The sequence below is a fragment of the Erwinia sp. LJJL01 genome (genome assembly GCF_047300805.2).
Classification (GTDB): Bacteria; Pseudomonadota; Gammaproteobacteria; order Enterobacterales; family Enterobacteriaceae; genus Erwinia; species Erwinia aphidicola.
In genome coordinates, this window is record NZ_CP178576.1 from 575,298 (window position 1) to 805,983 (window position 230,686).

Consider the following 230,686-nt stretch of genomic DNA (forward strand, 5'->3'; position numbering starts at 1 on the left):
TGCTGTTAGTCTGGACGAAAAATTCCCCGTGCGCGAGGCTACTCGTTACCCCACTGATTGAGGAAGTTGGCGATATCGTCAATGCGCTGCGGGTCGATGTTGGCTTCAACCGCCATCTCTTTCTGCCCTTCCTCGCTGATCTCTTCATTATTCATCAGGCGGGTCAGCAGCAGCTGGAAGTAAAGCGCCAGCGAATCACGCTCTGCTTCACTCACCGGCTTAGCGCATTCGGTCGCATACTCATCGGCGATATCATAATATTTCAGCGGGACATCATTATGCATAACAGACTCCTGGGGTAAATTTACGCCCGACAATGGCCGGGTCGTCTGGCCGCGATTTTACCTTAACCAGCCAGGCTTGTCCTGCTGACGCGTTGGGATTCGCAACCCGGCTGAAAATTCTTTATCATCCGCTGCCACTTCTTCTGCAGGCAATTTAATGTCTACGATTATCGATACTTTTGTTGCCCCGCCCTGTCATGAAGAGATCGCCATCCTCTGGCAGGACGATCATCTGCTGCTGATCAATAAGCCCGGCGGGCTGCTCAGCCTGTCGGGGAAGAATCCGCAGAATCTCGATTCGGTCCATTACCGGCTGGTGCAGACCTTTCCGGGCTGTACTCTGATCCACCGCCTGGATTTCGGCACTTCCGGGCTGATGGTGATTGCGCGCAATAAAGCGATCAATGCCGCACTCTGCCAGCAGTTCAGCCAGCGCAGCGTGACCAAGGTATACAGCGCGCTGCTGTGCGGACATCTGGAAAACGATGAAGGGATCATTGACGCGCCGATCGCCAAAGATCCGGCGCTGTTTCCGCTGATGTCGATTTGCGCCACCAGCGGCAAGCCTGCCCGCTCGCGCTATCGGGTGGTTGAGCGCACGGTGCACTTACTGGCAGAGGGGGCAAGAGTGCCGGTAACGCGGGTGCAGCTGATGCCGGAAACCGGGCGCACCCACCAGCTGCGTATTCACTGCCAGCAGCTGGGGCACCCTATTCTGGGCTGCGACCTGTATGGCGGCCTGTCACAGCCCGGCATTCAAAGCACGCCACGGCTGATGCTGCACGCCAGCGAGCTGCACTTTGTTCATCCCGTGAGTGGAGAACGGATCGCAGCGCGCAGTGACAGTCCGTTTTAGCCACGCTGCGTCATTACCACATCAGATCGTCGGGCACTTTGAAGTCCGCATACGGATCTTCTTCGTCCTGCTCTTCCTGGCTCAGCGCACTGTTCAATACGATACTGTTGGCATCGCGCTGGGCGATTTTATCGGCCACGCTGGCGGGGATGATGGCATACTGGCTCTCACCGCTGGTGTCGTTGACCAGACGAGCAATCGCCAGACGGCCGTTAATCAGCTGCGCCTGAGTGGCCTTGTCTACCGCGATTTTTTTAATCAGATTGTTATCGGTGAAGTTAAAATCAATATCGCCTCTTGAGACGGTGACTTTATTCATTTCAATCAGCTGCTTCACCTGCGCTTTGTACTCTTTCGATAGCGCCGCCTGCTTTTGCTGTTCGCTGAGCTGCTTGTCGCGCTCAATCTGCGCTTTTTTATTCTCTTCTACTGCCTCTCTGGCTTCACGCGCCTGAACGCGGGACTTTTTCGCCGTTCTCTCTACCTTGGCCAGTTTCTTACTGGATACCAAACCCGCTTTCAGCATCTGCTCTTGTAGCGTGAGTTTTGTCATTTCCGCTCTCGAATCCATTAAATAATAGCGGAGGATTATACCCGCAATTGCCCAGGCTGTACCAGGCAGTCGCCGATCATCCCCGGCTTTCTGACAGATTACGTGGCAAACCCGGCAGCCACGTTATCCCTGGCGCAAGGTTTTTAGCCTCTCAAGCGGTATGAACCCTGTCACAAAACGCGCATCAGGTTTTTTGCCCGAAACCGACACGCTAACCCAGAGGCGCTTTGTTAATGGCCCGTTAACGCTTAATGCAGCCAGTTGTTAACAGACATTGATGCGTCAAACGCATCAGTCTATGAGTTTATTGCGCTTATTTACTTTATTTCGCTGATTCAGTCTGCAGAAACAGGCGCGCTACAAGCGTCAATGACAAACTGGAGATAAAGATGCTTTCCTCTACCGCACCCATGACCCATCGGGCGAGATTTAGCGCGATCCTGCGCGTTACCTCTGGCAACTTTCTTGAGCAATTTGATTTCTTCCTGTTCGGATTTTATGCCACCTACATCGCCCATACTTTTTTCCCCGCCAGCAGTGAATTTGCCTCGCTGATGATGACCTTCGCGGTGTTTGGCGCTGGCTTCCTGATGCGCCCCATCGGGGCAGTGGTGCTGGGCGCCTATATTGATAAAGTCGGCAGACGTAAAGGGCTGATCGTCACCCTGTCGATCATGGCGGCCGGCACCTTCCTGATCGTGCTTATTCCGTCTTATCAGACCATCGGAATTTGGGCGCCGTTGCTGGTGCTGTGCGGTCGTTTATTGCAGGGGTTCTCGGCCGGCGCCGAGCTAGGTGGCGTCTCCGTGTACCTCGCCGAGATTGCCTCACCGGGGCGTAAAGGCTTTTACACCAGCTGGCAATCCGGCAGCCAGCAGGTCGCCATTATGGTGGCAGCCGCGATGGGCTTCGCGCTGAATGCCCTGATGGAGGAGAGCGCTATTCGCGACTGGGGCTGGCGCCTGCCCTTCCTGTTCGGCTGCCTGATTGTGCCGTTCATCTTTTTCCTGCGTCGCAAACTGGAAGAGACCGAAGAGTTTAGCGCCCGTCGTCGTCACCTGGCGATGCGCGAGGTGTTTACAACCCTGCTGACAAACTGGCAGGTGGTGATAGCCGGCATGCTGATGGTCGCCATGACCACCACGACGTTTTATTTGATCACCGTATATGCCCCGACCTTCGGCAAAAAAGTGCTGATGCTCAGCGCCTCTGACAGCCTGCTGGTTACCCTGCTGGTCGCGGTATCTAACTTTCTCTGGCTGCCGATCGGTGGCGCCCTCTCCGACCGCTTTGGCCGTAAGCCGGTGCTGATCGCCATGGCGCTGCTGGCGCTGGTAACAGCCTACCCTGCACTCAGCCTGCTGGCTGAAGAGCCCAGTTTCTCCATGATGCTGACGGTGCTGCTGTGGCTCTCATTTATTTATGGCCTTTACAACGGCGCGATGATCCCGGCATTAACGGAGATTATGCCAGCGGAGGTTCGGGTCGCCGGTTTCTCGCTGGCCTACAGCCTGGCGACGGCCATATTTGGTGGATTTACCCCGGTTATCTCTACCGCACTGATTGAGTACACCGGCGACAAGGCATCACCAGGCTACTGGATGGGCTTTGCTGCACTGTGCGCCTTGTTAGCGACGCTGTATCTGTATCGTCGCAGCACCTTATCACTGCAACCCACCGCCTGAATCAGGGAGTTCGTTATGCACAAAATAGTTCGTTCACTGTTCGCCATACTGCTGCTTTGCTGCGCCAGCTCCGCCGCGCTGGCCAAAGAAGTGACCGTGATGATTTCCGGCGGCTTCAAGGCCGCTCTGGAAAAACTCGCCCCGCAATTTGAAGCCAGCAGCGGTGATAAAATCACGCTGGTATCCGGCCCCTCAATGGGTAAGACGCCGCAGGCGATCCCCTCGCGGCTGGCACGCGGAGAGAAGGCCGATGCGGTGATCATGGTCGGCGACGCGCTGGAAAATCTGGATAAAGAGCGCAGGATCCGCCCGCATTCACGCGTGGAGCTGGCCGACTCGCCGATTGGTATGGTGGTGAAACAGGGCGATGCGCAACCCGAGATTAAAACTGATGCGCAACTGCGTCACACCCTGCTAACCGCCCGTTCTGTTGCTTACTCTGACAGTGCCAGCGGACGCTATGTCAGCAGCCAGCTGTTTAAAAAGCTGGGCATTGAGAAGGAGATGAAGGAGAAAGCCCATCAGGTTGAACGCATTCCGGTGGCCTCAGAGGTGGCAAAAGGCCACTATGCGCTCGGTTTCCAGCAGGTGAGTGAACTCCTCCCGGTCGCGGGTATCACCTTTGTTGGCGAACTGCCTGACAATGTCCAGTACATCACGCGCTTTGCCGGGGCGGTCACCGCCAATGCGCAACATCCTCAGGAAGGTCAGGCGCTGCTGGAATTTCTCTCCTCCGCCGCGGCGCAAAAGGTCATTCACGCCAGCGGGATGCGATCCGTCAAGAGTGAGCAACGCTTGAGGGCGAGTGATACTGTTCAGTAATCAGGTTTTCCAGCTCGGTGGCTAACCAGGACTGCATGCGCCCGTTTCGCCTGATCAGGCCAACGGTGCGCTTCACCACCGGATCGGTGAGCGCCAGATGAGTCAGCACTGAATGCCCGGAGCGCGGCATCGACATGGCGGGAACGGCGGCAATGCCGATCCCCGCCTCCACCATGCCCAGCATGGTGGTGACATGGCGGGTTTCACAGATGCTGGGGCGCTCAGGCGTGATGTGCTCCAGCTTCTGATCCAGCAGATTGCGGTTGCCGGAGGTCTTATCCAGACCGACATAATCCTGCTGATAAAACTCGCGCCAGGTCAGACTTTTGCTGCCTGCAAGCGGGTGATCGCGCCGGCAGGCAGCCACGTAAACATCTGCAACCAGCGGCAAAAATTCGAGGTCGGGTTGCAGGCTGGTGGCAAAGCAGATACCAAAATCAGCCTGACCGCGGGTCACGGCTTCGATGACATTCCCTGCACTGCTATCGATAAGCTTGACGCGCACGCGGGGAAAGCGGGCCTGGAAACGGCGGATCACGTCCGGCATAAAGTAATAGGCCGCGGAAGGCACCGTGGCCACGGTCACGACCCCCCTGCGTTCCTCACTGACTTTATTGATATCCGCTAATACTGACTCCACGTTGATCAGCAGCTGCTCTGAACGCTCCGCAAAGGTCTGTCCGTAAAGGGTCAGGGTGACGCGGCGGGTGGTTCTGTCGAACAGTTTAATGCCCAAAGCGGATTCAAGCTTCTCTATCCGGCGGCTCAATGCAGATTGGGAGAGGCAGATGGACTCCGCGGCAAGGCGAAAATTTCCATATTCAATCAGCGCGCGGAAGGCATAGAGATCGTTAAGATCAAAATTAACGGGCATAGCGGCAGGCAATCCTTTCAGAGTCAGCAAGGCGTAGAGCAGAAATCATAGCCAGTTATGGCGCAACGGCAACCTTTATCCTTGCTCGGTGCCGGGTGATACAGGGATAGCTGAAAGGCGATAAATATAGGGCATAAAAAAGCCCGCAGGTACGCGGGCTTAGCGGTGATTCATGGCTTAATCATGCCGGGAGGTTAAATCATCCCACTTCATTCTCAATAGGCACATATAAACCCTTGGAAGCGCAGTTTTTAAACCAACTGCTATTCCGTGACCATAAGAAATGCCATACGAGAAACTCTCTTGAGGGTGATATCGCTAGGAAACACCTACCCAGGGCAACACCGGTATAAAGCTGCCGCATCAACATCAGAATCCGGAGAACATCAGCCCATAATCGAATCGGGCGACCGATTAGGATATCGTCCCATCCAAGCTGTGGGAGGCCAGATAGCGGATGGGTTGAGCGGATACGGCTTGAACCTTAACGGCGCAGCGCAAATGCTGCAGCGTCATCTGCGCCATCAACCTCGGCGTCAAGCAGGCGCTCGTAGACCGTCATCGCACGAGTTTTGATCTCTGTTGGTGAGCGCTGAAGTGCAATCACAAGCCCTATAAATTCGCCGTCGTATAACCCTCCAACGGTTCTATCTGGCGATGCACGTGCAAGCTCAGTTACAGCCTCAGCGATTTCAAGCACCAGCATTTCAAAGCCAGGATAAAGCAACAGGTGCTGAAGCGAGCGTACAAACAGCAGCCCCATCGATTCTCTGAGCATATCAATATTTACTGCAATAGAAGCTAGTAGGGCTCGCGTCATCTCATCAGGAGGTAATCGCTCGCCACGATCTACAGCTGTAGATAGAGCATGAGCCTCGAACCCACTGACAATGCTTGAGACAGAAATTAGGTAGGCATGCGAACGTCTTCGAATATCGAGATCAAGTTCGCCCCACCCCGCTGCAGCTGCAAATAACACTCCAGACCTTGCAGAAATATCATTCCCGACCATCACCGCTTCGACTATCTCGCCCATCCCACAAGAAGTGGCGCTATCGACAATCACGCATGCAGCAGAGAACTCACCACCAATCTGCCTAAGCTTACGATCGCTGTGACTGAGCCAGAAGTTGACAATCTCCTGCTTTAGGCTCGTATGCATGCGATCGCGTAGGCGCCACAACGGCTGAACTACAGCTGCATCTTCAAACGCCTCAGGAAATCTCCGCCAGATCGCCTCAATCAGTTCTCCCACTCTTGCCGCGTCCGCCCACCAAAGTTCATGCGACCTGAACATGAGGATCGCCCCCCAAACCTCGGGATCTTCAGGATGAGTAACGTGTAGTTCCAACTCCGCGAGCCAACCATCACAATCCACGCCGTCACGATGGAGATATCCCGCTGCGATCGCTGACAGCAGCGTGAAATTGCGCTGAGGGATAAAATGCATCCCCCCACCCCGGCCGAATAGTATGGCCTCAGGGCGTTGATCTGGTTTCTCATTCCGCTCACGATTAGATTTGTTTAACTCGGCATGACTTACTGTTTCTGCGGCCAGCACCTTGGGGTCGCGCTGCAGCCAGCCTTTGAGCAACTCGATGTCACGATCCTCAAGACCTTTCAGGTGTTGAGCGAGTACCTCCATGGCGCTGGCAACATCGTGGCGAAAGCTGGTCGACGAAAAGCCACGGGATTGGGCATCCCAAATTAAAGTTTTTTGTGTATGAGCGTCAACTACCTCAACCGCCGACAACTCCCTGATAGCAGCGCCAGCTACCTGCTCGTGCAGACCCGGTTGTAAACGCGGAATGATACGAAGAACACGATCTGGAAACGACTTCGCAAATGCAGCAAAAGCCCGAGACAACTCATTAACACCACCCTTCAGCCAGTGTTTCGGGTGCTCATGGCGGCCAGTATGGTCGTTTACTGCATCTAACATTTTGATAATCGCATCGTCACTGGCTTTCGCCATCTGATCGTGGCTCATGGGTGATCCAACGTACTGCGCCATCCTCCGACCGCCACGCTTTGCTTGTAGCGTGGGCTGTTCGACCTGCCACTCCTCAACTTGCCTACGACGACGGGGCGTCAGCACTTGCACAGGTAGTTCGGCAAGTAAACGCAACCTACGCTCATCAGACCAACGGAGCAATCGCCTTCTCTGGGCAGGATCTCGCTCTTCCAGTAATTCTTGCCCCCAAGGCTCCCAAGCTTCGATGTAATCGCGCACCCGCTCAATATCAGCTAGAGAGATGTTGGAAGTGATCTGGGCAATCAGTGTGCTTGACGACCAACCGCAGATCACGTAGCCGACATTATTTTCATCGTCGAACGAGTCGTTACCTAGATGAAGACGCCGTTGATCGGCCAGGAGAAACGCGAGCGCATCCTCAGCAAATACAGCCGAGTTCGCCGCCAGGGTATCGGCCACTAGCGACTGGACCTCGTCAATTTCTACAGCAACAACAGTAGCAAGCAATTTGCGCACACCTTTCGGGTCAGAAACTGCTGACTCTTCGAGCACACTCCGCAGCAGCTGCGTCAAATGCCCCTCGCCAGTGTCATATTTCCAATCGTATGGAACTGATATTGATTGCGGATACCCATGCCCGGGCCGTCCACCACCAACCTCTCGCGATGCCACCCCGACAAACCAAGGCAGAAGCCTTTCGGCACAATAGAGCGGTGCGGCTGCCGCAATCTTTTCAACACCATAAACCCTGATGCCATTGTGCCGATCCGCAGGCTGCAATTCAGCCCAAGATGAGATTAGATCCAAAGCAACCTGGGTATTACCGTTCTCATGCAAAGTCTTGGCATAATGGGATATCGCCCAATATGCCAACCTCGTTCGATTAAATATTGTACGGACATGGGCGATTGCACGATCAATCGCAATACCAGAACGCTCAAAGAGACTAAACACGTCTACGTCATGTGAAGCATCCGACCAATAGCGGTCAACCAGATCCATAACTTGGCTCGAATCCTCAGCAACTTCTCGAACGAGCAGCATGGTCGCATTCCAGCGATGCTTTTCGTCCTGTAGAAGAAAAGGAAGAAGCGGCAGCATCCCTGACCTCCAGCACGGCCATCTTATCGCTACCTGTCTGAATGCCCGATTCGATAGTGCATGATCGTTACGCGCCATCCAATCGACCCAAGCAATATCACTTGCGCTCGGATCATCAGTACTCGCCAAGTAATCGACCACAAGATGTCGCAAATGTCTGCGTGTCTTGGGGTTTGGTAGCAACAAGCGAATTGACATCTCATAGGAAGCCATATCAACCCTTCGCATGTGCTCAAGGCCGCGCAAGACAGTTCCTCGCGCAAATAAGCCTTCCTGGCGACTCCATGCGTAATCAGCTAACTCTTGTGCGGTTCGGAGTGTTTTAGCCTGGAAATCATCAAGCCATGACTGATGACTGAATCCAATGCTGACGTCCTCACGGATGACGATGCCAATCGACTCGGCCCAACGCAGCATCTCGCTGTAGTCAGGATCATAGTAAGCGGCCGGCCGCCAAAGGCTCTCATACTGCGTCATGTCGGCTGCCAGCTGCCGCAAGAACGCAAGACACGAAGCACGCGCGGCCCCTACAGGTAGTTTTTTGTCCAGCCATCGTTCAAGTAAATTTGCAGCTGTTAAATCCGTAGGATTTAAGCCAGATTTGACAAGATCGACGTATATACCGAGAGCAAAAGGTGTACGCAGCGCCTCTTTAAGACTGTCCGGCACGACCGCAGAGTCTATACCGAGCTCACCAAGCAGTGTGGATATCCGCTCGAACGAGGGCAAGGTAAGTAGTAACTCATCCGCATCAAGCAACCTAAATCGAGCGTCGAACTTCGCCTCAAATGGTCGCGAAGAAACGATGACATGAATGGGAAGTTTATTGCCATCTTGATTCTCTGCATCCTGCAGCCGAGACGCAAGGCGAAGTAGGACCTGCATGCGCTGTGAACTCTGGTCCATCACTTCACTGACAGCGTCAAGCTGATCAATGATCAGCACAACCGGGGCTTCAACCGCCAGCGAGAGAAGCTCATGTTCGATATCACCTGACATACCCAGATCGCGAGCGAGGTCGGCGAAATTCACAATATTAGGGCTGAGCATGTCGGCCTTTATAGCTAGCACAGTCTTATGGCGGGCTTTGAGGGCACAATACAGCCCAGCTAGAAGTGCTGACTTCCCAGTCCCTGCTCCTCCGACGACCAGCGTGGAGCCTGCAGGATGCCGATTGATCCGCTGGATCAGATCGTCGAACTCCGGTCGCTCTATATGCTGTCCCCAAATCAGTTGAGGCCAGTCGGCCAAACCGCGCGACCCGCGCGTGATGTCTTCCTCAACATCAGCTCTGGTGAATGTTTGTGTGCTCTTTGAGACCAAGCCAACTGCAGCGAACTGAGCCTCAATCATGGCCTCTGCATCCTTCACAGCCAAGACAAGTTCAACCTTGAAAAACCGCTGACGGACAGCAGGGTTACAATCCAGTAACGCGTCGAGATCGACTGGTCTAAGAAGCTCATATTTCAGGTTCTTCAGGGCCGCCTTGATGCCTGGCATGACAGCCTCGATCTTCAGCATCGAGAATGCTTCATACTTTTTAATGACTTCAGTAGCCAGACCTAAAAGCTCTGTTTCATTGGCAGTTAACCAAGTCTGTGGCGCATCGAAAAAATCAGTTGTAGTACTGGCAGGATCCGAAGCAAGGGCAAGAATAAATCGAAAACCAACCGGGTCCGGCATAAGCGCCGGCTCAAGCACGACATGTAGAAGGAACTTGATTACCTCACGGAGCGTGTCCGGCCGGGTGAAACCAGCTTTAACCTTTTTGCACTGAATAAGCCCAACTGGCCGCTCATCCTTCGTGAGCCAAACATCCCGCCCTTGATCAGCTCCTGTGACCATCAAGCGAGTATTGCTGTACCACGGCGAATCAGATGTAAGCCCTTGATAGATGCTGTACAGGAGAAGTTCAAAATCAGCGTCCGTCAACGCAAGATAATTTGCTCTATCTGGTCCCACACGCCCTTCGTCTAATGCCTTGACGTGAGCGTACTCAACGTTAATCTCATCATCTGTGAGGACTTTCATACTGGTCTTCCGTATTTGACGATTTCCAGCAACCGACAAAGAGCTGCTGCCAACCCAATGCGACACTTTCTATAGCGAGGCTGAGCGCCACTGATGCAGGCATAAAAAACCGGCCGAAGCCGGTTCTTTCATTCAGTCATGTAGCACTGTAGGGTCATTCCCACTCGATCGTCGCCGGTGGCTTACCGGAGATATCGTAAACCACGCGCGAAATACCATCGACTTCATTGATGATGCGGTTGGAAACGCGGCCGAGGAAATCGTACGGCAGGTGTGCCCAGTGCGCGGTCATAAAGTCGATAGTCTCGACCGCACGCAGGGAAACCACCCAGTCGTACTTACGGCCATCGCCCATCACGCCGACGGAACGCACCGGCAGGAACACGGTGAACGCCTGGCTCACCTTGTTATACAGGTCAGCTTTATGCAGCTCTTCGATGAAGATAGCATCGGCGCGACGCAGCAGGTCGCAGTACTCTTTCTTCACTTCGCCCAGTACACGCACGCCGAGGCCCGGACCCGGGAACGGGTGACGGAACAGCATCGCGTGCGGCAGGCCGAGTTCCAGACCGATTTTACGCACTTCGTCTTTGAACAGCTCACGCAGCGGCTCAACCAGGCCCATCTTCATCTCTTTCGGCAGGCCACCCACGTTGTGGTGTGATTTGATCACGTGCGCTTTGCCGGTGGCAGACGCGGCGGATTCAATCACGTCCGGGTAGATGGTGCCCTGCGCCAGCCACTTCACGTCTTCCAGCTGCAGCGCCTGCTCGTCGAACACTTCAACGAACACGCGACCGATGATCTTACGTTTGGCTTCCGGCTCGGCTTCGCCCGCCAGCGCGTCGAGGAAGCGTTTTTCACCTTCCACATGGATAATGTTCAGACCGAAGTGGTCGCCAAACATCTCCATCACCTGCTCGGCTTCGTTCAGGCGCAGCAGGCCGTTATCGACAAATACGCAGGTCAGACGGTCGCCAATCGCGCGGTGCAGCAGCATCGCGGTCACGGAGGAGTCAACGCCGCCGGACAGGCCGAGGATCACTTTGTCGTTACCCACCTGCTCGCGCAGGCGTTCAACGGCATCTTCGATGATTTTAGCTGGGGTCCACAGCGCTTCACACTGGCAGATATCGCGCACGAAGCGCTCCAGCAGGCGCAGGCCCTGACGGGTGTGGGTCACTTCCGGGTGGAACTGCACGCCGTAGAAACGCTTCTCTTCGTTGGCCATAATGGCAAACGGGCAGCTATCGGTGCTGGCAACGGTGACGAAGTCAGACGGGATCGCCGTCACTTTGTCGCCGTGGCTCATCCACACGTCCAGCAGCGGCTTACCGCCAGCGCTGATGGCGTCTTCAATGTCGCGTGTCAGCGCGCTCTGGGTTCTTACTTCCACCTGCGCGTAACCAAATTCGCGCTCGCTGGAACCTTCCACTTTACCGCCCAGCTGCTGCGCCATGGTCTGCATGCCGTAGCACACCCCCAGCACCGGCACACCGGCGTTAAACACGTAGTCTGGCGCACGCGGGCTGCCATGCTCGGTGGTACTTTCCGGGCCGCCGGAGAGGATGATGCCGTTCGGGTTGAACCCGCGGATCTGCTCTTCGGTGACGTCCCACGCCCACAGTTCACAGTACACGCCCAGTTCACGCACGCGGCGCGCAACCAGCTGAGTATACTGTGAACCGAAATCGAGGATCAGTATGCGATGCTTATGAATATTTTCCGTCGTCATTGGGCTATTCCAGGGCGATGTAGTACAAATTCGGGATTAGGTTTATAACGCCCGGCTCTGAGCCGGGCGGGCAATACGGGGTTGTTATGAACCCATACGGTAGTTCGGGGACTCTTTGGTGATGGTCACGTCGTGAACGTGGCTCTCCTGAATCCCGGCACCGCTGATGCGAACGAATTCCGCTTTGGTGCGCAGGTCGTCGATAGTAGCACAGCCGGTCAGGCCCATACAGGAACGCAGGCCGCCCATTTGCTGATGCACGATAGCCTTCAGGAAGCCTTTGTAAGCCACGCGGCCTTCGATCCCTTCCGGCACCAGCTTGTCAGCGGCGTTATCGGTCTGGAAGTAGCGGTCTGAAGAGCCTTTAGACATGGCGCCCAGTGACCCCATGCCGCGATAGGACTTGAATGAACGGCCCTGGTACAGCTCGATTTCGCCCGGAGATTCGTCAGTACCGGCCAGCATTGAGCCCACCATCACCGCAGAAGCGCCGGCGGCGATAGCTTTGGCAATGTCGCCCGAGAAGCGGATACCGCCATCGGCGATTACCGGAATACCGGTGCCTTCCAGCGCAGCGACCGCGTCAGATACGGCGGTGATCTGCGGCACACCCACGCCGGTCACGATGCGGGTGGTACAGATTGAGCCAGGGCCGATACCGACTTTCACCGCGCTCACGCCCGCTTCCACCAGCGCCAGTGCGCCAGCGCCGGTTGCCACGTTACCGCCGACGATCTGCAGGTCAGGATATTTTTCACGGGTAGCACGAATACGCTGCAGCACGCCTTCGGAGTGGCCGTGAGAGGAGTCGATCAGCAGCACGTCAACACCGGCTGCGACCAGCGCATCCACGCGCTCTTCGTTACCGGCACCGGCACCGACGGCGGCACCGACGCGCAGGCGTCCGTGTTCGTCTTTACAGGCGTTCGGTTTACGTTCGGCTTTCTGGAAGTCTTTAACGGTGATCATGCCCAGCAGATGGAAGCTGTCATCCACCACCAGCGCTTTCTCGACGCGTTTTTCGTGCATTTTGTGCAGTACCACTTCGCGCGCTTCGCCCTCTTTCACCGTGACCAGGCGCTCTTTCGGCGTCATCACGGCAGAAACGGGCAGGCTCAGGTCGGTCACAAAGCGCACGTCACGGCCGGTGATAATCCCCACCAGTTCGTTATTGCCGTTCACTACCGGGTAGCCGGCAAAGCCGTTACGTTCGGTCAGCGCTTTCACTTCGCTCAGGGCAGTGGTAGGCAACACGGTCTGCGGGTCGGTGACCACGCCGCTTTCGTGTTTCTTCACCTTGCGCACTTCTTCAGCCTGGCGCTCGATAGACATGTTTTTGTGGATAAAGCCCAGACCACCTTCCTGCGCCAGTGCAATAGCCAGACCCGCTTCGGTCACGGTATCCATTGCAGCGGACAACATAGGAATGTTTAAACGGATAGTTTTGGTGAGCTGGGTGCTGAGGTCGGCCGTGTTTGGCAGTACAGTCGAGTGGGCAGGAACGAGCAGAACGTCGTCAAATGTCAGGGCTTCTTTAGCGATTCTTAGCATGGCAATATCTCAACCTCAGGGTGAATGAGAACTTGTAAAATATTGCCGCGGCATTATACAGGCCGTAATCGATTGCCTCCAGCATTATTTACCAAAAACTCTTGATCCCCTCAGTGAGCCATGTAGTATCGGTTAATTAACCCTCTGATTTAAAGTTTGATCTTCATCACATGTCGCTACCGCCAACCGCCAATATTTTTACCGTCAGCCGTCTGAACAGCACAGTGCGCAAGCTGCTGGAGATGGAAATGGGCCAGGTCTGGCTGAGCGCGGAGATCTCGAATTTCTCCCAGCCCTCTTCCGGTCACTGGTACTTCACTCTGAAGGATGATGGTGCCCAGGTGCGCTGCGCGATGTTTCGCAACAGCAACCGCCGCGTCACCTTCCGCCCACAAAACGGCCAGCAGATTCTGGTGCGTGCCACTATCACGCTGTATGAACCGCGCGGCGATTACCAGCTGATTGCCGAGAGCATGCAGCCGGCCGGCGATGGTCTGTTACAGCAGCAGTTCGAGCAGCTGAAGCAGCGCCTGATGGCCGAAGGTCTGTTTGAGCAGGGCCATAAGCAGCCACTGCCGGACCCGGCGCGTCAGGTTGGGGTCATCACCTCCGCCAGCGGTGCCGCGCTACACGACGTCCTGCGCGTGCTGCAGCGACGCGACCCGTCACTGCCGGTGGTCATCTACCCAACTCAGGTACAGGGCAGCGATGCCCCCTCAGGCATCGTCAGGGCGATTGAGCTGGCGAACGCGCGCAATGAGTGTGATGTATTAATTGTCGGGCGCGGCGGCGGCTCGCTGGAAGATCTGTGGAGCTTTAACGACGAACGCGTGGCGCGGGCGATTTTTGCCAGCCGCATTCCAGTCGTTAGCGCCGTCGGCCATGAAACCGACGTTACCATTGCCGATTTCGTCGCCGACCTGCGCGCGCCGACCCCTTCCGCCGCGGCGGAGCTGGTCAGCCGCAATCAGATTGAGCTGCTGCGCCAGCTGCAATCCCAGCAGCAGCGCATGGAAATGGCGATGGATTACTACCTTGCGCAGCAGCAGCGCACCTTCACGCGCCTGCAGCACCGCCTGCAGCAGCAGCACCCGCAGCTGCGCCTGGCACGCCAGCAGACGGCGCTGATGAAGCTGCAGCGCCGTCTGGACGACGCCGTGCAGCAGCGGCTGCGCCAGGCAACGCGCCAGCAGGAGCGGATCGGCCAGCGCCTGAACGCCATCCGCCCGGAGATGCGCATTGAGCGCGCCAGCCAGCAATTGCAGCAGTGGCACTACCGCCTGCAGCAGGCGATGCAGCAGCAGCTTAACGGCAACAAACAGCGCTTCGGCAACCTTGCCGCCCAGCTGGAGGGCGTCAGCCCGTTAGCGACGCTGGCACGCGGTTTCAGCGTCACCACCGCCGCCGACGGCCAGGTGATCAAAAAAACCAAACAGCTGCACCCCGGCGACACGCTGAAAACCCGTCTTGACGACGGCTGGGTGGAGAGTGAAGTGACCGCGATTACCCCGGTGAAAAAAACGCGCAGGCGCAGCGCCTGAAGCCAGGAGGGTTCTGCCCTCCTCTTCCCCCCATTTCCCCCATTCGGCCCACGCGAAACTATACTTGTCTGACATTCCTCGTTAAGCAAGGAGCCTGTTATGCCTTATGGTGTGATCCCCCCGTATATCCTGCGCAAGATTATTGACCACGGTTCTTCCCGCCAGCAGAGCTGCGCGCGTCAGACGTTGACCCACGTACAGACCCTGATGAATGAGAGCTGGCAGACGCCGCACTCAGCCACCACCGCCACGCCGGGCAGCGTACAGCGTGAAATCTACGATGCCGGGCAGACGCAGAGCCTGCCGGGCACGCTGGTGCGCAGTGCCAGCCAGCCCGCCGCTGGCGATGTGGCGGTGAACGAAGCCTGGGAATACCTCGGTATTACCTATGATTTTTTCTGGCACGCCTACCAGCGCAACTCCCTGGATAACAAGGGCCTGACGCTGCTTGGCACGGTCCATTACGGTAAGGATTACCAGAATGCCTTCTGGAACGGGCAGCAGATGGTGTTTGGTGACGGCGATGGCGAAATCTTTAACCGCTTTACCATCGCACTCGATGTGGTGGGCCACGAGCTGGCGCACGGCGTGACGGAAAACGAGGCCGGGCTGATCTATTTCGAACAGGCCGGGGCGCTCAACGAGTCGCTGTCCGATGTGTTCGGCGTGCTGGTCAAGCAGTATCACCTGCAACAGAGTGCCGACCAGGCCAACTGGCTGATTGGCGAGGGGCTGCTGGCGGAGGGGATTAAGGGGCGCGGCCTGCGCTCGATGTCCGAGCCGGGCACCGCCTACGACGATCCGCTGCTGGGTAAAGATCCCCAGCCCGGCCATATGCGCGATTACATTCAGACGCGCGACGATAACGGCGGCGTGCACCTTAATTCCGGCATCCCCAACCGCGCCTTCTACCTGGCCGCCGTGGCGTTGGGCGGCTTCGCGTGGGAGCTGGCGGGCTATGCCTGGTACGATACGGTCTGCGATAAAACGCTGCCGCAGAATGCCGATTTCAAAACCTTCGCGCAGTTCACTATTCGCCACGGCGAGAAACGCTTTAACCAGGCCACGGCGGCGGCGATTGAGGAGGCCTGGAAACAGGTGGGTGTGCTGACATGAAACAGCCAGAATTAAGCGATGACGCGATTATCGATGTGGCGCGTGAAGGGGGCTTTGCCATGATACCTAAGCTGGCTGAGCCACGCCGTTTTGCGCTGTCGCAGCTGGCGGCAGCGCAGAAAGAGCGGGTGTGCGAGGTGATGCGCCAGGCGCTTCCGCTGGGCGAACCGGAAGACCACCAGGCCGCGCTGGGGCGCGGCGACCAGCGCTATTTTCGTATTCAGATAAGCTACAGCACGCAGCAGTCCGCAGGCGCTATCGTGATACTGATCCCCGAACAGCTGGCGCCGCCGGAGCTGGAATCGCTGTGGCGCGATGGCTAACAGGCAAAAAAATACCCCTTCATCGCTGAAGGGGTATGCGTGACATCAGGTTAGCGGCCAGGCCGCTGCCATTAGTTGTCCAGTGCGTAAGCGATCACGTAATCACCACGGTCCGGCGACTGACGAGCGCCGCCTGCGGAGATCAGGATGTACTGCTTACCGGTTTTCGGTGATTTGTAGCTGATTGGGCCACCCTGGCTGCCCACTGGCAGACGGGCTTTCCACACTTCTTTACCGGTAGAGGTATCGAAGGCGCGCAGGTAGTAATCCTGAGTGCCTGCGATGAACACCAGGCCACCCTGGGTTGCCAGCGTGCCGCCCAGAGTCGGCATACCCACCGGCATTGGCGCACGCATTTTGATACCAAATGGACCGGTATCCTGCACGGTACCGACTGGCACCTGCCAGACGATTTTCTGCGTCTTCATGTCAATCGCCGACAGCGTACCGAACGGCGGCTTCTGGCAAGGGATGCCCAGCGGCGACATAAAGCGGTTTTTATTCACCGCGTACGGCGTGCCTTTCATCGGCACCAGGCCCATGCCGGTATTCACGGCTTCACCACCGTTACTGACCGCACCATCTTTCGCTGGCGCTGCTGGCACCATCTGCTGCCAGAGGCCCAGGCGCATATCGTTGACGAAGATCAGGTTATTGTTCGGGTCGGTCGACAGGCTGCCCCAGTTCATCCCGCCCAGAGAGCCAGGGAAGCTGAGTGACTTATCGGTACCCGGCGGCGTGTAGAGTCCGGAATAACGCATGGATTTGAAGCTGATACGGCAGGCCAGCTGATCAAACGGCGTGGCGCCCCACATATCCGACTCGGTCAGCGTTTCGTTGCCGATTTGCGGCATGCCTACTGAGCGCGGCTGGGTTTTAGCATACTGCTCGTTCGGGATGTTAGCCTGCGGAACCGGCTGTTCAACCACGTCAGTCAGCGGCTTGCCGGTTTGACGATCCAGCACGTAGATCTGACCAGACTTGGTGCCAATGACCACCGCTGGCGTGGTGCTGCCATCTTTATGCGGGAAGTTAATCAGGCTTGGCTGCATCGGCAGGTCGAAGTCCCACAGATCGTTATGCACGGTCTGATAAACCCACTTCTCTTTACCGGTGGTGGCGTCCACGGCCAGTACGGAGGCACCGTATTTGTGGTCCAGCTTGGTGCGATTGACGCCCCACAGGTCAACAGACGAGCTGCCCATCGGAATGAACACGGTGTTCATATCGGGATCGTAAGACATGGGTGCCCAGGAGTTAGGCGTGCTGCGGGTGAAGTGCTCGCCCGGCATCAGGATCGCATTCGGGTCGTCTTTGCCTGGGTCGAACGCCCAGCGCATTTTACCGGTGATGACGTCAAAGCCACGCATCACGCCGCCAGGCATATCGGTGCTAACGTTGTCCGCCACGCGGCCACCGACCACAACGGTGGTGCCGGCCAGCGTCGGTGCCGACGTCAGTACATAGCTCGGATCTTTGGCTTCGCCCATACCTTCCAGCAGGTTAACGCTGCCGTTGTTACCGAAGTCTGCACAGAACTTACCGGTATCAGCGTCTAAGGCAATCAAACGGCTGTCGATGGTGTTCATCAGAATACGGCGCTGACAGGCCGCACCGGCAGGCAGGTCGATTGCCGCCGGAGGAACAGATCCCGGTACTTTAGGCTGCGTCAGTGGCTGGGTAGCATCAAAGTAAGCCAGGCCACGGCAGCGCATCCAGACCGAGGATTTCGCATTGATGTCCGCTTTCCAGATCTGCTTGCCGCTGTCGGCTTCCACTGCAATCACATTGTTATGCGGAGTACAGAGGAACACGGTGTTGCCGACCTGCAGAGGTGTCTGCTGGTCTTCTGCGCCGTTACCGTCCGGGCTGAGTGGCGTATCGCCAGTGTGGAAAGTCCAGGCCACTTTCAGATCTTTCACGTTATCGCGGGTGATCTGGTCCAGCGCCACAAAGCGGCTGCCGCCCGGGGTGTTGCCGTAGTTATCCCAGTTTTTCTGCTCGGCGGATTTATCCACCGGAACCAGCGGCAGCTCCTGACCGTTTGCTGCCACGGTCGGATGCGGCTGGAACATGCCATATACAGTTGCCAGCAGGCCAACCACCATCACCGCGCTCAGGCCATAGGCCACTTTCGCCGCGGGTGCTTTACCCTCACGCTTGCGCAGTGCCGGGAAGGTGATCAGCGCCAGCAGGAACATGCCTGCCGGGAACATCAGGCGCGAAACCAGCTGCCAGAAGTCGAGACCGGCATCCTGCACTGCCCAGATCAGGGTACCGATAAATACCAGCGCAAAAATCAGTACCGCAGAAGATTTGCGGCGGAAGAACTGAACGGCGGAAATCACGATGAGAATGCCGGCAATAACGAAATACCAGCTACCACCGAGTGAGGCTAATTTCCCACCACCATTGACAAAGTAGAGGCCCGTTGCCAGCAAGATTAAGCCCAGCAAGAAGCACCACAAGCCCAGCCATTTAGATGACCCGGCAGTTGATTGAGGCATAGCAGAAATACTCCTGGAGAATAAGGCGTAGCAATGTTCAACGTCTTATTTTTATTAACATGTTTCACGGGATGGCCCGTCCTGCGTTTGTTGCTGACGCTCGTAACTCACGGCAGGCGTGGCTGAGCATCCGTAACAAACGGAAGAATTGTACCACCAGGTTCATAATCCAATAAACAGAAAATTAACAAGCCGTCTATGTTTGATAACTATAGACCGAAATTCGCACAGAATGATAAAGGTGATAGTTGCCGGGTTTACGGCTTCACAGCGGGCAGCAGCAACAGCTGCTTCTTCGAAATCAGGCCGTGACCGTGCTGACAGAAATAGTCGACCGCACCGCAGGCTTTCAGTACCTGTAACGGTTTCTGGCAGTCGGGGCAGCAGGCAACAGCGGGAACATCGCGCTGGCAGTTATCACAGTGAAACTGCCCGGCCATTGCGGTGAGTAGGTGCTGACAAACGGGGCAAGAAAGTGACATCGGCATCTCCTTTACTTCGGCGCGGCACAAAAAACAAAGGGTTGACCCCAAAAGCGGTCAACCCCTACTTTACACGCTGGCGAGGCCATGAGGCCCCTTGCGGATCAACGTTTGTTCTTTTTGAGATGGCTCATTAAGCGTTGACGTTTACGCTGCTGGTTTGGCGTCAGCAGGTTGCGCTTACCTTCGTACGGGTTATCACCCTCTTTGAACTGAATACGGATTGGCGTACCCATAATTTCCAGCGAGCGGCGGAAATAGTTCATCAGATAGCGCTTGTAGGAATCCGGCAGGTCTTTCACCTGGTTACCGTGGATCACCACAATCGGCGGGTTATAGCCCCCGGCGTGGGCATACTTCAGCTTCACGCGGCGGCTGCGCACCATCGGTGGCTGATGGTCATCGGCCGCCATGTTCATGATGCGCGTCAGCATCGAGGTGTTCACGCGACGGGTTGAACAGTCGTAGGCTTCGGTCACGGACTCAAACAGGTTACCGACGCCGCTGCCGTGCAGGGCGGAGATAAAGTGAATGCGCGCGAAGTCGATAAAGCCCAGACGGTAGTCCAGCTGCTCTTTCACTTCGTCACGGATCTCCTGTGACAGGCCATCCCACTTATTAACCACGATAACCAGTGAGCGCCCACTATTCAGGATAAAGCCGAGCAGCGAGAGATCCTGATCGGAAATCCCCTCGTGAGCATCAATTACCAGCAGCACGACGTTGGCATCTTCAATCGCTTTCAGGGTTTTGATGACCGAGAACTTTTCTACGGTTTCGGTAATTTTCCCGCGCTTACGCACCCCGGCAGTATCGATCAGGACATATTCACGTCCGTCACGCTCCATTGGAATATAGATACTGTCGCGGGTGGTGCCCGGCATGTCGTAAACCACCACGCGTTCTTCACCGAGAATACGGTTAGTTAGCGTTGACTTACCGACGTTTGGACGCCCGACGATAGCCAGCTTGATCGGCAGATCCAGCGGGTTAAAATCATCTTCTTCGTCATCCGGCGCTTCGCCGTTAGCTTTGGCTTCTTTCGCCGCAAACTCCGCCCAGTAGGCCTCGTTCTCTTCTTCTTCGGTCAGTTCCACCTCGGGCGCAACTTCGTCCATCCACGGCAGCAGCACCAGCTCCAGCAGGCTGGTGACGCCGCGCCCGTGAGACGCGGCAATCGCGTGGATTTCACCCAGACCGAGCGACCAGAAGTCGGTGACGGCGGAGTCCGCGTCCAGACCATCGGTTTTGTTCGCCACGATAAAGGTTGGCTTGTCGCGTGAGCGCAGGTGCTTGGCGATGGCGGTATCAGCAGGCATCAGCCCGGCACGCGCATCGACCATAAACAGAACCACGTCGGCTTCTTCAATCGCCAGCAGCGACTGTTCCGCCATGCGTGTTTCCACGCCCTCTTCGTTACCGTCGATACCGCCGGTATCGATACAAATAAACTCACGCCCTTCAATTTCTGCGCGACCATATTTGCGGTCTCGAGTAAGCCCAGGAAAATCCGCCACCAGCGCATCTCGCGTGCGCGTTAAACGGTTAAACAGGGTGGATTTTCCCACATTGGGACGCCCGACAAGCGCGACCACAGGTACCATAGTGAAGCCTCATAACTAAAAAATAAGCGCCTGGCTGCGATTTTATTCGCGCTGCAGGCAGATAAACTGCCGCTCTACTCAGGCCGATGGCGCCTAGAATAACACGCCTTGGATAAAACAAAACGGCCCCTTGTGATCAAGGAGCCGTTTTACCCTGACTACGGGTAGCCGATCGCAGCTGATTAACGCGTAATCGCGTAAACCTCACCATCTTTGGACTGGATCAGCAGCTTGTCGCTGGCCACCACCGGCTCAGTCTGGAAGCCGGAGCTGTCCAGTTTCTGCTGCGCCACAAAGCGGCCATCGTCGGTGTTAAGCCAGTGCAGGTAACCTTCCGCATCACCCACCACCAGGTAGCCGTTGTACAGCACCGGGGAGGTCAGGTTACGGTGCAGCAGATCGCTCTGGCGCCAGAGGGTTACGCCACCGTCGGTGTTCAGGGCAATCACGCGGTCATCCTGATCCACCAGATAGATGCGGCCACCGTCAACGATCATATCGTGGACCGAGCCGATTTCACGCTTCCACATGATCTGGCCAGAGCGCAGGTCCAGCGCCGTCAGGTTACCGTTGTAGGCCAGTGCATACACCACGCCATTGACGATTACCGGGGTCGTGTCGACATCCGCCAGGCGGTCGATTTCCGTCGCGCCGCTTGGCTGGGAAATACGCTGCTGCCAGATAATCTGGCCCTGGTTGAGGATCACGGCGCTCACGCGGCCGTTATCACCCCCCACTACGGCGGCGCCGAATGCGGTCGATGGCGCTGACTCACCGCGCAGGCTCAGGGCCGGCACGTCGAGGTTAACGGTCCATTTTACGCTGCCGCTGGTTTGATCAAGCCCCTGCAACATGCCGTTGCTGGTGTGAACCAGTACCAGGCCGTCGCTGACCACCGGGCGGGATAACACTTCACCGGCCGCTTTGGTCTGCCACGCAACGGAGCCATCGCTGGTGTTCAGGGCATAAACCTGCCCGCGCTCGCTGCCCACGTAGACGTGACCGGCATCAACGGTCAGGCCGCCAGAGAGCAGCGCCGGGATATTGCTGGAGAAGAAACCGGTTTTTTCTGCCAGGTCCACTTTCCACTGTTCTTTGCCGTCGCCGGAGTTCAGCGCCTTGACGATGCCATGACGGTCAGCCGCATACACGGTATTTTCCGCCCAGGCCGGGTGCAGGTTAGAGTAGAAATCTCCAACTCCGTTGCCCACCGAGGTGCTCCAGACTTTCTCTGGCTCGAACTGATTCTGTACGGTTGGCAGTGGCGACATTTTAACCACGTCTTCTTCACCGCTAAACCATGAACATCCGCTAAGTAAGGTGACTGACATCAGTCCCGGCAGAAGTAACTTACGCAATTCCATGAAATCCCTCTTGTGCCTTGAAGGCCAAATATTAGAGCTTTTTAGCCCGGCAGATTATTCACTTTCATTTGCAGCATCTCTTTCAGCGTCGAAGAGGCGTCAGAATCAATGCCTTTAGTCCACGCATCGCGTGCACCCTTCGCGTCGCCTTTGCTGAGCAGCGCTTCACCGCGCACGTCAGCCACGATCGCTGTCCAGCCGTCGCCTTTCACGCTTTCCAGCGTTTTCAGCACCTCATCCGGCTGCTTTTGCTGCAGCTGAATGCGCGCCAGGCGCAGATTCAGTACCGCCTGCAGATTGGCGTCTTTGGTATCTTTCAGACCGCTCTGCAGCTGGGCTGCGGCTTTGTCCAGCTGGTTAGCATCAACATAGCGTTTCGCCAGGTCGAGAGAAGCCAGCGCGCCGTAAGTGTTGCTGTTATCGCTGGCGAATTTCGCTGCGGCATCCAGCGTGGCGGGTTTGCTGGCATCCAGTGCCGAGGTCACCTGCTGATAGGCCGCAGAGGTTTCACGTGAACCGCTGTCCTGATGGCTGCTCCAGTAACGCCAGCCGACCAATGCGCCCACGCCCAGCACCACGCCAACTACCAGCGCTTTGCCGTTCTGTGCGAAGAAGTTCTTCAGCGCATCTACCTGCTCGTTTTCGTTGCTATATACTTCCACGCAATCCTACTCCTTTAAATCGTGCCGTCAGGGCTTAGCGCTGTAACATCGAGGCCAGCGTAGATGCAGCATCACACTGCGCCAGCGTCTGCTGCTCGCCGTTACGTAAATCTTTAATCACCAGCTGGCCGTTAGCCACTTCGTCCTCGCCGAGTACCAGTGCGATGCGGGCTCCCCACTTATCTGCACGGGCAAACTGCTTCTTGAAGTTACCACCGCCAAAGTTCGTCATCAGCTTCAGCTCTGGCAGCGCGTCACGCAGCTGTTCAGCCAGCAGCATCGCCGCACTCTGTACGCCCTGGCCTGAAGCGATAACATAGACATCAACAATGCGCGTCGGTTCAAATTCCGGGTTAACTGCCTGTACCAGCAGAACCAGGCGCTCCAGCCCCATGGCAAAGCCCACGGCCGGCGTGGCACGACCACCCAGCTGTTCTACCAGACCATCGTAGCGGCCACCGGCACAAACCGTGCCCTGGGCGCCCAGGCTGCTGGTCACCCACTCAAACACGGTGCGGTTGTAGTAATCGAGGCCGCGCACCAGGCGCTGGTTCACGCTGTAAGCAATGCCCGCCGCATCCAGCAGGCTGCACAGCCCGGTGAAATGCTCGCGCGACTCGTCATCCAGATAATCGCCCAGCGTTGGCGCATCGTTCAGCAGCGCCTGCACGTCCGGGTTTTTGCTGTCCAGCACGCGCAGCGGATTGCTGTACATGCGGCGCTTGCAGTCTTCGTCCAGCACGTCCACGTGCTGCTCCAGGAAGGCCACCAGCGCATCGCGATAGTTGGCGCGGGCTTCCAGCGAGCCGATAGAGTTCAGCTCCAGGCGCACATGCTCAGAGATGCCCAGCGCTTTCCACCAGCGGGCAGTCATCATGATCAGCTCAGCGTCAATGTCCGGGCCTTGCAGGCCAAACACTTCGGCACCAATCTGGTGGAACTGGCGGTAGCGGCCTTTCTGCGGGCGCTCGTAGCGGAACATCGGGCCGATGTACCACAGACGCTGTTCCTGATTGTACAGCAGACCGTGTTCAATGCCGGCGCGCACGCAGCCTGCGGTCCCTTCCGGGCGCAGCGTCAGGCTTTCGCCGTTGCGGTCGTCAAAGGTATACATCTCTTTTTCAACCACGTCGGTCACTTCACCGATAGCGCGCTTGAATAACGGGGTCTGCTCTACAATCGGCAAGCGGATTTCGCTAAAGCCGTAGCTGCCCAGAACCTGCTTAAGGATCTGTTCAATACGCTGCCACACCACGGTGTCAGCCGGTAAATAGTCGTTCATGCCACGAATGGCCTGGATATTCTTCGCCACTGATTTCTCTCATCAATTTCATGCAGCAAGGGACGACCGCCACAGCAGGTCGCCCCCTACAGATTATTTTTCGACCTGCTGGATGGTGATCCGGCGCGATTCATCCAGCATGGTGGCTTTAGCACGAATGCGCGCTTCCAGCTGGTCAATCATATTGTCGTTGTCGAGACGCTCGCGCAGACGCACGCCATCTTCGTAGAAACCGCTCTTCTTGTTGCCGCCGGTGACGCCCATGGTCGATACCGTGGCTTCACCCGGGCCGTTAACCACGCAGCCGATAATCGAAATATCCATCGGCGTAATGATATCTTCCAGCCGCTCTTCCAGCGCATTCACCGTGCCGATCACGTCAAACTCCTGACGGGAACAGGTTGGGCAGGCGATAAAGTTAATGCCGCGGGAACGGATGCGCAGTGATTTCAGGATATCGAAACCGACTTTCACTTCTTCTACCGGATCCGCCGCCAGCGAGATACGCAGCGTATCGCCAATGCCCTCAGACAGCAGCAGGCCAAGGCCAATGGCGGACTTCACCGCACCGGCTCGGGCGCCACCGGCTTCGGTGATCCCGAGGTGCAGCGGCTGATCGATCTGCTTAGCCAGCAGGCGATACGACTCGACGGCAAGGAACACATCGGAAGCTTTCACGCTGACTTTGAACATGTCAAAGTTCAGGCGGTCGAGGATATCCACATGACGCATCGCCGATTCCAGCAGCGCTTGCGGATTCGGCTCACCGTATTTTTCCTGCAGATCCTTTTCCAGCGATCCGCCGTTCACCCCGATGCGGATCGGAATGTTGTAGTGGCGGGCGCAGTCGACCACCGAGCGGATGCGCTCCTCATTGCCGATATTGCCCGGGTTAATACGCAGGCAGTCGACGCCATATTCGGCGACTTTCAGGGCAATGCGGTAGTCGAAGTGGATATCAGCAACCAGCGGGACGTTAACCTGCTGTTTGATCAGGCGGAAGGCTTCGGCGGCATCCATGGTTGGCACGGAAACGCGCACGATATCAACGCCAACGCGCTCAAGTGCCTTGATCTGGGCGACCGTGGCAGCGACGTCAGTCGTTCGGGTATTGGTCATGGACTGAACGGCGATGGGGGCACCGTCGCCCACAGGCACCTTGCCGACGTAAATACGTTTAGATTTGCGACGGGTAATGGGTGCTTCATTATGCATATTCTTTCTCCACAATTACTCGCGACCAGAAAAAGATGCGTTATTGCGCACCTAAAGTCAGGCGAGCAACCTGGTTAGTACGGATAAAACGACTCAGATCAACAGGCTTACCCTGATACTCGATCTGTACTGCGGCCGGGGCACCAATCTTCAGGCGATAAGGAGCCGTACCGGCGAGGCTCAGTTTACCACCGCTACGCTGAATGCCGCTGAACAGTTTTTTACCGGCAGCATCAGTCACTTCCAGCCAGCAATCGCTGGAGAAGTTCATGATAACCGCATTCGGATCGGCAGCAGGCTGGCTGACGCCGGCGCTGCTGGTAGGTAGTTGACCGTTGGCAGCGCTATCAACCGGTGCCTGCGCTGGAGATACCACCGCAGGCTGCGAGTTGGCAGCCTGGGTGTTTGCTGCCGGTGCCTGAGCACTGGCAGCCGGAGCGTTATCGGCCGGGGTAGCAGCAGGCGCGCTGCTGGTATCCGCCGGAGCCTGGCTTGGTGCCATATCCATCGGCACCGACTGGCCGCTGGTATCCGCACTGCTGCTGGCATTACCGTCAGTCAACGGAATAGACTGCCCGTTGCCGCTCTCCCCTTCCGCAGGCGCATTCTGATCGGCCATCGAGACCAGATCGTCCTGAGCGGCTTTATGATTCTGCCACCACCAGGCGCCCGTCAGGCCCACCACCACAAACAGCACCAGCCAGGTGAAGATCATCAACCAGCCATCACGCTTTTTGCGGCGCTTGCCGAGGGAGAAACTTTGCATCGGTTCAACTTTTGCGGCTCTGACCGGGGCTTGTTTAGCCATCATCGGCAGCAGTTCTTCTTCCGGCACGCGAACCAGGCGTGCGTAAGAACGGATATAACCACGCAGGAAGGTCGATGCCAGATTGGCAGGCGACTTGTCCTCTTCAATATCGCGGACGGTGGAAAGTTTCAGGCAGAGGCGCTCAGCAACGTTCTGCTGAGTCAGGCCCATCTGTTCACGGGCGCTGCGCAGGCGCTCGCCTGTTGAATTTACGTTGGATTTGTCTTCAGTGGCTTCAGTATTCATTAGCTAAAAAATGCTGGTGCTGTATCGATTGTGGAAAAATTCGCGCAAGTTGCGCCCCATAACGCTGTACATCATCGGGCTGGTTGGCCTGCGCGGCGAAGCGAATCTCTAACCACAGACTTTCCGCAGAAACAGGAAAGTTGTGTTGATAAACATCTAACAGGAGGCGCGAGTCTGAGCATCTCCCCTTTCCAAATCGCCTTTCGGCTTCTGCCAGCATAGGCATTCCCTTAGCAGGATCGGTCTGCACCGCATCCGCCAGCGCATAACGCGCTTTCTCTTGCTGCCCGGCATTCAAAAAACAGTAGCCTGAGTTTTCGAGCGTATCGGCACGAAGTCCGTCTGCTGAATCTTCAATAGCCCTGCTGAACTGCCGTTGTGCCGCATCATACTGCCCTAAACCGCAGAGAAACGCACCGTAATTATTAAGCACATAGCCGTTTTGCGGTGCAAGTTTCAGCGCGCGGCGATAATGCTGCTGCGCCCTGCTCTGCTCACCCATCTGCTGCTGATAACGCGCCATGGCCAGCTGGGTTCGGTAATCTTTTGGCGCCAATGCCAGCGCCCGCTGCAAATTGCGGCGAGCCGCTTCATTATCACCCCGCAGCAGATAGGCCAGGCCTAGCTGTATGCGCGTCTCTACCAGTGCTTTACGCTGCGGTGAAGTTTGGCACCCCACCAGCAGCGACAGCGCTAAACCAACGATTAAACCTGCCCGCATCCCTGTTTCTCCCGGTATCCATTCGCGGCTTATGCTACGCCAATGTTTACAGAGTCAACACGCTGCAGGGCAGGAAAACACCGGGTTTCAGATCGCCTTCACAGAGATGGCTTCACCGGCCATTTTCTTTTTCAGCGTGCGCTTGGTGCGGTCGATCACTTCCCCGGCCAGCTGGCCGCAGGCGGCATCGATATCATCGCCGCGGGTCTTACGCACAATAGTAGTAAAACCGTAATCCATCAACACTTTAGAGAAGCGATCGATGCGACTGTTCGAACTACGACCATAGGGTGCGCTTGGGAAGGGGTTCCATGGGATCAGGTTGATCTTACAGGGTGTATTTTTCAGCAGCGCGGCCAGTTCATGGGCATTATCCGTGCTGTCATTGATGTGGTCGAGCATCACGTACTCAATGGTCACACGCCCCTGGTTGGCATTTGACTTGCCAATGTAGCGGCTGACCGCGGCCAGGAAGGTCTCAATATTGTACTTTTTGTTGATTGGCACAATTTCGTCACGAATTGTGTCATTTGGCGCGTGCAGTGAAATCGCCAGCGCCACGTCAATCATATCGCCAAGTTTATCCAGCGCCGGAACCACACCGGAGGTGGACAGGGTTACGCGGCGTTTCGACAGGCCAAAGCCGAAGTCGTCCAGCATGATTTCCATCGCCGGAACCACGTTATTCAGGTTCAGCAGCGGCTCGCCCATCCCCATCATCACCACGTTGGTGATCGGGCGCTGGCCGGTGACTTTGGCCGCGCCGATAATTTTCGCCGCGCGCCACACCTGACCGATGATTTCCGACACGCGCAGGTTGCGGTTAAAGCCCTGCTGCGCGGTAGAACAGAATTTGCACTCCAGCGCACAGCCCACCTGGGAAGAGACACACAGGGTGGCGCGATCTTTTTCTGGAATATAGACAGTTTCGACCTGCTGGCCGCCGACCTGGATAGCCCACTTGATGGTGCCATCGGAGGAGCGCTGCTCTTCAGCCACTTCCGGCGCGCGGATTTCCGCGACCTCCTTCAGCCTGTTACGGAAGACCTTGTTGATGTCGGTCATCTCGTCGAAGTCATCACAGCAGTAATGGTAGATCCACTTCATCACCTGATCGGCACGAAACGGCTTTTCACCCATGCTGGCAAAAAACTCACGCATCTGCTGACGATTGAGATCGAGCAGGTTAATTCTCTCTTTTTTTGGCGTTACGACGGCAGGTGAAGCGGACGACGGAGTCACAATAAGTTCGGACATAATATTCTCTGGCCTCGTTGTTACACGTTATGGCGCTGGGTTTGAAGTGAATAAAATAGAAGCGCCCCGGAGAGCGAACTCCCGGGGCGCATTATTGTACTCATGACCTTCACAGGGTTAAAGCACTATAGCGAATTAATTTGTAAACCCTGCAGCAGGGCAGGCAGCCGAATTAACGGGTGCGCGGGCACACTTCGTTTTCGCCGAAGAAGTAAGCGATTTCACGAGCAGCAGATTCAGCAGAATCTGAACCGTGGGTCGCGTTCTCGGTGAAGCTGTCCGCGTAGTCTGCACGCAGGGTGCCAGCCAGTGCGTTAGCTGGGTTAGTTGCGCCCATCAGGTCACGGTGACGCTGTACGGCATTTTCGCCTTCCAGTACAGAAACCACTACCGGACCTGAGGTCATGAATTCAACCAGACCATCGAAGAATGGCTTACCCTGGTGCTCAGCGTAGAAACCTTCAGCCTGCTCTTTGCTCAGGTGCAGCATTTTGCTGCCAACGATTTTGAAGCCAGCGCTTTCAAAACGGTTGAAGATTGCGCCGATCACGTTTTTTGCCACAGCGTTAGGTTTTACGATGGAGAATGTACGCTCAATAGTCATGTTGACCCCTGTCTTATCTTTCGAATGTAGCCGCGAAAACGGTGTTCCCGGCCGGGAAAATGGCCGCAGATTATAGGGGGCATCGCGATGGATGCCTATCGAAGATTCAATAATTTATTGAAAAACTCGACCACCATCGCGGGAAATTTGCCCCAGCTGGCGCTATTTTACGCAGCGCGGCGAATGATGACCATCACTGCGGCCAGGGTTCTGTCTGAAATTAACGAATTAATTCGACATGAATCAGACGGCTGTCGGCACGCCCGCGATCGTCCACCGCACGGACTCTGTATTTACCCGGCCTTGTTGGCCGCCAGTCGAGCGGCACTTTACTGGCACTGCTGCCGAGGAAGATATCGTCAATAAACCAGTAGACGCTGCTGCTGTCGGCATCCGTCACCGCGCTAAAGCTGAGTTTGTCACGCCCCTGCTGCGACTGGCGCAGCGTATAGGTGATGTTTTTCTGCGGCGAGGTGATGCGCGGCGCGTCCCCCCCCACGGCGCCCTGCTGGCACTGCGTAGCGGGCGGCGGGCGTTTCGGTAACCCTGCCAGCGCGAAAACGTTCGCCAGGTCAGAGGGCCAGAACTCAAACACCTCAACGTGCGTCTGCTGCGGGTCCCACGGCGCACAGGCCACCTCACCGCTGTGGTTATCGATGCGCAGCGGGCGGTAAACCGTGTCGACTTTGATCGGCGATTTGCCGGGAATAAACCAGCTGCGCCCGCGCTGCTGACACCACTGCGTTGGCAGGTTGCCGCTCGGCAGACAGATCTCCACCCTTTTCAGCTGCGGCGGGAAACGGTGCTGCGGCTCTTTCAGCTGGGGGTAGCTCGCCACCACGCTGTCGATGATATTGAAAAACAGCGGTGCGGCCGCTTCCACCCCGACAAAGGCCTCATTGCCCTGCCCGGCAAAGTTACCCTGCCACACCACCAGCACGTACGGACCGAAAATCCCGACGCTCCACGCATCGCGGAATCCCCAGGAGGTGCCGGTCTTCCAGTACACCGGCAGTGACGCGGGCCGCTGCGCCAGAGTGTCACCCGGGCGACGATGCTGGCGCAGAATATCCAGCGTCATAAAGCTGGCCTCCTCACTCAGCAGGCGAAAGGCCGGCGGCACAGGTGCCTGCTCGCGCATGCGCAGGTCGCGCAGTTCGCCACGGTTTGCCAGCATGGCGTACAGCTTAGCCAGCTCCTGCGCCGTCACTTCCCCACCGCCGAGCACCAGCGAAAGACCATAATGTTTTTCACTCGCCATATTGCTGACGCCGGCCAGCTGCAGGAACTGATAGAAGCCGGGCTGGCGCAGCTGCGAGGCAATAGCCACCGCCGGAATATTGCGGCTGAAGTTCAGTGCATCGGTGGCGGTAACAGGGCCGAGAAAGCGGCGGTCAAAATTTTCCGGCGCATAGCTGCCAAATGATGAAGGCACGTCCTTCAGCACCGTCATCGGGTGCAGTACGCCCTGCTCCATGCCCAGCGCGTAGATAAACGGCTTGAGTGCTGAGCCCGGTGAACGTTTGGCGGTGGTGCCGTTAACCTGCCCCTGAATCTGCCGGTTGTCATAATCCGCCGAGCCGACCAGCGCGCGTACGCCCATGTCGCGCGTATCCACCAGCAGTACGGCGCTGTTATGAATGCCGCGACTCTGATTGCGCCGGATAAACGCCCGCACCTGCTGCTCCACCAGCCGCTGCAGCCCGGCATCAAGCGTGGTGTCAACGCGCGGCTGACGTTCTCCATTTTGCAGCTGCTCAATAAAATGCGGCGCGATAAACGGCAAATCCTGCGGCTGGCGCAGCGCCAGCGGCAGGCTGAACAGCGCTCGCTGGCTGGCATCCGTTGCATAATGCTGCTGCCAGCGCTGAAACAGGCGGTTGCGGGCCTGCATCAACGGCGGGCTGGCTTCGTCACTGCGCGGATTCATGCGCAGGCTCGGCGACTGCGGCAGTACCGCAAGAGTCAGGGCTTCGGCCAGCGTCAGCTGAGACGGCGGTTTAGCAAAATAGATCAGGCTGGCGGCGCCGATGCTCTCGATGTTGCGGCCATAGGGCGCGGCATTGAGATACGCTTCGAGAATATCGTGTTTGGAGTAGCTCAGCTCGAGCTGCACGGCGCGCAGCACCTGCATCAGCTTGCCGCCGGGCGAACGGGTATTCAGCTGCCAGTGCATGCGCGCCAGCTGCATGGTGATGGTGGAGCCGCCCTGAAGCCGCCCGCCCGCCACATAGCTGCGCCAGAAACCGCGCACCAGACTCAGGGGATTAAAACCGGGGTTGTACCAGAACCAGCGATCCTCATGCAGCAGCAGCCCACGCACCGCCAGCGGAGAAACCTGCTCCAGCGGCGTCCACTGTCGATAGCGGTCGTCGCTGGCAAGCGAGAGGCGCAGCAGCGTACCGTGGCGGTCATACCAGGCGGTAGAGAGTGGGATGCCCTGTGAGAGCGGCGGGTTAGGCCACAGACGAAAACCGATTAGCAGCAGCGCCAGCAGCCCCAGCGCTACTGCCAGATTTTGCAGCAGGCGTTTCATCGTGACGCTGCAAACGGTGCTTCAGCCGCCACCACCTCAATTTTCCCCTGCGCCGCCGACATCGCCTGAATATCGCGATCGTACATCGCTTCACCATAGGCTGGCGGGATGGTGAAGCTGCCGGTGTTGGTGGCTTTGATCTGGTAGACAAACTCCTGCAGATCTTTCGTCGCGCTCCCGTAAATAATGACCCGGTCTTCGCGAATATCGCTGTAGTCCGGCGACCAGGTGGAGCCATTGGCCGCCAGCGGAGACTGCCAGGCGGAAGAGGTTTCGCCCGACGGCTCTTCAGCATCGCTTTCCGGCGCGGGTGGCGTTTGCTGCACCACCTCAAAACCGCCCGGCAGCAGGTCGACTATCGCCAGGTTGCTCAGCGCCTGGTTTGCATTGGCGCGGATCTTGAGGCGCACGTTAATCGTCTGCCCCAGCGTCACCTTGCTGACCTCTTTGCCTGCGGCATCGGTGTAATCCCGGCTAATCTCCAGCCCTTTCGCCACCGCCTGCTGCGGTGCGGCCAGATCGTACCCTGCCTGGGTTACCACATACCAGGCCGGTGCATCGCCCTGATTACTGAACTGCACGGCGCTGGCAGCCGCAGTGAACTGCCCCTGCGCGAAGCGGCCCTGCAGCGTGGAGATGAGCTGCGGCACTTTGCTGCCGCGTTCCTGCTGGCTAATGCTCAGCGCGGCCGGATCGTTCTGCTGCGCCACCTGTGCGGAGTAGCTCTCCAGCGCCAGAATGCTCATCGCGGCAGAGAAGGTGGTGTAGCGCTGTTCACGCAGCGCCTGCACCATATTTTCCAGCACCTGCGGCGGCACGGCGGAGACGCTCTCCGGGAAGTGGCGGGTAATCAGATACAGCCGCGTGGCGTCCGTCACCAGCGGATCGTAGTAGTTATTGGTCCACCAGGTGTTATCCCAGGATTTGCTCAGCGCCTGCCAGGTCGGCTGCAGCAGGCGGTTGGCTTCCTCATCGGCTTTCAGTAACTTCCACGACGAGGCCAGGTAGAGCGCGCTAAGATCGCTGCTCCAGCTCTGCGGGAAGCGTTTTTGCAGCGTCTCCTGAACGGAGGCCAGCGCGCTGGTCGTGATTTCGCCCTGGCGCGTCAGCAGATAGACCGCCCAGGCACGCAGACGCAGGTGATAGAGATCTTCATAACCGCTGGCCGCCAGAGTGCGCAGCGCCACGTTAGCCTCATCCAGCATCCCGTTGGGCAGCGGATAACCTGCAGCGCGGGCTTCCAGCAGATACTGCACCACGTATGGCGTCACAAACGGGTCGACCTGCGGTGAAGCCATCCACAGACCAATTCCGCCGTCAGCGTTCTGGCGTGAGCGCAGCACGTCGAGAATGCCCTTCAGCTGCTGACGCACTTTATCTGCATCCAGCGCGCCGCGCAGTTCCGGGTGCTCGCTCTGCAACAGCAGCGGGATCGACTGGCTGACAATCTGTTCGGAGCAGTAGTACGGGTAGTCAGCCAGATAGCTGGCTAATCCACGGGTCAGCACCAGCGGCGAGTTCGACACCGCGGCCTGACGCTGGGCGTAAGCGCCAAACATCTGGCGCAGGTTGTCGACCTGCTGGCTGCTGCCGTTCATGCGCCCCATCACCGTCTGGATGCGGAACGGCATCGCCGGGCGTACCGAGATGCTGATGGTGCGGCGGCTGGTTTTGTCGCCGAAGCTGGCGCTGAACTGCAGCGGTGCATCGCCCAGTTCGGCTTTGGCCCGCAGGCGGAAACTCACCATGCCTTCATGTTTGGCGGCCAGGCTCAGCGACTGCTGCGCGCTGCCGACCACTTCCAGCTGCGGCGGTGGCGTAAGCTGCACCGCAATCGGCAGCGGCTCTGAACTCTGGCCGCTGAGGTTGTTGCTCACCCCAACGCTGACGTCAAACTCATCGCCCGGCGCCACCATCGACGGCACGTTCGGCGTCAGGATAAAGTCATCACGCACGGTAGTGGCGGTCTGCGCTTTACCGATTTTATCCGGCGTGACCGAAATCGCCATCACGCGGATTTTGCCATTGAAGTAGTCCGGCAGCGGATAGGTAAACTGCCTGATGCCGTTGACTTCGGTGATGCCGGACCAGTAAGCCACCGGTTTGTCACGCTTGCGCTTGAACGGATTGAGGTGGAGATCCATCCCTTCTGCCCCGTCACCGCCCGGTGCCGAGGTCAGCGACATCAGTTTGCTGAACTCCGGCAGGATCAGGTCGAGGATCTGTGAGCTTTCCACGCTCAGTTCGCGCTTGCGGAAGAAGTAGTCGAGCGGATCGGTCAGGCGATAGCGCGCCACCTGCAGGATCCCTTCATCTACCGCAAACACCGCCACCTGCTGTGGGCCATCGGTTTTGACATCAATGGTCAGGTTCTGCCCTGGCTTCAGCAACTCAGGGCTGGTCAGGCTAAGGCTGTTTTTGCGCGCCGCATTGCTGATTTTGAACGGCATTACGCCATAGCTCAGCGGGCTCATAAATATCTCGTCGGAGTTGATATCACGCACAAACTGCACGTTGATATAGGCGTTACCTTCCAGCTCTGACGGAATGCGGATCTTCTGCACTGAGTTAGTGGTGGTGGTATGGAACCACTGCCAGCTGTAGACGCGGTCTTTCTCTATGGTGATTAACCCGCTGCCGGTGTAGGGCGCGTTGATCGCCACTTCAATTTCATCACCTGGCAGATACTGGGCCCGATCCAGCTTCATTTTCAGCTCGGCATTGCGGTCGAGCGAGCGCGTCAGGTTCGCTTCCCCGGCCACGCTCCAGGCGATGCGGTTGAGCACTGCCCCTTTCGCATCCTGCACCACCAGCACGTAATCGCCGGGCTTGTCGGTCGCCAGCGCCAGGCTATGGCCGCTGGCAGGCAGATCGAGCGCGACCTCAGAAACCGGGATCTCTTTCAGCTTCGACTGGTATTTATACACGCCGGATTCCTGTCGCGTCAGCACCGACAGATATTTCTGCTGCAGCAGCTGCAGCTTCAGGCCGCTGAGCGCAATGGTATCCAGCGCCGGATTAATGGCGATCAGATTAACGTTGCGTAGCGCATTCTGACGGATATAACCCAGGTCGCCATCGGCCTTCGCGCCGATCAAATAATCATATGGTGAGACCAGCGTGCGGGCGGTCGCAGCCACCGAGCGACCGCTGCCCGCGACAAAGGCTTCGGACAGCAGCTGCAGCTGATAAGTTGACTCGCCCCATGCGCTGAGATCGAGCTTGATGGCCGCCTGGCCTTTGTCATCGGTGGTGCTCTCTTCCAGCTCGGTCTCGTAGCCGTCGCTGGCGGATCGCGCTTCATAGAAGGCGTAATCGGCATAGCGATCGAAGGCCGGATAGACCGGGCGCAGAGTCAGTTTTGACGCCACGCGCAGCTTCTGCGCCGGGGTACCAAACAGATTCTGCACGTCGATACTGGCCTTCAGTTGGTCCGGCTTCACCCAGCCCTGCTGCTGGTCTGGCGTCAGCGTCAGCTTAACCTTTAGCGGGTCCGGCTCGAACTCTTTGACGTTGACCGAGGTGCTGCCAAGCAGGCGCGTAGAGTCTTCATCCTTGCCCGGCAGATAGAGGTAGATATTCCATTCGCCGGTCGGCGCGTTTTCTGCCGTGGTAAAGCTCAGCTCGTTGAAGCCGCTCGCCGTCAGCGTCAGCGGCACGGTGCGCATCAGCTTGTCGCGTGGGTCATGAATTTCTGCCCGCACGGGCACCCCCGTCACCGGGACGGCCCAGTCGGCGGCACGGGTAATCAGGCCGATATTAAAGGTGTCGCCAGGGCGGTAAACGCCGCGGTCAGAAAACAGATAGCTGCTGAGCGTGCGCTTGTCGTCAGGCGTGGCATCACCGTAGACGTCAAAGCGGGAGAAATCGAGGCCGCGATCGTTGTCGCGCCCGGTCGGCAGGAAGGAGACATCCCCCTCTTTTTCCACCAGGAACATCACCGGCTGGCGCTCGTTGGTGTAAACCTCCAGCGACGGGAAGCTGACGTGACCATCACTGCCGGTGACGCGGCTCATTATCTTCTCACCGTTTTTCGCCACCACCGATACCTGCGCGCCCGCAACCGGCTCGCCGCTGCCTATCGACTGCACGAACAGATCGCGAGTCTTATCCTGCGAGCGCTTGGCAATAATGCCCAGATCGGTCACCACCACAAAGCGTGAATCCCCCACACTCTCTGCGGCAGCGTCCTCCTGCTGGTACTCATCTTCTGCAGGTTGCTGATCCTTCTGACCCGGTGTCCACTGCGATAAGGTCAGCAGGAAAATGCCGCGATGCGATTTGGCGTCAGTAGAGAGGTAGCGCGACAGATCAACGCCCTGATAGCTCACCTCCCCCGGGTGACTATTATTGACCGCCGTCTGGTAGCGGAAGTGCTCGGTAAAGTATTCATCGTTCAGACGATTGAAATCGGCCGAAGCGAATTCACGGCTTTTGAACGAAACGATGTGCTGTAGCTGGCTGGGGATCACGCGTTTGATATCAACCCGCAGGCCCGGCACGTTGCGCGCGGCCACGCTGATGCGCTTATCCCCCTTCACGGACAGCAGGGATCCCTCGGCGGCGAAGCGCAACAGCTGCGGATAGTCCGGCACCTGCACCACGCGCCAGACTTTTGCCGGCATCTTATAGCCGCCGCTGGAGGTCATGGCGGCATTGACCTCCACCAGCAGCCAACGGCTGGCCGGGGCATCAAATTTAAAGCTGAACTGCGGCTGATAGCTCTCTTCCGCATCGTTCAGGCTGAGCGGCAGCGGTGCTGATTGGTTGATGATCGCTTGATCGACCTCCTGCTGATCCCAGTGAGTATCTTGCTCATCAGGATGGCGCGGATCGTGCTGCGGCAGCAGCCAGACCCGAACCGCTTTATTAATATCGCTATCGCGCACCGCATCGCTAAAGGAGAGGATCAGCGCGCGCTCGCCCTGGCTGCCCGCTTTATCGACCACCATCGCACTGATATCGCTGACGCTCAGGCTGTAGAGATTCGGCACCGTCACCCAGGCTTCGGCTTTGCGCCCGGCTTCATTGCCGGGGTGCGAGGACTTCACGCTGCCATTCACCTTAAGATGAACGAAGCCGCCATGATCCATCGGCTGCAGCGGCGCAGAGCGCACCCAGGCGTTCAGTTTCTTTTCATCCCAGGTGACGCTGAATTTTAGCGGCTGCTCAGATTGACCTTTGGCACTGGTCAGCCCGAGCGACAGCTGTTTCTCCACGCTCTGCACATCGGCAGGCGCGTTAAATTTAATATTGAAGATGGCGCTGTGCTGGCTGCTGTCCTGCGGATCCTGATAATACTCGGTAGAAGCCACCTGATAGTCGAAGACCGGGGTGCTGAAGTGGTAGTCCGTTTTATCGATGCGGATCTGGGGCGCCAGCAGGGTTTCCGGTTTGAGGGTGACATCGTAGCCCGCGCCCAGCGGCAGCGGCTGCTCGGGGGTAAAGGTCAGCGTCCAGGCATTCTGCCACTGCCAGCCGCCCTTCAGGGCCGGTTTCAGGGTTATGCCGTCAGTGACGGTTTTGCCCACCCGCGTGACCGGGGCCACCGACTGATTAAAGCGCAGCGTGAGGGTTTGCACTGCGGGTTTTGCCTGGCTGTAATCCACGGCAGAGGGGTCGATGGCGCTGACCTGGCTGTGCTGGATGGCCAGCGGCGCAACCTCAATGGGTTTTGGCCGATTCTGCCACCAGTGCCAGCCATAGAAGGCCGCAGCGGCAAGCGCCAGCAGCAGCAACAGGCTGGCGCTAATGGCTTTAGGATGGCGGTTAACGCTCTGCTCCAGCCGCTGGAAGCCGCTTTTCAGCGGGGCAACCCAGACGGGGGCGCGCCAGTTAACCTCGCCCAGCAGCGGGCGCAACATTCGCCCCATCAAACGCAGCAGCAGGCAGATCAGCCAGCATAGCGCGTTGACCAGAATAAAAGGCAGGCGGAGCAGAAACTTGAGCACATCCATCGGTGAGAACCTTCCGTGTAACAAAACTGGTCAAAGAGTAATTGTTTATCCGTGCAATATCTATCTGCGACAGCAACATTTTGCCGGATTTGAGCGCCTGCTCTGAATGCAGTGATTTACCCTTGTGATAGCGCATGAAATGGCTGAAACTCAGCTTCATATTTTGACTGACTGCGAGGCCGCTATGACGACTCTTTCTCTGTTTGTTTCCGCTGACTGGCTGGCGGAGCATCTCGATGATGACAATGTGCAGATTCTGGATGCGCGCATGTTGCCGCCAGGCCAGGAGAAAACCCGCGACCTCAGCGCTGAGTACCGGGCAGCACACCTGCCGGATGCGCCGCTTTTTGATATTGAAGCGCTGTCCGACCACACCAGCCCCTACCCACATATGATGCCGCGCGGTGAAACCTTCGCCGTGGCGATGCGTGAGCTGGGCGTGAACAGCGATAAACATCTGGTGGTCTACGATGAGGGCAATCTGTTTTCTGCCCCGCGCGCCTGGTGGATGCTGCGCTATTTCGGCGTCTCTCAGGTGTCGATTCTCGCCGGGGGGCTGGCGGGCTGGAAGCAGGCAGAGCTGCCGCTGGCCAGCGGTGCGGTTGAGCTGCCGGAGGGGGAGTTTGAGATAGCACCCGGTGAAGGCGAGATCAAGCGCGTCACCGATGTTCTGCTGGTCAGCCATGAAGGTGGCGCGCAGATCGTTGACGCCCGCGCCGCCAATCGTTTCCACGGCGAAGTGGACGAGCCGCGCCCTGGCCTGCTGCGTGGCCGAATTCCGGGCAGCCTGAACGTGCCGTGGAACTCGCTGGTGACCGAAGGACGCTTAAAGCCGGCGCAGGAGCTGGGTGAGATTTTCAGCCAGCAGGGGGTGGATCTTTCGCAGCCGGTGATAGCCAGCTGTGGTTCCGGGGTGACGGCGGTGGTGGTGATTCTGGCACTGACCAGCCTGGGCGTGAAAAACGTAGCGCTGTATGACGGATCCTGGGGCGAATGGGGCACGCGCCAGGATCTGCCGCGGGTGAATGATTCAATTTAGGGCTGACCGGAGCGGGTCGATCGAAAAAGAGGATCGACCCCTACGAGTAGGGGCGGACCCTCTTTTTCGGTCCGCCCGCAACATCACCGTATTTCAATCGATATTCTTCACTTTAAAATCACGCAGGAAACTGCCCCAGCGCCGCTCGTAAAACGGGGTGATATGGGCAATAAAGAAGTGGCTGATGCCCTTCTCCCCTTCTACCACGTGACAGATATCAATCGGTTCATCTTCCAGCAGCGTATCCGTTGCCACGCTGCCCGCCGCCTGAATAATCGCCCCGACGTCGCCATCGGCTTCAATACCAATCAGCAGGTTCGCCGGCTGATCCGCACGCTCTTTGATATGCGCGAGATAGGCGCGGCGCACTGACTTGTATTTGGCAAACAGCTGGGTCAGCGAATCCACCATCTGTGCTGGCGGCTCAGCGATCTCCGACAGCAGCAGCGCCGTGCCGCCCTCCAGCACCGTCTGCTGGCTCAGCGCATTACTGTCATCACCCAGCAGATGGGCGATTTCGCGCGGTGAAAACTCTTTGCCGTTCGGCAATTTCGGATTGAGGAACAGCGCCTCTCCGAGGGTCATTTCAAACAGGGTACGCACCGGCATCACCAGGTAAGCCTGCTCACCGCTGACGGCCTGCTCCAGCGCTTCTGCTGACGTAAAGAACGGGATAATGCTGGTGCCGTCCTCTTTTTCCCAGTGCTGCAGATCCACCGGCGTGCTGGCATCAATCGCCTGCCCGGATTGCGCACTTTCCCCCGGCACCACCACGCTGGCATCCAGCAGCAGCGAGAAAAACTCCGGGCGGTGCGCCGGTTCCGTAGCGGCCAGTTTCAGCACTTCTTCCAGGCGCGAATTAAGATCGTTCATTGAGATATTCCAGAATAAGAAGCGAGCGGACCGGAAAAAAGGTCCGCCCCTACAATAACCAGATAATTGCAATCCGTAGGGGCCGATCCTCTTTTTCGATCGGCCCTTTTAATTACGCCCGGCTTAACAGCAGATTAGCGACGGTGCGCACGCCCAGCCCGGTAGCACCGGCGGACCACTGGTCCACTGCGCCTTTGCGGTAGGTCGCGGAGCAGTCGATGTGCAGCCAGCCCTGCTTATAGTCAGTGACAAAGTGCGACAGGAAAGCCGCCGCAGTGCTGGCACCGGCCGAGTGCGCGGGGCTGGCGATGTTATTCAGATCGGCGAAGTTTGACGGCAGATGGCTGCGGTGGAACTCAGCCAGCGGCAGGCGCCAGAACGGCTCGTTCTCCCCTTTTGCACTGCTCATCAGGGAGTCAGACAGCGCATCGTCGAAGCTGAACAGCGCGTGATAGTCGTTACCCAGTGCCGTTTTCGCCGCGCCGGTCAGCGTAGCGGCATCAATGATCAGCTCAGGCGTTAAGGCGCTGGCGTCGATCAGACCATCGGCGAGCACCAGGCGACCTTCGGCATCGGTGTTCATCACTTCAACGGTTTTGCCATTGCGGTAGTGAATGATATCGCCCAGCTTAAAGGCATTGCCGCTAACCATATTGTCCGCGCAGCACAGGATCAGCTTCACGCGCTTTTTTAGACCGCGGCTGATAGCCAGCGCCAGGGCGCCGGTCAGGGTGGCGGCACCGCCCATGTCGGACTTCATCGAGTCCATAAAGGCGCTCTGCTTCAGGCTGTAGCCGCCGGTATCAAAGGTGATGCCTTTACCCACCAGGCAGGCATAAACCGGGGTGTCATCGCTGCCGCCCGGGTTGTAATCCAGCGTCAGCAGTACCGGGCTACGCGTGGAACCCCGGCCAACCGTGTGCAGACCCATATACTTTTGCGCTTTGAGATCGTCGCCTTTAATAATGCGGTAGCTGACGTCGTCGCAGGCAACGGCGCACAGCAGATCGATGGCGCGCGTGGCCAGCTGCTCCGGGCCGAGCTCTTCCGCCGGCAGGTTAATGGTGTCGCGCACCCAGTCAATCGCCTTCAGGCGGCTGTTCAGCTCTTTCTGGTCAGCCTCGCTCAGCGCAGCCCACTGCACTTCGCGCTCGCCTTTCGGGCTTTTATAGCCCTGCCAGAATGCCCAGCTGCTTTCCAGATCCCAGCCGTCGCCGCTCAGGCTGACGTGGCGAATGCCCTGGCCGTCAAGCTTACGCGCCGCGCGCTGGATGGTGACCAGCGGATCGCTGCCGGTCAGGTGGATTGTCATGCCCGCGTCATTGCTGCTGAGGGTGGCTTTTTCGCCCCAGCGTGGGTCGGCTGCTGCCGTGGACAGGGTAATGTTCATCGGGGTGGTCATCGCATGGCTCCTTACCATTTTTGTCTTGTGGACCGGGTCTGCCCGGCCTCTGCGATCTGTCGCGCAGACGGATGCTATTCGAATTTGATGAGTCAGACTAACAGAAATATGTCAGGGATGTTTTCGTCAGGTGCTCTGAGCGGCGGCACCAATGCAAAACGGGCCAGAAAATTTCCGGCCCGCTCTCTGCGTCACAATAAGTCAGTTTAGCTGCTCTGCGCGACACCGTTGGTTTTAAAGGCTTTCCACTCCGGCGACAGCTCACGCAGGCGGGCGATAGACTTCTGCACCAGCGCAATAGCGTAATCCACTTCTTCTTCGCTGGTGAAGCGGCCAAGCGAGAAGCGGATGGAGCTGTGCGCGAGTTCGTCATCCAGGCCAATTGCGCGCAGCACGTAAGAGGGTTCCATGCTGGCGGAGGTGCAGGCCGAACCGGTCGATACCGCCAGATCTTTCAGCGCCATGATCAGCGACTCACCGTCAACGTAGCGGAAGCCGACGTTAAGAATATTGGCCGCGCCGTGCTCCAGCGAGCCGTTAAGCTGCACCTGCTCAATGCGGTTCAGCCCGGCCCACAGGCGGCTGCGCAGTGCGCCGAGGCGCGCCATCTCAACGCTCATCTCTTCTCTGGCAATGCGATAGGCTTCGCCCATGCCAACAATCTGATGCACCGGCAGCGTGCCGGAACGCATGCCGCGCTCGTGCCCGCCACCGTGGATCTGTGCTTCGAGACGCACGCGCGGCTTGCGGCTAACGTACAGCGCGCCGATCCCTTTTGGGCCGTAGATTTTATGGGCGGAGAACGACATCAGATCGACGTTCAACTGGCTGAGATCGATTGGCAGCTTACCGACGCTCTGGGTGGCATCAACGTGGAAGATAATCCCGCGTTCGCGGCACAGGTCGCCAATGGTGGCGATATCCTGCACCACGCCGATCTCGTTATTCACGTGCATGATCGATACCAGCACGGTGTCATCGCGCAGGGCAGCCTGCAGCTGTTTAAGATCCAGAGTACCATCGGCCTGCGGGTCGAGATAGGTCACGCTGAAGCCTTCACGCTCCAGCTGCGCGCAGGTATCGAGCACGGCTTTGTGTTCGGTGGTGCAGGTAACGATGTGGCGGCCTTTTTCCTGATGGAAGGTGGCAGCGCCTTTAATGGCCAGGTTGTTGGCTTCGGTCGCGCCGGAGGTAAAGACGATTTCACGCGGGTCAGCGCCAACCAGCTCAGCAATCTGGTTACGGGCGATATCCACCGCCTCTTCAGACTGCCAGCCAAAACGGTGTGAACGGGAAGCCGGATTGCCGAAGGTGCCGTCCATTGTCAGGAACTGCATCATCTTGGCCGCCACGCGGGGATCGGCTGGCGTGGTGGCAGAATAATCCAGATAAATCGGTAATTTCATTGCTGATTAGGCTCCGGGAGGTTGTGGTCTCCGTCCTGCTGCGCCCTGAAATTCTGACGGCTGCAGAAATGAATAAAAGGCCCGGCAGGCCTTTTATTTATCTCCGGTGGCGAGAAAGAACCTCACCCGGGCTGCGATCAGGCGCGCAGATTGACGTTAATTGTTTCCTGCATACGGCCATTTGGCGCACGACGGATTTCATTGCTGTTCTGGCGGTCAGCCACATCCAGGATCTCCTGGTTGTTAACCAGTTCAGCCAGCGTGATGTTGTTGAGGAAGTCGCTGATGCGCTCGCTCAGGTCACGCCACAGGACGTGAGTCAGGCAGCGTTCTCCGCCCTGGCAGCCTTCTTTGCCCTGGCACTTGGTGGCATCAACCGATTCGTCAACGGCGGTGATCACCGCACCCACAGCGATAGCATCGGAGGCTTTACCCAGCAGATAACCACCGCCCGGACCCCGTACGCTTGCCACCAGACCGTTCTTGCGCAGACGGGAGAACAGCTGCTCAAGATAAGAGAGGGAGATGCCCTGACGCTCTGAAATATCCGCTAAAGGCACCGGGCCTTCGTGAGAGTGCAGTGCAACGTCGAGCATAGCGGTAACAGCATAACGGCCTTTGGATGTCAGTCTCATGGCGTAAACGACCTCGGTTGTAACCCTGGATGGGCGTTAACAAATTATGGACGCAAGTCTGACATTCCTGACTAAATTGGTCAAGTATTTAACCTACTAAAACAGTCAACTATTTAACCAAGTAATTCACTCAAGTATTATGCTGTTATTTTCATCGCCACTCTCCCCTTACTCGCCCTGCTTCTTCTCGATGGATGAGAGCATTCCGCGCAGGATATTCAGCTCGTCACGCTCCGGGCGGGCGCGGGTAAACAGACGGCGCATTTTGCTCATCACCTGGCCCGGGCTGGCTTCGCGGATAAAGCCGCTGCCGATCATCATCTTTTCCATATGCTGATAGAAGCGCTCAAGGTCATCAACCAGCGGATAGGGCGACTCGACGGCCTCGGTCTGCTCCGTTTCCAGCGACTGCAGGTACGCCATGCGCACCTCATAGGTGATAACCTGCACGGCCATCGCCAGGTTGAGCGAGCTGTAGTCCGGGTTCGCGGCAATCGCGACGTGGTAGTGACACTTCTGCAGCTCTTCATTGGTCAGCCCAACGCGCTCGCGGCCAAACACCAGCGCTACCGGCGCCTGCTGGCCCTCTGCGACGCTTTTCAGCCCGCATTCACGCGGGTCAAGCATCGGCCACGGCAGCGAACGCGAACGGGCGCTGGTGCCGACGACCAAGCTACAGCCGGCAATAGCTTCATCAAAGGTATCAACAATTTTGGCATCGCCAATCACATCGCTGGCACCGGCGGCGAGCGCAATGGCCTGCGAGTCCGGTTTTACCAGCGGGTTGACCAGATAAAGGTTGGTTAAGCCCATGGTTTTCATGGCACGGGCCACGGAGCCCATGTTGCCAGTGTGAGAGGTTTCAACCAGCACAATTCGGATATTTTGCAGCATAAGGATTGGGGTCTGCTCGCGGTCTGAGAGATAATTTGAAGATGCTAACATATTTTCAGGACATTTGCCGTTATGCCCTGCTATACTACGCGCCGTTTTATATCAGATTAAATGATATACCGTTCTTTAACATCCAGTGAGACGAAACTTATATGCATCCAATGCTCAACATTGCCGTGCGCGCTGCGCGCAAGGCCGGAAACGTAATTGCTAAGCACTATGAAACCCCGGACTCCGTCGAAGCCACCCAGAAGGGCAGCAACGACTTCGTGACCAATGTTGACCGTGAAGCGGAACGCCAGATTATTGAAGTGATCCGCAAATCTTACCCACAGCACACCATCATCTCAGAAGAGAGCGGTGAACTGCCGGGCGAAGACCAGGATGTACAATGGGTTATCGATCCACTGGATGGCACCACCAACTACATCAAACGCCTGCCACACTTCTGTGTTTCTATCGCCGTGCGCATCAAAGGCCGCACCGAAGTCGCCGTGGTTTACGACCCAATGCGTAATGAACTGTTCAGCGCCGTACGCGGTCAGGGCGCTCAGCTCAACGGCTACCGTCTGCGCGGCGGCAGCGCTCGCGATCTGGATGGCACCATCCTGGCGACCGGTTTCCCGTTCAAGCTGAAGCAGCACGCAACCCCTTACATCAACATCGTTGGCAAACTGTTCACCCAGTGTGCAGACTTCCGTCGCACCGGTTCTGCTGCGCTGGATCTTGCCTACGTTGCCGCCGGTCGCGTAGATGGTTACTTCGAGATTGGCCTGAAGCCATGGGATTTCGCTGCCGGTGAACTGCTGGTGCGTGAAGCGGGTAGCCTGGTGACTGACTTCACCGGCGGGCACGGCTATATGCTGTCTGGCAACATCGTGGCGGGCAATCCGCGCGTGGTGAAAGCGATGCTGGCGAATATGCGCGACGAACTGAGCGAAGCGCTGAAGCGTTAATTGCTATCGTTGCCCTGGCATTCCTGAACGGGCCGATCGAAAAAAATGATCGGCCCCTACAGGGGTTGACCGCTTTTCTGGTCAACCCTTTTTTAATATCGGATCAGCGTAAAAACATCGGGCGAATCCCGCCGGATATCGCAGGCTGCGCACTCAGCCACAGCATTACCCCCGCCATGACCAGCAACACGCCCCCCAGCAGCGCCAGCGAATTGACCGCCACCGTCTGCCATCCCTGCGCGGAAGCGCCTTTGCTCAGACGCAGCGCCAGCGCGCGTGACATCTGCACCACCAGCGCCATCGCCGACACCGTCAGCGCCGTTCCCAGCGCCATCACAATGGCGGATAACACCCCCCAGGCATAAACCCCAATCACTTTGGCAAACAGCAGCATCATGATCGCCCCGGAACACGGGCGCAGCCCCATCGACAGCACCACCGCCGCTTTGGTTTTCCAGCCCACCGCCTGCGCCAGCATCGCGCTATCCGGCACGTGCTGATGGCCGCAGCCACACTGCTCACTGTGCTGATGATCCGCCGTGACAATACGCCTGATGCTCAACCCTCGCCTTGCTGGTTTTAGTGCGGCCCATAACTTTTTACCTGCGCGCCAGCACAGCCATAAGCCCAGCCCGCTCACCAGCAGATAGCTGCCCTTCTCCAGCCAGTCGCTGCTGAGATGCAGCTGGCGCGAGGAGAGTTGCAGCACCACCAGCATCACCGTGACCAGCAGGATCGCCACCGCCCCCTGTACCACCGCGGCCGCCAGCGTCAACTGCAGGCTGGTTTTCAGTTTAGTGGGATGGGTAGCGAGAAAGGTGGCAATCACCACTTTACCGTGCCCGGGGCCGAGGGCGTGCAGCACGCCGTACAGCAGGCTAAAGCCCATCAGCGCCAGCCCTGCCTGATGTGGATGGCTGGCGACCTGCTGCAGCAGCGCGGTCATCTGTTGATGCAGGCTTTTCTGCCACAGAATGCTCTGCAACAGGATCTGCGGCCAGAAGTGCCACACCAGCAGGCCCGTAGCGATGACGATTAGCGTCAGCAGATACAGCGGCCATGCCCGCCAGCTGCCGTGTGCTTGCGCCCTGAGCATGTTTACTGGCATATCAAAGTCACCGTCTGGGCAAACTGACGGCCGAGGTCCATCTCTTCCGCCGGGGCATCGGCTTTATCCAGCGACAGTGCGTAAGCCTGCATGGAGGCATCCGGCTGCGGGGTTTGCAGCTGGAACCTGCACTGTGCAGCCAGCTCGGGCGGGACGATCAGTGATTTTTCGGAGTCGTAATACATATCTACAAAGTACGTTGGGTCAAAAGTCGAAAAGAGATAGCGCTGGCCTTTCAGCGGCTGCGGATGCGCCAGCGGCAGGATAAACTCCAGCACCGCTTTATGTCCCTGCCGTGACAGATGGTATTCCGGCGGCAGATTATCAAACTTTACCGGCTGTTTCTGGTGCCAGAACTCGCTGAAATAGTGCTGGCCAAGCACGTTCGCCATCACTTCCGCCGCCAGCTTTTTCCACACCACCGAGTCGGGCTTTGCCTCACCGGCGTCATACAGCAGGTCGGCCGAGGTAATTTCATCCATCACCCAGCGCATTTTCAGCCCGGTGAGCTGGTCACCCTGATGGACCAGCGTGGTCTGCATAGCGATAAAGCTGTGCGGATGTGCCAAAACAGCGGGCGAAAATCCTGCAGCCAGCCACAGCAGGCCAGCCTTCAAAGTGTTATAACGTAACAAATTAAACCCCACAGCACCGTTTGTCGATTAATTTTGTGACCTGTCTTAAAAGCTCTGAATAAAAGCGCGCGGATTTGTCACAAACCGCGCGGCGCGGGCTATTCTTAGCGCAATCAATTGTCACTGGAATCGCAGATGATGAGTGCATACTCACCAGAAATTTCTGTCCTCTCCAGTCCGCAGCGCCGCTGTCACCTGCTTTTGATGCTCTGCCTTCCTGAACCCATTGTCACGCTGGAGTCGGTTTGTCAGCTGAACGCAGTTGATCCTGCCATTGCCCGGCAAGATATAGCGGAGGTCGCGCTGGAAATCCAGCGTTATCACCGTCTTGCCATTGAGCAGGACGGCCAAAGGTTGCGCATCCAGGGGACGCAGCTCGACCAGCGGCTGTGCCTGCTGCATAGCCTGCGCCGCACGCTGCGGCTGTCACCCGACTTCGCCCACGGCTATTTTGCCAGCGCGCTGCGCCGCCAGCTGCAGGCCATCACGGTCGATAAAGCCCTGTACGACGAACATAATCTCAGCGCGCTGGTTCAGCACTGTGCGCTCTACCTCGCGCGCGATTTCAGCGGGCGCGACGGCTCTTTTTTACAGCTGGTTTTTCAGTATTCACTCGCACACCGCTGCCCGACAGACTTTACCCCCCAGCAGCAGCGGTGGCTGCGCGAAAAGAGAGAGTACCCGCTGGCCGAAAATATTGTCCACTGCTGGCAGAAGCGCGGTTATCAGCCCATGCCCGGCGACCCGGCGCTGCTGGCCTTAATGTTCAGCCAGCTGCATATTCCGCTACCTGAGCACTGCCAGCGGGAAAACGAGTGGCAGCTGCTGCAGGCGGTTGAACAGCTTATTCAGCGCTTCCAGGCGCTTTCCGGCATGCGCTTCAGCAACGAGGCCGGGCTCAGCGCGCAGCTCTACACCCATCTGGCCCAGGCGGTGGAACGCACGCATTTTGCTATCGGCATCGATCACTCGCTGGTGGATGATGTGGCGCAGCAGTATCCGCGCCTGTTGCGCACCACGCGTGAAGCGATAGCCGACTTTGAGCAGCACTACGGGCTGCAGTTTTCCGATGAGGAGATGGGGCTGATTGCGATTATCTTTGGCGCATGGCTGATGCAGGAGAGCGCGCTGCAGGAGAAACAGGTGCTGCTGCTCACCGGCCATGACCGCGATCTGGAGCGTCAGGTAGAACAGCAGCTGCGCGAGCTGACGCTGCTGCCGCTGACTATCAAATATCAGGATGTCGCCGACTTCCAGCGCCACAGCGCGCCAAAAGGCATTGCGCTGGTGATCACCCCTTATGCCACGCCGCTGCCGCTCTACTCACCGCCGCTGATCCACGCCGAGCTGCCGTTGGGCGAACACCAGCAGCACAGTATCCGCGCGCTGCTGGAGTCATAATCAGGCCACTTTCGGCCGCAGGAACAGTGCCGGCACCACCAGCAGCGCCATCACCCAGAACACCCCGCCCTGCAGATGCTGGAACAGCACGCCGCACACCATCGTCATCAGGGCAATTCCGCCGCCCATCGCCAGCGCCGAGTACACCGACTGCAGGCGGATCACCTCGCCCCCTTCCCGCGCCGCGATAAAGCGCATTGCCGCGAGGTGGCAGACGGTGAAGCTGCCGCAGTGCAGGATCTGTGCGAGGATCAGCCAGCCCAGTTCGGTGGAGGAAGCCAGCAAACTCCAGCGCACGATGGCGCAAATGCCCGAGAGCAGCAGCAGGTCGCGCGCGCGCCAGCGGCGGAACAAACGGTTGCTGGAAGCGAACACCACCACCTCAGCCACCACCCCCAGCGACCACAGATAGCCAATCACGCTCGACGAATAGCCCGCTTCCTGCCAGTAGATCGCGCTGAAGCCATAATAGGCGGCATGCGCTCCCTGCATCAGCGTCACGCACAGCAGGAAGCGCCAGACGGCATTCTCACTCAGCATCTGCTTCCACTGCGCCCAGCCCGCATGGCTTAGCTGCTTCTGCGCACCCAGTGGCATGACCGCCGGGCGCAGCATCATGCCGCCGAGCATCGCGATACAGCCCGCGCACAGCAGCAGCAGAATGGCGTGATAAGAGAAGATATTGACCAGCACGCCGGTTAACGCGGAGCTGATGACAAACGCCAGCGATCCCCACAGCCTGACCGGGCCATAGGGCAGCGCGATCTGCCGCTGCCAGGTGGCGGCCAGCGCATCGCTCAGCGGCACCAGCGGCGAGAAGAACAGGTTAAAGCCGACCATCACCAGCAGCAGCCACAGCCACTCGGCCCCCAGCCAGAAGCCCAGCGCAAACAGCAGCGTCAGCGATGCCAGCAGGCGTAGCGCACTGACCAGGCGGGAAGGATTGGTGACGCGGGAAGCGATGAGCAGGCTGCCAGCAAAGCGGGCAATCATGCCGCAGCCGAGCAGCAGACCGATTTTTTCGGGTGCCAGGCCACTCTCTTTCAGCCATACCCCCCAGAAAGGCAGATAGACACCATAGGCGAAAAAGTAGGTGAAGTAGCTTAATCCAAGCCAGTAGGTGGAGCGTATCGTCATTTTCCCTCCGACAAAGTGGAGGCTAATGTACACCGTTGCTGCGGACAAAAAAATAACGGGACACTTTCGTGTCCCGTTATTGTCATAACGCTCTCAAAATCGAGAAGTTATCAGGCGTAAACCGGGAAGCGTGCACACATTTCCAGCACCTGCTTCTTCACGCGCTCGCTCACGCCTTCATCATTGATATTATCGAGAATATCGCTGATCCAGCCGGCCAGCTCGCGCACTTCCGCTTCTTTGAAGCCGCGGCGCGTCACAGCCGGGGAGCCGATGCGGATACCGGAGGTGACGAACGGGCTTTTCGGATCGTTCGGCACGCTGTTTTTGTTAACGGTGATGTTGGCACGGCCCAGCGCGGCGTCCGCTTCTTTACCGGTCAGGTTCTTGTCAACCAGGTCCAGCAGGAACAGGTGGTTATGCGTACCGCCGGAAACCACGTTGTAACCGCGTGCCAGGAACACTTCCACCATCGCTTTGGCGTTTTTCGCGACCTGCTGCTGGTAGGTTTTAAACTCAGGTTCCATCGCTTCTTTGAACGCGACGGCCTTACCGGCAATCACATGCATCAGCGGGCCGCCCTGGCCGCCAGGGAAGACAGCAGAGTTCAGCTTCTTATACAGATCTTCGTCACCGCCCTGCGCCAGGATCAGGCCACCACGTGGACCCGCCAGGGTTTTGTGAGTGGTGGACGTCACGATGTGCGCATGAGGAACCGGGTTAGGGTAAACGTCCGCAGCAATCAGACCGGCAACGTGCGCCATATCAACAAACAGGTAAGCGCCAACGGTGTCAGCGATTTCACGCATTTTTGCCCAGTCGCACACGCCAGAGTAGGCAGAGAAACCGCCCACGATCATTTTCGGCTTATGCTTCTGCGCCAGTTCGGCCAGCTCGTTATAGTCAATTTTGCCGGTTTCGTCGATGCCGTAAGGGATCACGTTGTACAGTTTGCCAGACAGGTTAACCGGGGAACCGTGAGTCAGGTGGCCACCGTGTGCCAGGTTCATCCCCAGAATGGTGTCGCCCGGCTGCAGCAGCGCGGTGTAGACCGCGAAGTTAGCCTGGGAACCGGAGTGCGGCTGGACGTTGGCATAGTCAGCCCCGAACAGCGCTTTGGCACGGTCAATAGCCAACTGCTCAACGATATCCACGTACTCGCAGCCACCGTAGTAGCGCTTGCCCGGATAGCCTTCAGCGTATTTGTTGGTCAGCTGCGATCCCTGAGCCTGCATCACGCGTGGGCTGGTGTAGTTTTCTGAAGCAATCAGCTCAATGTGCTCTTCCTGACGCACTTTCTCCTGCTCCATCGCCTGCCACAACTCGGCATCGTAATCGGCAATGTTCATTTCACGCTTTAACATCTGCATCTCCTGACTCGACTGACTATCAACAATAAATGATGGGCAACAGTTTAAACTGTTTAGCACCCTGTTGAATAGCGTCAAGACTGCCTTTTTACGCAAACGATTGGCTTGCTGTCTGGCAAGGGTTTGTTACGCTTTTTGTCATTTCCTGACAGCGGAGTTTTCCTCATCTGCCTGTTGCGGATTTTTCACCACCACCACCCGCTCCCTGTGGATAAATAACCATCATCATAAAAGGTGTATTTACAATGCATCTCCCAAATTATAAGATGCATTTAAAATACATGTTATGTAGAGCATCAGGAGCCCACCATGCTAGATAGCCACACTATTGCCACCGTGAAATCCACTATCCCCGCCGTCGCTGCGCTGGGTCCGCGTTTGACCGCGCACTTCTATCAGCGCATGTTCAGCCACAATCCCGAGCTGAAAGATATCTTCAACATGAGCAACCAGAGCAGTGGTAATCAGCCTGAAGCGCTGTTTAACGCCGTCTGTGCCTACGCCAGTAACCTCGATAAGCTGGCCGCGCTCGGCCCGGCAGTCGAGAAAATTGCGCAGAAGCACACCAGCTTTGCCATTCGCCCGGAACAGTACGCCATTGTCGGTGAACACCTGCTGGCGAGTATTGATGAGCTGCTGCATCCGGGTGAGGAGATCCTCGCCGCCTGGGGTAAAGCCTATGGCGTACTGGCCGGGATTTTTGTGCAGCGTGAAGAGCAAATCTATGAAGAGGTTGAGCAGAAAGTCGGCGGCTGGCGCGGTGGTCAACGTGAGTTTGTTATCAGCGAAATTATCCCGCGCAGCGCAAAAATCAAGAGCTTTATCCTGACCCCGGTTGACGGTCAGCCCGTCGTGGATTACCGGCCCGGTCAGTACATTACGCTGTGGGTCCGTGACCCGTCATTTGCCAATCAGGAGATCCGCCAGTATTCACTGACGCGGATGCCGAACGGTCGTGACTACCGCATTGCCGTGCGCCATGAAGAGGGCGGCACGCTCTCCAGCTGGCTGCATCAGCAGCAGCCCGGGGTGCGTCTGCACCTGGCGCCACCGGCCGGCGACTTCTTTATCGATATCGCGGCGCAAACCCCGGTGACGCTGATCTCTGGCGGCGTCGGTCTGACCCCCATGCTGGCCATGCTGCACAAGCTGGCGCAGGAAAAACATCAGGCGACGGTACAGTGGTTCCACGCGACGGAAGACGGCGCAATGCATGCTTTCGCAGAGGAAGTCGGCGAACTGGGTCAGCAGCTGCCGAAGTTCTCGCAGGAGATCTGGTATAACCATCCGCAGCCGGAAGATGAAGGCAAGTATCAGCACCGTGGACTCATGAACCTGCTGCCGCTGGAAGCGAGACTCAGCGATCCGGCGATGCACTACTATCTGTGCGGCCCGCTGGCGTTTATGGCGATGGTGGAAAAGAGCCTTCTGCAGTCAGGCGTGGAGAAAGCGCGTATTCACTACGAAGTGTTTGGCCCGCATAAAGCGCTGTGATGCTATCGGGCAGCGGGGGATCTCTCCCGCCGCTGCCCGATCGTCCCGCTGGCTACTTAAGCCTGCGCGCCTCAGCAACCTGCTCTGCGCTGACGGCAGGGGCCTGATTGCTCCAGCTGCTGCGCAGGTAGTTCATCAAATCGCTCATCTGCACATCATCCAGCGTCCAGCCGTAACCGGGCATCGCCTGCGCCATGCCGTGCCGGGTCACTGGCGTCTGCGCACCTTCCAGCACCACGCGCAGTGCGCTCAGCGGGTTTGCTGCCGTCAGCGTTGCATTACCGTCCAGCGCCGGGATGACATGCGCATCGCCTTTACCCTCGCTGCCGTGACAGGTTGAGCAATACATGGCATAGGTTTTCGCGCCCGCGGCGGAAGGCGCGGCAGCGGGCAGCGGGGATGCTGGAGCCGGCGGCAGACTGCGCAGGTAGATGCCGATACTGTTGAGGTCCGCATCGCTGAGATACTGAGTGCTGTGCATCACCACCTCCGCCATGGGTCCGACTACCGCCCCCTGCTTGCTGCGCCCCGTTTTCAGCAGCGCCACCAGTTCATCCTGCGCCATGCCGCGCAGCGACGGCGCAAACCAGCCGTCAAGCTCGGCACCGCTGAGGTAGGCGCTGCGACTTTGATCCAGTGCCTGCTCCTGCAGTGCCCAGCCGCGCGGGGTGTGGCAACTGCCGCAGTGCCCTGCGCCCTGCACCAGGTAAGCCCCGCGATTCCATTGCGCACTCTGCTGCGCATCAGGCTGATAACGATCGTCATTGTGGAACAGGGCATTCCAGATCCCCAAAGGCCAGCGCATTGACAGCGGCCAGGAGATATCGCTGTCGCGATTTGGCTGGCTGCTGGCCGGGACTTCATGCAGCAGATAGTCATAAAGCGCGCGCATATCCTTATCGCTCATTTTGGCATAGGCGGTATAAGGCATTGCCGGATAAAGGTGATGGCCATCGCGAGCGATACCCTGGCGCATGGCGCGGTCAAATTCGGCAAACGTATAGCGGCCAATGCCCTGCTGTTTATCCGGGGTAATATTGGTGCTGTAGATATCACCGGGCGGCGTAGGGAAACGTAGCCCACCCGCCAGCGCTGCGCCGCCGGGTGCGGTGTGACAGGCAGTACAGTCCGCCGCTTTGGCAACATATTCGCCCGGCGACATGGCATGAGCCGCACTGCTTACCAGCAGCAGAACCATCCCTGAAAGTAACGTTTTCATACTCCCTCCCCCGGTGCGTTTTTCCCGTGCACCAGCTCGTTCACTGCCCGCCATGCCTGATCGACCGCCGAATGGGCATAAGGGCTCCAGTCCGAGTCAGAGTTAGCAATTACGATATTACCGACGGGGGCACGGGCGCGCTCAATAATCTTCTGCGCCTCGTCCTCATCATCAAATAAGCCATTGATGGCGTAAGAGTAACCGTGCGACCAGCGGTTAACGGTAATCGCCTGAATATCGCGCTGATGGTCGAAGCCTGCCGGCCCAAGCATCGCCTGGAGCTGTTCGCGGATCATCTGTTCATGAGCATCGAACGAGGTGCCCAGCAGCATCGCGCGCCCTTTACGCGACTGCTCGCGGGCGCTGAGGCCGCTGCCTGGCAGAGTCGGCACATACACCATATGCAGCCCGATCGGCTGATTGGGATCGTGGGGGTGCTGATAGCCGCCGAGGCTGACCGGATAGTCAAGCTTAACCCGTGAATAAGGTGCGCCAGGGGCATAAACCTCATGCACGCCCAGTTTGATAAAGGCGCGCCAGTTAGCGATGGCGACCTTGCTGTAGACCAGCGGAGCTTTAACATTCTGCTTCAGCGCTTCCTGCTGCGCCCGCGACATCTGCGGCACCAGATACGGGATCATCATATTGTATCCGGCCATGACCACCTTCCCGGCGCGGACTTTCGTCAACTTTTCACCCGTCATATAGCTGACTTCTACGCCACCGTCGACGTTCACCACCTGCATGCCGGTACTGTTAAGGCGTAGCTTGACGTCAGAGTCCGCCCTGTCCAGCTGGCTGTAGTCAAATTTCGCCCGCACGATATCATTCATATCGTGTCCGGCGGGGTCAACGGCCGGGATCAGCTTGCGCACCAGTAGCCGGGCCAGTGTCGCGTTGCCATCCGGGAAGTGGAAAACATAAGGATCGTCGAGGTCAGCCTGCGATTCAGCGTCCAGCGGCGGCAGCCCCATGCCGTCAAGGCCCGGCAGGTCGCAGATACGCGCATCGCTACAGGCGGTAGCATCAATACCCACCGCCTGGAAATCGTTCGTGGTTTGCTGGAAGTAGCGCATTGCCAGTTCGCTCAGGCCCACTTTATCGCGCAGGAAGGTGGCGTAACTGTGTGTATCCAGCCAGGCGACTTTTTCCTGCTGGCTGAGTCCCGGCAGATAATCTTTCGCCACCGTATGCAGCTCAATCAGCGCGGCGCGATCGCTCTGTGGCAGCGGGAAGTCATTGATAAACGCCTGCCATGAACGTCCGTTCAGGCGATCGCGTGGGATATCATCCGCCACCACTTTGCCCGGGTCGCCGCTGACGACTTTATCCACGCCGAAGTTTTTCTTATCAAAGTAGACGCCGCGACTGAGGCCAAGGTCAGGATAGAAGGTTTTATCGAAGCCCCGCTCCATGGCGTCCAGGCTGATCCCCAGCGTTTTTATCAGGCCCATCATCACCGGGCTGAAGTTGGAGTGCGGGGACTGGAAAGATTCGCTGCCGCCATAGCCAAGGATTGTGCCGTTACTGCTGCTGAGTTCATTACGCTTGGCGTGGCCACCGAAGTCGTCGTGGTTGTCGATCAGCAAAATCCGCTGCGGTTTATCCTGCAGCTGCTGCCAGAAACAGGCGGCGGCCAGGCCGCTAATTCCGGCGCCGACCACCACCAGATCAAACTCCTCGCTGACCGGCAGAGAAGCAAAGTCAAAACTGACGCCATCGCGGCCGAGCCGGTGGGCATTTTCAAAGGAGCCCGGATGGTTGCCGCGCAGTCCGCTCAGCGCCGGTGGGTAATAGAGCGTTTTGTTGGCCTGCAACGGCGAAGCGCGCAATATCTGCAGGGGGGTCAGCCCGGCGGCGACCGTAATCGCGACGCCGTTAAGAAAATCGCGGCGGGTAATAGCCATAAAAAAGTCCTTCTTGATAGTCTGCTCAGCCCTTATGGCTCAAGCGGGCTATTGTCAGCATCAGAAGATCATTGTCAAACCGGGGAGGGGGAACAGCAGCAGAAATAAGGAATTAATAATTTTAAGGGCCTGAATGCTCAGACCCTCAACGACTTCAGCGTAGAAAAAGGCAGCGCTTAGATCGCCTCTTCGTCTTCTTCGCCGGTGCGGATACGCACTACGCGCGACACGTCATAAACGAAAATTTTTCCATCGCCAATCTTACCGGTCTGCGCGGTACGCATGATGGTATCCACGCAGGTATCGACGATATCGTCGGCAATCACAATCTCAATTTTGACCTTCGGCAAAAAATCGACCATATATTCAGCGCCACGATACAGTTCGGTGTGGCCCTTCTGACGACCAAAGCCTTTCACTTCGGTCACGGTCATTCCGGTGATGCCGACTTCCGCCAGCGCTTCACGCACGTCGTCCAGTTTGAACGGCTTGATAATTGCATCAATCTTTTTCATGGCAGACCCTTTTCTCCCCCTCCATCAGGGAAGGGGAACAGTTAACATTGCCGGACAGGTCACGCTGCGCGGTCCGTCTCTCTTTTCAGGCAGCTAAACTACCATAACTGGGCAGCGGAGCGGCACAGAAATTACTCTTTAAAATCGGCAGCATCCAGCTCGTGACGCGACAACAGCTTGTAAAACTCAGTGCGGTTGCGTCCGGCCAGGCGTGCCGCATTGGTGACATTCCCTTTGGTCATCTGTAACAGCTTACGCAAATAATTCAGTTCGAACTGGTTGCGCGCTTCCACAAATGTCGGCAGCGCGGTGTTTTCTCCGGCCAGCGCCTGCTCGACCAGCGCTTCGCTAATCACCGGGGCGGAGGTCAGCGCCACGCACTGCTCAATCACATTCACCAGCTGCCTGACGTTGCCCGGCCAGCTGGCGGCCATCAACCGGCGCATGGCGTCGGTTGAGAAGCTGCGCACGAACGGTTTATGCCGCTCCGCCGACTGCTTAAGCAGATGGTTCGCCAGCAGCGGGATATCCTCCGCGCGCTCATGCAGCGCCGGAATTTTTAAATTCACCACGTTAAGACGATAGAACAGATCTTCGCGAAACTCCTTCTTCTCCATCGCTTTTGGCAGGTCACGGTGGGTGGCGGAGATGATGCGCACGTTGATATCGAGATCGCGGTTACTGCCGAGCGGGCGCACCTTGCGCTCCTGCAGTACGCGCAGCAGCTTAACCTGCAGCGCCTGCGGCATATCGCCAATCTCATCGAGGAACAGCGTGCCACCCTCGGCGGCCTGGAACAGCCCTTCGCGGCTGCTCACCGCACCGGTAAAGGCCCCTTTGGCATGACCAAACAGCTCTGACTCCAGCAGCTGCTCCGGCAGTGCGCCGCAGTTGATGGCAATAAATTCCTTGCCCGCGCGCGGACTGGCGGCGTGGATGGCCTGCGCCAGCACTTCCTTACCCGTGCCACTCTGCCCGTTAATCAACACGCTGACGTCCGACTGCGCCACCATGCGTGCCTGCTCCAGCAGGCGCAGCATCAGTGGGCTCCGGGTGACGATGGTTTCGCGCCAGGCTTCATCACTGGCCGGGGCGCGATGTGCCAGCGCCTCATCAATGGCTTTATATAGCGCATCGCGATCGACGGGCTTAGTCAGGAAGCTGAAAACGCCCTGCTGGGTCGCGGCGACCGCATCCGGGATCGAACCGTGCGCGGTGAGAATGATCACCGGCATGCCCGGCTGCAGCTTCTGGATCTCGACAAACAGCGCCATGCCGTCCATCTCATCCATACGCAGGTCGCTTATCACCAGATCGATGTTTTCGCGGTTGAGCACCCGCAGCGCTTCTGGCCCGCTTACCGCGGTGGTCACGCTAAAGCCTTCGCTGCTGAGGCGCATCCCCAACAGCTTCAGCAGGCTGGGGTCGTCATCCACCAGCAGCAGGCGGGCCGATTTTTTTATCATGGGTTGGCATCATCCTCTGATTTGATATCCGCCGGCGTGTTGTCGTCCGGTGCGCTTTTATCCGCGCCGTGGCTGCTGCTGTCGGCAGCATCCGGCGAACGGCGGGCTGAGAGCTTGCGCTCAATGTCGGTCAGCGTGTCCAGCTTACGTCGCGTCACTGCCAGCTCTTTATTGACGGCCATCTGCTGCTGGCGCAGCGCGTCCAGCTGGGCATCGCTGCTCTCCTGCAGGCTGGCATAGCGCGAGCGCTCCTGCGACAGCTGCAGTAATGAACCCTGCCCTTCGCGCCACAGCATCAGCAGCGGACGGACCGCAGAGGGATAATCGTAGCTGTAGCTGTCCAGCCGCTGCAGATAGGCGCGGCGCTCGAGCGGCGTAATATTGCCATTGCTCAGCAAAACGGCCTGTTTGAAGGCGCCGTGCCAGCTGTCGTCCGGCCAGCGTTTAGCCTGCGCGCGCGCATCGGCCGGAGACAGCCGCACCGCGCAGTCCACCGCGCGCAGCCAGTACAGCGGATTATTGACCGCCGTGACATCGACCCAGGACCAGATGTGCTCACAGTCCACGCGTTGGAAATCGACAATTTTGCTCTCAGGTTCGCTGAGATGGCTGGGCAGGCCCTTCACCACGGTTGGCGGCGCGGTCTGGCTACAGCCAGTCAGGCTCAGCCCAAGCAGTGCTGCCAGCAACATTCTGCCCAGGCTTTGTTGAACGCTGGCAGAAAAAAGTGTTAAGCGCATCAGTGTTTCTTCCCGGCGGTAGTATTCAATTCAATGCGGAAGCAGACATCAGCCTCATCGCTGTCGACCAGCTGTAGATCGCCCTCCAGCTGACGCACGCAGTCCTTAGCGATACTCAGCCCCAGCCCGCTGCCTTTAACTGCGCCTTTGCGCTGCAGGTTGCCCTGGAAGAACGGTTCAAAAATCATCGCCCTTTCGGCTTCCGGGATCGCGGTGCCGGTGTTCGCCACCTCAACGGTGACGTGGTTGCCCTGCTGGCGGCTGCGGATCCAGATTTTTCCTGATTCTGCACCGTAGTGTAACGCATTGGAGTAAAGATTATCGATGGCACGCAGTAACAAAGTCGGCTCTGCACGGCAGCTCGCCGCCTGCAGATCAATCGCCGTATCAATCAGCTTAGCTCGCGCCGTCAGACTGTGGGTGGAAACCAGCTGGTCGATAAGCGGCCGCAGCGCCACGTCGCTCATCTCCACTGGCCCGTCTGCCAGTTTGCGGTTGTAGTCCAGCAGCTGTTCAATCAGGGTTTGCAGGTGGCGGCTGCTGTCGTTAAGAATGCTGACCACCTCTTTCTGGTCGGCGGTCAGCGGGCCGGCCACCTCATCGGCCAGCAGCTCCGTGCCCTCACGCATGCTGGCCAGCGGCGTTTTCAGCTCGTGGGAGATATGGCGCAGGAACTCATGGCGCTGCGACTCCAGCCACGCCAGCCGCTCGCTCAGCCAGAGAATACGCTGGGCCAGAGAGCGAATTTCACGCGGTCCCTTAAACGCCAGGCTCTGCCCGAGCGGGCGCCCTTCTCCCAGGCGGTTGATCATGCGCTCGACCGCTTTCACCGGGCCAATAATCATGCGGGTAAACAGCAGGACCAGGCCGAGGCTGAGCAGGAACAGGATCAATGCCTGCCAGCCGAAATACTGGCCGCGATCGGCAATTTCGCGCTGCAGCTGCAGGCCACGGGAAAACACCACCTCCCGCGTGGTTTTTACCAGCTGGCTGTTGGCGGCGGAGAATGACTCCAGCACATCGCCCGCGGCTTTTACCGGGCTGCTGTTGAGGCATTTTATCTGTCTGAGCTGGGTAAGATTCTGCCGCAGATTCTGGTAGGTACGCATATCCGGCAGCACCGGCGCATGGGCGTCCAGCATCTGGGAATAGCGGCTGCGCTGCGTCTGATACAGGCGGGCCAGCATCGGGTCATCAAGCACGCAGTACTGACGATAGCTGCGCTCCAGCTCCAGCGCGGTGCGCGCCATCGCCTCGCTGCGACGTACGTCAGTTAGCGTCGTGCGATTAGTGTCCGCCGCACGCTCGCTGAGCGCCGACAGGCTTTCCCAGGCCTGCCATGCCAGCACCAGCAGCGGCAGCAGCACCAGCAGGAAGGCCATCAGCACCAGCTGGCGCAGAGAGCGGGGGAACAGACGCCATCTCTTCACGGAAGATTCTCTTTGCATAAGGTAGCGTGATGCTAACGGAGAGTGCGACGGGATGAAAGTGCTACGCCAGAAATGACGATGGCCGGTTCAAAGAACCGGCCATCTGAAGAGGTGGTGCCTAACTCAACGTTACGTCCGATGCTTGATAACGTCACAGGGTGAACGATTATCGGGGGGGTGGACGGCAGGCACCGTATTGTGCATCATTCTGGATGTTATGAGCTCGCCGCTTGCGCAGGGCTTTCATAACCAGGTGAATGAGCCACTGCACAGAGTATAGCAATTGCCGTGCCAACATTGCAATAAGCACGTTAACCCCCTCTAAAACGGCACTTTTTAAGGTTATCGCCAGCCTTATAAGCGCACTTCCTGACCAACTGGTCTGAAAAACTGTCTGCATTTAACGACACCAATCAGACAAAACGCAGGCGCATAGGTAAATCAATGGGTTACGTGTCACCTATTCACGACACTTCAACAGTGGGTTTGTCGTGAAATTGCAACAGGGCCGACAATGGGCCAGACAGGGGCGAAAAAAAACCGGTCTGCCAGAGACCGGTTGTTATTTAACGCTCCCGCACAGGCTTAGCCCAGCTGCTTACGCGCATTGCGGAAGATACGCATCCACGGGCTGTCCTCGCCCCACTCTGCCGGGTGCCAGGAGTTGCTGACGGTGCGGAAGACGCGCTCCGGGTGCGGCATCATGATGGTCACACGGCCGCTTTCGTTGGTCACCGCCGTAATGCCGTTAGGTGAGCCGTTCGGGTTCGCCGGATACTGCTGGGTCACCTTGCCGAAGTTATCGACGAAGCGCAGCGCCACCAGGCCTTTATGCTCCAGCTGGCCGAGGTGCGCTTCATCGCGCACTTCCACGAAGCCTTCGCCGTGCGAGACCGCGATTGGCATACGCGAGCCAACCATACCGTCGAGCAGCAGTGACGGGCTGGCAGCCACTTCGACCAGGCTGAAGCGCGCTTCAAAGCGCTCGGACTGGTTACGCACAAAGCGCGGCCACTCTTCGCTACCCGGGATCAGTTCGCGCAGGTTGGACATCATCTGGCAACCGTTACACACGCCCAGCGCCAGGGTCTGCGGACGATGGAAGAAGGTTTCGAACTCGTCACGCACGCGGGCGTTAAACAGAATCGACTTCGCCCAGCCTTCCCCCGCGCCCAGCACGTCGCCGTAGGAGAAGCCGCCACAGGCAACCAGCGCCTGCACGTCATCCAGGCCACGACGACCGGCCAGCAGGTCGCTCATATGCACGTCAACCGCATCAAAGCCCGCGCGGTGGAAGGCGGCAGCCATCTCAACGTGGGAGTTAACGCCCTGCTCGCGCAGCACCGCAACTTTCGGGCGCGCACCGGTAGCAATGTACGGTGCAGCGATATCTTCCTGTGGCTTGAAGGTCAGCGCCACGTTCAGGCCGGGATCGCGGTCGTCTTTCTTCGCCTCGTGTTCCTGATCGGCACAGCTCGGGTTATCACGCAGGCGCTGCATCTGCCAGGTGGTTTCTGCCCACCAGGTACGCAGCGTGGTACGGCTTTCGCTGTAGACCACAGCGTCACCGGAAGTAATGGTGAAGCGGTCGCCTTCCACCGCCTTGCCCAGCACGTGGACGCACTCCGCCAGGCCGTGCGCCGCAAATACCTGCTCCACCGCGGCGCGATCGGCGGCGGCTACCTGAATCACGGCACCCAGCTCTTCGTTAAACAGCGCGGCCAGGCTGTCGCTGCCCAGCACGGCAATATCGGCTGCCACGCCGCAGTGACCGGTAAAGGCCATCTCTGCCAGCGTCACCAGCAGACCCCCGTCGGAACGGTCGTGGTAGGCAAGCAGTTTGCCGTCGGCCACCAGCGCCTGGATGGCATTATAGAAGCCAGCCAGCTGCTGCGCGTCACGCACGTCGGCAGGCTTATCGCCCAGCTGACGGTAAACCTGTGACAGCGCGGTAGCACCCAGCGCGTTCACGCCTTTGCCGAGGTCAATCAGCAGCAGGGCGTTATCCACGGTTTGCAGCTGCGGCGTGACGGTTTTACGCACGTCTTCCACGCGGGCAAAGGCGGTGATCACCAGCGACAGCGGCGAGGTCATCTCACGCTGCTCGGTGCCCTGCTGCCAGCGAGTTTTCATCGACATCGAGTCTTTACCGACCGGGATAGTAATCCCCAGCGCCGGACACAGCTCTTCACCGACCGCTTTCACCGCCTCATACAAACCGGCATCTTCACCCGGGTGACCGGCTGCGGCCATCCAGTTTGCCGACAGCTTGATGCGCGTCAGCGGACCAATCTGCGTCGCGGCGATGTTGGTCAGCGCTTCGCCAACGGCCAGACGACCGGAGGCGGCGAAGTCGAGCAGTGCAACCGGAGCGCGTTCGCCCAGCGCCATCGCTTCACCGTAATAGCTGTCGAGGCTGGCGGTGGTCACCGCGCAGTTGGCGACCGGGATCTGCCACGGACCCACCATCTGGTCACGCGCCACCATGCCGGTAACCGAGCGGTCGCCGATGGTGATCAGGAAGGTTTTTTCCGCCACGGTTGGCAGGTGCAGCACGCGATTTACCGCGTCGGCAATGCTGATATCATCACGCACCAGCGCCTCGCCTTTGGCTTTCAGCGTGGTGACATCGCGGGTCATTTTCGGGGTTTTACCCAGCAGCACGTCGAGCGGCATATCAATCGGCGTGTTGTCGAAATGGCTATCCGCCAGCGAAAGGTGCATCTCTTCGGTGGCTTCACCGATCACCGCGTAGGGCGCGCGCTCGCGTTTGCACAGCGCATCAAACAGCGCCAGGCTCTGCGGCGCCACCGCAAGAACGTAGCGCTCCTGCGACTCGTTACACCACACTTCCAGCGGGCTCATGCCCGGCTCATCATTGAGGATGTCACGCAGGTTGAAACGCCCGCCGCGCTCGCCATCGCTGACCAGCTCAGGCATGGCGTTGGAGAGGCCGCCCGCGCCGACGTCGTGGATAAACAGGATTGGGTTCTCTTCGCCCAGCTGCCAGCAGCGGTCAATCACTTCCTGGCAACGACGCTCCATTTCCGGGTTGTCGCGCTGAACGGAGGCGAAATCGAGGTCGGCATCCGACTGGCCGGAGGCCATAGATGAAGCGGCACCGCCGCCCAGACCGATATTCATCGCCGGGCCACCCAGCACAATCAGCTTGGCGCCCACGGTGATTTCGCCTTTCTGCACGTGGTCAGCACGGATGTTACCAATGCCGCCCGCCAGCATGATCGGCTTGTGGTAGCCGCGCAGCTCTTCGCCGTTGTGGCTGTTGACGCGCTCTTCATAGGTACGGAAGTAGCCGTTCAACGCCGGGCGACCGAATTCGTTATTGAATGCCGCGCCGCCCAGTGGGCCTTCGGTCATGATATCCAGCGCGGTAACAATACGGTCCGGCTTGCCGAAGTCCTCTTCCCACGGCTGCTCAAAGCCCGGAATGCGCAGGTTAGAGACCGAGAAGCCCACCAGACCGGCTTTCGGCTTGGCGCCGCGCCCCGTTGCGCCTTCGTCACGAATTTCGCCACCGGAACCGGTCGCGGCACCCGGCCACGGGGAGATCGCCGTCGGGTGGTTGTGGGTTTCCACCTTCATCAGGATATGCGCCTCTTCCTGATGGAAGTCGTAGTTGCCCTGCTGGTCGGCGTAGAAACGCCCAACCTGAGAACCTTCCATTACCGCGGCATTATCTTTATAAGCTGACAGCACGTGGTCCGGGGTTTTCTCAAAGGTGTTTTTGATCATCTTGAACAGCGACTTCGGCTGCGCCGCACCATCAATCACCCAGTCGGCGTTGAAGATTTTATGGCGGCAGTGCTCAGAGTTAGCCTGAGCAAACATATACAGCTCGATATCGTTCGGGTTGCGCCCCAGCTTTTCAAACGCCGCCAGCAGATAGTCGATCTCGTCATCGGCCAGCGCCAGGCCCAGCTTGATGTTGGCCTGCACCAGCGCGTTACGGCCTTCACCCAGCACATCGACGCTTTGCAGCGGCGCAGGCTGATGATGGGCGAACAGGGCTTCGGCCTGGGCGGTGTCGCTAAACACGCACTCCATCATACGGTCGTGCAGCAGCAATGCCAGCTGGCCCCACTGTGCTTCCGTCAGCTGAGGTGCCTGCACATAGAAGGCCAGGCCGCGCTCAAGGCGCAGCACCTGCGGCAGATCGCAGTTGTGGGCAATGTCAGTCGCTTTTGAAGACCACGGCGAAATCGTGCCGGGACGCGGGGTCACCAGCAGCAGACGGCCTTCCGGGGTATGCTCAGCGAGAGAGGGACCGTATTTCAGCAGACGCTGCAGGCGGGACTTTTCATCCTCGCTCAGCGGCGCGCTGACATCGGCGAAATGGACGTACTCGGCGTAAATATCACTCACTGGCAGGTGAGCGTCCTGAAAGCGGGTCAGCAGTTTGTTAATACGAAATGCCGACAGAGCGGGCGAACCACGCAGAATTTCCATCATTAAAGATCTCTCGTCTCGAAGCGCCGGGCGACGCTTCATTGGGCGCAACAGGGAAAACGGGCGCTATTATAGAGAATCCCCACCCGTTACGAAACCGTTTGCGCAGAATTAATCGCCGTGCAGATTTGGCTGAAAAACGCGCAAATCAAGTTGAATTCAGTTGCGGAGCAGCGCGGAGTTGCGCAAAATGCCCCACGCTCAGGACCAATTATAGACAATAAATACTGCCATAAAAGACAGATACCTGAGAGCCACCGAGAGATAACTATTTGAAACGCCTTAAATTAAACTATCTGCTGATCGGGCTGATCACAGTGCTGCTTGCGCTTGCACTGTGGCCCTCGATCCCCTGGTACGGCGGTTCTACCGACCGTATTGCGCAGATAAAATCGCGGGGAGTGCTGCGCGTCAGCACCATAAACTCCCCGCTGACTTACTACACAGTCAATAAATCACCGGCCGGTATGGATTACGAGCTGGCGAAACGCTTTGCCGATTATTTAGGGGTGAAGCTGCAGGTCACCGTCCGCCCGAACCTGAGCGATCTGTTTGACGATCTCGAAGATGACAAAGCAGACGTGCTGGCGGCCGGTCTGATCTATAACAATGAGCGGCTGGCGCGTTTTCGCACCGGTCCTTCCTACTATTCAGTTTCCCAGCAGCTGGTGTATCGCATCGGTGCGCCGCGCCCGAAAAACCTTGGCGATCTGAAAGGACGCCTGACGGTAGCGTCAGGGTCGGCTTACCTCTCAACGCTGCGCGCGGTGAAGGAGCATCAGTATCCCGATCTTGACTGGGCGATCGCCACCGACCAGACACCGCAGGCGCAGCTGGAAGCGGTGGCCGACGGCAAACTCGACTATACGGTGGGCGACTCGGTCACTATTGCCCTGATGCAGCGTATCCATCCTCAGCTGGCCGTGGCGTTTGATATCACCGATGAGGAGCCGGTCACCTGGTATATGCAGCGCGAGGCGGATGACAGCCTGAACGCCGCCCTGCTCGACTTCTTCAATCAAATGGGCGAGGAAGGCGCGATGGCGCGCCTCGACGAGAAGTATTTAGGTCACGTTGGCACCTTTGATTACGTCGATACCCGCACCTTCCTGCGCGCCATTGATGAGACACTGCCGGATATCCAGCCGCTGTTTGAGAAGTACGCGCAGGAGATAGACTGGAAGCTGCTGGCCGCGATCTCCTACCAGGAGTCGCACTGGAACCCGCAGGCCACCTCACCTACCGGGGTGCGCGGCATGATGATGCTGACGCGTAACACCGCCGATAGCCTGAACGTCACCGATCGTACCGATCCGGAACAGAGTATTCGCGGCGGCAGTGAGTATCTGGTACGCATGATGGAAAAGGTGCCGCCGACCATCCCGGAGGATGAGCGCATCTGGTTCGCACTGGCCGCCTATAACATGGGTTATGCGCATATGCTTGATGCGCGCAAGCTGACGGAGAAGCAGAAAGGCAATCCTGACAGCTGGGCAGATGTGAAGATGCGCTTGCCGATGCTCAGCCAGAAGCGCTATTACAGCCAGACTAACTACGGCTATGCGCGTGGCCACGAAGCCTATGCTTATGTAGAGAATATCCGTAAGTATCAGATAAGCCTGGTAGGATATTTGCAGGATCAGGAGCGTAAGCTGGCACAGCAGGCGGCGATGGAAGCCGAACTGGGCCAGGGTTATCCGGCGGTCGAGCCGAAGATTGCGATGAATTAAATAACGGTTCGGGCATGCCCGAACCCTACGATTCTGAACGTCGCTGCCGCTCGATTTTTTTCTGCGCCCGACGCTGACGGAAGAAATCACTGAGCAGCGCCGCACACTCTTCGGCCAAAATCCCCTGTTCAATCTTCACCTGATGATTCATGCCCGGGTGGCCCAGTACATCCATCAGTGAACCGGCCGCGCCCGTTTTGGCATCGCGGGCGCCAAACACCAGCCGCCCGACGCGGCCATGCACCATCGCGCCGGCACACATTACGCACGGCTCCAGCGTCACGTACAGCGTGGTATCAATCAGGCGGTAGTTCTCGATCACTTTGCCGCCCTGGCGGATCGCCATGATCTCCGCGTGTGCGGTCGGATCGTGGTGGCCAATCGGCCGATTCCAGCCCTCGCCAATCACCTGCCCGTGGTGAACCAGCACCGCGCCAACCGGCACTTCCCCTTCATCCCAGGCGCGTTGGGCCAGCGTCAGCGCATGGCGCATCCAGAATTCGTCGTTATTGTCGCTCACCTGAGTCTCCGGCAGAAAAAAAGCGCGACATTATATACCAGTTCAGTCCAGTTGCTGTAGCTCACCCGCAGGCGTCACGCGAAAACGGTGCTGGCAGAAAAACAGCAGCGGATTGTCCTGCTTGCTGTCGCTGTAGCCGCTCCATAACTGCAGTGGGGTGCCGATCTGCTCTTCCAGCTGCGCCACCTTTTCATGGCCAAGACAGCGCATCGCCAGTACGCGTCCGCCGTGGGCGCGCGCCATCTGGCTGGCGATCAGTTTGACGTGCGGCAGAAATGCCGAATCAAAGTAGACCTGCTCCACCAGCGGCTGCGGGGAGCCGGTAATCAGCCAGACATCGGCATCTTCGCTGCGCAGGTAATCCGTCAGCCGCTGCTGCACTACCGGAAACGCGGTGACGCGCTGGCGAAACCAGCGGGCAAACTGCTGCTCGCGCGCTTGCAGGCGCGCTTCACTGTGGCCGAAGGTGATCGACCACAGCAGCAGGCTCATCGGCCAGCGCGCTGCCCGGCCCTTAATCAGCAGCCCGGCACCTATCACCGGCAGCAGCGGCACCACCAGCAGCAGATTAAGCGGCTGGCGCCAGAGCAGCCAGCGCATAAAGGTGCCGAACATATCCTGCTGGTGCAGGGTGCCATCAAGGTCGAAAAATACCACGCGTCGTTGGCGACTGGATGTCAAACCTTACTCCTCAGGATCGTTAAAGCCCATAAACCAGGCAAACAGGAAACCGCATACAGCAGCTGTCAGCCAGCCTGCCAGATACATCATCACTTTTCCAGCCACAATGGTCAGCGCCAGCGGCAAGCCGGAGAGACCGAAGGTGATCAGGGTAGCGACCTTAGCATAGCTGATTACCGCGCCGCCCACCGCCCCGCCGAGACAGGCGGCGATAAACGGGCGGCCAAGCGGCAGGGTGACGCCGAAGATCAGCGGCTCCCCCACGCCCAGAATGCCAACCGGCAGCGCCCCTTTCACCAGCTTTTTCAAACGTGCGTTACGGGTTTTCAGCAGCACCGCCACGGATGCGCCAATTTGCCCGACGCCAGCCATTGCCAGAATGGGCAGCAGCGCGTTAGAGCCGTGTGCCTGCACCAGCTCCACGTGGATTGGCACCATCCCCTGGTGCAGCCCGGTGAGCACCAGCGGCAGAAACGTTCCCGCCAGCAGCGCCCCGACCAGCACGCCACCGCGATCGATAGCCAGCGTGGCCCCGTGCGCGATGGCATCGGAGATCGTGCCGCCCAAGGGTTGCAGTAGCACAATCGCCAGCGTGGCAGTAATCAGTGTCGTCAGCAGCGGATTGAGGATCAGCTCCAGCGACTCCGGCAGGCGCGCGCGCAGCCGTTTTTCAATCCAGCACATCAGCGCAACCACCAGCAGCACCGCGATCACCCCGCCGCGCCCGGGCACCAGCGGTTCCCCAAACAGCGTGATATTTGCCAGCGCCGGGCTGGAGAGTATCCCGGCCATCACGCCGCCCAGCGCGGTCGAGCCGCCAAATACGCGGGCGGTGTTCACGCCGACCAGAATATTCATAATGGTGAAAATCGCGCTGCCGAAGATCGCCGCCAGTCCGAGAAGGTTGGGATACTGCGTTGCAATATCGCCGACGATATCCGGGCGCTTAATGATGTTAATCACCCCGGTGATCAGCCCGGACGCGATAAATGCCGGGATCAGCGGGATAAATACGTTCGCCAGCTGGCGCAGTGCGTCACTGAGCGGAGCATGATATTTCGCCCTAGCCCGCGCTCTGTTTTCACGCACGCTGTCGATCGCCGCAGGGCTCATCAGGCTGCGCATCGCCTCCACCACTTTGGCTGCCGCGCCCGGACCGACGATAAACTGGTGCTGGCTCCCCTGCTTGACGTAGCCTTTTACGCCCTCCAGCTGGCGCAAATCGTTGAGCTGCAGCAGCCCTTCATCGCTGACCTCAACGCGCACCCGCGTCATGCAGTTTTCCAGCTTAATGATATTGGCCGCGCCGCCAATGCCCTGCAGCAGCGCCTGCGCCAGCCGGGTAGACTTTTCCATGCCTTATCCTTTCAGTGCAGCACGCAGGAAGCCATGATGCTGTAGCAGGCGCCGTTTAGCCTCAGGGGCTGGGATGTCCGCCAGGATCATCAGAATCGCCGTTTTCACCTCGTGATGAACCTGTTGTAACGCCGCATCGGCCTGCTCGGGCTGGCAGCCGGTGGCCTCACACACCATGCGGCGTGCGCGATCGACCAGCTTGATATTAGTGGCCTGCATATCGACCATCAGGTTTTGATACACCTTGCCGATTTTGACCATCGCACCGGTCGAGATCATATTCAGTACCAGCTTCTGGGCGGTGCCGGATTTCAGCCGTGTGGATCCGGTCAGCGCTTCCGGGCCAACCACCGGGGAGATAGCGATTTCCGCCTCATGGGCAATTGGCGAGTCGGGATTACAGGAGATTGCCGCTGTGCGGCAGCCCTGCTGGCGGGCATAGCGCAGCGCGCCGATCACGTAAGGCGTGCGCCCCGATGCTGCCAGCACGACCACCATATCGTTAGCGGTCAGATCCAGCGCCTGTAAGTCGCTGACGCCGAGCTGTTCATCATCTTCCGCCCCTTCCACCGCCTTCAGCAATGCGCCTGGCCCCCCGGCGATCAGCCCCACCACGACGCCGTGCGGCACGCCAAAGGTTGGCGGGCATTCGGAAGCATCCAGCACGCCAAGCCGGCCGCTGGTGCCAGCGCCCATGTAGATCAGACGTCCACCTGCTGCCAGAGAAGCGGCTGCGGCATCGACGGCTGCGGCCACCTGCGGCAGCGTCAGGCTGACCGCCGTAGCAACGGTGGCATCCTGCTGATTAAACTTGGTGACCATCGCCAGCGTCGACAGATTATCGAGGTCGAGCGTGTCCGGGTTGCGCGTTTCTGAGACCAGTGAGCCAAGGTTCATTATTCCCCCTACTGAATTTTTAATTCTAAATATAAAAACTATAATGGAATATTTAATTCTTTGCGACGACGCATTTTCCTGTTTTTAATCATCGCGGCAATAAAATGAAACGCTAGACTTAACGCTCTGCCTGTTATCATTGCAGATAATTCAATATGATGGATCTGAATTCGTAAGAGGAAAAGAGATGAGCTCACTGCTGCGTATCCGTCAGCTGTATCCCAGCCTGGCACTGAATGAGCGCCGTCTGGCGGATTTCCTGCTGTCGCAGCCGGACCGTGCGCGCCATCTGAGTTCACAAAAGCTGGCTGACGAGTCAGGGGTGAGCCAGTCAAGCGTGGTGAAATTTGCCCAGAAGCTGGGTTACAAAGGCTTTCCGGCGCTGAAGCTGGCACTGAGCGAGTCGCTGGCTGACAAAGATGCTATCACCGTGCACAACCACATTCTGAGCGACGATGCGTTAAAGGTGGTCGGTGAGAAGCTGTTTACCGAAAAGCAGTCGGCAATCCGCGCCACGCTGGATATCAACAGCGAGGAGATGCTGCTGGAAACGCTGCGCCTGCTGAAAAATGCCAAGCGTATCGTGCTGGTCGGTATTGGGGCTTCCGGCCTGGTGGCGAAAGATTTTTCCTGGAAGCTCATGAAGATTGGCATCAGCGCCGTTGCCGAGCAGGATATGCATGCGCTGCTGGCCAGCGTGCAGGCGCTCAGCCCCGGCGATGTGCTCCTGGCGATCTCCTACACCGGCGAGCGCCGCGAGATCAATCTGGCGGCGCAGGAAGCGCAGCGCATCGGTGCGACCGTGCTGGCCTTCACCGGCTTTACGCCTAACACCCTGCAGCAGTCCGCCAGCCACTGTCTCTACACCGTGGCGGAAGAGCAGACCACGCGCAGCGCGGCAATCTCCTCAACCACCGCCCAGCTGGCGCTGACCGACCTGCTGTTTATGGCGCTGATTCAGCGCGACCCGGAACGCGCCTCCAGCCATATCCGCCACAGTGAAGCGCTGGTGAAAAAACTGGTGTGAATCGTCAGGGGACAAAGTATAATATTCCCGGAAATTTATAAAAAATTCCGGGATTTTAATTTTTGATATATGGAAACTGCATTAATCAGATGTTAATAATCTCACTTTCTTTTAGGGACCCGAGCTTACAGAGACAGATGCAATCACCCTGCTCGCAGAATTTTAATGGACATATAAAATGTTAAACGTAACATTACACTTAAAAAAATCACAACATTTGAACCAGTATATTTACGGGTTTTTAATGCTGCAACGCACTGGGATGCTTAAAATAAAAAGCATCATCCATGACAGCTCATTAAAAAAACATATCCTTCGTGCAAACATACAAGGCTTGAAAATCGTATATGACGCTGAGGATGGGGATCATTTTGAGAGAGGCTTCTTTTCGCAACCTGATTATGAATGGTGTGATTTTTATTATAAAAGAAGCTGCAGTGATTCATTGCTAATGAAATACCCTAAGTGTCGACCATTAACATTCAACTACAGTTTAACGCCCTCGCATAGCAGAATTGACTACCTTAATCAAAGTTTTCGTCGTTTTTTGGGAAAAGGTGATATTCGCCATTACGATCTTGAGGTAACACCTGCTTACTCATCTCAACCCAAGATTCTTTATATCACAGGTTTATGGGATCCTATGGAATCATATGATCCTGAAGTGCAGAGAGAGATTGAAGAGATCACAATGAAAAGAATCTCAATCCTGAGAACTTTAAAACGTCACTATTCTCATTGTGCAACATTTGGTGTTGATGGCGATCGTGATTTCACTCGTCGCGTGGCTGGGGAGTTTATCCTTCCAAAAAAAATGACAAATAGACCTCATTTCATCAGCATGATGAAAACTCATGACATATGCATCACGACTAATGGTTTGCATAATTCGATTGGTTGGCGATTTGGAGAATTTGTAGCTTCTTCCAGAGCTATTATTTCTGAAAAATTACATTATAAAGTTCCCGGGAGTTTTTCTGATGGTGATAACTACCTCAGCTTCAATAATGAAGATAGTCTTTTAAATAATTTATCCAAATTATTGGAAAATCATGACATGCGTTTCTCAATGATGATTAAAAATCAAAATTATTACAAAAAGCATGTGCGTCCGGATATTCTTATAATGAATACGATAATTGAAAGCAGGGTGTAACATATGGCGCTGCTGATCACCAAAAAATGTATCAATTGCGATATGTGTGAGCCGGAGTGCCCGAACCAGGCGATTGCGATGGGGGATGAGTTCTACGAAATTGACGGCGAGCGCTGTACCGAATGCATCGGACACTACGACGCCCCTACCTGTCAGCAGGTCTGCCCGATTGATAACACCATTATTGTTGACCCACAGCGCATTGAGAGCAATGAGCAGCTGTGGGACAAGTTTGTAGAACTGCATACGACAGGTTAATTTTCGATAATCACCGTAGCACAGGCATAATGGCGCTCGTCGGCCAGCGTGACGTGGACGTGTGCCACGCCGAGCTTATTCGCCACTTCCTGCGCGTGCTGGAAAAAGCGCAGGCCGGGTTTGCCCAGCTCATCGTTGTAAACTTCAAACTGATTAAACGCCAGCCCACCGCGGATCCCGGTGCCGAAGGCTTTCGCCGCCGCTTCTTTTACCGCAAAACGTTTAGCCAGAAAGCGCACCGGCTGCTGATGGGCCTGATACTGCCGCCATTCATTATCACTCAACACCCGCTTTGCCAGCCGATCGCCGGAGCGGGAGATCACCCCTTCAATACGGGCGATCTCCACGATGTCGGTGCCGAGGCCGAGAATAGCCATTAGCGACGCGCTTCCCGCATCAGCTGCTTCATCTCTTTCACTGCGTCAGCCAGTCCGCTGAAGAGCGCCCGGCCAATAATTGCATGGCCGATGTTCAGCTCGTGCATCTCCGGCAGAACCGCAATCGGCTGGACGTTATGGTAGGTGAGGCCGTGGCCCGCATTGACCTTCAGGCCTTTGCCTGCGGCGTAGGTGGCCGCCTCGGCAATACGTGCCAGCTCGGCGTCACGCTCCGGGCCTTCTGCGGCTTCAGCGTAGGCACCGGTGTGGATTTCGATGTAGGGAGCGCCCGCCGCCACGGCGGCGTCAATCTGGCGATGGTCGGCATCAATAAACAGGGAGACCAGAATACCAGCCGCATTAAGGCGCTGTACTGCCGCCGTCACTTTATCCTGCTGGCCGGCAACATCCAGCCCCCCTTCGGTGGTCACTTCTTCACGCTTTTCCGGCACCAGACAGCAGAAATGCGGCACGACCTCGCAGGCGATATCGACCATCTCATCGGTGACGGCCATTTCCAGGTTCATGCGCGTCTGAATGGTCTGACGCAGAATGCGCACATCGCGGTCGGTGATATGACGGCGATCTTCGCGCAGGTGTACGGTAATGCCATCGGCACCGGCCTGTTCGGAGACAAACGCCGCCTGTACCGGGTCGGGATATTGCGTGCCACGCGCATTACGCACGGTGGCCACGTGATCGATATTAACGCCTAACAACAACTCAGCCATGACAGTCCTCAGATTATCGCGAAGGGTTTTGTCGAGTGTACAACGTTCAGCAGCCCGAAGGGTATGACCTGTGGCTATTCGTCCGCGGCTGGCGCTGCGTCCGCTGGTTTTCTCGGCAAAAACTGACGAAAAAGCTCGGTGCTCTTGAGAGGTTTACCGCCGAGGTAAGGCTTCAGCGCAATGCGGGTGAAGCGTTTGGCGGCGCGCAGGGTATCGGCATCGGGAAATTCACGCTGGTACAGCGCGCGCAGGTGGCGTCCGGTAAAGCTGCGGTTATTCACCACCAGGCTGGCGATAAAACCCTTCTCTTCACGATAGCTATAGGTCATCTCATCGGCGACCTCTTCGCCGCTGCCCGCGCAGTGCAGGAAATCAACGCCGTAGCCAAGATGGCCGAGCATCGCCAGCTCAAAGCGCCTCAGCGTAGGTTCCGGCGAGCCGGTCACGCCTGCCAGCCCCTGAATGCAGTGCAGATAGTCAAAAAACAGCTCGCTGAAAGCCGTTTCGTGTTCCAGCACGCGGGAAAGCAGTTCGTTGACGTAGAGACCACAGTAGAGAGTAATACCGGAGAGAGGCAGCGCCAGAGAGACAGGTTCAGCCCCGCGCAGCGTTTTCACTTCGCCGCGACCGCCCCAGCGCACCAGCAGCGGGGTGAAAGGCTGTAATGCGCCCTTCAGGCTGGAGCGTTTGGAACGGGCACCTTTGGCCAGTACCCGTACCCTGCCGTGCTGTTCGGAGAACAGGTCAAGCAGCAGGCTGGTTTCGCTCCAGGGGCGTCCATGCAGGACAAACGCGCGTTGCCAGCCTTCCATCAGGTTCAGAGATCGTCGGTATAGCCCAGGCTGCGTAAGGCGCGTTCGTCATCCGCCCAGCCGGACTTCACTTTCACCCACAGCTCGAGGTGAACTTTCGACTCGAACATATCTTCCATATCACGGCGCGCTTCAGTGCCGATCACTTTGATCTTGGCGCCTTTATTACCGATGACCATTTTCTTCTGACCTTCGCGCTCCACGAGGATCAAACCATTAATGGTCAGCCCGCCGCGCTCGTTGGTCACAAACTGTTCGATTTCTACGGTCACCGAGTAGGGCAGTTCCGCGCCGAGGAAACGCATCAGCTTTTCGCGGATGATTTCGGAGGCCATAAAACGCTGCGAACGGTCGGTAATATAATCTTCCGGGAAGTGGTGCTCAGCCTCCGGCAGACGCTTACGCACGATGCTGGCGATGGTATCAACGTTGTCGCCCTTTTCGGCAGAAATGGGCACCACGTCCATAAAGCTCATCTGCTGCCCCAGGAACTGCAGGTGCGGCAGCAGAATGCTTTTGTCCGTGAGGTTGTCAATCTTGTTGATCGCCAGCAGCACCGGCACGCGGCCATCTTTCAGCTTGTTCAGCACCATCTCGTCATCGGCGGTCCATTTGGTGCCTTCAACCACGAAGATCACCATTTCAACATCGCCGATTGAGCTGCTGGCAGCGCGGTTCATCAGGCGGTTGATCGCCCTTTTCTCTTCCATATGCAGGCCGGGGGTATCGACGTAGATCGCCTGATAATCCCCTTCAGTATGGATGCCCATAATACGGTGGCGCGTGGTTTGTGGCTTACGCGAGGTGATGGAAATCTTCTGCCCCAGTAACTGGTTCAGTAGTGTAGATTTACCAACGTTCGGGCGGCCTACAATAGCAATAAAGCCGCAATGGGTAGTTTGTTCGCTCATTCAATTCCCAGCTTAATCAGCGCCTGTTCGGCCGCTGCCTGCTCAGCTTTGCGTCGGCTGGAGCCGGTTCCCACAACCGGTTCTGCCATGCCGCTTACCTGGCAGTGAATAGTAAATTCCTGATCGTGCGCTTCGCCACGCACCTGTACCACCAGATAAGATGGTAACGGCAGATGACGACCCTGCAAGAACTCCTGCAGACGCGTTTTTGGATCCTTTTGTTTATCGCCCGGGCTGATCTGATCGAGACGACTGGCGTACCAGTTGAGGATCAGCTGCTCTACCGTCTGGATATCGCTGTCGAGGAAAACCCCGCCAATCAGCGCTTCCACGGTATCCGCAAGAATCGATTCACGACGGTAGCCGCCGCTTTTCAGTTCACCCGGCCCCAGGCGTAAACATTCGCCCAGGTCAAATTCCCGTGCCATTTCAGCCAGCGTGTTGCCACGCACCAGCGTGGCGCGCATGCGGCTCATGTCGCCTTCATCCACGCGCGGGAAGCGCTGATAAAGGGCGTTAGCAATGACGTAACTCAGAATTGAGTCGCCCAGGAATTCCAGTCGTTCGTTGTGTTTACTGCTGGCGCTGCGGTGAGTGAGCGCCTGCTGTAACAATTCCTGATGGGTAAAAGTGTAGCCCAGCTTTCGTTGAAGCTTGTTAATTACGATGGGGTTCATGCGTTACCAATTTCTGAATGCGTCAATTATGCTGCACACGGAACAGGGCTGAGCCTGTACACCAACACGATCTGTTTCGTGTGCAGTGGCCTGGTATACGACCAGGCCACCCGTAGTTAATGTTGCCCGCTGGCAAACATTAGTGAATACCGCCAATCCTGCTGAGACGAACGCCCGTTGGCCATTCCCCTTCCTGCTTGTCAAAGCTCATCCAGATGGCGGTGGCTTTGCCTACCAGATTACGCTCCGGGACAAAGCCCCAGTAACGGCTGTCTGCGCTGTTGTCGCGGTTATCACCCATCATAAAGTACATGCCTTGCGGCACGACCCAGCTTGACTGCGGCTGGCCCGGCTGCTGGTAATATGAACCCGGCTGACTCTGCGCCTGGGTTACCAGCAGGATACGGTGGGTGACATCGCCCAGCGTCTCGTTGCGGGTGGCTAAACGCAGGCCGCCCTGCATCGATTCGCCCTGTGGTACCTGATAGAAACCGTTGCCAACTTCGTTACCGCTGAAGCCGCTAAAGGTCTGAATAAAGTCGCTTGGCTGCACGTCTGAATAGGTCACTGCCAGCGCTTTATCGCACGGCGTGCCGCCATCACAGGCGGGCTGAATTGAGACCGTTTTGCTCAACGGATCGTACACCACGCGGTCACCCGGCAGGCCAACAACGCGCTTAATGTAATCCAGGCTCGGATCTTTCGGGTATTTAAATACCGCGATATCCCCGCGCTTCGGATGGCCAGTTTCGATCAGCGTGGTCTGAGTAATCGGATCTTTAATCCCGTAGGCGTATTTCTCTACCAGGATAAAGTCACCAATCAGCAGCGTTGGCATCATTGAACCGGAAGGGATCTGGAACGGCTCATAGATAAATGAGCGCACCACAAACACCACGAACAGCACCGGGAATACCGATGCCGTGGTTTCCACCCAACCCGGCTGCTTGTCAGCCTTGGTTTCCGCAATGCCTTCGGCCTGCGCCGCCGCGCGTTTGGCGCGACGGGCCGGCGCCCATTTGAACTTATCGATGCACCAGACAATACCGGTGACGAGCGTTGCTATCGCCAAAATCAGGGCGAACATATTAGCCATTCCAGTTCCCTCAAAGCCCGAATTCGGGCTTATTTGCTGTCTTTACCTACGTGCAGAATGGCCAGGAACGCTTCCTGCGGCAACTCAACGTTACCCACCTGCTTCATACGTTTCTTACCGTCTTTCTGTTTCTGCAGCAGCTTTTTCTTACGGCTGACGTCACCGCCATAGCACTTAGCCAGCACGTTTTTACGCAGCTGTTTCACCGTTGAACGGGCAATAATGTGGTTGCCAATGGCCGCCTGAATCGCGATGTCGAACTGCTGACGCGGGATCAGGTCTTTCATTTTCTCGACCAGCTCGCGGCCGCGGTACGGCGCGTTGTCGTTGTGGGTGATCAGCGCCAGCGCATCGACGCGCTCGGAGTTAATCAGAACATCAACGCGCACCATGTTGGACGCCTGGAAGCGTTTGAAGTTGTAGTCCAGCGACGCGTAGCCACGGGACGTTGACTTCAGACGGTCGAAGAAGTCGAGTACCACTTCCGCCATCGGGATTTCATAGGTCAGCGCAACCTGGTTACCGTGGTAAACCATGTTGGTCTGCACGCCGCGCTTCTCGATACAGAGCGTAATGACGTTGCCGAGGAACTCCTGCGGCAGCAGCATGTGACACTCGGCGATGGGCTCGCGCAGCTCTTCAATGTTGTTCAGCGGCGGCAGTTTACCCGGGCTGTCCACATAGATGATCTGGTTGTCGGTGGTCACCACTTCGTAAACCACGGTAGGTGCCGTGGTGATCAGCTCGAGATCGTACTCACGCTCCAGACGTTCCTGGATGATCTCCATGTGCAACAGACCCAGGAAGCCACAGCGGAAGCCAAAGCCCAGCGCGGTAGAGCTTTCCGGCTCATAGAACAGGGAAGCATCGTTCAGGCTCAGCTTGCCAAGCGCATCACGGAAGGCTTCATAGTCGTCAGAGCTGATGGGGAACAGACCGGCGTAAACCTGCGGCTTCACTTTTTTAAAGCCTGGCAATGCTTTGTCAGCGGGGTTACGTGACTGGGTCAGAGTATCCCCGACCGGAGCGCCAAGAATGTCCTTGATAGCACATACCAGCCAGCCTACTTCACCACAGTTCAGCACGTCGGTATCAACGCGCTTCGGCGTGAAGATACCCAGACGGTCAGCGTTATAAACCTGACCGGTGCTCATCACCTTAATTTTGTCGCCTTTACGCATGGTGCCGTTTTTGATACGCACCAGCGAGACGACGCCAAGGTAGTTGTCGAACCAGGAGTCGATGATCAGCGCCTGCAGCGGGGCTTCCGGGTCACCTTCCGGCGGTGGAATGTCGCGCACCAGGCGCTCGAGCACGTCAGGCACGCCGATACCGGTTTTCGCTGAACAGCGCACCGCATCAGTGGCATCAATGCCGACAATATCTTCAATCTCCTGCGCCACGCGATCCGGATCGGCCGCCGGCAGGTCAATTTTGTTCAGTACAGGTACGACTTCCAGATCCATTTCCATCGCGGTGTAGCAGTTTGCCAGGGTCTGAGCTTCTACGCCCTGCCCGGCATCCACCACCAGCAATGCACCTTCACAGGCCGCCAGCGAGCGCGAAACTTCATAGGAGAAGTCAACGTGTCCCGGAGTGTCGATAAAATTGAGCTGGTAAGTTTTACCATCGGGTGAATGGTAATCGAGCGTCACGCTCTGCGCTTTAATGGTGATGCCGCGCTCACGCTCTAAATCCATGGAATCCAGAACCTGCGCAGCCATTTCGCGTTCGGTTAACCCGCCGCAAATCTGGATCAGACGGTCAGAGAGCGTGGATTTACCGTGGTCGATGTGGGCGATGATAGAAAAGTTTCTTATGTGCTTCATTTATATGAATTTTTTCGCATGTTGAATCGTTGAATTCTTCAGGATGGACACGGCGGTGGACACTTCTGTTAATGCACCCACTTTAACCCAACCCGCAATATGTGCCGCATCTTACACTGTTAGCACTGCTCGCGAAAGAACATGACGTAACCGCCGGTAAGCAAAACTTTCGGCAGATGGCCCTGGTGACTATATTGCCGGACCATTAAAATCGTGATGCTGCGTAATCGTCAGCACAACTGTACCGATCACAATAACCTCGCTCAGCGACTCGCCTTCAATCGCATCCCCATCCGGCGTGATAATCGCTCGACCCATCATTTTGCCTATCGCCACTTCGCCGAATGTCTCATAGCAAATTACAGAGCCGCTGCCGGGCGCCAATGAGCGATCAATGACGTACTGCAGCCCGCCGAACTCGACGAGAGACGTTGCAGATGGGTGCGGGATGAACAAGCGATTAAGGCAGATGCTGTCTTCGATGTAGTCTTTAGCTGGGGATGGGAAGCCCATTACACGCCTCCATTGTTCGGGTTGAAAAGGTAGAACGTCCGGCGCTCACCCTCTTCCGTTGAGATATCGCGGAATGAGTGCTGATAGTGCTCTATCCATTCGTTCGCCTGCTTAAGCGACCATTCATAGTTAACCTGCGCTAACGCCGCCACGAAATCCTCTGTGGCCACTGTACGCCGCCCGTTTGCAGATATCTGTATGCTCGCGCGGAACGCTGCGGGAATGTCGTCTCTTCTGCCCATGATCACCTCAATACTGTTTGGATATACAGTATTATTTGATCAGGTTGCCGGATTGATCAACTGGTGCATCGCTGGAGAATTGTCAGGATTATGATCTGGAGGGGAATTTAGCTAGCTTTTTCTCGCTATGAATCAGTGTATTTTGCTATCAAAAATTTTTAGTGCGTGTAAAGTTCCCATGCAGCTCAGGCTGCGCTTGGATTCCCTTTCCCTTGGCCGAATTTATGCCTGTGTAACGCAGGTTTTTTTCAAATCTTGCATTTATAAATGGCCCTACTAAACTCAAATTGACACTAAATAGTGTCAACCTCACAGAGCCATGTCTCTGCGTAACAAGGATTTCTGCCCGCAATAATTTTCGCGGGCATTTTTTTTCCTGATATTTTAGTGCCAGTGTAATATTTATCTGGTTTACTGCTCGCCCTCTGCTGCCTGCTCCATTTCTCGCATGCGAGTGTTCCAGACTGAGTCTTCAGGCATCTGCAGGCGAAGGTCAATCCAGCGGCCCTCAGGAATATCCATAGGCTCACCAGCCACAATCATCGCGCTGCCGACGTCAAAACGGCGCTTAAACACCGACACTGTTATAACGCCTTCTTTGTCTGTGTCCAGTTCAACGAAGCACAGGCGATTGCCGTTGATATCCTGCGGCACCTCCAGCGTCCATCCCTCATCAGCCAGGCCGACAGCACCTTTGACCAGATAGACGCCTACCGCTGATTTCTCAGCGCTAACACCCTCAGCTTCAGCATTTACCGATACCAGGCCAGCGACGATATGCTGTTCATCCACAGCAAAATCTGGCTGCATTTGGCTAACGTCATTCGTAAGCCGGGCGATTGGGGAGGCTCTTTTGATAAAATTATTAGTATCAATTGTCGTGTTAGCAGTTGACCACATTGTTGACCAAGGCGTTGTAGTGTCTACTGCTGTCGTTGTTGTTGAAAATCTTGCCCACACTGCACCTGAAGTGTTCATGTACAATTGAGCACGCCTAAAATTAGTGTAAATCGACTGGAAGCCGCAACCATTTACGGCTAAGCCAATTTCTGCCTGCGCTTGCGGTGCTCCGCTATACGAGAACGTCCCTGATCTTTGGTGGGTCCCTGTCTCTGTGTTTTTATACAGCCCAGAAGAGTCTAAGGGTATCGTTAAACCCAACAGACTTGTGATATCACTGTTAGATCCTTTTTTTGCATAAGCGTCAAGTGCCGTCTTATCTGCCTTGCCTGCATACTGCGCCGACATGTAGCCCCAGCTCGGGCCAGTGAACGTGCTGCCATCTGGGCGCTGGACGGTTACAGTTGCCACATCGCTGTAAATTTTCTGCCAGTTGTCTTTATCGTAATTAAGCCCGCGAATCGCCCGAGCAGTGTCAGAGGCTACCTGCGCAGTGATCCCGACTAATACCTGATTCGGGATCGCAGTCCAAGCGAGGCCAGAAGTTGTCGGGCCGCCGAACGCTGTGTTGAGGGTCAGTGAGGTATTCGACGCGATGGCGGCAACGCCCAGCGTGTAGGTCACGCCGCCGACTACGGCCACAACGAAGTCATTGACCTTTAATTCAGTGGTGAACGCTGTGCCACTGCCGGTGACCGTTTTAGAATTGATAGTTAACGCAATAGTTCCTGCAGGCATAGTTTTCTCCAGACGAAAAAAAACCGCCGAAGCGGTTATTTATTTTGGCCGTAATTTACGGTTATGATTTGGTCGCGCAGCGGATTGCTCTTCTCGAACCGCCAGCCTCTCACGTCATTGAGCAGTGATTTTTCAAAAATTCCAGCCGGGTTAGCATTAATCACGCGCACATCTTCAGTCATACCCTGAGAATTTACGTTATAAATGATAGTTACTGTGCCGACGATGCGTAGCATGTTAGCGTGATCAGGATAAGTAATATTGCGAGCATGCTGAGAACAGCCCAGCACTAAGAATGAAAAAGCCACTGCGATAAGATATTTCATCGAAATCTCCTTATACAATTACTGCAATTTATCCTTACTGGCGAATCGCAACAAATTATAAAAGAGATCGCATCGATCGTTTTATTTAATTGAGGTTAGGCAGTATCGCATAAGGAATTCGCAATCCGTATGGTCGCATGGTATTCGCCCATGAGCTTTGGTACTGGCTTATCCAAAAGGTTGAAAGTATGCCACCTGAGAATCTGAAGAAAAGCCCTGAGTAACCCGTTATTGAACCTTCCGCACCATCACCATATGAAAGGTTACCGGGGCATAGGCCCGCCAGTAGGAAGGTGTTGGTACCAATGTTCTGAGAATAAGCAGTACTATCCAGATTGTATCCTGCCGGGATATCGTAGAACCCAATGATGCGGGGGATTTTAGCTGCTGAAACAGCCGACCAGACCAACTTACCCGCGGCATTATAGACGTCCTTATACCCCGACTCTATCGCAACATCAGTGCCAGTTCTTGCCATTGCCCCGGCGTTAGCAGTAGCTAACGGATAATTTCCATTGCAAAAAATTGCCTTAGCGCCTTCATTGAATTTAAACCACTGAAGATTTTTATCTGGTCTATAAGCATTGGCTACATATCCCATATCCGAAGTATTACCGATAGGTGTGGTTATGTTATAAATCCCCCGATCCGTAATGGCCCCATATGCCCTTGAATCACGATAGTAAGTGCCAAAATAATCAGAATCTATCGTTACTGCACCAGCAGAGTTGAAAACCTGAAATCCGCTCATAGAAATCCGTATAGATGAACCGTGAGTGTTGATGCTGGCGTAGCTGCCGATGTGCTGTATACGGTGAATCCATTATTATACGCCCTCACCGCATAACTCTCCGTTGCAAATCCGCCGCCAGCAGCTGAAGAGGCCACAACAACACCGAAGCTACCGTTCTGCGTAAGCCCGGGAAATGCCTTTGATACGGATGAGGCATTATTCCCGATCGCCACAGTGGTCTCACCCAGAAAGCGGCTGTTGTAATCACCAATATCAACGATCAGTTTTCCACTGGCGTCCCAGCACTGTAAGCCTGCTGCCATTATGCCCCCCTTACCATATACCATCTCTAATGCGCAATGTGCCGTTGGCATCATAAACACGCCTTTCGACTCCGTTATCCCATGTCCGGCCTGCGCCATTAGATGCGTTGCGCTCAAACGTGCCACCTTTATCCAGGCGCCAGCCCGACACCCCGGTAACAAAATTGTCTGACTGGATATAATCGCCAATTTTCGCACTAGTGATGGTGCCATCCTGAATAAAGGCGCTGCTGATAAACACCTGGCCGTTTACTACGGCAAATGGCGAATACTGTGTGTCGCCGCTGCCGGACATCAGCACGAACTGGTTCGCGTTAAAGCCTACACGGGTCACCACCGGCTGCCCTGCCTGTGCCAGCACCGCGATCGACATCCCCGCGTTATAGGTGATTCCGTTAATCCTAACGCCCGTCTTCAGCGTGTAAATCGCCGATGCACCATCACCGTCAACTACTGCAGTTAGCTTGTCTTCCAGCGCCGCGGTCACATCGCCAATCTGCGCCTGCACCTGGGTAGACAACTCGGCCAGAGCATTATCGACCTCAGCTACAGTTGTTTTAACCACCAGCACGTCAGCGCGCACTTCGCCGAGCTGCCTGAACTGATGATCCACACTGGAATTTAGATTGAGCGCGTTCTGTAGAATGGCCTCAATGTTGGTTTCGATATCCCCGGTAAGGCGGTCGCCATCCTCACTTTTCAGGAAGTCGGCGGCAATATTACCCAGGTAATCATCGGCGTTATTGTTAGCCATGCCGCGTACCCAGTCGGTATAGCCGGACTCGTTCCCGGTCTTATCGACCAATTGTGCACGGTACCAGAATTCCTGCCCAGCCTTCAGGCCCAACTGGGTGTAAGTCGCCTGAGGATAAGGCACATCTGATAGCAGCAACGGGCTCGACTGGTCACTGTTCGGCGTGTACTGAATCTCGGTTTTCAGCGTGTCCGAAGTATTGGCAGGAAAGCCCCAGTTCAGCTGAATGCCCCAGTTTATGCCCTTGGCGGCAAAGCCAACCGGCTTCGGGGGATTGCCAACCTTCCCGGTCAGCATGACCTCTTCCGAATATGCCCAGTCGCTGGAAATCTCCGCCGCGTTAATGGCGCGCACGCGCACAACGTAGCGACCAGCATAAATACCCGGTACCTCGAACGAGGTCGTGGAGCTGCGCGCAACACTGATCCAGTTCCCCTCATTGCGACGCCACTGCGCCTCGTAAGAAATGGCATTAGCCGTTTCCGTCCAGGCTGCACGCATGGTCTGAACGCTGATTCCCTGACTCACTACTGAATAGGCTTCAATCTTGATACCGGCCGGTGGAATCTGGCTGCCCGGCGGCACAACGCTAATTGGCCGTTCGTCGATAATGGCGCCGGTATCGATACGGGAATATTTATCCGGATCGTGATACGCACCCGATATGGTGAATGTGTTGTCGTTGTTGTCCGCCACGCTGACGACGCGATATTGCTGCGCATACAGCTGGTCTGATTCAACCACCCACACGCTTTCCGCCTGCGGCGTCTCGCCATAAGCCACAGTAACGGTCACCACGTTTCCGGTGACGCTCTGGATGGTCCGGCTCTGCGCGGCACCGCTTGGCAGGTTGAGGATCATGCGGTCACCCTGCTTCGCATCCGGCGCGCGGTCGAGGGTAATGGCGCGGCCGTTGACTGACCTGATGCGTCCGCCTGTAATCTTCCCTGACAGGAGTTCATCGGCAACACCAATGATGTAGCCTGGCTGTGGGATCATGCCGTCCAGCCCCACAGAGAAGGTTACAACGCGATCTTTGTTGTTCGTCAAGATGCCCCAGCGGCCCTTACGATTTGCTTCTGACTGCCGGGTACAGCCGATCGCCGTCAGCTCGAGCTGGTTGAAACCATAGCGCGTCACCAGGTCCTGCTCAAACACCGGCTCCATGGCATCTGCATAACCATTGGCCGGGTCAGTCCATGAAACCAGCGCGGTGGTATATCTGGTTTTCGTGGTGCTGCTCGAATAAGTGAACAGACCATCAACCACGTTGGCGCGCGTGTAGGAGTAATCGACGTCGCGCGGCATATCAGCCAGCGCCACAATCTGATTTCCGCCCCAGTAAGTCATTCCCCGGAATATGGCGGCAAAGTCGCGCAGCACCGTGTACGCGTCGTTGCGCTGCTGAATGTACACGTCACACTTATAGCGCGGCTCTGTGCCGCTACCGCCCTTACCATCGGGCACAAGCTGATCGCAGTATTGCGACACGCGGTACAGTTCCCATTTATCGATATTAGCGGCGGTCAGTCGGTTGCCCAGGCCAAAACGGTCGCTCACGACAATGTCGTAGAACACCCAGGCCGGGTTATCTGTCCATGCCCATTTGAAGACACCAGACCAAGTCCCGGTATAAGTGCGGCCAATCGGGTCATAGTTGTCCGGAACGCGGATCACGCGACCTTTAGGCTCGCAGGATATCTGGGGGATGGAGCCATTAAACTGGCTGGAGTCGAATTCGATATAGAGCAACGCGGTATTCGGGTAGCGCAGCTTTGCGTCGATCACCTCCGTGTAGCTTTGCAGCGACATGGCGTCGCCAATCTTTGCGCTGTTCGCGTTCGCTGTAAGCCGGCGCAGGCGCACCGTCCATGTGCTGCCTGCCTGCGGTAGATCGATGCGGTGACTCCGTTCGTAGCCTGACGTGGTTTTGCCAGTTACCGCAGTGTTAATCACGGTGACAAACGAACCGCCGTCTGTCTGCAGGTCGATGGCGTATTTGATGGAGTAACCCACCAGATCACCATCGTCTTCCTGCTTAAACAGAGAGGGCCATTTCAGGCGCAAGCGAATGGCTGAAAGCTGAGTATTGGTGAACGTGTGTGACCAGGCTACATCGCTTTTTATCTCGGTGCCGACGGTGACTTCATTTTCAGTGCCCGGCATGCCCTGGATGTAGGTTTGCGCCTGCGTGCCCGGGCGGAACTCCCAAGTCACACCGCTAAAATTGGCGGAGCCGTCGCTGTTTTTTAAAGCGGTGCCATCAAGGAAGATTGTCTGGTCAGTCAGGCCGCCGCCAAGCTCCCCCTCACCCAACGCGATGAGAATTTTTGCTTTAGCAACTGACTGCAGATCGTCAGGCTGCTCTACCGGCGTTCGGGATGAAGAGCTGCCGCCCTTACGGCCTTTAATTGGTTTAGCGGTCGCCATATTTCACCCATAAAAAAAGGCCGCCATGTGGCGACCCTAATGGTGGAGAGGAGGATTTATTTACTGCTGATCTTCAACGTAGATACCGGCAGAGATGATTGCGCCGCCAATTCGCGGGCTGCCATACGGCAACGCCACCGGGTAACCCTGCGAGGCAGTATTGGTCACGCTGCCGAACGCATATGATGCCTTGTTATCAGCATCCTGTTTGCTGGCGAGGCCTTTTGTCTGCGGTGAAAGCATCTGGATGACGCCGCCGAGCGCCATTGATGCACCCGCTGCAATCATCCCCATACCTACGGCTGAGGTCGTGCCGAATGTAAAATAGCCAGCAACCACAAGAATCGCGCCAGCTATGATCTGCAATAATCCAGCCTGTTTACTGCCGATGATAATTGGCGCAATGCGGATGTCTCTATCGCTTTTATCTGCATCAAGCTCGTTAATTGTCAGATTGGTGGTGCCGCTGAATACCGCATAAGCTAGCCCCTTTCGCTTACTACTACTAACGAAAGGTTCAAAACCTGGGATTATTACGGATAGTGCCTTAAATGCCTCTTTGGGGGTTGAAACAGCCAGTCGATGAACGCGGCCAAAGGTAGCCCCCAGCACGCCATAAAGACGCACTGTCCTGATTTTTTCCTGCATATATCACCTATAAAAAAACCACCCGAAGATGGTTGATTTTAAAACGCTGTGGGTCTGAGGCCGAATATAACGTCTGAGTCGTACCCAATACGATAAGTGAGCATCTTGTCAGGTAAGATGTTGATTGCCACCTCACTCATGCTGCCTCCACACTAACCCCTTAGGCTCTGCACCGATTATGTGCTCACCATATGCCGGGTGAATGATTATTTTTTCAGCAACCGAGACCTGCGCAATTTCTTTCCCATCCAGAAATATCTTCGTGTAGCAGGCATTTCAGACGTGCCCTGAATCGCGCTTGATAACCACTCTCCCAACTCCACTGCCGGCTATCAGCAACGGCTTAGCGAACACCCGGTAAGCGGACACGTCAGTAGCTTGAGTTGTTGCTATTGGATTGGCTGTACAACCAGATAAGGCCAATAATGCAGTCAGCAACACAAAGTCATTCATGTTTTAGTCCATAAGTTGTTGTCTAAAGAAATGGTGAAAATCACTAACCCACTCCCCGTTATCATCTTCATAGCCGACAGTTTCTATAATTTTTTCAGCTATCGCGAGGGGTAGTTCTGGCCTTTCAATTCTACGACACAAACCTTCAAACTCACGTTCAATTGCATCTAAGTCCAACATCCGATTTAGCGATTCAAGCATATGATTATGTGCCACATCAAATATAGGATTACCATTTTCCGTGTAAGCAAACGCTTTTCTATCTGCGTCAATTATTCTAAAATCAAACTCGAAAAATGACCGTTCAACAGTTTCAATTTTTATAGGTTCTTCAATAGCAATTACATCCGCTTGGTGATGAACGGATTTGATGAAATGAATTTTGTTTTTTAGAACCATGGTGTACACGATTGCCGAGTACAAAATAGCGTCATTCCACCGTCCCTCTTTCTCTGAAAATATTCTCATTTGGCTGCGTATGGGTATTAGATCATATGGCTCATGATACTCACTAGACAGGCGATTAAGCTCCGCCCAGCCGTCATTAGATTTTCCCGCGAGCAGTAAATACATAGGAAGGCGGAGTCTTTCCTGAATCAGGATGACTTCATTAACGTCTGCAGATTGATAAGCCACCCTTAAAGTCTGGCAAGCTTCGTCGTAACGCTTTTCTTTTTTTAGTCGGGTAGCTTCTTTTAAAAGTTCACGGTAGGTCACTTCCCTATCCCCATTCGTAAGTATTGCGATAATCCTAGAGGGAAGCGGATGCAATGGGAAGAAAGAAAACCCGCCGGGTGGCGGGTTACTAGCTACAAACCTCAGTGGGTTTAAGCGTGATTCTCGCAACCTGGCAAGCTGCGGTCGATGATCAGGTTGCCTTCGGCACGTATACCGATTTTACCGAAGATAAACGCATGGTTTAGCTGGGTAATTACCACATTACTCAGGCCAACAGCGCACTTATCCTTCTCGATGGCACGGTCAATGGCAGTTTTCATGTTAGGAATGCCTGTAGGGAACAGGATCACAGGGTATGAATCTTCTGCTGTTACACGTGGGCCGGTAACGAATTTATTACCGTTGATGTTGTAATTTTTGGTGCTGCCAACTGTCAGATCAGCTACGCGAATTGAACATCCAGAGAGAACCAGAGCACCCAGAACAACAGCTAAAACTTTTTTCATTTATACATTTCCATTTGATTGCAATCAGAAATATCTTATCACGAAAAATTTACAAAACAATTCCAAAATATAAGCGCCGCTTCTATTTTTGACTTAACAAGTCTACACGCCTCCTCAGCCAGGTAGTCATCAACAAATATCCCCATATCGGACTATCTTCACCGTCCTATCCCGCCAGTACCCTCCGTACGGCACCCGCTGGCTCAGCATGCCGTACATGTGGTGAAGTAGCATATTGTCAGCCAGCAGGACACCAGCGTGGTTAGCAACGGGGGCCTGAACCTGCATTATGATCAGATCGCCGGGCCGCAGGTCACCACTAAACTCCCGAAATCCGCATTCATACCAGTTATCCAGATAGCGATTTTCCTCACCACTCTCCCACCACGGATAATCCAGCCGGTAATCGGTTAGCTCTATGTCGTGCTCCTGCCGGAAGTAACTCATTACCAGACCCCAGCAGTCTGTATGCCCCAGTACAAACGGCCGTTCGAGCAACGGGAGTTCACCACGCGGCTGAATGGTACTCAGATCACCCTCTGGCCAGCTGACGATATGCCATGGCAGTTCCGTAGCATCGCACTGCGCTTTATCCAGTTCGCTGGGTTGGGTAGTGGCATCCGGATGGCTGTGAACGATCGCCGTAATGCTTCCCCAGTCCTCCGCCGCTGCGTAATCCTCCGGGCAAAGGTAGAAATCATCTTCTGGCATTTCAGCCAAGTTCCGGCAAGGGAAATACCGCTCAACCCGGCTTTTCTGCGCTATCACGCCACAAGATTCTGCCGGATAGCACTGCCGGGCATGTTCAAAAATAGCCTGTTGGGTTTTCTCTCGCATAATCAGCCCTTGATCAGGGAGGTGCCGGGGAAGCCACCGAACGGAAGCGGATTATTTGCGCCAAAGCGTGGCTTGCAGCCGCTGTTCAGCGTGCCGTTGCATACATCCTGCGATGGGTCATCCACCTGGTTACCGTGCTTATCGAAATATTTGGTACCGGCGTAGTCACAGCCATCGCCCGTGCGGTATTTGCCGCGAATGCACCAGGTGCATAGTGAGTGCAGCTGGCGCGTGGGGATCATCAGCCCCTGCAAGTCCATTGGGCTGCTCAGTGTGAATTCAATCGACAGGTTGGTTTCCTGGCTTTTGCTGTCGATATAGAAAACCTGTACCTTTTCCTGAGTGGGATCTGCTGATGCATTACCCTGCGGGAAATTGCGCGCATCCAGATACTGCACCAGTGTATCGTGGATGGTCACTTTCGCCTGAAGCATGTCGTCGTAAGCAAGGCACAACGCGGTGATCGAGCTGTTTACGTTCGCCACCGTCAGCTTTGGTTGCTCGCTGATGCCGCTGGTTGACATTGCAATGCCAGTAATCTGGCATGGCCACGCCGTATACTCATTGCCCTGCCACCAGATGGCCTTGGGCGCCAGTTTGGTTTCATCGCCAGCTGCTGCAGCGATTTCTTCAGGCGTGTGAAATAAGGTTTCCGCATGGAAGCGCAGAAGACCTGCACCAAACGCACTGCCATCCATTTCGAAGAGCCTGACCCAGTTTCCCGGCTCCAGTTTTTGCAAGTCACTGTTAATTGGCATAGGTTTCCTAAACTGAAGGTGATTGCTCGAAGGTACCCACCACGGTCATAGTGATTCCACCAGCAGGCATAGCGCCAATGGAGTCTTTAACGACGCGATATAAACCCGCAACACCGTATGGCGGAGTCCAGATAAACGCTTTGACGGTATGGTTGCGCATAAAATTTAGGATCGGGAGCATGTCCTGCTCGCGGCCAATAAAGGTGAGGGGCCAGCTTTGCGTTTCAGGATTGATTCCGTCTCCCGAAACCTGCTTATAGCCATCGCCGAGCTGCACCTCTCGGATGCGATGGCTATATTGCCCCTGAGGCTGATTCTGTGTCTGAGTTCGCCAAGTAAAAGTATCGATAGCCATTTCCCCTCCGGGAATAATGCCCGGTCACCCGGGCGTTAACGCGTCTGCATTGCCTGCCAGATGATGCCGCCCTGCCGGGTCTGCTTCTGGATACCATCAGTCACAGCGCGGTCAACCGTCTGCTGATACGCCTTGGTCAGCGCTGCGTTCTGGCTGGCTGATTGCTGCTGATCGCCGCCAGTGTTCACATTGACAGTTGTCTGCACATTGACCCCTGCCGTACCGCTTGATGACGCGCCATACATCATTCCAGCCCCATCAACAACACCGCCTTCGGCATAGCCGCGCATCATTCCATACAGGTTGGAGACGCCGATGCGTCGCGTAGCCTCTTTGGTGAAAACAAACTCACCGCCATGCACAATCCCCTTAGGCTCATACTTCCCACCATCCCCGGTGTAACCACCAGTGTCATATTCAGGGATGTAACCGCCCTTGTAAGCCATAGAGAGGTTGTTGTATGCACCACTGGAGAATGCGTTGTTGGAACTGGCTGCTGTTGATGAAGCAGATGCACCAGCGCTTATCCATCCCAGCGCCTGTTGAATTGCATAGGCAATCAAAAGCCGGTTGATAACCTCAACGATCATCTTCAGCATGGAAGTGCCGAAATCTTTGATGCTGGCCTTTCCCGTAGTGACCATCGATGTGAGTGCATCAGCCAAGCCATTTAATCCGGACTGTGCAATCTGGCTCACAGATGAATAAACGTTGGTTGCAGAATCCTGATATTCAGCCCAGCCCTTTTTGGCTCCGGCCAGCCAGTTACTACGTAAAGCATCTTCAGCAGCATAATAGTCTTCAGTCGCCTTCAGCTCAGACTGATACCCCTCGTCTGAAAGACTACCGCCCGCGTTCTGCCAACCAGAGCGAAGCTGAGAACGTGCAAGTTCTCGTTGAGCCTGGCGATCACTCATTGTTGAACTGCTATTTAACGCGTCAGTTTTTTCGGACATTTGTGTGGCGTACTTCTGCGCTGTGTCCATGCGCTTGTTAAGCTGCTCCTGGGCGGTAATTTGGTCGCCAAGTAGGGCTTTCTGGCGCGCCAACTGCAGCACCTGGTCTTTACTGGCAAGCAGGGATTGCTCCTGCTTTGTCAGCTGCCGGGTGCGAGAGGCTTCTTCCAGCACCGTGAACTGCGATTCGGTTTTCCAGAGGTCTTTCCGTTGCTGGCTGATGACATCATTAATGCTGCTGTGCTGCTGCAGAACCTGATATTGAGTCCGGAGAGCAAAAAGTTCCCTTTGCCCGGTATCCTCAGCCCTGTCCCCCGCTGGTGTGCTGTAGGCTTTCCCTTTTGCAGTCTTCGGATCCTTATACTGGTTGGCAATGTTCGCCATACGCTTCTGATACTCAGCCTCGGACATCCCAACGTTGCTTTTTGGATCCGCAGCAGCAGCCTGGTTCATTCTGATGCGCTGGCGATTCAGCTCAGCTATGGCTTTCTCGCGTTTTTCCGCATTGGTCAGGCCCTGATTCAGCCCCTGCTGCAAGGAGATGGCGTCTGTCAGGTTCTGGTTATGTTGTGCGCGCGCATTGCTGGCGGCTTCTTCCTTAGCAACCTGAATGTCACCCATGAGGGTAAAGGCGTTGATCTGCGCGTTAAGCACGCCCAGTTCTTTACGCCATTCATCCAGCTTGCCGTTACTGCGGTTGTACCCGGTCGCCTCTGAGTTGCTGACCTGTGCCTGGATGCTGTCGCGCCGATTGGTAAGGGTTTTGAGTGCCTCGTTTTGCGTCGGAGCGCGTCCAATGCCCTCAATCGCATCCCACATGCCTTTAGCCATATCGGTAAGCCCGCGCATGATGCGTGAGACGGTACCCAGTGACTCCTTCATATTGGTGGCGGCAGTTTCCATACCGTCAGCGGCAACGCGATTAGCCTCCGCCAGCGCTTCGGTATAGCGCCCCTCTTCCTGCAGCGCGGCGATGTGCTCGTACTGCACCGCCGTGAGGAAGTGATATTTCTCGTTCAGAGCCAGGATGCCTTTTGACGGGTCATTCGCCAGCGCTGCGATATCTTTGGCCACTTCATCGAGAGCAACGCCGGACTCTTTCGAAAACTTCGCCACCGAAACGGTCAGCATCTCGAAATTTGCACCGGCCGGCACGCCAGCTTTAACCAGGCTGTTCAGTGCAGATGATGCGCTGGAGTAGGACACGCCAGCCGCGTTAGCCGCTGAGACCGTATTCTGTAGGGATGAAGCCGTAAGTCCGGAATAGCTGTTGGTCAGCGCCAGAGACTTTCGCAGCTCTTCGGAGCGCTCTGCGGCGCTGTAGAAGTTGTAGGCCACCAGCGCACCGGCAGTAACCAAACCGCCGAGCGCCAGCCGGACGGGAGTGATCAGACTGGCCAGCGCTTTAAGCGAATTACCCACGCCGCCGAATGAGTCCTTTATCTGCCCACCCTGCTGAATGGCAATCATCCAGATAGGCATACCGCCTGCGATAGAAGTGGCGATATCGGTGAACTGCGCAGGAAGCATGCGCATTGCCTGCCGATACTGGCCTGCGGATATCTCGCCACGTTTCCAGGCATTTTCCTGATCCCGCAGCCGGGCAATCATAGGTGCGGCCTGCGATGAAACACCCAGTTGTGCGGCTTTAAGCTCCAGCAACTCAGAGCGTGTTTTGTCTATCGCTGTGACCTGGCTTTGCAGGGACTCAATGAAGGTCTGCTGCGCTGCGGCGGCACGCCTTGATTCAGCGGCTACCGCACGTTCAGCAGATTCCTGCTCTGCCAGTGCCTGTTTCAACCCTCTGGATGCGATGGCAGCAGCGCGCTTCTGATCAGCCTCACGAGCAACGGCTTGCTCCTGCTCACGTAGCCGGGCGATGATGGGGGCTGCTTGCTGGCTAATCCCCATTTGTGCGGCACGGTATTCAGCAATGTCAGCTTTGGAAGATTTGAACGCGGCCACCTGATCATTGAGACTTTGCAGAAAAGACTTTTGTGAAACAGCCGCACGTTCTGCGTTTTGTGCCTGCTCCTGTCGGGCCCGACCCTCTGCCGTTTCTGACTCCATCACCTGAGCAAGTTTTGTGCGAGTGGTATCCAGAATAGCGTTAAAGCGGGCGTAGGTTTCAGTATCAAGATTACTGCGATGCTTCGACAAACTGGTCTGCAGGTCGTCCAGGTCATTCAGCGCACGGTTTACCGGGCTGATGCGGTTGAGCAGGTTCAGCAGCTCCTGCTGCTGCTGAACAGTAGCCTGCGATGCACCTTTAGTACTGCCCTGATTCTGCCGCTGGGCTTCCGTGAAGGCCCGGACACGCTGGTGAATCTCATTGATTTCCCGCGCGGCATCAGCTGTTACCTTGCCAGCGCCTTTTGTGCTGTTGCCGAAATCATCAGCGCCCTTTGCAGCGCCAGCAGCAGAGCCTTTGAAGTCATCCAGCGCCTTATTGCCGCGCTCCAGCTCCGAGGTATTTACACGGAGCGCAATTGTTGCGATATCGGACATTACGCCCCCTTGCTGTGGATCAGGTCCAGCGCTGCACGTTCCATCACCCGGACATCATTTAGCGCGGCTGCCTCGTCATCAACGCCCTCAATCTTCATCAGCCAGGGCAGGACGTTGTAATCCAGCCCGGTGATTCCCCCAACTCCGGTGCGCCACTGCGTTGCCATCGCGCGGAACACACCGAATGCTGCCCAGCAGTCAGGCCAGACCTCAACGATCTGCTCTTCGTCGGTGTAGTCGTCGGCAGACAGGCCAGCGGCTGCGAGGTCTTCGTGAGATGGGTCAGGCGTATAAAACGCCGAGGCAACCGCAATCAGTTTTTTTGGCGGTTCGCCATCAGCTCGTCGTAATAGGCTTTGGTAACGGCTTCGAGCGCGCGCGGGTAGTTATCAAGCAGCGTTTCCAGATTGTCGCGGTTGAATTCGTCAGGCAGCGCCCACGCTTCAGTGATGTCGAGTAAAAAATCAACGGCGTTTTTACCTTCCATCGTTTCGATTGATGACAGCTCTTTCAGCGGTTTGTGCTTAAAGGTAAAGGTGATCACACCATCTTCATCCCCGGCTCGCGGGATGGATACATCGACCTTGAAGGTCGGCTTTGGTTGGAGCTGGAATTTAGATGCCATATTTTTTCCGAAAATGCCCCCGATAGGGGGCGTAATTAAGAAATGGTCACTGAAGCTGTCGCTGTCTTAGATCCGTCTTCAGTGGTTGCGGTGATGGTTGCGTTGCCGTCAGCCACACCTTCAACTTCCCCACCACTGGTGACGGTGGCGATCGTCGGATTGGATGATGACCAGGTAACGGCTTTATTGGTGGCGTTGGCTGGAAGTACAGTAGCGGTCAGCCTGGATCTTTCGCCGACTGCCAGAGCAATCGTCGATTTATCCAGGCTGACGCCCGTTACCGCTACTGTGCTCACTTTTCCTTGTAAAACGTCATATCGCGGGACTTCCTGGAGAAAGCAGCAGTAGTAGTTTCCACGGCGTTGACCGCGGATGTTGGTTCGCCGTCGAATGAAGGCGTACCAGACCAGTAACGCATCTCTTTCGCCTTGGGTACGTACATGCGCATCGGCATTGTGTCCCCGTAGCGATCGGCTTTTTTCAGCACCGGATAAATCGGCAGCGTTGAATCGTGCGCGAGGGTATAAGTCAGCGTTTTGGCCGCTTTATACGTCGCCAGGTTGCGCTGGTTATCATCCGCGAGGAACTGGATCTGCACGTACTGCTGATCGCCGCCGGCAGGGGCCACTTCAGTGATTTGCGGGATTTCAGTCCAGCCAGTAACTTTCTGCAGAGAACCGACACCTGCACCGGCTGCGAAAAAGTTCAGGTCTGAAGTATCGATAATGCCGATTGTGATGCTGGTCGCGGTCTGCGCCGAAACGCGAGCCACCAGATCGTCAATCAGTGACCATCCTGATTTAATCAGCACGACATCATCAACCGCCAGCCCATGGCCGGTAGCAACGGTGAATACGGCGCCAAGTGCGTTCGATACAGCCGTGACTGGAATAGCATCATCCAGCTCCGAACCGACGAACACCGTGGCGCCATTTGGAAGCGCGAAGCCCATAATGGTTTCTCCGATATTTGCACATAAAAAAACCGACGACTGTCGGTAGTAGGATTACTGCGCCACGTCAGCGCGGTAGTTCATGCTGATGGGTATGGAATACGAGGATGTTGTCGTGATGCCACGATATTGCGCTGGCTCTCCCACGATGTAGCAGGTGAAGCCATCGCCAGGCATTTCGGTGCCGTTACCGAAAAGGTTTTCAATCTGCGCGGCGATTGCGCGCCCCTCTGACCGCCCCTGAGCTGCCGGGACAACCACGCTTACCTGATAAATGCCAACGAACACTCTGGCGCGCTGTCCGAGGTCAATCGCGTAAGGCGTGGCAGGCATGTCGTGTGACTCGAGATAAATCCCTGCCGGCGGGTCAAAGGTGACGTTCTCATAGGCCACTGCCAGTCCCTGCACATCGGCCCACTCACCCAGCCGGGACTCCAGCAATGTGGTAATGTCTGGCCTGCTCAACTGCGCACCTCCCGTACCGTCTCATCAAAGAAAAGCTGAAACTCAGCGGCAGTGATACGAACCATTCCACCCGGTGCCTGCTTCGAGTGACCGAACTCCAGCGGATAGGCGTATGGCACGTTATTGCAGAAGTAAATGGCATTCATGCCGACCCTGAAGCGCTCGATCACCATATTCCCGGCAGCTATAGTCTCGCCTCCGTTCTTATCAATGCGCCCTGTTTCACCGTCTGACGGCTGATCAAACGTTACCTGCCAGTTACCACGGAAGCGCCCGCCGGTATAACCGGGCGGAGCCACCAGCGCCATACTGTCGTTAACCTTGCGCCCGGGCCGAAGCCTTCCAACTTTAGTCAGGTTGTCAGGGTTTTGCCTGAGCAGGCTGTTATGTTCATCGACGGCCTGGTTGTATGAGACCGCTGTCTGGTTAACAGCCCAGTTCTCCGGGTTGCCAACAGGTGACATATTCACGAGCCGGGCCAGAATTTTGATCGACACACCACGCACCACAGCAGCCTGATTTCCTTTTGCCTTATCAACAAAGGCATCAATGGAGGCGAGGAAAGACTGATTCTGTGACATGTCACGCCCTTAATTGTGCGCGGTAGCAAAGCACCAGCGCAGCCGGCTTAACCGGGTTAGGCTTGATGATGCGGTACTGCTTACCGTCAATTTCTACCAGGTCACCGATCGCCAGCTCAGCATCTGCACTGAACACAACCCTGACGTCACCGGCCAGAATGTTTTTACCGTCAATCTCTTCCGGTACATATTCGGTGCGCACGCCTGTTGCGGTGAATTCCACATCGGGCTGGTGCACTTCTCTACCAGCCACAACGCTAATCCCACCCTTGCGTGTCACGCCATACTTCATGCCGTTTTCAGTCAGGAGCCTCTTAGCCGTCGCTCTCATGCGGGAATAGTTAATCGCCATATCAGCCTCGCACTACGCTAATCTGACCACTACCCATAACCATGCCGCGCAGCAAACCACCGAGCCAAGAGAATGAAGGCGCCGCTGTTCGGCTGCCCTGCGCATAAGTCACGCTTACCGCTCCGGTTACCGTTTCCTGCAACACCTCCCCGCCGCCAGCAGTAGATGGCTGCAAATCGGTTTCCTGTGCTTCGATTGCCAGCCTGCATTGCGCCTGGATCAGCTGTTTCGGTATGGTATTACCTGGCAGCGTAGCACCATCGACGACCACGCAAGTGCGCGGCCATGCCTGAGGCTGATCGGGATAAGCGCGCATGCCTTTCCATTTCAGCCCTGAAAGGTAATCCATCGCCTGCATCAGCACCTGCTCACACTCAAAATCTTCCGCCGGGACGTCATAGCCCCGCCGCTCAGCCAGGTCACGCAGATCCATAACGCTGGCGTAGCTTTCGAAATTAGGTGAAGAAGGATCGGTAATCAGCATTACGCCTCCTCGCTGGTATCCTTCACCCAGCCTTCATCAATCCAAAGGTGGATATCATTGGGATGAACGTCCGCTTCAACCGGGCCGCCGGGATGTGATGGTGCGAAGCGGGACATATGGATAAGGTTGGGCGATTCCGGGGCTTCCGGGGCTTCCGGGGCTTCCGGGGCTTCCGGGGCTTCCGGGGCTTCCGGGGCTTCCGGGGCTTCCGGGGCTTCCGGGGCTTCCGGGGCTTCCGGGGCTTCCGGGGCTTCCGGGGCTTCCGGCAGGTTAGCGTTAGCCTGTTCGGACTGCCCCGCAATATCTTTCTGCTTCTCAGCCTCGCGCGCCAGGCGCTGCTCTTTGGTTAATCCAGCCATTGAGAACTCCAAAATAGTTTAGGGGCCGCAGCCCCTTTGATTAACCCAGCAGCAGCACAGCGTGAGCTGGTTTAATGGATGCGACACCCCATGCCAGACCAACCTCGTAGCGCACCTGACGATACTGACGGTACAGCGCCACCTGGAAGGTGATACCTGAAACCGGATCGGTAACGTTCATCACGTCGTCGGCGGAGTCACCGCCCTGAGGCATCGCTGGGGTACGCGCTGCCAGCAGGAAAGCGTTGCGGTCGAACGCCATGTTGGCCGTGAATGCCCCACCGACGGTGATCTCCGTATTGTCAACCAGTGACTGACGCAGACCAGGCGCGGCCAGCGTGATTGTGGATGCAGTGGCAGCCGCCACAACATATTGATGATTATCACCTTCAAAAGTGATCACACTGCCCTGCGCAATCCCTCCAGTCCCGGTATCAATGGCGATGATGATATCGCCTTCCTGCTTGGCACCATTGACAAGGTAGCCAGTACCTGCGCCACCAGCCACACGCTTAACGCCTGCTGAGTTATGCAGGTTGAATCCTTCAAGCCGCCCGATCACCCCCTCTCGCAGCAGTTGCTCAGTACCGGATTCGTTCACCTTGAACAGCACTGACTGTTTACCGCGTAGATTGGCAGTGGCAGAGGAACCAAGCACCATTTGAAGATCGGTAGTAGGCGCGCCGTTGTCTTCCAGAACCTGACGCGCCAGGGCTGCATCAGAAAGGTCTTCTTTCACGCCGAACGGTGTAACTCCAGCGGTGCCGACCGCGCGCGATGAAGCGTAGTAAAGCGCACCCAAATCGGAATCAACTTCGTTAGCCAGCGCGCGGAATGCCTGCTTGAACTGGTCAGCTAGGATAGTGTTGTAGGTACCGGAAGGGCCGATCGCCAGTTGTTCCTCGCCGTTCCATTTCACCGGGGCCATTTTGGCTTTGGTGATCGCCACGTTAACGGTACCGATATCCTGATCGCCATCGTTCGGCGCGGTCGCACCCGGCGAGATATCAACGGTGGTCGCCTTGGGAGCAACCGGGGAGGTGACGGTCTGGCCCTTTGCTGCTGCGTCAGCCTTTGCGTCGCGTGCTACGGCGGGGATAAAGCCAACCTGCTCGCGGCTGACCACGTCCAGAGCGGTATAGATAGTCGGGATCAACCCAGTGAGGGTATTAGACATTTGGTAATTTCCTTTGCGATTTGAGGGATGATTTTTGAGCTATCCAGCTCTGGCGCCGCGCCTCATCCGAGCCACGGCAAAGGGGTTAATCAACGATGGTGGTGCCTTCTTTAAGCGCGTTCTGTTTGCCCGCCATATCCAGCGAGTCAAACGCAGCGCGCTTAAGAGTTTTCTGCCCTGCCTGATGCTGGGACTGCTGAGAGCCGCCGCCAGAGTTACCAGAGGCTTTCAGAATGTGATCTTTCTGCGGGTATTGCTCAACAAGGAACTCCAGAGCTTCGTCGAACTCCGCCAGCTCCCCCGGTTTGGCGCGGGAATAAACCTTATTGCCGTTGCCGTCGTAGGCCACGACCTTGCCATCTTCGATTTTGAATGAATTGCCAAAGCGGGACTGAACGAAGTCAGCGGGGATCGCCATCTTCTCCTGGATGAACTTGGAGCCACCGAAGCGGCCGCCAATCATTTCGCCATACAACTGCTGCTCGAGTTTCTGGTTTTTGCCATTCGCTTCGTCCAGCTGGGTCTGGAATGATTTGGTGATTTCAGCCTTAACTTGGTCAACCGCGCCCGCATCGATCAGCTTCTTCTGGTCGATTTTGTTCATCATCTCCAGCGCCTCGAGTGCTTTGGTTGGGTCACTGATATTGGCAAACTTAGCCAGGCTGGCCTCTGCCGCTTCTTTTCCTTCACGGTGAGTTTTGGCCTCACCATTCAGCGAGCTAATCTTACTGACGGCCTGTGCGGCGTCGAACGCGATTTCTTTACCGTCGTCGTGGATATAAACCGGCATACCGTTTTCAACGACTGCATGGCCATTAGCATCAAGTTTCAATTTCATGGTGTTCTCCAGGCCTTCCGGCCGCTGTTTTAGAGGGCATCCGCCCCGGCGCCGCATTGCATCCGCTTAGCAGCAGGCATAAAAAAGGCCACCAGGAGGCAGCCTTGTAAATAATTTGAGTTTCAGTTGATGGCAGCATCACTAAACGCGCTCCCGTCAATTTGCCTGAGCTGGTCTAACGTCAGGAATTCGCCTTTATCTGAGAAGAATTCGCCGGGCTTCATGCCTCCTTCTCGCAGAAGCCTGGCCCGGGTCACACCCAGCACTTTTATCTGCCGCTCGTAGGGTTGCCGCTCCAGCCACTGGGCGTAGTTAGTGTCAGCTGGCACCTGCCCATCCATGCTGGCGCGGGAGCCAGAATCCATCTCATCAACGGGGATCCCCAGCTCTCGCCAGGACTTTACCACCAGCGTTTCGGTTGAGCGGCAGCAAAAGTGAATTCGGCCCGGCCCCTGCAGGTACGGAATTTTGTGCCCGATGGGTTTGTTATCCAGCGTGTACTTGAGGCGGTCGCGGATAATGCAGGTCGGCGTGGTCTTGGTATCCAGAGTGGAAAGCCATTGCTTTGCGTCCAGCACGTCAGCATTCGCTGCCGCAAAGCTGTCCCGCGCCACCGCAGCCACATGGCTCACCGCCGTTTTGGCAATACTCATGGCATTAGCACGACTGACCTGGATAGCACCGTCCTGATAACCATTCGCCGCCGTGCCGCGCACCTGCCGAGCTATCTGCTCCGTAGTGGCACCATTCAGGTAGCCTGAGCGCACGGCGTTCGTAAGTCGGGCCAGCCGATCGGCTTCGAGGTTACTGGCCCATTCTGAAAGCAACCGCCCCTGAAATGGCCGGGCCATTGCCGCGGCGTAGACCATATCCGACGTGATGGACGCCAGCGGGTAGTGCCGGAGCACGGCCTCAGGCAGCAGCTCAGCGAACAGGTCTAACTGATAGCTCGCTTCATGTCCGGTAAACTGCGTGAGCTCGTCGGCCAGGGTGGCAAACGCGGACTGTACTGCAGAGCGATTCACCTCTCTGACGCTGCCCAGCAGGCTTTCCAGATGCGCCACGGTAAAGTTTTCACGCGGCAGGACATCCAAGGCCACCAGCAAGCGGGCCGATAGTTCAGCATCGCTCTGGTTAAGTCTGCTAACCATCCGCCGCGCCGCTCCGGTACCGTAGCGGGATACGAACAACGCATGCGCGATGCTCTCATCACTGAGTCGGTTGTTTACCGTTGCCATTTTTGCCGCCGATTAGGTTGGGTGGTGGATTATTCAGTTCGTCGATCACCTCTTCCGGCTTCGCGTCAGGATCGATGATACGCAGGCTCTGAAGCGCGCGGACAGCATCAACCTGTCGAATATCACCACCAGTGCGCAGAGACTGGATTGCCAGCGCAGCCGGCGCATTAATGCTCTGCTCGGCCGCTTCCAGCTCAGTACGCACATCAACGTTGCCACCATCCGGAAGCCCAAGCCACTCAGCCATGATCTGCAGGATGTTGTCGAGCGCATCCTCCAGCGAGTTCGCCATGGTGTATAGCGGGGAGTGCTCCTGCATGCGCTCCTCATTGGTTTGATCAACCGACTTGGTGGAGGTATTTTCCGACCGCAGCAGCTTAGCTCCGGCCATGCGCATTTGCTGTTCGAGGTCTTCCAGCGAGGTTTTACCCGCACCTACAGCCGAGCCAGTGTGTTCGGTGTATTCGATACCCTGCCGCTGCCTGTCCTCAAATCGGAGCGCGCTGGATGCGCCAATTGTCAGCTCCTCCCCGGCAGCCAGGCCGTAAACACTGAGGATCGGCACGCGGGCAACGTGCAGAATGTTGTCCTGCTCACTCTGGCTCTGCCAGTGCTTGATGTTCAGCATGGCCAGATTAAGCAGTGGCGGAGAGCCGCACATAAATCCGGTGCGCTTCGTGTAAAGCGTCACCAGAGTGATGTCTTTCCTTGACGTCTCCCACTCCTCATGTAGGGCCCATGCTATCGCGCCATCGTCCCCGGTCGATTTACGGTAAAGCTGGACTTTACCCGGTGTCATGTAGCGGATTTGCTCAACCTTTTTCTGGCCGAATTGCTCCGCTTTCTCGACAACAACCTCTTTGATACGCAGCTCAGTCAGCACAGTTGTTCCGTTCTGTACAACGGACTCCCAGCCAATGACCTGGCGCGGATTAATCAGCGTGGCATAAGGCCGGGCACCGCTGGCCTTCTCCTGCGCTTTAGTACGGGTGGTCTCACGGTCAACACGAGGATAATCCACCAGCGCATGGGCCAGACCGTATTGTGACGCGATCCTGAATAGCTCCTGCGCCCATACGTCAAGCCGGTTACCGGCCATATCGAAATTCGTGGAGATGGTCACCAACTGATCGGGCGTGTCATCACTCAGTTTTAACGGTTCAGCGAATACGCGCCCAATGTTCTGGCTGATTGTCTCTTCGTACCCAGGCAGCAGAGTGGCGACACTGAGTCGATGCTTATAAGCTTCGGGATCTTCGTTCGGCCATTTTGGCAAATACGCCTCGCCCAGCGTGCGCATGTAGAGCGTGCCGCCCATGAGGGCATCGTTGATGTCCCACGCCTGCAGCATGTTCCCGTAATCAAGATTGGGTGTTGAGATATCTGGCATGGTTTACATCCGTAGTGGAGTTGCTTTGCCCTGCGGCTTAATGATCGGAAAATCCTTCACGATGAAATACCCGCCTGCATCGTTCGGGTGGTCGTTATCTGCCTTTTTGTCAGGCTCGCCGTTTTTGTCCCATACCTGCTGCTCCAGCGACTCGGTATAGACCGGACAACGCTGCACGTTCACAAGATAGCGGCGTTCGCCCAGCGCATTGCAGAACATGGCATTCATGGAGTTGATACGGTCCTTAACAGGCGGGTTAGCCGCATTGACCATAACGCTGAATCCCGCCTGTTTAAGCTGCGCGATATCGGTAGCGCTGGCGTTGTTCGATTTTCGACTGTCGCCAGAGGCGTCCGGATAGATATAAATCTGCCGGCTGGCCACGTACCGGCCTCCCTCGTAGCGCCAGAACTCCTCCTGGATGCGCTTAATCATGGCTGGGGTGTCGTAGACTTTGGTCAGCTCGCGAACGGCGCGCGGTAATCCCTCCCGCTTAACATGGACGATCGCGGCCATTTTCCCCACGTTGAAGTCCATGCCAATGAAGAGCGCCTCACCTGGCTGCTCTTCTTCGCTGCAGTTATTTTTCCTGCGATCGAACTGGTGGTAAATGGTGCCGCTGGCCAGGTTAGTGAACTGCCCGCGCAGGTAAGCTTTGATCAGCTCTTCCGGATATGAGCCCAGCAGCGACGATATGTAATCCGGCGGCAAGTTCTTCGCGTTGTCGAATGTGCTGGCCTGAGTCAGGCCGTATAGAGTTGCCAGTTCGGGTTTATCGCGCACCGCCTTAACGAACTGCTGGTAAACGAACTTAAAACCCTCAGGCGTCGTCGTCACGTCGATGCCGTTGCGAAGGTTCGGCACGTTGTAGCGCATACGAGCGATGATTTTCCGCCAGGCCTGCTGCGCCTTAGCCGAGGGCATAACATCCAGCTCATCCACCAGCGCGTTACCGATTTTAAAACCGACAATGGTCGCCGGCTTCTCCATCGATCGGCAGATAGTGGTACCGCGAAAGGTCCGGCCCTCGTAAAAGTGGACCTCTTTGTTGCTCTCGTTGATCTTGACGTTAAGACCCCAGTCGAAAGCCACCTCCTCTACCGTTGGGTAGAATATGTCGCGGATCTGCGGGTAAGTTGGCGCAAAATAACCCTGGTTGATTTTGGGGAACTCCCAGAAGCCCTTACAAATGCCGCCACATCCTACCCACGTCTTGCCACTACCGAACCCGGCCACATAAGCCTTGAACTTGTGCGGCATCGCAAGGAAGCGCGCCTGCGGGATGTTAAGCGTCGGGCTGATCCCCATCGTCTGCCCTCGCGTCTACTACGTTGATATTTATCTGCACTGGCGTTGGCTGCCTGTCATCGCCATCCTCTGCCAACTCTTTACGCAACTTCTCGATCTCAAGCTGACGCTTTTCAATTTCGATCTGCTGCAATTTCTGCGTGAATTCTGTATCCGCCAGGCCGAGCCGCTTCGCCACCGCTTCGAACATCCGTTCCCGGCTTATGCTGGACAGCTCAATGCCGTTTTTGCCTACCTTCGTACCGGAGTAAGCAAGCCGGGCAATGGGCGGCAATTCGCGTGTGTCCTGAATATACGCACGCCCCAACCCCTCGCCATTGCAGCGCGGGCATTCGGGATTAGCGGGCTTCGTTGCGTCGTAACCGTAGCCACCGGCATCAACTGGTTCGCGCTGCTTTCGCTCAACCGCCTCGAGGTGCTTCTCGTCAAACTCGACCATATCGCGCCACTGGTAGTGATGGCCGAAGCCCCAGCAGTAGCGACAGCAACCGCGGCGGTATTGCGACAGGTCGTTAGCGTCGAACGTGGCCAGTTGCCACATCTGCGCAAGCACGGTATCCGCTGAAATTAACACACGGGACATTTGCGCAGTCTGCTGCTCAGTGATGGCGTCGATAATTGAAGGTTTTTGAAGCAACTGATATCCAAGCTGCCCGGCAGACGCAACGCTGTACCCGGCTCGAATCGCCGCCTGAGTGGCGTTGTTGTCTTTGAGATACTCGGCAACAAACCGACGTTGCTGGTCGGTCAGGTTATCATTAGCAACGAGCTGTTTTGCGCTGCGCTTTGACTGCGCACTGCGCACTTTCTCCTGCGCAGTGGTTTGCGCATTTTGCGCAGAAGGGTGCTTGATGTAGCGGCGGGCCGTGGAGTAGTTGTAACCCCGCGCCTCGCACCACTCCTTCGGTGATATTCCTGATTTGGCGTGATCGGCGAGGAACTCTTTCTGAATGGCCCCCCAGTCCGGTTTTGCCATGTGATATCTCTTTGTTTAGAACCATTACGATGCCCGGCACGCCAGGGATTGTGTTGGCAATAACCATGCAAAACCATTGAAAAAAATTTTTCAATGACCATATATCGTAAGGCTGCGTTAGTTTTTACAGAGCCAATCAATGCTTTCTTTCACACACAGGATTACGTATGAGCAATTTGAACCCAAACACATACCGACTGGTAGTTTTCAGTCGAGAAGAAAACAAAGCTTTGCTTGAGTTAAGGTCTCATACACCATTTGGTGCTATAAGTCTCGGAGACTCAATCAATGTGCAGGATTTGAGGGGAGAGGATAGAGAATCAATCTGCACTACATCAGGCCACTACTCGAATGTGACTAACATTGAACATCGCATTACCCAAGGCCCATTTGGTGATGTAGAACATACTACCAAAATCACAATTGAAAACAGCCATAATGACTTTAAGTAGTTGAATTAAAGGGTGATAGCATCACCCTTTTTTCATTATGCAAGTTCAGCACAATAAAAAACCGACCAGTGCTGGCTCAGCTAATATTCATGTTTGATTATTTACCCAATGCGTCCTGAATGGCGTCGGCTAAATCTGACAATACCTTAGCTACATGTTTCAAATCATCATCAACTCTTGAAAAAGTTGATCCTTCGCAGCTACCAACCGAAGTTTTTGCAATTTCAAGCGCAGCTTGGACAGCCAGTAGTCTCTGTTTCTTTTCAATGCCTTCGCTTGGGGTAAAATAATTATCTAACATCACAACCTCCTTTTCAAAGTGAGGCTACACCATAGCGCCAGGGTTAACTCCAGTGAAGCTAAATTTATGATTCATCATCAGGCCCACTCGCAAATGGGCCTTGTGATGCTCACTACTCGTTACTTTTGGTGTCCTCGTCCCACTGCTCGAGGAACTGTACCGGGTTACCGCTACCTAGTAGTGCCATTGCTTCTCTCCTTTCGGGTTTGTTCAATTTCTCGGATGCCAGCCAGCTGGCTGTTGGCCTGGTCAATTGCCACCAGCAGCGGGTCGATCCAGAGCACAGCTTGGCAGTAAGTCAGGGTGCCGGTGGCAGCGGGACCAAAACGGGCGCTGTCAGACTGACTGGTATCGGCGTGCATTGCGCTGGCACGTAGACGGTTCGTGTAGTCGAGCAACCGGCCAGCAATAGCAGCAGGCACATGCAGAGCACAGGTCGGCTCGCTTTTGAGGATGGTGCGATACTCAATCTCTTTCTCCTGCGCCTTGCCCGTCAGCGTCACAGCATATTGCTGCTGCCTGTCGGCTATCTCATTAAAGCGGTTAAACCGGAAATACTGTGTAGCGATTACCGAGCTCTGCATGTCGTTATCGCGCTGTAAGAGTTGATTTGCTGAGAGCTGAGCTTCAAGTTGGCCGTGGTAATGACTTGCCAGCTTTGCCATGCCGAAACAGATAATCAGTAAGGCGGACACTAAAACTAATCGCCAATTATTTACTAGCCAGATCATCAGCATTCTCCGCCAGGCACAGTGAGCGTTCCATTTCGCGGCGATTCATCAATCCACGCCATTTCTGTCCACCGGCATACACCCAACGCCTTAATTCATCACAAGCCGCAAAAGCGTCACCTGCGTTAATTTTTTTCAGCAGCGTGGAATTGGAAAAAGAATTCAGACCTACGTTATAGGTGAAGCTGTAAAGCGATGCGCGCTGGAACTCTCCGAGCGGAACTTTAACGAGTGAGTCGACGCCTTCTTTTACATGCTTCAAATCCCGATATAGCAGCTGGTCGCATTCTCGATCCGTGTAAGTCTTGCCTTTGACAATATCAGCCCCGGTATGGCCGTCGCATACAGTCCAAATGCCAGTAACGTCCTTGTAAGCCTCATATTTTCGTCCTTCTACACCGTCTTTGCCACCGATGAATACCGTGGCGATCAACATTGCGCCACCACCTGCAACAGCGATTAGTTTATTGTGGAGGCTGCTTGAAATAGCCATGCGTTAATCCTCGCCAAGCTTATCCGATGGGATGTAGCCGCGGGTTTCCAGCGCTTTTATCTGCGCCAATGAAACTTTGCGTTTGAAGTAGAAGTTGATCGAGAAAGTCAGTAGCGCGACGACAATACCGGCAATGACACCAACGGCGCTCCACTCATCTGGGCTGAGCCTTGTCAGCAGCCCATTCGCAACAGTTCCGGCTGACGCGCCGTATGCTGCGCCTGATGCCAGTTTGCTCATATCGATACTCATATCACCTCCGTGATTACGGGCGGTGCTGTAGGTAGTCAGAAGAAAAGATCGCCCGCTGCCACACAGGAAAGGGTGAAAGTCTATGTTGATTGGCAGGGGCGCTGAAACGGAAAAGGCATCGCCGAAGCAATGCCTTAAGGGAATTGAGAGTACTATACCCCCTGTTTAACTCTTTCCCATTCTCTTTTTAATATCTGCTGGGTTAACTTAACTAAGGCATTATTTAAAACTACAGTTTCGGAGAAGTGTCTCCCAAACAACTCATTACCTTTTTCTGGTTTTACTAAATCAGAACTCATCTTACGAACTCGCTCAAATAAATCATAAAATTGCTGATACTCATCCTCTTTAGAATTAAGCATCATTAAAATTTTGGAAGACAGCAACGTAACCTTGTCGTTACTCTAATTCATCTTGTTAATGGACATCTCCACAGCATGAGTTGCTAGCTTTCGCTCTGCATTAAGATTTTCATTATCTGATGAATGATTTTCAATGATTTTATGAATTTCTTTAAGATAAATGGAGTTCATTCTGAACTGATTTGTAGCTTCAATCAAACTTGGCGCAGCTACGGTATACTCTGCAACTACATCCCTTAAGCTATTAATCCAGCTCTGTCTATTGCCGGAGAGTACTTGCATGTCGAAGTTAGTTTTAGCAATTTCGATCTGAGTCTTTCTATCTTGCTCGAATGATTCCTGCTGCTTATTTCTATCAGCCTCTAAAAAGAGTTGCTGCCTTTCCCTGTCTTCTCTAAGAAATTCTTGCTGATGTTCCCGTTCAGCCTTCATATTTTCTGCATTGCGCTTAAATGTCCAAACGGCGATTGAAGCAGGAATGATACCTGCAACCAAACTGACTATTCCTGTAATAATCACGTTTGTGTAGTCCGGGGGGGATTCGATGAAAATTTTTGGTAAAGTCTTAAATGCCACGTTAAGTGTTTCAGTTGCAGCATCGTGGGTGTACAAAAATGGTATGCCATGCCAAGCCATGATTTTTTCCTTATCAAAAATAGTAAAATACATCATTTGACAAGAAATAAAAAAGGCTCCGCGTTTGCGGAGCCTCCGAATTCTTTTAATTATATGTGAGCATTAAAATCCCATGATGGGAGATATATTTATCCAATTTCGGACAAAAAGCAATAGGCATTTGCTGTAATTTGTTCGTCAGCGGGTGATTTTCTGGAACTCATCCCCTGCACAACTCTCTTCCATCTCGCACTTAGTAATCATCTTTTCATAGAACGGCTTCCAGTTGCGGCGCCACGTCCTTTCGTTCAGGTCGGGTACCAGATGCCGTATCGCGGCAAACGCCAGCGTGGATGGCTGACGCTTGAATCCAAGACCGCCGCACCGCTCGCAATCTTTCTCAACCGGAGCTCCCACCAGCTTTGACTTCTCAACATCACGAACGCGCCCGGTGCCGCCGCAGCGGCACCGCACTGACAGCTTACCCTTGCCGTGACATGTCACGCATTGATTTTCCACCAGCTGCAGCTGATAAGTTGGCGGAGTCTTCTCCCCGCACCCTGGATGCGTCATAACTTGCGCCAGCGTGTTAGTGACACCGCGGCCCTGGCAGTGAGGGCATTTTGTCGTATCCGCCGCAGAGCGCGCGTAATCGTTGTAGGCGAACTTTGCCAGCACAATCATGCACTGACCCATTTTTCGTCCAGCGGCTTTGCTGAGGAGCTTAGGAGCGGTTTTATGGGCATATAGCGCCAGTGCTTTGGCTGCATCTTCCCGGTCCCGCTGGCTGATGCCCGCTTTGCCCAGATATGCGCTCATGCCGAAATGGGCAGACGACTGGCACATGCCGATCGCAGCCATAACGTCCGTCCCACTCAAACTGTCCGATGCGGTGGCGCCGGGGATGTCGGTGATCATCAGGCTTTTCGGGCTGAAATGTTTTAACACGGCTTCGATTCTCACAGTTGTTTCCCCTTTTCGTTTCGGTCAGTTTTATTTTGGCGCTGCAGGTGTGGCCCGGTGCGTTCAGATGCTGATTAGCACTTTCAGCGTTCGCGGCTTGCGGGCCTTGTTCGAGATTGCGCCCTTGTTCACCAGCGCTTTGATATGCACCTCAGCTGCATTGCAGGACTTCCAGCCGAAGTGATCGCACATTTCCTGGCGCGACGGTGCGTATCCGTTGTCAGCAGAGAAATCCCTGATGAAGCGGCAAACGTTTTTCTGGATCTCGGTCAGTTCAGGCATGCGGCCTCCTCAGGCTGTTTCGATAATTTTGATGCTGCCGGCTTCGCCACACAGCTTCGTAACGCGCACATCCCACACGGCGCAGTCGTCGTGATAGACGGCATCCATCAGCGCCTTAAGCAGATTGTCAGCGTCCGGTTTCTGCTGATGCGGCTGGCCAGCGTGCGCCGCGCGCTTTTTCTTACTCCAGCTGCGCGGCATTGGCATAACAAACGTGACGTGCGAATGGCTGACGGGCAGCGCCACGCCGCGCAGGCGTACTTCGTCGCAGAACGCCCGGTACCGGATCACGGCTGGACGCTTCGCCCAGCGGTCCCTCTGCGTCATTCGGGGCTTCGGCAGTGGGCAGATGTCGTAAACCTGCATCAAAAGCCCTGTTTTTTCTCAGTGAGGTGTTCATCGATTTTCAATGCGCGGGCAGCTGCAATCCGGACCACATAATTGAGCCTTTCCCGATCGGCTTCATTTAAAACATCAATCAGGGCCAGTTCCGCCGTGATCCGGTAAAGGGTTTCCAAAGCCAGTTGAAGCTGAATCTCAATGTTCGTTGTTTCTGACGCTGAGTTGCTGTGATTTTTAGTCATTACCATCCACCTTTTTTGCCATCGTTTTTTGCGCTTCGAGAGCGCGCCATTTCAGCAGCCTGCTGCTGATTGAGTTCATAGACCGCACCATTGCGCTGCTCGACATAACTGACGCCAGTTTTACCGTGACGGTTGAGCTGCAGCAGGTATTCGGTCAGGCTCAAATCAGGAATACCAGCAGCATCCTCTTCCGCGTGGATCCCCAGCCAGTAATCGCAGTCCTGCTCGATTGATCCGGTTTCCCGGCTATCGCTGGCACGCGGTCGCTTAACCGCCCTTCCTTCGACACCGCGGTTAAGCTGGGTTAGTAGCACAACCACGCAGTCCAGTTCTTTCGCCAGATTCTTCAAGCCCTGGGTTATCAGCCCGTAGGCAAGGTTGGAGCGCTCCGCCTTCTCTGTCTTCATCAGCGTAAGGTAGTCAACGAGGACCATTCCGATGCTGCCCTTCTCACGCTTTAGCCTCCGGCATTCCGCCTGGATGTGGGCCAGGGTTATACCAGGGGTGTCATCGATGAAGATATTTTCGCTATCCGCAAGCTCCAGTGCTTTCGCGCTGGCAATAGCAAACTGTGAGTCATCGAAGCGGTCTGCATAGAAAATATCGGTATTGACGCGCGCAACCTGTCCGACAATTCGCTCAATGATCTGGTTGTTCGGCATTTCCAGGCTGAACAGAGCAGTAACCTTTTTTTCCACCAACGCGCAGTGGATCGCTATCTGCTGGTACAGGGTCGTTTTACCCATCTTTGGACGAGCGCCAATGACGAAAAGCGAGCCACGCACCAGCCCTTTAGGTTCCAGAAGCTCGTCAAGCCCTGCAATGCCGGTACTTAGGCCACGCACGGAATCAGGATCAGTGAACCGTTGGTCAACTTCACCTAACCAACCGTCGAGCAGTTCGCGGAGTGGGCGCAACCCGTTACGCTTGCCTGTACGCGCGTGGTCGGCAAGTTCGGTAAACACACGCTGTGCTGCTTCGTATCGCTCAGCAGAGGTCATCCCGTTGCTGGAGAAAAACAGTTCTGTCATCTGTGCTGTTTTCTCAATGCCGTAACGCATCATTGCCTTGTCGCGGACCTCTTCGGCATAAGCTGCAATGTTGGCAGAGCTGGGAACGTAGCGGCTTAGTTCAGCCAGGTAGGCGAACCCACCAATGCTTTCCGTCAGTCCCTTGTTGTCGAGCGCATTTGCAAGCGTCAGCAGGTCGAGATTCTGCTGCTTGCCGTGCATCGCCAGAATTTCGCGATAAATAACCTGGTGCTGGTGCAGGTAAAACGCCTCTGGTTTCAGACGGCTCAGAACGGACTCGACCCGTTCACTACCGGCATCAAGCATGATGCTGCCTATCACACACTGTTCGGCATCGATATTTTGCGGCAGGCTTTTGAAATCAACGGTCATCTTTCGCCCCCTCACGCACCAGCAGGTATGTTTCATCGCTCAGGAAATATTCCAGGCCTTTACGATGCCAGACGCGGCCAGAGCGTGGGTCCTGCCGATCCTCCAGCATCCAGCGGCAATTCTCTGAGATGTAGGTCAGATACTGTCGCCATGAGTCCAGCGTGAACGGCGTGCCATCAAGCTGGCGGGTCATCTTGCTGGCTTTTTTCCAGAACGTGCGGATCTGGTTGCGACGTTTGTCGCTCAGCAGGCGAACGCCTTTGGCCTCCGGCAGAACTTCGTGATAAACGGCCAAAACCGCCTCGCAGGAAAGGGCCGGGGCCTTTGAGTCCTGCTGGTTAACGTTTGCTTTTGGTGATTCCTGCTCGTCCTGGTGGGCTGATGCACACTCAATACCGTTAGGTGTTGAGTTACTGTCTTTCTTGTCTTTTGTAATATTGTCTTTTGTGGTTAGCAACTTGTGCAAAGGTCCTATAGCGGAAGTTGCTAAATTTTTCTTAGCAGGTTTAGCTAAAGTTTTGCAGAATCCGTTATTCTTAGTTTCCCACTCTGAAATATTGGTATTCATGCCAACTTTACGGCCCTGCTGTAACAAGACTTTCTTCCGAACCAGATTGTTTTTGGCAGTGGAACAATGCGTGAAATGTTTGTCGATCATATCTTCGAATTGCTCGTTGCTGATCCAGTCCACTTTCTTACTGTACCCGTATGTTTTGCGCCAAACGGCCATCAAAATGCATAGTTCCGTCTCTGGCAGTCCAGAGCACATGGTTGCATCAATCAGCTCGTTAGCAAGACGCATGTAACCGTCCTCAAGCTGTGCCACGCGCTGCTCCTCACGCTCTGTGCGAGCGCGGAAATGGATAATCTCGGCGGTATTACTCATGGTCACCCCCTGCGCGCCGCTTGGCTTCCAGAATCTGGCGCAGGCGGTCGGCGACCTGAGGGTTAAATGCCCGGACGAACTCCTCCCGGGCCATGTCTTTATGTACAGTACTTTCTGGTTGCGCTTTACGGCGTTTCTGTCGCATAATTGACCTCGCTTTAGCTAAGCAATGCTTTATCGGGCTGTTCAGTTGGTGCTGTTCAGCCTTCACCTTTCCGCTCATACTTCCTGAAATTCTGTTCAAATAGCCATTTCGGCACAGTACAGACATCGTTCGGCCAGTTGGGGCGAATGAACAAAACCTGCCGTTCCTTCCGGTCATAACTGACCACGCGCACGATAACGCCGCGCTTATCGCGCCAGAGTTGGTCTGTTTCAACGAAACGTTCATCATCCACCATTGCCCTCGACTGGCATGCGCAGGTGCTCCAGCATCGAAAGCAGCTGGCGAGCTTCCTCTCCGGTGATCACCACGTTTTGTTCACAGCCAGGCGCCGCAACGCATCCCGGAGGCAAGCCCAGTTCGTGAATTAACTTGCAGGCCAGACCCACCAGGCCAACTTTTTTTCGACTAAGACCCGAAGGGTGGATCCCCATGTCCATCGCCAGTGGTTTGTTGCCGCGGGCAATCGCTTCTTTGTGAAAAAAGCTTTCTAAAGCTTCTGGTTTGCAATTCACACGAACTGAATTGCAACTTGTTGCAACTGATTCCATTGATAATTCTCCTTAACGAAACGTTTATTGGTTAGTTGGGTGGGGAAAAAGGTCAGGAAGGTCTGGGCGAATCTCATGAGCTAAGACTTCACCTCGTGTTGCTTCCACTATTGCAGGCACTTTTTCAGGGGATACTCGTTTTTTCCCGTGCAGCCAGCACCAGACATTCGGCTGGCTAACTCCGACAAGATCAGCGAATTTTTTCTGACTCCCCACAGTCTGAATTGCACGATGGATAGCTTGATTGACCATATAAACACCCCAGGGTTTTAAATTAAGAGGAATAATACCCTTGAGCACAATCAATAGCAATACCCTAAGGTATTTGACTAACAATACCCCTAGATATATGTTCGAGCACATGAAAACATCAAATCTTGCGGAACGACTAAAAGCGGCAATGAGTGCCAGAAACATGTCTCAGGCATCGTTAGCTGAGGCTGCAGGAATAGCTCAGCCTAGTGTGTGGAAGATCACATCAGGGAGAACTAAAAGCTCAAAAAAATTAGTTGATATCGCCAACGCACTGAAGGTCAGACCTGAGTGGTTACTGAACGGATCAGGCGCTATGGATTATCAAGATAGCGGTTTGAGATATGGTGAAGAAGACCTTCGCACAGGCGTAAATGAGTTCAATCAAGATGATAGGCATTATGGGTTAGTAATGATCCATGATGATAACGGCATAACTGATGACACTATCTTAGTGCCTGATGAGGTTTTTGGGGCTGGTGATGTTATAGCTTATCGATTGAAACATCCAAGTGGATTCAATGATATACCACAAGGATCAATCATTGTGGTTAATACAACCGAGAAGCCGGGAAATGAAGACTACGTTTATGTAAATGTGAATGGAACCCATTCAGTTTACAAGTTTTTATCCAAGGGAAACTCCGGATATCTTGATTCAGGTGACAGCCGTATCCCTCTGTTAGCTGTGACGGATGAGATTAATATTATCGGCGTAGTCGTGTTTCTCTCTCGTTTCTTCAGAAAATAAATCCTATCTAACCCCTGTCTTGAATAGAGATAGACAGGGGCAACTTCTAAGTATTTACCGACTCCCACTCGCACTAAAGCCCTAGCCACCTCCCACCCCCAATTTCCCGAATCATACCACTGTTCATTCATACAGTATTCTTAAACATTAAACTTTACTCCCCTCTAGGTCAAGTCCATCCGTCAAAACTCAAAACTCTATAGCTCAATTTTTTTCCTATTACGCATCACACACTTATACCCAAAAGACTTCTTTTGTTACCCTAGGGTATTGCAACAACCAATACCCAAGGGTATGTTAATAGCCATCAGCACGACGCAGCCCACAGCAGAACGCTGACCCGCTCTTTAACAACTCGGTTTTCACAGCAGCCAGAAGCGGCCAACGCTCCCGGCAAAATGAAATGGCGCCGGTAAGGATACCAGGCAGGCGGGCGAGTCATCTGCGGGTGATAGTTCGCGAAGGGGAACCCGTAACCGCGACGGGCTGCTGTGCAAATTGGAGCGCCCCGATTATGGGGCGCAGTTTTCTTTGAGTTGCTCCGGCACCAGCGAGGCAGTCATAGCCGGACCACATGGCCGGAACTTAGGCTGATAGCGTGGGCTGGCGCAGCATCAAAGAGAATTAGCGGCATCGTGTCGCATTTAAGCGAGGTTTTATGGAGCGTTTTGCCAAAGTTTTTGAAAGTTATGGCCGGCAGTTTCTGATCCGCAAGGGTGAGAACGATGATGGTGATGCGGCGTTGAGCATCACGACCGTTTTCGAAGGCGCTGAGATGACTGTAAGCATCGGCTTCGGCGATAACGATGATGCAGTATCAAAGGCGCTTCAGGTCTTTGACCAGAAGGCGGCCGACGTAATCGGCAAAAAACTTGAAGGATGTGGGAATGCGTTCGAGGCGTTTAAAGCATTGAGCGAATGACAGCCCGGCTCAATTCCGGCAGTGAAGTGGCCACCTTTAATTTCCATTGGGGTTCCTATGTACAAAGTTGAAAAAGCTAAAGTTTTGTTTTTTGATGATTCTGACATACAAAATCATGACGTATCACTTGCCGATGGCGCGTTGAAACCGGATGTCGATTTAGCCAACCTCGACTCAGAAATCATCATTTATCAAAACCGGATAATCAAGAACGTTTACGGCCAAGTTGAAAAGTTTCCCTTCAAAAAAGTTTAACGCCTCACCAGGGCAAGCCCGGAGAACCGCAGCAGTATATTGGGCTTAAAAGTAAAGGCGGCAAGAAGCCGGGCATCACCCCGGCACCCAACGAAAAGAGCATTGGCGGTGAGAAAGCTGGCGCAGCTTCCACAGTCCGACAGCCCCCTCAGTGCTCTCCTCGTTGTGTCGCATGGGTATGACCAGCGCTGATCCCGACTGGGTCGGTTCGATTCCGGCAGGCACAACCCTAACCATTGCTGTGTAGTCTGTTTGCCCTCGCTTCAGAGGGCTTTTTTTCGCCCATTTCATGGAGGTGACCGTGCAAGCCATTCCCAAATTAACCCAGCAGCGCCTGGCAGAATTACCGCCGGGCACGCGAATTCGGATCGGCAGAGAGCTGGTCACCTTCAATAGCTGCAGCGTCCGCCCGAACTACAAAGGCGAGGCCGAAACGTTCGTTGAGTACACCGATGCGAATGGTCAGGCGCTGCGTCATTGCGAGTTCACGGTGCTGCAGTCAGCTACCGAAGTGATTGACGCGGTGATGTGCAAATACTGCGGCAAGTTCCGGCATCCGGACGACATCGTCAAAAAGGTGATCAACTTCTGGAACCGCACCGAGTACTTCGATTTCTGCGTCGGCGGCGTGTGCAGCCAGCGCTATCAACAAAGCATCCGCGTGCCGTCGCAGACCAGGGCGCGCTTCTCCGGGAGGAAGTACCGATGAAACCTATTGACCGCATGCAGTTCCGCCACCGCCTGACGGGCGCCGACTTCAAGCCGCAGGCGCGGCACTGGACGAACCCAGTGCTGGCCGCCCTGCTTATCTTCGCGGGGACGTATCTGTTATGCAGGTAACGCTTATCCCCACTGAATTCGCATTGAACGAAGCAATGCGCAACCTCGCTTTCAGCACAATCCTGACGCTGTGCGAACAACATCAACTTGGGCCGGCTGACCTGGTGCAGCTGGCCCACCAGCTGGCGCAGCGCGATGCAGCTGCCGATGCATTAACTGGAGAGCATCATGCCAGTATTACGCGTAATTGACACCGAAACCACCAGCCTTGAGGGTGGCGTTTGCGAGATAGCCAGCGTCGATATCGTCGACGGCCAGATCTGCAACCCCATGAGTGATTTCATTAAGCCGCCGGAGCCAATCACTGTCGGCGCCATGGCTATCCACCACATCACGAACGAGGATGTGGCCGGTGCGCCGCCAATCGAAGCGGTTATCGATCGCTACCTCGGCGCTGACGTGTACGTCGCCCATAACGCCAAATTTGACCGCAGCAAGCTGCCGCAAATCGCCGCACCGTGGATCTGCACCATGAAGCTAGCGCGAAAGCTCTGGCCGGAGCTGGAGAGCCACGGCAACCAGTTCCTGCGCTATCACCTGCAGGTAAATGCGAACGTACCGGACGGCCTGCATGCTCACCGCGCGCTGTATGACTGCTATGTGACGGCGGCGATCCTGATTTCGATTAACCAGCATGCTCGCTTCACCATCGCTCAGATGCGCGAAATCACGGCCAGGCCATCCATGCTGCACAGCATGCGGTTCGGCAAGCACAAAGGAAAGCCATTCGAGGAGATAGCGGCCACCGATCGCGGCTATCTCAAATGGTGTCTGGCAAACATGGACCTCGACGAGGATCAGAAATTCACCATGCAGCACTACCTGCAAACGGGAGGGTGATATGGGCATACCCGTGCTTATCCTGGGTGACTCAGGGTCTGGCAAGTCGGCCAGCATGATGCACCTCAACCCCGATGAAGGCTTCCTGATTAACCCCGAAAATAAACGGCTACCGTTCAAGTCGAAAGGCTGGATCAAGCGTGACTATGTAGCCAAGACGGGGAATGTCTTCCATACGGATCTGGCCTCCGACCTCGTGATGATTATCAGCCATGCACGGCGCGCAAAGCGAAAGTTCGTGGTGATCGACGACTTCCAGTATGTGATGGGCAACTCGTTCATGCGGCGCCGCAGCGAAAAGTCGTTCGAGAAGTTCACCGAGATCGGCGGTGGCGCGTGGGACGTCGTGAAGGCGGCGCAGCAGGCGGAAGACGACCTGATCGTTTACTTCCTGGCGCACACGGAAGAAACCGCCGCCGGGCGCATCAAGATGAAGACCATCGGCAAGATGCTGGACGAAAAAATCACGGTAGAGGGCATGTTTACCATCGCCCTTCGCACTTCCGTGACCGATGGCCGCTACCACTTCACCACTCAATCCAACGGTACCGACCCGGTTAAATCGCCGATCGGACTGTTTGAAGATTTCCAAATTCCTAATGACCTGGCAACCGTTGACGCGGCGATCCGGGATTACTACGAACTCAACGACGGAGTAACCGCATAATGCAGCAACCTATTTTTACCTTTGACGCAGACTCAGCCAAAGCAGCCGGGCCTGCAGGTGCATCCGAAGGCGGCGCCTACGCCGGCATCATCAAAACTGCAGTATTCACTTCAGCGCGTGACACCGACTCGCAGTCACAGTCTATGGAATTCGCGCTTGATGCCGACGTGGGCAGCATCAACTATCTCCGGGTTTCTTACATTGGACGCGATGGAACTCCGCTTCGCGGCGGTACCGCGATGATCAACGCCATTATGGGGCTGACCAAAGTAACCGCTCTGCATGCTACCGAAGTGCGCAACGAGCAGGGCGAAATTGAATACCACTGCAAGGAGTTGGAAGGCAAGCCCATTGGCTTCGTACTGCAGAAGGTTCTTTACACCAAAAATGACGGAAAAGACGGCTACCGTTTCGAAATCCGCCAGGCGTTCGGTACCAAAACCCGCAAAACATACCGCGAGGCGGTCGACAACCTGCCGGCAGAGGTGGTCGATAAATTAGTCGCATCACTCACTGATAAAGACGAGCGCGTGCAGGGTGGTGCAGGCGGCCCTGCAATGAGTGGACAGCTCGGCAATCAGCCGCGGTCAATGCTGGGTGGCCAGCAGCAACAGCAGCAGTCTCGCCTGCAGCAGAACGCAGGGGGCCGCGGTAACCAGCAGCCGCAAACCCTGCATGACTTTGACGACGACATTCCTTTCTGATCCCCAGTTCGTAGCCACTGCGGGGGCTTTCTGGAGCATTTATGCGACTGACCTATAAAAACCTCGCGCAGCAGGCCGCTGCCAGCGAGAAGAAAGGCGATTTTTCAGAAGCAGCTCACCAGTGGCTGCAGGCATCGCGCAGCTCCACCGGCAGCAACATATACGTCTCTGTTCGGGGCTAAGCCAGTTTTTAAAAGCGATCTGACACGCTTTTTTCTGTTTGGGGTCCGTTTCGATGGCGCTGCATATCTCGATCCGGAGCTGTGGACGAAACCGACCGAGCAGATTGGTTTTTCATGCTGGCCGCGCGCCAAGGGCCCAAAAGGAATGGGGGTTAATCACAAAGCACTGCTCGAACTATGGTCGGTGCAAAAGCCAGACTTTGAAGTGAACCGGGTTCCGTTTCTTAAATTGGTAGCCCTGGACTGGGGGATGTTACTTCTCATTGGCTGCACCTACTTCCGACGTGAAGATGCTATTTACTTCAGCACCGGAGCAAAACTGGATGCCACTGCTGGTGCTATCGAAATTCTCAGCAGCGAATATCAGCAAGCTAAACAGAACGCATCTAAATAACCTACCCTTTCAGCATCTGACCGATAATCTACGCAGCAGTCTATCATGAGGCCCAAAGGTAACCAGATAAAACTCAATATAATCAATTAGTTATACTTAAATTATGATTAAATTAAATTTTCAGATTAAAACATGAAATAATCGATTTGAGAAAATCATCTAACTCAAGTAAAGTAGATTCATAGATAGGAAAAGCACGATATGATGACATCTAGCTAATTGCTTACATAATCCCCAAAAAAAAATTATCAACTTGAAAATTAACTTCAATAATGATGATATAAGCAAATGTAACACATCATATTTAATGACCCATGGCAAAATTCGCTTCATCTTAAATTAACACATAACTTAATAAGGAAGTCATCATGAATGATATTTTAAGCTGGATTGAGGTGGGAAAACTATCAGCTGAGCGTGACGATAGATTATCGGAATATTTTTTTGATAATGGAGTTTTAAGCAGCGTAATTAATAGCCCGTCATCCTTTTTAGTTTTAGGTAGAAAAGGTGCTGGTAAAACAGCATTATTTAGGCATCTCACCACAAACCCAAGTTTGTTTTTAAAACAAGATGAAATTTTGGTACCATTATCTTTTGAAGACTATAATTGGTCAGTTCATTCCTTATTAAAAAATGAACTTGCTGCTGAGTCGCTATCCTACAAACAGTCCTGGCGATTCGTAATCTTGATTGAAGTAATAAAAGCATACTTTAGACACCTAAAAGAAAAAAACATCAACATTCCTAAAGAACTATCAAAGGCACAAGAAGTTATAAATAAGATCTTCAATGAACCATTACCATCGATATCAAATATTATAGGTAAGAAATTACTTTCCTTAGGTAAAATAAGCTTACCTAAAGCAGGGGTTGGTTTCAATGATGACGGATTTGAAAGTTTAGATTTGGATGGTGGTGAAATATCCTTCGAAACTATAAAAAACGATGAAGATCTTAAAGAAAAACTCCGCACAAACATTGATTACTTCATTACATATTTTGAGACTGTTATACAATCCATATCACCCATGAAAGCTAAAATATTCATCTGTTTCGATCGCATTGATGAAGCATGGGATAATATTTCCGTAGAAGTTTCTAGAAAGGTTATTGCAGGGTTGGTTACAGCTGCTGATTCCATGACACCTAAATACAAGGGTTTTATAAGACCCATTATTTTTCTTAGGGAAGATATTTTTGAAGTACTGAGTATAAATGACTCGAACAAATTGCGCGAAGATTGCGGGGCTCTGCTACATTGGGATAAAGAGTCACTCGTAAAACTACTACTTAAAAGGATAAATTATTATGCTCAACAAAAAGGGATCCCACTAATAAATAACATTGATATAATTTTTAACAAAGATGAAATGCGCCAGCGTTTAAAACCAATAAACTACATAATAAAGCGTTCCATGATGCGTCCAAGAGATTTGATTTCTCTGATGGATAAAACAATACGCAGTATGAAAGACGCCAAGAATGACCCATTCGAAGAAAGTATCGAAACCTCTGATAAACTGGATGTTGATTTCATCTATCAAGCCGAACCAAAATATTCAGAGTGGTTAAGGCAAGAGATAATTGATGAGTGGTCCGTGCAAAGACCAGAAATAATATCTTTACTCGCCGCGATTCAAAATAATTCCTTGACTAATTTCACCAAGGAAAGAATTATCACGGAAATGAAGAAAATTGATGATAATTACAACGAGGAAAAAATTAATTCTCAATTGAGATTTCTTTTCGAAATTTCTTTGATTGGTTTTAAAATCGGCCAGTCGACAATATGGAAGTATAAAAGTTTTTATCCAGCCCAAGGATTTATAGATTCCGACGAGTATAAAATTCATGACGGCTTAACTAGGGCGTTAAATCTGAAAGAACCTAGAGATAAAGGTGATCAAGTCTGATATTTAGCTTAACTTCTAATTACCTGCTTCGGCAGGTTTTTTTACGCCCTACCCCATGAAAACCAAAATCCGGTGCCATCTCGTGCGCCACGAAATCTTCTATGCCAGCATTCGCAAGGCGGCCGTGCTGATCCTGCTGCTTATCGCGGCGTTAACCGTGGAGCTGTATATCTGACGAGGTGAGTCTATGCAAACTCAACTGCCGGAGGGAAAGCCTATTGGGACGGTCGGCAGGTCACCTGCCGCTGTTCCGCTTATGACTTCCCGCACCGATTCACTGGTGGCAGCTGCAACGGCTATCACATGGCGAAAACTGCTTTGAAAACCGTCTCGGCTGCATGAACTGCAACTGCCTGCACGCTGGCGGATGTGACGTTATAAACGAAACAGAAAGCCCTTCTGAATGTCCCTACGTGCTGGATTTCTGCGCTTACTACCAAATAAAACTCAGCTGATCCGGAGCAGCAATACAATGACCGAACACACTAAAAATCCTTACTGCGCGGCGCTCGACGCCCTTCGCGCAGCGCCCACCCACAAGCTGAAGGAAGTCGGCGACCAGTGGCGGTCGCCGGATCGGCTGTGGTGGGGCATCAACTCAAAATTTGGTCCGTTCGTGCTGGACCTTTTCGCCGACAGTGATAATGCGAAGTGTGAAGCGTTCTACAGCGCTGAAGATAACGCGCTTACTCAGGACTGGAGCGCCCGCCTGGCAGAATTGCACGGCGCCGCTTACGCCAACCCGCCCTATTCCCGCGCCAGCCAGCACGAAGGCCAGTACATCACCGGAATGACACACATCATGGCGCACACCGCCGCGATGCGAGAGCTGGGCGGCCGGTACGTTTTCCTGATTAAAGCGGCAACTGGGGAGCTATGGTGGCCGGAAGATGCGGATCACATTGTGTTCATTCGCGGCCGTATCAGCTTTGACCTGCCAGTGTGGTACCGGCCGGCGGAGGGCCAGCCGTCGGAATCATCCGCGGGGTTCGGCGCGGCGATCGCGGTGTTCGATAAAACTTGGCGCGGGCCCAAGTTTGATTACGTCAGCCGCGATGAACTGGAAGCGCGCGGCGCCGCGTTCATGCGTCAGATAGAGCTGGCCGCGGCAAAGTTGATGCCGCCAGCGGAAGTTACTGCCGCGCTACAGGTGCCGGAAACTGAAAATGATGTCTGGCCAGAAGAAGTTCACCGCATCGCAAGGGGTATAAAACACCTGGCGGACCTGCCGACAGACAAAAATCGCAAGGTAATGCAGCACATAAACCACCTACTACTGGACCGCGCACCGTCCGGTGCGATTATCGTCATGGCTCAGTCACTGGCCGCAACTTTTAAGGAATTCCCGAATGCGTGAAATCATCGTAGACAATTTCGCCGGCGGCGGCGGGGCCAGCACCGGGATCGAAATGGCAACCGGCCGCAGCGTCGATATAGCTATCAACCACGACCCGAATGCGATCGCCATGCACACGACAAACCACCCTGACACACTTCACTACTGCGAATCAGTGTTTGATATTGACCCGGTGGCGGCCACCAGCGGAGCCCCGGTCGGGCTGGCGTGGTTCTCGCCGGATTGCCGCCATTTCTCGAAAGCGAAAGGCAGCACCCCGGTTAAGAAGGAGATCAGGGGGCTAGCCTGGATTGTCCTCCGCTGGGCTCTGGCTACCCGCCCCCGCGTCATGATGCTTGAGAACGTTGAAGAGTTCAAAACCTGGGGGCCGCTTCTGGCAGATGAGGATCGCCCGGACCCTTCCCGCGCAGGCGAGACGTTCGCCGCGTTCGTGGGAATGCTGGGTGCTGGCATCCCAGCCGACAACCCAGCGCTGGATGAGGTGTGCGAGTTCCTGCTGATTGACAGGCACAGCGCGTCGGCGCAGCGGCTGACCGATGGCCTGGGCTACGCGGTCGAATACCGGGAGCTGCGCGCCTGCGATTATGGCGCGCCCACGATCCGCAAACGCTTCTTCATGGTGATGCGTTGCGACGGTATGCCCGTAGCCTGGCCGGAGCAGTCGCACGGTGACCCGAAATCACTGCCGGTGCAGAGCGGCCAGCTTAAGCCCTGGCGCACCGCCGCCGAGTGTATCGACTGGTCATTGCCCTGCCCGTCAATTTTCGACCGAAAAAAACCGCTGGCGGAAAACACGATGCGCCGTATTGCACGCGGCATCCAGCGATTCGTGATCGACAACCCCACGCCGTTTATCGTCAAGTGCAACCACACCAGCAGCAAAACTACCTATGACACCTTCCGTGGTCAGGGGCTGGATGCGCCGCTGCAGACGATCACCCGCAAGCATGGCTATGCGATCGTTATGCCGCACATCACAAAAATCCGTACCGGGGCCACCGGGCAGGAAGTGACTGAGCCGATGCCCACCGTCACGGCTGGCACCTCCGCGCGCCCAGGCGGTAACGGTCATGCCCTGGGCATCGTAGAAGCGGCTCTATCGCCATTTACGATTGGTGCTGGCGGACCAGAATACTCGGCCAACCCGCGCAGCATCGAACAGCCTGCGGGAACCGTGGTAAATAAAAACCATTCCTGCCTGATTGCCCCGGTCATCGCCCGCCAGTTCGGCGCCAGCGTCTGGCACGCGGTTGGCCAGCCAGCCGGAACGGTAACAGCCGGCGGCGGCGGCAAAAGCCAGTTCGTCAGCCCGACGCTGATCCAGATGGGATATGGCGAACGTGTCGGCCAGTCTCCCCGGGTGCTGGATATTCATAAGCCAGTCGGGACGGTTACCGCTGGCAGCAATAAGTTCGCGATTGCCAGCGCGTTTCTGGCCAAACACTTCGGCGGGAACTACACCGGACCAGGTGCGCCGCTGGATGGGCCAATGCACACCGTCACAACCACGGATCACCACGCCTTGGTCACGTCGAGCATCATCAAAATGCGCGGTACCAACACCGGGCAGCCGACCGACTCACCGCTGCAAACAGTCACAGCCGGCGGCCAGCACTTCGGCGAGGTCCAGACCAGCCTGGCTATGCAGGATTATGACGAGGCGCGCGCGGCGCTAACTGCGGAGTTTCTCCACCAGCACGACCTGCGCGAGTTTGTCGAGATCGAGGAGGTCACGTACCGCATCGTTGATATCGGTATGCGCATGCTGCAGCCGAAGGAATTGTATGCTGCCCAAGGCTTCCCGGCCTGGTACGTGATTGATCAGGACTACCGCGGCAACAAGTACGCCAAAGATAAACAGGTGGCCAGATGCGGCAATGCCGTGCCGCCGCCGTTCGCTGAAGCGCTAGTACGCGCCAACCTGCCAGAAATGTGCATTACAGAGGAGAAAGTGGCATGAAAGACAATCAGAGCTGGATGGACACAAAAGAGGTCTGCGAGCACCTGTGCGTATCAGCACGGACGCTCGAACGGTACCGGAAACGGGATAGCAGCGCCAACCCATTCCCGGCCCCGGATGATTACTGCATCGGTCGCGCCAATAAGTGGCTACGCGCAAAGGTGCTGGTCTGGCAGCAGGCAGAAGTGCAGCAGCCGAAAAGAAAGGCTCTGCAGCACATTCACGGTAAATTCCAGCGCGATCAGTTCGGGCGAATCACCCGGCACTGCGCGGCGTGAACTCCAGCACGTCAGTCTCGATAATACTCATCAACCTCGCCCACCACTTCCCGTACGCCTCCCGCATTTCATCCATGTACTGATATTTGTCGTACACGCCCAGTACGCCGGGCAGCGCGTGGCCGAGCATCTTCTCTGCAACGATTGGATCTGCCAGTTCAGAGAAGTTGGTGCGCGCGGTACGCCGCAGGTCGTGAACGGTGAAGTGCGGGACGTTCTCCTGGTAGGCCTTGAGCATGAACTGCCGCAGGTTGGCGGTGATGCTGAGGTGGTTGCCCTCAGGCATTGGCTCATCTTTTCTGCCAGACAAGACGTACTCTCCAGGCGCAATTTCCATCGCGCGCTGGAGCAGCGGCACTATCTCCGGGATTATTGGCCGCAGAAGCGGCTGCCCTGTTTGCCGGCCGGTCTTGTGGTTCTCCGGCGGAACAGTCCAAACCCCCTCGACAAAATCGAAATCACTCTCCTTGGCCAGGCGAAGCTCCGACAGTCGGCAGGCAAAGAACAGCAGCAGCTTCAGCAGCAGTTTGTTTCTTTCCATCAGCCTCGAGTCGTCGATCGCCATCCAGACCATCGCAATTTCCTTCCGGTCCAGCACCCTTTTCCCAGTACCTTTTTTGATACCGAAGTCACGCCCGGTCAGCTCACTTAGCGGGTTAACCGTCAGGATCTGCCGCTTCACGGCCCAGCTGTAGCACTGCTTTGCGTTGCTGATCACCCGCTTTGTGATTTCGCTGTATGCCTTCGACAGGCGGTCCAGCAGCGTCAGCCAGTTGTGCAGCGTCAGCTCTGCCGCCGGGTACTTACCGACCTTAGGGAATACGTGCAGCTCGAACGAACGGATGATCAGCGGTGAGCTTTCTTTCTGGATGCACACCATCGCGAACCACTCACGAAAGAGCTGCTCGAATGTGAACTGCGTGCTGATTTTGCCGCGCTCCAGGTCGCGTTTGATTTTCGGGTTGTCACCTTTGGCCAGAACGGCGGCCCACTTCTCGACTTCTTCGCGGGCATCTTTCAGGCCCAGGTGGGGGTAACTGCCGATCGTCATCTTGTCCTGTTTGCCCAGGAACCGATAGCGATAGAAGAAGGTGACGGCGCCTTTTACGGACACGCGCACCCACAGACCATCACGGTCTGCTTTTTCCACTACCTTCTCCCGCTCTTTGTTCAGGCAGGATTTAAGGTAGCTATCTGAAATAGCCATGTTTTTTGTCTCCCCGTGTCCATGATGGACACACTGCAACGGCCCAATAGTAGAATATGGACACGCTGATGGACAGTAAAACGATGGCTTAAGTGGTCGGATCGTGACGTAGGTTGTCGTGGGTGTTTTTGTTTGGTATCAGAGGGGGTAAGGCTTTGAAGGTAATTTTTGTCGGAGGTTGTCGGAGCTTGTCGGGCAGTTAATTATCGATGTGGGCGATGATAGAAAAGTTTCTTATGTGCTTCATTATTGAGATTTTTCTGCCTTACAAATTCTGGAACTCTCGCGATGCGAAGCAGGAGAGCGTGATATCACAGGCGGACACTGGCCCGAAAGGCAGCATTCTACACTACATATCAAAGGGGTGGAATCTTCGCAGGCAGGCAATAGTGCACGCAAAGGCATATCAACGAGGAAATAAGATTTGAACCAGCGTGGAACGGGGCTGACGGCAGGATAAACCCGCCGCCAGATTCGAGGCCAGTCAGGCATCGGTAGTGACGTGCAGCGCGTCAGGAGGCAGTGCAACGCTGAGGATCACCGGCTGGAAAGAGGCTGAACGGCCCAGAATGCTGGAGATACCTTTTGCAATAATAAAACCGCCCACGCCGCCCAGCAGCGCGCCGCTGGCCGCGGCCAGATCGCTGTGGAACAGCATCTGGAAAACGCCGGCCAGGACGAATAAACCGATAAGCGGCGTCATATAAACCAGAAATGCCGAACTCAGCAGGCTGGTTTCGGCAATGCCTAATTCAATACGCTGGCCCGGCTGCAGCGGCTCGACGCTGGTGATTTTCATCACGTGCGCATTTTTTGGCCCCAGCTTGTTCAGCATATGGCTGCCACACCCCTTGCGGGCAGAGCAGCTGCTGCAGGAAGTTTTCATTTCGGAGTGCAATGTGGCAATACCATTCTGCCACGAGACCACCGTCGCCCATTCTCTCATCATGGTGTTTTACCCATCGTCACGCTGTCAGCAATACGTTTAGCGGTGGCAGGAGGCAGTTCGCCCACTACCGTAATTTCCGCATTATTACGCACTTCAGTCTGCACCGTACGACGCCCAGTGCGCAACTGCTGTGGCGAACTGCTTTTATCCGCCATCGTCACGTTGATGGAAAAACTGAACAGACCATCGGAGTAGAGCCGGGATTCCACCGGGCGATCAAGCGAAGGTAGCTGGCGGCGGCTCTGGGCGATCTCTTTCATTCCGGCGGGCAGCCAGCCAGCTTTCCAGTTGAAGGTCACCGCACCGCTGGTAGGTACCGAAAGCACCGGCGGCAGCTTAGCGGTTTCCAGGCCCTGCATAATCTTACGTACGCCGTCATCCACCGCGAAGCTGACCACGCGGTACTGTTCCAGCGTCTCGCCGTCGCGGTCCATCAGGTCAACCCGCAGCGGCAGCTTAGTGTCGCTGTCCAGCCAGACAATGTAACCGTAGCGCGTACCATCACGCGGCACGATGCGGATCACTTCGCACAGCTGGTCGGCAATGCGCGTGCGGCCAACGGAGACAAAATCATAGGTCGCGGCAAGCTGCTGAAAATCGGCATACACCAGCGCCGGCAACGAATCAACAATGTGATCCCCGGTCATGGTGAACGGTTCCAGCCCCGCTTCAAAATAGCTGACCTCATTGCCGCGCTGGATAATCTCACGGCGCGGCCCATCCATCTGCAACAGCTGGGCAAAGACTTTGTTGTCGATAACGGTATGACGGTAGCGAAGCGATTCAATGCCCATGCGGGAGACATTGATATAGGCAAGTTCGTAACTGAGAGACTGGCTGGCCTGCTCCATCTGTTGCAATAGTGCCCCGGACGGCGTTTGCGCGGCCGGGGCGACAGAGGAGTACATCAGGCTGCCAGCCATAAGGCTGACTGCACACCAAAGCTGCTTCATTACTGCGATTGCATTCCTAACGACTGGTTACCTGGAACCTGAGCAGCAGCCTGCTGATCGGGGCTTTGCTCAAACTGCAGCTGTTCAGCATGCAGACGGCGTTGCAGTTCATAGTCCTGCAGCAGCGCATTCACGCGGCGGCGCTGGTCCTGAACCTGCTGGTTAGCGTTGCTATTGTTAGTGTTCGCGTTGTCTGCGGGCACACCCAGGCTAACCTGGGAAGCCTGCCCCATCATCGGCAGCGTGTTAAACACCGGGGCGTCGGAAGACTGACCGACCACCGGTTTATTGTACTGCTGCACGCCGACAATCACGGCCAAAGAAACGCAAGCGGCGACGCCAACCTGAGTAATCTGAGCTGCCCACGGGCGCACTTTTGCCCAGAACGGCATCACGGCAGCCTGTTCAGGTTTAGGCTGTGCTTCAACAATCAGAGGAGTGACTTTCTGCGCTGGCTCGTTCTCAATCGCCGCCATAACGCGCGCGGAGATATCAAAATCGAGCAGCTGAGGAACATCACCGCGCAATGTGTCGCGAATCAGGTGATAGCTTTCCCAGTTTTTCTGCAGCACAACGTCTTTAGACAACGCGGAAATGGCTTCATTATCCAGCGTTTCACCGTCCATCAGAGCGGAAAGTTGTTCTTTCTGCATACCTCAATACCCTTCCTGTGTCCGCTATCGCTAGCGTTGGATAAGCGGTTGAATTTTATTATCGATAGCTTCACGGGCGCGGAAAATACGGGAGCGAACAGTCCCTACCGGGCAATCCATGATCACGGCTATCTCTTCATAGCTCAGGCCATCGAGTTCACGCAGGGTGATAGCCATGCGCAAGTCTTCGGGTAACGTCTCGATGGTACGAAAAACGATTTGTCGCAACTCTTCTGACAACATTAAGTTCTCAGGGTTCGATATTTCTTTCAGAGCTCCCGCACTTTCGAAATTTTCTGCATCGATCGCGTCCACATCGGTAGACGGCGGGCGGCGCCCCTGAGCAACCAGGTAATTTTTGGCCGTATTGACGGCAATACGATAGAGCCAGGTATAGAAAGCACTGTCGCCCCGAAAAGATTCCAGCGCACGATAGGCCTTAATAAACGACTCCTGCACTACGTCAGGCACGTCTCCGGAGGGCACATAGCGGGAAACCAGGCTCGCCACTTTATGCTGATAGCGAACTACCAGTAAGTTGAATGACTTCTGGTCTCCTTTCTGTACACGCTCTACGAGAACCTGATCCGTTAACTGCTCGCTCATCCGAGGTAAATTCTCCCCAAATCTGTCTTCACGCGTAATCGCACTTCCAGCAATAACTCAATCTTTTTGAGCAAGCATGCGGTTTGAGTCGTCATCATCAGGAAAGTTCCATTACGCCATTATTTTTGTGTAGCCGCCGGGGGACAGGACAAATCAGCACGCTTTTTTATGCATTCTTACGGATTTGTCGGCCACTGCCTCTCTTTGTTCCTGAAACAGTGAAGCTCAGGAGCCCAACAGCCGTCGCAGAGTACCGCAAGGAGCCTCAGTTTTCACCCTATAATCACGACAATAAGTGAACGTTCGTAATATTAAACGCCCTCTTACGCGGATTTTTCAAAAAGATGTCGTTTTTGTGACGAGCACTATTTGATTTGGCTCCCACTCTCGAGCGTGGTCGATAAAAAGCCTTTTTGCCGGGTTAATTTGAGTGCTATGCTCAGCAAACAACCTGTTTAGTAAATTAAACACCATGACTCTCTCTTCCGATTATAGCTGTGACGTGTTGATTATTGGCAGCGGCGCAGCGGGCCTTTCGCTGGCGTTACGGCTGGCCGAAAAACATCAGGTCACCGTGCTGAGCAAAGGCCCGGTCAGTGAAGGCTCCACGTTTTATGCTCAGGGCGGTATTGCCGCGGTGTTTGATGAAACTGACAGCATCGAATCACACGTGGAAGACACGCTGATTGCCGGCGGCGGCCTGTGCGAACGTGAGGCCGTCTCCTTTATCGCCAGCAACGCCCGTCACTGCGTGCAGTGGCTGATCGACAACGGCGTGCTGTTTGATAAAGACACCCCGGCCAACCATGAACAGCCCTACCACCTGACGCGTGAAGGCGGCCACAGCCACCGCCGCATCCTGCACAGCGCCGACGCCACCGGCAAAGCCGTGGAAACGACGCTGGTCAGCCAGGCGCTGAGCCATCCAAATATTAAGCTGATTGAACGCAGTAACGCCGTTGACCTGATTGTTTCCGATAAAATCGGGCTACCGGGCGAGCGCCGCGTGGTGGGCGCCTATATCTGGAACCGCAAGCGTGAAGCGGTGGAAACCTGCCGCGCCCGCGCCGTGGTGCTGGCAACCGGCGGCGCGGCGAAAGTCTATCAATACACCACCAACCCGGACGTCGCCTCCGGTGATGGTATCGCGATGGCCTGGCGTGCAGGCTGTCGCGTCGCCAACCTTGAGTTTAATCAGTTCCACCCAACCTGCCTGTTCCACCCGGATGCACGCAACTTTCTGCTGACCGAAGCGCTGCGCGGTGAAGGGGCCGAACTGAAGCGCCCTGACGGCACGCGCTTTATGCCTGACTTCGATGCGCGCGGCGAGCTGGCCCCGCGTGATATCGTGGCGCGGGCGATTGACCATGAGATGAAGCGGCTCGGCGCTGACTGCATGTATCTGGACATCAGCCACCAGCCGCCGGAATTTATCCGCGCCCATTTCCCCACCATTTACGAAAAGCTGCTGACGCTCGGCTTTGACCTGACGAAGCAGCCGATCCCGATTGTGCCTGCGGCGCACTACACCTGCGGCGGCGTGATGGTCGATCGGCAGGGCCGCACCGATCTCAGCGGCCTGTATGCTATTGGTGAGGTCAGCTACACCGGCCTGCACGGCGCTAACCGCCTGGCCTCAAACTCGCTGCTGGAGTGCCTGGTGTACGGCTGGTCAGCCGCCGGGGATATCCATCGTCGCCTGCCGGACGTGCCGATGGTGGCGGGGTTACCTGCGTGGGATGAAAGCCGGGTCGATGATTCGGACGAGCGCGTGGTGATCCAGCATAACTGGCACGAGCTGCGGCTGTTTATGTGGGATTACGTCGGTATTGTGCGCACCACTAAACGCCTTGAGCGCGCCCTGCGCCGCATCAACACGCTGCAGCAGGAGATTGACGAATATTACGCCAATTTCCGCATCTCCAATAATCTGCTGGAGCTGCGTAACCTGGTTCAGGTCTCCGAACTGATGGTGCGCTGCGCGATGGCGCGCAAGGAGAGCCGCGGACTGCACTACACGCTGGATTACCCGGAAGCGCTGGATGAAGCGCTGCCGACCATTCTGCAGCCGCAGCTGAACGATTAATTAGCGGAACAGATAGAAATCGCGGGTCAGGCTACAGTGCGCTTCAGAGTACTGCTGGTCAGGCCCGCGAATCGTCATCCGGTCCAGCAGTTGTTCACCCGCTTGCGGGGAGAGCGCCAGCAGCACGCGGTTTGGTGGCCGCGTCTCGTTATCAGACACGTCGGTGCGAAAACGCAGATGCCAGCCGCGCTGCAGCGCCAGCTCCACCAGCTTACTCCCGGCTGCTTCCGGCAGGACGACGCAGAAAAACCCCTCTTCAGCGATCAGATCCTCAGCACACTTCAGCAATACATCGTGCGTCAGGCTGGCGGTGTAGCGCGCGGAAGCCCGCTGCGGGCTGGCGCACTCCGATCCCGGCGCAAAATAGGGAGGATTGCTGACAATCAGCGAATAGCGCTGCACGCAGCGTTCGCTCCAGCTAACAATATCCGCCTGGTGCACATGCACTCTGCCGGGCCACGGCGATGCTGCGACATTTTCTTTGGCCTGCCCGGCTGCCGCTTCATCCAGTTCCACCGCATCAATTTCGACGTTTTCAGCGGTTCTCTGCGCCAGCATCAGGGCAATTAAACCACTGCCGCTGCCGATATCCAGCGCGCGCGTAACGTTCGCCACCGGCGCCCAGGCGCCCAGCAGCACGCCATCGGTGCCGACCTTCATCGCACAGCGATCGTGAGCAACAAAAAACTGCTTGAAGGTAAATCCGTTGGCGCGAAGAATGGCTTTCTGTTGTGACATTTGACTGACCTGAAAGGGAAACGGCGCTAGCATAGGACAATCCGCGATGAAGGAAAAGTCATTAACTCGACACAAACAGATGAAGATCGCGCTCAATCTGTCTATAATCAGCGCCCCAAACTGAGGTAGACCATGACTGTAACCACTTTTTCCGAACTCGAACTTGACGAGAGCCTACTGCAAGCCCTGCAGGAGAAAGGCTACACGCGCCCTACTGCCATTCAGGCAGAAGCTATTCCGGCAGCACTGGAGGGTCGCGACGTTCTGGGTTCGGCACCAACCGGTACAGGCAAGACTGCGGCCTACCTGCTGCCCGCGCTGCAACATTTGCTCGACTTCCCGCGTAAGAAGTCCGGCCCGCCGCGCATTTTGATCCTGACCCCGACCCGGGAACTGGCGATGCAGGTTGCAGACCAGGCGCGTGAGATGGCGAAACATACCCACCTTGATATCGCCACCATCACCGGCGGCGTGGCGTTTATGAACCACGCCGAAGTTTTCAGTGAAAACCAGGATATCGTGGTCGCCACCACCGGCCGCCTGCTGCAGTACATTAAAGAAGAAAACTTCGACTGCCGCGCGGTGGAAACGCTGGTGCTGGATGAAGCCGACCGCATGCTGGACATGGGCTTCGCTCAGGATATCGAAACCATCGCCGCCGAAACCCGCTGGCGCAAACAGACGTTACTGTTCTCCGCCACGCTGGAAGGCGAAGCTATTAAAGACTTCGCAGAACGCATTCTGAACGAGCCGATCGAGATTGAAGCCGATCCGGCACGCCGCGAGCGCAAAAAAATCCAGCAGTGGTACTACCGCGCGGACCATATCAAACACAAAACCGCACTGCTGATCCACCTGATGAAGCAGCCGGAAGTGACCCGTGCCGTGGTGTTCGTGCGCAAGCGCGAGCGTGTGCACGAGCTGTGCGGCTGGCTGCGCGAAGCGGGCATCAACACCAGCTACCTGGAGGGTGAACTGGTGCAGGCCAAGCGTAACGAAGCGATCAAACGCGTAGTTGAAGGCCGCGTTAACGTACTGGTGGCCACCGATATCGCCGCGCGCGGCATCGACATCGACGATGTCAGCCACGTGTTCAACTTCGATATGCCGGTCACCGCAGATACCTACCTGCACCGTATTGGCCGTACCGGCCGTGCAGGCAAAAAAGGCATCGCCATCTCCCTGGTTGAAGCCCACGACAACATGCTGCTGGGACGAATCAGCCGCTACATCAAAGAGCCGTTGAAAGCGCGTACCATTGATGAGCTGCGCCCGACCACCCGCGCGCCAAATGAGAAGCTGAAAGGCAAACCGTCGAAGAAAGTGCTGGAAAAGCGTAAGCAGCAGAAAGAAAAAGAGAAGGCCGAAGAGAAACCGCGCGTGAAAGAGCGCCATCGCGACACCAAAAATATCGGTAAGCGCCGCAAGCCAAGCGCTGCGAAAACTGACAGTGCGGAATAATCACACTGCATAACAAAAAACCGCCTCCAGGGGCGGTTTTTTATTGGCTGATGATGGGCCAAAATGGACCATAGCGTTAAGGATATCGTCCAGCCAGCAAAAAGTCTCAACCTCAGCAGTCTCTCAGCAAAAAAAACAGGCCTAAAAACCGCCGATTATCAGTTAAGTAGACAACAAAAGCGGATGGCGCGATATTCGCCATCCGCTTATTTACCGACGGCTGTTAATGCTTAAAGGCTTTCAGTAAAGGTACGCGTAATCACGTCACGCTGCTGTTCTGGCGTCAAAGAGTTAAAACGCACGGCATAACCGGAAACGCGAATGGTCAGCTGCGGATATTTCTCCGGGTGCTTCACCGCCTCTTCCAGCGTTTCACGGCTCAGGACGTTGACGTTCAGATGCTGACCGCCCTCCACGCGCACCTGCGGTTTCACCTCCAGCGGGATTTCACGATATTCGATTTCACCGAGATCGCTGACCGGTACCACCTGATCTTCGCTGTAGCCGGCTTTAGCACAAACGCAGCGTGCTTCCGCTTTGTCGCTGTCCAGCAGCCAGAAAGAGTTCAGCAGGGCATTATTGGTTGCTTGAGTAATTTGAATTCCGGTAATCATGTTGTTGCCTCCCAGGCAATGGGCGCTGAAGAGAAGCTCAGCGCCAGGTTGATGGATAAACCCGTAATTGACTGGGATCTGTATACCAGCCTGCGAATAAGGCCTCTTTGATGCAAATCAAGCCATCGCTGGCACACTCGCTGGGTGATTGAGCAACTTTCTGTTTTATATCAATTTTAGCCGGATAATAATTTCTTCAATTCGTGTAAAAATTCAATTATTTTTTAAGTGTCACCCCGTGGGAAAGCGCGTTAAGCTACGCCCTTTGATGACGTTAAGGAGACGGTAATGGTCAATACCATGACCTGGCACGATGTGCTGGCTGAGGAAAAAGAGAAACCTTACTTTAAGGAGACGCTGGCCCGGGTAGCGGCAGAGCGTGCGGCTGGCAAAACCGTCTATCCCCCGCAGAAAGATGTTTTTAACGCTTTTCGCCTCACCGAACTGGGCGCGGTAAAAGTGGTTATTCTGGGTCAGGACCCTTATCACGGCCCCAACCAGGCGCATGGACTGGCCTTTTCCGTACTGCCGGGGGTCGCAGTGCCCCCTTCGCTGGTCAATATGTATAAAGAGCTGGTGACGGATATTCCCGGCTTCCAGCGCCCGAATCACGGCTTCCTTGAAAGTTGGGCACTGCAGGGGGTGATGCTGCTGAACACCGTGCTGACGGTGGAAGCCAGCCAGGCGCATTCGCACGCCAAATTCGGCTGGGAAACCTTTACCGATAACGTTATTGCCGCCATTAACCAGCATCGCGAAGGCGTGGTCTTTCTGCTGTGGGGCTCGCACGCGCAGAAGAAAGGCAGCATTATTGACCGCCAGCGCCACCATGTCCTGCAGGCGCCGCACCCTTCCCCGCTCTCCGCGCATCGCGGCTTTTTTGGCAGCGCCCACTTTTCCAAAACTAATCAGTGGCTGAGCGAGCATGGCGAAACGCCGATTGACTGGGCACCGCAGTTACCGGCTGAATAACTCGTAAGATCAGGGGGAAGCCGCCCCCTGAAAAATAATTTCCCTGCTGAATCACTTACATTTCCACACGCTTAACTGCGAATTCCATCACAACTTCTTATCAAGTTTTGCCCTCACCTGCCGATGGGTTCGAAGTCGAGGAGCATAAAAATGCTCCCTTTCTGGCTCGAACCAACTTAGGGGTAAATCAATGTCATCGCTAAAGAATATGAAAGTAGGCGTGCGGCTGGGTGCTGCATTTGGCCTGGTGATCCTGTTATTGATCATCGTCAGCGCTACCGCAATTATTAAGACCAGCAACATTAATCATTCCATCGACAGCATCATCAGCGACCGCTACACCAAAGTCCGCCTGTCGTTTGACGTGCGCGACGGCGTTAACGACCAGATCAAGTTTCTACGCGGAATGGTGCTGGACGCCGCCAACCCGGGTGCTAACGATAAGCGTTTTGCTCAGCTGAATGCGGCAACCGCCAAAACCAATGCGGCGATTGAAAAAATTGCCCAGCTGCAAACCACGCCAGTCGGCATTAAGAAGATCAAGGATGTGAAAGCGGCCGCTGCCCTGTTCGAGCAGGATAAACAGGATCTGCTGGATCTGATCCGTGCGCGGGATATCACCAATGCTACCGAAGTGGTGCTGCGTAAAATCACCTCCACCCAGAATGCCTTCCTTGATATCGTGGTAGCCTTTGCCGACTCGCAGTCTGGACAGCTGCAGGCCGAAGGCGTTAAGGCGGTGAAGGATGGCTCAACGGCGATAAAGATCACGCTGATCTTCTCCGCGCTGGCAATGATTGCGGCGGTGCTGCTGGGCTATTTCCTCACCCGTTCTATCGTACGCCCGCTGCGTGAAGCGGTGAAAATTGCCGAAAATGTCGCGGCGGGCGATCTGCGCAGCGCCATTCATGTCACCTCAACGGACGAAACCGGCCAGCTGATGCAGGCGCTGAAGAACATGAATGAAAATCTGCAGAAAATTGTCTATGAAGTGCGCTCCGGCACCGACCTGATTGCCAGTGCCTCCAGCGAAATTTCGGCGGGCAATATGGACCTCTCTGCCCGTACCGAGCAGCAGGCCAGCTCGCTGGAAGAGACCGCTTCGGCAATGGAACAGATCACCTCAACGGTGAAGCAGAACGCCGACAACGCACGCCAGGCCAACCAGCTGGCCGCACAGGCTTCACAGGTTGCCTTGCAGAGCGGCGATGCGGTGAAACAGGTGGTCAGCACCATGGAGATGATTAACGGATCGTCGAAAAAAATCGTCGATATCATCAGCGTGATTGACGGCATTGCCTTCCAGACCAATATCCTGGCGCTGAACGCCGCCGTTGAAGCCGCACGCGCTGGCGAGCAGGGGCGCGGTTTTGCCGTTGTTGCCTCCGAAGTACGCAGCCTGGCGCAGCGCTCGGCTTCCGCCGCGAAAGAGATCGCGCAGCTGATTCAGGACTCGGTGAGTAAAGTTGATGAGGGTGGCAAACAGGTGGCGAAAGCAGGTTCCACCATGGATGAAGTGCTCTCCAGCGTGAAAAGCGTGACGCAGATTATTGGCGAAATCTCGATTGCCAGCGCCGAACAGAGCAGCGGTATTGATGAGATTAACATGGCGATCACCCAGATGGACCAGGTGACCCAGCAGAACGCCGCGCTGGTCAACGAGTCAGCCGCGGCCGCGCAGTCGATGCAGGAGCAGGCAGATCAGCTGTCGGTCGCGATCCGCGCATTTAAGGTTAACGAACCTGCTTTCCAGTAAGCGCGCATAAAAATAGCCGCACAAGGCGGCTATTTGGATACTGCAGGAGCGACCGGGGAAAAGGTCGCCCCGTGCAGGCATTAAGCTTTGGCTTTGGCGACGGCAACCATCGCCGGGCGCAGCAGGCGACCGTTCAGGGTATAACCGCGCTGCATCACCATCAGCACGTGGTTTGGTGCGACCTCTTCAGACTCCATCATCGACATCGCCTGATGCACTTCCGGGTTGAACGGCACATTGGTGTCGCCAACCACTTCCACGCCAAACTTACGTACCGCACCCAGCAGTGACTTCATGGTCAGGTCGATGCCTTCAATCATCGAAGCCAGTTCCAGGTTCTCTTTATCGGCCACTTCCAGCGCGCGCTCCAGGCTGTCGATCACTGGCAGCAGCTCGTTGGCGAATTTTTCCAGCGCAAATTTGTGCGCTTTTTCCACATCCAGTTCGGCACGGCGACGGATGTTTTCGATCTCTGCCTGAGCACGCAGCTGCGCATCGCGCACGCCACCCAGAGAGTCGGCCAGCTGTGCTTCCAGTTCAGCAATACGCTCATCACGCGGATCCACCACTTCTGCTGTTTCCGCGTCCTGGTTTTGTGCCTGCTCCATCTCGATTTCGTCTGAAACTTGCTCGTTTGGTGTGTTCTGTTCTTTACTACTCATGAATTTCTCCGCGTTTGTGCATATTCATCTCGCTGGTTCGCTTATTATGGGGATCAGAATCGCGGTTTCAAGGGAACCAGTCACATTGTCGGGGCAGTTTACCTCGTAAGGAATGCCAGTAACATGAATACCCACTTCAACTGCATCGGGATCGTCGGCCATCCACGCCACCCCACCGCACTCAGCACCCATGAAATGCTGTATCGCTGGCTGACCGGGAAAGGCTATCAGGTCATTATTGAGCAGCAGATCGCGCGCGAGTTGAAACTGGATGGCGTCCTGACCGGAACGCTGGCGGAGATTGGCCGCAAGGCCGATTTGGCGGTGGTGGTCGGCGGTGATGGCAATATGCTGGGTGCGGCGAGAGTACTGGCGCGCTATGACATCAAAGTGATCGGTATCAACCGCGGCAACCTGGGTTTTCTCACCGACCTTGACCCGGATAATGCGCAGCAGCAGCTGGCCGACGTGCTGGAAGGGGAATACTTCGCTGAGAGCCGCTTCCTGCTGGAAGCCCAGGTTTGCCGCCAGTCCGGCACGCCGCGCATTGGCACGGCGATAAACGAAGTGGTGCTGCACCCGGGCAAAGTGGCGCATATGATCGAATTCGAGGTCTATATTGACGAGAACTTTGCGTTCTCGCAGCGATCGGACGGCCTGATCATCTCCACGCCGACCGGTTCCACCGCCTATTCCCTCTCGGCCGGCGGGCCAATCCTCACCCCGTCGCTGGATGCCATTGTGCTGGTGCCGATGTTCCCGCATACCCTGTCGGCCCGCCCATTAGTGATCAACAGCAGCAGCACCATCCGCCTGCGTTTTTCCCATATGCGCGGCGACCTGGAGATCAGCTGCGACAGCCAGATAGCGCTGCCTATCCAGCAGGGAGAAGATGTACTAATCCGCCGCAGCGATTATCACCTGAACCTGATCCACCCGAAAAATTATAATTATTTCAACACGCTAAGCTCAAAGCTCGGCTGGTCAAAAAAATTATTCTAAAAAGCGTGCTGCCTGAGTTTACTGTTTATAAAACCAGTATATACTGTATGAAAAACCATATCTGTGTTTTCATACAGGAAAGACAATTATGCTGGCACAACTGACCATCAGTAACTTCGCGATTGTTCGCGAGCTTGAGATCGACTTTCAGCGCGGAATGACGGCTATCACCGGGGAAACCGGTGCGGGTAAATCCATCGCCATTGACGCGCTGGGTTTGTGTCTGGGTGGTCGTGCCGAGGCTGATATGGTGCGCCAGGGGGCAGCACGAGCCGATATCTGCGCGCGCTTCTCCCTCAAAGATACCCCTTCCGCGCAGCGCTGGCTGACGGACAACCAGCTGGATGACGGTAACGAATGCCTGCTGCGCCGGGTGATCAGCAGCGACGGTCGCTCACGCGGCTTTATCAACGGCACTGCGGTGCCCCTCTCCCAGCTGCGTGACCTCGGCCAGGCGCTTATCCAGATCCATGGGCAGCACGCGCATCAGCTGCTGCTCAAACCTGAACACCAGAAAAACCTGCTGGATGCCTACGCCGGTGAGCCTCTGCTGATGCAAAACATGGCGCAGCATTATCGTCAGTGGCACCAGAGCTGCCGCGCGCTGGCGCAGCATCAGCAGCTGGCGCAGGAGCGTGAAGCGCGTCGTGAGCTGTTGCAGTATCAGCTGAAAGAGCTGAACGAGTTTGCGCCGGTCAGCGGCGAATATGAGCAGATTGATGAGGAGTACAAGCGTCTGGCGAACAGCGGGCAGCTGCTCTCGACCAGCCAGCAAACCCTGCTGATGCTGGCCGATGGCGAAGAGAACAACCTGCAAAGCCAGCTGTATACTGCGCGCCAGCTGATGAGCGAGCTGATTGAGATGGATGACAAGCTGAGCGGCGTGTCTGCCATGCTGGAAGAGGCCGCGATCCAGATCAGTGAGGCCAGCGATGAGCTGCGCCACTACTGTGACCGCCTCGACCTTGATCCCAACCGTCTGCACGAGCTGGAGCAGCGCCTGTCGCGCCAGATTAGCCTTGCGCGCAAGCATCACCTCGCGCCGGAAGAGCTGCCCGTCTTTCATCAGCAGCTGCTGGCAGAACAGCAGCTGCTTGACCAGCAGGAGAGCGACCAGGACGAGCTGAGCGCAGCCGTCAGCGTGCACTATGCTGCTGCCCTGAGCTGCGCACAGCAGCTGCACGAGCGTCGCACTCATTTCGCCAACGAGTTGAGCGGGCTGATCACCGACAGCATGCATACGCTGTCGATGCCGCACGGCCGCTTCAGCATTGAAATTCAGTTCAATCCGGACCACCTGACGGCGGAAGGCGCAGACCGTATCGATTTCCGCGTCAGCACCAACCCTGGCCAGCCGGTTCAGCCGCTGGGCAAAGTGGCATCGGGCGGTGAACTGTCGCGCATCGCGCTGGCCATCCAGGTGATCACCGCACGTAAAATGGATACGCCGGCGCTGATTTTCGATGAAGTGGACGTGGGTATCAGCGGGCCAACCGCCGCGGTGGTCGGTAAAATGCTGCGCCAGCTGGGTGAATCCACTCAGGTGATGTGCGTGACGCACCTGCCGCAGGTTGCGGGCTGTGGCCACCAGCATTTCTACGTCAGTAAAGAGACCGACGGCGCGATGACCGAAACGCATATGCAGCCGCTGGACAAGCGCGCCCGCCTGCAGGAACTGGCGCGTTTACTGGGCGGCAGCGAGGTCACGCGCAATACGCTGGCGAACGCCAAAGAGCTTTTAGCCGCCTGAGCATTGCACTTTTTTACCGGATTGTGGTCATATCGTTGCTTCGCAGAGGTTTTAAACTGCGGAAAGGTTTATTATCATCGGCAGCTTACACTGGTATCGTAGTTGCACACTGATAGACCCATGTCCTGGAGCGGCTTGTTTCAGGGAGTCCGGGGATACGAATATAGCCACAAAGGAATAAACATTGATTATGCGCTGTAAAACGCTGACTGCTGCCGCGGTGGTTCTTCTGATGATGACCGCTGGATGTTCCACTCTGGAGCGAGTGGTTTACCGCCCGGATATCAACCAGGGCAACTACCTGGTCGCCAATGACGTCGCCAAAATCCATACTGGCATGACCCAACAGCAGGTTGCTTACACGCTGGGCACGCCGATGATGCACGACCCGTTTGGTAAAAACGTGTGGTATTACGTATTCCGTCAGGAGCCAGGCCACGAGCCGGTGAAACAGCAGACGCTGACCCTGACGTTTGATCAGAACGGTACGCTGACCAACATTGATAACAAACCTGCACTGAGCAAAAACGAAGGTTAATCCTCTGTTCAGCCAGGGGCCGCCCTTGTTTTCCGGTCGGCCTGTAAAAAAATAAGGCGCTCAATGCGCCTTATTTTTTTGCTGCCCGTTCCGCCCGCTGGCGGCGCAGATCTTTCGGGTCGGCAATCAGCGGCCGATAGATTTCGATGCGGTCACCGCTCTGCACTTCATCCTGCAGCTTCACCGGGCGGCTGAAAATCCCCACCTTGTTCTGCTGCAAACTGATGTCGCTGCGTATCTCCAGCAGGCCGGAGGCGATGATCGCCTGCTCTACGCTGCTGCCTTCCGGCACTTTAACGCTGTAAAGATACTGCTTGTCCGGCAGTGCATACGCCACTTCCACCACGATATCAGGCACTGTAGACCTCTTTCGCCCGCTGGGTAAACGCCTGCACCATGCTGCTGGCCAGCTCTTTAAAGATGCGGCCAAATGCCAGCTCAACCAGCATATTGGTGAACTCAAAGTCCAGATTCAGCTCAACCTTGCAGGCCTCTTCGCTCAGCGCAGTAAAACGCCAGCCGCCGGTTAGCCTACGGAACGGGCCATCAACCAGCTGCATATGGATGCTTTGATTATCGGTTAGCGTATTGCGGGTAACGAAGGTTTTACTGATACCGGCTTTGGAGACGTCAACGGAAGCGGTCATCTGGTCATCGCTGGCGTCCAGCACCCGGCTACCGGTGCAGCCCGGTAAAAACTGCGGATAGCTGTCAACGTCGTTAACTAAGCGGTACATCTGCTCAGCACTGTACGGCACCAGCGCGGAACGACTAATCTGGGACATAACGATTCCTGTCAATTTCTAGAACTTATCAATAATACCATTGCCAGCAATCAAACAAAAATTCTCTCCGGCCGGGCATCTGCTAGAATACCCGTTTACCCCGCTGGTAACGTTACAGGGGATGCCATTAATCACGGCTTCATGTAAACTAAGTGGCACTATGACAAAGAAAAAAGCACATAAACCCGGTTCCGCTACCATTGCCATGAACAAGCGCGCCCGCCATGAATACTTCATCGAAGAAGAGTTCGAAGCCGGGCTTTCGCTCCAGGGATGGGAAGTCAAAACTCTCCGCGCCGGTAAGGCCAACATCAGCGACAGCTACATCATGCTGCGCGATGGCGAAGCTTACCTGTTCGGGTCAACTTTCCAGCCTTTGAGCGTCGCCTCTACGCATTATGTCTGCGACCCGACGCGCAGCCGCAAGCTGCTGCTGAAAAAACGCGAGCTCGACACGCTGATTGGTAAAGTTAACCGTGATGGTTACACCATTATTGCGCTGTCGATGTACTGGAAAAACGCCTGGGCTAAGCTGAAAATCGGCCTGGCTAAAGGTAAGCGCGAGCACGACAAGCGCGATGACATCAAAGATCGTGAGTGGAAATTAGACAAAGCACGTATCATGAAACACGCTAATCGCTAACCTACTGGTACAGCGACAGGTTTTTCTGATATACTGCGAAACAGTACTTGGGGCTGATTCTGGATTCGACAGGATTTGCGTAGCCCTAGGAGCATGCCGAGGGGCGGTTTGCCTCGTTAAAAGCCGCAAAAAAATAGTCGCAAACGACGAAAACTACGCACTAGCAGCTTAATACCCTGCTTAGAGCCTTCTCTCCCTAGCTTCCGTTCTTAAGACGGGGATCAAGAGAAGTCAAACCCAAAAGAACTCGTGTGGATACCCGGCCTGGGGTTGAAGCACTAAAACTAATCAGGCTAGTTTGTCAGTGGCGTGTCTGTCCGCAGCTGGCCGGCGAATGTAAAGACTGACTAAGCATGTAGTGCCGACGGTGTAGTAATTCTGGACGCGGGTTCAACTCCCGCCAGCTCCACCAAATCTTTTCGCGGCGGTTCCAGAGCCGACCGCAGAAGTCCTGAAAGCCCACAAGGTTAACGCTGAGTGGGCTTTTTTGTGTCTGTAACAATCGACACTCCTTCAGCAAAATTTATCCTGATTCGTACACTCATTTACGCAGGCTAACCTGATGACACAGACGCCCTCCCTACACCAGCATTAACATTATTCTTACAAAAGCCATTGATAAAGCTTTGAAATAGTACGATGGCAACAAACTTTTCAGGGTAGTGAAAACGACCGGTAAAAACTTTCACGCTTCCTTTATCAACAACCAGTCACAAACAGTGCGCTTTATCGGCCTCGCTGCTTTCCTCCCCTTTCACGGGTAGATGCCAATCGCATATGCGCCGATTATCGTTCCATACTCAATAACAAGGAGCATCCCCTGTAAGCTTATTTCAGTTGCTCAGCAGGGCAGTTTGGCAACACCTGAAAGCTGGTCAGTTACGGCCACCTGTCATGGCTATTTCGTCTTATTTTTGGTGCCTGATAACTCCGGTCGTAGATTGTCCTGCAGCTGTACAGACAGTTTAATCCGGGAACGGTGAGGTGACGGCTTGCGAGTAATGTTTTTACCCTTATATCGCGTCGGCCAGATCATCCTCGGGAGAAGACCAATCCGGTCTGCGATGATCCACTCCCCTTTAGGCCACGGACGTTTCAATGCATTTGCCAGCGTTCCGGAAGCCATTCCATTTTCTCTGGAAAGCTGCGCCAGGCTGACTCCTGTTTTTCTGACTTCCGCAATAATATCCGCCGGATGCCAGTCACTTTTTAAGTTCCTCGCAATCATTATTCCCTCCATTTCCTGTTAGCAATTCCCATAATGCGGACAGGTATCTTTTCAACAGGAGCGGAGGAACGCACAGAGTTAACAGTACTCAGATTGTTACGGGTACCTCATGTCTTTTTAAAAGCTCTAATAAAATAGTGTCCCTAACCATCTAAAAAAACGACAGATTCACAGCGCTCAAAGAAACTCTGCGGAATGTAATTCGCTATGTTATTGGCATGACAGTATTCAATAAGTTGCGAGCGACTTCTCACATCGGCCTTGGCGAAAATGTTCTGAATATGGTTACACACCGTTCGCACGGACAGACTGAGCTTCTGGCCAATACTTTTAGTCGTATAGGATTGCAGAACGTAAAAAATAATCTCCCATTCGCGTGGGCTGAACAGTTCGGCGGGTGGCGTGAATATGAGCGACGTCGGAACCTTTATCTTGTTCAACTGCGCGAGCAGCAGCGTGTCTACAGGCCTGCCGTGAAATATGGTTCCGCAAACGATTTTGTCTTCACCAATGATTGGAAACTTGTCGAAAAACCAGGGCTGCAGGTGCAATTGTTTTTCGTAGGGATGCACTTCGAATGCCGTCACCCGGTCGCGGCGCGCTTCACAAGCCCTGTCATGCTCCCGAAACTGCTTCTCAAATTCTGCCGTGCTGGCAGGCAGTTCCCCGTCATAGCGCCCTTCTGCTGAGAACGTGACGGGAATATTAAGGAGTTGTTTAAAACGAGCGTTCACGTAGATAAATCTGGACAGGTGATCTTTTGCACCCCAGGGTTCGTCGCTGTCTTCCCAGAAAGGAATAAGCGGATAAATGATTTTTTCTGCTGCTGTTAATTCACTCATGACCCTTCCTTATCCAACACCGGCAAAGCAACCAGAGTGAAGTAGCTCCGCGTGATAATTTACACATAATGTGCGTGTCAAGAATGAAGTGCGGGCAATCATGTAACGATGGCGAAGTAAATAAAACCTTGAGCGTCCGCATGAATCCTTAAAGTTATCAGCTACAGAATTTTGGAAATTTTAATTTTGGTGCAACAGGTACAGCAGCGGGCATTCCAGCTGATATAATTTTGATGGGCGCAGGATGGGCGCAGTCTCGTGCGGGGACCAGTCAGTCGAACTGGGGGCACTGGTACAGCAAGCCACCTTATGGTGATGATCCCCGTGACCAGTTCTGGATAAAACAGGGAATTGATTATGCTAGGCAACACGGTTTTTAAGCGTCTGCATTGCGCTTTCACTCTCATTCTACTTATGATCGTTGTTGCTGGCGGGGTCGTTTTCTATTCTGAGCGCATATCACCAGACGATAAACTTTTCAGCGAGCAGCAGCTTACCCCCAACACCTGGCTCTACATTACTAAGTACCACGATGGCGGCGCCACCGTTGGCGAGGTCTATCGCTACTACCTCAACAAGCATCTTGATAAACCACTGCCTGTGCTCAGTGATAGCGCGCCATTCTTAGTCAGCGATCGCAGCAATGCCATGATTAATGCCGTGGGTGATCGCATACTGGTCAGATTTACCGGTAAGATCTACAGCTTCTCAAACTCTGCGTCTTTCTATGATGGCGAAACTCCGGTTATGCCGCTGATCGATTTGAACTCGACGGCTACCGGGCGTTATGGTTCGTAATTACGAAAGAATTCGTTCTGAGATATTCTTCCTGGAACAACAACAGGCACTGCACTAACAGTGCCTGTTTCTATTGTTTCAGCTAGCCAATAAGTGCACCTCACTCTCCAGCCGTAAACTCAGCATCTCAATGCGTTCCACCAGCACCCACAGCAAGATATCGCGGGCTATAGGGTGAGTGAGTTCGGTGATCGCAAAGGCGAGAGCGCGGCACTGGTCGCATAACTCAGTGGTTTCTAGCGGGGTGTAATCATATATTCCGTCATTCATCATGGTTATCTCGAAGCAATCATTTAGATATATGCGCAATTTATGGCGCATATTGCCGAGATACAGTGTCAGGACGCCAATCCTGTCGCCGGATTTTGCCGACGCATGGCTACCTTAATCCCCACAGAAGCACTTATTCAAGCACACACGATTTGTTGCAGCCGATTCTGGAAGGCGGCGCATAAAACGTAAAAACTACGCGTGCCTAAACAAACAAGTCGCGACTCGCTAACCGCATTTATAAGCGTCGCGTGACGAGGAGCGGGGAATGAAAGGCGGTAAAGAACGTGTATATATCCAGGTTAACCCGCCTTCATACACCGGATCGTTCGGAAAAGGCGATCGGCCCCTACGATATGAAAGCTCGCAAATCTTCCTGGCATCGTCGCTGTTTAAAACCCACAGCGGGCACGCTGTTAGCAGGGATGAGGCCTGCCGGAGGTAAGCCGGACGTCACGCGGCAGGGATGCCGCGTGCCGAGGCCCGCAGGGAGCGTCTTTTGCCGTTCCGGCGTGCTCTGGCTGGCCTCAGACCGGGTTGCTGATCGTATCGCGATGGAAGTCATTTGGGCGAGGGGTCAAAGGAGGTTCCCTGTGGCATATCAAAGCCCCGGAATTCTGCCGGAGCCTCTGCGGGTCGATCGGAAAAGATGATCGACCCCTACGGAATATGAAGGATCGGAGACCGACCGAAAAAGAGGATAGTCCCCAAAGGTATGAAAGCTCTCGAATCTTCCTGCCATCGCCGCAGCTTAAAACCCACAGCGGGCACGCGGTTAGCAGGGATGAGGCCTGCCGGAGGTAAGCCGGACGTCACGCGGCAGGGATGCCGTGTGCCGAGGCCCGCAGGGAGCGGCTTTTGCCGTCCCGGCGTGCTCTGGCTGGCCTCAGGCCGGGTTGCTGATCGTATCGCGATGGAAGTCATTTGGGCGAGGGTTTACAGGATATTCCCTGCGGCATATGAAAAGCCCCTGATTTTTGCCGGAGCCTCTGCGGGTCGACCGAAAAAGATGGTCGACCCCTACGGTATATGAAGGATCGGAGACCGACCGAAAAAGAGGAGCGTCCCCATCGGAATATGAAGGATTAGAGACCGACCGGAAAAGACGGTCGCCACCACAGTATATGAAGCCCACCTATCTTCCTGCCATCGTCGCGGCTTAAAACCCACAGCGGGCACGCTGTTAGCAGGGATGAGGCCTGCCGGAGGTAAGCCGGACGTCACGCGGCAGGGATGCCGCGTGCCGAGGCCCGCAGGGAGCGGCTTTTGCCGTTCCGGCGTGCTCTGGCTGGGCTCAGACCGGGTTGCTGATCGTATCGCGATGGAAGTCATGTTGGTGCGGGTTTACAGGATATTCCCTGCGACATTTGAGGCAACTGAATTCTGCCTGAGCCTAAGCGGGTCGACCGATAAAGATGGTCGACCCCTACGGTATATGAAGGATCGGAGACCGACCGAAAAAGAGGAGCGTCCCCAACGGAATATGAAGGATTAGAGACCGACCGGAAAAGACAGTCGCCACCACAGTATATAAAGCCCACCGATCTTCCTGCCATCGCCGCGGCTTAACACTCGCAGCGGGCACGCGTTAACAGGGATGAGGTAAGCCGGACGTCACGCGGCAGGGATGCCGCGTGCCGAGGCCCGCAGGGAGCGGCTTTTGCCGTTCCGGCGTGCTCTGGCTGGCCTCAGGCCGGGTTGCTGATCGTATCGCGGTGGAAGTCATGTTGGTGCGGGTTTACAGGATGTACCCTGCGGCATATGAAAAGCCCCTGATTTTTGCCGGAGCCTCTGCGGGTCGACCGAAAAAGATGGTCGACCCCTACGGTATATGAAGGATCGGAGACCGACCGAAAAAGAGGAGCGTCCCCAACGGAATATGAAGGATTAGAGACCGACCGGAAAAGATGGTCGCCCCCTGCAGTATATGAAAGCTCGCGTATCTTCCTGGCATCGTCGTGGCTTAAAACCCACAGCGGGCACGCGGTTAGCAGGGATGAGGCCTGCCGGAGGTAAAGCCGGACGTCACGCGGCAGGGATGCCGCGTGCCGAGGCCCGCAGGGAGCGTCTTTTGCCGTTCCGGCGTGCTCTGGCTGGCCTCAGGCCGGGTTGCTGATCGTATCGCGATAGAAATCATGTTGGTGCGGGTTCAAAGGAGGTTCCCTGTGGCATATCAAAGCCCCGGAATTCTGCCGGAGCCTCAGCGGGTCGACCGAAAAAGATGGTCGACCCCTACAGTATATGAAGGATTGGAGGTCGACCGATAAAGAGGATCGCCCCCAACGGTTTATGAAGGATCGGAGGTCGACCGGAAAAGATGGTCGCCCCCTACGGTATGAAAGCTCTCGAATCTTCCTGGCATCGTCGCTGCTTAAAAACCACAGCGGGCACGCGGTTAGCAGGGATGCCGCGTGCCGAGGCCCGCAGGGAGCGGCTTTTGCCGTTCCGGCGTGCTCTGGCTGGCCTCAGGCCGGGTTGCTGATCGTATCGCGATGGAAGTCATTTGGGCGCGGGGTCAAAGGAGGTTACCTGTGGCATATCAAAGCCCCGGAATTCTGCCGGAGCCTCAGCGGGTCGACCGAAAAAGATGGTCGACCCCTACAGTATATGAAGTCTTGGAGACTGACAGGCAACAGCGGTGCCCTAACTCGCTACCCGGAACACCTTCACCATGCTTGCCAGATGGCCGGCGTCCTGCTCCAGCGTGCTGGCATCGTTCGACGACTGGCGTACCAGGTCAGCGTTCTGCTGGGTGGTAGTGTCCAGCTCATGAATCGCCTGACCAATCTGCTCAATGCCTTTACTCTGCTGGTCAGAGGCTTCAGCAATATCACTCATCAGCTGATTCACCTCACTGACCTGCTGCAAAATCTCACTCATGCTGGCCCCCGCGTGATTGACACGCTCGGTGCCGGTTTTTACCCGGCTGCGCGACTCATCAATCAGTCCGGCAATCTCTTTCGCCGCCTCGGAGCTGCGCTGGGCCAGATTACGCACCTCCCCCGCCACTACCGCAAAACCACGCCCCTGGTCGCCGGCGCGTGCCGCTTCAACTGCCGCGTTAAGCGCCAGAATATTGGTCTGAGCGGCAATGCCGTTGATCACGTTAGTAATGTCGTTAATGCGCTCCGAACTCTCGGCGATCTCATTCATCGTGGCCACCACTTCCGCAATCACTTCCCCGCCCTTAGTCGCGTTGGTGAAAACGCTGTGCGAAAGCTGGCTGGCTTTTTTAACGCTCTCCGTGGTGTTTTTTACCGTCGCGGTAATCTCTTCCATACTGGCTGCGGTCTCAACCACCGCGCAGGACTGCTGATGCGTGCGGCGATCGAGGTGCTGATTGCGCAGGGCGATTTCACCCGACGCCTCCTGCACCTTGCTGACGATAGTGCGGATACCGCCCACCATGCTGCTGAGCTGCCCGTTCATTGAGCGCATTGCGCGGCTCAGCTGCGCCACTTCATCAATATTGCTACGGGCGTTAAGCCGCGAGGTTAAATCTCCGCGCTCAATGTGCTCCGCCAGCGACACCGCCTGATGCAGTGGAGAAATCAGCTTGCTGCGCACGATGAATAGCATCCACGCCATCAGCAGCAGCGTGAAGACCAGCAGCGCAGCGCCAATCGCCATGCCGGAGCGGAAGTTGCTGCTCGCCGTCTCGTTCAGCCGCTGCGAATAACGCTCATGCAGCAACAGCTCCGCGTCGAGGTTTTTCTCAAACGCCCGCGTCAGCTCGCCCACTCTGAGCAGCGCACCGTTATAGGCAGCGTCGTCATTGCGCTCTGCCGCCGCCAGCATTGGCTGCAATCCCTGCTGGCGCAGAGTCAGATAGCTGGCGCGATAACGCTCTCGCAGGGCACCTTCATCTGCCAGCAGCTGCGTTGCGCTGAAATTGTCAAAAGCCGCGTCGGCCTTTGCCAGCACCGCTTTCGCCAACGCCAGGTACTCAGCCGCACGCAGCCCCTCCCCCTGATTACGCTCAAAAATATAATGGCTCAAATGCACCTGGAAAGTCCGGCTGTGGTTGATCGGGTCGATCACCGACAAAACGACGCCGATCTCCTGGTTGATATCGTTAAGCGAGGTATTCGAGCGGTTAAGATTATTCAGGCCGGAGAGGGTGCTCATCAGCGCCGTCAGCAAAAAGATGCCAAGGCCAATCAGCATATATTTTCTTAAAGACATCATTCCATTTCTCAATATTTGCAGGTGTGTAATCCATACAGCGCGAGCTGCAGTAAGGTCCTCAGAGGCAGTGAAAATGAGTGGGGGTTTACTCTTAGCGGTAAACTACCCAGGCGCACCGCTTGTGCCATGCGCCTGTTTTCATCCGGAGGGGGGTTATTCTGCGAGGGCATCAACCATCGAGCCGACCACCTGCATCTCTTCGCGGCTCAGCAGCATTTCGATATTCACCAGGATCACCATGCGCTTATCCAGCACGCCCAGCCCTGCAAGATAGCGGCTGGTCATCACCGAGGAGACGTCCGGGGTGGGCTTGATCTGGCTGTCGTTCAGCGACAGCACATCCGCCACGCCATCGACCACAATACCCATCACCCGCTCTTTCAGGTTCAGCACGATCACCACCGCGCTGTCGTCTTCCGCCACCACCGGCAGCTCAAAGCGCGTGCGTAAATCGACGATCGGGACAATGACGCCGCGCAGGTTGGTGACGCCGGTAATAAAGTCCGGAACGTTGGGGATGCGCGTTACGCGGTCGCAGCCGCGGATCTCCTGTACCTTTAAAATATCGATGCCGTACTCTTCATTCCCCAGGCGGAAGACCAGATACTTTTGTACTGCAGCGTCGGCCGCAGCAGAATGACTGTCGGTTGATAGCATTATTGATTTATTCCTTTCTGCGCGGCGGGCAGGTCACGCAGCCCCGCCAGCTCAATAACATCGAGGATCAACGCTACGCTGCCATCGCCGAGGATGGTGGCGGCGGAGATACCCGGAACTTTGCGATAGTTGTGCTCAAGATTTTTCACCACCACCTGGTGCTGACCAATCAGCTGGTCAACCCACAGGGCGTAACGGCAGCCGCCGCTCTGCACGATCACGATAATGCCGTCATCGCCGCTGGTTTCGCCCGGTACGGCAAAGGCCTGGCGCAGTTCGATAAGCGGCAGATATTCACCGCGCACGTGCACCAACCGGGAATCGCCGACAAACTGGTACAGCATATCGTCGCTCGGCTTGAGCGACTCCATCACCACGTTGAGCGGCAGCACGTAAATCTCGTCGCCGACCTTGACCGACATACCGTCAAGGATCGCCAGGGTGAGCGGCAGCAAAATGCGTATAGTCGTGCCCTTATCGCGTACCGAGTGCACCTCGACGTGGCCGCCCATGGCCAGGATATTGCGCCGCACCACGTCCATGCCAACGCCGCGCCCGGAAACGTCGGTAACATTCTCGGCGGTGGAGAACCCGGCGGCGAAGATCAGCATCCACACCTCTTCATCCGGCGCGGAGTCGCTAATCTGCGTACCGCGCGCGCGCGCCTTCGCCAGCAGCTTGTCGCGCGGCAGGCCCGCCCCGTCGTCGATCACTTCAATCACGATATTGCCGCCGTGATGCTCTGCCGAGAGCGTCAGACTGCCGGTCGCGCTCTTACCTTTACGCAGGCGCTCCTCTCTCTCTTCAATACCGTGATCGAGGCTGTTGCGTACCAGATGCGTCAGCGGATCGATAATGCGTTCGATCAGGCTCTTATCCAGCTCGGCCGAACCGCCTTTCAGCGTCAGCGCCACGTCTTTATTCAGGCGGCTGCCGAGGTCATGCACCAGGCGCGGGAAGCGGCTAAAGACGTAATCCATCGGCATCATGCGGATCGACATCACCGACTGCTGCAGCTCGCGCGCGTTACGTTCCAGCTGCGCCACGCTGCTGAGCAGCATGCCGTACTTGGCCGGGTCGAGCTGCGACGTCAGCTGCGAGAAAATCGCCTGCGTGATAATCAGCTCGCCGACCTGATTAATAATCTGGTCCACCTTTTCCACCGCCACGCGGATGCTGCCGGATTCGGTATTGGCCGGGCGTTTAGGGGCGACTGATTTTGCTGCGGGTTCGCCAGACGACGGTGAGGCGGGGACGGCTGGCGCAGGGGGAGCCGGCGGCGCAGCGGCGGCGGCGGCGGCGGCGGCGGCGATCGGCTGGATCGCAATCTGCGATTCGTCGAGCACAAAGCACAGCACCGCGCTGATATCGTCAGCCGGGACGCTGGTCTCCAGCTCCACCGTCATCCCCGCTTCCGCTGGCTGATAGCGGATAATCTCACCGAGATTCGCCAGCTCGTCGCGCAGCAGTGTCTGATCATCTTTACCCAGCCGCGACAGCGTAATCATCAGACGGTCATGGCGGGCAGGGGCGTCTGCTGCCGGGGCAGCGGTGGGAACACTAACGGCCATGCTGCCGTTCTCCAGCCGCGCGATGTGCTGGAGCGCTTCACAGATATAGCGGAAGCTCTCCTCATCCGGTTCCTGCGACGACTGGTAGGCTTCCAGCTGCGCTTGCATAATGTCCTTACTTTCCAGAAAAAGGTTAATCATCTCGCGGCTCAGCTGCATTTCGCCGCAGCGCGCTTTATCCAGCAGGTTCTCCAGAATGTGCGTAGTCTCCTGCAGCACATCAAAACCAAAGGTCCCTGCCCCGCCCTTCAGCGAGTGGGCCACGCGGAAGATGCCGTTCAGCTGTTCGATATCCGGATTAACGATATCCAGCTGCAGCAGCTGCTGCTCCATCTCGGACAGCAGCTCCTCGGCTTCGGCGAAGAACACCTGAGAAAATTCATTCACGTCCATGATTATCACCCTGCACTGCGGTCACGGTTGTGCCCTGCGGCAGCCTGGCGTCCGGCTGCTGCAGGACGGTATTCTCTTGCAGCACCTGGCGCTCTTTCAGCTTGCTCAGGACCAGAATGCTGATACGGCGGTTCATCGGATTGTCCGGGCTGATGTTCGCCAGCCCCATGCGGCTGCCGGTGCCGATTACGCGCAGGAAGCGCCCGTCATCCAGCCCGGCTTTCACCAGCACGCGGCGTGCAGCATTGGCGCGGCCCGCAGACAGCTCCCAGTTGCTGTAGCCGCCGTTCCCCCCGGCGTAAGGCAGGGAATCGGTGTGCCCGGTCAGGCTGATCGGGTTGGGCAGTCGGTTCAGCAGCGGCACCAGCGCCTGCAGGATGCCGTTCATATAGGGCGCGGGCGTCTCGCTGCCGGTGCGGAACATCGGCCGCTCCTGGCTGTCGGTGATCTGAATCATCAGGCCATCGTCAGTGAGCGTCAGCAGCAGGTTGGATTTGAAGTCGCTGAGGCGCGGGTCGGTTTCTATCATCGCCTCCAGCAGCGCTTTGGCACTTTTCAGGCTCTGCACGTTCTTAAAGCGGTCGAGATTATCGACTTTGTGCTTAAACACCTCGCCATCCTGCTTCATCGGGTCGTCGCCTCCCCCCGGAATAATGCTGTCGCTGTAGCTGGTTTTGTTACCGTTAGCCATGGTTGGCTTAAGCGGCATGCGGAAGTAGTCGGCGATCATCTCGCGCTGCATCGGAGTCGAGGCAGAAAGCAGCCACATCACCAGGAAGAAGGCCATCATCGCGGTCATAAAATCGGCGTAGGCGATTTTCCAGGTGCCGCCATGGTGAGCATGTTTTTTATGCTTACGCTTGCGTGAGCGGATTATGGTGGTGGTGCCCTTCATTCCATCGCTTCCGCCGTTTTGCCACTGACGCTGGCGTTGCTTTTGACCTCACGCACGTGGTTTTCCAGCTCTTCAAACGATGGGCGTTCACTGGTGTACAGCGTCTTGCGGCCAAATTCGACGGCAATCTGCGGCGCGTAGCCGTTGAGGCTGGAGAGCAGCGTCACCTTAATGCACTGCATCATTTTGAGCTGGTCGCTGCTCTTCTGGCGCAGCAGCGTGGCCAGCGGCAGCACGAAGCCGTAAGCGAGCAGAATGCCGAGGAAGGTACCGACCATCGCGTGGGCGATCAGCATACCGAGTTCAGCCGCAGGGCGGTCGGCGGCGGCCAGCGCATTCACCACGCCCATCACCGCGGCGACAATACCGAATGCTGGGAAAGCATCGCCGACGGTATTCAGGCTGTTGGCCGGGACTTCCAGCTCCTCCTGGCGGGTTTCGATCTCTTCGTCCATCAGATCTTCGATCTCATGGGAGTTCATGCTGCCGCTGATCATCAAACGGAAGTAGTCGAGGACAAAATTGATTAAGATAGGGTCGTTAAGCAGTCGGGGGTAGGCAGCAAAGATGTCACTACTGGCGGGTTCTTCAATATCTTTTTCCAGCGACATCAGCCCATTAATGCGGCTCTTCGACAGCAGCAGAAACAGCAGCGCCATCAGGTCCATATAGACGGCCTTATTGTAGCTGCGCCCGACAAACAGGCGCCCAAGCGCTTTACCCGTTGCTTTCAGTGATTTAGCGTTATTACCGACGATGAATGCGCCCACGCCTGCACCGCCGATGATCAACAGCTCAACTGGCTGAAACAGTGAGCCCAGATTGCCGCCGGATAGCAAAAACCCGCCAAATACAGTAACAATGACAACAAGATAGCCAATAATAACTAACACAACGACTCCTATCTTCTATTCAAGAACGATGCCGGCATCTCGGCCACCACCGTGTAACAGCCATCTCGTAAACTGCCGGGGGGATTAAGCGGATGCCGCCAGCTGCTGCTGGTTGAATGCGTTAACATAATCCTGGCTACTGGCCTGTGAGCGTTTCAGCGCACGCGAAGGAGGGCTGCACAGGCTGCAGGTAAAGGGATTTTTGATGTATTCAGTCGACACCACAAACCCGCCTTTGCACACGCTGCACGGCTTTTGAGAAATAATGCCGCAGCTTACGAAGCGTAATAAGGTCCATGCACGGGTTAATCCCAGCACGGGTTTTTCTGCGGAACGCGGATAGCACTGTTCCAGATAAAGACGGTAAGCCTTCATCAGCGTTTCAATCGGTCGGCCATTTTCCGTCTTTTGCAGATACAGGCAGATGTTATAAAACATCGACGAATGAATATTCTGCTCCCAGGACATAAACCAGTCTTCGGAGAATGGCAGCATGCCTTTCGGGGGGGACAGCCACGCAGTTCTTTATACAAGCGCAATAAACGGCGGCGGCTTAATGAGGTTTCTGATTCCAGTACCTGCATTCTGGCGCCCAGGGTAATGAGTTCCATGGCAATATTGACCTCATGAATCTCTTCGAGCAGGCTTTTGTTATCGCACATTTTTCTCACCCTCGTTAACAGCGTTATGGTGCAGGCAGAGATTGTTCAGTAAATCAGTCGATAAAATAATACCGGTATGAATCTGCTGGAGTGCTTCAATACGCGAATCTTTAGTCAGGTTTTCAATCACCACTTCATCGTCCACGCGCAGACGGCAAATAAGCTGATTTGTCGATGCCAGCTTCATTAACTGCGGCAGCGACAGTTCCTTCAGATTATCGATCGTCCCTTCGGATAAACCGAGGCGGAAACCCGCGGCAAATTTATCCTTGCGAATGAGTTGCTGTGCCAGAAGCAGGTAGGACAGGTTAATATCATGAATACTTTGCAGGCTTTCATCAAAATTTGGCATTTGAAGTTTCTCAACTTTACGCAGCTGATAATGGACATGTGATTAGGTGAAGTAGCCAATCACACTCTTATTACTTAAGCTGACGCAGAGAGCCTTTTGGTATTGGCATCGCTGATTACCCGCCTGCATATTACCCAGCAAGTAATAACCAAATAAAATAATGTCAATGCCAAACGGCGGCTGCATCAAAAGGTGTGTGCATCCTAACCAGCTTAGTTTCAGACCACAACACACCCAAAGATTGACCCATGCAGCATATCAACCTATCTCATTGAAATTGATCATTATTAATGAAAATTAATCATTATTAATTGGAGAAAAATTAATGTTAATAAGAACCTTCTTAAAAACAAAGAGTCATGAAGAACAAAAAACAGGCATCGTACGTACTATTTCCCGGTCATAACCCCTCACAAGGATGGTTAATAAGCATCCATTCTTGCTCTTATTCTTTTTATCGCCAGGCTGTGCAACTGGCTGACCCGCGTTTCAGTGAGGCCAAATACCAGCCCAATTTCCTTCATATTTAAATCCTGCTGATAGTAGAGCTGCAAAATCCTCTGCTCTCTCTCCGGGATCATACTGATGTGCTCGCCGATTTTAGCGATAAGATTATCCTGCATCGCCTGATTAAGCGGATTTAATAACTCATGCTCTTCATCGACGCGTTCGTAAGCGTCTGAAAACTGTTCCTGTAACTCATCAAGCGAATAGACCTGGCTGCTATTGGTATCCGCCAGCATCTGCTGCAGTTCCTGAACGCTAACATTCATTCTTTCAGCAATATCAGCTTCCGTTGCTTCCCCGCCCTTTTCCTGCTCTATTTGCTGAATCATGACGGTCATTTCGCGCGCATGCTTGCGTACCCGCCGGGGCACCCAGTCACGTTCGCGTAGTTCATCCATTAATGACCAGCGAATCTTTTGTGAAAGGTAAGCACTTAACGTCACGCCTTTCTTCGGATCAAAACTATCGATGGCAGATAAAAAGCCCAACGAAGCCGCCTGAATCAAATCGTCAAGCTCAACGCTGGCAGGTAAACGCTTCTGTAAACGCAGCGCTTCCTGGCGGGCGATATGCTTATATTTCGCCCACAACGCCGTTTTATCTTCAATGCCACCTGAAGTATATATTCCGTCCACGCTACCGTTCTCACCTGATAATATCAGCAAGAATTATCAGGTGAAACGCCGCTTTTAAATAGTGCGAAAAGACTTTATAAAAACGGCCAATCTTGCACTTTGCTCAGGGAAAAATAATTAATTTTATTAACGGCGATAATCAGCGGCAACTTTAATGCCATTTCTGACGATTAAAACGTTTCCCACTTATCATTATCACTATCAATCACTGCCGGTTTAAACGTGCGCCCCGCTGCCACCCGCGACGTTGCCACTGCCTCGCGCTGCGGCGCGTCGCTGAGGACAAACTGCGACACCAGATTTTCCAGCGCGTCAGACTGCATCTCCAGCTCGCCCGAGGCCATCGCCGCTTCTTCCACCATGGCCGCATTCTGCTGCGTGACCAGATCCATCTCATTCACCGCCTGAGAAATCTGGTTGATCCCGGCGCTCTGCTCATCGGAAGCTGAGGTGATCTCGCCCATAATCTCGGTGACCTGAGTCACGGAAGAGACAATCTCCTGCATCACCGCGCTGGCCTGCACCACCTGACGCGAACCGCTATCCATGGTCGCCACGCAGGTATTAATCAGCTGGTTAATCTCTTTCGCCGCTTCCGCGCTGCGCTTCGCCAGATTACGCACTTCTTCCGCGACTACCGCAAAACCGCGCCCCTGCTCACCGGCACGCGCGGCTTCAACCGCCGCATTCAGCGCCAGAATGTTGGTCTGGTTAGCAATGCTGTCAATGACGCCGTTAATGTCGGCTATCTGGCGTGAACTGGTGGTGATCTGCTGCATGATCTGCTCAAGATTCTGCATCGCCTCGCCGCCGTTGCGGGCGTTACCGCTGGCACTCTCAGCCAGCTGGCGCGCCGTGTGCGCATTGTCAGCATTCTGACGTACGGTGGTTTTAATCTCCTCCATGCTTGCAGCGGTTTGCTGCAGTGCAGACGCCTGCTCTTCGGTGCGCGACGACAGGTCGCTGTTACCTGTGGAGATCTCACGCGCATTTTTATGAATGCCCAGCACGCTTTCGCGGATGCCGGAGATGGTAGCGGTCAGCGAGGTACGCATCTGTTCCAGCGCCTTCAGCATCACGCCGATCTCGTTATTGGCGCCAGCATCCACCGTTTTGCTGAGATCGCCTGCCGCGATGGTTTCCAGCGAATGGATGGTCAGATCGAGGCGGCGCGCCAGGGTACGCTTCAGCCAGATGCGCACAAACAGCAGCATCAGCAGTGCGCCAATCACCACGGTCACTCCCAGCACGATCATCTGCTGGTAATCTTTCTCCGCTTCATCCAGATATTCCCGATCGCTGCTGTCCGAGTACCCCGCGTAGGTCGCCATTTTAGCCCGCAGCAGATTACGGTTCTGCACTTCATCTTCCAGCGATCCCGTGTAGGCCGCAGGGTTAGCGATGTAGTTCTTTTTCAGCATCGCCGTTTTATACAGCGCTTCAAACACCGCCTTGACCTCGTTTGCGGCGTTAGCTTCCTCAGCGGTGTTAAAAGGCGAGGACATAAACAGATCCATGCGCTCGCGGGCATTTTTCAGGATGGTATCAGCCGCCTGCACCATCGCAGGCGATGGCGGGTAGCCTAACTGCTGTTGCAGCATCAGACCGTTGATGTGGCCAAAGCTGGAACTGATGTTGTAAGCGGCATCCCGTAGCGAACGGTCATTATCAGATGACACCACAATGCGCTGCAGGTTTTTGTTATTGCCCATAGCGTTATAGACGGAGAAAACCGTGGTGAGTAACAGCACCAGGGCAAACAGACCGATGATCAGGCTGATTGCACTTTGTATTTTTAGATTCTTCAACATAGTGTCCACACGGTACCCCGCTGGCATAGCAAATACGCCAGCGGGACTACCTAAAAATTAAAAAGAGGGATGGGAAAGGGTTACGACCGGAACAGCGTCATTTTTTGCATTGACTGGAATACCAGCATGGAAGCTTCCATGGCGTACTGGGACATTTTGGCCTCGGAGGAGAGGCGCACCATCGTCCCCACATCCGCCCCCAGCACGTTGGTCAGTTTGTCTATGATGGCGTCGCGGTCTGCATCCCCCTGCAGGTTCAGTCTTTCGATCTGCTGCATATGGGTCCCCAGCTCGGACTGCACTTTGCCGATGCTGCTGATACCGGCATCGACTGCGCGGTTGGCGTCGCCCAGGGCCAGTTGCACCGCATCGCGATCGATCGGATTAGCCGTCAGTGCAGCTGCGGCTGCCTGGAGCGTTTTGAACAAACTGTCCCCTGCTCCACCCTCGCCAAAGATATCTTTACCCAGATGTCCGGTCTGGATTTCAGTTCCTTCTGCAATGGTCTGGCGCTGCGCCGTATCACCGCCCATGTAGTTACCCAGATCGTCGTAGGGGGCCGTGTCCGTCTTAAAGCCGGAGAACAGATAACGACCGCTGCCGTCCTGGGTGTTCACCAGATCGGTCAGGCTGCTGGTAATACCGTTAATCTCTTTACCTAAGGCGGCAAGATCTTCCTCAGAGGCTGTCCCATTCATCGCCGCAAGGATCTTGCTGTTCAGCTCTTTCGATACCAGCTGGCTCATCGACTGCAGCACGGAATCCGCCTGCTGCATGTTGCCCATCACCGCAGATCGGGTGTTGCTGTACAGCTCCATTTTGGCCAGCGCATCCTGGTACATCACCGCATCGGACGCGCCTTTAGGATCGTCAGAGGCCGCCAGCAGGGTCTTTCCTGCCGATAAACGGTTATAAACGCCGTAATTTTCATTAATCCGCGCCGTCATGGCCTGAACGCTCTGATTAAACATGTACTGGGTGCCTAAACGCATACTCTGTTCCTCCTCGTATCGGCAATTATCTGATGGCCAGCAGGGCATCAAACAGGGTGGTGGCGGTTTTCAGGATTTGCGCATTCGCGTTGTAATACTGCGTAAACATCTGCAGCTTCATCCCCTCTTCTTCAATATTGACCCCGACCACCGACTGCCACTTCTCGCCCAATTCCTTGAGAACGCTGTCAGCCGTTTTCAGGTCGGCCTTGAGCGAGCTGGTAGAAGAACCAATCGCGCTGACCAGGCTGGAGTAGGCTTCGGTCAAGGTGGCTTTACCAATCAGCTGCTCACCCTGGATAGCCAGAAGCAGAGCCAGGTTCTTATTGTCCGACTCTCCCCCGGTCGGGCTCCCCGCGGCGGCAATCTCATCGCCGCTGGTAATAGCAATATCGAGGTTTTCCGCCACCCCGGAAGCCGGGTTCAGCATAAAGCTGTCGCCAGGGTCAGCCGTGCCGCTGACGCCGACGGACAGACCGTCGAACGTCAATTCACCCGATACCTGATCGATGGCGGAGGGCACCACGCGCCCGTCTGCCCCCTTCACTTCCCAGTTACCCGCCGCACCCATAGTGATGGTGTAATCTTCGGCCTGCACCGCGCTGTAAGGTTTAGTCAGGGTGACGTTCAGCGTGGCACCGCCGCTATTGTTGCGGTTGGCGAATGCCGTCGGGTCCGGGACCTTGAACAGATCGCTGCCCGCAGCGCCGTTAGCGTCAAAGCCGCCACCGTTCACCTCGTTAAACCTTCCGGCCATCTGCAGCGCCATCTGGTTCAGTTCGTTACGCGCCTTGCTCAGGTCTTCGTTGCGGAACTTAAACAGCCCGCCCAGCTTGCCGGCGGTGAAGCGTTCTTCATTCAGCTCTTTGGCATTGCCGCTGCTGTCAACATAAGAAACCACGGTTTTGTTGGGGTTGGCGTCAGAGACGGCGGCCTGCAGTGGGTATGAGCGGTTGCCGGATACCAGCGGGCGGCCATCTGCCATCGCCACATCCGTCCGTCCGGTCTCTTTGTTTTCCGTGACCTGAATCCCCATCTGACCGCTTAACTGGGTCAGCAGGTTGTCGCGCGCGTCCAGCAGATCGCCTGGCGGGGTGCCGTGCTGCGAGGTGATTTTCTCGATCTCTTCATTGAGCTTGGCCAGCTGGGTGGTGGCATCGTTAATCTCTTTAACGCTCTGCTCAATCTGAGAGTTAGTGCTCTTTTCCAGCCCGCTCAGGCGCTTGGCGGTGGTATTAAACTGGTAGCTGACCGAACCGAGCGTGTTAAAGCCGGCCTGGCGTGCGGCAGGATCGCTGGGGTCGTTATCCAGGGTTTTCAGGGCGGCGAAGAAATTATTCAGCGACACTGACGGGTTAGCTTCGCTGTTACCCATCATATTGTCGATTTCCGCCAGCTGTTCGTAACGGCCAATCAGCGCGCCCGCATTGGTGTTCGCGCCGCGTACCTGGCCATTCAAGAAGCTGTCATTATTACGATACACGCCGTTAGCCTGGGCGCCGTAACCGTAAAAACCATTGCCGGTGCTTAGTCCGCCCGCTTCACCAATAATAAGGTCGCGACGGCTGTAGACAGCTGTTGGCGCATTATTAATATTGTTACCGATGACATACAGTGCGGAGTGCGCCGTGCTGAGGCCGCTTTTGGCTAAATTAAATAGATTCATATTTTATCCACGAAATTCATCGTGCGCGGCCCGAAAATCGGCTTCAGACGGCGCCTGTTTTTACTGTCCTTATTACTTCATCGGTGATTCACAAATTTACTGAAATGTCTTTGCTAAAAAAGTTGCGACAGATCGTTTTTATACGCCTGCACGCCCTGAGTAATATTGCCTTTGACCTGCTGGATAATATTAATCAGCTTACTGGCATAGGCCGGATCGGTGGCGTAGCCCCCCGCCTGCAGCGCGTGCGCGCCCTGCTCGGCAGAGGAGGACTGCGCCACCTTCTGATAGCGCGGGTTGTTCTTCAGCAGCCGGGCATAGTCGCTTAGTGCCTCGCCGTAGGAGTCATAAACGCGAAACGCCGCTTTGATTTTCTGCGGCGCGCCGTTGATATATTCGGTGGTGGTGATCTCGGTGGTTTTACCCTGCCAGTCGCCGCTGGCTTTAATGCCGAACAGGTTGTGGCTTGGCTTACCGTCCCCGGTGAGGATTTCGCGTTTCCCCCAGCCCGACTCCAGCGCTGCCTGAGCCAGAATCAGATGCGGATGGATGCCGCTGCTCTGCGCCGCCTGCAGCGCCGGGCGCAGCAGGCGGGAGATAAACGGCTGGGAGCTGCTGCTGCGGGCAGCTATCGCGCTCAGCGGCGTGGCCTGTGCGCCTGTCGTCGCTGAGGGGGCGCTAACCGGCGCATGGGTCAGTGAATATGGCCCCGGGGCCGGAGCGGCAATGCGCTGCGCCTGCCCTGGCGGATCCTCCCCCTCTCCCCCATCTGGCGCACGATCATATCGGCAAAGCCGAGCTGGCTTTTTTGCGCCAGGTCCTGCGCCAGCTGCTGATCGTGCATTGAGGTGTACATCTCCGAGGCCTGGCTGTGCATCAGCCCATCCTTAAAGCCGGCATCGCGCATGCTTTTCAGCATGACCTGCACGAAGATCCCCTCCATCTGCTTCGCGGCGGCGCGCAGCGCCTGCGGTGATTCGCTGCCCCCCGCCTTCAGCTTCAGCGTATCCAGCGAACGGACATCCCAGGAGGCAGTATTAAACTGGTCGATTTCACTCATCAGTTGGTCTCCAGCTTCGCGCGCAGGCAGCCCGCGCTTTTCATCGCCTCGAGGATCGACATCAGCTCATTCGGCGTGGCACCCAGCCCGTTAAGTGCCCGGATGACATTATTCAGGTCGGCACTGCTGCTGACGTGCTGTAATGCCCCGCCGCTGTCGCGCACCGAGATATCGGTCTGCGGCACCACCACGGTTTCGCCGCCGCCGAACGGCGTATTCGGCTGGCTGACCTGGTTATTCTGCGACACTTCCACCGTCAGGCCGCCGTGCGCCACCGCGCAGGAATCGAGCGTCACGTGGCGGTTCATCACCACCGAGCCGGTGCGCGAGTTGACGATCACTTTGGCATCCTGAATACCGACGCGCAGCGGGATATCCTGAATATTGGCGAGGAAGCGCACGCGTGACGGGCCGTCCGCCGGGGCAAACAGGCGCACGGTGCGCGCATCCTCCGGCATCGCTGCCCCGCTGAAGCGGCGGTTAATTTCATCGCTGATCAGCTGCGCCAGGGAAAAATCGGTGTCGTTGAGCTGCAGGCGCAGTGCACTCTGGTTGGCAAAATCGTTTGGCACTTCCCGCTCAACGCTGGCACCGCCGTTAATGCGCCCGCCGTTGAGCTGGTTTACCTGCACCCGGCTGCCGCCCGCCTGTGCGCCGCTGCCGGAGATCAGCACGTTGCCCTGCGCCAGCGCGTAAATCTGGTTATCCGCGCCCTTCAGCGGGGTCATTAGCAGCGTGCCGCCGCGCAGGCTCTTGGCATTGCCGAGCGAAGAGACCACGATATCGATGCGGTCGCCGGGCCGGGAAAAGGCCGGCATCTCGGCCGTCACCATCACCGCCGCAATATTTTTCAGCTGCATATTGGTGCCAGCCGGAACGGTGATGCCCAGCTGGGAAAGCATGTTATTCACGCTCTGCCCGGTGAAGGGGGCCTGCATGGTCTGATCGCCGGTGCCGTCCAGCCCGACCACCAGCCCGTAGCCCATCAGCGAGTTAGAGCGCACGCCCTGCACCGTCACCAGGTCGCGGATGCGCTCGGCGTGAACGAAGGTTGGCGCCAGTATTACCAGCGCGCTGAACAGCAGAGTGCAGAGTAAAAAAGTTTGTTTTTTCATCGTCATATCAGAATGGTGAGAGGTTCAATAACACACGCTGCAGCCAGCCCATGTTCTGCGCTTCATTGATGTAGCCATTGCCCACGTATTCGATACGCGCATCAGCCACCTGAATGGAGGGCACGGTGTTATTGCCGCTGATGGTGCGCGGATTCACCACCCCGGAGAAGCGGATAAACTCGGTGCCCTGGTTAATGGCGATCTGCTTCTCCCCCACCACCTGCAGGTTGCCGTTGGGTAGCAGGTTCATCACCGTCACGGTGATGGTGCCGGTAAACGTATTACGTGCCGCCGCCCCGCCCTTACCGGCAAAATCCGACTTGCCGCTGGCTTCGAAATCCAGCTTGCCGTTACCCAGAAAGCCGCCTACCGAATCCGGCACGGCAGTCAGCCCGGCCCCGGCCGAGCCATTACGGTTGGCGCTGGCGCTGGAGCTTTTGCTGGCGCTGACATTCTCCTGCAGCAGGATGGTCAGCGTATCGCCGACGTTACGCGGCCGCCTGTCTTCAAACATCGGCTGATAGCCATAGTTCATCCCCTGCCCGCTCTGAAACAGCGAGCCGTTTGCACTGGTCGCAGCCATCGCTAACGGTGCTGCGGTGGTCGGGCCCTGCACCAGAGGCTGCTGCAAAATATGCGCGCAGCCACTGAGGAACAACGCCGCGCTCAGGGCGGCGCTGGCGGCCCGGCCATGACGATAAAACGCACTGAATAGATTCATGTTATTTACGACTTAACGCTCCTGACCCGCCAGGCCTGAGCACTGACGGGGCGAGGTGAGGATTACAGCTGAGCCAGGCGCTGGAGCATCTGGTCAGAAGCCGAGACCGCCTTACTGTTAATTTCATAGGCGCGCTGCACCTGGATCATGGTGACCAGCTCTTCCGCGACATTGACGTTGGAGGTTTCCACATACTTATGCTTGAGGCGACCCGCGCCATCCATGCCTGGGGTGACTTCATTCGGTGCGCCGGACGCCTGGGTCTCCACATACAGGTTGCCGCCGATGCTCTCCAGACCGGCATCGTTGATAAAGGTGGCCAGCGTCAGCTGCCCCACCTGCTGCGGTGCCGCCTGGCCCGGTACCGTCACGGTGACAATACCGTCTTCGCCCACGGTCAGCTCTTTGCCATCCAGCGGGACGGTGATATCCGGCTGTACCGGATTACCGTCCGCAGTGACCATCTGGCCGTTTTCGTTGCGCTTGAAGGAGCCATCTCGGGTGTAGGCGGTGGTGCCGTCCGGCATCTGCACCTGGAAGAAACCTTTGCCCTGAATGGCGATGTCATAGTCACTGCTGGTCTGCGTCAGTCCACCCTGAGTGTGCAGACGCTCGGTGGCCACCGGGGCCACCCCGGTACCCAGCTGCATCCCGGTTGGCAGCGTGGTCTGTTCGGAAGCCTGAGCCCCCGGCTGACGCATGGTCTGGTACAGCAGGTCCTGGAACACCGCGCGCTGGCGTTTAAAGCCGTTGGTGCTGACGTTGGCGAGGTTATTGGAAATAACATCCATATTGGTCTGCTGCGCTTCCAGACCGGTTTTTGCAATCCATAAAGAGCGGATCATGTTATGACTCCTGCGTAAGCATCAGCTCACGCTTAAAAGCTGGTTAGCCTGTTTGGCATTTTCATCGGCGGTGCGGATGGTTTTCATATTCATGTCGAAGCTGCGGGCGGTGGCGATCATTTCGGTCATCGATTTGACCGGGCTGACGTTGCTGCCCTCCAGCGCTTCGGGGCTGAGGCGCATCGCTTCATCGGCGGCCAGCGCACCGCCGCCGGCCGGGTGGAACAGCCCGTCGTCACCGTGCAGCAGGCTCTGCATCTCCGCCTGCGCCAGCTTGATGCGGCCAACCGGCGTCACCGCCGTCGGGTCATCCCCGGCGCCGAGCGCCGTCAGCGTGCCGTCCGGCGCAATGGTCACGGCGGACTGCGGCGGCACGGTCAGCGGTGCGCCGTCGCCCATCAGCGGAAAACCGTTAATGCTCAGCGCCCCTTCGCTATCCACCTGAATCGCCCCGTTGCGGGTGTAAGCTTCCTGCCCGTCGGCCATCGCCACGGCCAGCCAGCCGCCCTGCGGCAGAGCGACATCGAGGCTGCGCCCGGTGTGATTAATTGGCCCCATGCTGTTGTCGTGGTAGGGCGTGCTCTCGGCCACCAGCGCACGGGTGGCGTGCGTTTCACCCTCGATCGGCACCGAGCGGAAAGCCGCCAGCTGTGCACGAAAGCCGGTAGTGGAGCTGTTAGCCAGATTATTGGCGGTGACGGCCTGACGGTTCAGCGCCGCATTGGCGGCGCTCATGGCGGTATATATCGCGCGATCCATTATCTGCCGCCGTTATCGCAGGTTAACCAGGGTCTGCAACAGCTCAGACTGGGTTTTGATGGTCTGAGAGTTGGACTGGTAGTTGCGCTGATAGACGATCATGTTGACCATTTCAGCGCCGAGATCGACGTTGGAGCTTTCCAGCGCCCCTCCGGTCAGCTTACCGAAGCTGCCGGTACCGGCGATGCCGACCACGGAAGGGCCGGACTGCGGTGATTCGACCCAGGTGTTATTGCCGTTCTGCTGCAGCCCGCCCGGGTTGGTGAAGTTTGCCAGTACCACCTGGGCAATCAGCTGTTTTTCACCATTGTCATAGTTGGCAACGATTTCGCCGTTATCGCCGATCTGGAAGTTGACGTATTTGCCCGGCGCGTGGCCATCGATGGTGGCAGGATCCATCGCATTCTCACCCGAGTTCTGCGTCAGTCCTGAAAGGTCGAGGGTCATACTGAGCGGTGCTGCGCCGTTGAAAGCGGCACCTTTCACCGCCAGGCTGGCAGGATCGGTGACCATTTTTCCGTTGCTATCAAATTCGATATCCAGCTTTTCATAGGGAGTACCGCCACCCGCAGGGGCTGAAGAGTCGTTGCTGTATGCCGTCCACTTGTTATCCGCGGTTTTGACATAGTAGATATCGACCGTGTGGCGGTTACCCTGGCTGTCATAGGCTTCAACCTGGCTGGAATAGCTGTAGGTATCGCCATCTTTCGGATCGAACGGGGTTTTAGTGACAATCTCTTCACCTGATTTCAGGTTGCCGGTCAGTTTGCCGCTGGTGGATGCCACTGGCGGCATACCGGTCTTATTAATCTGAATCGGCCCCACGCCCGCGCCCGGTTGAATCGCCGGTGGCGTGCCGGTGGCCTGATAGCCGGTCAGGCGCAGGCCATTACTCATGTTAGTGATGTAGCCATTAACATCGGTATCGAACTGGCCGTTACGGCTGTAGTACGCCTGCCCTGCTTCATCCATCAGGCGGAAAAAACCGTTGCCGCTGATGCCGAGATCGAGATTACGCCCGGTGCCGGTTAAACCGCCATCGTTGAAGTTCTGGCTGGTACCGGCTACCTGCACGCCCATGCCCTGTGCACCGGCGAAGATATCGGCGAAGGAGACTGAACCCGCTTTAAACCCATAGGTTTGTGAGTTGGCAATGTTGTTACCCACCGAGTCCAGCGCGCGCGATGCCGCATTCAGACCGCTCAGGCCCTGTGAAAAGCTCATAGTTAAATTCCAGAGAGTAAGAGTAAGTAAGGGGTTAACGAATGAGGAAAATGTCCTGCATCGTCGTGGTTTTGCCATTGGCCAGCTGCAGCACCGCGCCCTGAGCACCGAAGGAAACCCCTTCAATTTTCTCGGCGATTAAACCGGCGATCTCAGGGGCATCCCCTTCAGCGGCAGTGGCGCTATAGGTGACGCTGTACTCCATATCTGCTTCTGGCTCAGAGGGTTTAAAGTTCTCCAGGTCATCAAGGCTGAATTCATTGATCCCGGCCCTGGTCTTCGAGCCTTTCAGCTCGGCGGTATAGGCCTTGCCTGACGCATCGGTCAGCGTCACGGTGACCTTCTCTGCTTCGCCGCCGAGTGCAAACTTCAGTGGCTTATCGGCATTGATGGAATTCTGGCTCCAGGTGACTTTCTGTTCGCCCTCAACCATCACCTCACGGCCCACCCAGGAGGCGGAACTCATCTGCTGCATGCTCAGCAGCAGCCCCCCGACGGAGTTGACCGTTTTATTCAGGTTCTCAACGCCAGCGGCGGTATTGAACTGCGCCAGCTGTGACGTCAGCTGGTTGTTATCCATCGGGTTAGTCGGGTCCTGGTTCTGCATCTGCGCCACCAGCAGCTTCATAAAGCTGTCGGTCAGTTCGGAGGCGCTGCTGCCGGTGCCGACACCGTTATTGCTGTTATTGTTTACGGAAGAAACTGCCATAAATTATCCTTACTGGCCGAGTGATAATGTTTTCAACATCAACGACTTCGCTGAGTTCATCACTTCGACATTGGCCTGATAGCTGCGGGAGGCGGAGAGCGTGTTGACCATTTCATTCACCACATTGACGTTCGGCATGCGCACGTAGCCCTGCGGGTCCGCCAGCGGATTGCCCGGCTCATACACCAGCCGATCCGGCGCGGTGCTCTCCACCACCTCACCGATTTTCACCCCACCGATATCGCCTCCGGCATGGGTATCCACCTCAAAAGTGACCTGACGGGCGCGATACGGCTGCCCGTCCGGCCCGGCCACGCTGTCGGCGTTGGCCATATTGCTGGCGCTGACGTTCAGTCGTTTTGACTGGGCAGTCATTGCCGAGCCTGAAATATCAAAAACGCTAAATAACGACATTTTTATGATTCTCCCTAAGCGAGGACGCTCATCATTTTTTTAATATCCGCACCGAGGAAGGTCAGGCTCGACTGATATTTCACGCTGTTATCGGCAAAGCTGATACGCTCGCGGTCCATATCGACGGTATTACCATCAGCACTGGGTTGATCCGGAATGCGGTACAGCAAACTGGCATCGTCAAAAACCTTGCCCTGCGCCTCAATATGGCGATGAGAGGTTAATGACAGTGACACCGGTGATTTCGCCATTGACTGATTCGCCAGCGAGTTTTTTAACTGTTGTGAAAAATCGATATCGCGCGCCATATAGCCGGGCGTATCGGCATTGGCAATATTCGATGCCAGCACTTCCTGCCGACGCGAGAGTAAACTCAACGCCTCCTGCTGAAAGCGAAACGCATCATCAAGTTTATTGATCATCGAAGTTTGGCCTCGCGCCTGAAAAATTTAACCGTCATATTTTAGCCAGCGCAGTTCAAATATTACACTGCAAAGAACTGACAGAAATAAGCGCTTTTAGCGGGTTAAATTTTCCGACGAGATATATCAAATAACGACACCGTTAATTGGCGACAGAAGTGCCTGTATTTAGCGCAATAACATCCGCAACAGTTAGTTTATAATTTAATCATCAGCCACTGAGTTGGCATTATTTATACCCGGCAACCAGAGAACTTAATTATTATGTTTTTCCGTTCCTCTTTTCTGCTGCTGACGCTGTGTCTTAGCACCTCGCTGTATGCCAGCACCCAGGCACTTTCTGCCAGCGAGCAGCGCCTGTTGACAACCATTAACGGCCTGCTTAACAAAGGTCGGCCAACAGGTGAGAACCGTAATCTGGTGCAGGTCGCGACGCTGTTAAGCCCGGCGAGGCAGCTGTCTGCACTCTGTGCCGAACCGGTGCTGACCCTGGCGGGGAATGAGCGCCGCCTGGTCGGGCGGCGCAGCGTGGTGGCAACGTGTGGCGCGCGGCGCCACTACCTGACCATTCAGGTGCGGGCGCAGGGGACCTGGTGGCTGGCGAAAAACCGCCTGGCAGCGGGCAGCCGGGTTTCCGCAGGCGATATTGAACCGTTCACCGGCAGCCTTGAGCACCAGCCCGATGGGATTATTTTTGATGCCGCAGAGATCATCGGTCAGATAACCACGCGCGCCGTTGCGGCAGGCAGCCCGCTGCGTCAGAACCAGCTGCGCCAGCACTGGCGGCTGCGCAATGGGCAGACGGTGGATATTGTGGCGCAGGGAAAAGGCTTTCGTATTCGCAGCGCGGGCAAGGCGCTGGCTAACGCCGCGGTGGACGATATGCTGAAAGTGCAGACCCGTTCCGGGCAGACCGTCAGCGGTAAAGTGACCGCTGACGGCCAGGTGGTGATTTTTCTGCAAGAATAATTTTAGTTTCTCGCGCAATCACCGATGAGAAGGTTATAAGCAGTCACTTTTTCCCTTTACCAGGCGAGATTCACCATGAGCATTGACCGTACCCCCCCCGCTGCTGCCGTTAACGCCATTGCTGCCACTCAGGATATGCGCATTCGTCATCCTCAGCAGGAAGCAGAAAGCGCGCGCGTGCAGGCGAGCGGCGATGACAAAACCGACGTGAAGCTGAGCGCGCTGACCCAGCAGATGAAAGCGGACACCCACGGTGACATCGACTATGCGCGTGTTGCTGCGGTACGTGCCGCCCTGGACGCCGGCGAGCTGCCCATTGAACCGGAAACGATTGCCCGTTCGCTGGTGATGGATATCTTTCAATTTAATTAAACACTGAGCCCGTTAAGCCATGGACAAGCTGTATCCGATATTGTCACAAATGAAAACGTCGTTGAGCGAGCTGGAGGCGATCATGATTGAGGAAGTCAATCAGCTGAATCGCCCCCAGATTAATCCTGTTTCACTCCAGGTATTAACGGACAATAAAAGCCAGCTGCTGTCGACCATTCAGTATTACGACGAGCTGCGTCGTCAGGAAGAAGCCGAGCGTAACATTGCCGCCCCCTATCGTCAGCAGGGTAAATTATTTAGCTGCTGGCAGCAGGTTACCGAACAGATCCAGGCAACCAAAGATCTGAACGGCAAAGTTGAAGAGCTGCTGAATATCCATATGAAAAAAAATCAGCAGCTGAAGAAAGTGGTGGATAGCGTCAACGGTAATAATATTTACGGCGCTGCGGGTGAATCCCACAGTGCGCCAACCGCACGCGCCTATAACATCAGCGTCTGAACATCCCTTTAGCATTTACCTTGTGACTATTCGCCAGCGCGCCGCTGGCTTTTTTTTGTCTGAAAATGGATCAAAAACGCACTGCCACAACAATAAAGATCGCTGCAGCAGCGGTAACAGCAGGGAATTAACGCGTAAGGGAGGTGAAAGGCGCGGCGTACGCACTGCTGGCCGCTTTACCTTTATTCAACGTGGTCATTTCGCTACGCAGGGTGTCGAGACGTAAGCGCATCCGTTGCATCATCAGTTCTTCATTGGCCATTAGTTCAGCAATAATCTGGCGAACGTGGGTCTGCTCATCTTCACTCAGATCGTCACGATCGCAGGCGATAGCCTCACTCAGCAGCGTGGCATATTCGGTCATCGAATCAATAAACTCATCCCACTTCCCCTCGCGGGTCAGCTCCATCATATTGCTGTTCAACAGCGCCGCTTTCTGCAGCCCACAGGTCAATGTCTTATCCATAAGTCACCTGCTTTTTCGCCGGTTCGATCTCTTTCCAGGTGGTTGAGATGGTGGTCATAATCTCAATCAGATGCGGTAACTCTTCCGGTGCCTTATTGAGATTTATCAGCAGCAGATTACGCGAAACATACTCGTACAGACTCTCCAGCTCTTCGCTGATTTTGCCGCCAACCTCATGGTTCAGCGCGCAGCGCAGGCCGTTATCGATAATATTAATTGCCCGTGAGATCATCTCGCCTCTCCTGGCGATATTTCCCTGTTCAAAATAGATTTTTGCCCGGACCATGGCGTTTACCGCGCCCTCCAGCAGCATGGTGATCAGCTGATGCGGCGTTGCCCCGGTCAGCTGGCTTTCAAGCGATACCTGCGCATAGGCGCTCTGGCATGTCCTGCTATACATAGTCATCGTTTCCTGCCGGGCATCGCGCGATGCCCGGCGTTAAAAGTTAAAGCCCGGCCAGCATCGATTGCAGCTGATTGCTCATGTTGTTCATCTTGCTCATCGCCAGATCGAGGCGCTCAAAGTCTTTACGGTTACGCTCGACCACGGCATCGATCATCTTTTCCATCTGCTGAATGCGGTCGCTGACCTGGGACGTTTGATTCTGCAGCCCTTTGGTGATCTGCTCGATCACCCCTTTGACTTTCGGGATAGCATCCGCGTCACCGATGTAGGTTTTAATAATGTCCTGCATCTTGTCGGCAATCCCTGCGCTGGTGCCTTTACCGAGGAACAGGGCTTCGATTTCTGCCGGGTTTTCCTTAACTGCTGCCTCCAGCTTTTTACTGTCAATGGTCAGCTTGCCGGTAGCGGCATCTTCGGTTTTCACCTCGATACCCAGTTTAGCCAGCGAAGCAAACACATCGCTCAGCTCACTGTTGCTGCCCACCGCCACTTCACGCATATCCGCCGTCAGGCGGCGCAGCGTACTGTTGCCCATCAGCGCGCCGTTGCCCGCATTCGGTTCACCCTCTTTACCCTCTGCGGGGGGCTTCCACGCACTGGCGCTGCTCGACTCAGACAGGAAGGCGTTATACAGCTTCACAAACTCTTCGATGGCGCCTTTGAACTTGCTGGTATCGCTGGTCACCGAGAGGTTTTCATAGACAAATTTCATCGGGTCATCTTTGTCTTTTTCAGAGACCTGCTGCAGCTCCAGCGTGATGCCGTCGATCGCGTCGGTAATGGTGTTGCTGCTGCGGGTGAGCTTGACGCCATCAATCACCACAATGGCATTCTGTGCTTCAACCGTGGTATCCATTTTGCCTGCGGGTGGCTTAGCGGCTGCCGGGTCAAAGTTCAGCACATCACCCAGTTTATTGTCCCCTTCGACTTCGACTTTGATCTGGCCTTCATCCCCGGTTTTCTTCGAGGTCATTACCAGGGTAAATTTGCCGTCCTCGGTCGGGCGCACTGAGGCAGTGACATCGCCTTTTTCCTGATTAATTTTTTTGGCAATCTGTTCCAGCGAGGTTTGATCCTTCGCCAGCTCAATCTCCATTGGCTCCCCGTCACCGACGCTGATCTTCAGCGTGCGCTTATCCACACTTTGATCGCCAAGATTGTCCGTGCGGCTGCTCTGCGCCCCGGTACCAATTTTGTGCGCACGCGCCAGCTGCTCAACGTAGACTTCATAGCTGTCCGGCTGCGCGCCGGAAGTGGCGGTAGCTTTAAACGCTTTATTGGTGCCGACGGTCACGCCGTGGAAACCATCGTCGCCAATCTTTTTCAGATTTTCGTTCAGCGCCGACAGCGAACTGGAGATTTTCCCCCAGGAGGACACCTGATTATTAAATCCGGTTTTCTTTTTGGTATACGGATCCAGTTTAGACTGCTCGGCTTTTTTAATCTGCTCAAGCATATCGGCAAAATCAATGGTCCCACCAGAACCCAGTCCTGGAATTGCAAACCCGGCCATTCTACTCTCCTGCTCGTAGGGTTAATTTGTTATCACATAAATAGCCATCGGATATTTTTCACTTTAGTTTAATTTTTTACAGTTCTGGCGACAACAGCCTCATCCCTTATCTGACACAGGTGCCATCTGTTCTGCGCTTTGAATGGCGTATAAAGGAAAGTCACTTAACCAAAGCCGATAATTAGCCTCAACCATGAAGCTAATTAGAGGATTTGAACTTTTTCGCAAAAAAAATTTCAGTCATTTTTAATTCACACCGATAGCTAAGTTATGCGCAACAACGTACGACGCATAAGTTAATAGCACTTAATTTAGCCCAACCCATTTATGAGGATTTAAATATGGCCCAGGTCATTAACACCAACTCACTGAGCCTGATGGCTCAGACTAACCTGAACAAATCACAGGCTTCTCTGGGTACCGCTATCCAGCGTCTCTCTTCCGGCCTGCGTATTAACAGCGCCAAAGACGATGCAGCGGGTCAGGCTATCACCAATCGCTTCACTGCCAACATTGAAGGCATGACTCAGGCGGCACGTAACGCCAACGACGGTATCTCCCTGGCGCAGACCACTGAAGGCGCGCTGAACGAGATCAACGACAACCTGCTGAACATTCGTCGTCTGTCCGAGCAGGCACTGAACGGCACCAACTCAGAATCTGATAAAAAATCCATCCAGGAAGAAGTCACCGCGCGTCTGGCTGAAATCGGCCGTATCGCCAAAGACACCGAGTTCAACGGCGTGAACGTGCTGGACGGCTCCACCTCTTCTCTGCAGATTCAGATTGGCGCGAAAGATGGCCAGACCATCGGTATCGACCTGCCAGCCATGGACCTGGAGAAACTGGGTCTGGATAAGTATACGGTGGTGAGCGCGCTGGAGAGCAAGTACGTCAAACCAACGCTGAGCGCTGCAGGTAATGCTGTCGCCGCAACTGCTGATATCGGCAATCCTGAGAGCGCAACCGGATTTAAGCTTGATGCGGTTGCAATGGGTAAAATTGCAACTGAAGTTGGTGCCGCTGGCGCAGCAAGAGTTGAGCTTTTCAGCGTCGACGATGGTAAGGGCGGAACTCAGTACTACGCCTACGATTTAGATAAAGATGTGGCAACTCAAATCACCATGACCGCGGATGGATTAGGTGCACCTGAAACCACTCCGGGTGCTGGCGATGAAGTGATTGGCCAGATGGCTACCGTTACAGCAGGAGAAACGCTTTCCAATGTCGACTCCGATATCCTGAAAAACGGCGTTAGCGCCCTGGAAGGTAAAGCACGCGATTACGCAGTGGGTAAAGAGATCACTCTGGCCAGCGGCGGTACTCACACCCTGGAAGCCACCGATCTGGATGCTGTCGTTGCAGCGCTCGGTGGCACCGCAACAGCGGACAACACCCAGCTGATCGGTCTGGAAGATAAGTCGGGCAATATGACTTATTATGCGGTGAGCACTGCTGCCGATGGCAGCCAGATTGGTGCAGAAGTCACGCTGGATGATACCGGCGCGGGCTTCACTGCAGTGAAAGCCGCTGATATGAGCGTGAAAGATCTGCAAAAAATGGAAGAGCTGCATGGGGGCGCCGGCGTTCTGGCGACCATGGATGCTGCCCTGGCACAGGTTGACAGCTTCCGCTCTGGTCTGGGTGCGGTGCAGAACCGTTTCAACTCGATCATCAGCAACCTGAACACCACCGTGAATAACATGACCGAATCGAAATCACGTATCCTGGATGCGGACTTCTCTTCTGAAGTGTCTGCCATGAGCCGTGCCAACATCCTGCAGTCAGCCGGTATCACTGTGCTGTCCCAGGCGAACCAGGTTCCACAGAACGTGCTTCAGCTGCTGCGTTAATTCGCGTTAAGTTTCCAGCCCATCCTGTCAATTCTGGGCTACAGCCCTCCCCTTTGGGGAGGGCTTTTTTATACGTGCGCTAAGTACCATTAATTAACTGAACACCTCACCACTCCCACGCCCTCCTTTCTGCCTATTAATCACTATTAACAAAGTTGAATCTCCTTCGCTCATAGCAGAATATTCAATGTTCATTTGCTAATTAACAAGCATTTACAAGATTAATAACTCTGGCAACCATCGCGACTTTTGGCCATATGTGGTGCATAATACGCTGTGAAATTAATAAATTAACAGAAAGAAGCAGCCTTTCCATTACTATTAAAACATTAACAATGCTAAATACAGCAAACGTTTCAGGCCTGGCGCCCCTTTCCCTTACCAGGAAAAATCCTAATACTTTCAATTAAATCAATAGCTCACTAAATATAATAACTCTTAAAGAAGATTCGTCACTCTTATGCATAACACTATCGCCATTGGCACCTCGCTAAAACTCGATCGGCGTACCCGCACGCTGTCGAACACTAAAGATGGGAACAGCGTCACGCTGCCTGCTTCTGCCTGCCGCTGCCTGAAAGCCCTGGTGGAGGAGAAAGAGAACGTCCTGTCCTACGAACAGCTGATGGATATCGGCTGGCGCAACGCCGGGGTCGAAGTCACCGAAAACAGCGTCCGCGTGATGATCACCAAAATCCGCCGCGCGCTGGGGGCGCTGAAGGTTGACGATCGCATCCAGCTGGTTGCGGTTACCCGCAGCGGCTATCGCCTGATCGTCAATAAAGAGGCGGTGGTGGTTCCCGCTGCGCCCCCCGCAAAGGTCATTACTCCCCAGGCCACTCCACCCATCCCGCCAGCAGATGCCCCACCGCCACTGCCGCCCCCGGTCGCGCCCGCATCGGGAGAAAAAACGGCCGTGTGGCCACGCCGTCTTCTGGCCTGTGCCGTCGGGGGGTTACTGGGCTGGCTGGCAGTGTTGATCATCAGCGGGTATTTTAAATTTACGCCGCAGCGCACCGACTTTATACGCTGGCAAGGGGAGGCAATACCGCCCGAGACCGAAGTGTGGGTTCCGCAGGGGGAGCTGTCAGCCGCACAGCAAAAAACGGTAGTCCAAACGCTTCAACTCTATGCACTTTATGCCAGCAGTTATGAAACTGATGCCGAAAAAGCGCGCTTCCTCTACATCACTATTGGCCAATCCCCCCGTCATATGGGGCTGATTGCCTGTGCTATCCCGCTGCGAACCTCGGAGAATAATTGTGAGTCGTATTATTTTACCAAACGTTAAATCCTCCACCCTGCTGTGGTCTGGCGGGAGCTTCATGCTAGTACTGCTATTCTTCTGGGTGAAAGAGGTGATGTTTTATCCTTTGAAAGATAGCTGCGTGGCGCCGGTATCCTACTATTCCATTGATGACAATAACCACTGGACCGTAGCCCGTGGCGTTTATCACTCCTATCGTGAAGGGCTGTCAGAGGTGCGTACCGTGTATAACGGCACCATCCAGCACTACTCCAGCGGAATGCCATCAATGCGGGCAGTAACGGTGCTGCGCGAAGTGATTACTGAGGCACAACTGAGACAGAATCGCCTGCACAGCACGGTGCTGGAACAGAGCCGCAAGCTGGGCGATCAAAGCAGCGATCAACAGGTCTTACTGTACGTTTTCCCGCATATCAAGCCCGGTGAAAATAGCACCCTCTGGATCTATCTGTTAAATGGCTTAGCCATCGCGACAGGCAGTGAAACCACACCGCGTACGCTCTGTGTTAACTGACGATCGGTGGTATCACCGCTAATTGGCTCCATTCCTGCCCGCTTTACGCGCTAAAGGTCGGGGCACATATCGCTTAAAATACCTGCCAATCGGACACTGATGAGAACAGCGATGGAAAGGTTGAATCCGGGTTATTACAGCGGTGCGCAGTTAAGGGAGATCGGCTTCAAGTCGGCAGGGGAAAATGTGCGGGTAGCGAAAAACTGCACCATCGTCGGGCCAGGTAATATTAGCCTGGGTGACAATGTCAGAATTGATGGTTTTACCACTATCATTGCGCCCGGAGAGGGATATTTAACGCTGGGTAGTTACATTCATATCGGCAGTCACTGCACCCTGCTTGCCAGTGCGGGGATCGCAATGCGCGATTTCTCCTGTCTGTCGCACGGCGTCAGGCTTTATACCAAAAGCGACGATTACAGTGGGCAGTTTATGACTAACCCTATGGTTCCGTCGCACCTCACCAACGTGACATCCGCCCCCATCGTCATTGGCCGCCATATCATAGTTGGCTCGCAGGCCAGCATTATGCCTGGCTGCTATCTTGCCGATGGCAGCGCGATCGGCGCCAATTCCCTCGTCACCAAAGATTGTGAGGAGTGGACAATTTATGCCGGTTCCCCCCCCAGAAAGATCAAGGAGCGCAAGCGTAACCCGCTGACGCTGGAAAAATTCATTACCGCGCCAGCCCGATAGTTCTGGCGCGCTACGACTATGCCGCCGTGTCTTTCGCAGCATAGCCTCTGATGATACCGATAATAACCTCAATAACATCCTGCTCCAGCCCCGGATAGAGCGGCAGGCAGATCACGCGATCGGCAGCCCGGTGCGCATTCGGCAGATTTTCAGGATTGGCCCCGGCCGAGTGACGGTAGATATGGAAGCTGCTGATCAGCGGATAGAAGTAGCGGCGTGGGATAATATTCTGCGCAATCAACGCCTCGTAGAGCGCATCGCGGCCTAACCCATATTCAGCTTCGACCACCAGGGGAAAATACGCATAGTTCCAGGCCACGTTTTGCGGCAGCGGGGGGATGTGAATGCCCTTCACTCCGGCCAGCCCCTGACGGTAGATGGCATCCAGCGCCGCGCGCTGGCCGATCGCATGTTCGATATGCTCCAGCTGCAGCAAGCCATAAGCCGCCTGCAACTCGTTCATTTTGCCATTAATCCCCGCCGCCACCACGGTGGTCTCATCAGCAATACCAAAGTTTTTTAACAGGTCAATACGCCGCTTCATGCTGGCGCTGTGGCTGATAATTGCCCCCCCTTCAATGGTGTTGAACACCTTGGTAGCGTGGAAACTCAGCACCGACAGATCGCCCTCCAGCAGCACGCTGCGCGAGTTATGCCGTACGCCAAAGGCGTGGGCGGCATCATAAATCACCTTCAGGCCATACAGGTCAGCGATCTGCTGAATGCGCGCGCTGTTGCAGGGAATGCCGTAGCAGTGCACCGGCATGATCGCCGTGGTGTTGGCGGTGATCGCCTGCTCAATTTTTTCCGCATCCATATTAAACCCGCCCGCTTCGGTATCGACAAATACCGGCGTCAGGCCATTCCACAGCAGCGAATGGGCGGTAGCAATAAATGAGTAGGGTGTAGTGATCACCTCGCCGGTTATGCGCAGTGCCTGCAACGCGGTCAGCAGGGCAATAGTACCGTTGGAAAACAGGCTGATATGCTCTACACCGAGGTGATCTGCCAGCGCGCTTTCCAGCTGCTGATGATGTGGGCCGTTGTTGGTTAATACCCGGTTATCCCAGATCTGCTCCAGATACGGAATAAACTCGGCCAGCGGCGGCATCAGCGGTCGGGTGACATAGGTTTATTTATCCAGTGACATATCTTACTGCTCCTCCCAACGATGCTCATCTTCAATAAACAGTGCGCTGGGAACCTCACCTGCCAAATGACGCTGCCAGACGGTCTCGATCATCTTTTCAAAGTAGTAAGCATTATGGCTGTGGCTGGCTTCACGCTGTTTGATACGTGCGCGCAGCGACTGACGAATGGCGCTGAGATAGTCATAGCGCCGATCGAGTTCAATCACCTTAGCGGCGTACTCATCCAGGCTGGCTGTGACGAATTCGCCGAGGTTGAAGGTTTTCATCGTTGCCGCCGTAGTACGGGAAACGGCAGATCCTTCCGTCGTCGTCACCAGAGGCACGCCCATCCAGCTGGCGTGCTGTGCGGTCGTTCCGGCTGAATAAGGGTGTGAATCCAGCAGAATATCGACCTCATTGTGCATAGCCAGGTAGTCAGCAAAGCTCTGCTTCATACGAAAATCCAGCTGCTCAGGATTAACGCCGCGCCGGATCATTTCCACTCGATAGCTGTCGACCATCCGTTCATCGTCCATATAGGCGAACAGCAGTCGGGCATGTGGCAACGTACGCAGGATTTTGGCCCAGCAGTCGAGGATTGCTGGCGTCAGTTTTTGCGGCCGGTTGAAATTACCCAACGTCAGATAGCCATTTTTCAACGCCGGCAGTTTACCCACTTCCGGCGCCGCTGTGCTGTATTCAAATATTTTTGCCGAAGGCAGGGAGACTAATTTTTCCGTAAAGATCGCATCCAGCTCACCGGGTGCCATTAAATGATCGTGGGCAATGTAATAATCCATCTGCTGCAGCCCGGTGGTGCCGACGAATCCAATCCATGACATCTGTAGCGCAGCGGGTTTCAGTGCAAAGGTCAGCAGGCGGTTACCTTCGGTAAAGCCAGAGAGATCGATTAGCACGTCTATGTTATCGCTGGCAATTTGCTGCGCCAGTTCCAGCGCGCTGAGGGCCGCGACGCTGCGAAACACTGTCGCGCTTTCGCGATATTGCTGGGTGATCCGATCCTCTCTGCCCGTTGCATAAGCATACAGTTCATAGCGGTCGCGATTGATGCTGTGCCACACCGGGTAAATAAAATGATGAACCGGGTGCCCTCTTAAATCCCCTGAAACGAAGCCAATACGGATTTTATCCCTGCAGCCCGAAGGAGTCTGTGCGCTTCGCGCCAGCATAGTGCTTTGCGCCCACTGGCTGGCCAGCACGCCAAAGTCGACGTGGGCATGGAATTTTTCTTCCGCACTGAGAACGGCATCATGGGACAAAAGAAACAGGTAAAGCGCATGGCTATTTAGCCGATTAATAGCGCCCATCGGTAATGCCAGCGCCTGCGTGCACAGCGCTTTTGCCTCTTCCATCCGCCCGGTATGGCTATACAGGGTGGCGAGACGTAACAGGCTGATGCTGTTTTTCGCATCATGTTTTAAGGAAGCCTGCAGGCACTGCTCCTCGCGTATTTTATCGTCGATTGCGTTGTAGCAGCTGGATAAATCCAGCCAGCGCTCGCCGTTTTTGTCATCCTGTTTTAACAGCTGCTGAAACAGTAATCGTGGGGTAGATGATTTTGCCTCAAGGCTGGTCAGCACCCGCGCCAGCGAATTCAGCACGGAGTGCAGATCGCCGCCCTGCCCAAGCCTTCTCGCCAGCAGCGTCAGCGCCGTTTCGTTATCTCCCGCCTTATTGCAGGCCGCGGCCGCCAGCATCAGTAAGGTACTGTCCGTGGGGTGCTCTATCAATAGCCCGGCAATATCCTCGCGGGCTTGCTGAATATGCCCTGCATTGAGCAACTGCTGGGCTTTAGCGGCTTTTTTGGGGTTCACGCTGACACGCGGTTTTATTGCTCGCAGGCTACGTTCCATGCTGGCTGATAACAAGCCGCCCTGCTCTTCTGCACTGGTGGCCAGCAGAAATGCGCGCATGGCGCCCTCAACCAGGGTTCGATCGCCACAGGCAATGATGCGCTGCCAGAAGTGTGCCCAGCTGGTAGCGCTGCCAATAAGCAGGCCTTTGCCCGCCAGTTCAATGGCGTATCTTGCATCCCTCAAAATATCCGGGTGGTGCCATCGCTGCCACGCCGCAAACTCTTCACGCTTAAACGCCAGCCGCTCCCCCCACCCGTTGGTGCGGGCGCAGTAAGCGCCGTCGGCCACTTCCGTGGTGCTGAAATCACAGGTCAGCCTCAGCTCACCCTCGGCACGGTTATAGGGTGACGGCGCGGCGCTGAGATACAGCGATGGCGGCTTATTGAGGAACAGCTCTTCCAGCGCGGCCATCATCCTTTTGCGATGGTCGACCGGGTTTTCTGGTTCCAGCGTCAGCTGGATGAGTTGTTCCGTGCTGAGACTGCGCGGCCAGGCGGCGCTCAGCCAGTCGAGCAGGCGGCGAATATCCGGGTTGCTGGTATTAACCATTTCGCCGTAGCGCGTAATGCGCTGGTTTTCATCCCCGGTCAGTGCACAGCTCGCCGCCCAGTGCATCGTCATGAGCTGGCTAAGATCCGGTCGGTGACTGAAAAGCTGAGCGGATTTCCCGCTAATCAGCAGGCTAAAGCGCTCGCTGCGCTGCACGGCAAAATCGAGGTACTGCTGCGCCTGCAGTGCGCTGCTGCCTGCCGCAACCGTCTGGTGCAGCAGCGCGATCTGAGCGCCGTAGTGGGCAGCCAGCTCTGACTGCGGCACCACATCGCCCAGCAGCTGAAGCCGTTCGGCATCCACCCGCTGCGCGAAATCGCTCAGCAGACAGGCGTCCTGATTCTCTTCCAGATACTGCGCGAGCAGCTCAGCATCGCTCAGCTTCTGTGCCGCCGCCGCAGCCTCTTTCACGTCAATGCTGGCGTCCGCCATCGCCATAAAGCTCAGCATCGCTCTGGCGCTGGCCAGCCACGCCTGCTCGCTCTGCGCCGCCGCGCAGTGGAAGGCAATCGCCTGCTGCAATACCTTCTGGCTTCTGGCTCCCGGCAGCGTGTTCCAGCGCACGGCAATCACCCCGCTATCGCTGAGCTGGCGCTGACACCAGTTGATCAGTGCGCTGCGGGCGCTGTTATCCAGCAGGGTATACATTGCCGGGATAATAATATAATCGAAGCGGCCGACGTCTATTGACAGCAGATCCTGCAAGCCCAGGCAGTAAAGGTGCAGATTATTCAGTTTAGCCTGGCGGGCATTATTCTGCGCCGCCTCGATGCGCTGCGCATCAATATCCACGCCCACACAGGTTGATTGTGGATAAATCGTGGCGTGACGAATTAAATTAGCGCCATTTCCGCAGCCAATTTCCAGAATAGCGGCAGTGGAAATATCGGCGACGCTGAACGTATACAGTCGTGCCGCCGCTGCAATTGCGGCCGGGGAGTGATGCCAGGAGGTATATAAGCTTGCCAAAATAATATCCTGAGTGAGTGTTATCCTGGGTGCGCAGAGCAACCCTTGGAATAAGAGTAAGAATATGACTATGGGAAAATTTTACCATTTGGCGGGAAAAGTCGACGTGCAGATAAGCTCACAAAATTAGCGATAATTAATCCCTTCCCCGATAGTTAAGCCAGAGCGTGAATTAAGGCGGCCATATTATCAAATACCCTCGCCATCAGCCGTTCGATAAACGGCGCGAGGGTTTGCGAAATCAGCGACAGCGCCATCATGCCGACGGTCAGCGTCAGCGGGAAGCCAATCACGAAGATCGACAGCTGCGGCGTCATACGGTTAAGCAGGCCGAGGATAAAGTTAATGCACAGCAGCAGCGCGATAATCGGCAGCCCGAGCATCAGCCCCTCCTGAAAAATCATCCCGGCCTGATTGACCAGCAGATAAAAACCTCCCATATGTAGCGGAGCATCATCCACCGGCAGCTGCTGGAAGCTCTCAGCGACCATGGCAATCAGCCACAGATGGCCGTTAAACACTAAAAACAGCAGCGTCACCAGCAGGTTGAGGAAGCGTGAGATCACCGGAATATTCCCGGCATTAGGGTCAAAGAAGGTGGCGAACGACAGGCCCATCTGCATACCGATCATCTCCCCGGCCATCTTCACCGCGACAAACAGCAGCTGGATCGACAGCCCTAACGCGGCGCCGATCAGCACCTGCTTTGCCACTGCCCAGACGCCCTGCACCGAATACAGCGCGATCTGGCTATCCGGCAGCTGGCCGCCAATCAGCGCGGCGATCAGAATCGAAAGCCCGACGCGCACGCGCACGCTGACGCCCTTCTCACTAAAGACTGGCGCCACGGTTAACAGCGCGGCAATACGCACCATAATCAGGAAATAGTGGCTGAGCAGCTCATAGATCTGCGGCAGGGGAACGGAAAAGGCCATCAGCCGATAACTGACGGAATGTTGATAATCAGCGCGCGGGTGTATTCGATAAAGTTACGCATCATCCACGGGCCGAGGATCACCGCAATGCCGACAATCACCAGGATTTTGGGAATAAAGGTCATGGTCATTTCGTTGATCTGCGTGGCGGCCTGCAAAATACTGATAATCAGGCCGGTGGCCAGCGCGGCCAGCAGCAGCGGCCCGGCCACCATCAGGCCGAGTTTGATCGCCTGGATGCCGAGGTTCATAACGCTTTCAGGAGTCATTACGGGTTACCTAACTGTAGAAGCTCTGCGCCAGCGAGCCCATTAACAGGGTCCAGCCGTCAACCAGCACAAACAGCATCAGTTTAAACGGCAGCGCAATGGTGGCGGGCGGCACCATCATCATCCCCAGCGCCATCAGAATACTGGCGATCACCAGGTCGATAATCAGGAACGGGATAAAGATGGTGAAGCCGATCTGGAAGGCGGTTTTCAGTTCGCTGGTGATAAATGACGGCACCAGAATGCCCAGCGGCACCTCTTCCGGCGTGTTGAACTCCCCGGCTTTGGCGATCTGTGCAAACATCGCGAGGTCGTTTTCCCGCGTCTGGTCCAGCATAAAGGCCTTCAGCGGCTTGATGCCCTTCTCCAGCGCCACTTCCATGGTGATCTTATCTTCCTGCAGCGGCTGCCAGGCTTCATCGTAGATCTGGTTAAACACCGGCGACATCACGTAAAAGGTCAGGAACAGCGCCAGCCCGACCAGTACCTGGTTTGGCGGCGCCGTCGGGGTGCCGAGCGCGTTACGCATCAGCCCGAGCACGATAACAATGCGGGTAAAGCCGGTCATCATCAGCAGCAGCGCGGGCAGGAAGGTCAGCGAGCTGAGCAGCACCAGCGTCTGCACCGGCAGCGTCCAGCCGCCGTCGCTCTGCGGGTTCGCCAGGGTGATATCGCCGTTGGCCGCCAGCGCGCTCGCGGCAGGCAGCAGCAGTGCGGCCAGGCCGCAGAGCAGCCGCAGCAGAGAGGTGCGCGTCATGATGCCGCGCCCCCGCGCTGTTTCTGCCTGAGCTTATGCAGCAGCTGGCCGAAACTTCCCGCGCCTGCTGCCGGAACCTCTGGCTGCTCACTGAGCGGTTTCGCCAGCGTCGCCAGGCAGACGATCTGCGTGGCCGTCACGCCCAGCACCAGACGCTGATCCTCAACGTCAATCAGCACGATACGCTCGCGTGCGCCCAGCGATTTACTGGCGACCACCGCAATCAGGCTGCCGTCGTTAAAGCGACCGGCGATGCCGCTGCGACGAGCCGCCCAGGCCAGCAGCACCATCACCAGGATAATCAGCGCCAGCGCACCGGAGACCGTCAGCAGCACCGAATCTGTCCCGCCTGTCGAGGCCGTGTTGATCATTGAGGAAGAGGTTTTCATTAGCGGCTCAGGCGGTGCATACGCTCGGACGGAGTAATAATATCGGTAATGCGGATGCCGAATTTATCGGACACCACCACCACTTCGCCCTGCGCAATCAGGTAGCCGTTAATCAGGATATCCAGCGGTTCACCCGCCAGGCCGTCAAGCGACACCACCGACCCCTGGCTCAAACGCAGCAGCTCTTTAATGGTCATTTTGGTGCGACCCAGCTCTACCGTCATTTTGACCGGGATATCGAGGATTAAATTAAGCTCATCTGAAAATTGTGGCACTGACATTGGCTGGGTCATTCCCGCTGAACTCTGCTCGCTCATCGCCTCCCCCCAAAGGTCATCCGTCTCTGAACCCGACGAGAGTTTATTGTCGCTCATGGGGAAATTACTCCTTATCAAACGTGTGTAATGCGGATTGAATCATCTGCTCTACCCGGAGAGCATATTGATTATTCACGGAGCCATATTTCGCGGTAAATACCGGCACGCCACCGACGCGGGCGGCAATAAGCTCCTGCTTATCTAAGGGGATCACATCGTCGATCTTGAGATTCATCACGTTCGACAGACGGGTATCCACATCGGCAAACTGCGCCACCAGCTCCAGCTCGGTTTCGCGCATCTGGCTGACCAGCAGGCCGCGCCACTGGGTATCTTCGTGCCCGAAGTTCTCCATCGGTGGATTACTCAGTACTTCACGCAGCGGCTCAATGGTGCTGAACGGAATACAGATATTGAACTCGCCCTTGTGCGATCCAATTTCCACCGAGAATGGCGTCGTCACCACCACGTCATTCGGTGACGAGGTGATGTTGGTAAACTTCACCTGCACTTCAGAACGGATATATTCCGTTTTGATTTTAAAAATGGTGCTCCAGGCAAACTCGTAGGCTTCCTGCGCCATGGTCAGCATGCGGTGGATCACCCGCTGTTCGGTCGGGGTAAATTCCCGCCCGTCCGCCTTGGTGGGAAAACGACCGTCGCCGCCAAACAGGTTATCCACCGCCATAAACACCAGCCCCGGCGAGAAGGCCATCAGCGAGGTGCCGCGCAGCGGATTAAGATGCAGCAGGTTCAGGTTGGTTGGCACCGGCAGGTTGCGGGCAAACTCGTGATACGGCTGGATTTTAATACTGCCGGCGGTAATATCCGGGCTGCGGCGCAGCAGGTTAAATAACCCCATGCGAAACTGGCGCGCAAAGCGTTCGTTAATAATTTCCAGCGAATGCAGACGTTCGCGGATCACCCGCCGCTGAGTGTGCGGATCGTAAGGCCTGGCCTCATGGTCGGTGACGCTGTTCAGCGGTTCATCGCTGCTTTCGCTGTCGGCATTCAGCAGGTGATCAATTTCTGCCTGGGATAGAAAGTTGTCAGACATGGTTATTACCGCAGAATAAATTCGTTAAACAGGACATCTGTGACCGAGACCGCCTGTTTAGATGCCAGAGGCTTGCTCACTTCATCTTTAATTTTGTCCATCAACTGCTGCTTACCTTCATTGGTGGACAGCTCTTCATAACTTAATTTCGACAGCAGAATCAGCAGGCGACTACGATATTCCGGCAGAAACTTTTCCAGGGTCAGCATCGAGTGTTTATCTGCCATTCGTAGTGAAACGCCGACAAACAGCACGCGGTCGCTCTCTTTTTCCGTTGGTTTGAGGCTGACGGTAAAGGTACTTAATGACTGATACAGGGGTTCTGCTTCAACAGGCTTTGGCACTGCCGCTGTTTCATCTGTATTAACGGGATTAGCCTGTAATTTTTTCATTTCCCAGAACAGGTAACCGGCAAAACCACAGGCCGCAATCATGACGATAAACATTAAAATCATCAAAAATGGACGCCGCGAACGGCCGCCCGCTGCTTTTTTATTTTTATTACTCATTGATTAAACTCTGTAATGAAAGCGCTATTCTGATTTCTGTCACATCAGATAAGGCGCGTATTGTAGTCCACTTATTCGCCAGGATAATTACCTGATGAAGTTCCATTAGTGCGGGTATTTCACCGCATCATGCAAAGGTATTTATCCCGGCAGCGGAGCTCAGATGGTGCAGCGCGATCGGCTGACTGTTTTCCTCTTCCAGCAGCGGCTCAGCGCTCCCCTGCCGCGCGTGGCCATGGCCGGATGAGCCGTTGCCCTGCGCCTGGGCGCCTGCGAAATGCGGATTATCCGCGCTGACGCTGGTCTGCCCCAGCTGGACCCCGGTTTCTGCCAGCGCGCTGCGCAGCTGCGGCATCGCCGCTTCAAGCGCATGACGCACTTGCGGATGTTCGCTGACGATATGCAGCTGCGCCTGGTTCTGCTGCAGGCGCAGGGTAATTTGCAGCGCGCCCAGCTCTTCCGGATGCAGCTTGATCTGCGCGTTATCCACGCCGTCACGGCTGAAGATTGCCAGCTGCTGGCCGAGCGACTGCTGCCATGCCGGGGTGCCAACCGGGTGCGGATTGGCGACGACTGGCGGCGCTGCCGGAGCGGGCAAGGTAATGGCGGTCAGTACCGGGCGTGGCGCCGCCATCAGCGGCGCAGCGCTGGTGCTGGAGCTATCCAGCGGCAGCAGCGCCTCGCCCTCAGCGCTGACCACCAGCGGTTTAGGGGTGTTGACGGCCAGCGCGCCGAGCTGCGGCAGGGTCGCTGGCAGAGTTTCCACCACGGCGCTCGCCGCCTGACTGAGCGGCAAGGGCTGGCGCTGCGCCGCGGGCAGCAATGGCCGCCCCTCCGCCGCCACCTCACGCAGCGGAGGGGCATCCATTACCTCTGCCCCGGCGTTTTGCGCCACCAGCTGCTGTAGCTGCCAGCCACCGGCCAGGGCTGACCGATCCGGCAACACCGCGTCAGGCGTCAGCAGCACAACCTCTGGCAGGACGGTGTTGTCATCTGCGCTGATAATCTCCGGCAGCCGCTCGTCAACCCCCTGCTCCCCGGGCTGTACTGGCAGTAATGCCACTTCAGCCAGGCGTTCCGGCAGCAGCGGCGCGTCGTCCGTCAATCCAGCCAGCAGCTGAGCGAACTGCCCCCCTTGCGCTGCTACCAGCGGCTCATCAGACCCTGTCAGCCTGCGCGCCGCACTGCCGAGCAGCGCGTTAATATCAATATTCATAGCCTGTCTCTTTTTTGCCCGGCTCGCTGCGCGAACTCGTCCATCATTTTTTGTTCATGCCGGTTTTCCGCCAGGGTGCGGGCGTCTTCACGCCGCGTCAGCAGGGTCTCAAACGCGGTGAGCCGCTGTTTGTCCTGCATCCAGCTCTGCTTCGCCTCGGTGACGTTCAGCTCGCACTGGCTGAGGTGCTGGTCGTGCTGCTTCACCACCTGATTCAGCGCTAAAATAAACGCCTGATGGTTCACCAGGTCGGCGACGCTCATGCCGCGGCTCTGCATGCCGCTGCGCAGCGACTGCTGGTATTCGCGTTCATAGCCCTCCAGCTGCTCGCCCTGGGTCAGCGCCTGCTGCCAGATCTGCTGCGCGCTGCCCAGCGCCTGGGTGGTCTGCGTTAACTTCTCTGCGGCCATCTCACGCAGCATGACCATCGGATTTTGGCTTTTCATCGGCTTAGTCTCTATGCGGTGATATCAGGAAACAGCTGCGCCAGCGCGCTGACGGCCCGGTGGTAATCGCAGCTTTCGTGGATCGCCTGGTGCAGATACGCTTCCATCGCCGGATAGTGCTGGATAGCCTGGTCGAGCAGCGCATCGCTGCCCGCCACGTAAGCGCCAACGCTGACCAGGTCACGGTTGCGCTGGTAACAGGAGAGCTGCTGCTTAAAGGTCTGTACTTGGCGGTACTGCGGGTGCGGGATCAGCTCGGTCATTGCGCGGCTAATCGACGCTTCAATATCGATTGCCGGGTAGTGCCCGGACTCCGCCAGACGGCGCGACAGAACAATGTGGCCGTCGAGAATGGCGCGTGCCGAGTCGGCAATCGGGTCCTGCTGATCGTCGCCTTCGGTCAGGACGGTGTAAAACGCGGTGATGGAACCGCCGCCGGGCATGCCGTTACCGGCCCTTTCCACCAGCGCGGGCAGGCGGGCAAACACGGATGGCGGATAGCCTTTGGTCGCCGGGGGTTCGCCGATCGCCAGCGCCACCTCACGCTGCGCCATGGCGAAGCGCGTCAGGGAATCCATAATCAGCAGCACGTTAAGGCCGCGATCGCGAAAATCTTCGGCAATGCGCGTGGCGTACACCGCGCCCTGCATGCGCAGGATCGGTGACACATCCGCCGGGGCGGCAATCACCACCGCACGCTGGATCCCCTCTTCACCGAGGATATTTTCAATAAAGTCTTTCACCTCACGCCCGCGTTCGCCGATCAGGCCGACGACGATAACGTCAGCATCGGTGAAGCGTGCCATCATGCCGAGCAGCACGCTTTTCCCCACACCGGATCCGGCAAACAGCCCCATGCGCTGGCCGCGCCCGACGGTCAGCAGGCCGTTAATCGCACGTACGCCAACATCGAGCACTTTTTTGATCGGGTCACGGTGCAGCGGGTTAAGCGGCTGGGTAAACAGACTGGCGCAGTCGGTTTTCAGCGGCGCCGGGCGCCCGTCCAGCGGGCGGCCCTGGGCGTCCAGCACCCTGCCGAGCAGCTGCGGCCCGACCGGCAGCTGTTTGCCGACCTCTTCGGACTCCGGCGCGTAGACGCGGGCGCCGGGCAGGATGCCATCGACGTGCTCCAGCGGCATCAGGTACAGCACCTGATCTTTGAAGCCGACCACTTCACTTTCCACCGGCACCACGCCGTGACGGGTTTGACGCTCAACAATGCACAGCGCGCCAATCGGCAGCTTCAGCCCGACCGCTTCCATCACCAGCCCGGTGGCGCGCGTCAGCCTGCCGTACTGGCGAAACGGCGCGATATCGCCGATGCGCGTCTCGACGCGATCGATCGCGTCAAGCCAGCGTTGCAGATGCGCTGTCATGCGGATAGCTCCTCGTGCGCCAGCTGGCACAGCTTCTGCCAGCGGGTTTCTAAGGTGGCATCCAGCTCCACTTCGTCGGTCAGAATGCGACAGCCGCCCGGGAGCAGCTGGCTGTCGGTATGCAGCTCCCAGCCCATCGCGCTTAACGTCTCGCCGAGCGCCCCTTCAATCAGCGGACGATCGTCCGGGTGGATCATCAGCCGGATTTTGCCGTTCAGCAGCGGATCCTGGCGCATCAGCTGTTTAATCTGCTGCTGCAGCTGGGTATTGCTGCTGCCCTGCTCGCTGCCGTGCAGGCTCTGTACCGCCTGCAACGCCAGCTGCACCAGGCGGCTGGGAATCAGGCTGTCGAGGCTATCCAGCGACAGCTTAAAGGAAGCGATCCACGTTTCAACACCCTTCAGCGCCGCCTGCTGCGCGCTCTGAGCCTCACTGATGCCCTGCGCGATGCCGGCTTCATGCCCGCTGTGGAATCCGGCTTCATAGCCCTGCTTTTTGCCCTCTTCCTGGCCCTGGGTCAGACCCTGGTTGTACCCCTGCTGCTCCGCCTGCTTGCGCAATCGTGCCAGTTCGGCTTTGAACTGGGCATCGCTGGCCGGGTTGCTGGTGACCGGCAGCGGCTCCAGGGGCACGCTTTCCGTGGCCAGTAAATTGTCCGGCTTCCAGCTGCGCCACTGCGGTTTATTCTGCTCATCAGACGTAGGCATCGTCGCTGCTCCCAATCAGAATTTCGCCGGTTTCGGCCAGGCGACGCACCACCAGCAGCACAGTTTTCTGTTCTGCCTCGACCTGCGACAGGCGCACCGGCCCCCGGGAAGCGAGATCCTCGGCCATCAGGTCCGCCTGGCGGCGTGACATATTGCGGAAGAACTTGTCGCGCAGCGCCTCGTTGGCCCCTTTCAGCGCGATCAGCAGGGTCTCGCTTTCGATCTCCTGCAGAATGCGCTGGATGCTGCGGTCTTCGACATCCACCAGATTTTCGAACAGGAACATTTCGTCGATAATTTTCTGCGCCAGCTCGCCGTCGAAATCGCGTACCGCGTTGATCGCCGCCTCTTCCTGCTGGGATTTCATCAGGTTGAGGATCTCTGCAGCCGGACGCACGCCGCCCATTTTGCTGCGCTTGAGGTTCTGGCCGTGCAGCAGGTTGTTGAGCACTTCGGTCAGCTCCTGCAGCGCGGCTGGCTGCACGCCGCCAAAGGTGGCGATACGCAGCATAATGTCGTTACGCTCTTTATCATCAAACTGGCCGAGGATATCTGCCGCCTGGTTACGCTTCAGATGCACGAGGATGGTGGCGATAATCTGCGGATGCTCTTCGCGTATCAGGTCGTATACCGTTTGCGGCTCCATAAAGTTGAGCGTTTCGATACCGTTATTGCCCTGCTGGGAGTCCAGCAGATCTTCCAGCAGCGACGAAGCGCGCTCTTCGCCGAGCGCTTTCACCAGCACGCTGCGCAGGTAGTCGTTGGTGTTCAGGCTCAGCGCCGCATACTCGCCAGAGTCTTTGGCGAACTCCTCCAGCACTGCTGACATCTGGTCATGGGTAAAACCGGCCATGTTGACCATCGAGCTACTGATCTGTTTGACCTCGTGGGCGTTGAGGTGCTTAAAGACTTCGGCCGCCAGCTCATCGCCGAGCGTCAGCATGACGATGGCGCTTTTGTCACAGGCATTCATGGTTTCTGCTGCTCCTTATTCATCCACTGACGCATGACCAGGGCGATCACGCGCGGCTCCTGTTCAGCCAGTTCGCGCAGCTGCTGACTGTTCATCTCGCTGTCTACGCGGCGCTGTGCTTTGGCATGCGCTTTCATCTCCGCCGCTTTCTTCTTCTCGTCCAGTTCAAACTGGCGTACCTGCTGCTCCATCTCCATACGACGGATCGCGGTCTCCTGATGGCGCAGCCAGGTCGGCTGCACCAGCTTGCGCCACAGCACCCAGGCAATAATGGCAATCACAAGGTAGCGGGCGATGGACATCATCAGCGCCTGGAAGCTCTGCTGCTGCCACAGCGGTGGCATCACCTCGTCCTCTACGCCGTTAAAGGCGGAGTTAACGATGTTGATGCTGTCCCCGCGTGTGGCGCTGTAGCCGATGGCTTCTTTCACCAGGGTGTTGATACGCTCCAGCTCGGCGGCGGCCAGCGGGCCTGGCTTGCCCTCTTTGCCGGCAGGCAGGTAGTTAATCACCACCGCCACCGACAGCCGTTGGATCTGCCCGACGCTGGTTTTGGTGTGGATCAGGGTGCGGTCAACCTCAAAGTTGGTAGTTTCATCACTGCGGTTGTTATAAGGCTGGGCTGTTTCGCCAGCTCCGCTTCCCGCGGCTTTCGAGATAACCGTTTTGTTCTGCTCAGTCGCCCCTGCGGCGGCCGGCGTGGCGGCCGTTAGGGGTTGGGTAATTGGCGCGGTGGCCGGGGTTGGCGGCGTATTGCTCAACGCGCCCGGAACGCCGCCGGTGGTGCGCCCGTTGCCCTGCGCAGACTGGCTGGACTGACGGCTGCGGATCGCCATTTTGTCGCTGTCTGCATTCGGCTGATACTGCTCTTCGGTGCGCTCCTGCTGGGTGAAGTCCATCTGCGCGGTGACCTGGGTACGCACATTGCTGTCGCCCACCAGCGGCGCCAGCAGGCGCTGGATGCGCTGCTGATAATCGTTTTCAATCTCGTTGGTGTACTTCAGCTGTGAGGTCTGCATGCCGCGCACGCCGCTCTGCGTCAGCAGGTTGCCGCGCTGATCGACAATCGTGACGTTATCCGCCGGTAGCCCGGTGACCGCACTGGAGACCAGATGCGTAATCGCCGTCACCTGGCCGTCGTCCAGCGTGCGGCCCTGCGCCAGGGTGACGCTGACCGACGCGGTGGGCAGCTTCTGGTCACGCACGAACATTGACGGTTTCGGCACCGCCAGATGCACGCGGGCATTGACGATCGGCCCGAGATTTTCAATGGTGCGTGACAGCTCGCCCTCCAGCGCACGCTGGAAGTTAATCTGCTCGCTGAACTGGCTGATGCCGAACTTCTCCTGGTCGAGCAGTTCAAAGCCAACGGAACCGCCCTTCGGCAGCCCCTGCTGAGCCATCTTCATGCGTGCTTCGTGCACCTGCCCTTCCGGCACCATGATCGCACCGCCCGGCGTATCGATGCGGTAAGGGATATTCATCTGCGCCAGCTGAGTGACAATGGCACCGCCATCCTCATCGCTGATGTTGCTAAACAGCACGCGATAGCCCGGCTCTTTCGCCCAGAACAGCAGAGCAATAATCACCGAAAGTGCCGCAGCAGCGGCGATAACCAGCAGCAGCTTAGGGTTGGCTCGAAATGAGCTCATTGCCGCCTTTACACTGTCTGCCGGATTGCTCTTTAAATCATTCGTTGTGGCACTCATGCCGTAATCCTGTAAGAAATAATCACGCAGCCAAAACCTGCGAACAAGCCTGCCGGTGACGCAAGACAGCAGCCGATGAACGTATATTTTGAGAAATTTTGAGGGGCGTATTATCGTCCGAAAGGCGTTTTTTTTAAGCATAAATAAGCTCGAAGTTCTGTCAGCTTATCGGGTTTTTCGCCCATTTCGCCCCCGTGTTAATATGCATCCGTCTAAAAGCTGCGCAATTTTTATTGCACCAGAATTCATTAATTAGCCGGAATAAAAATAATGTCAGCATCAATTCACAGTGTGATTGGGCAAATGCATGCCCAGGCCCAGAAAATATCGGGCTCCGCTGATTTCCTCTCTGCCGGAAAGTTAACAGATAACGTGGGGGGCGCGACGTTCTCGGACGCCTTGTTTAACAGCATCAATGAAATCAATAAGACACAGCAGGTAGCGAAAAAAAACACCCAGGACTTTATGTCCGGGAAAAGCGATGTCGGCCTGAATGATGTGATGCTCTCAATGCAGAAATCATCGGTGGCATTCAGCTTTGGCGTGCAGATGCGCAATAAAATGCTCAGCGCCTATCAGGAAGTTATGAGCATGCCGGTTTAAGGCATTGACGAACATCATCATGAATGAAAATTTGCGCCTGGCGGTTCGTACTCCCCAGCTCTCAGACGCGCTGAGCGACCGGGAATTACAGCGTATCAGCCAGCTGATTTATCAGCGCGCCGGTATTGTTCTCACTGAACAAAAGCGAGACATGATATTTAACCGCCTGTCACGCCGCCTGCGGGAATTAAAGCTAGCGCGCTTCAGTGAATATATTCAGATCCTGGAATCCAGCCCCGACAGCCCGGAATGGCAGGTATTTATTAATTCTCTGACCACCAATCTGACCGCGTTTTTCCGCGAGGCGTACCACTTTCCAGCGCTGGCAGAACATGCCCGCCAGCATGCCAGTGGCTATCGCGTCTGGTGTACTGCGGCATCGACCGGTGAAGAGCCGTGCTCAATTGCCATGACGCTGGATGAAGTTCTCGGCCCGGCCATCGGCGGGCCGCGCATCTGGGCAAGCGATATTGATACCGATGTGCTGGCGCGTGCCAGCGCCGGTGTTTACCGCCTGGCAGACGTGCAGAGCCTTAGCCCTGCGCAAAAGCGCCAGTTCTTTTTGCGCGGCACCGGGGAAAACAGTGAACAGGTGCGCGTGAAGCAGGAGCTGCTCGCGGCGATCCACTATCAGCGCCTGAATCTGCTGGACGCCAACTGGAATATACCCGGTCCGTTTGACGCGATTTTTTGTCGCAACGTGATGATCTATTTCGATGCGCCGACGCAACAGCGGCTGATCCAGCGTTTTGCCCAGTTGCTGAAGCCAGACGGACTGCTGTTTGTCGGCCATTCGGAGCATTTTAACCACCGGCAAAGCCCATTCCGCCTGCGCGGACAGTCGGTGTATGCACTAACGGAGACAGGACGTTGAATAAGATACGAGTGCTGTGCGTCGACGACTCTGCCCTGATGCGCAACATGATCACGGCGGTCGTTAATCAGCAGCACGATATGGAGATGGTGGCGACGGCGGCCGATCCGATCACGGCGCGCGAGCTGATCAAGAAATTTAACCCCGACGTGCTGACGCTGGATATCGATATGCCGCGTATGAACGGGCTGGAGTTTCTTTCACGCCTGATGCGTCTGCGCCCGATGCCGGTGGTGATGGTCTCCTCGTTGACCGCCAAAGGGTCCGAAGCCACTCTCACCTCACTGGAGCTGGGGGCGGTAGATTTTATCGCCAAACCGGATATCAGACAGAACAGTGAAATCGACCACTGGGCGCTGCTGGTGGCTGACAAAATCCGCGTGGCGGCGCGGGTCGAATTCCCCCAGCGGGCGCACGCTGCGAGCGAACGTCACAGCATCGGTGCGCCGCACCTCGGGATGGAAAAAATTATCGCTATCGGTTCCTCAACGGGTGGCACCGAAGCACTGCGCCGGGTACTGACCCCGATGCCGGCCAACTGTCCCGCCGTGCTGATCGCTCAGCATATGCCTGCGGGCTTCACCCTGTCGTTTGCCCAGCGTATGAACTCGCTGTGTGCGATGACGGTGAAAGAGGCCGAGGAAGGCGAACCGGTGCTGAACGGCACCGCCTATATTGCCCCTGGCGATCGGCATATGGAGATTGCACGTCATGGCAGGGGCTATCAGATCCGTCTCAACAGCCATCCGACGGTTAACCGCCATCGCCCTTCGGTCGACGTGCTGCTGCACTCGGTGGCCGAACACGCCGGGCAGCACGCCGCCGGGGCGATCCTGACCGGGATGGGCAGCGACGGCGCGCGCGGGCTGTTGGCGATGCGCCAGGCCGGAGCCTGGACGCTGGCGCAAAGCGAGCAGACCTGCGTGGTGTTCGGTATGCCGCGCGAAGCCATCGCGCTACAGGCCGCGGTGGAAGTGACGGACCTACAGCATATCAGCCAGCGTTTGATCGACAGCTTCACGCCGGCGGACCGCAGTAAAAAAGCGAAATAACAGCGGGATACCTCCACCGTTTGCAGGAGGATTTTCAGGATAACAACATGTTGGATAAGAGCTTACGTTTTCTGGTTGTTGATGATTTTGCCACGATGCGCCGCATCGTACGCAATCTGCTACAGGACCTGGGTTACAAGAATATCGAAGAAGCGGAAGACGGCCAGGATGCGCTGAACAAGCTGCGCGCTGCCGAATTTGATTTTGTGGTCAGCGACTGGAACATGCCGCATATCGATGGTCTGGAACTGCTGAAGACCATTCGTGCAGACGCGGCAATGGCCAGGCTTCCGGTACTGATGGTCACGGCAGAAGCCAAGCGCGAAAACATTATTGCCGCCGCTCAGGCCGGCGCCAATGGCTACATCGTAAAGCCTTTCACCGCCGCCACGCTGGAAGAGAAGCTGGGCAAAATTTTTGAAAAACTCGGTTAATGACCATGACAGAGAATAATTCACCCGGCAGCGATAATTTTAAAGACATCTTTTTACGTATTGGCCAGCTGACGCGCGTGCTGCGCAACAGCATGGCTAATCTCGGCCTCGAACAGGCCTTACAGGAAGTCGCCGAGGCCTTCCCGAATACCCGCGATCGCCTAGACTACGTCGCAGCGAAGACTTCCCAGGCTGCTGACCGGGCGCTGACCTGCGTGGAAGTGGCGCGCCCGCTGCAGGAGTCGCTCGGTAACGATGCCAACGCCCTTTCGGCGCGCTGGGATGCCTGGTTTGTTGAGCCACAGCCGCTGGAAGAAGCTCGCGAGCTGGTTAACGCTACGCGGGCTTACCTGCGCCAGGTGCCGGACGTCACCCGCAGCACCAACCATCAGCTGACCGAAATCATGATGGCGCAGGACTTTCAGGATCTGACCGGCCAGGTGCTGCACAGCCTGGTCAACGTGATTGAAGTGGTGGAGAAAGAGCTGATCAGCGTCCTGCTGGAAAATATGCAGGAGATAGAGCCGGTTAATGCGGATGACAATGCCCATCTGAAAAACGGCCCACAGATCAACACCACCGCCGAGGGGATCGTTGCCTCGCAGGAACAGGTGGACGATCTGCTGGAATCACTGGGCTTCTGAGTTAACTGGCCGCCGCTATGTCGCAAGAAAGTGATAACGAGAAAACCGAAGACCCCACGCCGACAAAACTGGCGAAGTCGCGTGAAGACGGACAGATCCCGCGCTCAAAAGAGCTGACCACGCTGCTGATGCTGCTGGTGGGATGGGGGCTGATGGTCGGTGGCGGTGAGAGCCTGGCGCGCAGCCTGATGCATCTGCTGCACAACGGGCTGACTTTCGATCGGCTGCTGACGGCCGACCCGGCGCATATGCTGCGACGCTCTTCCAGCCTGCTCGGCGAGGCGTTTCTCGCCACGCTGCCGTTTGTCTGCGGCCTGTTTATTACCGCGATTGCGGCACAGCCGATTGTTGGCGGCCTGAATCTGACCGCGAAGTCGTTAAAGGTGAACCTGAAAAAGCTCAATCCGCTCAGCGGCATCAAGCGCATGTTCTCGGCGCAGATGGCCTCCGAGATGCTGAAGGCGATTTTAAAGGTGCTGCTGGCCTCGGTCGGCGGCGGGCTCTATCTGCTGCTGAATAAAGAGAAGTTTATCCGGCTGATCTTTGAACCGCTCGGCATGGCGCTCAGCGATATCGCCAGCCTGCTGATCGGCTGCATGCTGGCAGTGATCCTGTCGCTGATCCCGATGGTGGCCTTTGACGTGATTTACCAGATTTACAGCAACTGGAAGAAGCTGCGCATGAGCCATCAGGAGATCAAAGATGAGTTCAAGAAGCAGGAAGGCGACCCGCTGATTAAAAACCGCGTGCGCCAGATGCAGCGCGCCATGTCGCAGCAGCGCATGATGAGCGACGTCCCCGATGCGGACGTGGTGGTCAATAACCCGACGCACTACTCTGTCGCCCTGAAATATCAGGACGGCAGCCTCGGCGCACCGAAAGTGGTGGCCAAAGGCAGCGGCCTGATCGCCCTGCGCATCCGTGAACTGGCGGAAAGCAACAGCGTTCCGATGCTGGAAGCGCCCCCGCTGGCGCGTGCGCTGTATCGCCACTGCGAAATTGGCGCACCCATTCCGGCTGATTTATACAACGCGGTAGCAGAAGTCCTGGCGTGGGTTTACGGCCTGCGCCGCTGGCGTAAAGGCTTTGGACAGCGCCCTGTCACCCCTGAAAACCTTCCCGTGCCCGACGCGCTGGATTTTGCCCAAGAGAGTAAAGAGTGATGGCTAATCTCGCCACCCAGTTACGATTACCGAAGTTTAAAGAGACCCAGTGGCAGGTGCTGGCCGGCCCGGTGCTGATCATGACCATCCTGGCGATGATGATCCTGCCGCTGCCGACTTTCGTACTGGATCTGTTCTTCACCTTCAACATCGTGCTGTCGATCATGATCCTGCTGGTGGCGATGTTCACCCAGAAGACGCTGGAATTCTCGGCATTCCCGACGGTGCTGCTGTTCTCCACGCTGCTGCGCCTGGCGCTGAATGTCGCCTCGACGCGGGTGATCCTGATGGAAGGCCACACCGGCACCGGAGCCGCAGGCGCGGTGGTAGAAGCCTTTGGTAACTTCCTGGTGGGCGGTAATTTCGCCATCGGCATCATTGTGTTCATCATTTTGATCATCATTAACTTTATGGTGATCACCAAGGGTGCCGGGCGTATTGCCGAAGTGGGCGCTCGCTTTACCCTCGACGGGATGCCGGGCAAGCAGATGGCGATTGATGCCGACCTCAACGCCGGGCTGATTGGCGAAGATGAAGCCAAGCGCCGCCGCCAGGAAGTGACGCAGGAAGCCGATTTTTACGGGTCGATGGACGGGGCCAGCAAGTTTGTGCGCGGTGATGCGATCGCCGGGCTGATGATCATGGTGATTAACGTGCTGGGCGGACTGATGATCGGCATCATGCAGCACGACATGTCGGCGGGCATGGCGGCGGAAACCTATACCCTGCTGACCATCGGCGATGGCCTGGTGGCGCAGATCCCGGGGCTGGTGATCTCCACCGCCGCCGGTGTGGTGGTGACCCGCGTGGTCAACGAGCAGGACGTGGGCGAGCAGATGGTCAGCCAGCTGTTTACCTCTCCGCGCGTCATCGTGCTCTCTGCCGCGGTGATCGGCCTGCTGGGGCTGATCCCGGGTATGCCGAACCTGGTATTCCTGCTGTTTACCGCCGCGCTGCTGGGCATTGCCTGGTGGCTGCGCGGTCGTGAGAGCCAGCAGAGCGCCCGCGCCGGCGTGGCCGGGGGCAGCGCCGAAGAGAAAGCGCTGGCCGAGGCCGAAGCGGCGCAGGTCAATGAAGCCACCTGGTCCGATGTACAGATGGAGGACGTGCTCGGGCTGGAAGTGGGCTACCGCCTGATCCCGATGGTGGATCAGCAACAAAGTGGTCAGCTGTTAACGCGGGTGCGCGGCATCCGTAAGAAGTTTGCCCAGCAGATGGGCTTTCTGCCGCCGGCGGTGCATATCCGCGACAACCTCGACCTCTCGCCAACCTCGTATAGCATTCTGCTGAAGGGCGTGGAGATTGGCCGCGGTGAAACCATGCCGGAGCGCTTTATGGCGATCAATCCGGGCTGTGCCGAAGGAGATGTTCCCGGCATTGCCTGCGTTGAGCCGACCTTTGGTCTGCCTGCGCTGTGGATCGAAGAGGTCCAGCGCGAGCTGGCACAGACCCTTGGCTATACGGTGGTTGACCCGAGCTCGGTGATTGCCACCCACCTGAATCATCTGATCAGCATCCATACCGACGAGCTGTTTGGCCGCCAGGAGGCGCAGCAGCTGCTCGATCAGCTGACCAAACAGTCGCCGAAGCTGGTGGAGGATCTTATCCCCGGCGTGATCACGCTGACCACGCTGCATAAGGTTTTGCAGAACCTGCTGGCGGAGCGTATTTCGATCCGCGATATGCGCACCATCATTGATACTCTGGCGGAATTTGCCACCAGCCACAGCGATGCCGATGAGCTGACCGCCCGCGTGCGCGCCCGCCTGGCTCGCGCCATCACTCACCAATGGTTCCCGGCGGACCAGGATATTCAGGTTATTGGCCTCGACCTGTCGCTGGAACAGCTGCTGATGCAGGCCACGCAAAGCGGCAGCGCCATTGAACCCGGCATTGCTGAAAACCTGATGAAGCAGACCGAGCTGGCGTTGCAGCACCAGGAGGGTATTGGCGCGCCGCCGGTGATGCTGGTCAACCCGATGCTGCGCCTGATGCTTTCACGCTATCTGCGCCGTATCTTCCCGCAGCTGGTGGTGCTGTCGAGCCAGGAGATCAGCAGCCAGCGCAACGTGCGCATGACCTATATGATTGGTGGCCGCTGATGAAGGCCTGGCTTTGGCTGCTGCTGGCAGCACCGCTGGCCGCAGAGGCCGCAGGCGGTTCCTGGGGCAGTCAGAGCCGTGGTGGGATAATATCAATGGGTAAACAGCAGGTGAAAAGCGAACCGATTACCCCTTCCGGTTCCCTCCCCGCCGGCGCGGTGGGAGTGCGAGTGGCATGGCGCATTACCCCCAGCCACACGCCGCCGCCGGATCTGAAAATCACGCTGTGCAGCGCGCAACGCTGCATGGCGCTGCCTGCACTTTCCGGTGAGTTGGCAATGCCGGCATCCTTCCCGGTAAGCGGACCGTTTTATTTTACCTACTACGCCCAGTCGCGCGGCCCGCTGTTTCCAGTGCTGACCATTCTGCGCAATCAGCTGACGGTGAATTACCGGGTTGCCGCCGGGAGAAAATAGTTTTGCCAAGGACGCCAGGCCTGACGCGGTATTTAGCCGACGTGAGTTTATCCTGACAAGCGCAGCCTGCTGCCGCAAACACATTCCCTCACCCGTATTTAATTCTGGAAGCGGGCGCATAAAAAATATCGCTGCATTACATCACTTGCTGAATCAATGGAATCATGCGTGCAAATCATTTTCTTTTCTGCTTTGCTATTTCACTTACGTTAAGTGAAAGCTGAATCGTTCCATGCGAAACGCCTTAATCCTTTTATTTGTGGAAACGCTCAGTTAATTTTTTGATCTGCGTCCGTTTAAGCCTAAAAAACAACTCATCGATTATTTTAAGTCCGTAAAAGAGTCCAAAGATGATGGTGAGTTATACCATGAATACTCCTCGCCCAGACTGGCTGCCGGAACGGTAGAATTCAAATATTTAAGAATAAGATTAACCCGTAGTAACTAGCATTAGCATTGAACGTTGGGATAGCCAAAAAGTTCAACCCAAGCGCATTTTATGGCGTAATTATTAGCATAAAACTCATATAGACTTCTGCGCACAACTTACACTAACGCTATACATGGATTGTAATAATGAACCAGAACTCACGCAAAAAGGCCAATATGCTTATCGGGCTTTTTTTAAGCTCTGCTCCCGTATCAATGGTGTTCGCCGCTATTCCCAATGCTGAGAAACACCCGCTCGCACTTGATTATCGTCACGCGCCTGATCCCTCTGCACTGAGTCAGGAACCGAAGCCAGCCAGAGCGCCCGATCTGTTTGGTGAAACCACCGGGCCACTGCCATTCTTTGGTGAGGAAATTCGTCAGCGTGGTTATGATCTGCCCGACCCTTACGGCATTGGTTATAACTATATGGATATGCACCAAAATATTAAGGTAAACAGCATTAACTTTAGCGGACTATCATTATTTGGCACGCCGCTACCGAGCGATAATTTTAAGATCAACGTTGGACATACCCGTGAAAAATCTCAGACGCACACCGCGCGCCTGGATACCTGGCTATTCCCGTTTATGAACATATACGGCATCGTAGGGCATACCAAAGGCTCTTCCGTTTCCCGGATTGATACGGTGGCAGCGGGCGCTCAGGTTCTGTATAAAGACCTCGATTTTAAGCTTAAATTTAAAGGCACCACCTATGGCGCAGGCACCACCCTGGCCTATGGCTATCATGACTGGTTTGGCACGCTCGATTTTAACTATACCCGCACCGATTTCGATATTCTGGATGGTAACACCCATGCCTTCACCTTCACGCCGCGCGTAGGCTATCGCTTTACCGTACCGGGTTCCGACAGGTTCAATATTCCGCAGTCCCATGCCAGCCTGTGGGTTGGCACCATGTATCAGGATGTCTCACAGGACTTTCGTGGCAATATCAGCAACCTGCATATGCCTGCTGAGTTAGCCGGACTGGTTAAATTTGTTAACCAGGACGATAAGGGCCGCTTCCGGGTGAAGCAGCACTTGCAGTCACCGTGGAATATTCTGGTCGGTGGGCAATATGAAATAACCCGTAACTTTAATATTACCGCTGAAGCCGGGTTCGAGAAGCGTAACAGCGTGATGCTGGGCGGCGAGTTCCGCTTCTGAGTATGCGGCTAAACTCTTCGCTGTTATTTGGCCTGCTCTGTATTTCCCCTGTTACGCAGGCCACTTTTTTGCCCGGCAGGGTGACCCTCGATCGTTACCTGGCAAAACTGGGGTCAGACCAGCAGGTGAATACCGCGCAGGGCATTGACTGGGGCATCGTCCCCGGTCCGTTTTATACCCCGGAACTGGGCATCGGTATTGGCGTTGCGGCTGTCGGGTTGTACCGGCCCGATCGGCAGCAGGAAAACACACCGCTCTCGTCGCTGGCTCTGACAGGCTTTGTCAGTTCGACCGGGGCTTTCGGCTTCGGGTACGAGAATGACACCTTTTTTCACCATGACCAGTGGCGGTTTTATATCGAGGGTGACCTCAGCCATCGCCCGCTCTACTACTGGGGGCGGGGCTATCGTGAAGGGCGCCATCGCCACGACAGGCAAAAATATGACTCCAGCCGTTTTAACGCCACGCCACAGCTGCTTTATCGGCTGCGCGCCAACACCTATGCCGGGCTTGGCTGGGCGGTTTCATGGGAGCGTGCTTCCGCGTTGCAGGATAAGCCATCGGGCGGCTTTTCGCGCCATCCCGTCGCGCTGGATCAGCTAAACTCCGGCTTCAGCCTGCTGTTCAGCTATGACACGCGCGATTTTATCGCTAATCCGTCGCAGGGGCAGGTGTTGAGCATCCATTACACTGATTACCTCCCTTCGCTGGGCAGCGATAACCGCCTTAAGGTCTGGGATCTGCAGTATGACCGTTACCACCCGCTTAATGACTCCACGCTGCTGGCCTGGGAGCTGTATAGCCGCCTCGCGACCGGGCAGGTGCCGTGGACCATGCTGGGTTCGCTGGGCGACAGTCGCCACCTGCGCGGCTATTATCAGGGGCGCTTTCGCGCGCGAAATATTGTGACTACCCAGCTCGAACTGCGGAAAAAACTGAGCTGGCGCCATGGCGTGGTGGGCTGGGTCGGCGCGGGCAGCATGTCTCAGCGCCCGAGTGAAGTGCTGGATGGCCACTGGCTCCCTTCGATTGGGGTTGGCTACCGCTTCGAGTTTAAAAAACGGATGAATGTGCGGCTTGATTACGGTGTCGGTCAGCGCAGCTCCGGTTTCTATTTCCAGGTTGGTGAAGCATTTTGATCGCGCGTCTCTTACTCGCGTTCAGCCTGTTGCTGGCAGGCTGCCAGGCTCCACCTCTGGAGAACCGGCCGTTTAACGCGGTGAATTTACAGGGCCCGGCCACAGTCGCCAGCCAGGTCTGGCCGGTGATAGCCAGGCTGCCCGCACCGCAGGGCCTGCGCCCCTGCTGCGCCTTCGGTTATAACGTGCGGGCAAAAGTGCTGGGTATTCCCGTTCCAGGATTCAAAATCGGCAACGTCATCGCCCCGGACGATAGCGGTCAGCATCACTATAATGACCACTTACTGAGTATCCTCAGCACGCTGAGCGGTCTGAATCGCGAACATGACGGCATCATCTATACGCTGCGCGGCGGTTTTATCGATCTCGCCCACGTGCGCGATACCGCCGATAATACCCTGTGGCTATTCAGCCAGATCTGGCCGCGCCTCGGCCAGGCTTTCACCGTCAGGCTTGATGATGAGCTGGGGCAGCGCACGATCCGCCTGTGGCCGTTTACCCCGCCCGCGACTGCGCTTGCGCGCTACCATCTGGCCGTGATGATGGCCGCTCAGCTGGCTTATCAGCTGGCGGTGTGGCATGAGGTGGCGCAGTGGTACGGTTTTGAGTCGGTACCTGGCTACCCTGAAGCCGTGTCGGCATTTTCACCGGAAGACCTCTATTCCAACCTGCTTGGCGCGCGCCTTGCCAGCGACCTGTTGAACCATGGCGGCGCCAGCACGCTCAGGCAGTATCAGCGTACAATGGCGCAGGCAATCCCGCAGGCGCTGGCGCAGCTTGAGGCAGTCAGCCCGCAGCAGACCCGTTTTCACTTCGATATGCTCGACGGCAAGTGGTGGAATAGCCGCTGCCGCCTGCCGGATAAATTCCTGGTACGCCGGCGCAACTATCTTACTGGCGCCCTGCGCTACCCTACCCGCCCGGCCGAGCGCGTGCCGATGCTGTGGCTGACGCTACCCGACAGCTTTCATGGCCAACCGCTCAGCGCTTTCGCCCGGCTGGAGATCTGGCCCGGTAACAATATGAAACAGCTGGCCGCGCCCAAAAGCCCCAGGATTTTCTATCGCTTTGCCGATTTTGCCACGCTGGCGCAGCAGGCAAAAGAGGTCGACCGCCGCCGGCTGCTGCGTATCGGCCAGCGCTGTAAATGAGTATTTTATCGCCATTATCGCGTTGTTTTTCATAAGATAAAGTTATGTCTTAGCGTTCATTTTTTGCCCTCGCCGTTAGCCCCTGGATCGCTGCTTGCTGCTTTCCGCTGCCGATCTCACCAGGCAACCGATTACGCTGGCGAGAAAGCAGGCAAAAGCCCTTTTGCCAGAAAGTTCCCCTCCACACGCCAATAAACGTGATACACATCACACTTTAACTGAATTGAAATGAAACAGAATTTGACAAGTGTGAGCGATCTCTATTTCCTTATAGCCTGTTCGCGGCACACTGCCGCTGCATTCAAGGCGGGTGTTTTCGTCGCATCAATAATCACCCATCGTCGCCCGTAGAAACCGTAACCCGATCGTCGTGCTGGCTGCCGCGCAGGGTCACAGAGCATGTGGTAATAATAATGAAATATAAAATTATGATGGCTGGTGCGCTGGCCGCGCTCTCTTATACCAACGTTTCTTTTGCACAAGATAGCAACCCGGAATATGTTTCTGACTGGTGGCACCAGAGCGTAAACGTGGTGGGCAGCTATCACACCCGCTTCGGGCCGCAGCTGAATAATGACCTGTATCTGGAATATGAAGCCTTCGCCCACAAAGACTGGTTCGATTTCTACGGCTATATCGACGTACCTAAATTCTTCGGCGTGGGTAACGGCAATGACGTTGGCGCATGGGACGATGGCTCACCGTTCTTTATGGAGATCGAACCGCGCTTCTCGATCGACAAACTGACCGGCACCAGCCTGGCATTCGGTCCGTTTAAAGAGTGGTACTTCGCGAATAACTATATCTACGATATGGGTGACAATAAGGCCAACCGCCAGAATACCTGGTATATGGGCCTGGGCACCGATATCGACACCCATTCTGATATCGGCCTGTCGCTGAACGTGTATGCGAAATATCAGTGGGAAAACTACACTGCTGCCAACGAAGACAGCTGGGACGGTTACCGCTTCAAGGTGAAATACTTTGTGCCGCTGACCCAGGTTTGGGGCGGCAACCTGAGCTATATCGGCTTTACCAACTTTGACTGGGGTTCTGACCTCGGTGATACCGCAGGCCGCAGCAGCAACTCGATTGCTTCCAGCCATATTCTCTCGCTGGGCTATGACCACTGGCACTACTCGTTCGTGGCGCGTTACTTCCACAACGGCGGCCAGTGGGAAGATGGCACCGAGCTGAACTTCGGCAAGGGCAACTTTAACGTGAAGTCGAACGGCTTCGGTTATTACGTGGTGGTGGGTTACAACTTCTGATAACCCGCTGCGGGCCGATCGAAACAAAAGATCGGCCCCTACGTACTGCCTGGATCGCGGGCCGATCGAAACAAAAGATCGGCCCCTACGTACTGCCTGGATCGCGGGCCGATCGAAACAAAAGATCGGCCCCTACGTATTGCCTGGATTGCGGGCCGATCGAAAAAGAGGATCGGCCCCTACAAACGATGATTCAACGCGCCTGAAGGCGCGTTTTTTTTGTGCCCGCTAAAACGCTATACTCGGGCCGGCAATATTGCCTCTGCAAAAAGGAATTTTTATGTCTGCGAAGTCCGTCGACCACAGCGTTAAGCTGCGCCCGCTGGAGCGTGAAGATCTGCGTTTTGTCCATCAGTTAGACAACAACGCCAGCGTGATGCGCTACTGGTTTGAGGAGCCGTATGAGGCCTTTGTTGAGCTGTCTGACCTTTACGACAAGCATATTCATGACCAGAGTGAACGGCGTTTTGTGGTGGAACATGACGGCAGCAATGCCGGGCTGGTAGAACTGGTGGAGATCAACCATATCCACCGTCGCGCCGAGTTTCAGATCATTATTGCCCCGAGTCATCAGGGTAAAGGATTGGCAACAAAGGCGGCCAGACTGGCGATGGATTACGGTTTTTCGGTGCTGAACCTCTATAAACTTTACCTGATCGTCGATAAAGAGAACGCCAAGGCCATTCATATTTATCGCAAGCTGGGTTTTGAGATTGAAGGGGAGCTGATCCACGAATTCTTTATCAACGGCGAGTACCGCAATACCATTCGCATGTGTATTTTCCAGCATCAGTATCTGGAACGCTTCCGGCCACCGCACGCCATGGTCAATCCAACGGCGCAGTAAACCATCAGGCCGGATCGCTCCGGCCTGAATCGTTTATCCGCTTAGCCGCGCGCGCCCACCGGGTTCATGATGGTTTGCAGGATTTCCGGCTCAATTTTATACATTCCCCCGTAGAACGGGTCCACCACCAGCCAGCCGGGGAAGCCAAGCAGGGGAATATTGCCGAGCAGATACCACAGATTCGGGCTCTCTTTCAGCGGCAGGGTTTGCGGCACGTAGCCAGGCCGTTCCAGCATCACCCGGTATTTTTTCTTGCCGAAGTAGCTGCCGTTCGACTTAAGAAGGCTGACGGTTTTTGGCGTATAGCCTTCAGCCACCGCGATGCCCGTCTCATCCTGCACCACAAACTTCACCCCCGGGGGCTGAGTTTGCAGGGTCACATCCTGACGCTCACTGCCGACAATCGTCGCGCATCCACTTAACATCCACGCTGCTGCCAGCGCTGCTATCAGCCGTTTCATGGTTAACCTGCTTTTATCCCAACATGACAGTAGTCTAAGCGTTGCGTGGACAAACAAGCGGGCTAATAGCGTATGAATTGGGCGCTTATTCCAGCCTTGGCCACCAGTCAGCCAAACATCTTTTCCAGATAGCGCTCAAGTGCCATGCGCGAGCTGAAGCCGTGGGGGATGCCGTAATGGTCGTTCGATTCCCCGGCCAGATACATCGGGAAACGCACATAGTGGTCGCAGGTTTTCACGTCTGATGATGCCAGTGCCAGCGACTGGCTGCGCTCCTTTAACGTCGGGTGGATCACCAGTGCCGTCCGCCCGAGGCGCGCCTCGCGATTGACGTAGACATAGTCTTCACCACGACGATAACCGTAGGTTTTTGTGGTAACCGCGTCCATTTCAAATCCCGCTTTTTCCAGTACGCGAGCAACCTCATCAGGTCGTAGATACATGCTTATTCCTCTCAGTCTGCCAAACCCCGCAACCTTACAACGGCTGCGCAGTCAGGGCTTTCGGATTAGTCCATAAACGCCGCCCGGCGGTTGGCGTTATGTGAAGCTGTTCTATACTAATAGTAGGTTTTTACAGTAAGGGAGCAAAAAATGTTCAACCGGACATCGAAAAATAACGATATCGACCTGAATCAGGATGTTTCCCAGCTGGCGGACAGCCTCGACGATCTGCTGAAGTCTTACGGCAGCAAAACCAAAGATGAAGTGGAAGGCGCACGTTCACGCGCTGAAGCGCTGCTGAAAGAGACGCGGGCGAAACTGCACGGCAATCATCGTCTGACGCAGGTGGCAAAAGACGGTGCCGGGCACGTTGATAACTACGTGCGCGATAAACCCTGGCACGGAGTTGGCATTGGTACCGCGCTCGGTATTTTTGTCGGTGCACTGATCGCGACGACCACATCCTCACGCTGATTATTGACAAAATTTAACTGATTGATCATCGGCCCGTGGCGAAAGCTGCGGGCTTTTTTATTGCCTGAAATTTTTTTATCTGACGCAAACCTTGCGGCACAAGGGCTGGATGCGAGGTGGATTACCATATGCAAAAATACTATATGTTGTGTGGTTGCATTTCAGCATCGCTATATCTAGTATTTACTCCATCAAGACCACGCAACCAGTTGTGGTCGCGGCGGCGCCAGTAGTGTTACCAGAAAGCGCCTGTTAAGCCAGTCAAACAGCCATCAAGGTAAATACGAATCATGCGCATTATTATTTACACTAAAGATAACTGTGTCCAGTGCAATGCAACAAAAAACGCGATGGACCAGAAAGGGATTGATTATCAGCTGATTAATCTGGACCACGAGCCGACCCACGTGGACGCGCTGAAATCGCTGGGCTACCGTCAGGTGCCGGTGGTCATGGCGGAGCAGGACCACTGGAGCGGCTTCCGCCCGGACAAAATCCAGGCCCTGAGCCAGCTGGCACAGGCGCGGGGATAAGCTGATGACAACGCTGGTCTACTTTTCCAGCCTGTCAGAAAACACCCATCGTTTTATTACCCGTTTAGACCTGCCAGCCCGGCGCATCCCGCTGGATAACGCACAGCGTCTGCAGGTCGATGAACCTTACATCCTGATAGTGCCGAGCTACGGCGGCGGCACCGCTCAGGGTGCGGTGCCTAAACAGGTAATTCAGTTTCTGAATGACACCCACAATCGTCAGCTGATCCGCGGCGTTATCGCCGCTGGCAACCGCAATTTTGGCGAGGCTTTTTGCCTGGCTGGCGACATTATTGCGCGTAAATGCCAGGTGCCTTACCTCTATCGCTTTGAGCTGATGGGCACCGCTGACGATATCGCTAACGTTTACCACGGAGTAACCCAATTTTGGCAGCGACAGACAGCACACTCATAGAGGCCCAGCCGGCCACTGCCGATTATCACGCGCTCAACGCGATGCTTAATCTGTACGATGCCGAAGGCCATATTCAGTTTGAAAAAGATCGCGAGGCTACGCGCCAGTATTTTATCCAGCACGTGATCCCTAACAGCGTGCGGTTCGATTCCATTGCTGAACGCCTGCAGTATCTGGTTTCCGAAGGCTATTACGAAGCCGACGTGCTGAATGCCTATCCGTTTGAGTTCGTCTGTTCGCTGTTCCAGCAGGCTTATGAGCGCCGTTTCCGCTTCCAGACCTTCCTCGGCGCGTGGAAGTTTTACACCAGCTATACGCTGAAGACCTTCGACGGCAAGCGCTACCTGGAAGGCTTCACCGAGCGCGTCTGCATGGTGGCGCTAACGCTGGCCCAGGGCGACCAGGCGCTGGCGCACGCGCTTACCGATGAGATCCTGTCCGGGCGTTTCCAGCCTGCAACGCCCACCTTCCTCAACTGCGGCAAGCAGCATCGCGGTGAGCTGGTCTCCTGCTTCCTGCTGCGCATTGAAGACAATATGGAGTCGATTGGCCGCGCGGTGAACTCAGCCCTGCAGCTCTCCAAGCGCGGCGGCGGCGTGGCGTTCCTGCTCTCTAACCTGCGCGAATCCGGCGCGCCGATCAAGCGCATCGAGAACCAGTCGTCCGGCGTGATCCCGGTGATGAAGATGCTGGAGGATGCGTTCTCTTACGCCAACCAGCTCGGCGCACGTCAGGGTGCTGGCGCGGTGTATCTGAATGCGCACCACCCTGATATCCTGCGCTTCCTCGACACCAAGCGCGAAAATGCCGATGAGAAAATCCGCATTAAAACGCTGTCGCTCGGCGTGGTGATCCCGGATGTGACCTTCCAGCTGGCGAAAGATAACCAGCCCATGGCGCTGTTCTCACCCTATGACGTTGAGCGTATTTACGGCCTGCCGTTTGCCGATATCAGCATCAGCGAAAAGTATGAAGAGATGCTGGCCGACGAGCGCATTCGCCGCACCTTTATTAACCCGCGTGAATTTTTCCAGACGCTGGCCGAGATCCAGTTTGAGTCCGGCTATCCGTACATCATGTTTGAAGACACGGTGAACCGCGCTAACCCGATCCACGGGCGCATTAACATGAGCAACCTGTGTTCGGAAATTTTGCAGGTCAACACCCCCACCGAATACAATGATGACCTCAGCTATCGCCGCATCGGCAAGGATATCTCCTGTAATCTGGGTTCGCTGAATATTGCGCACACCATGGATTCGCCGGACTTTGCCCGCACGGTTGAGATTGCGGTACGCGGCCTGACGGCGGTTTCCGATCAGAGCCACATCCATTCAGTGCCGTCGATTGAACAGGGGAATGCCCAGTCGCATGCTATTGGCCTCGGGCAGATGAACCTGCACGGTTACCTGGCACGCGAAGGTGTCCACTACGGTTCCGAAGCCGGGCTGGATTTCACCAATATCTACTTCTACACCATCACTTATCACGCGCTGCGAACCTCAAACCTGCTGGCGCGCGAGCGGGAAAGCACTTTCAGCGGCTTCAGCGATTCGCGCTATGCCAGCGGTGAATACTTTCATCAGTACGTTGAGCAGAGCTGGCAGCCGCGCACCTCGCAGGTTGCCGAGCTGTTTGCCGCAGCCGGGATTGCCATCCCGACGCAGCAGCAGTGGCGCGAGCTGAAAGAGTCGGTGATGCAGTACGGCCTGTATAACCAGAATTTACAGGCGATCCCGCCGACCGGTTCAATCTCGTATATCAATCACGCCACGTCGAGTATTCACCCGATTGTGTCGCGCATTGAGATCCGCAAAGAGGGCAAGACCGGGCGGGTGTACTACCCTGCTCCGTTTATGAATAACCATAATCAGCAGTTTTACCGTGATGCCTATGACATCGGCCCGGAAGCGATTATCGACACCTACGCGGAGGCAACGCGCCATGTCGATCAGGGGCTGTCGCTGACGCTGTTCTTCCGCGATACCGCCACCACGCGCGATATCAATAAGGCGCAGATTTACGCCTGGAAAAAAGGGATAAAGACACTTTATTACATCCGCCTGCGCCAGATGGCCCTGCTGGGGACCGAAGTGGAAGGCTGCGTCTCCTGCTCACTGTAAAAACAACGCTGCGGGCGGGGCATGCCCCGCCCCTACGAATAACGCACCGCATAGCGTAGGGTAAGGCATGCCTGCCCCACCAGGATCCGCCCAGGAACAACACCATGAAATTAAAAAAAGTTCACGCCATCAACTGGAACAACATCGAAGACGAGAAAGATCTGGAAGTGTGGAACCGCCTGACCAGCAACTTCTGGCTGCCGGAAAAGGTACCGCTGTCTAACGATATTCCGGCGTGGAACTCCCTGAATGCCGATGAGCAACAGCTGACCATCCGCGTGTTCACCGGCCTGACGCTGCTCGATACCATCCAGAACACCCTCGGCGCTCCGGCGCTGATGGCCGATGCGCTGACGCCGCATGAAGAGGCCGTGATGTCGAACATCAGCTTTATGGAAGCGGTGCATGCCCGCTCTTACAGTTCGATCTTCTCCACGCTGTGCCACACCAGCGATGTTGATGCCGCCTACGCCTGGAGCGAAGAGAATGCCCCGCTGCAGCGCAAGGCAGAGATCATTCTGCAGCACTACTACGAAAACGACCCGCTAAAGAAGAAGATCGCCAGCGTGTTCCTCGAATCGTTCCTGTTCTACTCTGGCTTCTACCTGCCGATGTACTGGTCGAGCCGCGGCAAGCTGACTAACACCGCCGATCTGATCCGTTTGATTATCAAAGATGAGGCGGTTCACGGTTACTACATCGGCTACAAGTATCAGAAAGCCCTGGAAAAAGAGACGCCGCAGCGCAAAGAGGAGCTGCAACAGTTCGCCGTAGAACTGCTGCTGGCGCTGTATGAAAACGAAATTGAATATACCGATGCGCTGTACGCAGGCGTCGGCTGGCAGGAAGAGGTGAAAAAGTTCCTGCATTACAATGCCAACAAGGCGCTGATGAACCTCGGCTACGAGGCGCTGTTCCCCTCTGAGATGACCGATGTTAACCCGGCTATCCTCTCGGCGCTGTCGCCAAACGCCGATGAAAACCACGACTTCTTCTCCGGCTCCGGCTCCTCCTATGTGATGGGTAAAGCGGTCGATACCGAAGATGAAGACTGGAACTTTTAATCTCTTTAGCAGTGGCTGCCAACGGCAGCCATTTTTCACCGTCCCCCCGCTATATTAGTCATTTAATTTCAGCCATTCAGAAGCCGATCGACGTGATAAATATGGCAGTTTTATGACGATTATTTTCCGCATATTCCCCTCTGACCGTACACCAATTCCAGCCCTACCAGGACCATTCTCAACAGAATATTCATTTTTTTCACCCTCGTTCAATCCGCTGCAATCCCTTACCCGCTCTGGCATTAGCCAGGACGGGCATCTCATTATGCATTTTTGATCTGGCCATTTAGGGTTGTCTCAGATTCTCAGTGTGCTACGGTATAGGCCGATAATATTTGACCACACAGAAGAGATAATATAATAAAACCCACCAATAACCGGAAATAAATTAATGCATGGCTATTAAATTAGAAGTTAAGAATTTATATAAAGTCTTTGGGGAAAATCCCGAGCGCGCATTTAAGCATATTGAAAAAGGAATCAGTAAAGAGGCACTGCTGGAGAAAACTGGCCTGTCTCTTGGCGTGAAAGACGCCAGTCTGGCCATTGAAGAAGGCGAGATCTTTGTCATCATGGGGTTATCCGGTTCAGGGAAATCCACCATGGTTCGCCTTCTCAATCGTCTGATAGAACCCACCCGCGGCCAGGTCATCATTGATGGCGAAGATATTGCCAAAATATCCGACAGCGCATTACGCGAAGTCCGCAGAAATAAAATCAGCATGGTATTCCAGTCATTCGCACTGATGCCGCATATGAACGTGTTAAATAATACCGCCTTCGGCATGGAATTAGCTGGCGTCCCGTTACAGGAGCGCCAGGATAAAGCCATGGATGCGCTGCACCAGGTGGGGCTGGATAATTATGCTCATGCTTATCCCGATGAACTCTCCGGCGGGATGCGTCAGCGCGTTGGATTAGCACGAGCGCTGGCAATTAACCCCGACATATTATTGATGGATGAGGCTTTCTCCGCGCTCGATCCCCTGATTCGCACCGAAATGCAGGACGAGCTGGTGAAATTACAGTCGCGCCACCAGCGCACTATCGTATTTATCTCTCATGACCTCGACGAAGCGATGCGCATTGGCGACCGCATTGCCATTATGCAGGGCGGCGAAGTGGTGCAGGTCGGCACCCCGGATGAGATCCTGAATAATCCGGCCAATGACTACGTGCGCACCTTCTTCCGCGGCGTCGATATCAGCCAGGTGTTTAGCGCAAAAGATATCGCCCGCCGCAGCGCCGCCGCACTGATCCGTAAAGCGCCCGGCTTCGGCCCGCGCTCGGCAATCAAGCTACTGCAGGATAATGACCGCGAGTACGGCTACGTGCTGGAAAAACAGCGCTTTGTTGGCACCGTATCGATTGACTCGCTGAAGGCCGCCCTGGCCGCCGGTGAAGGGCTGGATCAGGCAATGCTGGCAAGCCCGACGCCGATGGCGGCCGAGACTTCGCTGAGCGATCTACTCTCCCACGTGGCGCAGGCCCCCTGCGCGGTGCCGATTACCGGCGACGAGGGTCAGTACATCGGCATTATTTCCAAAGGCATGTTATTGCAGGCATTAGATCGTGACGGGGGTCAGGCATGAGCGAGCAAACCAGTAATCCGTGGGACACCAGCGCCCAGACCACCCGCGCACCTGCTGACGGTAGCACGGCCACCAGCAGCAGCGATCCGTGGGGTTCTCCCTCGGATGCCGCCACCAGCCAGCCCGCACCCGATGCGGCAGCAGGCGGCAGCACGGATGCGTGGGGCGCCCCCTCCGGCGGCGGACATGAGGCGGCGGCCAGCGGCAGCGACTGGCTGAACAGCGCTCCGGCCCCGCAGGCCGAACACTTCAATATTCTTGACCCGTTTCACAAAACGCTGATCCCACTCGACGGCTGGGTAACCACGGCGATTGACTGGATCGTTTCCCACTTCCGCCCGCTGTTTCAGGGGATCCGCCTGCCGGTGGACTATATCCTCAGCGCCTTTCAGCACATGCTGCTGGGCATGCCGGCCCCGGTGGCGATTATGGTCTTCTCGCTTATTGCCTGGCAGCTCTCCAGCCTCGGCATGGGCATCGCCACGCTGGTGTCGCTGATTGCGATTGGCGCGATTGGGGCCTGGTCGCAGGCCATGGTGACGCTGGCGCTGGTGCTGACCGCCCTGCTGTTCTGCATTATTATCGGGCTGCCGCTTGGCATCTGGCTGGCGCGCAGCCAACGTGCGGCAAAGATTATTCGCCCACTGCTCGATGCGATGCAGACCACTCCGGCGTTTGTTTACCTGGTGCCTATCGTGATGCTGTTCGGCATCGGTAACGTACCCGGCGTGGTGGTGACCATTATCTTCGCCCTGCCGCCGATTGTGCGCCTGACCATTCTGGGGATTAAGCAGGTGCCCGCCGATCTGGTAGAAGCCGCAGAATCCTTCGGGGCCAGCCCGCGCCAGATGCTGTTTAAAGTACAGCTGCCGCTGGCGATGCCGACCATTATGGCCGGGGTTAACCAGACCCTGATGCTGGCGCTGTCGATGGTGGTTATCGCCTCGATGATCGCCGTGGGCGGCCTCGGCCAGATGGTGCTGCGCGGGATTGGCCGCCTCGATATGGGGCTGGCGACCGTCGGTGGCGTCGGCATCGTGATTCTGGCGATTATCCTCGACCGCCTGACCCAGTCACTGGGCCGTGACAGCCGCAGCCGCGGTAACCGCCGCTGGTACGCCAGCGGTCCTCTGGGGCTGATTACCCGCCCGTTCGCCAAATAACGCTTCCGGCGGCGCCCGTTGCGCGCCGCCTGCCTCCTCCGCAAGACCCATGATAAAAAGGAATAACTATGCGCAAGATGACCTTGCTGGCCGCTGCATTCACCACTCTGGCTACCGTTCAGGTTTCTGCCGCCGATTTACCGGGTAAAGGCATTACCGTTAAGCCGGCGCAGAGCACCATCACCGAAGAGACATTCCAGACGCTGCTGGTGAGCCGCGCGCTGGAGAAGCTCGGCTACACCGTCGATGACCCGAGTGAAGTTGACTATAACGTGGCTTACACCTCGATCGCCGCAGGTGATACGACGTTTATCGCCACCAACTGGCAGCCGCTGCATGATGATATGTATAAGGCCGCCGGCGGCGATGCCAAATTCTATCGCCAGGGCACCTATGTGCAGGGCGCGGCGCAGGGGTATTTGATCGACAAAAAAACCGCCGAGAAGTACCACATTACGCGTATCGATCAGCTAAAAGATGCGAAAATCGCCAAACTGTTTGATACCAACGAAGACGGCAAAGCCGATCTGACCGGGTGTACGCCAGGCTGGGGCTGTGAAGCGGTGATTAATCATCAGATAAAAGCCTACGACCTGAGCAACAACGTGGAGCACAATCAGGGTAACTATTCGGCGATGATTGCCGATACCATCACCCGCTTTAAAGAGGGCAAGCCGGTGCTGTATTACACCTGGACGCCGTACTGGGTAAGCGATGTACTGGTTCCGGGCCGTGATGTGGTGTGGCTGCAGGTGCCATTCTCCTCCATGCCGGGCGAGCAGAAAGATGTGGATACCAGGCTGCCGAACGGTGCGAACTATGGCTTCCCGGTGAACACCATGCATATCGTGGCGAACAAAGCCTGGGCGGAGAAGAATCCAGCCGCGGCGAAGCTGTTTGCCGAGATGAAGCTGCCGATTGCCGATATCAATGCGCAGAACTCGCGTATGCACCAGGGCCAGTCTTCCGAAGCGGATATTAATGCTCACGTTGACGGCTGGATCAAAGCGCATCAGGCCCAGTTCGATGGCTGGGTGAAAGACGCGCTGGCTGCGGGTAAATAAATCAGCCTTGATTACCGGTTAACGCGGGGCGACCCGAAAAGCGGTCGCCCCCTACATTGAGTCCGCGTGGCCAGGATGATTTTCGTAGGGGGCGGCCTTCTTTTCGGTCGACCCATGCATTGAGTCCGCGTGGCCAATAGGATTTTCGCAGGGGGCGACCTTCTTTTCGGTCGACCCATGCATTGAGTCCGCGTGGCCAGGATGATTTTCGCAGGGGGCGACCTTCTTTTCGGTCGACCCATGCATTGAGTCCGCGTGGCCAGGATGATTTTCGTAGGGGGCGGCCTTCTTTTCGGTCGACCCATGCATTGAGTCCGCGTGGCCAGGATGATTTTCGTAGGGGGCGGCCTTCTTTTCGGTCGACCCATGCATTGAGTCCGCGTGGCCAATAGGATTTTCGTAGGGGTCGACCTTCTTTTTCGGTCGACCCATGCATTGAGTCCGCGTGGCCAGGATGATTTTCGTAAGGGGCGGCCTTCTTTTCGGTCGACCCATGCATTGAGTCCGCGTGGCCAATAGGATTTTCGTAGGGGTCGACCTTCTTTTTCGGTCGACCTTATGGCGCTACAATCCTAAATTCGGGGCGACCCGAAAAGCGGTCACCCCCTACGGTTATCCTGCCAGGCGGACAACTGGTTTGTCCTGTCAATTATCATGTGAGTAAAATAGTTTTCTGGATTACTATTAGCCTATGAGACATTTCTTTAGTCCACATAGATTGTCATGAACGCCTCCCGCTCTGGCCTTAATCTCGTCCAGATTGCGCCAGTCTCTGCCGCTAGTGCTCTGCCCCTCGCCTGTTACCACGATGCCCAATCCACTGCTGGCCCTGATTATCGGGATTCTGCTACTCGACCTGCCGCTGCAGGCCGGGCACATTACTCATCTGAGTGCGATCGTTCAGCCGGGTATAAGGTTTGTACAATCGGTGTTTTGTTAACCTTACTTAACCTTTTTAACGGGTGGTACGGCTTGATTTCCAGGGCGCTGGCCAATGATTTTTTGCGGAAAAAATGAAGTTTTTTCAGACACCGCGGCCTGTTAACGCATTTCGCACTCTGGTAAGGTTATGCGCAATTTATTCAGGCTGGTTATTTTTTCACGTGAAATTATTCAGTTATTGCGTAAAAAGCGCTCGGGTAATTCACCAACTTTGTTACCGGGTTACTGTCCCATTTTAATACAGCTCCATCACCAACTTGTGCCAGCCCAATCGGTTTTTGGCCTGCTGTGTACCCCATTGTATGCACAGCATTGCTCTTTCGCGCACTAAGCGCCCTGGGTTATGGAAAGACCTGGAAACTACTGATGATGACAGCAGCGTAGTGAACACCATCACAGGCTGGCGAAATGTCGCGTTACTTTATTAGTCATCATCGTTACTATACCAGTTGCAACTAGTGAGGTTCCTTCAGAATGGAAAGTTCGTTTACCCCTATTGAACAGATGCTAAATTTTCGCGCTAACCGTCAGAAAGATTTCCCCCTTCAGGAGATTATGCTGACGCGTCTCTGCATGCATATGCAGAGTAAATTGCTGGAAAATCGCAATAAAATGCTCAAGGCTCAGGGGATTAACGAGACGCTGTTTATGGCATTGATTACGCTGGATGCACAGGAAGACCACAGCATTCAACCGTCAGAGCTGAGCTCCGCTCTCGGATCTTCCCGTACCAACGCCACCCGTATTGCTGATGAACTGGAAAAACGTGGCTGGATTGAACGCCGTGAAAGCGATAACGATCGCCGCTGCCTGCACCTGCATTTGACGCCTAAAGGAAACGAGTTCCTGCGCCAGCTGCTGCCACCGCAGCATCAGTGCCTGCAGTTACTGTGGTCATCACTTAGCGGTTCCGAAAAAACACAGCTGGAAGCGATCACGCGTAAGCTGTTGAACCGCCTGGATCAGATGGACGAAGAAGAAGTGGTCGCCTCGCTTTCTCGTTAATAGTTCCCGTAATAGCATATTGTGCGACACACCATTTACTGGAAACCGCTACTTTAAGCCCCCTCATGCCAGCGCTAATCACGCTGGCATTTTAGACTCGGGCGTTCGTCACCAGTGATGATGGAGGCGAGCCCATATGGCAAGAAAACCTGGAGAAAACCATGAGTGCAAGCGCGGTGGAACAAAACCCGCAGCAGCCTAAAGATAAAAAGAAGACGCGTAAACGCGCGCTGATTATTTTGGCTGTGCTGTTCGTCATTATCGGGGTGGCTTATCTGACTTACTGGTTCCTGGTGCTGCGGCACTATCAGGAAACGGACGATGCCTATGTTGCTGGAAACCAGGCGCAGGTGATGGCGCAGGTTTCAGGTAGCGTCAATAAAGTGTGGTTTGACGACACTGATTTTGTCAAAAAAGGCGATGTGCTGGTGACGCTTGACCGCACGGATGCTGAGCAGGCGTTTGAAAAAGCGCAAACGGCTCTCGCCACCAGCGTGCGCCAGACGCATCAGCTAATTATCAACGGCAAGCAGTATCAGGCCACGATCGATTTGCAAAAAACGGCGCTCGACCAGGCGCAGGCGGATTTACGCCGCCGTGAACCGCTGGGTGCCGCAAACCTGATCGGTAAGGAAGATCTGCAGCACGCACGTGATGCCGTCGCCACCGCCAGGGCTCAGCTGGATGTGGCAGTGCAGCAATACAATGCCAATCAGGCGGCGGTGCTCAACACCTCGCTGGAAAATCAGCCGGCGGTCAAACAGAGCGCGGCGGAGCTGCGTGATGCCTGGCTGGCCCTGCAGCGCACGAATGTGGTCAGCCCGATTGACGGCTATGTCTCACGCCGCAGCGTCCAGGTCGGTTCGCAGATCTCCACCACCACCCCTCTGCTGGCGATCGTGCCGGCAAGTAATCTGTGGGTGGACGCTAACTTTAAAGAGACCCAGCTGGCGGGCGTGCGTATCGGCCAGCCAGCGACCGTGGTGGCTGATATCTACGGTGACGACGTGATTTACCACGGTAAAGTGGTTGGCCTGGATATGGGTACCGGCAGCGCGTTCTCCCTGCTTCCGGCTCAGAACGCCACCGGTAACTGGATCAAAGTGGTGCAGCGCCTGCCGGTACGTATCGAGCTCGACCCAGCGGAGGTCGCGAAGCATCCGCTGCGCATCGGCCTGTCAACGCTGGTGAAAATCGATACGGCTAACGCTGAAGGCGCGGTGCTGGCGACCAGCGTGCGCAGCAAACCGGCCTATGAAAGTAGCGCTCTGGCGCTGGACCTGGCGCCGGCGAATGCCCTGATCGCTGATATCATCCGTGCCAATGCCGGCTAAGCCAGCGGGAGGCTGTTATGGCGCGTAAACCGCTTGAAGGCACGCAGCTGGTCCTGATGACCATTGCGCTGTCGCTGGCAACATTTATGCAGGTGCTGGACTCCACGATTGCTAACGTGGCGATCCCCACTATTGCCGGAAACCTGGGGGCATCGAACTCTCAGGGAACCTGGGTGATCACCTCGTTTGGCGTGGCTAACGCCATTTCAATCCCGATCACCGGCTGGCTGGCCAAGCGTTTTGGTGAGGTGAAACTGTTCCTGTGGTCGACGGTGGCGTTTGCCATCGCGTCATGGGCCTGCGGCATGTCCGAAAGCCTGACCATGCTGATCTTCTTCCGCGTGATTCAGGGGGTGGTCGCTGGGCCGCTGATCCCGCTGTCGCAGAGCCTGCTGCTGAGCAATTACCCTCCGGCGAAGCGCAGTATGGCGCTTTCACTGTGGGCGATGACGGTGATCGTCGCGCCGATCTGCGGCCCGATCCTCGGCGGCTGGATCAGCGATAACTATCACTGGGGCTGGATCTTCTTTATCAACGTGCCGATTGGTGTGGTGGTGGTGATCCTTGCCCTACAAACGCTGCGCAACCGTGAAACGGAAACGGTGATCCGCCCGATTGATACCGTTGGCCTGGTGCTGCTGGTAGTGGGTATCGGCTGTCTGCAGGTGATGCTGGACCGTGGTAAAGAGCTGGACTGGTTCAGCTCACCTGAAATCATTATTTTAACGGTCGTTGCCGTCGTAGCCCTGGCGGTGCTACTGGTGTGGGAGTTGACCGACGACCACCCGATAGTGGATTTGTCGCTGTTTAAATCGCGCAATTTCACCATCGGCTGTCTGTCAATCAGTCTCGCCTATATGCTCTACTTCGGCTCGATTGTTTTGCTGCCGCAGCTGCTGCAGGAGGTGTACGGTTATACCGCCACCTGGGCAGGGCTGGCATCGGCGCCGGTTGGGATTATCCCAGTGATCCTGTCGCCGATTATTGGCCGTTTTGCGCATAAGCTGGATATGCGACGGCTGGTCACCTTCAGCTTCATTATGTATGCGGTGTGCTTCTACTGGCGTGCGTATACCTTTGAACCGGGCATGGACTTTGGCGCATCGGCGTGGCCGCAGTTTATCCAGGGCTTTGCCGTGGCCTGCTTCTTTATGCCGTTGACCACCATTACGCTGTCAGGCTTACCGCCGGAGAGGCTGGCAGCGGCATCGAGCCTGTCGAACTTCACCCGTACGCTGGCGGGTTCGATTGGCACCTCGATCACCACCACCATGTGGAGCGATCGTGAGTCGTTGCACCACGCTCAATTAACCGAATCGGTCACGCCGTACAGTACTAACAGCCAGGAGATGTACGCGAAGCTGCAACAGCTGGGGATGACCCACGACCAGGCTTCTGCATATATCGCGCAGCAGATCACCAATCAGGGGCTGATTATCTCCGCCAATGAGATTTTCTGGGCTTCTGCCGGGGTGTTTATCCTGCTGCTGGTGCTGATATGGTTTGCCCGGCCACCGTTTGGTGCAGGCGGCGGAGGCGGCGGCGCGCACTAAACTGCCGGCATAAAAAAGGGGGCGACCACGTTAATGGCCGCCCCCTTTTTATCACTGCATCAGGCGTTCTGACGCCACCATTCAGCCAGCAGGACGCCGGTTGCTACGGAGACGTTCAGGCTTTCTACCTTACCGGTACCGCCGATGGAGACGCTGAGGTCGCCCTGATCGAACGTGCTGTCAGACAGACCATCGCGTTCCTGACCCAGCACCAGCACCATTTTGGCCGGCAGCTCTGCACGGGACAGCGGCACGCCTTTATGACTGGACGTGGTCACGATGGTATAACCGGCTTTACGGAACGCACTCAGACCGGCAGCAAAGCTTTCGCCGCTAATGGCCTGAACGTGCTCTGCGCCACCTTCTGCGGTACGCACCGCAGCGCCTGACTCCAGCATCGAAGCATCATCCACCAGCAAACCTTTGACGCCAAAGTGCGCACAGCTGCGCATAATGCCACCGAGGTTGTGCGGGTTGCCGATATCTTCCAGCGCCAGCACGCAGTCTTTCTCACCTGCGGTTGACAGCCATTCGCTGACCGGCATGCCCGAGCGCTTCTTGATCAGGAAGCAGACGCCACCATGGTGCTCGGTGCCGGAGGCTTTCTGCAGCTCGGCTTCGTCCACGGTGTGGTAAGCCTTGCGGTTAGCCGCCATATACTTCAGTGCTTCACGGAAACGCGGCGTTACGCTCTGGATAAACCAGGCGCGCACGATGCACTCCGGACGGCTCTGGAACAGCGCCTGGCAGGCATTTTCGCCATATACGCGCGTCTCTTCCATACGCTGACGACGGATCTGCTCCGGGTCGATATAGCTTTTACCGCTGATACCGCCGTGATCCGGCTTATCGTCTGCTACTGCATTTGGCGCACGGGAAACGGTACGCCACGGAGAGTCAGAGTGCCCTTCGTCGCGATCGCGCCCGCCACGTGGCTTGCTGTCTGCATTTCGTGCCGGACGGCGTGCGCCATCCTGCTGTGGACGAGGAGCGCCTTTACCGGTACGGGGGTTCCCGCCCTTGGTGCTCTTCTCGTCATCGCCGCGGACATACATCACTTTGACCTTGCCGCTCTTACCTTTAAATTCGTCGTTCATTTTTCCTCCACCTGGGCTGAGCGCGAAGCGCGCAGATTACCTGATGTGGCGGCGCTTAGCTATTAACTTCCAATAAAAGAGTGGGCCGTTCAGGCGCGCAGCCAGTTTGCCAGACATTACCTATTATACCCATTGAACAAATCGCGTTGTTCCACATTAACGGGGCCAGCATAATGCTGGCTGATTTACTGAAAAAAGCAGTAAGTAATCACTTACTACCAGACTGAGGTGAATAATGAATACCGTTTGTGCATCCTGCCAGGCCACCAATCGCGTCCCCGTCGAGCGCGTGTCCGACGGCGCGAAATGCGGCCGCTGCGGCAATGACTTATTCGACGGCCACGTGGTGAATGCCACGGCAGCCACGCTGGATAAATATCTCCAGGACGACCTGCCGGTGGTAATCGACTTCTGGGCACCGTGGTGCGGGCCGTGCGTCAACTTTGCCCCGGTGTATGAATCCGTGGCTCAGGAGCGCAGCGGTCAGATCCGCTTCCTGAAGGTGAATACCGAGGCTGAGCCGGAGCTGAGCGCGCGCTTCCGCATTCGCAGCATCCCCACCATTATGGTGTTCAAGCAGGGCCAGATGGCCGACATGCTGAACGGGGCAATGCCGAAAGCGCCGTTCGAAGAGTGGCTGGACGAAAACCTGTAAGCATCTGGCCGGGCATGCCCGGCCACAATCCGTTAGAATAGCGTTTTTCGCTGATGATCCAAGATGACCGATAACGCCGTTCTGCGCCTGCGCGCTGCCCGTCTCGCCCGTGCCACCCGCCCTTTCCTTGCCCGAGGTAACCGCACCCGCCGCTGCCAGCGCTGCCTGCTGCCAGAAAAGAACTGCCTGTGCGCGACGCTCAGCCCGCAGCAGGCGCGCAGCCGTTTCTGCCTGGTGATGTTTGACAGCGAGCCGATGAAGCCAAGCAACACCGGTCGCCTGATTGCCGATATCCTGCCGGACACGCTGGCGTTCGGCTGGTCGCGCACCGAGCCGGACCCGGCACTGCTTGCCGCAGTGCGCGATCCGCAGTATCAGCCGATGGTGGTGTTTCCCGCCTCCTACGCTGATGAGGGCCGCACGGTACTGAACAGCCCGCCGCTGAGCGGTAAGCCTCCGCTATTTATTGTGCTCGACGGCACCTGGACCGAGGCGCGCAAAATGTTCCGTAAAAGCCCGTGGCTGGATGCGCTGCCGGTGATGTCGCTTAACCTGACGCGCCCGTCCAACTATCAGCTGCGCGTGGCGCATGCGGCTGGCCAGCACTGTACTGCTGAAGTGGCGGCCGAGCTGCTGCTGCAGGCCGGTGATACTTCCGCTGGTGAAGCGCTGTTTCAGCATTTCGATCTGTTTCGCCAGCGCTATCTGGCGGGCAAGCCGCATCATCCACAGCAGGCGGCTGAAAATGATGACGAAAAAGCGCCAGCGATCAATTAACTGACACACCAGGCAACAACTTCGCCCGACAACAGGTAGAATTAACCCATCGTTGTCAGAGGGAACGAAGATGAGCCAGCGCGGACTTGAAGCCCTGCTACGACCGAAATCCATTGCGGTGATCGGTGCCTCGACCCGGCCAGAACGCGCCGGTTATCTGATGATGCGTAATCTGCTGGCCGGGGGCTTTAGCGGCCCGGTGCTGCCGGTGACGCCAAAATACCAGGCCGTATGCGGCGTGCTGGCCTGGCCCGATATTGCCAGCCTGCCGCTGTCGCCCGATCTCGCCATTATCTGCACCCATGCAAAACGCAATCTTGAGCTGCTTGGCGCGCTGGGCGAACGCGGCTGTAAAGCCTGCATTATTCTCTCCGCCCCGGAAGAGCAGCTGACCGAGCTGAAAGCCTGCGCCAGCCGCTGGCAGATCCGCCTGCTTGGTCCGAACAGCCTTGGCCTGCTGGCGCCCTGGCAGGGGCTGAATGCCAGCTTCTCGCCGGTGCCGATTACGCCGGGCAAGCTGGCGTTTATTTCGCAGTCTGCGGCGGTCTCCAACACCATTCTCGACTGGGCACAGCAGCGCCAGCTGGGCTTCTCGTGGTTTATCGCGCTCGGCGACAGCCTGGATATTGATGCCGATGACCTGCTGGACTTCCTGGCACGCGACGGCAAAACCAGCGCGATCCTGCTTTATCTCGAACATCTCAGCGATGCGCGTCGCTTTGTCTCCGCTGCCCGCAGCGCCGCCCGCAATAAACCCATTCTGGTGATCAAAAGTGGCCGCAGCCCGCAGGCACAGCAGCTGCTGCGCACGCACGGCGGGATGGATGCCGCGTGGGATGCCGCCATTCAGCGCGCCGGATTACTGCGCGTGCAGGACACTCACGAACTGTTTTCGGCAGTGGAGACGCTCAGCCATATGCGCCCGCTGCGCGGCGAACGCCTGATGATTATCAGCAACGGCGCGGCACCGGCGGCGCTGGCGCTGGATGCGCTGGATGCGCGCAACGGCAAGCTCGCCACGCTGAGTGAGCCTTTACTTACCCAGCTGAGCGCGCAGCTACCGGAAGGTATCACGCCCGGTAACCCGCTCGATCTGAAAGATGATGCAACTCCGGAACGCTATCTGCAGGCGCTCTCTCTGCTGCTCGACAGCCATGACCTCGACGCCCTGCTGATTATCCATGCGCCCAGCGCGGTAGCCCCCCCCACGCTGACCGCGCAAAAAGTGATTGAGCTGGTGAAGCAGCATCCACGCGGCAAGCAGCTTACGCTGCTGACCAACTGGTGCGGCGAGTTCTCATCCCTGGAGGCACGCCGCCTGTTTAGTGACGGCGGCATTCCCACTTACCGCACTCCGGAAGGCACCGTCACCGCGTTTATGCATATGGTGGAGTATCGCCGTAACCAGAAACAGCTGCGTGAAACGCCGGCGCTACCCGCTAACCTCACCGCCAATACCGCCGATGCGCACCGTCTGATCCAGCAAGCGCTGAGTGAAAGCGCCAGCACGCTGGATACCCATGAAGTGCAGCCGATCTTGCAGGCTTACGGGCTGACAACGCTGCCAACCTGGATTGCGGGCGACAGCGCTGAAGCGGTGCGTATCGCCGGACAGATTGGTTACCCGGTGGCGCTGAAGCTGCGCTCGCCGGATATTCCGCACAAGTCGGAAGTTCAGGGGGTGATGCTCTATCTGCGTAGCCCGGAAGAGGTGGAACAGGCGGCGAATGCGATTGTTGATCGCGTGCGGCTGACCTGGCCACAGGCGCGGGTGCATGGCCTGCTGGTGCAGAGTATGGCGAACCGTGCCGGGGCACAGGAGCTGCGCATTGTGGTGGAGCAGGATCCGCTGTTCGGGCCGGTGATTATGCTGGGTGAAGGCGGCGTAAGCTGGCAGGCCGACCGTCAGGCGGTGGTGGCCCTGCCGCCGCTCAACATGACGCTGGCGCGTTATCTGGTCATTCAGGCAATTAAGAGTGGGAAGATTCGCGGCCGTAGCGCTCTGCATCCGCTGGATGTCGCGGGACTGAGCCAGGTGCTGGTGCAGGTATCAAACCTGATTGTCGACTGTCCGGAGATTGTGCGGCTGGATATTCATCCGCTGCTGGCGAGCGGCAGTGAGTTTACCCTGCTGGACGTGACGCTCCAGCTGGCGGAATTTCACGGCGATGCCGAAGCCCGGCTGGCGATCCGTCCCTATCCACACTCGCTGGAGGAGGCGGTCGAGCTGAAGAATGGTCAGCATTGCCTGTTCCGGCCGATCCTCCCTGAGGATGAGCCGCTGCTACAGCAGTTTATCGCCCGGGTGACAAAAGAGGATCTCTACTATCGTTACTTCAGTGAGATCAATGAGTTCACCCATGACGACTTGGCGAATATGACTCAGATCGACTACGATCGGGAAATGGCGATCGTCGCGGTTCGCCAGCATAACGGCAGCGATGAGATTATTGGTGTGACCCGCGCGATTTCGGATGCCGATAATATTGATGCCGAGTTTTCCGTGCTGGTGCGCTCTGACCTGAAGGGATTAGGGCTGGGCCGAAGATTGCTGGAGAAGATGATTATCTATACGCGCCAGCATGGGTTACAGCAGCTCAACGGAATTACTATGCCGGGCAACAAAGGCATGGTGACGTTAGCGCGCAAGCTGGGATTTGCGGTCGAAGTGCAGCTGGAGGAGGGTATCGTCGGGCTTTCGCTACCGCTGCAATCCGCAGAGATATTTCTTGAAAAGTAAATCTCACCCTATCCGCACCAACTAATGGTATTATTCGCGGTTAGAGTGATGATTTTATGGCAAAAGGCCATTCCATGAACAGAGAAGAAACGCACTGTGATGTTGTCTAAATTCAACCGAAACAAACACCAACAGCACCTTGCGCAACTGCCAAAAATTTCTCAGTCAGTTGCTGATTTCACCACGCTGTACTCCCCGGCGGAATTTCGCGAGACGCTGCTGGAAAAAATTGCGTCTGCGTCCCGGCGCATCTGCATCGTGGCTCTCTATCTGGAAAATGATGAGGGTGGCCGCGCCATCCTTTCTGCACTGTATGCGGCGAAAAAACAGCGCCCGGAGCTGGACATCCGCATACTGGTTGACTGGCATCGCGCCCAGCGCGGCCGCATCGGTGCAGCCGCATGCGCCACTAACGCTGACTGGTACTGTGAGATGGCCGCGGAAAATCCCGGCTTTGCCATTCCGGTTTATGGCATCCCTGTCAATACCCGTGAAGCCCTTGGGGTGCTGCATCTCAAAGGGTCAATTATTGATGATACGCTGTTTTACACCGGCGCCAGCTTTAACGACGTCTACCTGCATCAGAAAGATAAATACCGTTACGATCGCTATCAGCTGATCGGCAACCGCGTGCTGGCCGATACCATGTTTAAATGGATCGATACCAACCTGATTCAGGCCGAAGCCGTGCATCGCCTCGACCAGGTTGAACGCCCAAAAAGCCCGGAGATTAAGAATGAAACGCGCCAGTTCCGTCAGGATCTGCGCGGTTTTGATTATCAGTTTAACGGCGATGCGAACAACGAAGAGCTGGCGGTCACCCCGCTGGTCGGGTTAGGTAAGCGCAGCCTGTTGAACAAAACCATTTTCCATCTGATGCCCTGCGCCGAACAGAAGCTGACTATCTGTACGCCGTACTTTAATCTGCCGGCTATTCTGGTGCGCAATATTATCTGGCTGCTGCGCCGGGGCAGAGAGGTGGAGATTATTGTTGGTGATAAGACCGCCAACGACTTCTATATTCCGCAAGATCAGCCGTTCAAAATTATCGGTGCGCTGCCTTATCTGTACGAGATTAACCTGCGACGCTTCCTCAGCCGTTTGCAGTATTACATCAACAGCGGGCAGCTGACGGTGCGCCTGTGGAAAGATGGTGAAAACAGCTATCACCTGAAGGGGCTGTGGGTAGATGACGAGTGGATGATGGTGACCGGTAATAACCTCAATCCGCGCGCCTGGCGCCTCGATCTCGAAAACGCGGTGCTGATCCACGATCCGCTCCAGCAGCTGACTGAACAGCGCGACCGCGAGCTGAGCCTGATCCGTGAGCACACCACGATCGTGCAGCATTTCCACGATCTGGAGAGCATCGCCGATTATCCGGTTAAAGTTCGCAAGCTCATCCGTCGCCTGCGCCGTATTCGTATCGACCGGTTAATTAGCCGCATCCTGTAAGCGACTATAATGCTCAAATCCAGCCCTGTTTTTACAGGGCTTTTTTATGGGAGTTGACGATGCGTTTTTTCCTGCTGGCGCTACTGTTAATGTGCAGCGGCTGTACTCATATGGCCCAGGATCGGTGGACCGGGCGCGATAAAGCGCAGCACTTTTTCTCATCGGCCTTTCTCTCCGCCGCGGGGAGTGCTTACGGCGAACGTCAAAACTGGAGTCCGGGCCACAGCGGCAGCTTCGGCGTGCTGTTTTCCGTCAGTCTGGGGGCGGCAAAAGAGTTTTATGACAGCCGGGAAGGCGGGAGCGGCTGGAGCTGGAAGGATTTTAGCTGGGATATAGCCGGTGCTGCCACCGGCTATGCATTATGGAATCTCGGCCAGTAACTACAGTTTCAGCCCTTTGCCTCTGCGATGGAGCATCAGCGAAACAAGGAAGGCAACGGCGCCCATGGCGGAAACATACCAGAAGAAGCTGGTTTCGCTGCCTGCCGCTTTCAGCGACAGCGCCACGTACTCCGCCGAGCCACCAAACAGCGCATTCGCCACGGCATAAGACAGGCCAACCCCCAGGGCGCGCACCTCGGGCGGGAACATTTCCGCCTTGAGGATCCCGCTGATTGAGGTGTAGAAGCTGGTGATCAGCAGGGCCAGCATGACTAATGCGAAGGCCAGAACCGGGCTGCTGACGGTTTGCAGCACGCTAAGGATCGGCACGGTACATACCGCAGCAAAGCCCCCGAAGATCAGCATCGAGTTGCGGCGCCCGATCTTATCCGACAGTGCGCCAATTAACGGCTGCAGCAGCATAAAGACAAACAGGGCTATCGTCATCAGCCCGCTGGCGGTCTTATGGTCCATTCCCGACGTATTCACCAGGTATTTCTGCATATAAGTGGTAAACGTGTAGAAGCTGAGTGAACCTCCGGCCGTAAAGCCCAACACCATGATAAAGGCGCGGCGGTGCTTCCACAGCCCCTTCAGCGATCCGGCATCTTTATGCCCGCGGGTTTTATCATCTGAAGTTTCATTCAGTGAACGTCGCAGGTAGAGCGCCACTATGGCCAGCGCTGCGCCAATAGCGAACGGAATGCGCCATCCCCAACTGCGCAGATCTTCATCCGACAGCACCTGCTGCAGTACCACCACCGTCAGCAAAGCCAGCAGCTGCCCGCCAATCAGAGTGACATACTGGAAGGATGCGTAGAAACCTTTGCGCCCTTCTATTGCCACTTCACTCATGTAGGTTGCACTGGTGCCGTATTCGCCTCCGACGGATAGCCCCTGGAACAGGCGCGCCAGCAGCAGCAGCACCGGCGCCCAGACGCCAATGCTTTCATAGCCCGGCAAACAGGCGATAACCAGTGAACCGAAGCACATCATGCACACGGAGATCAGCATTGACGTTTTACGCCCATGCTTATCGCCAATGTAGCCAAACAGCCAGCCGCCGATTGGCCGCATCAGGAATCCGGCAGCAAAGACGCCTGCGGTTTGTAACAGCTGTGTGGTCGGGTTGCCGCTCGGGAAGAAGATATGAGCGAAATAGAGTGAGCAGAATGAGTAGACGTAAAAGTCGAACCACTCAACGAGATTGCCGGATGAGGCACCGACGATTGCCCAGATGCGCTGGCGGGCGCTCATTGGATTTTGCGCCTGCGAATGTGTTTCGGTGATGGACTCTGCCATGTAATAACCTCGTAAGTTCTTTCCCTGCTTTAATAGCACCTAAGTTGGTTAATGTAACAGTTAACTCAAATGTGCGTTTGTTAAGAATTTGTTTTATAAGGATTGATTTTGTTTTATGTGAGCCAGCATTGATTATTACATAGTGGCAGAGAATGGCGAACAAGACCGAGGGAAGATAAAGGTAAGGGGATTCTGAAATGCAAAAAACCCCGGCCTTTCGGTCGGGGTTATTGCTTTATTTGATGCCTGGCAGTTCCCTACTCTCGCATGGGGAGACCCCACACTACCATCGGCGCTACGGCGTTTCACTTCTGAGTTCGGCATGGGGTCAGGTGGGACCACCGCGCTAAAGCCGCCAGGCAAATCTTGGTGCACGAAACGAATATTTTGCACTGCTGCTGCGTTGGCCGCGCTCGCAAAGTCAGTCACATACTTCAGTATGCTCCCTCCTTTCCTTCGCTTGCCGCCTTGCTTCAGCACAAAATATTTCGTTCCCGCTAAATTGTTATCCGGTCACAGGCTGAAAATCTCTTTTGCGTCTCTCATAACGCACACCAGAACGCTTCTGGCGTTGTAAGGTTAAGCCTCACGGGTCATTAGTACCGGTTAGCTCAACGCATCGCTGCGCTTACACACCCGGCCTATCAACGTCGTAGTCTTCAACGTCCCTTCAGGGGTCTCAAGGACCCAGGGAGAATTCATCTCGAGGCAAGTTTCGCGCTTAGATGCTTTCAGCGCTTATCTTTTCCGCACTTAGCTACCGGGCAATGCCATTGGCATGACAACCCGAACACCAGTGGTGCGTTCACTCCGGTCCTCTCGTACTAGGAGCAACCCCTCTCAATTCTCCAGCGCCCACGGCAGATAGGGACCGAACTGTCTCACGACGTTCTAAACCCAGCTCGCGTACCACTTTAAACGGCGAACAGCCGTACCCTTGGGACCTACTTCAGCCCCAGGATGTGATGAGCCGACATCGAGGTGCCAAACACCGCCGTCGATATGAACTCTTGGGCGGTATCAGCCTGTTATCCCCGGAGTACCTTTTATCCGTTGAGCGATGGCCCTTCCATTCAGAACCACCGGATCACTATGACCTGCTTTCGCACCTGCTCGAGCCGTCACTCTCGCAGTCAAGCTAGCTTATGCCATTGCACTAACCTCACGATGTCCGACCGTGATTAGCTAACCTTCGTGCTCCTCCGTTACTCTTTAGGAGGAGACCGCCCCAGTCAAACTACCCACCAGACACTGTCCCCACGCCGGATCACGGCGCCAGGTTAGAACATCAAACGTTAAAGGGTGGTATTTCAAGGTTGGCTCCACGCAGACTGGCGTCCACGCTTCAAAGCCTCCCACCTATCCTACACATCAAGGCTCAATGTTCAGTGTCAAGCTGTAGTAAAGGTTCACGGGGTCTTTCCGTCTTGCCGCGGGTACACTGCATCTTCACAGCGAGTTCAATTTCACTGAGTCTCGGGTGGAGACAGCCTGGCCATCATTACGCCATTCGTGCAGGTCGGAACTTACCCGACAAGGAATTTCGCTACCTTAGGACCGTTATAGTTACGGCCGCCGTTTACCGGGGCTTCGATCAAGAGCTTCTCCTTACGGATAACCCCATCAATTAACCTTCCGGCACCGGGCAGGCGTCACACCGTATACGTCCACTTTCGTGTTTGCACAGTGCTGTGTTTTTAATAAACAGTTGCAGCCAGCTGGTATCTTCGACTGCCTTCAGCTCCGTCAGCAAGTGACTTCACCTAGCGACAGCGTGCCTTCTCCCGAAGTTACGGCACCATTTTGCCTAGTTCCTTCACCCGAGTTCTCTCAAGCGCCTTGGTATTCTCTACCTGACCACCTGTGTCGGTTTGGGGTACGATTCGATGTTACCTGATGCTTAGAGGCTTTTCCTGGAAGCAGGGCATTTGTTACTTCAGCACCGTAGTGCCTCGTCATCACACCTCAGCGTTGATAAGAGTCCGGATTTACCTAAACTCTCCGCCTACATGCTTAAACCGGGACAACCGTCGCCCGGCTAACATAGCCTTCTCCGTCCCCCCTTCGCAGTAACACCGAGTACGGGAATATTAACCCGTTTCCCATCGACTACGCCTTTCGGCCTCGCCTTAGGGGTCGACTCACCCTGCCCCGATTAACGTTGGACAGGAACCCTTGGTCTTCCGGCGAGCGGGCTTTTCACCCGCTTTATCGTTACTTATGTCAGCATTCGCACTTCTGATACCTCCAGCATGCCTCACAGCACACCTTCAACGGCTTACAGAACGCTCCCCTACCCAACAATACTTGCGTATCGCTGCCGCAGCTTCGGTGCATGGTTTAGCCCCGTTACATCTTCCGCGCAGGCCGACTCGACCAGTGAGCTATTACGCTTTCTTTAAATGATGGCTGCTTCTAAGCCAACATCCTGGCTGTCTGTGCCTTCCCACATCGTTTCCCACTTAACCATGACTTTGGGACCTTAGCTGGCGGTCTGGGTTGTTTCCCTCTTCACGACGGACGTTAGCACCCGCCGTGTGTCTCCCGTGATAACATTCTTCGGTATTCGCAGTTTGCATCGGGTTGGTAAGCCGGGATGGCCCCCTAGCCGAAACAGTGCTCTACCCCCGAAGATGAGTTCACGAGGCGCTACCTAAATAGCTTTCGGGGAGAACCAGCTATCTCCCGGTTTGATTGGCCTTTCACCCCCAGCCACAAGTCATCCGCTAATTTTTCAACATTAGTCGGTTCGGTCCTCCAGTTAGTGTTACCCAACCTTCAACCTGCCCATGGCTAGATCACCGGGTTTCGGGTCTATACCCTGCAACTTAACGCCCAGTTAAGACTCGGTTTCCCTGCGGCTCCCCTATACGGTTAACCTTGCTACAGAATATAAGTCGCTGACCCATTATACAAAAGGTACGCAGTCACACCACGAAGGTGCTCCCACTGCTTGTACGTACACGGTTTCAGGTTCTGTTTCACTCCCCTCGCCGGGGTTCTTTTCGCCTTTCCCTCACGGTACTGGTTCACTATCGGTCAGTCAGGAGTATTTAGCCTTGGAGGATGGTCCCCCCATATTCAGACAGGATGTCACGTGTCCCGCCCTACTCATCGAACTCACAGCGAGTGCATTTTTGTGTACGGGAGTATCACCCTGTACCCTGCGACTTTCCAGACGCTTCCACTAATGCACCCGCTGATTCAGGTTCTGGGCTGTTCCCCGTTCGCTCGCCGCTACTGGGGGAATCTCGGTTGATTTCTTTTCCTCGGGGTACTTAGATGTTTCAGTTCCCCCGGTTCGCCTCATGCCACTATGTATTCATGACATGATAGTGTGACGTATCACACTGGGTTTCCCCATTCGGGTATCGTCGGTTGTTGCGGTTCATATCACCTTACCGACGCTTATCGCAGATTAGCACGCCCTTCATCGCCTCTGACTGCCTAGGCATCCACCGTGTACGCTTAGTCGCTTAACCTCACAACCCACAAGCGTCCCGAAGGACAGCATGCTGTCGTGAGCATTTGAGAGACTCGAACGCATCGTTAGTTTCATTCTTATTACGGAGAATGAACGCGACGCGTCGTTTCAATTTTCAGCTTGTTCCGGATTGTTAAAGAGCATAATACTTCGCAGCATGCTGTTATCCAGCACACTCTGAAGTATTTTATTTAGAAAAACAGTATGGTGGAGCTAAGCGGGATCGAACCGCTGACCTCCTGCGTGCAAGGCAGGCGCTCTCCCAGCTGAGCTATAGCCCCATACAGTCTTACAGAAACCTTTTACTACCATTACATTCCAAAGAAGAAATGTAATTTGTGCTCAGGCAAGGCATGCAGGAGGGAAGTTTACGTTGGTAAACGACCGAGTGCATAACGCCGCATGAGTGCAAATTTGGTAGGCCTGAGTGGACTTGAACCACCGACCTCACCCTTATCAGGGGTGCGCTCTAACCACCTGAGCTACAAGCCTGTAGAGGTTTTTCTGCTCGTTACTTTTTCATCAGACAATCTGTGTGGACACTACGCGGGAAGGTATCTTCAGGTAAGGAGGTGATCCAACCGCAGGTTCCCCTACGGTTACCTTGTTACGACTTCACCCCAGTCATGAATCACAAAGTGGTAAGCGCCCTCCCGAAGGTTAAGCTACCTACTTCTTTTGCAACCCACTCCCATGGTGTGACGGGCGGTGTGTACAAGGCCCGGGAACGTATTCACCGTAGCATTCTGATCTACGATTACTAGCGATTCCGACTTCACGGAGTCGAGTTGCAGACTCCGATCCGGACTACGACGCACTTTATGAGGTCCGCTTGCTCTCGCGAGGTCGCTTCTCTTTGTATGCGCCATTGTAGCACGTGTGTAGCCCTGGCCGTAAGGGCCATGATGACTTGACGTCATCCCCACCTTCCTCCGGTTTATCACCGGCAGTCTCCTTTGAGTTCCCGACATTACTCGCTGGCAACAAAGGATAAGGGTTGCGCTCGTTGCGGGACTTAACCCAACATTTCACAACACGAGCTGACGACAGCCATGCAGCACCTGTCTCACGGTTCCCGAAGGCACTAAGGCATCTCTGCCAAATTCCGTGGATGTCAAGGCCAGGTAAGGTTCTTCGCGTTGCATCGAATTAAACCACATGCTCCACCGCTTGTGCGGGCCCCCGTCAATTCATTTGAGTTTTAACCTTGCGGCCGTACTCCCCAGGCGGTCGACTTAACGCGTTAGCTCCGGAAGCCACGCCTCAAGGGCACAACCTCCAAGTCGACATCGTTTACGGCGTGGACTACCAGGGTATCTAATCCTGTTTGCTCCCCACGCTTTCGCACCTGAGCGTCAGTCTTTGTCCAGGGGGCCGCCTTCGCCACCGGTATTCCTCCAGATCTCTACGCATTTCACCGCTACACCTGGAATTCTACCCCCCTCTACAAGACTCTAGCCTGCCAGTTTCGAATGCAGTTCCCAGGTTGAGCCCGGGGATTTCACATCCGACTTGACAGACCGCCTGCGTGCGCTTTACGCCCAGTAATTCCGATTAACGCTTGCACCCTCCGTATTACCGCGGCTGCTGGCACGGAGTTAGCCGGTGCTTCTTCTGCGGGTAACGTCAATCGACGAAGCTATTAACTTCATCGCCTTCCTCCCCACTGAAAGTACTTTACAACCCGAAGGCCTTCTTCATACACGCGGCATGGCTGCATCAGGCTTTCGCCCATTGTGCAATATTCCCCACTGCTGCCTCCCGTAGGAGTCTGGACCGTGTCTCAGTTCCAGTGTGGCTGGTCATCCTCTCAGACCAGCTAGGGATCGTCGCCTAGGTGAGCCGTTACCCCACCTACTAGCTAATCCCATCTGGGCACATCCGATGGTGTGAGGCCCGAAGGTCCCCCACTTTGGTCCGAAGACGTTATGCGGTATTAGCTACCGTTTCCAGTAGTTATCCCCCTCCATCGGGCAGTTTCCCAGACATTACTCACCCGTCCGCCACTCGTCACCCAAGAG

General features: G+C 55.9%; 217 protein-coding genes, 2 tRNA genes, 3 rRNA genes, 1 other RNA gene and 2 pseudogenes (1 of these 225 running past the window's edge). 76 read left to right on the forward strand and 149 right to left on the reverse strand.

The window, feature by feature from the left end; genetic code table 11:
* Window positions 1-38 precede the first annotated feature (38 nt).
* A complete protein-coding gene (locus ACLI4M_RS03410; RefSeq protein WP_048915193.1) occupies window positions 39-284 on the reverse strand; it encodes a YmjA family protein in 246 nt (81 codons plus the stop codon).
* A 157-nt stretch (window positions 285-441) separates the two neighbouring features.
* On the opposite strand from ACLI4M_RS03410, the gene ACLI4M_RS03415 reads away from it, so the two are divergent.
* Window positions 442-1,140: an RluA family pseudouridine synthase gene (locus tag ACLI4M_RS03415; protein WP_133623077.1), complete on the forward strand. Its 699-nt coding sequence runs from the start codon at window positions 442-444 to the stop codon at window positions 1,138-1,140.
* 13 nt (window positions 1,141-1,153) lie between these two features.
* Here ACLI4M_RS03415 and ACLI4M_RS03420 read toward each other — a convergent pair whose 3' ends face one another.
* Entirely contained in the window at window positions 1,154-1,693 is a 540-nt protein-coding gene (locus ACLI4M_RS03420) for a DUF2058 domain-containing protein (protein WP_133623076.1), read from the reverse strand.
* A 389-nt stretch (window positions 1,694-2,082) separates the two neighbouring features.
* Between ACLI4M_RS03420 and ACLI4M_RS03425 the strand changes: the two genes are divergently transcribed.
* Complete coding sequence (locus ACLI4M_RS03425; RefSeq protein WP_133623075.1) at window positions 2,083-3,378, forward strand: MFS transporter; 1,296 nt, start codon at window positions 2,083-2,085, stop codon at window positions 3,376-3,378.
* A gap of 15 nt (window positions 3,379-3,393) precedes the next feature.
* Window positions 3,394-4,200 (forward strand): substrate-binding domain-containing protein, encoded by an 807-nt coding sequence (locus ACLI4M_RS03430; RefSeq protein ID WP_133623074.1) that lies wholly within the window; start codon window positions 3,394-3,396, stop codon window positions 4,198-4,200.
* Here the strand turns inward: ACLI4M_RS03430 and ACLI4M_RS03435 are convergent.
* The 4 genes from ACLI4M_RS03435 to guaB form a co-directional block, all read right to left on the reverse strand.
* Entirely contained in the window at window positions 4,157-5,074 is a 918-nt protein-coding gene (locus ACLI4M_RS03435; protein WP_133623073.1) for a LysR family transcriptional regulator, read from the reverse strand. The two genes, ACLI4M_RS03430 and ACLI4M_RS03435, sit on opposite strands and share 44 nt — an antisense overlap.
* A 484-nt stretch (window positions 5,075-5,558) precedes the next feature.
* The gene (locus ACLI4M_RS03440) at window positions 5,559-10,181 is read right to left on the reverse strand and encodes an nSTAND1 domain-containing NTPase (protein WP_166643162.1); all 4,623 of its coding nucleotides are present in this window, start codon (window positions 10,179-10,181) and stop codon (window positions 5,559-5,561) included.
* Between the two features lie 154 nt (window positions 10,182-10,335).
* Window positions 10,336-11,916: a glutamine-hydrolyzing GMP synthase gene (gene guaA / locus ACLI4M_RS03445; RefSeq protein ID WP_048915187.1), complete on the reverse strand. Its 1,581-nt coding sequence runs from the start codon at window positions 11,914-11,916 to the stop codon at window positions 10,336-10,338.
* Window positions 11,917-12,000: 84 nt separating this feature from the next.
* The gene (guaB, locus tag ACLI4M_RS03450; protein ID WP_048915186.1) at window positions 12,001-13,467 is read right to left on the reverse strand and encodes an IMP dehydrogenase; all 1,467 of its coding nucleotides are present in this window, start codon (window positions 13,465-13,467) and stop codon (window positions 12,001-12,003) included.
* A gap of 170 nt (window positions 13,468-13,637) precedes the next feature.
* Between guaB and xseA the strand changes: the two genes are divergently transcribed.
* The 3 genes from xseA (at window position 13,638) to ACLI4M_RS03465 (ending at window position 16,447) form a co-directional block, all read left to right on the forward strand.
* Window positions 13,638-15,008, forward strand: a complete 1,371-nt coding sequence (xseA, locus tag ACLI4M_RS03455) for an exodeoxyribonuclease VII large subunit (protein ID WP_133623071.1) — start codon at window positions 13,638-13,640, stop codon at window positions 15,006-15,008.
* A gap of 99 nt (window positions 15,009-15,107) precedes the next feature.
* The gene (locus ACLI4M_RS03460; protein ID WP_133623070.1) at window positions 15,108-16,124 is read left to right on the forward strand and encodes a M4 family metallopeptidase; all 1,017 of its coding nucleotides are present in this window, start codon (window positions 15,108-15,110) and stop codon (window positions 16,122-16,124) included.
* Complete coding sequence (locus ACLI4M_RS03465) at window positions 16,121-16,447, forward strand: protealysin inhibitor emfourin (protein ID WP_133623069.1); 327 nt, start codon at window positions 16,121-16,123, stop codon at window positions 16,445-16,447. Before ACLI4M_RS03460 ends, ACLI4M_RS03465 begins: the two co-directional genes overlap by 4 nt.
* 71 nt (window positions 16,448-16,518) lie before the next feature.
* Here ACLI4M_RS03465 and ACLI4M_RS03470 read toward each other — a convergent pair whose 3' ends face one another.
* From ACLI4M_RS03470 to ACLI4M_RS03530, 13 genes are all read right to left on the reverse strand, one after another.
* Window positions 16,519-18,954, reverse strand: a complete 2,436-nt coding sequence (locus ACLI4M_RS03470; protein ID WP_133623068.1) for a glucose/quinate/shikimate family membrane-bound PQQ-dependent dehydrogenase — start codon at window positions 18,952-18,954, stop codon at window positions 16,519-16,521.
* A gap of 257 nt (window positions 18,955-19,211) precedes the next feature.
* Complete coding sequence (locus ACLI4M_RS03475) at window positions 19,212-19,436, reverse strand: zinc ribbon domain-containing protein (RefSeq protein WP_133623067.1); 225 nt, start codon at window positions 19,434-19,436, stop codon at window positions 19,212-19,214.
* A gap of 104 nt (window positions 19,437-19,540) precedes the next feature.
* The gene (der, locus tag ACLI4M_RS03480) at window positions 19,541-21,040 is read right to left on the reverse strand and encodes a ribosome biogenesis GTPase Der (protein ID WP_133623066.1); all 1,500 of its coding nucleotides are present in this window, start codon (window positions 21,038-21,040) and stop codon (window positions 19,541-19,543) included.
* Window positions 21,041-21,222: 182 nt separating this feature from the next.
* Window positions 21,223-22,404 (reverse strand): outer membrane protein assembly factor BamB, encoded by a 1,182-nt coding sequence (gene bamB / locus ACLI4M_RS03485; RefSeq protein ID WP_048915179.1) that lies wholly within the window; start codon window positions 22,402-22,404, stop codon window positions 21,223-21,225.
* A 41-nt stretch (window positions 22,405-22,445) separates the two neighbouring features.
* Complete coding sequence (locus tag ACLI4M_RS03490) at window positions 22,446-23,066, reverse strand: YfgM family protein (RefSeq protein ID WP_133623065.1); 621 nt, start codon at window positions 23,064-23,066, stop codon at window positions 22,446-22,448.
* 34 nt (window positions 23,067-23,100) lie between these two features.
* Window positions 23,101-24,378: a histidine--tRNA ligase gene (hisS, locus tag ACLI4M_RS03495; RefSeq protein ID WP_048915177.1), complete on the reverse strand. Its 1,278-nt coding sequence runs from the start codon at window positions 24,376-24,378 to the stop codon at window positions 23,101-23,103.
* A 63-nt stretch (window positions 24,379-24,441) separates the two neighbouring features.
* On the reverse strand, window positions 24,442-25,563 hold the full coding sequence (gene ispG, locus ACLI4M_RS03500; RefSeq protein WP_048915176.1) for a flavodoxin-dependent (E)-4-hydroxy-3-methylbut-2-enyl-diphosphate synthase: 1,122 nt from the start codon (window positions 25,561-25,563) through the stop codon (window positions 24,442-24,444).
* Window positions 25,564-25,603: 40 nt separating this feature from the next.
* Complete coding sequence (rodZ, locus tag ACLI4M_RS03505) at window positions 25,604-26,617, reverse strand: cytoskeleton protein RodZ (protein WP_099753530.1); 1,014 nt, start codon at window positions 26,615-26,617, stop codon at window positions 25,604-25,606.
* Window positions 26,607-27,338, reverse strand: a complete 732-nt coding sequence (gene pilW / locus ACLI4M_RS03510) for a type IV pilus biogenesis/stability protein PilW (RefSeq protein WP_133623064.1) — start codon at window positions 27,336-27,338, stop codon at window positions 26,607-26,609. Before pilW ends, rodZ begins: the two co-directional genes overlap by 11 nt.
* Before the next feature lie 87 nt (window positions 27,339-27,425).
* The gene (locus ACLI4M_RS03515) at window positions 27,426-28,595 is read right to left on the reverse strand and encodes a bifunctional tRNA (adenosine(37)-C2)-methyltransferase TrmG/ribosomal RNA large subunit methyltransferase RlmN (RefSeq protein WP_133623063.1); all 1,170 of its coding nucleotides are present in this window, start codon (window positions 28,593-28,595) and stop codon (window positions 27,426-27,428) included.
* Between the two features lie 172 nt (window positions 28,596-28,767).
* Complete coding sequence (ndk, locus tag ACLI4M_RS03520) at window positions 28,768-29,199, reverse strand: nucleoside-diphosphate kinase (RefSeq protein WP_048915172.1); 432 nt, start codon at window positions 29,197-29,199, stop codon at window positions 28,768-28,770.
* Window positions 29,200-29,419: 220 nt separating this feature from the next.
* Window positions 29,420-31,735 carry a penicillin-binding protein 1C gene (gene pbpC, locus ACLI4M_RS03525; protein WP_133623062.1) on the reverse strand — a complete coding sequence of 772 codons (2,316 nt, stop codon included), beginning with the start codon at window positions 31,733-31,735 and terminating at the stop codon, window positions 29,420-29,422.
* The gene (locus tag ACLI4M_RS03530) at window positions 31,732-37,692 is read right to left on the reverse strand and encodes an alpha-2-macroglobulin family protein (RefSeq protein WP_413449776.1); all 5,961 of its coding nucleotides are present in this window, start codon (window positions 37,690-37,692) and stop codon (window positions 31,732-31,734) included. Before ACLI4M_RS03530 ends, pbpC begins: the two co-directional genes overlap by 4 nt.
* 184 nt (window positions 37,693-37,876) lie before the next feature.
* Here ACLI4M_RS03530 and sseA point away from each other — a divergent pair, with 184 nt between their 5' ends.
* Window positions 37,877-38,731: a 3-mercaptopyruvate sulfurtransferase gene (sseA, locus tag ACLI4M_RS03535; protein WP_133623060.1), complete on the forward strand. Its 855-nt coding sequence runs from the start codon at window positions 37,877-37,879 to the stop codon at window positions 38,729-38,731.
* Window positions 38,732-38,824: 93 nt separating this feature from the next.
* Here sseA and sseB read toward each other — a convergent pair whose 3' ends face one another.
* The 5 genes from sseB to trmJ all read right to left on the reverse strand — a co-directional run bounded on the left by sseB (window position 38,825) and on the right by trmJ (window position 43,941).
* On the reverse strand, window positions 38,825-39,604 hold the full coding sequence (gene sseB, locus ACLI4M_RS03540) for an enhanced serine sensitivity protein SseB (RefSeq protein ID WP_133623059.1): 780 nt from the start codon (window positions 39,602-39,604) through the stop codon (window positions 38,825-38,827).
* Window positions 39,605-39,716: 112 nt separating this feature from the next.
* On the reverse strand, window positions 39,717-41,006 hold the full coding sequence (gene pepB / locus ACLI4M_RS03545; protein ID WP_133623058.1) for an aminopeptidase PepB: 1,290 nt from the start codon (window positions 41,004-41,006) through the stop codon (window positions 39,717-39,719).
* Window positions 41,007-41,212: 206 nt separating this feature from the next.
* A complete protein-coding gene (locus ACLI4M_RS03550; protein WP_133623057.1) occupies window positions 41,213-42,412 on the reverse strand; it encodes an IscS subfamily cysteine desulfurase in 1,200 nt (399 codons plus the stop codon).
* Between the two features lie 137 nt (window positions 42,413-42,549).
* Window positions 42,550-43,047 carry a Fe-S cluster assembly transcriptional regulator IscR gene (iscR, locus tag ACLI4M_RS03555; protein WP_048915166.1) on the reverse strand — a complete coding sequence of 166 codons (498 nt, stop codon included), beginning with the start codon at window positions 43,045-43,047 and terminating at the stop codon, window positions 42,550-42,552.
* Between the two features lie 168 nt (window positions 43,048-43,215).
* Window positions 43,216-43,941, reverse strand: a complete 726-nt coding sequence (gene trmJ, locus ACLI4M_RS03560; RefSeq protein WP_133625027.1) for a tRNA (cytosine(32)/uridine(32)-2'-O)-methyltransferase TrmJ — start codon at window positions 43,939-43,941, stop codon at window positions 43,216-43,218.
* A 152-nt stretch (window positions 43,942-44,093) separates the two neighbouring features.
* On the opposite strand from trmJ, the gene suhB reads away from it, so the two are divergent.
* On the forward strand, window positions 44,094-44,897 hold the full coding sequence (gene suhB, locus ACLI4M_RS03565) for an inositol-1-monophosphatase (protein WP_048915164.1): 804 nt from the start codon (window positions 44,094-44,096) through the stop codon (window positions 44,895-44,897).
* Window positions 44,898-45,000: 103 nt separating this feature from the next.
* Here the strand turns inward: suhB and ACLI4M_RS03570 are convergent, their stop codons facing one another.
* Window positions 45,001-46,005, reverse strand: a complete 1,005-nt coding sequence (locus ACLI4M_RS03570) for a nickel/cobalt transporter (RefSeq protein ID WP_133623056.1) — start codon at window positions 46,003-46,005, stop codon at window positions 45,001-45,003.
* The gene (locus tag ACLI4M_RS03575; protein ID WP_133623055.1) at window positions 45,996-46,640 is read right to left on the reverse strand and encodes a DUF1007 family protein; all 645 of its coding nucleotides are present in this window, start codon (window positions 46,638-46,640) and stop codon (window positions 45,996-45,998) included. The genes ACLI4M_RS03570 and ACLI4M_RS03575 overlap by 10 nt, the downstream gene beginning before the upstream one ends.
* Window positions 46,641-46,775: 135 nt before the next feature.
* On the opposite strand from ACLI4M_RS03575, the gene csiE reads away from it, so the two are divergent.
* Entirely contained in the window at window positions 46,776-48,041 is a 1,266-nt protein-coding gene (gene csiE, locus ACLI4M_RS03580; RefSeq protein WP_133623054.1) for a stationary phase inducible protein CsiE, read from the forward strand.
* Here csiE and ACLI4M_RS03585 read toward each other — a convergent pair whose 3' ends face one another.
* Window positions 48,042-49,178, reverse strand: a complete 1,137-nt coding sequence (locus tag ACLI4M_RS03585) for a 3-phenylpropionate MFS transporter (protein WP_133623053.1) — start codon at window positions 49,176-49,178, stop codon at window positions 48,042-48,044.
* Between the two features lie 110 nt (window positions 49,179-49,288).
* A complete protein-coding gene (gene glyA / locus ACLI4M_RS03590) occupies window positions 49,289-50,542 on the reverse strand; it encodes a serine hydroxymethyltransferase (RefSeq protein WP_133623052.1) in 1,254 nt (417 codons plus the stop codon).
* Between the two features lie 315 nt (window positions 50,543-50,857).
* Between glyA and hmpA the strand changes: the two genes are divergently transcribed.
* Window positions 50,858-52,042 (forward strand): NO-inducible flavohemoprotein, encoded by a 1,185-nt coding sequence (gene hmpA / locus ACLI4M_RS03595; protein ID WP_133623051.1) that lies wholly within the window; start codon window positions 50,858-50,860, stop codon window positions 52,040-52,042.
* A gap of 52 nt (window positions 52,043-52,094) precedes the next feature.
* On the opposite strand, the gene ACLI4M_RS03600 is transcribed toward hmpA, so the two are convergent.
* The 7 genes from ACLI4M_RS03600 to purL all read right to left on the reverse strand — a co-directional run bounded on the left by ACLI4M_RS03600 (window position 52,095) and on the right by purL (window position 63,789).
* Window positions 52,095-53,261: a c-type cytochrome gene (locus ACLI4M_RS03600; RefSeq protein WP_133623050.1), complete on the reverse strand. Its 1,167-nt coding sequence runs from the start codon at window positions 53,259-53,261 to the stop codon at window positions 52,095-52,097.
* Entirely contained in the window at window positions 53,258-55,168 is a 1,911-nt protein-coding gene (locus tag ACLI4M_RS03605; protein WP_133623049.1) for an NAD(P)-binding protein, read from the reverse strand. The genes ACLI4M_RS03600 and ACLI4M_RS03605 overlap by 4 nt, the downstream gene beginning before the upstream one ends.
* Before the next feature lie 176 nt (window positions 55,169-55,344).
* A complete protein-coding gene (gene glnB, locus ACLI4M_RS03610) occupies window positions 55,345-55,683 on the reverse strand; it encodes a nitrogen regulatory protein P-II (RefSeq protein WP_048915157.1) in 339 nt (112 codons plus the stop codon).
* Window positions 55,684-55,814: 131 nt separating this feature from the next.
* Window positions 55,815-57,149 (reverse strand): two-component system response regulator GlrR, encoded by a 1,335-nt coding sequence (glrR, locus tag ACLI4M_RS03615; protein WP_133623048.1) that lies wholly within the window; start codon window positions 57,147-57,149, stop codon window positions 55,815-55,817.
* The gene (gene qseG, locus ACLI4M_RS03620; protein ID WP_133623047.1) at window positions 57,146-57,889 is read right to left on the reverse strand and encodes a two-component system QseEF-associated lipoprotein QseG; all 744 of its coding nucleotides are present in this window, start codon (window positions 57,887-57,889) and stop codon (window positions 57,146-57,148) included. Before qseG ends, glrR begins: the two co-directional genes overlap by 4 nt.
* Window positions 57,889-59,319 (reverse strand): sensor histidine kinase, encoded by a 1,431-nt coding sequence (locus tag ACLI4M_RS03625; RefSeq protein ID WP_133623046.1) that lies wholly within the window; start codon window positions 59,317-59,319, stop codon window positions 57,889-57,891. Before ACLI4M_RS03625 ends, qseG begins: the two co-directional genes overlap by 1 nt.
* Window positions 59,320-59,904: 585 nt before the next feature.
* Entirely contained in the window at window positions 59,905-63,789 is a 3,885-nt protein-coding gene (gene purL, locus ACLI4M_RS03630; protein WP_133623045.1) for a phosphoribosylformylglycinamidine synthase, read from the reverse strand.
* A 269-nt stretch (window positions 63,790-64,058) separates the two neighbouring features.
* Between purL and mltF the strand changes: the two genes are divergently transcribed.
* The gene (gene mltF, locus ACLI4M_RS03635; protein WP_048915152.1) at window positions 64,059-65,516 is read left to right on the forward strand and encodes a membrane-bound lytic murein transglycosylase MltF; all 1,458 of its coding nucleotides are present in this window, start codon (window positions 64,059-64,061) and stop codon (window positions 65,514-65,516) included.
* Between the two features lie 25 nt (window positions 65,517-65,541).
* Here mltF and tadA read toward each other — a convergent pair whose 3' ends face one another.
* The 4 genes from tadA to murQ are packed head-to-tail and all read right to left on the reverse strand — an operon-like array spanning window position 65,542 to window position 68,970.
* On the reverse strand, window positions 65,542-66,036 hold the full coding sequence (gene tadA, locus ACLI4M_RS03640) for a tRNA adenosine(34) deaminase TadA (protein WP_048915151.1): 495 nt from the start codon (window positions 66,034-66,036) through the stop codon (window positions 65,542-65,544).
* Window positions 66,037-66,078: 42 nt separating this feature from the next.
* Window positions 66,079-66,717 (reverse strand): phosphatidylglycerophosphatase C, encoded by a 639-nt coding sequence (gene yfhb, locus ACLI4M_RS03645; protein WP_048915150.1) that lies wholly within the window; start codon window positions 66,715-66,717, stop codon window positions 66,079-66,081.
* A gap of 3 nt (window positions 66,718-66,720) precedes the next feature.
* Window positions 66,721-68,073 (reverse strand): PTS transporter subunit EIIC, encoded by a 1,353-nt coding sequence (locus ACLI4M_RS03650; RefSeq protein WP_133623044.1) that lies wholly within the window; start codon window positions 68,071-68,073, stop codon window positions 66,721-66,723.
* A 3-nt stretch (window positions 68,074-68,076) separates the two neighbouring features.
* Entirely contained in the window at window positions 68,077-68,970 is an 894-nt protein-coding gene (murQ, locus tag ACLI4M_RS03655) for an N-acetylmuramic acid 6-phosphate etherase (RefSeq protein WP_133623043.1), read from the reverse strand.
* A 187-nt stretch (window positions 68,971-69,157) separates the two neighbouring features.
* Here murQ and ACLI4M_RS03660 point away from each other — a divergent pair, with 187 nt between their 5' ends.
* The 3 genes from ACLI4M_RS03660 to ACLI4M_RS03670 all read left to right on the forward strand — a co-directional run bounded on the left by ACLI4M_RS03660 (window position 69,158) and on the right by ACLI4M_RS03670 (window position 71,411).
* Window positions 69,158-69,997: a MurR/RpiR family transcriptional regulator gene (locus ACLI4M_RS03660; RefSeq protein WP_133623042.1), complete on the forward strand. Its 840-nt coding sequence runs from the start codon at window positions 69,158-69,160 to the stop codon at window positions 69,995-69,997.
* A 178-nt stretch (window positions 69,998-70,175) separates the two neighbouring features.
* Window positions 70,176-71,153, forward strand: coding sequence for a hypothetical protein (locus tag ACLI4M_RS03665; RefSeq protein WP_133623041.1), 978 nt, complete (start codon window positions 70,176-70,178; stop codon window positions 71,151-71,153).
* Between the two features lie 3 nt (window positions 71,154-71,156).
* On the forward strand, window positions 71,157-71,411 hold the full coding sequence (locus tag ACLI4M_RS03670; RefSeq protein WP_048915140.1) for a YfhL family 4Fe-4S dicluster ferredoxin: 255 nt from the start codon (window positions 71,157-71,159) through the stop codon (window positions 71,409-71,411).
* Here the strand turns inward: ACLI4M_RS03670 and acpS are convergent.
* From acpS to ACLI4M_RS03925, 51 genes are all read right to left on the reverse strand, one after another.
* The gene (gene acpS / locus ACLI4M_RS03675; protein ID WP_048915139.1) at window positions 71,408-71,788 is read right to left on the reverse strand and encodes a holo-ACP synthase; all 381 of its coding nucleotides are present in this window, start codon (window positions 71,786-71,788) and stop codon (window positions 71,408-71,410) included. The two genes, ACLI4M_RS03670 and acpS, sit on opposite strands and share 4 nt — an antisense overlap.
* Window positions 71,788-72,519, reverse strand: coding sequence for a pyridoxine 5'-phosphate synthase (gene pdxJ, locus ACLI4M_RS03680; RefSeq protein ID WP_133623040.1), 732 nt, complete (start codon window positions 72,517-72,519; stop codon window positions 71,788-71,790). The genes acpS and pdxJ overlap by 1 nt, the downstream gene beginning before the upstream one ends.
* 74 nt (window positions 72,520-72,593) lie before the next feature.
* Complete coding sequence (gene recO, locus ACLI4M_RS03685; protein WP_133623039.1) at window positions 72,594-73,331, reverse strand: DNA repair protein RecO; 738 nt, start codon at window positions 73,329-73,331, stop codon at window positions 72,594-72,596.
* Between the two features lie 5 nt (window positions 73,332-73,336).
* Window positions 73,337-74,242, reverse strand: coding sequence for a GTPase Era (gene era, locus ACLI4M_RS03690; RefSeq protein ID WP_048915136.1), 906 nt, complete (start codon window positions 74,240-74,242; stop codon window positions 73,337-73,339).
* A complete protein-coding gene (gene rnc, locus ACLI4M_RS03695; protein WP_048915135.1) occupies window positions 74,239-74,919 on the reverse strand; it encodes a ribonuclease III in 681 nt (226 codons plus the stop codon). Before rnc ends, era begins: the two co-directional genes overlap by 4 nt.
* 139 nt (window positions 74,920-75,058) lie before the next feature.
* Complete coding sequence (gene lepB, locus ACLI4M_RS03700; protein ID WP_048915134.1) at window positions 75,059-76,015, reverse strand: signal peptidase I; 957 nt, start codon at window positions 76,013-76,015, stop codon at window positions 75,059-75,061.
* Window positions 76,016-76,044: 29 nt separating this feature from the next.
* Complete coding sequence (gene lepA / locus ACLI4M_RS03705) at window positions 76,045-77,844, reverse strand: translation elongation factor 4 (protein ID WP_048915133.1); 1,800 nt, start codon at window positions 77,842-77,844, stop codon at window positions 76,045-76,047.
* Between the two features lie 189 nt (window positions 77,845-78,033).
* Window positions 78,034-78,357 carry a hypothetical protein gene (locus tag ACLI4M_RS03710; protein ID WP_133623038.1) on the reverse strand — a complete coding sequence of 108 codons (324 nt, stop codon included), beginning with the start codon at window positions 78,355-78,357 and terminating at the stop codon, window positions 78,034-78,036.
* Entirely contained in the window at window positions 78,357-78,599 is a 243-nt protein-coding gene (locus tag ACLI4M_RS03715; protein ID WP_208864874.1) for a DNA polymerase V, read from the reverse strand. The genes ACLI4M_RS03710 and ACLI4M_RS03715 overlap by 1 nt, the downstream gene beginning before the upstream one ends.
* A 411-nt stretch (window positions 78,600-79,010) precedes the next feature.
* Entirely contained in the window at window positions 79,011-80,237 is a 1,227-nt protein-coding gene (locus tag ACLI4M_RS03720) for a hypothetical protein (RefSeq protein WP_133623037.1), read from the reverse strand.
* 35 nt (window positions 80,238-80,272) lie between these two features.
* Window positions 80,273-80,563, reverse strand: a complete 291-nt coding sequence (locus ACLI4M_RS03725; RefSeq protein ID WP_133623036.1) for a TonB family protein — start codon at window positions 80,561-80,563, stop codon at window positions 80,273-80,275.
* A gap of 85 nt (window positions 80,564-80,648) precedes the next feature.
* Window positions 80,649-81,314 carry a hypothetical protein gene (locus tag ACLI4M_RS03730; protein WP_133623035.1) on the reverse strand — a complete coding sequence of 222 codons (666 nt, stop codon included), beginning with the start codon at window positions 81,312-81,314 and terminating at the stop codon, window positions 80,649-80,651.
* Window positions 81,311-81,619, reverse strand: coding sequence for a hypothetical protein (locus ACLI4M_RS03735; RefSeq protein ID WP_133623034.1), 309 nt, complete (start codon window positions 81,617-81,619; stop codon window positions 81,311-81,313). Before ACLI4M_RS03735 ends, ACLI4M_RS03730 begins: the two co-directional genes overlap by 4 nt.
* 10 nt (window positions 81,620-81,629) lie before the next feature.
* Window positions 81,630-84,803, reverse strand: coding sequence for a host specificity protein J (locus ACLI4M_RS03740; RefSeq protein WP_133623033.1), 3,174 nt, complete (start codon window positions 84,801-84,803; stop codon window positions 81,630-81,632).
* Window positions 84,804-84,863: 60 nt separating this feature from the next.
* Entirely contained in the window at window positions 84,864-85,451 is a 588-nt protein-coding gene (locus ACLI4M_RS03745; protein WP_133623032.1) for a tail assembly protein, read from the reverse strand.
* A gap of 456 nt (window positions 85,452-85,907) precedes the next feature.
* On the reverse strand, window positions 85,908-86,621 hold the full coding sequence (locus ACLI4M_RS03750; RefSeq protein ID WP_133623031.1) for a hypothetical protein: 714 nt from the start codon (window positions 86,619-86,621) through the stop codon (window positions 85,908-85,910).
* A gap of 110 nt (window positions 86,622-86,731) precedes the next feature.
* Window positions 86,732-87,088 carry a hypothetical protein gene (locus ACLI4M_RS03755; protein WP_133623030.1) on the reverse strand — a complete coding sequence of 119 codons (357 nt, stop codon included), beginning with the start codon at window positions 87,086-87,088 and terminating at the stop codon, window positions 86,732-86,734.
* A 129-nt stretch (window positions 87,089-87,217) separates the two neighbouring features.
* Window positions 87,218-87,925 (reverse strand): C40 family peptidase, encoded by a 708-nt coding sequence (locus tag ACLI4M_RS03760; RefSeq protein ID WP_133623029.1) that lies wholly within the window; start codon window positions 87,923-87,925, stop codon window positions 87,218-87,220.
* Window positions 87,926-87,927: 2 nt separating this feature from the next.
* Window positions 87,928-88,683 (reverse strand): phage minor tail protein L, encoded by a 756-nt coding sequence (locus tag ACLI4M_RS03765; protein ID WP_133623028.1) that lies wholly within the window; start codon window positions 88,681-88,683, stop codon window positions 87,928-87,930.
* Between the two features lie 7 nt (window positions 88,684-88,690).
* Window positions 88,691-89,038, reverse strand: a complete 348-nt coding sequence (locus tag ACLI4M_RS03770; RefSeq protein ID WP_133623027.1) for a phage tail protein — start codon at window positions 89,036-89,038, stop codon at window positions 88,691-88,693.
* A 35-nt stretch (window positions 89,039-89,073) separates the two neighbouring features.
* Window positions 89,074-92,502, reverse strand: coding sequence for a phage tail tape measure protein (locus ACLI4M_RS03775; protein ID WP_133623026.1), 3,429 nt, complete (start codon window positions 92,500-92,502; stop codon window positions 89,074-89,076).
* Window positions 92,502-92,819 carry a DUF1799 domain-containing protein gene (locus ACLI4M_RS03780; protein WP_133623025.1) on the reverse strand — a complete coding sequence of 106 codons (318 nt, stop codon included), beginning with the start codon at window positions 92,817-92,819 and terminating at the stop codon, window positions 92,502-92,504. Before ACLI4M_RS03780 ends, ACLI4M_RS03775 begins: the two co-directional genes overlap by 1 nt.
* Window positions 92,816-93,127, reverse strand: a complete 312-nt coding sequence (locus ACLI4M_RS03785) for a phage tail assembly chaperone (protein ID WP_048915117.1) — start codon at window positions 93,125-93,127, stop codon at window positions 92,816-92,818. Before ACLI4M_RS03785 ends, ACLI4M_RS03780 begins: the two co-directional genes overlap by 4 nt.
* Before the next feature lie 35 nt (window positions 93,128-93,162).
* Window positions 93,163-93,423: an Ig-like domain-containing protein gene (locus ACLI4M_RS03790; RefSeq protein WP_413449777.1), complete on the reverse strand. Its 261-nt coding sequence runs from the start codon at window positions 93,421-93,423 to the stop codon at window positions 93,163-93,165.
* The gene (locus ACLI4M_RS03795; protein ID WP_166643161.1) at window positions 93,420-94,079 is read right to left on the reverse strand and encodes a phage tail protein; all 660 of its coding nucleotides are present in this window, start codon (window positions 94,077-94,079) and stop codon (window positions 93,420-93,422) included. Before ACLI4M_RS03795 ends, ACLI4M_RS03790 begins: the two co-directional genes overlap by 4 nt.
* Before the next feature lie 54 nt (window positions 94,080-94,133).
* Complete coding sequence (locus ACLI4M_RS03800; RefSeq protein ID WP_133623024.1) at window positions 94,134-94,544, reverse strand: DUF4128 domain-containing protein; 411 nt, start codon at window positions 94,542-94,544, stop codon at window positions 94,134-94,136.
* Window positions 94,541-95,125, reverse strand: coding sequence for a hypothetical protein (locus ACLI4M_RS03805; RefSeq protein WP_133623023.1), 585 nt, complete (start codon window positions 95,123-95,125; stop codon window positions 94,541-94,543). Before ACLI4M_RS03805 ends, ACLI4M_RS03800 begins: the two co-directional genes overlap by 4 nt.
* Before the next feature lies 1 nt (window position 95,126).
* Complete coding sequence (locus tag ACLI4M_RS03810; RefSeq protein WP_133623022.1) at window positions 95,127-95,477, reverse strand: hypothetical protein; 351 nt, start codon at window positions 95,475-95,477, stop codon at window positions 95,127-95,129.
* Between the two features lies 1 nt (window position 95,478).
* A complete protein-coding gene (locus ACLI4M_RS03815; RefSeq protein WP_133623021.1) occupies window positions 95,479-95,961 on the reverse strand; it encodes a DnaT-like ssDNA-binding protein in 483 nt (160 codons plus the stop codon).
* Window positions 95,961-96,320, reverse strand: a complete 360-nt coding sequence (locus ACLI4M_RS03820) for a hypothetical protein (protein WP_413449778.1) — start codon at window positions 96,318-96,320, stop codon at window positions 95,961-95,963. The genes ACLI4M_RS03815 and ACLI4M_RS03820 overlap by 1 nt, the downstream gene beginning before the upstream one ends.
* Window positions 96,321-96,360: 40 nt before the next feature.
* Window positions 96,361-97,497, reverse strand: coding sequence for a P22 phage major capsid protein family protein (locus tag ACLI4M_RS03825; RefSeq protein WP_133623020.1), 1,137 nt, complete (start codon window positions 97,495-97,497; stop codon window positions 96,361-96,363).
* 85 nt (window positions 97,498-97,582) lie between these two features.
* Complete coding sequence (locus ACLI4M_RS03830; protein WP_133623019.1) at window positions 97,583-98,335, reverse strand: DUF6651 domain-containing protein; 753 nt, start codon at window positions 98,333-98,335, stop codon at window positions 97,583-97,585.
* Window positions 98,336-98,457: 122 nt separating this feature from the next.
* Window positions 98,458-99,573 (reverse strand): phage minor head protein, encoded by a 1,116-nt coding sequence (locus ACLI4M_RS03835; protein ID WP_133623018.1) that lies wholly within the window; start codon window positions 99,571-99,573, stop codon window positions 98,458-98,460.
* Complete coding sequence (locus ACLI4M_RS03840; protein ID WP_133623017.1) at window positions 99,545-100,963, reverse strand: DUF4055 domain-containing protein; 1,419 nt, start codon at window positions 100,961-100,963, stop codon at window positions 99,545-99,547. Before ACLI4M_RS03840 ends, ACLI4M_RS03835 begins: the two co-directional genes overlap by 29 nt.
* A gap of 3 nt (window positions 100,964-100,966) precedes the next feature.
* Complete coding sequence (locus tag ACLI4M_RS03845; protein ID WP_133623016.1) at window positions 100,967-102,271, reverse strand: terminase large subunit domain-containing protein; 1,305 nt, start codon at window positions 102,269-102,271, stop codon at window positions 100,967-100,969.
* Window positions 102,249-103,247 (reverse strand): terminase small subunit, encoded by a 999-nt coding sequence (locus tag ACLI4M_RS03850; RefSeq protein ID WP_133623015.1) that lies wholly within the window; start codon window positions 103,245-103,247, stop codon window positions 102,249-102,251. The genes ACLI4M_RS03845 and ACLI4M_RS03850 overlap by 23 nt, the downstream gene beginning before the upstream one ends.
* Before the next feature lie 549 nt (window positions 103,248-103,796).
* Entirely contained in the window at window positions 103,797-104,000 is a 204-nt protein-coding gene (locus ACLI4M_RS03855) for a hypothetical protein (protein ID WP_133623014.1), read from the reverse strand.
* A gap of 170 nt (window positions 104,001-104,170) precedes the next feature.
* Complete coding sequence (locus tag ACLI4M_RS03860; protein WP_133623013.1) at window positions 104,171-104,731, reverse strand: hypothetical protein; 561 nt, start codon at window positions 104,729-104,731, stop codon at window positions 104,171-104,173.
* The gene (locus ACLI4M_RS03865) at window positions 104,712-105,224 is read right to left on the reverse strand and encodes a lysozyme (RefSeq protein ID WP_133623012.1); all 513 of its coding nucleotides are present in this window, start codon (window positions 105,222-105,224) and stop codon (window positions 104,712-104,714) included. The genes ACLI4M_RS03860 and ACLI4M_RS03865 overlap by 20 nt, the downstream gene beginning before the upstream one ends.
* A gap of 3 nt (window positions 105,225-105,227) precedes the next feature.
* Window positions 105,228-105,476 (reverse strand): phage holin, encoded by a 249-nt coding sequence (locus ACLI4M_RS03870; RefSeq protein WP_166643160.1) that lies wholly within the window; start codon window positions 105,474-105,476, stop codon window positions 105,228-105,230.
* A gap of 152 nt (window positions 105,477-105,628) precedes the next feature.
* Window positions 105,629-105,841, reverse strand: coding sequence for a hypothetical protein (locus ACLI4M_RS03875; RefSeq protein WP_133623011.1), 213 nt, complete (start codon window positions 105,839-105,841; stop codon window positions 105,629-105,631).
* Window positions 105,842-105,880: 39 nt separating this feature from the next.
* Window positions 105,881-106,474: a hypothetical protein gene (locus ACLI4M_RS03880; RefSeq protein WP_133623010.1), complete on the reverse strand. Its 594-nt coding sequence runs from the start codon at window positions 106,472-106,474 to the stop codon at window positions 105,881-105,883.
* A 177-nt stretch (window positions 106,475-106,651) separates the two neighbouring features.
* On the reverse strand, window positions 106,652-107,416 hold the full coding sequence (locus ACLI4M_RS03885; RefSeq protein ID WP_133623009.1) for an antitermination protein: 765 nt from the start codon (window positions 107,414-107,416) through the stop codon (window positions 106,652-106,654).
* Between the two features lie 63 nt (window positions 107,417-107,479).
* Window positions 107,480-107,698 carry a hypothetical protein gene (locus ACLI4M_RS03890; RefSeq protein WP_133623008.1) on the reverse strand — a complete coding sequence of 73 codons (219 nt, stop codon included), beginning with the start codon at window positions 107,696-107,698 and terminating at the stop codon, window positions 107,480-107,482.
* 9 nt (window positions 107,699-107,707) lie between these two features.
* Window positions 107,708-108,064, reverse strand: a complete 357-nt coding sequence (locus tag ACLI4M_RS03895; RefSeq protein ID WP_133623007.1) for a RusA family crossover junction endodeoxyribonuclease — start codon at window positions 108,062-108,064, stop codon at window positions 107,708-107,710.
* Window positions 108,064-108,282, reverse strand: a complete 219-nt coding sequence (locus ACLI4M_RS03900; RefSeq protein ID WP_133623006.1) for a hypothetical protein — start codon at window positions 108,280-108,282, stop codon at window positions 108,064-108,066. Before ACLI4M_RS03900 ends, ACLI4M_RS03895 begins: the two co-directional genes overlap by 1 nt.
* On the reverse strand, window positions 108,282-109,685 hold the full coding sequence (locus ACLI4M_RS03905; protein ID WP_133623005.1) for a DnaB-like helicase C-terminal domain-containing protein: 1,404 nt from the start codon (window positions 109,683-109,685) through the stop codon (window positions 108,282-108,284). The genes ACLI4M_RS03900 and ACLI4M_RS03905 overlap by 1 nt, the downstream gene beginning before the upstream one ends.
* Window positions 109,675-110,571 carry a replication protein gene (locus tag ACLI4M_RS03910; RefSeq protein ID WP_133623004.1) on the reverse strand — a complete coding sequence of 299 codons (897 nt, stop codon included), beginning with the start codon at window positions 110,569-110,571 and terminating at the stop codon, window positions 109,675-109,677. Before ACLI4M_RS03910 ends, ACLI4M_RS03905 begins: the two co-directional genes overlap by 11 nt.
* 200 nt (window positions 110,572-110,771) lie before the next feature.
* Window positions 110,772-110,972, reverse strand: a complete 201-nt coding sequence (locus ACLI4M_RS03915) for a DUF4222 domain-containing protein (protein WP_133623002.1) — start codon at window positions 110,970-110,972, stop codon at window positions 110,772-110,774.
* The gene (locus tag ACLI4M_RS03920; protein ID WP_133623001.1) at window positions 110,962-111,285 is read right to left on the reverse strand and encodes a hypothetical protein; all 324 of its coding nucleotides are present in this window, start codon (window positions 111,283-111,285) and stop codon (window positions 110,962-110,964) included. Before ACLI4M_RS03920 ends, ACLI4M_RS03915 begins: the two co-directional genes overlap by 11 nt.
* A 24-nt stretch (window positions 111,286-111,309) precedes the next feature.
* Window positions 111,310-111,537 (reverse strand): transcriptional regulator, encoded by a 228-nt coding sequence (locus ACLI4M_RS03925; protein ID WP_133625024.1) that lies wholly within the window; start codon window positions 111,535-111,537, stop codon window positions 111,310-111,312.
* Between the two features lie 109 nt (window positions 111,538-111,646).
* Between ACLI4M_RS03925 and ACLI4M_RS03930 the strand changes: the two genes are divergently transcribed.
* The 15 genes from ACLI4M_RS03930 (at window position 111,647) to xis (ending at window position 122,603) form a co-directional block, all read left to right on the forward strand.
* Window positions 111,647-112,288, forward strand: coding sequence for a helix-turn-helix domain-containing protein (locus ACLI4M_RS03930; RefSeq protein ID WP_166643159.1), 642 nt, complete (start codon window positions 111,647-111,649; stop codon window positions 112,286-112,288).
* 658 nt (window positions 112,289-112,946) lie between these two features.
* Window positions 112,947-113,210, forward strand: coding sequence for a hypothetical protein (locus ACLI4M_RS03935; RefSeq protein ID WP_133622999.1), 264 nt, complete (start codon window positions 112,947-112,949; stop codon window positions 113,208-113,210).
* Between the two features lie 57 nt (window positions 113,211-113,267).
* Window positions 113,268-113,465: a hypothetical protein gene (locus ACLI4M_RS03940; protein ID WP_133622998.1), complete on the forward strand. Its 198-nt coding sequence runs from the start codon at window positions 113,268-113,270 to the stop codon at window positions 113,463-113,465.
* Between the two features lie 301 nt (window positions 113,466-113,766).
* On the forward strand, window positions 113,767-114,174 hold the full coding sequence (locus tag ACLI4M_RS03945) for a hypothetical protein (RefSeq protein ID WP_133622997.1): 408 nt from the start codon (window positions 113,767-113,769) through the stop codon (window positions 114,172-114,174).
* Entirely contained in the window at window positions 114,171-114,305 is a 135-nt protein-coding gene (locus tag ACLI4M_RS03950; RefSeq protein ID WP_274603502.1) for a hypothetical protein, read from the forward strand. The genes ACLI4M_RS03945 and ACLI4M_RS03950 overlap by 4 nt, the downstream gene beginning before the upstream one ends.
* A gap of 35 nt (window positions 114,306-114,340) precedes the next feature.
* The gene (locus ACLI4M_RS03955; RefSeq protein WP_435581192.1) at window positions 114,341-114,496 is read left to right on the forward strand and encodes a hypothetical protein; all 156 of its coding nucleotides are present in this window, start codon (window positions 114,341-114,343) and stop codon (window positions 114,494-114,496) included.
* On the forward strand, window positions 114,474-115,145 hold the full coding sequence (exoX, locus tag ACLI4M_RS03960) for an exodeoxyribonuclease X (RefSeq protein ID WP_166643158.1): 672 nt from the start codon (window positions 114,474-114,476) through the stop codon (window positions 115,143-115,145). Before ACLI4M_RS03955 ends, exoX begins: the two co-directional genes overlap by 23 nt.
* Window position 115,146: 1 nt before the next feature.
* Window positions 115,147-115,812 carry an ATP-binding protein gene (locus tag ACLI4M_RS03965; RefSeq protein WP_133622994.1) on the forward strand — a complete coding sequence of 222 codons (666 nt, stop codon included), beginning with the start codon at window positions 115,147-115,149 and terminating at the stop codon, window positions 115,810-115,812.
* On the forward strand, window positions 115,812-116,516 hold the full coding sequence (locus ACLI4M_RS03970) for a hypothetical protein (protein WP_133622993.1): 705 nt from the start codon (window positions 115,812-115,814) through the stop codon (window positions 116,514-116,516). The genes ACLI4M_RS03965 and ACLI4M_RS03970 overlap by 1 nt, the downstream gene beginning before the upstream one ends.
* 41 nt (window positions 116,517-116,557) lie before the next feature.
* Entirely contained in the window at window positions 116,558-116,698 is a 141-nt protein-coding gene (locus tag ACLI4M_RS03975) for an ANR family transcriptional regulator (RefSeq protein WP_133622992.1), read from the forward strand.
* A 145-nt stretch (window positions 116,699-116,843) separates the two neighbouring features.
* Window positions 116,844-117,092 (forward strand): hypothetical protein, encoded by a 249-nt coding sequence (locus ACLI4M_RS03980; RefSeq protein ID WP_133622991.1) that lies wholly within the window; start codon window positions 116,844-116,846, stop codon window positions 117,090-117,092.
* Between the two features lie 368 nt (window positions 117,093-117,460).
* A complete protein-coding gene (locus ACLI4M_RS03985) occupies window positions 117,461-119,008 on the forward strand; it encodes a P-loop ATPase, Sll1717 family (protein ID WP_133622990.1) in 1,548 nt (515 codons plus the stop codon).
* Between the two features lie 472 nt (window positions 119,009-119,480).
* Complete coding sequence (locus tag ACLI4M_RS03990) at window positions 119,481-120,365, forward strand: phage N-6-adenine-methyltransferase (RefSeq protein ID WP_133622989.1); 885 nt, start codon at window positions 119,481-119,483, stop codon at window positions 120,363-120,365.
* Window positions 120,358-122,325 carry a DNA cytosine methyltransferase gene (locus ACLI4M_RS03995; protein ID WP_133622988.1) on the forward strand — a complete coding sequence of 656 codons (1,968 nt, stop codon included), beginning with the start codon at window positions 120,358-120,360 and terminating at the stop codon, window positions 122,323-122,325. The genes ACLI4M_RS03990 and ACLI4M_RS03995 overlap by 8 nt, the downstream gene beginning before the upstream one ends.
* Complete coding sequence (gene xis / locus ACLI4M_RS04000; protein WP_133622987.1) at window positions 122,322-122,603, forward strand: excisionase Xis; 282 nt, start codon at window positions 122,322-122,324, stop codon at window positions 122,601-122,603. The genes ACLI4M_RS03995 and xis overlap by 4 nt, the downstream gene beginning before the upstream one ends.
* Here xis and ACLI4M_RS04005 read toward each other — a convergent pair.
* The 5 genes from ACLI4M_RS04005 to rpoE form a co-directional block, all read right to left on the reverse strand.
* A complete protein-coding gene (locus ACLI4M_RS04005; protein WP_133622986.1) occupies window positions 122,581-123,810 on the reverse strand; it encodes a tyrosine-type recombinase/integrase in 1,230 nt (409 codons plus the stop codon). The genes xis and ACLI4M_RS04005 overlap by 23 nt on opposite strands.
* 484 nt (window positions 123,811-124,294) lie before the next feature.
* Window positions 124,295-124,759 (reverse strand): SoxR-reducing system protein RseC, encoded by a 465-nt coding sequence (rseC, locus tag ACLI4M_RS04010; protein ID WP_048915069.1) that lies wholly within the window; start codon window positions 124,757-124,759, stop codon window positions 124,295-124,297.
* A complete protein-coding gene (gene rseB, locus ACLI4M_RS04015; RefSeq protein ID WP_048915068.1) occupies window positions 124,756-125,712 on the reverse strand; it encodes a sigma-E factor regulatory protein RseB in 957 nt (318 codons plus the stop codon). Before rseB ends, rseC begins: the two co-directional genes overlap by 4 nt.
* Window positions 125,712-126,365 (reverse strand): anti-sigma-E factor RseA, encoded by a 654-nt coding sequence (rseA, locus tag ACLI4M_RS04020; protein ID WP_133622985.1) that lies wholly within the window; start codon window positions 126,363-126,365, stop codon window positions 125,712-125,714. The genes rseB and rseA overlap by 1 nt, the downstream gene beginning before the upstream one ends.
* Window positions 126,366-126,395: 30 nt before the next feature.
* Window positions 126,396-126,971, reverse strand: a complete 576-nt coding sequence (gene rpoE / locus ACLI4M_RS04025) for an RNA polymerase sigma factor RpoE (RefSeq protein WP_048915066.1) — start codon at window positions 126,969-126,971, stop codon at window positions 126,396-126,398.
* Window positions 126,972-127,443: 472 nt separating this feature from the next.
* Here rpoE and nadB point away from each other — a divergent pair, with 472 nt between their 5' ends.
* Complete coding sequence (gene nadB, locus ACLI4M_RS04030; protein ID WP_133622984.1) at window positions 127,444-129,057, forward strand: L-aspartate oxidase; 1,614 nt, start codon at window positions 127,444-127,446, stop codon at window positions 129,055-129,057.
* On the opposite strand, the gene trmN is transcribed toward nadB, so the two are convergent.
* Complete coding sequence (trmN, locus tag ACLI4M_RS04035; protein WP_133622983.1) at window positions 129,058-129,795, reverse strand: tRNA(1)(Val) (adenine(37)-N(6))-methyltransferase TrmN; 738 nt, start codon at window positions 129,793-129,795, stop codon at window positions 129,058-129,060.
* A 132-nt stretch (window positions 129,796-129,927) separates the two neighbouring features.
* On the opposite strand from trmN, the gene srmB reads away from it, so the two are divergent.
* Window positions 129,928-131,256 carry an ATP-dependent RNA helicase SrmB gene (gene srmB, locus ACLI4M_RS04040; RefSeq protein ID WP_048915063.1) on the forward strand — a complete coding sequence of 443 codons (1,329 nt, stop codon included), beginning with the start codon at window positions 129,928-129,930 and terminating at the stop codon, window positions 131,254-131,256.
* A 230-nt stretch (window positions 131,257-131,486) separates the two neighbouring features.
* Here the strand turns inward: srmB and grcA are convergent, their stop codons facing one another.
* The gene (grcA, locus tag ACLI4M_RS04045; protein WP_048915062.1) at window positions 131,487-131,870 is read right to left on the reverse strand and encodes an autonomous glycyl radical cofactor GrcA; all 384 of its coding nucleotides are present in this window, start codon (window positions 131,868-131,870) and stop codon (window positions 131,487-131,489) included.
* Between the two features lie 288 nt (window positions 131,871-132,158).
* Here grcA and ung point away from each other — a divergent pair, with 288 nt between their 5' ends.
* A complete protein-coding gene (gene ung, locus ACLI4M_RS04050) occupies window positions 132,159-132,842 on the forward strand; it encodes a uracil-DNA glycosylase (RefSeq protein ID WP_133622982.1) in 684 nt (227 codons plus the stop codon).
* 190 nt (window positions 132,843-133,032) lie between these two features.
* Entirely contained in the window at window positions 133,033-134,598 is a 1,566-nt protein-coding gene (locus ACLI4M_RS04055) for a methyl-accepting chemotaxis protein (protein WP_133622981.1), read from the forward strand.
* A gap of 80 nt (window positions 134,599-134,678) precedes the next feature.
* Here the strand turns inward: ACLI4M_RS04055 and grpE are convergent, their stop codons facing one another.
* Window positions 134,679-135,260 carry a nucleotide exchange factor GrpE gene (gene grpE / locus ACLI4M_RS04060; protein ID WP_133622980.1) on the reverse strand — a complete coding sequence of 194 codons (582 nt, stop codon included), beginning with the start codon at window positions 135,258-135,260 and terminating at the stop codon, window positions 134,679-134,681.
* A gap of 123 nt (window positions 135,261-135,383) precedes the next feature.
* Here grpE and nadK point away from each other — a divergent pair, with 123 nt between their 5' ends.
* The 3 genes from nadK (at window position 135,384) to bamE (ending at window position 138,550) form a co-directional block, all read left to right on the forward strand.
* Window positions 135,384-136,262 (forward strand): NAD(+) kinase, encoded by an 879-nt coding sequence (gene nadK, locus ACLI4M_RS04065; protein ID WP_133622979.1) that lies wholly within the window; start codon window positions 135,384-135,386, stop codon window positions 136,260-136,262.
* An 88-nt stretch (window positions 136,263-136,350) separates the two neighbouring features.
* A complete protein-coding gene (gene recN, locus ACLI4M_RS04070; RefSeq protein ID WP_133622978.1) occupies window positions 136,351-138,012 on the forward strand; it encodes a DNA repair protein RecN in 1,662 nt (553 codons plus the stop codon).
* A 190-nt stretch (window positions 138,013-138,202) separates the two neighbouring features.
* Window positions 138,203-138,550, forward strand: coding sequence for an outer membrane protein assembly factor BamE (gene bamE / locus ACLI4M_RS04075; RefSeq protein WP_048915057.1), 348 nt, complete (start codon window positions 138,203-138,205; stop codon window positions 138,548-138,550).
* 70 nt (window positions 138,551-138,620) lie between these two features.
* Here the strand turns inward: bamE and ACLI4M_RS04080 are convergent, their stop codons facing one another.
* Both ACLI4M_RS04080 and ACLI4M_RS04085 read right to left on the reverse strand, forming a co-directional pair.
* Window positions 138,621-138,908: an RnfH family protein gene (locus ACLI4M_RS04080; RefSeq protein ID WP_099753938.1), complete on the reverse strand. Its 288-nt coding sequence runs from the start codon at window positions 138,906-138,908 to the stop codon at window positions 138,621-138,623.
* Window positions 138,901-139,335 carry a type II toxin-antitoxin system RatA family toxin gene (locus tag ACLI4M_RS04085; protein WP_133622977.1) on the reverse strand — a complete coding sequence of 145 codons (435 nt, stop codon included), beginning with the start codon at window positions 139,333-139,335 and terminating at the stop codon, window positions 138,901-138,903. Before ACLI4M_RS04085 ends, ACLI4M_RS04080 begins: the two co-directional genes overlap by 8 nt.
* Before the next feature lie 160 nt (window positions 139,336-139,495).
* Between ACLI4M_RS04085 and smpB the strand changes: the two genes are divergently transcribed.
* Window positions 139,496-139,978: an SsrA-binding protein SmpB gene (gene smpB, locus ACLI4M_RS04090; RefSeq protein ID WP_048915053.1), complete on the forward strand. Its 483-nt coding sequence runs from the start codon at window positions 139,496-139,498 to the stop codon at window positions 139,976-139,978.
* Between the two features lie 49 nt (window positions 139,979-140,027).
* Window positions 140,028-140,390, forward strand: a transfer-messenger RNA (tmRNA) gene (gene ssrA / locus ACLI4M_RS04095).
* 486 nt (window positions 140,391-140,876) lie between these two features.
* On the opposite strand, the gene ACLI4M_RS04100 is transcribed toward ssrA, so the two are convergent.
* Window positions 140,877-141,206, reverse strand: a complete 330-nt coding sequence (locus ACLI4M_RS04100; protein WP_133622976.1) for a helix-turn-helix domain-containing protein — start codon at window positions 141,204-141,206, stop codon at window positions 140,877-140,879.
* 143 nt (window positions 141,207-141,349) lie between these two features.
* Window positions 141,350-142,048, reverse strand: coding sequence for a helix-turn-helix transcriptional regulator (locus ACLI4M_RS04105; RefSeq protein WP_133622975.1), 699 nt, complete (start codon window positions 142,046-142,048; stop codon window positions 141,350-141,352).
* Window positions 142,049-142,260: 212 nt separating this feature from the next.
* Between ACLI4M_RS04105 and ACLI4M_RS04110 the strand changes: the two genes are divergently transcribed.
* Together ACLI4M_RS04110 and ACLI4M_RS04115 are read left to right on the forward strand one after the other, a co-directional pair.
* Window positions 142,261-142,428, forward strand: a complete 168-nt coding sequence (locus ACLI4M_RS04110; protein WP_413449792.1) for a hypothetical protein — start codon at window positions 142,261-142,263, stop codon at window positions 142,426-142,428.
* Window positions 142,406-142,846, forward strand: a complete 441-nt coding sequence (locus ACLI4M_RS04115; RefSeq protein ID WP_133622974.1) for a hypothetical protein — start codon at window positions 142,406-142,408, stop codon at window positions 142,844-142,846. Before ACLI4M_RS04110 ends, ACLI4M_RS04115 begins: the two co-directional genes overlap by 23 nt.
* A 2,913-nt stretch (window positions 142,847-145,759) precedes the next feature.
* Here the strand turns inward: ACLI4M_RS04115 and ACLI4M_RS04120 are convergent.
* The 20 genes and pseudogenes from ACLI4M_RS04120 to flgB all read right to left on the reverse strand — a co-directional run bounded on the left by ACLI4M_RS04120 (window position 145,760) and on the right by flgB (window position 165,607).
* Entirely contained in the window at window positions 145,760-147,304 is a 1,545-nt protein-coding gene (locus ACLI4M_RS04120; protein WP_133622972.1) for a methyl-accepting chemotaxis protein, read from the reverse strand.
* A 153-nt stretch (window positions 147,305-147,457) separates the two neighbouring features.
* Window positions 147,458-147,961, reverse strand: coding sequence for a chemotaxis protein CheW (locus tag ACLI4M_RS04125; RefSeq protein ID WP_099754293.1), 504 nt, complete (start codon window positions 147,959-147,961; stop codon window positions 147,458-147,460).
* Window positions 147,961-149,925 (reverse strand): chemotaxis protein CheA, encoded by a 1,965-nt coding sequence (gene cheA, locus ACLI4M_RS04130; RefSeq protein WP_133622971.1) that lies wholly within the window; start codon window positions 149,923-149,925, stop codon window positions 147,961-147,963. The genes ACLI4M_RS04125 and cheA overlap by 1 nt, the downstream gene beginning before the upstream one ends.
* Window positions 149,912-150,820 carry a flagellar motor protein MotB gene (motB, locus tag ACLI4M_RS04135; protein ID WP_133622970.1) on the reverse strand — a complete coding sequence of 303 codons (909 nt, stop codon included), beginning with the start codon at window positions 150,818-150,820 and terminating at the stop codon, window positions 149,912-149,914. The genes cheA and motB overlap by 14 nt, the downstream gene beginning before the upstream one ends.
* Entirely contained in the window at window positions 150,817-151,713 is an 897-nt protein-coding gene (motA, locus tag ACLI4M_RS04140; protein ID WP_133622969.1) for a flagellar motor stator protein MotA, read from the reverse strand. The genes motB and motA overlap by 4 nt, the downstream gene beginning before the upstream one ends.
* A gap of 84 nt (window positions 151,714-151,797) precedes the next feature.
* A pseudogene (gene flhC / locus ACLI4M_RS04145) lies at window positions 151,798-152,375 on the reverse strand (flagellar transcriptional regulator FlhC).
* Window positions 152,365-152,727, reverse strand: coding sequence for a flagellar transcriptional regulator FlhD (gene flhD / locus ACLI4M_RS04150; protein WP_099754298.1), 363 nt, complete (start codon window positions 152,725-152,727; stop codon window positions 152,365-152,367). The pseudogene flhC and the gene flhD overlap by 11 nt, the downstream one beginning before the upstream one ends.
* Window positions 152,728-153,149: 422 nt before the next feature.
* Entirely contained in the window at window positions 153,150-153,869 is a 720-nt protein-coding gene (fliA, locus tag ACLI4M_RS04155) for an RNA polymerase sigma factor FliA (RefSeq protein WP_133622968.1), read from the reverse strand.
* A 170-nt stretch (window positions 153,870-154,039) separates the two neighbouring features.
* The gene (locus ACLI4M_RS04160; protein ID WP_133622967.1) at window positions 154,040-155,680 is read right to left on the reverse strand and encodes a methyl-accepting chemotaxis protein; all 1,641 of its coding nucleotides are present in this window, start codon (window positions 155,678-155,680) and stop codon (window positions 154,040-154,042) included.
* 80 nt (window positions 155,681-155,760) lie between these two features.
* The gene (flgL, locus tag ACLI4M_RS04165; protein WP_133622966.1) at window positions 155,761-156,672 is read right to left on the reverse strand and encodes a flagellar hook-associated protein FlgL; all 912 of its coding nucleotides are present in this window, start codon (window positions 156,670-156,672) and stop codon (window positions 155,761-155,763) included.
* A gap of 25 nt (window positions 156,673-156,697) precedes the next feature.
* Complete coding sequence (flgK, locus tag ACLI4M_RS04170; protein ID WP_133622965.1) at window positions 156,698-158,338, reverse strand: flagellar hook-associated protein FlgK; 1,641 nt, start codon at window positions 158,336-158,338, stop codon at window positions 156,698-156,700.
* A gap of 113 nt (window positions 158,339-158,451) precedes the next feature.
* Window positions 158,452-159,398, reverse strand: a pseudogene (gene flgJ / locus ACLI4M_RS04175) (flagellar assembly peptidoglycan hydrolase FlgJ).
* Entirely contained in the window at window positions 159,398-160,519 is a 1,122-nt protein-coding gene (locus tag ACLI4M_RS04180) for a flagellar basal body P-ring protein FlgI (protein WP_133622963.1), read from the reverse strand. The pseudogene flgJ and the gene ACLI4M_RS04180 overlap by 1 nt, the downstream one beginning before the upstream one ends.
* 1 nt (window position 160,520) lies before the next feature.
* Window positions 160,521-161,234, reverse strand: coding sequence for a flagellar basal body L-ring protein FlgH (locus ACLI4M_RS04185; protein WP_133622962.1), 714 nt, complete (start codon window positions 161,232-161,234; stop codon window positions 160,521-160,523).
* 62 nt (window positions 161,235-161,296) lie between these two features.
* Window positions 161,297-162,079, reverse strand: a complete 783-nt coding sequence (flgG, locus tag ACLI4M_RS04190; protein ID WP_133622961.1) for a flagellar basal-body rod protein FlgG — start codon at window positions 162,077-162,079, stop codon at window positions 161,297-161,299.
* Window positions 162,080-162,100: 21 nt separating this feature from the next.
* Window positions 162,101-162,838, reverse strand: a complete 738-nt coding sequence (locus ACLI4M_RS04195) for a flagellar basal body rod protein FlgF (RefSeq protein ID WP_133622960.1) — start codon at window positions 162,836-162,838, stop codon at window positions 162,101-162,103.
* 12 nt (window positions 162,839-162,850) lie between these two features.
* Entirely contained in the window at window positions 162,851-164,062 is a 1,212-nt protein-coding gene (gene flgE / locus ACLI4M_RS04200) for a flagellar hook protein FlgE (RefSeq protein WP_133622959.1), read from the reverse strand.
* A gap of 34 nt (window positions 164,063-164,096) precedes the next feature.
* Complete coding sequence (locus tag ACLI4M_RS04205) at window positions 164,097-164,771, reverse strand: flagellar hook assembly protein FlgD (RefSeq protein WP_133622958.1); 675 nt, start codon at window positions 164,769-164,771, stop codon at window positions 164,097-164,099.
* 9 nt (window positions 164,772-164,780) lie between these two features.
* Window positions 164,781-165,185, reverse strand: coding sequence for a flagellar basal body rod protein FlgC (flgC, locus tag ACLI4M_RS04210; protein WP_133622957.1), 405 nt, complete (start codon window positions 165,183-165,185; stop codon window positions 164,781-164,783).
* A 14-nt stretch (window positions 165,186-165,199) separates the two neighbouring features.
* On the reverse strand, window positions 165,200-165,607 hold the full coding sequence (flgB, locus tag ACLI4M_RS04215; protein ID WP_133622956.1) for a flagellar basal body rod protein FlgB: 408 nt from the start codon (window positions 165,605-165,607) through the stop codon (window positions 165,200-165,202).
* A gap of 264 nt (window positions 165,608-165,871) precedes the next feature.
* Between flgB and flgA the strand changes: the two genes are divergently transcribed.
* The 3 genes from flgA to ACLI4M_RS04230 all read left to right on the forward strand — a co-directional run bounded on the left by flgA (window position 165,872) and on the right by ACLI4M_RS04230 (window position 167,408).
* Window positions 165,872-166,576, forward strand: coding sequence for a flagellar basal body P-ring formation chaperone FlgA (flgA, locus tag ACLI4M_RS04220; protein WP_133622955.1), 705 nt, complete (start codon window positions 165,872-165,874; stop codon window positions 166,574-166,576).
* 75 nt (window positions 166,577-166,651) lie between these two features.
* Window positions 166,652-166,948, forward strand: coding sequence for a flagellar biosynthesis anti-sigma factor FlgM (flgM, locus tag ACLI4M_RS04225; RefSeq protein WP_133622954.1), 297 nt, complete (start codon window positions 166,652-166,654; stop codon window positions 166,946-166,948).
* 19 nt (window positions 166,949-166,967) lie between these two features.
* Window positions 166,968-167,408 (forward strand): flagella synthesis protein FlgN, encoded by a 441-nt coding sequence (locus tag ACLI4M_RS04230; protein WP_133622953.1) that lies wholly within the window; start codon window positions 166,968-166,970, stop codon window positions 167,406-167,408.
* A gap of 127 nt (window positions 167,409-167,535) precedes the next feature.
* On the opposite strand, the gene ACLI4M_RS04235 is transcribed toward ACLI4M_RS04230, so the two are convergent.
* The 3 genes from ACLI4M_RS04235 to fliD are packed head-to-tail and all read right to left on the reverse strand — an operon-like array spanning window position 167,536 to window position 169,793.
* Entirely contained in the window at window positions 167,536-167,874 is a 339-nt protein-coding gene (locus ACLI4M_RS04235; RefSeq protein ID WP_133622952.1) for a flagellar protein FliT, read from the reverse strand.
* Window positions 167,867-168,274: a flagellar export chaperone FliS gene (gene fliS, locus ACLI4M_RS04240; protein ID WP_133622951.1), complete on the reverse strand. Its 408-nt coding sequence runs from the start codon at window positions 168,272-168,274 to the stop codon at window positions 167,867-167,869. The genes ACLI4M_RS04235 and fliS overlap by 8 nt, the downstream gene beginning before the upstream one ends.
* Window positions 168,275-168,320: 46 nt before the next feature.
* Window positions 168,321-169,793, reverse strand: a complete 1,473-nt coding sequence (fliD, locus tag ACLI4M_RS04245) for a flagellar filament capping protein FliD (RefSeq protein WP_133622950.1) — start codon at window positions 169,791-169,793, stop codon at window positions 168,321-168,323.
* Between the two features lie 341 nt (window positions 169,794-170,134).
* On the opposite strand from fliD, the gene ACLI4M_RS04250 reads away from it, so the two are divergent.
* The 4 genes from ACLI4M_RS04250 (at window position 170,135) to ACLI4M_RS04265 (ending at window position 174,123) form a co-directional block, all read left to right on the forward strand.
* Window positions 170,135-171,646, forward strand: coding sequence for a flagellin (locus ACLI4M_RS04250; protein WP_133622949.1), 1,512 nt, complete (start codon window positions 170,135-170,137; stop codon window positions 171,644-171,646).
* Between the two features lie 460 nt (window positions 171,647-172,106).
* Window positions 172,107-172,937: a winged helix-turn-helix domain-containing protein gene (locus ACLI4M_RS04255; protein ID WP_133622948.1), complete on the forward strand. Its 831-nt coding sequence runs from the start codon at window positions 172,107-172,109 to the stop codon at window positions 172,935-172,937.
* A gap of 34 nt (window positions 172,938-172,971) precedes the next feature.
* Entirely contained in the window at window positions 172,972-173,427 is a 456-nt protein-coding gene (locus tag ACLI4M_RS04260; protein ID WP_336226658.1) for a hypothetical protein, read from the forward strand.
* A gap of 111 nt (window positions 173,428-173,538) precedes the next feature.
* Window positions 173,539-174,123, forward strand: coding sequence for an acyltransferase (locus tag ACLI4M_RS04265; protein WP_133622946.1), 585 nt, complete (start codon window positions 173,539-173,541; stop codon window positions 174,121-174,123).
* A 16-nt stretch (window positions 174,124-174,139) separates the two neighbouring features.
* Here ACLI4M_RS04265 and ACLI4M_RS04270 read toward each other — a convergent pair whose 3' ends face one another.
* The 15 genes from ACLI4M_RS04270 to fliF all read right to left on the reverse strand — a co-directional run bounded on the left by ACLI4M_RS04270 (window position 174,140) and on the right by fliF (window position 189,308).
* Complete coding sequence (locus ACLI4M_RS04270; protein WP_133622945.1) at window positions 174,140-175,234, reverse strand: DegT/DnrJ/EryC1/StrS family aminotransferase; 1,095 nt, start codon at window positions 175,232-175,234, stop codon at window positions 174,140-174,142.
* 42 nt (window positions 175,235-175,276) lie between these two features.
* The gene (locus ACLI4M_RS04275) at window positions 175,277-178,648 is read right to left on the reverse strand and encodes a methyltransferase domain-containing protein (protein WP_133622944.1); all 3,372 of its coding nucleotides are present in this window, start codon (window positions 178,646-178,648) and stop codon (window positions 175,277-175,279) included.
* A gap of 155 nt (window positions 178,649-178,803) precedes the next feature.
* On the reverse strand, window positions 178,804-179,583 hold the full coding sequence (fliR, locus tag ACLI4M_RS04280; RefSeq protein ID WP_133622943.1) for a flagellar biosynthetic protein FliR: 780 nt from the start codon (window positions 179,581-179,583) through the stop codon (window positions 178,804-178,806).
* Window positions 179,583-179,852, reverse strand: a complete 270-nt coding sequence (fliQ, locus tag ACLI4M_RS04285; RefSeq protein WP_099753776.1) for a flagellar biosynthesis protein FliQ — start codon at window positions 179,850-179,852, stop codon at window positions 179,583-179,585. The genes fliR and fliQ overlap by 1 nt, the downstream gene beginning before the upstream one ends.
* A gap of 10 nt (window positions 179,853-179,862) precedes the next feature.
* Window positions 179,863-180,612 (reverse strand): flagellar type III secretion system pore protein FliP, encoded by a 750-nt coding sequence (fliP, locus tag ACLI4M_RS04290; protein ID WP_413449793.1) that lies wholly within the window; start codon window positions 180,610-180,612, stop codon window positions 179,863-179,865.
* A complete protein-coding gene (fliO, locus tag ACLI4M_RS04295; protein ID WP_133622941.1) occupies window positions 180,606-180,998 on the reverse strand; it encodes a flagellar biosynthetic protein FliO in 393 nt (130 codons plus the stop codon). The genes fliP and fliO overlap by 7 nt, the downstream gene beginning before the upstream one ends.
* On the reverse strand, window positions 180,998-181,372 hold the full coding sequence (fliN, locus tag ACLI4M_RS04300; RefSeq protein WP_133622940.1) for a flagellar motor switch protein FliN: 375 nt from the start codon (window positions 181,370-181,372) through the stop codon (window positions 180,998-181,000). The genes fliO and fliN overlap by 1 nt, the downstream gene beginning before the upstream one ends.
* Before the next feature lie 7 nt (window positions 181,373-181,379).
* Window positions 181,380-182,372: a flagellar motor switch protein FliM gene (gene fliM / locus ACLI4M_RS04305; protein WP_166643157.1), complete on the reverse strand. Its 993-nt coding sequence runs from the start codon at window positions 182,370-182,372 to the stop codon at window positions 181,380-181,382.
* A gap of 5 nt (window positions 182,373-182,377) precedes the next feature.
* The gene (gene fliL, locus ACLI4M_RS04310) at window positions 182,378-182,881 is read right to left on the reverse strand and encodes a flagellar basal body-associated protein FliL (protein ID WP_133622938.1); all 504 of its coding nucleotides are present in this window, start codon (window positions 182,879-182,881) and stop codon (window positions 182,378-182,380) included.
* 127 nt (window positions 182,882-183,008) lie between these two features.
* The gene (locus tag ACLI4M_RS04315; protein ID WP_133622937.1) at window positions 183,009-184,097 is read right to left on the reverse strand and encodes a flagellar hook-length control protein FliK; all 1,089 of its coding nucleotides are present in this window, start codon (window positions 184,095-184,097) and stop codon (window positions 183,009-183,011) included.
* Window positions 184,094-184,543 (reverse strand): flagellar export protein FliJ, encoded by a 450-nt coding sequence (gene fliJ, locus ACLI4M_RS04320; RefSeq protein WP_133622936.1) that lies wholly within the window; start codon window positions 184,541-184,543, stop codon window positions 184,094-184,096. The genes ACLI4M_RS04315 and fliJ overlap by 4 nt, the downstream gene beginning before the upstream one ends.
* A gap of 11 nt (window positions 184,544-184,554) precedes the next feature.
* Window positions 184,555-185,919: a flagellar protein export ATPase FliI gene (gene fliI, locus ACLI4M_RS04325; protein ID WP_133622935.1), complete on the reverse strand. Its 1,365-nt coding sequence runs from the start codon at window positions 185,917-185,919 to the stop codon at window positions 184,555-184,557.
* A complete protein-coding gene (locus tag ACLI4M_RS04330) occupies window positions 185,916-186,626 on the reverse strand; it encodes a flagellar assembly protein FliH (protein ID WP_133622934.1) in 711 nt (236 codons plus the stop codon). The genes fliI and ACLI4M_RS04330 overlap by 4 nt, the downstream gene beginning before the upstream one ends.
* Complete coding sequence (gene fliG, locus ACLI4M_RS04335) at window positions 186,613-187,599, reverse strand: flagellar motor switch protein FliG (protein ID WP_133622933.1); 987 nt, start codon at window positions 187,597-187,599, stop codon at window positions 186,613-186,615. Before fliG ends, ACLI4M_RS04330 begins: the two co-directional genes overlap by 14 nt.
* A complete protein-coding gene (fliF, locus tag ACLI4M_RS04340) occupies window positions 187,596-189,308 on the reverse strand; it encodes a flagellar basal-body MS-ring/collar protein FliF (protein ID WP_133622932.1) in 1,713 nt (570 codons plus the stop codon). Before fliF ends, fliG begins: the two co-directional genes overlap by 4 nt.
* A gap of 270 nt (window positions 189,309-189,578) precedes the next feature.
* Here fliF and fliE point away from each other — a divergent pair, with 270 nt between their 5' ends.
* The 13 genes from fliE (at window position 189,579) to speG (ending at window position 202,609) form a co-directional block, all read left to right on the forward strand.
* Window positions 189,579-189,911, forward strand: a complete 333-nt coding sequence (gene fliE / locus ACLI4M_RS04345; RefSeq protein WP_133622931.1) for a flagellar hook-basal body complex protein FliE — start codon at window positions 189,579-189,581, stop codon at window positions 189,909-189,911.
* A gap of 19 nt (window positions 189,912-189,930) precedes the next feature.
* Window positions 189,931-190,785 carry a CheR family methyltransferase gene (locus ACLI4M_RS04350; protein WP_166643156.1) on the forward strand — a complete coding sequence of 285 codons (855 nt, stop codon included), beginning with the start codon at window positions 189,931-189,933 and terminating at the stop codon, window positions 190,783-190,785.
* Window positions 190,782-191,837: a chemotaxis-specific protein-glutamate methyltransferase CheB gene (locus tag ACLI4M_RS04355; protein ID WP_133622930.1), complete on the forward strand. Its 1,056-nt coding sequence runs from the start codon at window positions 190,782-190,784 to the stop codon at window positions 191,835-191,837. Before ACLI4M_RS04350 ends, ACLI4M_RS04355 begins: the two co-directional genes overlap by 4 nt.
* Before the next feature lie 47 nt (window positions 191,838-191,884).
* Window positions 191,885-192,271, forward strand: coding sequence for a chemotaxis response regulator CheY (cheY, locus tag ACLI4M_RS04360; RefSeq protein ID WP_133622929.1), 387 nt, complete (start codon window positions 191,885-191,887; stop codon window positions 192,269-192,271).
* A 5-nt stretch (window positions 192,272-192,276) separates the two neighbouring features.
* Window positions 192,277-192,915, forward strand: coding sequence for a protein phosphatase CheZ (cheZ, locus tag ACLI4M_RS04365; RefSeq protein ID WP_133622928.1), 639 nt, complete (start codon window positions 192,277-192,279; stop codon window positions 192,913-192,915).
* Between the two features lie 17 nt (window positions 192,916-192,932).
* On the forward strand, window positions 192,933-194,078 hold the full coding sequence (flhB, locus tag ACLI4M_RS04370) for a flagellar biosynthesis protein FlhB (RefSeq protein ID WP_133622927.1): 1,146 nt from the start codon (window positions 192,933-192,935) through the stop codon (window positions 194,076-194,078).
* The gene (gene flhA, locus ACLI4M_RS04375) at window positions 194,078-196,180 is read left to right on the forward strand and encodes a flagellar biosynthesis protein FlhA (protein WP_133622926.1); all 2,103 of its coding nucleotides are present in this window, start codon (window positions 194,078-194,080) and stop codon (window positions 196,178-196,180) included. The genes flhB and flhA overlap by 1 nt, the downstream gene beginning before the upstream one ends.
* Entirely contained in the window at window positions 196,180-196,596 is a 417-nt protein-coding gene (locus ACLI4M_RS04380) for a flagellar protein FlhE (protein WP_133622925.1), read from the forward strand. Before flhA ends, ACLI4M_RS04380 begins: the two co-directional genes overlap by 1 nt.
* Window positions 196,597-197,172: 576 nt before the next feature.
* A complete protein-coding gene (locus tag ACLI4M_RS04385) occupies window positions 197,173-198,198 on the forward strand; it encodes a hypothetical protein (protein WP_133622924.1) in 1,026 nt (341 codons plus the stop codon).
* Between the two features lie 2 nt (window positions 198,199-198,200).
* Window positions 198,201-199,337 carry a BamA/TamA family outer membrane protein gene (locus ACLI4M_RS04390; RefSeq protein ID WP_133622923.1) on the forward strand — a complete coding sequence of 379 codons (1,137 nt, stop codon included), beginning with the start codon at window positions 198,201-198,203 and terminating at the stop codon, window positions 199,335-199,337.
* Window positions 199,334-200,488 carry a DUF4056 domain-containing protein gene (locus ACLI4M_RS04395; RefSeq protein ID WP_413449780.1) on the forward strand — a complete coding sequence of 385 codons (1,155 nt, stop codon included), beginning with the start codon at window positions 199,334-199,336 and terminating at the stop codon, window positions 200,486-200,488. Before ACLI4M_RS04390 ends, ACLI4M_RS04395 begins: the two co-directional genes overlap by 4 nt.
* 413 nt (window positions 200,489-200,901) lie before the next feature.
* Window positions 200,902-201,762 (forward strand): nucleoside-specific channel-forming protein Tsx, encoded by an 861-nt coding sequence (locus tag ACLI4M_RS04400; RefSeq protein ID WP_133622922.1) that lies wholly within the window; start codon window positions 200,902-200,904, stop codon window positions 201,760-201,762.
* Between the two features lie 280 nt (window positions 201,763-202,042).
* A complete protein-coding gene (gene speG, locus ACLI4M_RS04405; RefSeq protein WP_048915044.1) occupies window positions 202,043-202,609 on the forward strand; it encodes a spermidine N1-acetyltransferase in 567 nt (188 codons plus the stop codon).
* Window positions 202,610-202,650: 41 nt separating this feature from the next.
* Here speG and ACLI4M_RS04410 read toward each other — a convergent pair whose 3' ends face one another.
* Window positions 202,651-203,070: a hypothetical protein gene (locus ACLI4M_RS04410; RefSeq protein WP_048915043.1), complete on the reverse strand. Its 420-nt coding sequence runs from the start codon at window positions 203,068-203,070 to the stop codon at window positions 202,651-202,653.
* A 107-nt stretch (window positions 203,071-203,177) separates the two neighbouring features.
* Window positions 203,178-203,513: a DUF2002 family protein gene (locus ACLI4M_RS04415; RefSeq protein ID WP_048915042.1), complete on the reverse strand. Its 336-nt coding sequence runs from the start codon at window positions 203,511-203,513 to the stop codon at window positions 203,178-203,180.
* A gap of 150 nt (window positions 203,514-203,663) precedes the next feature.
* Between ACLI4M_RS04415 and ACLI4M_RS04420 the strand changes: the two genes are divergently transcribed.
* From ACLI4M_RS04420 to emrB, 11 genes are all read left to right on the forward strand, one after another.
* Window positions 203,664-203,987 (forward strand): DUF883 family protein, encoded by a 324-nt coding sequence (locus ACLI4M_RS04420; RefSeq protein WP_133622921.1) that lies wholly within the window; start codon window positions 203,664-203,666, stop codon window positions 203,985-203,987.
* A gap of 290 nt (window positions 203,988-204,277) precedes the next feature.
* Window positions 204,278-204,520, forward strand: coding sequence for a glutaredoxin-like protein NrdH (nrdH, locus tag ACLI4M_RS04425; RefSeq protein WP_133622920.1), 243 nt, complete (start codon window positions 204,278-204,280; stop codon window positions 204,518-204,520).
* 4 nt (window positions 204,521-204,524) lie between these two features.
* Entirely contained in the window at window positions 204,525-204,935 is a 411-nt protein-coding gene (gene nrdI, locus ACLI4M_RS04430; protein WP_133622919.1) for a class Ib ribonucleoside-diphosphate reductase assembly flavoprotein NrdI, read from the forward strand.
* Window positions 204,908-207,058, forward strand: a complete 2,151-nt coding sequence (nrdE, locus tag ACLI4M_RS04435) for a class 1b ribonucleoside-diphosphate reductase subunit alpha (RefSeq protein WP_133622918.1) — start codon at window positions 204,908-204,910, stop codon at window positions 207,056-207,058. Before nrdI ends, nrdE begins: the two co-directional genes overlap by 28 nt.
* Window positions 207,059-207,162: 104 nt before the next feature.
* Complete coding sequence (gene nrdF / locus ACLI4M_RS04440) at window positions 207,163-208,122, forward strand: class 1b ribonucleoside-diphosphate reductase subunit beta (RefSeq protein WP_133622917.1); 960 nt, start codon at window positions 207,163-207,165, stop codon at window positions 208,120-208,122.
* 395 nt (window positions 208,123-208,517) lie between these two features.
* A complete protein-coding gene (gene proV, locus ACLI4M_RS04445) occupies window positions 208,518-209,714 on the forward strand; it encodes a glycine betaine/L-proline ABC transporter ATP-binding protein ProV (protein WP_133622916.1) in 1,197 nt (398 codons plus the stop codon).
* Window positions 209,711-210,877: a glycine betaine/L-proline ABC transporter permease ProW gene (gene proW / locus ACLI4M_RS04450; RefSeq protein WP_133622915.1), complete on the forward strand. Its 1,167-nt coding sequence runs from the start codon at window positions 209,711-209,713 to the stop codon at window positions 210,875-210,877. Before proV ends, proW begins: the two co-directional genes overlap by 4 nt.
* A 68-nt stretch (window positions 210,878-210,945) precedes the next feature.
* Entirely contained in the window at window positions 210,946-211,941 is a 996-nt protein-coding gene (gene proX, locus ACLI4M_RS04455) for a glycine betaine/L-proline ABC transporter substrate-binding protein ProX (RefSeq protein WP_133622914.1), read from the forward strand.
* 1,416 nt (window positions 211,942-213,357) lie between these two features.
* The gene (gene mprA / locus ACLI4M_RS04460; RefSeq protein WP_048915033.1) at window positions 213,358-213,888 is read left to right on the forward strand and encodes a transcriptional repressor MprA; all 531 of its coding nucleotides are present in this window, start codon (window positions 213,358-213,360) and stop codon (window positions 213,886-213,888) included.
* A gap of 161 nt (window positions 213,889-214,049) precedes the next feature.
* Window positions 214,050-215,222, forward strand: coding sequence for a multidrug efflux MFS transporter periplasmic adaptor subunit EmrA (emrA, locus tag ACLI4M_RS04465; RefSeq protein WP_133622913.1), 1,173 nt, complete (start codon window positions 214,050-214,052; stop codon window positions 215,220-215,222).
* 17 nt (window positions 215,223-215,239) lie between these two features.
* A complete protein-coding gene (gene emrB / locus ACLI4M_RS04470) occupies window positions 215,240-216,775 on the forward strand; it encodes a multidrug efflux MFS transporter permease subunit EmrB (RefSeq protein ID WP_133622912.1) in 1,536 nt (511 codons plus the stop codon).
* A 59-nt stretch (window positions 216,776-216,834) separates the two neighbouring features.
* Here emrB and ACLI4M_RS04475 read toward each other — a convergent pair whose 3' ends face one another.
* Window positions 216,835-217,872 (reverse strand): tRNA/rRNA methyltransferase, encoded by a 1,038-nt coding sequence (locus ACLI4M_RS04475; protein ID WP_099753747.1) that lies wholly within the window; start codon window positions 217,870-217,872, stop codon window positions 216,835-216,837.
* A gap of 235 nt (window positions 217,873-218,107) precedes the next feature.
* Between ACLI4M_RS04475 and trxC the strand changes: the two genes are divergently transcribed.
* The 5 genes from trxC (at window position 218,108) to ACLI4M_RS04500 (ending at window position 223,879) form a co-directional block, all read left to right on the forward strand.
* A complete protein-coding gene (gene trxC, locus ACLI4M_RS04480) occupies window positions 218,108-218,527 on the forward strand; it encodes a thioredoxin TrxC (RefSeq protein ID WP_133622911.1) in 420 nt (139 codons plus the stop codon).
* A gap of 63 nt (window positions 218,528-218,590) precedes the next feature.
* A complete protein-coding gene (locus ACLI4M_RS04485; RefSeq protein ID WP_133622910.1) occupies window positions 218,591-219,304 on the forward strand; it encodes a tRNA-uridine aminocarboxypropyltransferase in 714 nt (237 codons plus the stop codon).
* Window positions 219,305-219,374: 70 nt separating this feature from the next.
* Window positions 219,375-222,044: a bifunctional acetate--CoA ligase family protein/GNAT family N-acetyltransferase gene (locus ACLI4M_RS04490; protein WP_133622909.1), complete on the forward strand. Its 2,670-nt coding sequence runs from the start codon at window positions 219,375-219,377 to the stop codon at window positions 222,042-222,044.
* A gap of 96 nt (window positions 222,045-222,140) precedes the next feature.
* Window positions 222,141-223,499: a CDP-diacylglycerol--serine O-phosphatidyltransferase gene (gene pssA / locus ACLI4M_RS04495; RefSeq protein WP_180276729.1), complete on the forward strand. Its 1,359-nt coding sequence runs from the start codon at window positions 222,141-222,143 to the stop codon at window positions 223,497-223,499.
* A 59-nt stretch (window positions 223,500-223,558) separates the two neighbouring features.
* Window positions 223,559-223,879 carry a YfiM family lipoprotein gene (locus ACLI4M_RS04500; protein WP_048915025.1) on the forward strand — a complete coding sequence of 107 codons (321 nt, stop codon included), beginning with the start codon at window positions 223,559-223,561 and terminating at the stop codon, window positions 223,877-223,879.
* On the opposite strand, the gene ACLI4M_RS04505 is transcribed toward ACLI4M_RS04500, so the two are convergent.
* From ACLI4M_RS04505 to ACLI4M_RS04530, 6 genes are all read right to left on the reverse strand, one after another.
* On the reverse strand, window positions 223,880-225,181 hold the full coding sequence (locus tag ACLI4M_RS04505; protein ID WP_062818112.1) for an MFS transporter: 1,302 nt from the start codon (window positions 225,179-225,181) through the stop codon (window positions 223,880-223,882).
* A gap of 244 nt (window positions 225,182-225,425) precedes the next feature.
* Window positions 225,426-225,541: ribosomal RNA gene (gene rrf, locus ACLI4M_RS04510) — 5S ribosomal RNA — on the reverse strand.
* A 215-nt stretch (window positions 225,542-225,756) separates the two neighbouring features.
* Window positions 225,757-228,663 (reverse strand): 23S ribosomal RNA (locus ACLI4M_RS04515).
* Between the two features lie 207 nt (window positions 228,664-228,870).
* Window positions 228,871-228,946, reverse strand: a tRNA-Ala gene (locus ACLI4M_RS04520).
* Window positions 228,947-229,080: 134 nt separating this feature from the next.
* Window positions 229,081-229,157, reverse strand: a tRNA-Ile gene (locus ACLI4M_RS04525).
* Between the two features lie 73 nt (window positions 229,158-229,230).
* A 16S ribosomal RNA gene (locus ACLI4M_RS04530) occupies window positions 229,231-230,686 on the reverse strand (it continues 85 nt past the right edge of the window).
* The 16S, 23S and 5S rRNA genes sit together here with 2 tRNA genes alongside, the layout of an rRNA operon.

Coding starts and splice junctions, on each gene's coding strand:
- ACLI4M_RS04265 (WP_133622946.1), top strand. CDS start 173,539: ATGGAAAGGTTGAATCCGGGTTATTACAGCGGTGCGCAGTTAAGGGAG.
- ACLI4M_RS04160 (WP_133622967.1), bottom strand. CDS start 155,680: ATGTTGAAGAATCTAAAAATACAAAGTGCAATCAGCCTGATCATCGGT.
- ACLI4M_RS04085 (WP_133622977.1), bottom strand. CDS start 139,335: ATGTCCCAGATTAGTCGTTCCGCGCTGGTGCCGTACAGTGCTGAGCAG.
- ACLI4M_RS03550 (WP_133623057.1), bottom strand. CDS start 42,412: ATGAAATTACCGATTTATCTGGATTATTCTGCCACCACGCCAGCCGAT.
- ACLI4M_RS03755 (WP_133623030.1), bottom strand. CDS start 87,088: ATGAAAAAAGTTTTAGCTGTTGTTCTGGGTGCTCTGGTTCTCTCTGGA.
- rseB (WP_048915068.1), bottom strand. CDS start 125,712: ATGAAGCAGCTTTGGTGTGCAGTCAGCCTTATGGCTGGCAGCCTGATG.
- srmB (WP_048915063.1), top strand. CDS start 129,928: ATGACTGTAACCACTTTTTCCGAACTCGAACTTGACGAGAGCCTACTG.
- nadB (WP_133622984.1), top strand. CDS start 127,444: ATGACTCTCTCTTCCGATTATAGCTGTGACGTGTTGATTATTGGCAGC.
- ACLI4M_RS03585 (WP_133623053.1), bottom strand. CDS start 49,178: ATGACGATACGCTCCACCTACTGGCTTGGATTAAGCTACTTCACCTAC.
- ACLI4M_RS03430 (WP_133623074.1), top strand. CDS start 3,394: ATGCACAAAATAGTTCGTTCACTGTTCGCCATACTGCTGCTTTGCTGC.
- ACLI4M_RS03460 (WP_133623070.1), top strand. CDS start 15,108: ATGCCTTATGGTGTGATCCCCCCGTATATCCTGCGCAAGATTATTGAC.
- pepB (WP_133623058.1), bottom strand. CDS start 41,006: ATGACCACCCCGATGAACATTACCCTGTCCACGGCAGCAGCCGACCCA.
- ACLI4M_RS03990 (WP_133622989.1), top strand. CDS start 119,481: ATGACCGAACACACTAAAAATCCTTACTGCGCGGCGCTCGACGCCCTT.
- ACLI4M_RS03740 (WP_133623033.1), bottom strand. CDS start 84,803: ATGGCGACCGCTAAACCAATTAAAGGCCGTAAGGGCGGCAGCTCTTCA.
- ACLI4M_RS03715 (WP_208864874.1), bottom strand. CDS start 78,599: ATGGGCAGAAGAGACGACATTCCCGCAGCGTTCCGCGCGAGCATACAG.
- ACLI4M_RS03775 (WP_133623026.1), bottom strand. CDS start 92,502: ATGTCCGATATCGCAACAATTGCGCTCCGTGTAAATACCTCGGAGCTG.
- glrR (WP_133623048.1), bottom strand. CDS start 57,149: ATGATAAAAAAATCGGCCCGCCTGCTGCTGGTGGATGACGACCCCAGC.
- ACLI4M_RS03955 (WP_435581192.1), top strand. CDS start 114,341: ATGCGCAACCTCGCTTTCAGCACAATCCTGACGCTGTGCGAACAACAT.
- flgG (WP_133622961.1), bottom strand. CDS start 162,079: ATGATCCGCTCTTTATGGATTGCAAAAACCGGTCTGGAAGCGCAGCAG.
- ACLI4M_RS03670 (WP_048915140.1), top strand. CDS start 71,157: ATGGCGCTGCTGATCACCAAAAAATGTATCAATTGCGATATGTGTGAG.
- ACLI4M_RS04255 (WP_133622948.1), top strand. CDS start 172,107: ATGCATAACACTATCGCCATTGGCACCTCGCTAAAACTCGATCGGCGT.
- flgE (WP_133622959.1), bottom strand. CDS start 164,062: ATGAGCTTTTCACAGGGCCTGAGCGGTCTGAATGCGGCATCGCGCGCG.
- ACLI4M_RS03925 (WP_133625024.1), bottom strand. CDS start 111,537: ATGGTCAATCAAGCTATCCATCGTGCAATTCAGACTGTGGGGAGTCAG.
- ACLI4M_RS03785 (WP_048915117.1), bottom strand. CDS start 93,127: ATGGCATCTAAATTCCAGCTCCAACCAAAGCCGACCTTCAAGGTCGAT.
- proX (WP_133622914.1), top strand. CDS start 210,946: ATGCGCAAGATGACCTTGCTGGCCGCTGCATTCACCACTCTGGCTACC.
- sseB (WP_133623059.1), bottom strand. CDS start 39,604: ATGAACGATCTTAATTCGCGCCTGGAAGAAGTGCTGAAACTGGCCGCT.
- proV (WP_133622916.1), top strand. CDS start 208,518: ATGGCTATTAAATTAGAAGTTAAGAATTTATATAAAGTCTTTGGGGAA.
- exoX (WP_166643158.1), top strand. CDS start 114,474: ATGCCAGTATTACGCGTAATTGACACCGAAACCACCAGCCTTGAGGGT.
- motB (WP_133622970.1), bottom strand. CDS start 150,820: ATGAAGGGCACCACCACCATAATCCGCTCACGCAAGCGTAAGCATAAA.
- ACLI4M_RS03850 (WP_133623015.1), bottom strand. CDS start 103,247: ATGGCAAAACCGGACTGGGGGGCCATTCAGAAAGAGTTCCTCGCCGAT.
- ACLI4M_RS04500 (WP_048915025.1), top strand. CDS start 223,559: ATGCGTTTTTTCCTGCTGGCGCTACTGTTAATGTGCAGCGGCTGTACT.
- trxC (WP_133622911.1), top strand. CDS start 218,108: ATGAATACCGTTTGTGCATCCTGCCAGGCCACCAATCGCGTCCCCGTC.
- flgM (WP_133622954.1), top strand. CDS start 166,652: ATGAGCATTGACCGTACCCCCCCCGCTGCTGCCGTTAACGCCATTGCT.
- ACLI4M_RS03825 (WP_133623020.1), bottom strand. CDS start 97,497: ATGTCTAATACCCTCACTGGGTTGATCCCGACTATCTATACCGCTCTG.
- recO (WP_133623039.1), bottom strand. CDS start 73,331: ATGGAAGGCTGGCAACGCGCGTTTGTCCTGCATGGACGCCCCTGGAGC.
- ACLI4M_RS03720 (WP_133623037.1), bottom strand. CDS start 80,237: ATGCCTGCAGGAACTATTGCGTTAACTATCAATTCTAAAACGGTCACC.
- recN (WP_133622978.1), top strand. CDS start 136,351: ATGCTGGCACAACTGACCATCAGTAACTTCGCGATTGTTCGCGAGCTT.
- ACLI4M_RS03970 (WP_133622993.1), top strand. CDS start 115,812: ATGCAGCAACCTATTTTTACCTTTGACGCAGACTCAGCCAAAGCAGCC.
- ACLI4M_RS04390 (WP_133622923.1), top strand. CDS start 198,201: ATGCGGCTAAACTCTTCGCTGTTATTTGGCCTGCTCTGTATTTCCCCT.
- ACLI4M_RS03860 (WP_133623013.1), bottom strand. CDS start 104,731: ATGATCTGGCTAGTAAATAATTGGCGATTAGTTTTAGTGTCCGCCTTA.
- ACLI4M_RS03600 (WP_133623050.1), bottom strand. CDS start 53,261: ATGAAAACGTTACTTTCAGGGATGGTTCTGCTGCTGGTAAGCAGTGCG.
- rseA (WP_133622985.1), bottom strand. CDS start 126,365: ATGCAGAAAGAACAACTTTCCGCTCTGATGGACGGTGAAACGCTGGAT.
- ACLI4M_RS04415 (WP_048915042.1), bottom strand. CDS start 203,513: ATGTATCTACGACCTGATGAGGTTGCTCGCGTACTGGAAAAAGCGGGA.
- ACLI4M_RS04105 (WP_133622975.1), bottom strand. CDS start 142,048: ATGAGTGAATTAACAGCAGCAGAAAAAATCATTTATCCGCTTATTCCT.
- ACLI4M_RS03910 (WP_133623004.1), bottom strand. CDS start 110,571: ATGAGTAATACCGCCGAGATTATCCATTTCCGCGCTCGCACAGAGCGT.
- flgA (WP_133622955.1), top strand. CDS start 165,872: ATGTTTTTCCGTTCCTCTTTTCTGCTGCTGACGCTGTGTCTTAGCACC.
- fliI (WP_133622935.1), bottom strand. CDS start 185,919: ATGACAGCGCATCTGCAACGCTGGCTTGACGCGATCGATCGCGTCGAG.
- ispG (WP_048915176.1), bottom strand. CDS start 25,563: ATGCATAATGAAGCACCCATTACCCGTCGCAAATCTAAACGTATTTAC.
- ACLI4M_RS03795 (WP_166643161.1), bottom strand. CDS start 94,079: ATGGGCTTCGCGCTTCCAAATGGCGCCACGGTGTTCGTCGGTTCGGAG.
- ACLI4M_RS03845 (WP_133623016.1), bottom strand. CDS start 102,271: ATGGGGATCAGCCCGACGCTTAACATCCCGCAGGCGCGCTTCCTTGCG.
- ACLI4M_RS03760 (WP_133623029.1), bottom strand. CDS start 87,925: ATGCGAGAGAAAACCCAACAGGCTATTTTTGAACATGCCCGGCAGTGC.
- xseA (WP_133623071.1), top strand. CDS start 13,638: ATGTCGCTACCGCCAACCGCCAATATTTTTACCGTCAGCCGTCTGAAC.
- bamE (WP_048915057.1), top strand. CDS start 138,203: ATGCGCTGTAAAACGCTGACTGCTGCCGCGGTGGTTCTTCTGATGATG.
- ACLI4M_RS03660 (WP_133623042.1), top strand. CDS start 69,158: ATGAGCTCACTGCTGCGTATCCGTCAGCTGTATCCCAGCCTGGCACTG.
- ACLI4M_RS03935 (WP_133622999.1), top strand. CDS start 112,947: ATGGAGCGTTTTGCCAAAGTTTTTGAAAGTTATGGCCGGCAGTTTCTG.
- ACLI4M_RS03735 (WP_133623034.1), bottom strand. CDS start 81,619: ATGGCAGCAGGCTTACAGTGCTGGGACGCCAGTGGAAAACTGATCGTT.
- ACLI4M_RS03665 (WP_133623041.1), top strand. CDS start 70,176: ATGTTAAACGTAACATTACACTTAAAAAAATCACAACATTTGAACCAG.
- flhD (WP_099754298.1), bottom strand. CDS start 152,727: ATGCCAAATTTTGATGAAAGCCTGCAAAGTATTCATGATATTAACCTG.
- flhB (WP_133622927.1), top strand. CDS start 192,933: ATGTCGCAAGAAAGTGATAACGAGAAAACCGAAGACCCCACGCCGACA.
- trmJ (WP_133625027.1), bottom strand. CDS start 43,941: ATGCTGCAAAATATCCGAATTGTGCTGGTTGAAACCTCTCACACTGGC.
- ACLI4M_RS03895 (WP_133623007.1), bottom strand. CDS start 108,064: ATGCAGGTTTACGACATCTGCCCACTGCCGAAGCCCCGAATGACGCAG.
- bamB (WP_048915179.1), bottom strand. CDS start 22,404: ATGGAATTGCGTAAGTTACTTCTGCCGGGACTGATGTCAGTCACCTTA.
- ACLI4M_RS03420 (WP_133623076.1), bottom strand. CDS start 1,693: ATGACAAAACTCACGCTACAAGAGCAGATGCTGAAAGCGGGTTTGGTA.
- ACLI4M_RS03880 (WP_133623010.1), bottom strand. CDS start 106,474: ATGGCTTGGCATGGCATACCATTTTTGTACACCCACGATGCTGCAACT.
- ACLI4M_RS04120 (WP_133622972.1), bottom strand. CDS start 147,304: ATGATGTCTTTAAGAAAATATATGCTGATTGGCCTTGGCATCTTTTTG.
- ACLI4M_RS03985 (WP_133622990.1), top strand. CDS start 117,461: ATGAATGATATTTTAAGCTGGATTGAGGTGGGAAAACTATCAGCTGAG.
- smpB (WP_048915053.1), top strand. CDS start 139,496: ATGACAAAGAAAAAAGCACATAAACCCGGTTCCGCTACCATTGCCATG.
- nrdF (WP_133622917.1), top strand. CDS start 207,163: ATGAAATTAAAAAAAGTTCACGCCATCAACTGGAACAACATCGAAGAC.
- rodZ (WP_099753530.1), bottom strand. CDS start 26,617: ATGAATACTGAAGCCACTGAAGACAAATCCAACGTAAATTCAACAGGC.
- ACLI4M_RS03930 (WP_166643159.1), top strand. CDS start 111,647: ATGAAAACATCAAATCTTGCGGAACGACTAAAAGCGGCAATGAGTGCC.
- acpS (WP_048915139.1), bottom strand. CDS start 71,788: ATGGCTATTCTCGGCCTCGGCACCGACATCGTGGAGATCGCCCGTATT.
- ACLI4M_RS04380 (WP_133622925.1), top strand. CDS start 196,180: ATGAAGGCCTGGCTTTGGCTGCTGCTGGCAGCACCGCTGGCCGCAGAG.
- rpoE (WP_048915066.1), bottom strand. CDS start 126,971: ATGAGCGAGCAGTTAACGGATCAGGTTCTCGTAGAGCGTGTACAGAAA.
- ACLI4M_RS03875 (WP_133623011.1), bottom strand. CDS start 105,841: ATGATGCTTAATTCTAAAGAGGATGAGTATCAGCAATTTTATGATTTA.
- fliR (WP_133622943.1), bottom strand. CDS start 179,583: ATGGCCTTTTCCGTTCCCCTGCCGCAGATCTATGAGCTGCTCAGCCAC.
- glyA (WP_133623052.1), bottom strand. CDS start 50,542: ATGTTAAAGCGTGAAATGAACATTGCCGATTACGATGCCGAGTTGTGG.
- ACLI4M_RS03765 (WP_133623028.1), bottom strand. CDS start 88,683: ATGCCAATTAACAGTGACTTGCAAAAACTGGAGCCGGGAAACTGGGTC.
- ACLI4M_RS04115 (WP_133622974.1), top strand. CDS start 142,406: ATGCTAGGCAACACGGTTTTTAAGCGTCTGCATTGCGCTTTCACTCTC.
- ACLI4M_RS03470 (WP_133623068.1), bottom strand. CDS start 18,954: ATGCCTCAATCAACTGCCGGGTCATCTAAATGGCTGGGCTTGTGGTGC.
- mprA (WP_048915033.1), top strand. CDS start 213,358: ATGGAAAGTTCGTTTACCCCTATTGAACAGATGCTAAATTTTCGCGCT.
- ACLI4M_RS04490 (WP_133622909.1), top strand. CDS start 219,375: ATGAGCCAGCGCGGACTTGAAGCCCTGCTACGACCGAAATCCATTGCG.
- ACLI4M_RS03830 (WP_133623019.1), bottom strand. CDS start 98,335: ATGAAATTGAAACTTGATGCTAATGGCCATGCAGTCGTTGAAAACGGT.
- hmpA (WP_133623051.1), top strand. CDS start 50,858: ATGCTAGATAGCCACACTATTGCCACCGTGAAATCCACTATCCCCGCC.
- cheA (WP_133622971.1), bottom strand. CDS start 149,925: ATGGACGTGAATGAATTTTCTCAGGTGTTCTTCGCCGAAGCCGAGGAG.
- ACLI4M_RS04235 (WP_133622952.1), bottom strand. CDS start 167,874: ATGGATAAGACATTGACCTGTGGGCTGCAGAAAGCGGCGCTGTTGAAC.
- grcA (WP_048915062.1), bottom strand. CDS start 131,870: ATGATTACCGGAATTCAAATTACTCAAGCAACCAATAATGCCCTGCTG.
- ACLI4M_RS04185 (WP_133622962.1), bottom strand. CDS start 161,234: ATGAATCTATTCAGTGCGTTTTATCGTCATGGCCGGGCCGCCAGCGCC.
- nadK (WP_133622979.1), top strand. CDS start 135,384: ATGAATACCCACTTCAACTGCATCGGGATCGTCGGCCATCCACGCCAC.
- ACLI4M_RS03900 (WP_133623006.1), bottom strand. CDS start 108,282: ATGACTAAAAATCACAGCAACTCAGCGTCAGAAACAACGAACATTGAG.
- iscR (WP_048915166.1), bottom strand. CDS start 43,047: ATGAGACTGACATCCAAAGGCCGTTATGCTGTTACCGCTATGCTCGAC.
- ACLI4M_RS04205 (WP_133622958.1), bottom strand. CDS start 164,771: ATGGCAGTTTCTTCCGTAAACAATAACAGCAATAACGGTGTCGGCACC.
- murQ (WP_133623043.1), bottom strand. CDS start 68,970: ATGAACCTTGGCTCACTGGTCTCAGAAACGCGCAACCCGGACACGCTC.
- flgK (WP_133622965.1), bottom strand. CDS start 158,338: ATGAATCTATTTAATTTAGCCAAAAGCGGCCTCAGCACGGCGCACTCC.
- ACLI4M_RS03950 (WP_274603502.1), top strand. CDS start 114,171: ATGAAACCTATTGACCGCATGCAGTTCCGCCACCGCCTGACGGGCGCC.
- ACLI4M_RS03870 (WP_166643160.1), bottom strand. CDS start 105,476: ATGAGTATCGATATGAGCAAACTGGCATCAGGCGCAGCATACGGCGCG.
- ACLI4M_RS04420 (WP_133622921.1), top strand. CDS start 203,664: ATGTTCAACCGGACATCGAAAAATAACGATATCGACCTGAATCAGGAT.
- ACLI4M_RS04125 (WP_099754293.1), bottom strand. CDS start 147,961: ATGCTATCAACCGACAGTCATTCTGCTGCGGCCGACGCTGCAGTACAA.
- ACLI4M_RS04005 (WP_133622986.1), bottom strand. CDS start 123,810: ATGGCTATTTCAGATAGCTACCTTAAATCCTGCCTGAACAAAGAGCGG.
- guaA (WP_048915187.1), bottom strand. CDS start 11,916: ATGACGACGGAAAATATTCATAAGCATCGCATACTGATCCTCGATTTC.
- ACLI4M_RS03805 (WP_133623023.1), bottom strand. CDS start 95,125: ATGTCACAGAATCAGTCTTTCCTCGCCTCCATTGATGCCTTTGTTGAT.
- ACLI4M_RS04180 (WP_133622963.1), bottom strand. CDS start 160,519: ATGACGATGAAAAAACAAACTTTTTTACTCTGCACTCTGCTGTTCAGC.
- ACLI4M_RS04485 (WP_133622910.1), top strand. CDS start 218,591: ATGACCGATAACGCCGTTCTGCGCCTGCGCGCTGCCCGTCTCGCCCGT.
- guaB (WP_048915186.1), bottom strand. CDS start 13,467: ATGCTAAGAATCGCTAAAGAAGCCCTGACATTTGACGACGTTCTGCTC.
- pdxJ (WP_133623040.1), bottom strand. CDS start 72,519: ATGGCTGAGTTGTTGTTAGGCGTTAATATCGATCACGTGGCCACCGTG.
- ACLI4M_RS03465 (WP_133623069.1), top strand. CDS start 16,121: ATGAAACAGCCAGAATTAAGCGATGACGCGATTATCGATGTGGCGCGT.
- csiE (WP_133623054.1), top strand. CDS start 46,776: ATGATGAGTGCATACTCACCAGAAATTTCTGTCCTCTCCAGTCCGCAG.
- nrdI (WP_133622919.1), top strand. CDS start 204,525: ATGACAACGCTGGTCTACTTTTCCAGCCTGTCAGAAAACACCCATCGT.
- grpE (WP_133622980.1), bottom strand. CDS start 135,260: ATGAGTAGTAAAGAACAGAACACACCAAACGAGCAAGTTTCAGACGAA.
- ACLI4M_RS03530 (WP_413449776.1), bottom strand. CDS start 37,692: ATGGATGTGCTCAAGTTTCTGCTCCGCCTGCCTTTTATTCTGGTCAAC.
- ACLI4M_RS04385 (WP_133622924.1), top strand. CDS start 197,173: ATGAACCAGAACTCACGCAAAAAGGCCAATATGCTTATCGGGCTTTTT.
- era (WP_048915136.1), bottom strand. CDS start 74,242: ATGAGCGAACAAACTACCCATTGCGGCTTTATTGCTATTGTAGGCCGC.
- cheY (WP_133622929.1), top strand. CDS start 191,885: ATGTTGGATAAGAGCTTACGTTTTCTGGTTGTTGATGATTTTGCCACG.
- fliJ (WP_133622936.1), bottom strand. CDS start 184,543: ATGAAAAGCCAAAATCCGATGGTCATGCTGCGTGAGATGGCCGCAGAG.
- ACLI4M_RS04250 (WP_133622949.1), top strand. CDS start 170,135: ATGGCCCAGGTCATTAACACCAACTCACTGAGCCTGATGGCTCAGACT.
- flgB (WP_133622956.1), bottom strand. CDS start 165,607: ATGATCAATAAACTTGATGATGCGTTTCGCTTTCAGCAGGAGGCGTTG.
- lepA (WP_048915133.1), bottom strand. CDS start 77,844: ATGAAGCACATAAGAAACTTTTCTATCATCGCCCACATCGACCACGGT.
- ACLI4M_RS04505 (WP_062818112.1), bottom strand. CDS start 225,181: ATGGCAGAGTCCATCACCGAAACACATTCGCAGGCGCAAAATCCAATG.
- ACLI4M_RS04315 (WP_133622937.1), bottom strand. CDS start 184,097: ATGAATATTGATATTAACGCGCTGCTCGGCAGTGCGGCGCGCAGGCTG.
- ACLI4M_RS03820 (WP_413449778.1), bottom strand. CDS start 96,320: ATGGCTGGATTAACCAAAGAGCAGCGCCTGGCGCGCGAGGCTGAGAAG.
- qseG (WP_133623047.1), bottom strand. CDS start 57,889: ATGCGCTTAACACTTTTTTCTGCCAGCGTTCAACAAAGCCTGGGCAGA.
- fliM (WP_166643157.1), bottom strand. CDS start 182,372: ATGTCTGACAACTTTCTATCCCAGGCAGAAATTGATCACCTGCTGAAT.
- fliD (WP_133622950.1), bottom strand. CDS start 169,793: ATGGCCGGGTTTGCAATTCCAGGACTGGGTTCTGGTGGGACCATTGAT.
- ACLI4M_RS03435 (WP_133623073.1), bottom strand. CDS start 5,074: ATGCCCGTTAATTTTGATCTTAACGATCTCTATGCCTTCCGCGCGCTG.
- fliG (WP_133622933.1), bottom strand. CDS start 187,599: ATGAATGCCTGTGACAAAAGCGCCATCGTCATGCTGACGCTCGGCGAT.
- ACLI4M_RS03980 (WP_133622991.1), top strand. CDS start 116,844: ATGGGGGTTAATCACAAAGCACTGCTCGAACTATGGTCGGTGCAAAAG.
- ACLI4M_RS03410 (WP_048915193.1), bottom strand. CDS start 284: ATGCATAATGATGTCCCGCTGAAATATTATGATATCGCCGATGAGTAT.
- ACLI4M_RS04195 (WP_133622960.1), bottom strand. CDS start 162,838: ATGGATCGCGCGATATATACCGCCATGAGCGCCGCCAATGCGGCGCTG.
- ACLI4M_RS03475 (WP_133623067.1), bottom strand. CDS start 19,436: ATGTCACTTTCTTGCCCCGTTTGTCAGCACCTACTCACCGCAATGGCC.
- ung (WP_133622982.1), top strand. CDS start 132,159: ATGGTCAATACCATGACCTGGCACGATGTGCTGGCTGAGGAAAAAGAG.
- ACLI4M_RS03855 (WP_133623014.1), bottom strand. CDS start 104,000: ATGTTAGATAATTATTTTACCCCAAGCGAAGGCATTGAAAAGAAACAG.
- ACLI4M_RS03915 (WP_133623002.1), bottom strand. CDS start 110,972: ATGGTGGATGATGAACGTTTCGTTGAAACAGACCAACTCTGGCGCGAT.
- ACLI4M_RS03835 (WP_133623018.1), bottom strand. CDS start 99,573: ATGGCAACGGTAAACAACCGACTCAGTGATGAGAGCATCGCGCATGCG.
- lepB (WP_048915134.1), bottom strand. CDS start 76,015: ATGGCTAATATGTTCGCCCTGATTTTGGCGATAGCAACGCTCGTCACC.
- ACLI4M_RS03745 (WP_133623032.1), bottom strand. CDS start 85,451: ATGCAGGAAAAAATCAGGACAGTGCGTCTTTATGGCGTGCTGGGGGCT.
- ACLI4M_RS03920 (WP_133623001.1), bottom strand. CDS start 111,285: ATGGAATCAGTTGCAACAAGTTGCAATTCAGTTCGTGTGAATTGCAAA.
- suhB (WP_048915164.1), top strand. CDS start 44,094: ATGCATCCAATGCTCAACATTGCCGTGCGCGCTGCGCGCAAGGCCGGA.
- ACLI4M_RS04350 (WP_166643156.1), top strand. CDS start 189,931: ATGAATGAAAATTTGCGCCTGGCGGTTCGTACTCCCCAGCTCTCAGAC.
- ACLI4M_RS03605 (WP_133623049.1), bottom strand. CDS start 55,168: ATGGCTATTACCCGCCGCGATTTTCTTAACGGCGTCGCGATTACGGTC.
- ACLI4M_RS04100 (WP_133622976.1), bottom strand. CDS start 141,206: ATGATTGCGAGGAACTTAAAAAGTGACTGGCATCCGGCGGATATTATT.
- ACLI4M_RS03515 (WP_133623063.1), bottom strand. CDS start 28,595: ATGTCCGAACTTATTGTGACTCCGTCGTCCGCTTCACCTGCCGTCGTA.
- ACLI4M_RS03940 (WP_133622998.1), top strand. CDS start 113,268: ATGTACAAAGTTGAAAAAGCTAAAGTTTTGTTTTTTGATGATTCTGAC.
- flgL (WP_133622966.1), bottom strand. CDS start 156,672: ATGCGTTTAGGCACCCAGTACATGTTTAATCAGAGCGTTCAGGCCATG.
- ACLI4M_RS03995 (WP_133622988.1), top strand. CDS start 120,358: ATGCGTGAAATCATCGTAGACAATTTCGCCGGCGGCGGCGGGGCCAGC.
- rseC (WP_048915069.1), bottom strand. CDS start 124,759: ATGATGAGAGAATGGGCGACGGTGGTCTCGTGGCAGAATGGTATTGCC.
- speG (WP_048915044.1), top strand. CDS start 202,043: ATGTCTGCGAAGTCCGTCGACCACAGCGTTAAGCTGCGCCCGCTGGAG.
- ACLI4M_RS04400 (WP_133622922.1), top strand. CDS start 200,902: ATGAAATATAAAATTATGATGGCTGGTGCGCTGGCCGCGCTCTCTTAT.
- ACLI4M_RS03865 (WP_133623012.1), bottom strand. CDS start 105,224: ATGGCTATTTCAAGCAGCCTCCACAATAAACTAATCGCTGTTGCAGGT.
- emrB (WP_133622912.1), top strand. CDS start 215,240: ATGGCGCGTAAACCGCTTGAAGGCACGCAGCTGGTCCTGATGACCATT.
- ACLI4M_RS03425 (WP_133623075.1), top strand. CDS start 2,083: ATGCTTTCCTCTACCGCACCCATGACCCATCGGGCGAGATTTAGCGCG.
- ACLI4M_RS04475 (WP_099753747.1), bottom strand. CDS start 217,872: ATGAACGACGAATTTAAAGGTAAGAGCGGCAAGGTCAAAGTGATGTAT.
- emrA (WP_133622913.1), top strand. CDS start 214,050: ATGAGTGCAAGCGCGGTGGAACAAAACCCGCAGCAGCCTAAAGATAAA.
- fliQ (WP_099753776.1), bottom strand. CDS start 179,852: ATGACTCCTGAAAGCGTTATGAACCTCGGCATCCAGGCGATCAAACTC.
- fliE (WP_133622931.1), top strand. CDS start 189,579: ATGTCAGCATCAATTCACAGTGTGATTGGGCAAATGCATGCCCAGGCC.
- ACLI4M_RS03415 (WP_133623077.1), top strand. CDS start 442: ATGTCTACGATTATCGATACTTTTGTTGCCCCGCCCTGTCATGAAGAG.
- ACLI4M_RS03440 (WP_166643162.1), bottom strand. CDS start 10,181: ATGAAAGTCCTCACAGATGATGAGATTAACGTTGAGTACGCTCACGTC.
- rnc (WP_048915135.1), bottom strand. CDS start 74,919: ATGAACCCCATCGTAATTAACAAGCTTCAACGAAAGCTGGGCTACACT.
- ACLI4M_RS03570 (WP_133623056.1), bottom strand. CDS start 46,005: ATGCCAGTAAACATGCTCAGGGCGCAAGCACACGGCAGCTGGCGGGCA.
- sseA (WP_133623060.1), top strand. CDS start 37,877: ATGACGACTCTTTCTCTGTTTGTTTCCGCTGACTGGCTGGCGGAGCAT.
- ACLI4M_RS04410 (WP_048915043.1), bottom strand. CDS start 203,070: ATGAAACGGCTGATAGCAGCGCTGGCAGCAGCGTGGATGTTAAGTGGA.
- proW (WP_133622915.1), top strand. CDS start 209,711: ATGAGCGAGCAAACCAGTAATCCGTGGGACACCAGCGCCCAGACCACC.
- ACLI4M_RS03810 (WP_133623022.1), bottom strand. CDS start 95,477: ATGGCGATTAACTATTCCCGCATGAGAGCGACGGCTAAGAGGCTCCTG.
- flhA (WP_133622926.1), top strand. CDS start 194,078: ATGGCTAATCTCGCCACCCAGTTACGATTACCGAAGTTTAAAGAGACC.
- ACLI4M_RS03725 (WP_133623036.1), bottom strand. CDS start 80,563: ATGAAATATCTTATCGCAGTGGCTTTTTCATTCTTAGTGCTGGGCTGT.
- ACLI4M_RS03730 (WP_133623035.1), bottom strand. CDS start 81,314: ATGAGCGGATTTCAGGTTTTCAACTCTGCTGGTGCAGTAACGATAGAT.
- ndk (WP_048915172.1), bottom strand. CDS start 29,199: ATGACTATTGAGCGTACATTCTCCATCGTAAAACCTAACGCTGTGGCA.
- ACLI4M_RS03650 (WP_133623044.1), bottom strand. CDS start 68,073: ATGGAAAAGTCTACCCGGCTGGCGCAGGCGCTGCTGCAGGGCATTGGC.
- nrdH (WP_133622920.1), top strand. CDS start 204,278: ATGCGCATTATTATTTACACTAAAGATAACTGTGTCCAGTGCAATGCA.
- fliN (WP_133622940.1), bottom strand. CDS start 181,372: ATGAGCGACAATAAACTCTCGTCGGGTTCAGAGACGGATGACCTTTGG.
- ACLI4M_RS04055 (WP_133622981.1), top strand. CDS start 133,033: ATGTCATCGCTAAAGAATATGAAAGTAGGCGTGCGGCTGGGTGCTGCA.
- glnB (WP_048915157.1), bottom strand. CDS start 55,683: ATGAAAAAGATTGATGCAATTATCAAGCCGTTCAAACTGGACGACGTG.
- fliS (WP_133622951.1), bottom strand. CDS start 168,274: ATGTATAGCAGGACATGCCAGAGCGCCTATGCGCAGGTATCGCTTGAA.
- ACLI4M_RS04230 (WP_133622953.1), top strand. CDS start 166,968: ATGGACAAGCTGTATCCGATATTGTCACAAATGAAAACGTCGTTGAGC.
- trmN (WP_133622983.1), bottom strand. CDS start 129,795: ATGTCACAACAGAAAGCCATTCTTCGCGCCAACGGATTTACCTTCAAG.
- der (WP_133623066.1), bottom strand. CDS start 21,040: ATGGTACCTGTGGTCGCGCTTGTCGGGCGTCCCAATGTGGGAAAATCC.
- cheZ (WP_133622928.1), top strand. CDS start 192,277: ATGACAGAGAATAATTCACCCGGCAGCGATAATTTTAAAGACATCTTT.
- ACLI4M_RS04270 (WP_133622945.1), bottom strand. CDS start 175,234: ATGCCGCCGCTGGCCGAGTTTATTCCGTATCTGGAGCAGATCTGGGAT.
- ACLI4M_RS04330 (WP_133622934.1), bottom strand. CDS start 186,626: ATGCCTACGTCTGATGAGCAGAATAAACCGCAGTGGCGCAGCTGGAAG.
- xis (WP_133622987.1), top strand. CDS start 122,322: ATGAAAGACAATCAGAGCTGGATGGACACAAAAGAGGTCTGCGAGCAC.
- pbpC (WP_133623062.1), bottom strand. CDS start 31,735: ATGAAACGCCTGCTGCAAAATCTGGCAGTAGCGCTGGGGCTGCTGGCG.
- ACLI4M_RS03890 (WP_133623008.1), bottom strand. CDS start 107,698: ATGCCTGAACTGACCGAGATCCAGAAAAACGTTTGCCGCTTCATCAGG.
- purL (WP_133623045.1), bottom strand. CDS start 63,789: ATGATGGAAATTCTGCGTGGTTCGCCCGCTCTGTCGGCATTTCGTATT.
- pilW (WP_133623064.1), bottom strand. CDS start 27,338: ATGCGGGCAGGTTTAATCGTTGGTTTAGCGCTGTCGCTGCTGGTGGGG.
- ACLI4M_RS03975 (WP_133622992.1), top strand. CDS start 116,558: ATGCGACTGACCTATAAAAACCTCGCGCAGCAGGCCGCTGCCAGCGAG.
- ACLI4M_RS03840 (WP_133623017.1), bottom strand. CDS start 100,963: ATGCCAGATATCTCAACACCCAATCTTGATTACGGGAACATGCTGCAG.
- ACLI4M_RS03905 (WP_133623005.1), bottom strand. CDS start 109,685: ATGACCGTTGATTTCAAAAGCCTGCCGCAAAATATCGATGCCGAACAG.
- fliL (WP_133622938.1), bottom strand. CDS start 182,881: ATGAGTAATAAAAATAAAAAAGCAGCGGGCGGCCGTTCGCGGCGTCCA.
- fliF (WP_133622932.1), bottom strand. CDS start 189,308: ATGAGTGCCACAACGAATGATTTAAAGAGCAATCCGGCAGACAGTGTA.
- ACLI4M_RS03710 (WP_133623038.1), bottom strand. CDS start 78,357: ATGGGCTTCCCATCCCCAGCTAAAGACTACATCGAAGACAGCATCTGC.
- ACLI4M_RS03965 (WP_133622994.1), top strand. CDS start 115,147: ATGGGCATACCCGTGCTTATCCTGGGTGACTCAGGGTCTGGCAAGTCG.
- fliO (WP_133622941.1), bottom strand. CDS start 180,998: ATGAAAACCTCTTCCTCAATGATCAACACGGCCTCGACAGGCGGGACA.
- ACLI4M_RS04260 (WP_336226658.1), top strand. CDS start 172,972: ATGCTAGTACTGCTATTCTTCTGGGTGAAAGAGGTGATGTTTTATCCT.
- flgC (WP_133622957.1), bottom strand. CDS start 165,185: ATGTCGTTATTTAGCGTTTTTGATATTTCAGGCTCGGCAATGACTGCC.
- ACLI4M_RS03770 (WP_133623027.1), bottom strand. CDS start 89,038: ATGGCTATCGATACTTTTACTTGGCGAACTCAGACACAGAATCAGCCT.
- ACLI4M_RS03815 (WP_133623021.1), bottom strand. CDS start 95,961: ATGCTGATTACCGATCCTTCTTCACCTAATTTCGAAAGCTACGCCAGC.